The organism is Leucobacter sp. L43, from assembly GCF_016597785.1.
Classification (GTDB): domain Bacteria; phylum Actinomycetota; class Actinomycetes; order Actinomycetales; family Microbacteriaceae; genus Leucobacter; species Leucobacter alluvii.
Genome location: NZ_JAENJG010000001.1, coordinates 1,716,021 through 1,941,357, shown reverse-complemented (window position 1 = coordinate 1,941,357; position 225,337 = coordinate 1,716,021). Strand labels below are relative to the sequence as shown.

The following is a 225,337-nucleotide window of genomic DNA, read 5'->3' as shown; positions in this document are numbered from 1 at the left end:
GGTCGCGCCGGCATCGACACCGCCGCAAGACGGCCAGACCACGGAGGCATCGTGACCGCTGCAGACCTCACCGCCGCACGACAGGAATCACCCAACGGCCCGCGTCGCCACGTCGCCACCGATCTCGCGCTCATCGCCACATTCGCGGCCCTCATCGCCGTGTGCTCGATCATCCCGGGCATCAGCCTCGGACCCGCGTCGATCACGCTGCAGACACTTGCGGTGATGCTCGCGGGCGCCGTACTCGGGGCGAACCGCGGCCTGCTCGCCGTGCTGCTCTTCATGGCGGTCGGCGCCGCGGGCCTTCCCGTGTTCAGCGGAGGATCAGCAGGGCTCGCGCCGTTCGCCGGCCCCACCGTCGGCTACCTCGTGAGCTTCCCGCTCGCAGCGTGGCTCATCGGCTTCATCGTCGAGCGGCTGCCGCGCCGCAAGGTCGCCACGAGCATCCCGCTCATCTTCGTCGCCGGACTGATCGCGAACCTCGTCTTCGTGCACACCCTCGGCCCGCTCGGCCTCGCTTGGCGCGCCGAAATGGGCATCGGGGCCGCGTTCGTCTTCGATCTCGCGTTCTGGCCGGGCGACCTGGTGAAAACGCTCATCGTCGCGATCGTCGCGACCGCCGTGCACCGGGCGTTCCCCGCCCTCCTCCCGCGACGATGACCGCCCTGGGAACGGGCTCCATCGCGAGCAGTTCGATCGAACTGCGGAACGTCGTCGTCTCGGCGCCGACCGCGAACGATGACGTCACGATCCTCCACCCCACCTCGCTCTCGCTCGGCGAGCACCGCATCTCCGTCATCGGCGGCAACGGTTCAGGCAAGTCGACGCTCGCGCGGCTCGTGAACGGGCTCGTCGAGCCGAGCGCCGGCACCGTGGGCATCGAGCTCGCCGAGGGCGGTGCCCGGCGCTCCCTCGACACGCGTCGCGACGGGGCAGCCGTGCGGCGAAACGTCGGCTTCGTCTTCACCGACCCTTCCGCGCAGCTCATCATGCCGACCGCCATCGAAGACGTCTCGCTCTCGCTCCGTCGCAGCCACCGAGACCGCGCGGCCCGGCAGGCGGCGGCATCGGCCGCCCTCGAGCGGTTCGGACTGCAGCACCTCGCCGACCACAGCGTGCACACCCTCTCCGGCGGCCAGAAGCAGCTGCTCGCCATCGCTTCGGTCCTCGCGACCGACCCGGCGATCCTCGTCGCCGACGAGCCCACGACCCTGCTCGACCTGCGCAATGCGCGCATGATCGGCGATCTCCTGATGTCACTGCCGCAACAGGTCGTCGTGGTGACCCACGACCTCGATCTCGCGGCTCGCGCCGACCGCACGCTCGTGGTCGACGCCGGCCGCATCGTCTTCGACGGTCACCCGGCAGCGGCGATCGCGCACTACCGGGACACGGTCTCGCAGTGACCGCGTCGTCGCCGCTGGGCGAGTACATCGCCCGCGAGGGGCCCCTGCACCGCGTGCGACCCGGCCTGAAACTCATCGGCCTCTTCGTCTTCGCGTGCGTCGTCATGGCGACGGGCGGCCCGATCTCGACCACGCTCGGGCTGCTCGCCGCCGTCGCGCTCGCGCTCATCGCGGGCCTGCGCGGACGGGAGTTCTGGCGAGCGGCACGGCGATTCTCGCTCATCGCCCTTCCACTGCTCGTATTCACCGCGGCGAGCGCGGCGTTCGGCCAGGACGGCGGCTGGGGGCCGGGAGGCGTCGAACTGCCGAACGCCGCTGCGTGGGCGTCGGGTTTCGCGCGGGGGTACTCCGTCATCGGCGACCTCTTCGCCCTCGTGCTCGTCGCGAGCGCGGTGACGGCGAGCACGGCGGTCGAGGACATGCTCGACACGATCATCCGAGCCCTCGGCCCGCTGCAACGCTTCGGCGCCAAACCGGAGCGCGCCGCACTCGCGTTCTCCCTGGTGATCCGCGCCATCCCCAGCATTCTCGGCATCGCTCGGGAAACGGCGTTCGCGGCGCGGGCGCGCGGCCTCGAACGGGACCCGCGGGCCCGCGTGGTGCCGCTCGTGCTGCGAACGGTGGCGCATGCGCAATCGACCGGGGAGGCCCTCGCCGCGCGGGGCATCGGCGAGGAATGAGCCCGTAGGCTAGAGCGCATGACCGAGCAGTCGCCGATTCCTGATGACGTGCACGCCGACTATGCGAACGAAGCGGTGCGCGAAGCGCTGACCGCGCTGCAGCAGCAGCCCGACTATGCGCACCTCGCGTCGTTCTTGACCGCTTTGCGCGACGGGTACCTGGTGGTCGACGTCACAGGTGCACCGTCGAAGAAGAAGGGGCACCGCGTGCGCATGATCCGGTCGACGACGGGTCAGCCCGTGCTGCCGATCTTCACCTCGATGGCCGAACTGCGCGCCGTGGCTCCGACGAGCCGCGGCGACCAGGTGAAGGGCGCGGTCATGCCGGCCCGCGATGCGCTCGCCCTCATCTCCAGCGACCGGTTCGTCGCAGCTGAGTTCGACAAGGCTTCGGCGTCACTCGTGCTGCTGCGCAAGTACGTCGCGCTCGCCGCCGGCGACGAGGAGATCACCGCCGAGCTGCTCGAGGGCATGAGATAAGGCGCCCCGACGTCACGCCGCGGGCTTCATGCCGAAGGCGCGCACGGCCTGCACGATGCCGAGCACGAGCATCGAGATGCCGAGCAGGAGCCAGAGCGTCACAGCGGCGAGCAGCGGGGTGACGATGAGCGTCGCACCCGCGAGGACGCTGATCACACCGTGAATGATGCTCCACGCGCGGTTCGGCGACTGCTTCACCGTGCTGAATGCGAGCACCCCCTCGAACAGCCAGAGCGCGCCGATGGTGACCGACAGGAAGATCGCGAGCAGAGCGGCCGTCGCACCGAGGTTCACGAGCATCACGACGCCGCCGATGACGTAGAGCAGGCCGAGCACGATGCGGCCCGTCCTCGCCCATCCGCCGATCATCCGGGTGAACACCGCCGTAGCGATGTACACGACGCCGACGACGAGGGCGTAGGCGGCCGCGAGTGCCGCGACGATCTGCATGGTCACGGCACCCGACTTCGCCGGGAAGAAGATGATGAGCAGGCCGAGCACGATGGCGATGAGCCCGCCGATGCCGAGCGCGGTTCGGATTCCGTCGCCCGGTGCGTGCCTGGCGGAAGTTTCAGTGGACATAGCGGCCTCCCCTACCCGAGGTGCGGAAACGCCGATCAGCGCTCCCTGAGCCCATTGTGGCCGAACATCACCTCGAGCACGAGCGTGCACCGAGCCGGATCTCGGCCCGGGCACGCCCATTCACCGCGTGTCGCCGTTGAATGTCCACTGCTCCCTCGGCACGCCTTCGACGGTCACCCACGTATCCGGCCGCTTGCCGTCGGGCCCGGTGCAGTACTCGGCCACCACGTCGTCGATGGCGACGGCGAGCCGCCTCGCCAGGTCCGGGTCCTGCTGCAGGCGGTGCTCGAACATTTTCACGTTCACCAGTGGCATCGTGCGCTCCTCACTCCCAGACCCGCGCGAAGCGGGCGTTCCGTTCGGCTCGAGCCGCGAGCGCCTCGTCCATCGTGACGGCCACGAAGCGCACTTTCGTACCCGGAGCCATGCGCGCGAAAAGGTCCATGTCGGCGCTGATCACCGTCGCCGCTTGCGCGTACCCGCCGCCCGAAACGGCATCGCAGTGCAGCACGATCGGCTGCGTGCCGCCGGGGATCTGGATCGAGCCGACCGCGTACCCCGCATCGGTGATGTTCGACGGGTCCTGCCCGGCGCCGAACGGCTGCTCCTCGCGCTTCCACTCCGCCCCCGGGCCGTCGAAGCGGAGCCCCATGCGGTCGGCGACCGGAGTCAGCGTCCAGTCCGCCCCCGTGAGATTGGCGAGCCCCTCCTCCGTGAGCTTGTGGTCGTACAGCCCGAGCATGATGCGGACGGCCACCTCGCGGTCGTACGTCGGCAGCAGATCCTCGGGAATCGATTCCATCACGGCCAGTTCGCGAGGCATCGCTTCGCCGACCGGCAGCACGTCTCCCGCCTGCACGGCGCGCCCCTCGAACCCGCCCAGCTTGCCGATGGGATAGGTGGATCGAGAGCCCAGCACGCGGGGAACGTCGATGCCTCCGGCCACCGAGACGAAGAACTTCGAACCACCGCGGAGCATGCCGAAGGAGAGCTCGTCTCCCGCTTCGAGCACGAGACGCGCGTTCTGCGGCGCGGGTTCACCGTTGACGAGCACCTCGACGGGCGCACCGGTGACGGCGATCACCACCCGGGCATCTGTCTTGAGCTGGGGTCCCAGGTAGGTGCATTCGAGCACGGCGGCATCAGCGGTGTTGCCGACGAGGCGGTTGCCGAGTGCCGCCGCGTACTGGTCCATCGCGCCGCCCTGCGGGATCCCGAAGCGGTAGTAGCCGAAGCGACCGCGATCCTGCACGGTCGTTGCGAGTCCGGGGGAAAGTACCTCAAGCGACATCGAGAGCCTCCAGGAGAGTGCGGTTGTACGCGTCGGGATCGGCGAGCGCTTCGGCCAGGGTGAAGCGCACCGGCGCCTGCTTGTACCGGTAGGTTCCGGCCTCGACCTCGGCCCGGATCTCGGCGTACTCGGCTTCGTCGATCGGACGGTACTTCACGATGTCTCCGGTGCGGAACAGCACCATGAAGTCGGCGAAGTCGGCGAGCTTCTGCTCCGGGTCGAAGATCGGGCTGGGGGTGATGCCGAGCATCTGGTATCCGCCGGCTCCGCGGACGGAGTAGTGCGCGGTGAAGCAGCCGCCGTACCCCAGTGTGAGCGGCGGCGTGTCGGTGCGCGGGCTCAGGTACTTTGGCACCTGCAGCTGCCGCTCCCTCGGGGTCAGCTGGAAGAGGAACGGGAGGCCGGCGACGAAGCCGACCATGGAGACCAGCCAGGGCGTCTCGTGGTGGCGCTGAATGAACTCGGCCGCGTTCGCGAGTCCGTTCACCTCGGCGCTGTAGTCGAGGTCGGACCCCTCCGGTCGTTGGTGGTAGCCCTCGCGGAACCGGGTCTCGGTCTCGCTCGTGAACGGGTCGTCGTACCAGACGGGAACCTCGATGATGCGGGTTTCCAGCTCCTGCACCGTCGCCTGCTTGACCTCCGCTTCGAGAGCTCGCACAGCGCGCTCGAGGGCGGCGTGCGGCAGTTCGTCCGGGTTGAAGCGGATGAGCAGTGATGCGTTCGCGGGGCAGATGTCGACGATGCCGTCGAGCTCCTGCTCTTCGAGTCCCGCTGCCATGGCGTTCGCGACGAAGTTCGCCTCGAGCGACATGTCGGGGGCGATTTCGACGAGCAGGAACTCGTCGCCGCCCCAGCTGTATCGCGCGTGCTCGGTGAGCGTCATGCGGATTCTCCTAACAGGCCGGGAACCGATTCGATGGTCGTCGTGTGATGCGTGGCCGAGCGGAAGTCGTCGAGGGCGACCAGCCGGCGCATGAGGGGCACCGTCGTGTTGATTCCTGCGATCTCCGTTTCATCGAGCACCCGAGCGGCGCGCGCGAGCGCGTGGTCGCGGTCGACGTCCCACACGATCAGCTTGCCGAGCAACGAGTCGTAGAACGGCACGACGGTCTGGCCCGCCCGGAATCCGAAGTCGGCGCGCACGCCCGGCCCGCCCGAGAGATCGAGCGATTCGATGCGGCCGGGGCTCGGCATGAAGTTGTTGTTCGGATCTTCGGCGTTGATGCGGAACTCGAAGGCGTGTCCGTCGAGACGGATATCCGCCTGGATGTACCCGAGCTTCTCACCCGCCGCGATGCGCAGTTGCTCGCGCACGAGATCGATGCCGGTGATGGCCTCGCTGATCGGGTGCTCCACCTGCAGTCGCGTGTTCATCTCGATGAAGGCGATCTCCTGACGCTCGGGATCGTACAGGAACTCGACGGTGCCGGCGCCGGTGTAGGCCGTCTGACGCGCGAGCTGGACCGAGGTCGCGCGCATCAGCTCGCGCAGATCGTCCGGGAGCCCGGGGGCCGGAGCCTCTTCGATGACTTTCTGCTGCCGACGCTGCATCGAGCAGTCGCGATCGCCGAGGTGCACCCAGCTCTCGCCGTCGCCGAAGATCTGCACCTCGACGTGCCGCGCGTGCGTCACGAAGCGTTCGAAGTACACGTCGCTCGAGTTGAATGCTGCGAGCGCCTCGGCCTGCGCGACCTCCACCGTGCTCCGGAGATCGGCGCGGGCATTGATGCGACGGATCCCCCGGCCCCCTCCGCCCGCGGATGCCTTCACGACCAGCGGATAGCCGATGCCCTCTGCGAGCGCTTCGAGATCCCCTGAGACGTCGAGCACTCCGTCCGTGCCGGCGAGCACGGGCACCCCGGCCTCGATGGCGGCCTGGCGTGCGCGCGCCTTGTCTCCCATCAGGTCGATCGAATCCGGGTTCGGGCCGACCCAGATGAGGCCCGCCTCCTGCACCTTGCGCGCGAATCCCGCGTTCTCGGAGAGGAACCCGTATCCGGGGTGCACTGCGTCGGCGCCGGTGTCGACGGCGGCGGCGATCACCGCGTCCTGGTTGAGGTAGCTGAGCCCGGCGGGAGCGGGGCCGATGACCACGCATGCGTCGGCGTACCGTGCCGCGTCCGACTCCCGGTCGGCCTCGCTCGCCACCGCGACGGTCGCGATGCCCATCTCCTTCGCCGCTCGGATGATCCGCACAGCAATCTCGCCGCGGTTCGCGATCAACAGTTTCTTCAAGGTGTGTCCTTCACTCGATTCGGAGGTCTTCGGTGGACGAGCGGCGGCTGTCAGTCGATCGTCGCGATGACGTCGCCCGGGCCGACCATGCCGAGATCCTCGACCGCGAAGGATGCCAGCACGCCGGCGGTGTCGCTGCGCACCTCGGTGAACTGCTTCATGATCTCGATGACGCCGACGGTCTGACCGGCTTCGACCGAGTCGCCCTCCTCGACGAACGGATCCTTGTCGGGGGCGGGGCGGCGATAGAAGATGCCGGGAATGGGGGCGATGATCTGTGAACTCATGGAATCTGCTTTCTTCAGGGGATCGAGGAGGGGTCGCGGCGGAACCGTGGGGTCGCGGCGTCGCCGGTGGGCGGCGGCCGAGTGGCGGCGCGCGGCTACCCGTCGACCACGGCGCGCACGGCCGTCGCCACTTCGACGGCGTTCGGGGTGTCCGAGTGCACGCAGATGCTGCCGAACGAGATCGGAAGCTCGGTGCCGTCGATCGCCAGGATGGTTCCGGTATCGAGCGCGCGACGTGCCCGTTCCGACGCCGCGACGATGTTCGTCTCGTGCGGCTGCCGCAGGATGATCAGCCCTCCGTCGGCGTTGTAGTCGAGGTCGACGTACAACTCGCCGACGAATTCGACGCCCTCGCGCTCCGCGACGCGCTGATGCGCGGAACCCGCGATCCCGAACACGGGAACGCCGAAGTCGCGCGCGACCTTGACGGCGCCGAGCATGAGCGCCTCATCGCGCGCGAGCATCCCGTAGAGCGACCCGTGAGGCTTGATGTGGTTGAGAGGCAGGTCGTACTTCCGCAGGAATCCGGCGAGGGCGCCGACCTGGTACCGAATGAGGCTCTCCACCTCGTCGGGCGTGAGCTTCATCTCCCGGCGTCCGAACCCGACGAGATCGGGGAGCCCGGGGTGGGCGCCGACGCGAACGCCGTGCTGCTGCGCGAGCGCCACCGTCGCATCCATGGTTCCCGGATCGCCCGAGTGGAAGCCGCACGCGACGTTCGCGACGTCGATGAGCGACATGAGGGCCGGGTCGTTGCCGAAGGTGTGGAGACCGAAGGCCTCGCCCATATCCGAGTTCACCGAAACCGAGTCACTTCGCTGTGATGTCATAGCCCCCAAGCTACGCGGAGCGTCAAGCGAACGTTATTATGCAGTTGCAAGAAATTTCTGATGTGATTTGTGCAAGCGCGAGAGGATGCCCGATGCGCGTCGCCGACCTGCTGACCGAGCACTCCCTGCAACTGCGGCTGGAGACGCCGACCGGACCCGACCGACTGAGCCAGGAGATCGTGCGCTGCGCGCCGACCGAGCACCTGGATCCGACCCCGTTTCTCGACGCCAACGTGCTGCTCCTGACCTCGGGGATCGGCATGAACTTCTCGGAGGAGAGCATCTGGGACGGCTACGTGGAGCGGCTCACCCGCGTGCCGGTCGCCGCACTGGCGTTCGCGGTCGGCGCCGCGCACGATTCGCTGCCCAAAGGCCTGATCACGGCCTGCACGGCTCACGACCTGCCGCTGCTCGAAGTGCCGACCACCGTCCCCCTCCTCAAGATCGATCAGCACGTCGAGGGCATGCTGCAGGCGGAGCGCATCGCCCTGCTCGACCGCGGCTGGCTGCTCGCCGACGAATGCGCGCGCCTCGCCAGCCAGGGCGCGGAGATCTCGACGCTGCTCGCGGCCATGTACGCCGCGCTCGAGCTCCCCATCGCCGTGTACGACGCGTTCGATTCGCTCATCGCGCAGTACCCGGAGACGGTGACGTGGCGCACGGGCGCCGCACGAGCGTCGCAGCCGGACACCGTCACCGTGCCGCTGCCGATGGGCCTCAGCAACTCCTGCCAGCTCGCGGTGCGGCTCTACGGCTCATCCGCGGAGGTCGAGGCGCTCCTCGCCCCGGTCACCTCGATCCTCGCCCTGCAGCTGAACCGTTCGGTCGTGGTTGATGCGAGCAGCCACCAGGACATGCTGCGTTTCGTGAACCGGTGCGTCGCCTGGTCGGAGTCGACGCGGAGCGACGTGGCGAACGCGTTCCACGAACTCGGGCTGAGCCGACGCGCCGAGACGACACTGCTCGTCGCCGACATGAGCGGTGAGCATGCCGCAGCAGCCTGGAAGCTCCGCGTCGCACTGCACGACACGTTCCACGACGTTCGCGTCGCCGAACTCGATGAGCAGCTCATCGCCTTGGCCCAGTTCCCGCGGGAGGCGTTCGACGAGGTCTCGAAACGACTGCTCGGAATCGAGCCGGTGCTGCCGCTCGTGCTGCGCGGGCCGGCCCGCACGATCGACGAGCTGCGGATCGCACTCGTCCATGCGCTCAACCTGATCCGGCACGTGTCGGCTCCCGTGCTGGCGCCCGTGCTCGGCCTCAGCGCGGTCGTGGCCGCCGCAGCCGGGCGGGGGGCCCGTGAGGCGGCGGAGCGATTTCTCGCCCCCCTGCTCGATCACGACGAGCACCGCGCGACCGAGTTGCTGCCGACGCTGCGGATCTGGCTGCGCAACGACGCTCAGCCGTCGCGAACCTGCGAGGAGCTCTACATCCATCGCAATTCGCTGAGCTACCGGCTGCGCCGCATCGAGGAGCTGCTCGGCATCTCGCTCGACACGCTCGACGGCCGCGCCACGTGCCTCATGGCGCTGCGGCTGGTGGAGATCGAGCCGTACTAGCCGCTCCTTCCGGACGCACACGGGGAGCGCGTGCCGCACTGCGCATCTCTGTCGCAGCACGGCACGCGCTCTCCGAGTCGAACTCCCGGGAGTCAGGATCCCGCGATGCTCAGGCTCCGACCACCTTGATCAGGCCGGTGCGGCTCACCGGGTTGGTCTTCCACAGGATCCCGTAGACGAGCGCCGCGGAGACCGCCGTGAGGATCGGCCCCCAGGTCGCGCCGATGCCGGCGAGGTCTGGGTTGAACGTGCCGAGTTGCAGCATCACGATGCCGACGAGCGTCGCCACCACCCAGGCGATCAGACCGTTGTTGTTGAACGCCTTGTAGTGCTGGTCGCCGATCGCCGAGTGCTCCTCGTTCTGCCAGCGACCGAGCAGGATGTGGGTCAGCGCGATCGCGACCCAGGCCGTGACGAGCACGCCCTGCCAGGCGAGTGCGATGAGCAGGTACTCCACGACGGGCAGCAGCATGAAGAGGAAGATGATGACGGACGACAGCAGCACCCACACGATGTTCGGCATGTTGATCTTGAACACCTTCTCCCCGAACGCCCGCAGGTTCGCGGCGCCGAGGAAGTAGTTCGCGGTGTTGATGCGGGTCTGCGTCGCGATCACGACGATCAGGCCCAGGATGCCCATGAGGCTCACGAGGCCGCCGGCGAGACCGGTTTCCGAGGCTTCGAGCCCGGGGATCGTGAAGGTCAGGAAGATGCCGACGAACGCCGAGAATCCGTAGGCGAGCACGTAGAACAACGGGCCGAAGGTGACGCGCTGGTGGTACGCGATGTCCTTGCGCTTGCCGAGCGAGGCGAAGTCCATGGTGAACATCATCATGATCCAGACGCCCATGTACCCGGCGAAGGTCGCCAGCCAGCCGGGGCCGCCCATCGACAGCGGGACGGGAACGTCGGGCGCCTGCGTGAGCCACGTATCCGTGAACCCGTACTGCACCCCCGCCCAGATCACGGCGGCCACGAGCCCGAAGAAGTAGATCGGCATCAGAATGCCGTTGATCTTGTCGAGGAAGCGTCGCACTCCGCCGATGATGAGCGGTGTCGAGTAGACGACGACGACGAGGCTCCACACCCACATCTCGCCGCCGAACGCGGTCATGAACGCGTAGGCCACGATGGAGCCCTCGAAGACCGCGTAGTAGATCGCGATGAGCGCGAAGATGATCATCGCGATGGCCGACCCGGCGTTGCCGAGGATCGTCCGCGAGAACTGGGCGACCGTTGTGCGGTTGTTGATCGCGTAGCGCGACAGCACGCTGTTGATGAGGCCGTAGGCGATGATCGTCAGCACGATGCCGATGATCGCGTTCACCGTGCCGTACGCCGAAGCCATCGCGGCGCCGATGTAGACGAAGAAGAAGGCGCTCGCCGTGCCGTACCACGCCATCGTCAATCGGCCACGGCTCATCTGGTCTTGGTCGTCGCCTGTTCGGGCGAGTGCATCGGTCGCTTCGACGTCGTCGTTGCTCCCGGTGAGGTTGATTGTCACGGTCCGTACCTCCATTGGTATTGGGTGTGAGTGGGCGTCGCCATCTCATTGTGATAAGTCGAGACCCGATGAAGTACTGTGCAGGAGCCGGAAGGGCCGGGACATTCTCTGGCATTTGCACAAACCGCAACGAGCGGCGTGCCCCATCGAATACCGGCCCTTCCCTCCCCTCCGGGATCAGACGCGCCGCAGCAGCGCGCTAGGCAGCCCAGTGCGAGGCGGATCGCCGCACCATCTGCTCCCGGTGCTGTCGCGTGGTCTCGACGAAGAGCTCGCCGGTGCCCCAGTCGAGAATCACGCCGTGCCGCCGAATGACATCGAGCAGATCGATCTCCCCGGCGCGGTACTGCTCGGCGATGCGCTCGGGGTCCTCCTCGAGCCACCCCCGGCGATGCGTGCGGATGTGCGCTCGCTGCTCGGCGGTGCGCTCCCGATCGATCTCGTACTGGTCGAGATCGGGATCGATCGGGATGACGACGACGCCGTAATCGGCCGCTGCTCGCTCGATCGAGACGTAGTCGTCGATCACGTCTTCCAGCACCTCATCCGGCGTGCGATCGAGGGGATCTCCGAAGCCGCCCCCGCCCGCCGAAGGCCGGTAGAAGGTGTCGCCCGGCTGCACCGGGACCGAGGAGAAGATGGAGCCGAGGAACCGTTCGTTCTCGGTGTCGCGATTGAGCCAGACGCCGTGCGGGATCGATGGCAGGCCGCCCTCGATGCCCCACGTGATGGAGCGTGCGCGGTCGCAGCAGTAGCTCATCACCGAGGCGTCAGCATCGGTGAGCGTTCCGCCCTTCTCGACGCCGCACCCGCCGCGGAACCGGCCTGGGCCGCCTGAATCGGTGCCGATGCGGTGCATGGTGGTGAGGACCGGGGTGAGTCGTTCCTGACCCTCGCACGCCTGCACCGCGAGCCCGACGCCGAACACTGGCGCCGTCGCCGTCGAACCGTCTTTGGAGGAGCGGCCGCCCCAGCCGCCGGCCATCCAGTCGTACCACATGAAGTACGGGTTCTCCTCGCGTCGGGAGTCGCGCCCGCCCACGAGCAGATACTCGAGGTTAAAGGCGCACGCCATCGCCCGCTCCGGCATGATCTGCGACCAGATCTCGAAGATCCCGTTCATCAGCTTCTCGTACGGCCCGGAGCAGAAGCCGGTCACGGCGTGCGGCCAGCCGGCGTTCACCACCGTGCCCTCCGGCCCGATCTCCGCCGTGACCGCCGCGTAGAAACCGGAGTTCAGCGGCACATCGGGGAAGAACGTCTTCGTGCCGGCGTAGATCGCGGAGAATGTCGTGCCGTAGCCGGAGTTCAAGAAGGTGTCGACGACGCCGGCGCTGCCCTCCAGGTCGTAGTGGATCCCTTCCCCATCGAGCGTCATGACGATCTTCACCGGCACGAGCCCCTCGGCTTTGCCGGGATCGAGGTCGAGGTAGTCGACGGTCTCCCACCGGCCGCGGGGCAGGTCGGCCAGACGGCGCCGCACGGTCCGCTCCACGTAGTCCTGCGTCTCCTGCATCGCGAGTTCGACGGTCTCGGTGCCGTACCGTTCGACGAGCCGCAGCACCTCCCGTTCGCAGACCGCCGTGGCCTCCGATTGAGCGTGCAGGTCGCCGAGCGCCTGCTCGGGCGCGCGGGTGTTCGCGACGAGCAGCTGCGCGACATCGTGCAGGAAGACGCCCTTCGACCACACGCGGATCGGGGGGATGCGCAGCCCCTCCCCGAAGTGCTCGGACGCCGAGACGTCGAAGGAGCCCGGCACCTTCCCGCCGATGTCGGCCCAGTGACCCTTGTTCTGCGCGAAGGCGATGATGCGCCCCTGGGAGAACACGGGACGCACGAAGGAGACGTCGTTGAAGTGCGTGCCGCCGCGATAGGGGTCGTTGATCGCGAACACATCGCCGGGGTGGATGTCTCCGTCGAACTGCTCGATCACCGCCTTCGCCTGGAAGTGAAGGGTGCCGACGTGCACCGCGATGTCGCCGGAGCCCTGCATCACGGTGTTGCCGCGCGCATCGCAGAGCGCGGAGGAGAAGTCCCGCGAGTAGATGACGAACGAATAGCACGTGCGGAGGATCTGCTCGCTCATCAAGTCGACGCTCGTGGCGAAGGCGTTCTTCAGCACCTCGAAGGTCACCGGGTCGAGGGTGGTGCTCCGGGCGGGTGCGGCGCCCGTCGCCGGCGCCTGGATCAGGGTGTCGCTCATGAGTTGATCTCCTCGAGGTGGATGCGGATGTTGAGCCATTCGTCGATCTCCGCGTTCGTGTGCGGGGGCACGACGGTGGTCGAGTCGAGCTGGTTGATGATGGCGGGCCCGCTGAACACGGTCCCTGCGGCGAGCGCGTCGCGATCGTAGACCGGCGTATCGAGCCAGCCGTCGGACCCGAAGTAGACGTCGCGGCGATCCTCCGGCTCACCCGGAGCCTGTTCGACCACCTCCGCCGGCCTGAACGACGGCTTCGGGATCTTGCCGACGGCCGTCAGGTGGAGTTGATACACCTCGACCGGCGCGTCATCCTGCCGGAACGCGAACTCCCGCTCGTACTGCTCGTGGAACGTGCGCACCGCCTGCTCAACGGCGCCCGGACCCGAGCCCATCGGCACCTGGAGCGACCGCCATTGCCCCTGGTACCGCATCGAGATCTTGCGCTGCAGCAGCCCGTCCGCTTCGGCGACGCCCTCGTGGCGCAGGCGGGCCGACGCCTCGTTCTCGAGTGCGACGAACTCCTGCTCGATGCCCTCCTCATCAGCCCCCGAGGCGAGACCGGTGTACATATGCGCGAAGTCGTGCTGAATGTCGACGAGCAGGCACCCCATGGCGGAGGTCACGCCGGGACTGGGCGGGACGACGACCGTCGGGATCCCGAGCTCTCTGGCCACGTCGGCACCGTGCAGCGCTCCGGCGCCCCCGAAGGCGAGCAGGGCGAAGTCGCGGGGGTCGTACCCGCGTCGGATCGAGACCAACCGCACCGCGTCGGCCATATTGGCGTTCGCAACAGCGACGATCGCGTGGGCCGCCTCTGCGAGCTCCATGCCCAGCGGCTCGGCGATCGCGCGGGTGATCGCGGCCTCGGCGAGCGATTTCTGCAGGTGCTTCGCGCCACCGGCGAGCGACGTGCCGAGCCGGCCGAGTACGACGTTGGCGTCCGTGTTCGTGGGTGCGTCGCCGCCCGTGTCGTAGCACGCCGGGCCGGGGTCGGCCCCGGCGGACTGCGGGCCGTTGCGCAGCGAGCCGGCGATGTCGATGTGCGCGAGCGAGCCGCCGCCCGCGCCGATGGTGAGCACCTCGATCGAGGGGAAGATGATCGGGTGGCCGTACTCGACCTGCCACTCCTGGGAGACGCGCAGTTCGCCGTCCGCGACGAGCGCGATGTCGGTGGACGTTCCGCCCATGTCGAGGCTCACCGCGTTGTCGTACCCGCACTGCTGCGCGATGTGCTTCGCCGAGATCGCTCCGGCTGCGATGCCGGAGGCGGCGAGCCGCACCGGGAACTTCTCGACGAGTCGGGGCGTCATGGAGCCGCCGCCCGAGTGGAGGAGCAGGAGATCGCCCCGGTAGCCGCCGTCGGTGAGGCGCGCGGCCAGGCGGTTCACGTACCCCGAGACGAGGGGGGCCAGCACGGCGTTCGCGACGGCGGTGTTGAACCTCGGGTATTCGAAGATCTCGGGGAGCACCTCGGCCGATGTTGAGACGGTCGCATCGGGAATGGTCTCCTCGATGATCTCCCGCATGCGGGTCTCGTGAGCGGCGTTCGCGTAGGAGTTGAGGAAGCACACGGCGATGGTCTTCACCCCGCGGCGATGCAGCAGCTCGGCGAGTGCGCGCGCCTCGCCCTCGTCGAGGGCGGTGATGGTGTGGCCGTTGTAGTCGATGCGTTCTGTGACCTCGAAGCGATCCCGGCGCCTGATGTACGGTTCCGAGACGTCGTTGTACGCGTCCCAGAGATCGTCTTTCGTGCCGTCCCGGATTTCGAGTACGTCGCGGAACCCGCGGGTGGTGACGAGAGCGGCGGCCGGGAAGTTCCGGGTGATGAGGGCGTTCGTCGCGACGGTCGTGCCGTGCGAGAACTGGACGACCTGCGACAGATCGATCTCTCCGCGAGCGACGCCGTGCATCACCGCCTCCATCGGATCGCTCGGCGTCGAGGGGACCTTCGTGATGCGCATCTGCTGCGTATCGTCATCGAAGATGCACACATCGGTGAACGTGCCTCCGACGTCGACTGCGACACGGACATGGTTCATGGGCTCCTCCTGGAGTTCATCGTTGAGTTCCGGATGCCTCAACCTTGCTGCGCCTCGTCGCCGGGGTCACTAGAGAATACGAAGCTTTCAGAGCGCCCTCTTGTAGAATCTCCAAAAATCGCATCGAAACCCTCCCCGAAATCTCCCGTTCACACAATGCTCGGAGTACCGCATGACGACGCCGTCCGTTCCGATCACCGAGATCGATCGCCTCCGCACCACGCTCGACATCACGAACGCCCTGCTCTCCGCGGTCGCCTCCACCGACCCGGTGCACGCCCTGACGTCCCGCATCGCGACGCTCTGCAAGGGCACCGCCGTCATCTACGATTTCGAGGGCACGATCGTCGCGAGCACCGGCGAGGCACCCACCCAGCTCATCTGGAACGAGGTGGCGGCGACGCACCGCCGCGAGCTCCAGCTGTCGATCGGGCGGTGGGCGGTGCGCACGCGGCGGGTCGCGCTCAGGGACGGCGTGCACGTCATCGCGATCGCCAGCCGGGGCGCCGACACGCTCGACCAGCTCGGCGAACTCCTCCTCGACACCTCCGAGCGACTGCTCGGCGCCGTCCACGGCATCCAGTACGGCGCGACCCAGCGCGATCGGCGGGACAACGAGCAGCTCATCTCATCGCTCTACGACGGGGTGCTCCCCGCTCGCGAGCACCGCTTCTGGAGTCGGCTCGCGCAATTCCGGTTCCCCGCATACGCCGCCATCCGCACGATCGAGGCGGCGCCGATCGACGGCACGACGGCCACGGAGGGGCACGTCACCCAGTTCCACGCCCGGGCGCGGTCGGAGGAGCTGCCGCTCCTCGCGATGCTGCGACGGGTCGGAATGGACGCCCCGGCGACGCTCTCCGCGATCGTGCCGGATACGCCGGCGAGCGAGCGATGGCTCGCAGACATCTCACGCCAGTATCTCGTCGGCGTCTCCGCGCCGTTCTCCGCGCTCTCCCGCATCTCCGAGTGCGTGCGCGAAGCGGAGACGGGTCTCGGCATCGCACGTCAATGGGCCGCAGCGGCCACCGCCCCGGAAGGGCTGGGCCCCGTGCTCATCGACCGCATCGACCTCGCCACCTGGCTGCTCTCGCACGTCGACGCGCGCCAGCTGGAGGAGCGGATCCGCACCACGCTGGCCCCCATCGCCGCACCGCAGCTGCGGGAGACCCTCGTCACGTACCTGGCCACCGAGCAGAACGTCACCCGCACCGCTGCAGCACTCTTCGTGCACCCCAACACCGTCCGGTATCGCCTGTCGCGCGTCGAGCAGGCGCTCGGGCAGCCCATCACGTCGTCGTTCGTGCTCTCGAACGTGATCCTCGCCCTGTATCCCGAACTCATCGGACTCCGATCCAGTCTCGGCGACGCCGAGCGGGCGTAGGCTGAGGAGCAGGTTCTGCGGTGCCGGCCTCCCGGCGAAGACCGCACCACGTTCGAGGAGGATGCATGAGCAGCGACGCACACGGCACGGGATCGCAGGGCGAGGTGCAGCTCGAGAACGAGTTCTTCAGAGTCACGCGATGGACGATCCAGCCCGGGGGCGCGATCCCCATGCACCGGCACGACTTCGAGTACGTCGTCGTGCCGCTCGTCACCGACACGATGCACGTCGTCGCGGCGGACGGCAGCGAGATCGTCGCTGAACTGGTATTCGGGCAGAGCTACACGCGACCCGCCGGTTCCGAGCACCGCGTCGAGAATCGCGGCGACGGCGCGCCGATCGTCTTTGTCGAGACGGAGCGCCTCGCATGAGCGACGGGGCGCCCGCCGGCCGCGTCCGCGTGCGCGATGTCGCACCCGACGACCGGGAGACGTGGGCGGAGCTGTACCGCGGCTATCGCGACTTCTACGAGAAACCGCACGACCCAGCGGTGTACGACACGGTCTGGGGGTGGCTCACCGACCCGGCCCACCAGACGCGCGGGCTCATCGCCGAGGTCGACGGCACGCCGGTCGGGCTCGCCCATTACCGCGCCTACGCCCGCCCGATCTACGGCGACAGCGGCCTCTACCTCGACGACCTGTTCACCGCGCCGGATGCGCGCGGCACGGGAGCGGGCACTGCGATCCTGCACCGCCTGGCCGAGATCGCGCGAGACGAGGGCGCATCGCTCGTGCGGTGGATCACCGACGAGAGCAATACGACCGCCCGCAGCCTCTACGATCGGGTCGCGACGCTGACGCCGTGGGTCACCTACGACCTGCGACCCGCCGAGTAGTCGGCGTCACTTCGACGACTCGCGGAGGCGCTCAGTGCCCGGCGTCGGGGCGGTGCGCCCGTGCACGACCGGAGCGCCCGTCGCATCGACCGCGACGAAGACGATGCGCTCGAGCGTGAGGATCTCGGCACCGGTAACCGCGTTCTCCACACGGCACGCCAAGGTGATCGAGGTGCGGCCGTAGGCGACGATCGAGTAGACGAGCTCGAGCAGGTCGCCCCGGTCGGCGCGCGCCGAGAAGTCGATCGCCGACATGTGCCTGGTCACGACGTCGATGGTGCCGAGCTGCGCGACGGCGACGATCGCCGCCTCCTCGTCGACCCACTGGAGCAGGCGGCCGCCGAACAGCGCCCCGTGCTGATTGAGGTCTTCCGGCTTCACCCATTTGCGGACGATCTGGCGGTACTCGTTCATGCCGTCAGCCTAATGGGGGCGCTCAACCGTGACGCGGCGGGTACGCCGGGAACACCGGCGGGAAGAGCTCGGCCTCGCTCGACCCGTGCGGCCCGGCGAGTGCGTCGCGCTCGGGGTACGCGGCTCGCAACTGCTCGAAGACGCGCTGACCCTCGCGACGCAGCGCATCGAGATCGACGCCGGGAATCGCCGCGTCCCGCATCACGACGCGGCCAGCCACCATGCTGAAGTGCGCATCGCGACCCGACCCCGCGAGCACGAGCGTACGAATCGGATCGTCGACCGCTCCCATCCGAACGTCGTCGAGCGCGAAGGCGACGAGATCGGCGGCTGCGCCCCGTGCGATGCGTCCGAGGTCGGGCCGGTGCAGCGCCCTGGCCCCGCCGAGCGTCGCGGCCTCGACGTACTCGGCGAGCATGCCGCGTCCGAGGTCGTCGTGCTGCGCCTTCGCCAGTTGCACGCCGGCATCGATGGCGCGCACGAGGTCGGGTGGGAACGAGTCGGTGCCGAGGGCGATGTTCACCCCGGCGTCGAGGTACTGCGACAGCCGTTCGAGCCAGAACGCGTAGCGCGCATTCGTGAGCGGGCAGTGGGCGATCGACGCGCCTGCTGCGGCGAGCCTGGCGAGGTCACCGCGATCCTCCCCGTGCACGTCGGGGTGGACGTCGAGGTAGACGCCGTGGGCGAGGATCAGGCGATCGGTGAGCAGGCCAGCGCGATCGAGAACGTCGAGCGGCGCTCCTCGGCCATCCCCCGCGAGCACCCCGATCTCGGAATCGAGTCCCTGCGTCGCGTGGGCGCGCACGAGCACGCCGCGTTCCGCGGAGACGCGCCCGGTCTCGGCGAGGATCGCATCGGTCACCGTCTCGATGCGGCACGGCACGAGCACGCCAGTGACCAGCGGGTCGGCGATCGCGTCTACGGTGTCGAGGAAGCGCACGGCACCGGCGAAGGCCTCTTCGCCTCGAGCCTCATCCCAGTGCACTCCGGTCGATCCGTCGGCACGGGTCACGTGCACCCCGGAGCGGTACGAGGGACCGAGAAAAGTGCGGATGCCCAGTTCGCTCGCGATGCCGGCCGTATCGAGCAGGTCGTCGTGCGTCTCAGCCCAGGCGCCGTGGATCTCGGACGAGATCGGCATCGCGCTCGTGATCCCGTGGAGGATCAGCTGCACGAGACCGTATCGGCGCAGCAGGCTGCGATCAGCGGGGGAGAGCACCTCGCGGGGCGCCCTCGCGTAGTCGGCAGACCAGTCGAGGCGCGCCTCGTGCTCTGGGCTCCACCAGGAGTCGAGCAGCAGGTGGTCGATGTCGACGAGCCCCTCGAGGTCGATGAGGCCGGGCATCAGCAGACTCTCGCCGAGGTCGATCACTTCGGCCGCCTCCGCGACGAGCTCCTCTCCCGCGCCTCCGTGCGCGATCGCGGTGATGCGGTCGCCGGTCACGAGCACCGTCGCGTCGCGCATCAGGGTGAAGCCCGGGCCGCCGTCGCGCCCCTCGTCGAACACGATGGCGTGCGCGGCGCGCACCGCGATGCTTGCGGCGGCGCTCACGACGCCAGCTTCTCGCGCCGGGTCGGCTTCCACCCCGGCCCCGGAACCGCCGCGCGCAGCGACCGGGTGTACGGATGCGTGGGGTGCGCGAGCAACTCGGCCGTGGCGCCGTGGTCGACGATCACACCGTTCTCCATCACCACCATCCGGTCGGAGATCTGGTTGACGACCGCGAGGTCGTGCGAGATGAAGAGGTAGCTCACCTGCCGCTCCGCCTTGATGTCGGCGAGCAGATTGAGAATCTGCGCCTGGATCGACACGTCGAGGGCCGCGACGGCCTCGTCGAGCACGATCACCTTCGGGTCTGCGGCGAGCGCACGCGCGATCGCGACGCGCTGCCGCTGCCCGCCGGAGAGTTCTCGCGGGAGGCGGTCGAAGAAGCGCTGCGGAAGCCCGACCGAGTCGAGAATGCCCTGCGCGCGCTGCTTGACCGTGCCCTCAGTCGGCCGCGCCCCGACCGCCTTCGCGTGCAGCCGCAGATTCGACATGATGACCTCGCCGATGCGCTGCCGCCCGTTGAGCGACGAGTACGGGTCCTGGAACACGTACTGCACCTCGCGCGCGCGCTCCCGGCGGGCGGCGAGGCTGCGCGGTGCGGCAGTGCGATCCGCGCCGAGCACCGTCACGGTGCCGGAGGTGACGGTCTCGAGGCCCACGATCATGCGCGCGACCGTGGTCTTTCCCGACCCCGACTCCCCCACGATCGCGAGGCACTCATCGGGGTGCAGCTCGAAGGAGACGCCGTCGACGGCGACCACGTCCTCGCCCTTCGAGCCGCGCGGGGCGGCGAACACCTTGCGCAGGTCGCTCACGGTGATGATGGGTGCGCTCATGCGTCGGCCCTCGCCTTCAGTGCTTCGTGGATCTCCAGGTTGTACTCGAGCACGGGCAGCCGATCGAGCCGCTCCGCGATGCTCGGCCGCGCTCCGAGCAGCTCGACCGTGTAGGGGTGCTGCGGCGCCTCGTAGACCTGCGCACCCTGCTCGACGATCTCCCCGGCGTACATGACGGCGAGTCGGTCGCAGCAGGCGTTCGCGAGTTCGAGATCGTGCGTGATGAAGAGCAGTGACAGGCCGCGCGCCTTGCGCTGCTCGTCGAGGATCGCCATGACGTCGGATTGCGCGGTGACGTCGAGCGCGGTCGTCGGCTCATCGGCGAGGATCAACTGCGGTTCCGCGAGCAGCACGCTCGCGATCATCACGCGCTGGAGCAGCCCGCCCGAGAGCTCGTGCGGGTACTGCGCGAGTCGGCGCTCCGCGTGCCGCACGCCCACCTCGTCGAGCAGTTGCACGGCTCGACGTTTCGCGTCGTCGAGCTTCACCCCGCGGTCGCGCACGAGCGCTTCCGTGAGGAAGTCTCCGACGGTGTGCACGGGGTTCACGTGGGCGCGGGGATCCTGGAAGATCATGCCGACGTCCCGGGCCCGGTAGCCGCGCAGTCGCTCTCGCTTCATGTCGAGCACCGACTCTCCGTCGAAGCGCACCGTCCCCGTCGTGCGGAATCCGGGGGCGAGCATGCGGGTGATCGCGCGGGTGGTCAGCGACTTGCCCGATCCCGACTCGCCGACGAGGCCGAGCGCCTCGCCCCGGTCGAGTGTGAAACTCACGCCGTTCAGCAGGTCGAGGCGACGGTACTTCGTGATGAGGCTGGCGTGGAGGTCGTGCACTTCGAGCAGTGGCGCGCTCATCGGATGCTCCTTGCGTTCGAGGCGAGCCGGTCGCCGATGACGGTGATGCTCCACACGATGAGCACGATCGCGAGACCCGCGGCGATAGCTTCGAGTGCCTGGCCGCGCAGGAGGGAGTCGAAGCCGCTCTTCACCATGAGACCGAGGTCCGCGGTCGGCGGCTGCACCCCGAGACCGAGGAAGGAGACGGCCGCGAGGTCGATCACCGCGAAGCCGAGCGACGAGACGGCCTGCGCCACGACGATGGGCTGCACGTTGGGGAAGATCTGGCGCAGACTGATGCCGACGCCCGACTGGCCCTGCAACCATGCCGCCTGCACGTACGGCATGCCTCGCTCGCGGAGGGCCGCACCGCGCACCACGCGGGCCACGTACGGGATGTAGCCGATCGAGAGGCCGACGACGACCGTGGGCAGGTTGGGTCCGAAGATCGCGACGGCGATCAGCGCGAACACGATGCCGGGCACGGCGAAGAGCACGTCGAGCACCCACGAGATCACGGTGTCGACCCGGCCCCGATTCCAGGCGGCGATCAACGCGAGCGCGGTGCCGACGACGGTCGCGATGAGAATCACGAGCGTCGGCCCCAGCAGGGTGATGCGCGCCCCGTACATCAGGCGCGACAGGAGATCCCGGCCCAGCGCATCGGCGCCGAGCAGGTGCTGGGCACTCGGCCCGGAGAGCGCGGCGAAGAGGTCGGGGAAGTCGGGATCGTAGGGCGCGAGCCACGGCGCGAAGACGGCGGCGATGACGAACACCGCGAGCACGACGACCGCGATGATGCCGGTCGGGCCAAGCTTGCGGCCGGCGAGCACGAGGCGGCCGGGGTCGTTCGTCTGCGATCGTCGCAGGGCGATCTGTGTCGTGCGCGGCGCGGTCATTGCTTGCTCCCCAGCTGGATGCGCGGATCGATGATCGTGTACAGGAAGTCGACGACGGCGTTGATGACGACGAAGGCGACGACCAGGACGAGGATGACGGCCTGCACGACGGCGAAGTCGCGTTGCAGGATCGCCCGCACGAGCAGCGACCCAAGGCCGTCGAGCGCGAAGACGTTCTCGATCACGACGGCGCCCGCGATCAGGGTCGCCACGGTCAGGCCGAGCACCGTGGTGATCGGGATCAGCGCGTTGCGGAGGATGTGCCGCTGGATGATGATGCGGGGTCGCAGTCCGCGGGCGACCGCGGTCTGCACGTGCTCGCGCCCCTCCTCCTCGAGCACTGAGGCCCGCGTGATGCGGGTCTGGTAGGCGGCGCTCGCCACGGCGAGCGCGATGGCGGGGAGCGCGAGGTGGTAGAGCGTATCGACGCCCCCGCTGCCGCTGCCGTTCGTCGGGAACCACCCCAGTCCGACCGCGAAGACGCTGATGAGTGCGACACCGACGACGAATGCCGGCGTGGCGAGGCCGAGCGTCGAGAGCGTCGTGATGACCTGGTCGGCCCAGCCGCCCTTCAACGAGGCGATGAGGCCGAGGCCGACGCCGACCACGGCGATGATGAGCGTCGCGAGCGCGATGAGCGCCACCGTGGTGCCGATGCGGCCGCCGATGAGATCGGAGACGGGCTGCCGGTACACGACCGAGTCGCCGAGGTCACCGCTGAGGATGTCGCGGATCCAGGCGAAGTACCGCACGAAGAACGGGTCGTCGAGGTGGTACTGCGCGGTCACCCGCGCGATCTGCTCGGCCGTGCCGCCCCGGGGCCCGAGCACGAAGCTGAGCGGGCTCCCGGGAGCGAGATAGAGCATGCCGAACACCACGAACGAGGTGACGAGCAGAACGAGCAGGAGCCCACCCGTTCGCTTCAGCAGGAATGCGGGAATGGACACGGGTTACTCCACGCCCCCGATGGTCGCGGCCCACGGGTATCCGAGGTAGGCCGATGATGCGGTGGCGCCCGAGATCGCCTCGTTCTGCACGAGGATCACCGGGAGATCGCCCATGGGCAGCCACGGCAGGTCGCGCGTGATCTTCTCCTGCGCGGCGATCGTGTGCTTCGCGCGCTCGACCGGGTCGAGCGTGCTGCGGGCCTCGGCGAGCTCCTCCGCGGCCCCGTCGTACTTGATGAAGTTGTTCGTGCTGTCGGGGGTGAAGGTGGTGTAGACGTCGAGCGGATCCGTCACGTTGCCGTAGTAGGTCGTGAAGAAGCCGTCGAGACCCTCGCGCGCCGTCTCGTCGAAGTAGAGGTTGCCGAACTGCTCGACCGGGATCACCTTCGTCTCGATGGTGAGACCGATCGCCTCACCTGCGGCCTGGATCAGGTTGGCCGTCTGCTCGTGCACCGCCGACGAGCCCTGCACGCCGAGCACGATCGGAGCCGAGATGTCGCCCGCTTCAGCGAGGAGCGACTTGGCCCGCTCGATGTCGGGTTCGATCGAGTAGCTGTCGTACGCCTCCTGGAAGAGCTCGCCCGCCTCGTCGTCGGAGTAGTAGGCGGGGCCGGTGAGCACGGGAGACGGGATGGCCGCGCCCTGGAACACGACGTCGGCGATGGCTTCCGTGTCGATCGCCGCGAGCAGCGCTTCGCGCACCTTCGGGTTCGAGAAGGTTCCGGTCTCCTGAATCGCGCGGAGCGACCAGAAGATGTACGACTCGCCGAACGTGATCGTCGCATCGCTGTCCTCGAGCTGCGTCAGCCCGGCCGGGGGCAGGTAGAAGAACTGACCGTCGACGTCGCCGGTGCGCAGCGCGTTCACCGCGGTGGACTCGTCTGCGATGAAGCTGAAGGTGAGCCGCTCCACCTTCGGCACGAGTTCGGCGTCCCAGTAGTCCGCATTCTTCGCGAGGGTGATGGCCTTGCCCGGCTCCCAGTTCTCGAGCGAGAAGGGTCCCGTGCACATCAGGCCCCCCTGGGGGGTGCCGAACTGCTCGCCGGCGGCCTCGGCTGCGGCCTTCGAGACGACCGCACCGGCAGCGCTCGACATGCCCTGCTCGAAGAGCGCATCCGGCTGCGTCAGCGTGACAGTCACTTCGAGGTCGCCCGTCTTCTCGACCGATGCGACGTTGGCGAAGTAGTCGGCCCAGTACGTCGCCGAGTCGGGCCCGACCTGTCGTGCGAGCGAGTAGGCCACGTCGTCGGCGGTGAGCGGCGTGCCGTCCCAGAAGGTGACGTCGTTGCGCAGCGTGTAGACGTAGGTGGTGTCGTCGGGCGACTCCACCGACTCGGCGAGCGCGTTCTCGATGTCGAGGTCGGGCGTGATGCGGGTCAGGCCCTCGCAGAGATTCGCGTCGACTGTGTTCTCGGCGTAGTTGAACGAGAGCATGGGGTCGAGGGAGAGCGGCTCGTACGGGAGGTTCCACGTGACCTCATCGACGGGGGCCGTGCCCGGCTCCGTCGTGGTCGCGAGGTTCGCGGCGTCGATGTCGAAGGCTGCGCCTGCGCCGTCTCCACCGGAAGCGGATCCCCCGCCTCCGGCGCACGCGGTGAGGGTCAGCGCTGCGACGGCGAATGCGCCGATCAGCGTGAGAGGTCGTTTGGACACGGGGACTCCTTTGTTCCTGCGAGGTGCTGCGATGAGTGTTGCGGTAAGCGTGGTTCGAGTGTGAGTGGGTGCGCGCCGGCGCGTCAGACGACGGAGACGCCGCCGCGCACCACGCGCTGAGGTGCGGGCCGATCGGTGACGAGTTGCGCCAGATTCTCAGCCTCGAATTCGAGGTACGTGGTGCTCTCGGGGGTCCACTCGGCGATCTCGGGGAGTCCGAGCATGGCCCCGCCCGCGACGGACGCGATGCTGAAAGCGCGCTCGAGTTCGGCGTCGGTGATCGCGCCGGTGCGATACGCGAGCAGGTGCGCTCGATCGACCATGCTGCCGGTGCCGAAGGGGCTCCACGAATCGCGGACTCCGTCGGAGCCGGCGACCAGTCGAACGCCGTGGCGCTCGAAGCGGTCGAGCTCGGGCACCGGATCCGGCCCCAGTGCGCAGGTCGCGATCCAGATACCGGCTTCTGCGACGAGATCGAGCGTCTCGCCGAGGCTCGGCAGCTCGGTGTCGCAGAGCGCGAAGGCGTGCCCGATCGTCACGCGACCGTGACGCCCGGCGGCTGTCGTCCGGCGGGCGATCTCGCGGATCTGCGCGAGGCCGTCTTCACCGCCGTCGTGCAGGTGGATGTCGATGTCGCGCCCCGCGCGGTCGGCCAGACCGAACACGACATCGAGATGCCCGTGCAGATCTCCCTCGATACCGCCCGGGTCGATGCCTCCGACGAGATCGGCGCCGGTGTCGAGCGATGCAGCCATCGCCTCCAGCGTGCCGGGGTTGGTGACCAGGCCGAATTGGGGGAACGCGACGATCTGCACCGTGAGGCCGGGGAGCCGCTCGGCCGCGGCGCGCACGCCCTCGACGTTCGCGGTGCCGAGCTCGGAGGAGACATCGACGTGCGCACGCATGCCGAGCGTGCCGTTGGCGAGCGCGTGAGACAGCAGGGCGTGCGCGCGCTCTTCGACGCTCCGCGCGTACGAGAACTGCGTCGCCCGGTCGTTCTCGATGAGCTCCGCGAGCGTCGAGGCCGGCCGGCGCGACATCCACGGAGCGCCCCACGACGATTTGTCCGGGTGGACGTGGCCATCAACGAGGCCGGGGGTGCGGAGCCGGGTCGGAGTGGGGGTCGCCGTCATTGGAGAGCCTTTCATGCGTCCGTGCAGGTTCGGGATAGCGCCGGTTAAACGTAAGACATATGATAACCATACAAGTACCCGAATCTGCAAGGATGGTGACGTGCGACATATTCAACGGCGCTCACTCGTCGACACGGTGGTCGATGAGCTGAAGCGCGAGATCAGCGAGGGGCGCTGGGTGCTCGGCACCCGCATCCCCTCGGAAGCCGAGCTCACCGTGGTGCTCGGCGTCAGTCGCCCCTCGGTGCGGGAGGGGGTTCGCGCCCTCGTGCAGCTCGGCCTGCTCGAAACCCGGCAGGGCGACGGCACCTACGTCATCGCGACCGATCCGACGCAGGTAGCCCTGCGCCGGGCGCTCCACTCGGCCGACAGCCGCGAAGTCATCCGCGTGCGCCGCGCCCTCGACGCCCTCTCAGCGTCGGAGGCGGCGACCTCACGCACCGACGAGGATCTCGCGCGCCTCACAGAGCTGCTCGAGCAGCGCCGTGCAGCGATCGCGGCGCGCGATTCGGAGGCCTTCACCGAGGCAGACGTGGCGTACCACCTCGCCATCGCGTCGGCCTCCGGCAATCAGCTGCTCTTCGACATCTACGCGAGCTTCGACACTTCCCTGCGCGAATCCGTTTCGGATGCCTCGTGCCTCGCCGCAGGCGGGGATCCGGATCGCGCGGATCAGCACGAGTCCCTGCTTCGGGCGATCGCCGCCGGTGATCCCGAACAGGCGCGCGACGCCGCGCTCGGCGTGCTCGCCCAGCAGGAACGTCTGCTCGATGAGCGGCCCTAGCCGCAGTCAGGGGATCGCAGCAGGAATACTCGTCGTCGCCGTCGGGCTGAGCGTACGCTACCCGATCACCAGCGTGTCGCCGCTCCTCGGCGAGATCGGCGACGCGTACCGGCTGTCGCACACGGCGATCGCGGTGCTGACCTCGATTCCGGTGCTGCTCTTCGGCATCGCCTCGCCCCTCGCACCGGTCCTGGTGTCGCGCCTCGGCCTGACGCGGGCGATCTCACTGCTCCTCGCCGTGCTCGCCGTCGCAACGCTGCTGCGGCCGCTGGTTCCGGCGTCCCTGTTCATCGGCACCGTCGCCGTCGGAGCGTCCATCGCACTCCTCGGGATCCTGGCCCCTCAGATCATCCGCCACTCCCTCTCCGCGCGAGGCGGATTCTGGACCGGGGTGTACACCACCTCCTTCGGCGTCAGCGCCGCAACGGGTGCCGCACTCTCCATTCCGCTGTTCCACGCGCTCGGCGAGCACGTCGGCCCGGCGCTCGCAGCATGGGCGGTACCGCTCCTCATCGCCTGCGCCCTCGCCATCGCGTTCGGGCGTCGCGTCGACGGCGGCGGGCGCTCTGGAACGGTCGTCACCGCGCAGCCGCGCGAGTCGATCTTCGCGGCACGCGGACTGTGGCCGGTCACCGGGTTCTTCGGATGCCAGGCTCTGATCTACTTCTCGCTCACCGCCTGGCTGCCGACCATCGCGATCGCACGCGGCGCGGATCCGGCTCAAGCGGGCCTCCTCCTCGCGTGGATGAGCATCGCCGGCCTCCCCGCATCGCTGATCGCCCCCAGCCTCGCCTCGCGTGCGCGCTGGCGCATCGGCCTGATCGTCGCGGCTGCGCTCCTCGCCATCGTTGGCCTCGTCGGCCTCGGGTTCGCACCGGTGGCGCTCATGCCGGTGGCCATCGCGATTCTCGGCGTCGCGCTGAGCTCCGCATTCGGTCTCTCGATCGCGCTCATCGTGTTCACCTCCCCGAACGTCGCGCAGACCGCCGCCTTCTCCGCGGTCAGCCAGGGCATCGGGTACGGCGGTGCGGCGGCCGGTCCGCTCGTACCCGGGCTTCTCGTCGAAGCCGGAGTGACCTGGCCGGCGGTGCTGCTCATGCTGGCTGCCGTCGCCCTCTGCGAACTCGGGTTCGGGATCGCGAGCGCCCGCGCCTCCCGCCCCCCGAGCGCGTGAATTCTGCCCGCGAGCGCGACGATGCACGGGCGCCCGCGGGCATTTACACTGATCAGATGGTCGTCTTCGCCGGAATCCTGCTGCTCGTCAACGCCTTCTACAACGTGGTGGTGTGGCCGCGGTTCTGGACGCGCATCGCGAAGGATCCGCGCGCACGCGACGAGCAGGGCCGGGCCACCACATTCTTGACGGTGCACGCCGTGCTCATCGGCATCGCTTTGCTCATCGCGATCGCCTCCGCGATCGCGGGGGTCTGGGTGCTCGTCGCCTGAGTCCTCGCCGACGCCGCGAACCGTACACTGGGAGGATGAAGCGGATCCTGACCTATGGCACGTTCGACCTGCTGCACTGGGGCCACATTCGACTCCTGCGCCGGGCCAGAGCGCTCGGCGACTACCTCGTCGTCGCGGCATCATCCGAAGCGTTCAACGCCGGCAAGGGCAAGCAGACGTACCACGACTTCGAGACGCGCAAGAACATGCTCGAGGCTGTGCGCTACGTCGACCTCGTGATCCCGGAGGAAGCGTGGGATCAGAAGATCCGCGACGTGCAGAAGTACGAGATCGACACCGTCGTGATGGGCGGCGACTGGGAGGGCGACCCGCGCTTCGAGATCCTGCGCGACTACTGCGAGGTCGTCTACCTCGATCGCACCGAGGGCGTCTCCACCACCAAGATCAAGAACGACCTCGGCGAGGGCGCGTAACGCGCAGTGCGGGGGCGGAAGACCAGCTCCCGCCCCCGCACTGACCCTGCCCGCCGGTTAGGCGCCGGTCTCCTGTGCGAGACGCTTGCGACGCGCGACCAGCACTGCTCCGCCACCGAGCACCAGCAGCAGTGCGAGCGCGATTCCACCGGTGAGCTCGATGCCGCCGGTGTTGCTGAGCTCGCCACGGCCGCCGTCAGCGGCACCATTCGCCGATGCGGCGTCGGCCGATGCCGATGCCCCGCCGGCCGATGCTCCACCGGCGGACGCGCTGCCGTCGGCCGCACCAGCGGCCGCGCCGCTCGCGCCGCCGTCGGCTGCACCGGCAGCACCGCCTGCCGCGGCGCCGTCGGCTTCAGCACCCGGGTCTCCGCCCGGAACCTCGGCAGCGACCGCGACCGTGTCGTCCCAGCCGATGAGCACGGTGCCCGCGTCCCGCGTCGCCGCGATCCGCAGCTCACCGGGCTCGATGCCCTCTGGGAGCGCATCGACGGTGAGCGTGTTGCCGGTGACGGTGCCCATCGCGAGGAGTGACATCGCGGCCGGTTCCGTCGAGTCCGAGGCCGGCACGCCTGCACCGAAGTAGCTCAGCGCGACTTCGGTGCCGTCGGCGATGTCCGCGAAGGTCACGTCGAACGATGCGCCGATCTCGATCTCATCGGGCACCTGCACGCCACCGCGGGTGTCGTCGGTGAGGTGCTCCTCGCCGAGCGTCACCGGGACCGCGGTGCCGACGTTCGCATTCACCTCGAAGAGCGCGCGAGCGATCCACGGGTAGCTGCCGACCGGGTGCGTGCGGTAGTTGACCGACGTGCCGAACATCACGAGCTCGCTGCCCGACTCGGCGACCGCCGATACCGCGGACGCCTGGCCTGCGGCCGCTGCACGGCCGGTGCCCTCGCCATCTGCCCAGTGCCCCGAGACGAAGAGGTTCTCCGCCGCGTAGCTCTGCTCGATCACGGCGTTCTCGGCCAACCCGGTGTACCAGACCGCCGGAGTGACGAAGGCCGTGTCCTGCGGATAGGTCGAGAGCAGGCCGCCCTCGGTGTTGTCCACGCGGACGATGCCGTTCGAGCTGTTCGTTCCGGCCGTCGCGGTCACCTGGGTCAGCCCGAAAGCGTTCGCGACATTCGCGACCGCCGTGCCGCGGCCCGCGACGCCGTTGCCGGCCGCGATGAACGCAGCCACGGCGTCGGCTCCCGCCGTCTGGGCAGCGGTGAAGGCGAGGTTGCCGCCGACCCACAGCACGTCGACGTCGTCGAGCAGCGACGGGTCGGCCGTGAGCGACGCCGCGTCGACGCGCACCTGGTCGGTGAACCCGAGCCGGTTCAACGTCACGCGGTCGTCCTGGTTGCCGGTGTAGGCGACCCGCAGCGGCTTCAACGCGGTGCTCGTCTCGGTGAGGAGTCGCACCCCCGTCGTCGCGGTGAACTGCACGCCGTAGGCGTCGGCCACGGCCAGCGCTGCGGCGCGTGTCGCCTCGTCGCCGCCGATGATCACGGATCCGTCGGAGAACGACGACACGGCGACGCCCTGCTCGAGCAGCACGTTGATCGCCTGGTACTCGGCGGCTCCGGGAGTTTCGAGTTCGAGGTAGCCGGCTGCATCTGGCAGCACGCCCGTCGGTGCGGCCGCCGCGACGGCCTCCAGCCCGACTCCGTCCAGCGAGGCGTCCTGCGACGCGCCGACGGGGAAGACGTCAGCGCCCCACAGCAGAGACAGGCTCCACGCCGACATGTCGTACATGTCGGGCACGCGCTCCGTGATGTCCGAGCCGTCTGCGAGCAGCACATTCGCCATTCCTCGGAGCGGCTGGTGCATGTCGACCACATAGCTCCCGGCCGGATACGTCGTGTCTCCGGCGGTCAGCGGCGAGGTCGCGCGCGACACCTCGACCCCGTTGGCGATGAGTTGGTCGACCAGTCGCGCAGCGTCGGTCACCGACCGCTGCTGATCCGTGTTCTCCGGGATCACATAGGCGCGCGGGAACTCCGCGCCGTACACGTCGGTCTCGTCCCAGACGTCGATCCACTCGTGCGGCATACCGGGGTAGTCCGCGGGATTCGGGTCGGCCGGAATCGACTTCAGCGGCTCGCCCGCGTCGCCCCGGCGGAAGATCTCCATCTGGTTCTGCAGCAGGGCTGCCGAGTTCGTGGCGAAGTAATCCGTCGCGCTCTCGACCGTGACCATGCCGACCTCGACATTCACGTCGGTGCGGCGCTGGCTCTCGGCCTGATCCGGGTTGCCGCCGCGTCCGAGAGGCAACTCGACCGTGTTGGTGACGGCGCCCTGGTATGCGAGGAACTGGGGCGTGAAGAGCGGGGGCCAGTCATCCCAGCCCGAACGGATGTCGCGGTACGGAATCAGGATCTTGCCCGTGTTCTCCGTCGTCGCGTTGCCGTCGGCGCCCACGTAGGTGTTGCCCTCGATGTTCGCTCCGACCACGGCCTGCTCGATCGCGAGCGCTGCCGAGTAGGCGTGCGGCAGGAAGAGGTCGTACTCGTAGTTCTCACCGTGCGGCGGGCCGCAGGGCTCGATCTGGAGCACGTCGGTGTACCCGTGGAGGTCGACGTAGAAGGTCGGCTGGATGATCCCTGCGAGGTCGCGGATCACGCGGGACTCGGGGGTGACGCCGGTGATCATGTCGCGGTTCGCGTCGAAGCCGTCGGCGTTCGCGCGGGTGCCGTTGACGCGCCCGTCGGGGTTGTTGGTCACGGTGAAGTAGAACCGGTACTGCTCGAGCATCTCGACGATCGCGGGATCCTCGGAGGTGGCGAGCTTCTCGATGTACTCGAGAATGATGTCCGCGCCCTCCCACTCGTTGCCGTGGATGTTGCCGTTGAACCAGATCGGCACCTTGTAGCCCTCGGTGAGGGCGGTATCGGCCGAGGCACCGGCGGGATCCTGCTTGATCCGCTCCTTCCAGGCGCGCTGCTGCGCGGTCTGCTCGGCCGTCTCCGGCGACGTCAGCGTGACGAGCTGAATGTCGCGCCCCTGCACGGAGCTGCCCACGACCTGCGCGGAGACACGATCGCTCTCGGTCATCAGGCGGTTCACCGTGCGGGCCACCTCCGCGTACGGCACGGCACCGCGCGCGATGGAGCGATCGTTCGCATCATCGGGCGCTTCGGGCAGCGGCGACTGCACCGGATAGCTGGCCGGCCCCTGCACGCGGTCGGAGATCTCATAGGTGATGGGAGTGGGCGCATCGCCCGGAGCTGCAGTGGCCGCGGTGGGAATCCCCCCCACGAACAACGCCGCGACCAGTGCTCCCGCACCGATCATGGCCGTTGATGACCGTTTCGTAACCATCGTTGCCTTTCTGTTCAGTCGTCATTGACTCCAACCGCGTCGGAAGACTTCTCCGATGCGGCCGGGTATTGCACACGTGGCGGGGGCCCGAACGGGCCCCCGCCACGATCCCGCGCCGACGCCGAGGCGTCGAGCACTGAGGTTGTCGGCGTCTACAGCACCTTCGACAGGAAGGCCTTGGTGCGCTCGCGCTTCGGATTCGCGAGCACCTCTGCAGGGTCTCCCGATTCCACGACGACGCCGCCGTCCATGAACACGAGCTTGTCGGCGACCTCCCGCGCGAATCCCATCTCGTGCGTCACGACGATCATCGTCATGCCGCTCTCCGCGAGACCCTTCATCACGTCGAGCACCTCGCCGACGAGCTCGGGATCGAGGGCCGACGTCGGCTCGTCGAAGAGCATGAGCTTCGGATCCATCGCGAGCGCTCGCGCGATCGCGACGCGCTGCTGCTGCCCGCCCGACAGGTGCGCCGGGTAGTAGTCGTGGCGCTCGGCGAGGCCGACGCGCGCGAGCAGCTCCATCGCCCGCGACTTCAGCTCTGCCTTGGTGCCCTTCTTCAGCAGCGTGGGGGCGACCATGACGTTCTCGAGCGCGGTCATGTGCGGGAAGAGGTTGAACCGCTGGAAGACCATGCCGATGTCGCGACGCTGTGCCGCGGCCTCGCGGGGATGCATCTCGTAGAGCTTGTCGCCCTTCTGCCGATACCCGACGAGCACCCCGTCGACGGTGAGTCGGCCGGCGTTCACGGTCTCCAGGTGATTGATGCACCGGAGGAACGTCGACTTGCCGGAGCCGGAGGGCCCGACGAGGCAGAGCACTTCGCCGCGCTGCACCTCGAGTGAGATCGACTTGAGCACCAGGTTCGAGCCGAAGGACTTCGAGACGCCCTCCGCCAGCACCATCGGCGTATCTGTCGCGTGCACGCTCATGCGCCGCCCCCTCCGGGTCGATTGTGGGGAGGCACGATGTTCTCGCCGCCGCTCGCACTGGGGTAGGTCGGATGCGCCGGGTCCTCGACGCCGACGACGCGGACCGACTGCGTGGCGACGGTCGGCTTCATGACGTCCGGTCGCTGCATCACGCCCTTGGCGAAGTGCTTCTCGAGGAAGTACTGACCCACCATGAGGATCGAGGTGACGGCCAGGTACCAGATGGACGCCACGATCAGCATCGGCACGGGCTGATAGGTCACCGCCGAGATGTCGCGCGCCCGCCCGTACAGGTCGAGCGTGAAGGGCACGGCGGTCACGAGCGACGTGGTCTTCAGCATGGAGATGACTTCGTTGCCGGTCGGCGGAATGATGACGCGCATGGCCTGGGGCAGGATCACGCGACTCATCGTGTGCCACCAGCCGAGGCCGAGCGCGGTCGCCGCTTCGTTCTGCCCCTTCTCCACGGAGAGGAGCCCAGCGCGAACGATCTCCGCCATGTAGGCCGCTTCATTCAAGGCCAGGCCGATGACGGCGAGCGTGAAGTAGCTCAGCAGATCTTTCGTGTTGAGCGTGAAGGCGGCCTCCGTGAACGGGACCCCGAGGCTGATCGACTTGTAGATCGTGGGGACCAGGCCCCAGAAGACGAGCTGCACGTAGACCGGGGTGCCGCGGAAGAGCCACAGGAACACCCAGGCGATCGACTTCACGACCGGGTTCGGCGACTGGCGCATCACGGCGATGGTGACGCCGAGCAGCACGGCGATGATCATCGAGTAGACCGTCAGCTGCAGCGCGTAGCCGGCGCCCGACACGATGCGCACATCGAACAGGTACTTGCCGACCTCGCCCCAGTTGAACACCGGACGGTTGAACGCTGTGTCGTAGATGAAGAGCGCCACGAGGAGCAGGAGCACGACGGCGAACACCGTGCGCCAGGGGTGCCGGAGTCGGATCGCCTCGATCGGCGCCGACTCCTGATGCGGGGCCTCTGGCCCCGCATCAGAGGAGTGGGTATGCGACATGATCTACGCGTTTACTCCGTGCCGGCGTTGATGTCGGCCTGCTCCACCGCGCCGTCTTCGATCCCCGCTTCGGTGAGGATGTCGAGGTAGGTGCCGTCATCGATCAGCGACTGCAGCGCCGCCTGGATCGCCTTCGTGGTGTCGCTGTCCTTCTGCGTGGCGAACCCGTACGGAGCTGCATCGAACACGTCCCCGACGGTCTCGAGCTGGTCGCTCAGCTTCGCGACCGCGTCGCCCGTTACGGGCAGGTCGGCCGAGAAGGCGTCGGCGCGGCCGTCGACGACGGCCTGCGTCACCTCGGGCTGCCCGTCGAACCGCAGGACCTCGATCGCATCCTTACCGGCGTCGGTGCAGGCCTTCGACTTCGCCGGCAGCTCGTCGGTGTCCTGGACGGTCGTCGCCTGCACGGCCACGGTGAGGCCGCACGCGTCGTCGGGGTCGACGTCGGAGCCGCTGGCAGCGGCCCACTGCGTGCCCGCGTTCAGGAAGTCGACGAAGTCCACCGACTTCTGGCGCTCGACGTTGTCGGTGAACGAGGAGGAGCCCATGTCGAGTGCCCCCTCCTGGATGCGCGGGATGATGCTGTCGAACCCGAGGATCTCCCACTTGGGCTCGAGACCGAGCTTCGCGGAGACCGCCTCGGCGAGGGTGACGCCCCAGCCCACGGGGTTGCCGTCGGCGTCTTTGTACTCGTTCGGCGGGTACTCCGCGTCGGTGCCGATGCGGAGTTCGCCGGAATCCTTGAGCTCCTGCGGAAGGAGTTCGACCGCGGCGTCATCCGCGGTGATCTCGGTCGCCGGCGCGGCATCGCCCGACCCCGCGCCTCCTTCGGACTCGGCGTTGTTGACGCACCCGGTGAGTGTGAGCACGGCCGCTGCGGCGAGAGCGGGAAGTGCGAAACGAATCTTCATTGATGTCTCCATGTTTCGGAAGGGACTGGGAGTCCGGTCTGAATCTCGACCCCGAGCCTACTGCGCTCCGGTAACGGATCTGTGACAGAGTCTCTCCCCCGGTCCATACAGCGACTGCCGCCACCGGCAGTACGGCGCTGGAATCCGCCGCTTCCCGGGCCGGGCGGCTGAGGTAACATTCCGGTTAAGCTGTGACCGGCCCGACCAGGAGCCGCAGGATACGCGAAGCACCTCAGCCCGTGGTCGCGGGAACGAACCGGGCTGAAGAAGTGGGGAAGCTCAGTGCCGGGGGACGTTGTGGCCGAAGCGCGCGCCGCGGTCGACGCGCACGGGCACGTACGGCGCGACCGCCTCCTCCACCGGATCGGCCATTCCGGGCGCGTGGTCATCATCCACGCCGAGCAGGGCGCGGGGAAGACCGAGCTCATGTCGCAGTGGCTGGCGTATCACCGCCCCTCCGCACCGGCATGGGTCGCACTCGATTCCGGTGCGAGCGATCCGCACAGTCTGTGGTCCAGACTCCTCCAGGCGCTGCAGGCCGCACGCCCCGAGACCTTCGCGTCGCTCGCGAACGACTACCTGGCGGGACGCATTCGCCCCGAAGAAGCGCTCTCGCTCATCACCTCGGCCACGATGCGCGACCCGCATCCCGTCACGCTCGTGCTCGACGACCTGCACTTCGTCGCGGGCGAGCTGCAGGATCAATTGGTGTCGCTGCTTCGCCGATCCCCGAACCTGAGACTGCTCGCCGCATCGAGATCGCGCACCCGTTTCGAGGTTCCCCTGACCGCGGCAGGGCTCGCCGTCACCTCCCTCAGCATCAGCGATCTCGCATTCACGACCGACGAGATCGCTGCGCTCGCGGCGACGCTGCCCTATCAGCTGTCGACGCCCGAGCTCGCCGCTCTGCGACGGTCGACTCGGGGCCACCCGCTTGCGGTGCGCCTCGCATTGTCCGTCATGTCGAGCCTGTCGCGAGACGGTGCGCGCCGTCCCACTCCCGACGAGGTGCAATACGGCATCGAGGGTGCGCTCGCCGACTTCGCTCCGCAGTTCCCGGCTCCCGAAGACCGCACGCTCGCCCTGATGGCCGCACTGGTGCCGGAGATCGATCGATCGTTCGCGGATCGACTGGGGGGAGCCAACGCCTGGGCGAATCTCGAGCGCCTCGACGCGCTCGGATACGGCCGCGTGGAATCCCGGCACGGTCGCGCGGCGTTTCGGCTGCACACGCTCATCGCGGGCGCCCTGCGTACTCGAGCGCTCACCGAGCTCCCGCAGGAGCGCATCGCCGAGGTGCGCCGACTCGCATTCGAGCACCTGTACGAGCACGCCGATCCGATCGACATCCTCGAACTCCTCATCGACGGAAACATGGATCGCGCCATCTTCCCCCACTTCGTGCGCAACTACTCGGAGATCAACCTGAAGCGCTCGCGCGAACTCGTCGCGGTGACGGAGGGCATCTCAGCGGAGCGGCAGCAGCGCGAGGGCACGATCCCGATCATGATCGCCGTCGCCCTGAGCGAGGACTCCCTGGTGCCGACGCCGCGCATGCGGCAGCTGCTCGAGCTGGGCATGCCGACGCTCGAGCATCGAGTGGCGGAGGCGGGCGGGGCTGCGGGCCGCCTGCTGCAGCTCGCCCGGTTCGCCGGGCTGCGCGTGAGCCGCTCCTACGAAGCAGCGGCTGAGGCTGGAGAGCAGTTCTTACGGCAGAGCGGACTCGGCTCCCCGAGTTGGCGGTCGGGAATGCACGCCGCCCGCTTGCAGGTCGTCCTCACCGAACTCCTCGCAGCCCGCATTCCTCGCGCACTCGCACTCGCCGAGGGGCTGGCCGACGATGCGCACCCGGCCCGTCGAACTCACCAGCATTCGATGCTCGCCTTCGCGCACGCGCGCATGGGCGACCTGCGGGCGGCCAAACGCGAACTCGCCGCCGTCGATGCCTCGCGGGCCGACTGGTGGGACTCCCCGCACAGCATCGGCTGGCACCTCGCCAGAGCGCTGCGGGCGTCGAGCCTCGGGCGACACGACGAGGCGTTCGAGGCGCTGCGATCGACCGAGACGCACCTCGACGAGTCGGAGCTGTGGCCGGCGATCGTCTGGACGCGCGGAATCGCGCGGCTGGTCGCGGATCAGGCAGCGCTCGGATATCAAGAGCTCGACGGGGCGCTCGCCGCGCGCGAGCATCTGCCGCTCAGCGCCGGGTGGGCCGAAGAGCTGCAGACGCTCCGCGGCGAGTTCCTGCTCGCGACCGGAGATCTCGTCGGCGCACGAGCAGCCCTCGCGCACCCCGGGATCGGCGCCTCGTCTCGTCTGGCGCGCGCACGACTCGCGATCCTCGCATCGCAGCCGATCGACGCTCTCACCCATCTCGACGCGCTCGAGCGCGACGCCCACGATTCGAGCGCGAACGACAGCGGCCCGTTTCCGGCGCAAGCCGTGCAGCAGCAGTTGCTCCGCGCGGCGGCGTATGCACGGCAGGGCAATGCGGAGTGCGCGACATCCCTCGCCACGCAGGCGTTCCTCGCACTCGACCGGCTCGACAATCGACTGCCGCTCCTCTGGATCCCGTCGGGCGAGATGGCCATCATCAGGACGCTCGTGCCGCTCGATATCTGGCGCGTTCCCCCGGGCAGCCCCTTCGCGGGCGACGAGGTCGTGCTCGAAGAGCTGTCGAAGCGCGAAGCGCTGGTGCTGATCGAACTCGCGAGGGGCGGATCCATCGACGACATCGCGGGCGATCTCCACGTGTCCTCCAACACGATCAAGACGCAGACGCGCAGCATCTACAAGAAGCTCAAGGTCTCGAGCCGCACGGAGGCCCTCGCCAGGGCGCGCCAGATGGGGCTGGTCTGAGTCGCGCAAGGCCTTGAATCGTGGCCGAATCGTTGCATAGCCTGTCTGGACGAGCTCACAGGTGAAGCGAAGGCGATGCAATGTCCCGTTCGACGCGCGCGCAAGCGGCAGCGGCGCCGGTACCGGCAGCGGTAGCGGCCCCCGGAGGCGAGCGTGGCGGCGCGAGCGGCGGCGCGTCGGGGGCGGCGTTCGGCGCACCGCCTCGATCGGAGCACCGCGTGCGTCGCGACATTCAGGGCCTGCGCGCCATCGCTGTGGCCCTCGTGCTGCTCTACCACCTCTCCCCCGAAGCCCTTCCGGGCGGGTACATCGGCGTCGATGTGTTCTTCGTGATCTCCGGGTTCCTCATCACGGGTCAGCTGCTCCGCGAGGCCGAGACCTCGGGCACCGTCGATCTCGTGCGCTTCTGGGCGCGCCGCGCCAGGAGACTGCTGCCGGCCGCGCTCCTCGTGCTCGCCGTCACACTGGTCTCGGTCTGGTGCTTCGCACCTCGCGGCTACCTTCCCGAGTTCCTCGCGCAGGTGGCCGCGTCGGCGGCATACGTGCAGAACTGGGTGCTGGCGGCGCAGTCGGTCGATTACATGGCGGCGGAATCCCAGGTCTCCCCCGTGCAGCACTACTGGTCGCTCTCCGTGGAAGAGCAGTTCTACATCGTGTGGCCGCTCGTCGCCGTACTCGCCGTCGCGGTCGCAGCGCGTGTCACGCGGCTCCGCTTCCGTCACGTCTTCGCGGGGCTCATCGCGTGCGTCTGCGTCGCCTCGCTCATCACTTCGATCGTGCTCACTTCCGCCGCCCCGGCGCAGGCGTATTTCGTGACGACCACCCGGGCGTGGGAGTTCGCGGCGGGCGGCCTGCTGGCCTGGGCGGCGACATCGCGCCGCGCGATCCTCCACCGTCTGCCGGTGCGGGTGCGCAGCGCAGCGGCGTGGGCGGGGCTCGCCGGCATCGCCGCGGCGGCCCTCTGGTTCACGGATGCCACCCCGTTTCCCGGCGCGGCCGCGCTGCTCCCGGTGATCGCCACCCTGCTCATCATCGCGGCGCAGGAGCCCGCCGGGGCAGCCGCTCCGACGCGCTGGCTCGGCGCGCCCTCCATGCAGTGGCTGGGCGACATCTCGTACGGCGCGTACCTCTGGCACTTCCCGCTCATCGTGCTGCTGCCGTTCGCACTCGGGAGGAGCGCCGGCGTGCTCGGCGCGATGGCGGTGATCGGTGCGACGATTCTGCTGGCGTGGGGTTCGAAGGTCTGGGTCGAGGACCCGTTCCGTGCGGAACTCTCCCGCGACTGGCCCGATGCTCGCGCGCTGGCGATCACCAGCGCCGGCATGGTGGTGCTGCTCGCCGGCGCGCTCGTCGGTGTGCACCCGGCCGATCAGCAGGTGGAAGCGGAGCGGGATCGGGTGGCCCTGGTGCTGGAAGATCCCGATCCGTGCCTCGGCGTCTCCGCTCTCGACCCGCAGTCGGGGTGCGAAGCGCTGCCCGAGCAGTTGCCGATTCCCGAGCCGGCACTCGCGGCGGTCTCCCCCGAGCGGTGCCTCAGCCCGCGAGCGGGAACCGCGGTCGAGCCGTGCGAATACGGAGCGGACGCCGCACGCGCAACGCACACGATCGCCCTCGTGGGCGATTCGCACGCGGAGCAGTGGCTCCCGGCGCTCGTGCACCGGGCCGAGCAGCAGCGGTGGCGCGTGATCGTGATGGCGAAGGCGTCGTGCCCGTTCACCGCCGCCGAGCGCGATTTCGCGAGTTCGCCCGAGGCCGAAAACGTGGCGCTGCGCTCCGACTGCGCGGCCTGGAACGATGCGGTCCTGCAGCGCCTCGTCGACGATCCGTCGATCGACACGGTGATGACGGCGGCGAAGTCGACGAATCGGATGGTCTCCGGAAGTGGTGACTGGCGAGCGGCGGCGGAGCGCGGATACGCCGAGCGGTGGCGGGAGCTGCCCCCCTCCGTGCAGCGGGTCCTCGCGATCCGCGACACCCCTCAGATGGCCGAGCGCGTGCTGCAGTGCGTATCCGGCCACGGCACGACGGCGGCCGACGCGTGCGCGGTGCCGATGGCCGAGGCGCTGGGCGCCGACCCTCTCGCCGACGCCGCGGAGTCGCTCTCCACGGCGACGCCTCGCAGCCGAACCGCAGACGCGACGCCGGTCGTCGACCTCGTCGACATGAGCGAGTACTTCATCGTCGAGGATTCGTGCCCGCCGGTGATCGGCGGGGTACTCGCCTTTCGCGATTCGCACCATGTCAGCTGGGCCTACGCCGAGATGCTCGCAGATCCCTTCGCAGATCGGATCTCCGCGGTGTTGCGGGCGTGACGGGCGACCGCCTGCCTGCGCGGCGCGCTGCTGCAGACGCGGTATCGCGCCCGCCTCCTAGACTCGGAGCATGTTCGCGCGCGCGATGGCTCGCTGGTACTTCGGGATGCAGGCAGGCGCCGGCGCGCTGTGGTGGGTCGGCGTGTTCACCGTCCCTGGAGTGCGGCAGGCGACGCTCGGCGGCCTCGACGCTGAGACCATCGCGGTGTTCGACATCCCGCTCTTCGTCGGCGCTTCGGCGCTCGTCGCGGCCGGCGTGCGGTCGGCAGTCTGGGTCGCCGTCCCCTGGACGCTGCTCGTCGCCCTCGGCATGGCCACGTACGCGACGGTGACAGGACTCGGCGGGTGGGGCGCCATCGCGATGGCGGCGGCTGCGTTCGGCAGCATCGGCGCCGGAGCACTCGATCGGTACGGGCGCCTTCCGAGCGACAAGCTGCTCGTCGGTCCGTTCGCGTTCCGTGAGGCGGATCACGCGACGAGCGGCGGATACGTCGCCCGGACCGGGCGCCAGATCATCGTGTTCTGGGGGTGCTTCCTCGGGGTGCTGCCCCTCGTCATCGCCGTGATCGAGGCGCGCTGGGGGGTGAGGATCGCGTTTCCGCTGCTCGCAGCGGTCGCCGGCGGTGCGTGTTTCGCGGCCGGAAGTGCGCTCGGCATCTGGTCGGCGCTCACCATGTCGACCCGAGGTGAGGGCACACCGCTTCCGTCTGCGTCGGCGCGGCGTCTCGTCATCGCCGGGCCCTATCGGTGGGTGCGAAATCCGATGGCGCTCGCGGGCGTGGTGCAGGGCGTCGGGGTGGGGTGCATGCTCGGATCGTGGCTCGTCGTCCTCTACGCGCTCGCAGGCTCAATCGTGTGGAACTGGCTGATCCGACCGCATGAGGAGTCCGATCTGCGCGCGCGCTTCGGCTCGGAGTTCGAGGCCTATGAGCGCGACGTGGGTTGCTGGGTGCCGCGCGCGCCGCGGCTTCCCCGCCGCTGACGAACCGAAGGCGGGCAACGCGCCGAGATTGATCGGATGTTGTGTAGGGTGTCCTAACTTTCATATGATGAGTGGTCTGTCCACACCACCGTTTCAGGGAGACCGACTTCTTATGCGATCCGCTCCAGCACACCCTCTGCGCCTCCTCCCAGTCGCGCTCGCCGCGCTGCTCCTCGCCGGCCTCGCGCTCATCCTCAATCCGCAACCGGCCCGGGCCGCGAGCTCGCAGTTCGCCATCGCCGGCACGCACAGCGTCGGCGAGGTGAGCCGCACCGCAGTAGTCGACGACGCCCGCCAGCGCGTCTACGTGACCGTCGACGGCGACTCCGCGGAAGGACCGCTCAGCCGGATCGCGTGGTTCGACATGCAGACCGGATCTCCTGCCGCCGAGAGCATCGACCTGCCGCAGGCAGAGCCAACGGACATCGCGCTGAGCGCCGACGGTGCCAGCCTCTACGTGCTGCACAACCGATCGGGCACCATCAGCATCGTCGACCTCGAGTCGGCCGACCACGAGGTGCGCGAGATCGGAGGGGTGCCCGCCTTCCCGAGCGGCGTGGTCGAGGATCGCGACACCGGAATGCTCTACGTCTACGATTCGAGCGCCCTCACCCGTGTCGACGTGGCAACGGGCGCCGTCTCCGCGCCGATCGCGATCAGCACCGAGCGCTACCCCCTGATCAAGGACGCGGTCTACGACTCGACGAACCACATGATCTGGATCGCCGAGGGGCGCGCCAAGGTGATCACCGGCTACAGCACCATCACCGGCACCTGGGTCGATTCGCTCGCCTTCCCCGTCTCCGCTCTCGCCGTCGAGGGGGAGCCGGTGGGGGGCCGCGCCGCGGCGCTGGCGATGGATGAGGGCCTCGGCGAATTGCATATCGCCGTGTCGCCGACGCTCACCGATTCGTGGGACCGCACGAAGGTGGTGAGCCTTCGCGTCGCAGACGGCCGCTTCGTCGGCACGCCCATCGAGGTGGGTGAGAACGTCTACGAGATGACCGTCAATCCGACGACGCACGAGGTCTTCACGACAGACGGATTCTCGAACACCGTCTCCGTCATCAGCCCGGATACCTGGACCGCGCAGACGGCCGTCGATTTCACCGCTGCCGGAGTGACCGCCGGCACCGGCGCCGGGAATGCCGATACATGGGGGCTCGACGTGAATGCCGATGGCACGCGGGCCTACATCAGCCACCCGTACTCCGACAGGCTGAGCGAGCTCGTTCGAACGGGCGACCTGGTGACCCCGATGATCCGCGAGGAGACTCCCGGTCAGGGCGACACCGAAGAGCCCCCGGGCGAGCAGGCCCCGTGGGAGGGTCCGGAGGCGCCAGCGGCGAGCCCGGCACCCGCCGGCGCGTCGGAGACGAGTGACGGCGGCCTGGCGTGGGCGCTCAACGAGTACATGCTGGCCTGGTCACCGAGACCGCTCGGAGCCACCACGCATGAGAACGCGGAGTTCGGGTTCGCCGACGGATCGGGCTGGTACGACACCGTGAGCGGCGCGGCCGACATCGTCTGGAACGACGGCATCTTCGTGCAGCACTACCCGGGCCTCGCGCCCGAGGTGAGCACCACCCTGGGCAACCCCCGCCTGCAGATCGCCGCCGACGGCACGGGATCGCTGACCTTCGATGCGGCGTGGAAGGTGTCCGGCGAACTCGCGAGCGACGGCTATCGACGAGTCGCTCTCGCGACGTTCTCCGACGCGGTGATCACGCGTGAGGGAGACCGACTCTCACTGACCGCAACCCCTGACTTCACCGGGCGCGCGCTCGAACTCAACGGACGCACCTACCCGGACTCCTACCCCGCAGACTTCGTGCAGTGGCTCGATCCGCAACTGCAGCCCTGGTGGTTGACCACCGGTGCAGCGATGGACTCCGAGAAGGTGCCGCTGCCGTTCTCCGTGACCGCGACGGTCGTCGAAGCCGCGGCTGGAGCCGATGCCGACACCGGTGCCGAGGGAGCCGCAGACGGCGCGGGGACGGCCACCGGAGCCGCAGACGGCGGCGTCGACGGTGCCGGCGAGGCGGGTGCGGTCGAACCGGGTGCGTCGACGGGTGCCCCGGCGCGTGCTGCTGCGCAGACGGCCGGTTCTCCTGAACTGGCCGCGACGGGGGCCGACACCGCACCGTTGGCCGGGCTCGCGGCCTCCCTCGCGCTCGCCGGGGTCCTCGTGCTGGGCGCACGCGCCGCTCGCCGCACCACGCGCTGAGATCGCACCGATCAGGGCCGGCCTCGCGACTCGTCCGGGTCCGGGGCCGGCTCAGCGGAGTCACCCGCGATGCTCTCCACGCGGCGGCCGAACGTCGCCGGGTCGACCGGACGCAGGCGCTGGGGCAGCTTCTCGACCACGAGCAGGTACGACTCGGTCACCAGATCGTCGAGCATCTCGGGTTCGAGTGCCCCTCCCCCCGTGAGGGTGATCCAGTGCTTCTTGTTCATGTGGTAGCCCGGATTGATCTCGGCGTAGGCCTCGCGCAGCGCCGTCGCGTCGGCGGGGGCGGCCTTGAGCGTCACGATGGGCGTCTCACGCAGATCGGACACCAGCATGAAGACTCTGCCGCACACCTTGTAGACGTCGAACTCGGGGCCGAACGGGTGCTCGAGTGCGGCCCCCGGCAGCTCGTTCGTGCGCGCCGCGGCTCGCTCCTGCAGCACCAGACCGTCCATGGGTCGATTCTCGCGCACCCCGTCGATGCTCGCCAGCGTCGGCGCGCACTCACGCGTTCAGGACGGTGATCCGCGCGTTCAGAGTTTGCATGGAAATTGCAGAGGCGGACCGCCCGCAACTAGTCTGATGTAAGCAAGGCTGTCCTAAGTTGCACGAGCGACCGAGTCGGAGTCGCCTCGTCCCCGCCCCTTTCGATTCAGGATCCACCGCATGCCACCAGCCAGTCCAGCATCTGCGTCGCGCGAACCCGTGACCCTGCGCGGCGAGCATCTCGATCTCGCGTACGGCAAGACCGACGTGGTGCGCGACGTGTCGATCACGCTGCGGCCCGGATGCGCGACCGCCCTCGTCGGGCCGAACGGCAGCGGCAAGTCCACACTGCTGCGCGCGCTCGCCCGTCTCCACCCGGCGCCCAGCGGCGCGGTGACGATCAGGGCCGCCGGGACCTCAGACGCCCGCCCCGTCTCGCTGCTCACCGCCCGCGAGTTCGCCCACGAGGTGACCCTCTTCTCGCAGTCGCGCCCAGCTCCGCAGGGACTGACCGTCGGTGAAGTCGTCGCCTTCGGCCGCCATCCGCACCGTCGCCGCTTCGCCGGCCTCACCGAAACCGATCGACGGGCGATCGATCATGCGCTCGGTGCCACGGGCGTGCGCGACATGGCCACCCGCCCGGTCGGCGAACTCTCGGGCGGCGAGATGCAGCGCGTGTGGCTCGCGGCATGCGTCGCGCAGGAGACCGGCGCGGTGCTCCTCGACGAACCCACCAACCACCTCGACCTGCGCTATCAGATCGAAACACTCGACCTCGTGCGCGATCTCGTCGAAGAGACCGGTGTCGCCGTCGGCATCGTGCTCCACGATCTCGACCACGCCGCGCGCGTCGCCGACCACCTGATCCTGATGGATCACGGGCGCATCCGCGCTTCGGGCGCCCCGGCCGACGTGCTCACCGCTGAGCACCTCAGCGAGGTCTACGGCATCCCCGTCGAGGTCGACGTCGACGAACTGACCGGTCGCGTGCGCGTCGACCCGATCAGCAGGCACGCGCCTCGATCGCCCAGCGCCGGAAGCCCTGCCGGCATCCCCCACGTCTCGTTCACTCCAGCCACCCCCTCCGAGAGGAACCCCGCATGATCCGTACTCTTCGCACCGCAGCCGCGGCCGCGGTCGTCACCGCCGTCGCGTTCACCGCAGCCGGTTGCGGCACGACCTCTGTCGAGGGAGGCGCCGACGACGCGCCTCAGGCGACATCAGAGGCCTGCCAGAACGACTCGACCACGACGTCGACCGGTCCGATCGAGATCACCGACGGCGTCGGTCGCACCGTGCAGCTCGACGCACCGGCCGAGCGCATCGCGGTGCTCGAATGGCAGCAGGCCGAAGACGCGATGACGCTCTGCGTCGCGCCCGTCGCGGTCTCCGACCCCGAGGGGTACGCCACGTGGGTGAGCGCGGAGAAGCTTCCCGAGGACGTGGTCGACCTGGGCACCCGAGGCGAGCCCGATTTGGATGCGCTCTACGGCGCGAAGCCCGACCTCATCATCGTCGAGGCCTTCGAGGCCGACGCCGATATCGTGCAGACGCTCGAGCAGGAGAGCGATGTGCCCGTTCTCGTGACGGTCGGAGCCGACACGAAAGACCCGATCGGCAACATGAAGAACGTGTTCACGCTCATCGCCGAGGCCACGGGCCGCACCGAGCGCGCCGAGGCGGTGCTCGCCGATTTCGACCAGCACCTCGCCGACGCGAAGGAGGAGGTCGCCACCGCCGACCTGCCCACGACCGACTTCGTCTACTTCGACGGCTGGATCGAGGGCAGCAACCTCGTGATCCGCCCCTACGGCGAGGGCGCGCTGTTCACCGCCTTCGGCGAAGAGCTCGGCCTCACCCCGGCGTGGTCGGACGACATCGACCAGGCGTACGGCAACGGCGGGGTGGATCCCGCCTACGGCCTCGCGCAGACCGATCTGGAAGGCCTGACGGCCGTCGGCGATGCGAACCTCTTCTACACGGAGGAGGGCGGCTACACCGACGAGCTCGAGAAGAGCGCGATCTGGAACTCGCTCCCCGCCGTCGAGGAGGGCCGTGCGCGCGCATTCCCCTCCGGGGTTTGGGGTGCGGGCGGTCCGCTCTCGGGCCAGCAGGCCGTCGACGCATTCGTCGACGCGATCCTCGAGAAGTAGCGGACACAGGAACGCGATGGCGACGAGCACCGCTCCCGTGACCGCGGGGCCGCGAGGACCCGCGGTCACGGATGCCGGCACCACTGGGTCCCAGGGCCCGAGGCCGCAGGGACCCGGCCTGCGGAATCTGGGCCTGCGCGGTGGAGCGAGCGGTGTCGCGGTGCTCGTCGCACTGGCGGTCGGCGTCGTTGCCGTCGGCGCCTGGCACATCACCCAGGGAACCTCGGGCGTCGGGGTCTGGGACCTCATGCGCTACGCGGGCGGCGCCCGAGAATCGGTGAACGGCGTCCCGGTGGGCGACGTGCTCACCGGTTCCCGGCTGCCGCGTCTCGCGGCCGGCATCGCCGTCGGAGTCGCGCTCGGAGTCGCAGGCGCGCTGCTGCAATCGATCACGCGCAACCAGCTCGCCTCTCCCGACACGCTCGCGGTGACCGCGGGTTCGTACTTCGCGCTCACTGCAGTCGCGGCCTTCGGGCTGTCGCTGCCCATGTGGGCGTCTGGCGGCGTCGCCTTCGTCGGCGGTCTCGCGGCAGCCGCGCTCGTGCTCACCCTCGCCGGCAGTACCGCTGGTACCGGCACAACCAGACTGATCCTCGCCGGTTCTGCGCTCGCGATGGCGCTCGATGCCGGCACCGCGATGCTGCTGATCCTGTTCAAGGAGAACACCACCGGCCTCTTCGCCTGGGGCAGCGGATCTCTGGCGCAGCTCAACATCGACGCCTCGTTGCGCGCCATCCCCCTCATCGTCGTCGTGCTCGCGGTGGCGCTGCTGCTCGCGCGCCGACTCGACGTGCTCGGCCTCGGCGACGACACCGCCTCCGCGGTCGGGGTGCCGATTCGCGCCACCCGACTCATCTCGGTGACCTGCGCCGTGCTGCTCACGAGCACCGCCGTCATGCTGGCGGGGCCCATCGCCTTCGTCGGACTCGGAGCACCCGTGCTCGCACGGCTCATCGCCGCGAAGGTGCGGCCCGTCGCACGGCACGTGCTGCTCATCCCGGTCTCCGGCCTGCTCGGCGCGCTCCTCATCCTCCTCGCCGATGCCGGGCTCCGCGCGATCCTCGGCGCGGAGGGTGCGACGTCCGTGCCCACAGGAATTCCGACCGCGCTGCTCGGCGCCGTGGTCATCGTGGTGCTCGCGCTCCGCATGCGAGACGCGGGGGGCGTGCGGAACCCGCCCCAGGCGAAAGCCCCCGGGCGTTCCCGCCGCCGTCTCGGCGTCGTCATCGCCATCGCCGGGGTGCTCCTCGTCGCCGCCGCGATCGTCGGGCTCCTCGCGGGCAGCCTGTGGCTGCGAACGGGCGACCTCGCACTCTGGCTGCAGGGAGCCGCTCCCGACCTGGTCACGCGCGCCATCGACGAACGCGTTCCGCGCGTGGCCGCTGCGCTGCTTGCGGGCGCGGCGCTCTCGCTCTCCGGCTGCGTCGTGCAGTCGACCGTGCGCAACCCGCTCGCGGAGCCCGGACTGCTGGGAATCACGGCGGGTGCCGGGCTCGGCGCCGTGATCGCCGTGACCAACGGGGGCGGGCGACCGCTGCTCGTGGTGCTCGCCCTCGCCTTCGGCCTCGCCACGTTCGCGCTCATCGCAGTGCTCTCCTGGCGCGGCGGCATGCTGCCCGATCGCTTCGTGCTCATCGGCATCGGCTGCGGGTACGGCCTGACCGCGCTCACCACGTTCCTGCTGCTGCGCGCCGACCCCTGGAACGCCCCGCGCATCCTGACGTGGCTCTCCGGCACCACCTACGGGCGGTCGCTCCCGGACGTGCTGCCCGTCGCGATCGCGCTGGTGATCGCCCTGCCGATCCTCATCGGGCTGCGCCGCCATCTCGACCTGCTCGCCATCGACGAGGACACCCCGCGCATTCTCGGCATCGGGCTCGAGAAGACGCGCTTCTCGCTGCTCGCCATCGCAGCCGCACTCGCGGCGGTCAGCGTGGTGGCGGTCGGAGTCATCGGCTTCGTCGGACTCGTCGCCCCGCACCTGGCGCGCGCCATCGTCGGCGCCAGGCATACGCGTATCATTCCCGTCTCCATGCTGCTCGGCGGCCTGCTGGTCTGCGTGGCCGACACCCTCGGGCGCACCCTCATCTCGCCCGCCCAGCTGCCCGCCGGGCTGATGCTCGCACTCATCGGCGCCCCATACTTCGTGTGGCTGCTGCGGCGCTCAGCCTGAGGCGGGGGCGCACCCCGCTCAGCCGGTGATGGCCTCGCCGAGGAAGTCCTCGATGAGCGCCGCGACGAGCGCCGGCTTCTCCGCGACGAGACCGTGCGTCGTGCCGGGGATGAGGCCGAGGCGCGCGTTCGGCAGCGCCGCGGCGATGCGCAGCGCGTGGAGCGGTCGCACCGTGTCGCGGTCGCCGGCGAGCACCAGCACCGGCGAGGTGGCGCGCGCGAGGTCGGTCGGGTCGATGTGCGGCTCGGTCGTCCAGAGTCGCATGCACTTCTCCCAGACGGCGTCGGCGTGGGCGGCGCCATCGGGCGACAGGCGCTCGAAGGCTTCGCGCTCGGGGCTCACGCGATCCTGCGCTTCGGGGCCGTGCACCGCGCCGCCGGCCGGCGGCAGTGCCGGCAGGATCGGCCCGTTCACCGCCTGGTCTCGGTCGTAGGCCGAAGGGTCGAGGTTCGCACTGATCGCGGTCAGCGTGCGCACTCGTTCCGGATGCTGCATTGCGAGGAGCAGCCCGATGATCGCTCCGTCGCTGTATCCGACGATGTGGGCGTCGGCGAGATCGTGCGCGTCGAGATAGGCGAGCGCATCGGCGACCCCGCTTTCGTAGGAGTAGCCCCCGGCGATATCCGCGGAACGACCGTGCCCGGGCCGCTCGTAGGCGTGCACGCGGCGCGATGCGGCGAGCGCGCCCGCGATCGGGGCGAGCGACTCGAGCGAGCAGAAGCCGCCGTGGAGCATCACGACGGGCTCGCCCGTGCCCGTGACCTCCTCGTACAGGGCGACGCCGCCGATGCGCACGTTGGCCATTCCCCGTCCCTCCCGTTCGCGTGGGCGTCTACTGCCAGTTCCGGGCGAGGCGGCGCAGCTTGCGCCCACGCCAGCGCCACATCAGGGCGAGCACCGGGCGGAAGAGGGGTGCGATCGCGCCGCCGATGTGCAGCTCATCCGTCCAGACCGCACGGTGCTCCGAGGCGCGGGATCGCGAGATCGTCATCTCGTGCCGCCACTCGGCGAGCAGTGCGAGCGGTCCCGTGAGCGGACGACCGTGATCGCGCATCGTACGGGGCCAGTCGGCGCCCGCGGCCGAGGGAAGATCGGTGATCCGGATCATCTGGGCGCCGCCCGGCAGCGCGCCGAAGACGCGCAGCCGCGCGCGCATCTCGGTGCCAGTGGTCAGCGCTTCCGGAAACGCGCGTTCGGGCTGCATGACGAGGAACGGCGCGTACAGCTCGGCCGCGACGCTCGGGTCGTGGAGCGCGCGCCAGGCGACGTCAGGCGGGCAAGCGGCTTCGAACTCGGTGCGGATGCGCATGCATCCCAGTCTGCACCCCGCGCATGCGAGCGGGCCGGAGGCGCATCCCCCGACCCGCTCGCAGCACCGCGACGAGAGCGCTATTCGGCGACGAAGAAGAGTCGCTTGTTCGCGAACTCCCCGATGCCGATCGGACCCATCTCACGGCCGAAGCCCGAGCGCTTCACGCCGCCGAACGGAATCTCAGCCGACTCCGCGGCGATGATGTTCACGTGACTCATGCCGGTCTCGAGTCGCGAGGCGACCCGAGTGGCGCGGGCTTCGTCGGTCGAGAACACCGAACCGCCCAGCCCCAGCGCGCAGTCGTTCGCGAGCTCGAGCGCCTCCTCGTCGCTCGACACCCGGTACACCGTGGCGACCGGCCCGAAGATCTCCTCGCCGTACGACTCGGAATCCCGCGGCACGTCGACCAGGACCGCTGGCGAGTAGTACGCGCTCGGCCCCTCGGAGAGCGTGCCGCCCGCGAGCAGCCGCGCCCCCTCGGAGACGGCCTTCTGCACCTGCGCGTCTACGGTCTCCGCAGCTGTGCGCGACGAGAGCGGCACGTACTGGCCCTCCTGGAGATCGAGCTGGTCGCCCGGCTCCAGGCCCTCGGCGAGTCTCACGAGCTCAGCGACGAACTCATCGTAGATGTCGTCCATCACGATGAGGCGCTTGTTCGAGTTGCACACCTGGCCGGCGTTGTAGACGCGGAAATCCCACGCCTGCTTCGCGACATCGGCCACATCGGCGGAGTCGAGCACGACCATCGCGTCGATGCCGCCGAGCTCGAGCACCGCCTTCTTCAGATGCGATCCGGCCTGCGCGCCGATGATCGCTCCAGCGCGCTCGGAGCCCGTGAGCGACACTCCCTGCACCCGCGGGTCGGCGATGATCGTCGCGATCTGATCGTGCGAGGCGAACACGTTCTGGTATCCGCCGACGGGAACGCCGGCCTCTTCCATGATCTCCTGGATCGTCAGCGCAGAACGCGCGCAGACGTCGGCGTGCTTGAGCAGGATCGTGTTGCCGAGCACCAGGTTCGGCGCTGCGAAGCGCGCCACCTGGTAGTACGGGAAATTCCACGGCATCACGCCGAGGAGCGCGCCCACCGGCAGGTGCTCGATGTACGCCTTCCCCGGAATCGTGCTCGGGATCTCGTAATCGGTGATCAGGCTCGGACCGTGCACCGCGTAGTAGTCGATGATCTGGGCCGCGAACTCCACCTCGTCGATCGATTCGGCGATCGACTTGCCCATCTCCAGCGCGATCAGACGAGCGAGCTCGTCCTTGCGCTCGATGAACAACTCGGCGACCCGTTTGACGACAGCGGCGCGCTCTTGCACGCTCCGCTCCCGCCATTCCCGGTATACGGCGTCGGCGCCCGCGAGCGCCTCCTCGATCTGCGCATCGGTCGCGGCCTCGAACGTCTCGAGAACCTCACCCGTGGCAGGATTCTGCACCCGGTACTTGGACATGGTTATCTTTCCTCCAGATAGGGCGGCGCGTCGACGCGCCAGGATCCGCATGAGATCACGCGGCTCCGCGTCCCACTGTACCCACGCCCCTCGGGAATGCGTGCGCGGCGGACCTCGCCGGGAGTCATCCTCTCGGGGGAGGCGGTGCGCCGCGAACCTGCTTAGGCTCGAACCATGGAACCCCAGGCCCTCATCATGATCATGACGATCGCCGTTCCCGGCGTTGTCGCCGCCGTCGTCACCGCGCTCAACGCGAAGCGCTGGAACATCGCGATCCGCGCTCAGCGCGCCCGCCGCTCCGCGATGCAGCGCGACGACGCGACGACTCACACGGGGTAGGGCTCGCCCCGCAGCAGTTCCGCGAGGTGCGCGGCATTGGCCGCCGCTATGCGGATGGTCGTCGCCACCGCCTCCGGCGTCTCGTCGAGCTCGCGGTAATCCGTGCCGCCCATCGCCTGACCGTTCCAGTAGACCGAGGACTGCGTCGGAATCGTGAAGCCGGTGTCCCCGAGTGCCTGCGCGAGAATGCCGCAGATGTGGTGCGCGCCGTCCTCGTTGCCGACGACAACGGGAATCGCGACCTTGCCGAAGAGGGTGGGACGACCCGATGCGTCGGTCGCGGAGATCTCGGCGTCGAGCCGCTCGAGCACGCGCTGCGCGACGCTCGAGTGCTGCCCCAGCCACGTCGGCGTCACGAACACGAGCACGTCGGCCTGCAGCACCGCCTCCCTGATCTCGGGCCAGGCGTCTCCCTCACCCATGTCGTTCTCGACGCCGGGGAGGATCCGGTGATCCACCGCGCGGATCGACGAGCCCTGCACCCCGTGCTCCTGCAACTGCTGCAGCACCTGCCCGCCGAGCACGTCACCACTCGAGGGCTGGGGCGACGGCTTCAGCGTGCAGTTGATGAGCAGCGCCCTGGGAGCGGCGATCAAGGATTCGTTATGGGCATCAAAGGTGGTTTCGTATCCTGACATGGGCCGAGACTACGGGCGGGCGCCGAGACGGCATCAGGGGGTTTCGCATTCTGCGCGCTCGCGCTAGCCGTGGCCCCGGATCGCGGCATCCCGCCGAAAGCGGCATGATCCTCCGCAGTTCAGCGTCCTGCAGTCACGGCACTTTCACGGCTGCCACCGCTAGTTTCAGTACTCATGGACGACAGACCCGGTCATAGTACGAAGCTCACCCTTTCAGCGCGCGTTGGGGGTGAGCGATGACAGGGGAAATCTGGGGCCTCCTCGCGGGGGTCCTCTTGACGCTCGGCACGGGCGTCTTCGTGGCGTCCGAGTTCGCACTCGTGAACCTGGACCGGCCGGAGCTCGAGCAGCGCCGCACGCGCGGCGAACGGCGACTCGGGCCCACCATCTCGGCGCTCAAGATCACGTCGACCCACCTCTCGGCGGCGCAGCTCGGGATCACGCTCACGACGCTGCTCGCCGGGTACACCTTCGAGCCGGCGATCAGCGCGCTGCTGCGCGGTCCGCTCATGAACGCGGGGGTGCCAGAGGCGGGCGTCGTCGGCGTCGGCGCGGTCGTCGCGATCACGCTCGCCACACTGTTCTCGATGATCTTCGGCGAGCTGATTCCGAAGAACTTCGCACTCGCGGTGCCGCTTGCGACCTCAAAGGTCGTCATCCCGCTGCAGATCGCGTTCACCTTCACCTTCCGCCCCGTGGTCGCACTGCTCAACGGCACCGCCAACCGGCTGATCCGCTCGATGGGCATCGAACCGAAGGAGGAGCTCTCCGGGGCGCGCACCGCTGAAGAGCTGAGCTTCCTCGTGCGCCGCTCGGCGCTCGAGGGATCCCTCGACCACGACGAAGCCACCATGCTGCACCGCACCCTCTCCTTCTCGTCCCGCACGGCAGAAGACGTGATGACGCCCCGCGTCGTCGCCGAGATGCTGCCCCGCACCGCGTCCGCGGCCGAAGTCGTCGCGCGCAGCGTCGAGACCGGCCACTCCCGGTACCCGGTGTTCGATGAGAGCGTCGACGACATCGTGGGCATCGTGCACGTGAAGTCGGCCTACGCGGTCGACTTCGATCGCCGCGACTACACCTCCGTGTCGGAATTCATGTCAGAGCCCGTTCGCGTCCCGGAAGCCGCGGGAGTGGCCTCGCTGCTCGAGGTGCTGCGGCAGCGCAGCTACCAGATGGCGGTCGTCGTCGACGAGCACGGAGGCACCGCAGGGGTCGTGACGCTCGAAGACCTCGTCGAGGAGCTGCTCGGAGAGGTGCGCGACGAACACGACGCACTCCTCGAAGACGTCGTGGTGAGCGGCGATGAGATCTTCTTCCCCGCCTCGCTGCGCCCCGACGAGCTCTGGGACCGGCTCGCGATCCGCGTGCCGGAGAGCGAAGAGTACGAGACCGTCGCCGGGTACGTGCTCGAAACCCTGGAGCGCATCCCCGACCTCGGAGAGGAGCTCGCGCTGGCCAACGGCACGCTGCGCGTCGAGGAGTTCGACGGCTCGCGCATCACGCGGTTGCGGTACGCCACATCCGATCGCGAGAGCGACCCAGCGTTCAATACGCGCACCAAGGTGATGGACGCCTTCGAGCAGGGCCGCCAGCCCGCGCAGCCGGGCCGGACCGATCAGCAGAACCGACGCCAGGGAGTCGAACGATGAACGAGTATCTTCCCGGGCTCATCTGGCTCGTCGTGCTCCTCGTGGTGAACGCGTTCTTCGTCGGCGCCGAGTTCGCCGTCATCTCCGCTCGGCGGTCGCAGATCGAACCGCGCGCCGCAGCGGGCAGCAAGGCCGCCAAGACGACGCTCTGGGCCATGGAGCACGCCACCCTCATGCTGGCGACGAGCCAGCTGGGCATCACCGTCTGCTCGCTCGTCATTCTGAACGTCTCGGAGCCGGCGATCCACCACCTGCTCGAGATCCCGCTGCTCGCATGGACGGGGCTCACCGCGGAAGCCGTATCCGTCACGGCGTTCATCGTCGCACTGCTGCTCGTCACGTTCTTGCACGTCGTCTTCGGCGAGATGGTGCCGAAGAACCTCGCGTTCTCGGTGCCGGATCGCGCTTCGCTCCTGCTCGCCCCGCCGCTGGTCTTCGTGTCCAAGGTGGTCGGGCCCGTGATCCGGTCGCTCAACTGGATCGCCAACGGCTTCCTCCGCCTCTGCGGCGTGCAGCCGAGAGACGAGGCGAACACGGCGTTCACCATCGACCAGGTCGCGAGCATCGTCGAGCAGTCGACCCGCGAGGGAACCCTGGAGGATACGAGCGGGACGATCTCCGCCGCGTTCGAGTTCACCGAGAAGCACGTCTCCGATGTCGAGGTGCCGCTCGACGCCCTCGTGCGACTGCCCCTCGATGCGACCCCGCGCCAGGTGCAGCAGGCGGTGTCCGAGCACGGCTACTCGCGCTACGTGCTGCACTCCGCCGACGGTCAGCCCGAGCGCTACCTGCATCTCAAGGACATTCTCGACCTCTCCTCCGCGGCGGAGATCGACGCCCCGATTCCTTCGAGCCGCGCGCGCGACCTGCCCACCGTGGCGGCGGGCGCCGAGGTCGAGGACGCACTCGAGCTGTTGCGCGAGCGCGGTGCGCACATCGCTCGCGTCGGCTCAGAGGCGGGCGGCTTCACCGGTGTGCTCTTCTTGGAGGACATCGTCGAGGAACTCGTGGGCGAGGTCGAAGACACCGCGCACGCGCTGTAACCACCGCGAAGTCCCCGCGATCCGAGTGGATCGCGGGGACTTCTGCGACGAAAGCGCGTTTCGTGCTCTGTTCCTGTGAGGAGAGCGCACGAAACGCGCTTTCGGTGGGCATGTGTCTGCGCGCCCGCGGCCGGCTCAGGCCGAAGCGACCACCACGATCGGATCGGTGGTCGGGGCGCCCGTGGGCGACCCGCCGCGATCCTCGACCGTCACCGCGAGCGCATCGCCGGGCGTGAACCCCTCGGCGAGCACCGCAGCGCCGCCGTTCGCGTCGGCATGCATGACGCCGAGCGAGATGGGCTGATCGCCGCGTACGAGCCACACCTCGTAATCGTGATTCTCGGGCGCCGCCTCCATGCCGTCCGTCATGAACACGGCCTGCTGCGTGGAGTCCGACCAGTGCAGCGTCGCTTCCGCCGATCCGACGCTGACCGTCGTCGACTGCGAGTCGGGCGCCGACTCGACCTGCTGCAGGGCGACCGAAACGGGATCCTGCGGGGCCACGATTCCACCCATCGGCAGCGCGAGCGCGATCGCGAGCAGCACCGCGACCGACGCCGCAAGCCCGAACCAGGCCGCCTTGCGGCGCGAACGCTTGAACGCCAGCTCCGGATCATCCGGCTCCTCGATCAGCTCCGGCACCAGATCGCCCGGGCGGGCGGGCGTCGGTCGAGGCGTCGGAGTCGCCTCCGCGCGGGGTTCGGGCTCGTGACCGGCCTCGAACTGCGGCGAGCGCGCGATCAGATCGAGGATCGCGGCGCGGGCTCCAGCGGGCGGCGCGACCTCGGGCGTCGAAACGGCGATGGCCGCGACCGTCTCGCGATCCTCGTCGACGACCTCGAGCCATTCTGGATGAGCCGCCAGCGCCTCCGAGAAGCTCTGCTCCTCTTCCGGGGAGAGCGCATGCAGGGCGCGGGCAGCGGAGAGCTCGCGGAACTGTTGCTCGTTCATCGCGTCGCCTCCATTTCTTTCCTGAGACGGGTCAAACCGTCTCGAATTCTTGATTTGATGGTGCCGAGCGGCGCTCCGAGGAGCACGGCGATCTCGCTCTGGCTGTACCCGCCGAAGTAGGCGAGCACGATCGCGCGGCGCTGAGGCTCGGGGAGTTCGCTGAGGCCGTGCACGGCACGCGTGCCGTCGATCATGAGCTCCACCTCCTCATCGACTGCCGGCTGCGCTTCCGCCAAGTCGCGCGTACCGGCGGCGAGGTCCCTGCGACGGGACGCCTGCGAGGCGCGGACACGATCCACCGCTCGCCGGTGGGCGATCGTGAGGAGCCACGTGCGAGCCCGGCCCCGTTCCGGATTGAACGAATCCGCGGTCTGCCACGCTTCGAGGAAGACCTCCTGCAGTACCTCCTCGCTCTGCGACCGGTCGACCAGGACCCTGAGGATCAGACCGAACACTCGGGCCGAGAGCAGATCGTACAGCTCGGCGAAGGCGCGCTGGTCTCCCACCGCGGCGCGTGCGAGCGCCCTATCCGCCGGATCGACGCTCGCGCCGTCCTCCGGTATTTCCACCCCGTCAATGACCATCACACTCAGCATGCCTCATTCACCTCCACTCTGCCTTCGTCTCGTGCCTCGAGTCCAAATCCGTTATGCGATCGGGGCCTACCCGAAGGTGAACGAGTAGACCTGCACGCCCTGGGGAACCTGCACATCGAGCGTGCCCTCGGCCGGATCATCCGCCTCCACCACTCGGTAGGAGCGCGGCGTTCCGTCGATCTCGATGGATCGGGTGCCACCGCCCTCGACCGCGACCTCGATCGTGCCGCTGCCCGCGATGACGGCTCGCACCTCCTGGCCGCGGTAGTCGAGGCGGATGTTCGTCTCCGAATCGTCGGTCGGAGTCACGTACTGCGTCTCGATCGTCCACTTGCCGTCGAGCGCGAACGTGTCCTGCTTCTGATCCTTCGGGAACTCGTACTCGCCCTCACCGGCCCGGTAGTCGCCGGGGCCCGCGAAGTTGCGGTCCTTGGACGAGCCGAGGAACGTCTCAGGGCTGGTGCTGCCGACCTCCGGCGTCGCATCCGAGATGTTGGTCTCAGCGGGCAGCTCCTCGTCGGGATTCGCATCCTCGAGCAGTTCTCGCATGAGCTTCTCGGTGGTCTCGTAGTTGCCCTCGCCGAACGAGATGTGTCGCACCGTGCCCTCCGCATCGATCAGGTAGTGGGCGGGCCAGTAGCGGTTGCGGTAGTTCGTCCAGGTCGAGAGATTGTTGTCCATGGCGACCGCGTACTCGATGCCGAAGTCCTTGATGCCGGCCTCGACGTTCGACTGCTCCTTCTCGAATGCGTACTCGGGCGAGTGGACGCCGATCACCTTCAGTCCCTTGTCGCCGTACGCCTCATCCCAGGCGACCACGTGCGGGATCGAGCGCTGGCAGTTGATGCAGGAGTAAGCCCAGAAGTCGATGAGCACGACCTCGCCCTTCAACTCGTCGAGATCGAGCGCCTCGCCGCCCTCCGTGTTCAACCAGGTGTCGATGCCCTTGATCGAGGGCGCCTTGCCGCACGACGCGAGCTCGTCGGCGTCGTTCGCGCACTTGTCGAGATCGCGGTTCTCGTCGGTGACGAGACCGCCCAGATTCAGGGCGCTCTTGCCTGCGTCGCTCTCGGCCAGATCCTTCTGGATGCCGGCCGTGTAATCGGGCAGCAGACGCTGCAGCGCCTGCGGCACGTTGAACGCGAGCCCGACGGCGAGGGCGATCAGGGCGACGCCGCCGACGATGCGCAGCGTGCGCTCCCGCTTGCGGAAGCCGCGGATGCGCTGGGCGACCTTGCTGCCGGCGAGCGCGAAGACGAGCAGCGGCAGCGCGACGCCGATCGCGAAGGAGAAGGTGAGCAGGACGGTCTCGATGCCGATCTGGCCGGTCGCACCCGCCACGATGATCGCAGCGAGCACGGGGCCGGCGCACGGCACGAATACCGTTCCGAGCGCGAGACCCATGCCGAACCCGTTGCCTCCCTCGCCGACCTTCCGGCGGGGCAGCCGCTGGAACGGCTTCTCGAGCAGCTGCTCGAACCCGGGGAAGAGCATGCCGACGCCGATGATCAGCAGAACGGCGACGCCGGCCCAGCGGATCGCGCTCTGCGGAATGTTCAACAGCCCGAGCAGCACCGATCCGAGCAGCGTCACCACGGAGAAGCTCAGCACGAGCCCCGCGATGATCCAGAACGGGCGGCTGCGCTTCGCCGGAATGACCTCCGGCGCCTTGCCCGGCGCGGCCGGCTGCGCGCCGGCCGTCAGGAAGATGACCGGCAGTACCGGGAGAATGCACGGCGAGATGCCGGTGATGAGTCCGCCGAGCAGACCGATAAGCACGATGTCCATGAGAGGCCTTCCTATTGCGAGGTACTTCGGAGCGGAGCGCCGATCGGATGGGTCTGAGGCCAGGAGAGCTCGGGTCTCGTGCGGGCCCCACTGCGGATGCCGGGCCAGCAGTTCTTGTCCGCGCGCGGGCGCGCGCGAGGGCGCACGCTCCCGCGATCCCGCGCACGGACACGACACCGCGAAGGCACCCGGAAAACTTTTTCGATCAATTTCCCATCCGACCGCGGGAGGGCTCCGAAGACGTTTACAAGCCGCGGAAATCTGCGGATCTCATCTCGAGGAGGAACCATGTTCACCAAGAAGAAGACCCTCGGCGCCGCGTTCGCAATGACGCTTGTCGGCGCCGCAATGCTCACCGGCTGCTCCATGGGAGCGTCGGACGAAGCCGCCGAAGACCAGACCACGGAGCAGATGGAAGAGACCCCCATGGAGGAGCCGGCGGAGTCGTCGGACGCCATGGATCCGGCAGCGAACCTGGTCGGCCCCGGCTGCGCGGCATACGCTGAAGCAGTGCCAGAGGGCGACGGCTCGATCCAGGGCATGTCGCAGGATCCGGTCGCAGTCGCGGCATCCAACAACCCGATGCTGAAGACGCTCGTCTCGGCGGTCAGCGGTCAGCTGAACCCTGACGTCGACCTCGTCGACACCCTGAACGGTGACGAGTTCACCGTGTTCGCACCGGTGGATGACGCCTTCGCGAAGATCGACGCCGGCACCATCGATACGCTGAAGACCGATAGCGACCTGCTCAGCAGCATCCTCACCTACCACGTGGTGCCCGGCCAGATCGAGCCGGCTGACATCGCAGGCATGCACACCACTGTGCAGGGCGCTGACCTCGAGGTGACCGGCTCGGGTGACGAGATGATGGTCAACGACTCGAACATCATCTGCGGCGGAGTCCAGACCGCGAACGCGACCGTGTACCTGGTCGACACCGTTCTGATGCCCCCGGCCAAGTAATCTCGCCGGTGCAGTAATCTCGGCGTGAGAGCCAGCGCAGTCGCGGCTCGATCGCCCGCAAGGCCAATGTGTCCGTCGCTCGCACAGGAGAGGCGGGCACATTGTTGTTCGCAGTGACACGCAGCGCCCGGGCCCCGAGGATGGAGTCCGGGCGCTGCGTCGTCTGCGGACGGCGGATGGGGACGGACGCGAGAGCGCGATCCGGCACCATTCGCACTGAGCGGCGAGCATCAACTGCGCTTTCGAGCTGGTCGCTCGCTCGGAGAGATGCCCGCGGCGGATCTCGCCGCCTTACACGCGCACGAGCATCTTGCCCACGTTCGCGCCGCGCATCATGTCGAGGAACGCGTCGACGGTGTGGTCGATGCCGTCGACGATCGTCTCGTCGTACGCGATCTTCCCAGCGGCGAACCATTCGCCCATCCGCTGCTGGAACTCGGGCGCGTGCTGCAGATGCTTGCCGACGGTGAAGCCCTCGAGCTTCAGAGCGCGTGTGATGAGATTCGCCATGTTGTCTGGCCCCGGGGTGGTCTCCGAGGTGTTGTACTCGGCGATCGCGCCGCAGAGCGCCGCGCGGCCGTCGTCGTTGAACGCATCGAGCGCCGCTTCGAGGTGGTCGCCCCCCACGTTGTCGAAGAAGACGTCGATGCCGTCGGGAGCTGCGGCGGCGAGTTGGCCGCGCACGTCGCCGTCCTTGTAGTTGAAGGCCGCGTCGTATCCGTACTTCTCGGTGAGCAGCGCCACCTTCTCAGCGGATCCCGCCGAGCCGATCACCCGCGCCGCTCCGAGGAGCTTCGCGATCTGGCCCGCCGCTGTGCCGACCGCTCCCGCGGCGCCCGAGATGAAGACGGTCTCGCCTTCGCGCAGGCCGGCGATGGCGGTGAGACCGACGTACGCCGTGAGGCCCGTCATTCCCATGATGTGGAGGCGCAATGAGAGCGGCACCCCGTCGATCTCCGGGACGACGCGGAACGTCGCTGCGTCTGCCTGCACCAGGTCCGACCACCCGTGCTGGTGGAGCACGACCGCGCCCTCTGGCACCTCGTCAGAGGCGGAGGCCACGACTCGGCCGATGGCGCCGCCCTGGATCTGCTCGCCGAGCGCGTACGGCGCGACGTAGCTGCGCGCGTCGTTCATGCGGCCGCGCATGTAAGGATCGACCGACACGAACTCGTTGCGCACGCGCACCTCGCCCGGCTGCAGTTCGCCGAGTTCGACCTGCACGGTGCGGAAGTCGTCGTGCGTTGGCCAACCGCTCGGGCGGGAGACGAGCTGAATCTGTGTGCTGACGGGTGCGGTCACGTGGAACCTCCAGAGTGTGCGGGCGATCCTGCGCCCTCGGATGCCGGCTCGGAACGAACCGGGCTATATGGAACGGTCGTTCCAATATATACTGGAACGATCAGTCCTGAAAGGCGCACTCATGGCACGTACAGCTTCCTTCGACCGCGACGCAGTCGTGCGCGCCGCGATGGACGCCTTCTGGACGACCGGCTACGAGGGCGCCGGGATCGCCGACCTCGAACGGGCCACCGGGCTGCGGCGCTCGAGCATCTACAACAGTTTCGGCTCGAAGCGCGGACTCTTCGACGCTGCCGTGGAGCAGTACCTCGACGACGTCATCCGCCCCCGCCTGGAGCCGTTGACGGCAGCGCCGGTCTCACCCGATGCCGTCATCGGCTACCTGGCAGGACTGCGCGACGCCTTCGCGGATCCCGCGTCGCTCGCCGCGCGCAGCGGGTGCATGCTCATCAACACGGCCGGCGCTCCGATCGGCGAAGACTCGGCGGTCGCCGCATCGGTCTCGGCGTACCGCGACGAACTGCGCGCAGCCCTCAAGCGCGGCATCACCGCCCGGCTCCCCCACCTCGACCCGGGTGCGGCGGATCGCCTCGCCGACGCCTGCACCGGCCAGGTGGTGGCGGCACTCGCGCTCGCCCGCATCGACCGGAGCAGTGCGACCGCGGCCGTGGATACGGCGCTCGCCCTCATCGCGGCGGCGTAGCGGCGATTGTCGGGAGCCGCTGCAAGAATGCAGCCATGCTCACCACATTCGCGGTCTCGGGGTACCGATCGCTCGTCGACCTGATCGTGCCACTCGACCGGCTCACGATCGTCTCGGGAGCGAACGGCACCGGCAAGTCCAATCTGTATCGGGCGCTGCGTCTGCTCGCGGCAGCCGGCGAGGGTCGCATCGTGGGGTCGATCGCCCGGGAAGGCGGGCTCGCGAGCGTGCTCTGGGCGGGTCCAGAGGTGTCGCGTCGCGCATCGGGTCCGATCAAGGGCGCCTCCCCGGGGCGCCCGGTCTCCCTCAGGCTGGGTTTCGGATCGGATGAGTTCGGCTACCTCACCGATCTCGGCCTGCCGCAGCTCGACCGCGGCCGCAGCTTCTTCACGCAGGATCCGGAGGTGAAGCGGGAGCAGGTCTTCGTCGGGCCGTTCGCCCGGCCGGCATCCGTCATCGTCGATCGCACGCGTGCGGCGGTGCGCGTGCGAGACGACGGATGGCGCGTGCTGCAGCAGACCCTCGGCCCCGGGCAGAGCGTGCTGCTCGATCTCGAGGACGCGACCGCACTGCCCGACACGCTCCGCTTGCGGCACCGCATGGCGCAATGGCGCTTCTACGATCACTTCCGCACCGACCGCGACGCCCGGGCCCGCGCTCCGCAGGTCGGCACGCGCACGCGGTGGCTCAGCGATGACGGTGCCGATCTGGCCGCGGTCTGGGCGACCGCGATCGAGGCGGCGCAGGATCACGATCTGACCAATGCCGTCTCCGACGCGTTTCCGGGATCGCGCGTCTCGATCGACGTCGTCAGCGGCGTGTTCCGCCTCATGCTCAGTCAGCCCGGCCTCCTCCGGCCGCTCTCGACGGCGGAGCTCTCCGACGGCACCCTGCGATACCTGCTGCTCTGCGCGGCGCTGCTGCCGGCCGATCCGCCGCCGCTGATCGTCGTCAACGAACCGGAGGCATCGCTCCACGAAAGCCTGATCCCGGCGCTCGCCTCGCTGATCGCGACCGCGGCGAACCGCACGCAGGTCGTCGTCGTCACCCACTCGAGCGTACTGCGCCGGGCGCTCGAAGACGCGGGTTCCGCCATCGAACTCGTCTCCGACGGGGACGGCACGGAAGTCGCGGGCCAGGGTCTGCTCGACGTGCCGCGCTGGGAATGGCCGAGGCGATGAGCCGGGCATCCGTGACCGTCGCCTGGGCGCGCATCGCCGTCGGCGCGATCGTCATCGTCATTCTCTGCACCACGTACTTGCAGGGCGTCGGCGGCATGAACCCATTCGATTTCTTCGGCTACTTCACGAACCTCACGAGCCTGCTCTCCGCCATCCTGCTCATCGCACTCGGTAGCAGCGGAGCGCGGAAGCGCCCAGCACCGCGCTGGGCCGCGACGGCGCGCGGGGTCGCCGTCACGTGCATGCTCATCGTCGGCGTGATCTACAACGCACTCGTACCGGGCACCGGTGCGGCGCCTCCGTGGGTCAGCGCCGTGCTGCACATCGTGTTCCCCGCGCTCCTCCTGCTCGACTGGATCGGCGTCGGCGATCGCCCGCCGCTCCCGTGGCGCCGGTTATGGCTGGTGCTGCCGTATCCGCTCGCGTGGATCGGGGTCGTACTGGTGCGCGGTGCGACCGACGGGTGGGTGCCGTACGGGTTTCTCCTCCCGGAGCGCGGCGGGGGAGCTCTCGTCGGCACGATCCTGGGGCTGCTGATCGCGCTGCTCGCGAGCGGCGCGCTGGTCTGGTCGCTGAGCCGCGTCCGGCTCTCGGCGGGCCGCCGCGAGCTCCGGATGGACTCCTGACACCCTTGCAGCATACCCCCATAGGGTATACTGTCGATGTGAAGGAGCACTCCGTCCCTCACCTCGAAGGAGCATACGCATGGCTACGACTGCATTCACCGTCACCGGAATGACCTGCGATCACTGCGAGCGCGCAGTGCGATCGGAAGTCGGCGAGATCGCTGGAGTCACCGGCATCTCGGTGAGCGCGGCCTCCGGTCAGCTCAGCGTCACGACCGCAGGAGACCCGGTCGACACCGCTGCCGTACTCGCGGCCGTCGACGAAGCCGGGTACACCGCGCAACTCGCCTGAGCCGCGCCAGGTACGTGCTGCGGCCCGCGGGCAGACCCAGTCGGCTGCACCTCGCTCTCCTCGAGAGGCCCTCCCCATGACCCTGCTGAACAGCCTCTCCCCGACCTCGTACGATCTCAAGATCGGCGGGACGACGTGCGCCTCCTGCGTCATGCACATCGGGAAGAAGCTGACGCAGCCGGTGTCGACGGCGCCGGGGAGCAGACGGGACTCGGTCAGCAGACGGGCTTCGGTGAGGCTGGAAACCCTGATGGCGTCTCACCGAAGCGCGATCTCTCACCGAGAGCCCGCGGGGAGTGCTCAGCGATTCTGCGGAGCGCTCCCAGGCCGTGTCAGTACAGTTCCTGAGAAGCAACGGGCAGGCGGCCCGAGCGTGAAGAGGAACGAGGCCGGGTGCTGCCGATCGTCGACATCATCATCGTGGTCGTGCTCATCGTCTCCACGCTCGCCGGTGTGCGTTCGGGATTCTTCTCCGTGGTCGGTGCGCTCGCCGGTCTCGTCGCGGGCGCGGCGGTCTCGCCCTGGTTGCTGCCGATCATCGCCCGCGAACTGCCCGAGAACGGCTGGCGCAGCACCGCGGTGATCGGTTCGGCGATTCTGCTGCTCGCCCTCGGCGCCTGGCTCGGCTCCGTGATCGGCTCCTTCCTGCGCCGCGGTGCAGACCGGCTCAAGCTGCGCGCGATCGAACGCCTGCTCGGCGGGGCGCTCGGCCTCGTCGCCTCGGTCACCGCAGTGGCCCTCATCGGCGCCGCCATCACAGCATCGGGCGTGCCGGGCGTCTCATCAGCGGTCGCCTCCTCGACGGTGCTGCGCACGCTGCAGCAGTGGACGCCGAAACCGCTCACCGACGCTGCCGCCCGCTTGCACGCGGCGGTGCTCGGCGACACCGTGATCCCGACGGTCGATGCACTGCTCGACTCAGACTTGAGCACGGACACCCCCGCGGCGACCATCGACACCGACGACCCAGCACTCGCCGCCTCGGCCGCCTCGGTCGCACGCATCTCGGGTCTCGCATACGGGTGCGGCACGATGCCGACGGGCACCGGCTTCGTCGTCGCCGAGGATCGCATCGTCACGAACGCCCACGTCGTCGCCGGCATCGAGACCCCGCTCGTTGAGCTGCCGGGCGAACCGGCGCGCGACGGCCGGGTCGTGTACTTCGATCCGATCGACGATATCGCGGTGATCGCTGCGGACGTCGACGCCAGCCCGCTTCCACTCGACGATTCGCTCGTGCCGGGAAGCGGAGGTGCGGTGCAGGGCTACCCGTACGGCGGTCCGTTCACGACGGTCGGCGCCGGAGTGCTCGCGACGCGCGACGCTCCGATCGCGGACATCTACGGCACGTCGTCGACGCCGCGTTCGATCCACGTGCTCTCGGCCGATGTGCGGCCCGGCAATTCGGGAGGCCCCCTCCTGACCGAGGAGGGCGGCGTCGCGGGAGTCGTCTTCGCGAGAGACACGGAGCGGGCGAGTGTGGGGTACGCGATGACCCTCGCCGAACTGCTCCCCGTGCTCGCGACGCTCGAGACGGCGACGGCGCCGGTATCGACCGGGGCCTGCCTCTCCGGCTGACGCCGCGGGCTCAGCGCCCGGGCTCCGGCCGGAGGAGCAGCTTCACGAAGGGCAGGAAGCGGTCCACGCGGTCGGGCAGGGACCCCCAGCGATCCGCCATGCCCGCCATCATCTGCGCTCCGACGTACAGCTCGTTGATGATCTCGGCGAGCAGTCGCGGCGACTCGGTCGAGGTGATCGATCCGTCGCGAATGCCCTGTTCGATCAGCATCGTGCCATTGCCCTGCCAGGTGACGTACGAGTTGTGACCGTGATCGCGGAGCGCCTCCGGCAGGGAGTCGACGAGCTGCAGGCCCGCCTGCACGAGTCGGTCGGTCGCCATGAGATCCGCGAGACGCCGGAGCATGACGATGACCGTGTCGTAACCGTTGCGGCCGACCGCGAGCTCCTCATCGAGTGCGGCGCGCATGCGTTCCTGCTGCACCGCGAGCACGGCCTCCGCGATGTCGTACTTGTTGCCGAAGTGAAAGTAGATGGACCCCTGACTCGCGCCGGCCTCATCGGAGATGTCTTTGAGCTTGGCCTGATCGTAGGAGAGCCTCGAGAAGACCCGCCCTGATGCTTCGAGCAGCGCCATACGCGTCTCGATGCCGCGCTGCTGCTTCGTGCCAGCTCCCTCGATGTGTGGTGCCAACGGCGCCCCCTCGGTATCCCTGCCTCGGCTCGAACAGCCGAACCGGTTCCAAGATAGCCGCCGCGACCACGAATACGGCCCATCGGTATGCGTGTCGAAAACCACCGCGCCCCGGCACGCCGGCGCGTGCCGGGTTCCGCGCATCAGCTCTGCCGCGACTTCCACGATCTACTACACGCGACTCGCACTGGCAAGGCACTCACCCTTCACGCGGAGACCTTTCAAGGTGGAAGGCGCAGGAACGACACGAGAGCGGAGGCATGACGTGAGAGCAATGACCTATCGGGGGCCGTACAAGGTGCGGGTCGAGAACAAGCCCGAACCGAGAATCGAGCACCCCAACGATGCCATCGTCCGCGTGACCCGGGCCGCGATCTGCGGGTCCGACCTGCACCTGTACCACGGACTGATCCCAGATACGCGGATCGGTCACACCTTCGGCCACGAGATCGTCGGGGTCGTCGAGGAGGTGGGGTCATCGGTGCGTCACCTCTCGCGCGGCGATCGCGTCATGGTGCCGTTCAACATCTCGTGCGGCTCCTGCTACTTCTGCTCCCGCGGTCTGCTGTCGAACTGCCACAACGTGAACCCGAATGCGACCGCGATCGGCGGCATCTACGGGTACTCGCACTCCGCCGGCGGCTACGACGGCGGCCAGGCCGAACTCGTGCGCGTCCCGTTCGCCGATGTGGGACCCATGATCATGCCCGACTGGCTGGACGAGGACGACGCCCTGATGCTGACCGACGCGTTCTCGACCGGCTACTTCGGCGCGCAGCTCGGCGAGATCGCAGAACGCGAGACCGTCGTCGTGCTCGGAGCCGGCCCCGTCGGGCTCGCGGCCGCCCGCTCTGCGTGGTTCATGGGGGCGGGTCGCGTCATCGTGGTCGACCACCTCGACTACCGGCTCGAGAAGGCACGAACGTTCGCGTTCGCCGAAACCGTCGCAATCGGCGAGCATCGCGACCTGGTCGTCGAGATGAAGCGACTCACCGACGGGCTCGGGGCCGACGTCGTCATCGACGCGGTCGGCGCCGAGGCGGATGGCGGCGCACTGCAGCACATCACCTCCGCGAAGCTCAAGTTGCAGGGGGGCTCCCCCGTTGCACTCAACTGGGCGATCGACTCGGTGCGCAAGGGCGGCCGCGTCGCCGTGCTCGGCGCGTACGGTCCGCTCCCGTCCGCCATCCGCTTCGGAGACGCGATGAACAAGGGAGTGACCATCCGAGCGAACCAGGCGCCCGTGAAACGGCAGTGGCCGCGCCTGCTCGAGCACATCCGGAACGGCGATGTGCGCCCTGGCGAATTGCTCACGCACCGACTCCCCCTCGAGCACATCGGCGAGGGGTATCACATGTTCTCCTCGAAGCTCGACGACTGCATCAAGCCCGCGATCATCCCCGGAACGGAGTAAGCCATGCCCTATCGCGCCGATCACCCGAACCGCGCGCCCTCGTCGGAGGCGCTGCGAGCTCGCATCCCCGGCTGGGGAGCCGATCTCGATACCGCGCTCCGCCCCTCCTGGCCCATGGAGACCGCCGCACCGGAGCCCACCGGTGCGCACTGGGACTTCCCCGACCGCCAGCGCGAGCGCGGCGACCGCGAGCGGTCGATCGAGCATGAGATGCTGCCCCCGGTGTTCGGCACGGCGCAGCCGTTGCACGGCGCGTCGGGCGTCATCCGCCGGCTGGCGTATCGCCGGTTCGGAGAGGGGAAGAACACCCGCTGGCTCCTGCTCGTGCTCGGGGACCGCGTCGATGCCGTCGCAGCGCACCTGCGCTCCTTCGCCTCTGCGCGACCCGACAATCCGGTCACGCAGACCGGCGTGCTCAGCGAGTCCCGCCGCCACCCGGTCCGCTCGCGCCTCGGGCGGGGTCGCGTCGATCTTCGGCACGCCTGGCTCGACCCCATCATCGTGGCAGGCCCGTGGGTCGTCTGGGCCGCCGTCGTCGTCTCCCTGCTCACTCGAGGACGACGCCGTGGGTGAGGCCGGGATGGTGCCGCCGCGCGACGGCGTGCGCCTCGTCACCGACGACATCGCGATGATCACGCGGGCCAATGTCAACTGCTACCTCGTGGACGCCTCAGACGGGCCGGTGCTGGTCGATGCCGGCCTGCCGGGCAGCTGGAGCCTCGTGCGGAAGGCTCTCACCCGATTCGGGCACCGCCCCGGCGACCTCACGGCGGTGCTGCTGACGCACGCGCACTTCGATCACGTCGGGCTCTGCCGCACCCTGCAGCGCGAGCATGGGGTTCCCGTCCTGGTGCACGACGCCGACGCGCCCCTGCTGCGGCATCCCTACCGGTACGCGCACGAGTCGGTCCGGCTGAAGTATCCGCTGCGGTATCCGGCGTCCCTCCCGGGGCTCGCCCGCATGGTGGGGGCCGGCGCCCTGGGCGTGCGCGGGGTCGACTCGGATGGTGATCTCTCGGGGAGTTCGGGCGCACTGGGTCGCTTCGCTTCCGTGTTCAGCCCCGGCCACACGTTCGGGCACTGCGCACTGCGGTACTCGAGCTCGCAGGGGGGCGCACCCGTCGACGTGCTGTTCACGGGCGACGCGCTCGTCACGTACGACCCCTACACGGGGAAGCGCGGCCCGCGGATGGTCGCACGGGCTGCGACCGCGGACGCCGATCTCGGCTTCCGTTCGCTCGACGACCTGGCGCGCACGCGGGCCGCACTGCTCCTCCCCGGGCACGGTGCGCCGGACGTTCGGGGAGCCGCGCGAGCGGTATCGGAGGCCAGGCGGGTCGGCGTGGACTGAGCGGGATTCAGCAACAGGGCGGCGTTTCCATTGTCGATTCAGGAGCACCGCGCCCCTCGTGGGCCCGATTCGTGCGCGATCACCTGCGTGCGCTCCTCGAAACGCGTCAGAAAGTACGTACACTGACCCGGTGAACCGAGAATCGCACAGGCGCACCAACGGCACGCGCCGCACGCTCATCGAGGCGACCATCAGCGTCATCGCTCAGCACGGCCTCGCGGGGGTCACCACTCGCCGAGTCGCCGAAGTGGCTGGAACACCGCTGGGGAGCGTGCACTACTGGTTCGCCAGCAAGGAGTCCCTCCTCGACGCCGTGGCCGCTCACGTGCAGCAAGCGACGGATGCCGGTCTCGGCACCCCTGGCTCGGGATTCGATCTCGGTGCGCAGATCGGGTGGCTGTTCGATCGGACCATCGAGATGCCGCTCGAAGACCATCTCGCGATGTTCGAGATCCTCGCGCATTCTGTGCGCCGGGGCGGGACGGGACTGGCCGATGCGAATCACGAACAGATTCGGGCGCAGGCCGTGCAGCTGCTGGAGCCCTGGCGCGACGGCGCGGATGCGCAGCTCCCGGGCGGCTTCGCGGCACTGGTCACGCTGGTGCACACCACGATCATCGGCACGTGGTTCGGGCATTTCAGCGCTGACACCGAGACGCTCCGCGGCGGGATCCGCCTGCTCGGCGCCCTGCTGCGCGATGTGCCGCGCGACGCCCCAGTCGCCCCAGTCGCCCCAGATCCTGCGTAGGTCACTGCAGTACGACGATGCGATCGTCCCCATCGCGCGGAGCACCTCGACCGTCGGTGTTGTTCGTCACGGCCCAGAGCTCGCCCGACGGCGCGACCACGACATCGCGCATCCGCCCGAGCGCACCGGCATCGTGCAGCTTCGACGCCGTCAGATCATCCAGGGGCACCTCGCGGATGGACTCGCCCCGCAGATTCGCGATCCACACGCTCCCGTCGTGCACCGCGATGCCGCTCGGACTCGCGTCGGCGGGCTGCCACTGCTGCACGGGATCGACGAACTCGGGATCTTCCGCTGCGCCCTCGACCTCTGGCCACCCGTAGTTCCCTCCGGGTTCGATCACGTTGAGCTCGTCCCAGGTGTTCTGCCCGAACTCCGAAGCCAGCATCGTGCCGTCCGGGGCCCAGGCGATGCCCTGCGGGTTGCGGTGCCCGAGGCTCCAGACCGGCGACCCCGCAACGGGATTGTCGGCGGGAAGCGTGCCGTCGGGCTCCATCCGAAGGATCTTCCCGGCGAGCGACTCGGGATCCTGCGCAGCACTGGGAACACCGGCGTCGCCGGTCGTCGCGTAGAGCATGCCGTCGGGGCCGAAGGCGAGTCGGCCGCCGTTGTGGGTGCCTGCTGCCGGAATCCCGTCGAGCACGACGTCGGGATCGTCGAGCGCAGGCCCGTCATCGCCGTCGAGCAGCGCGAAACGCAGGATGCGGTTCTCGTCGCCCGCGGTCACGTATGCGTAGAGCGCGCGCTCGTTCGCCGCGAGCCCGAGCAGGCCGCCCTCCCCGCCCGCGCCGACCCCGGCGATCGTTGCGAGCTCGCTCGTCGCTCCGGCAGTGTCGAGCGCGAGGATCCGGCCGCTGTCGCGTTCGCTCACGATCGGCGTCGAGGCGATGAAGGCGATTGACCACGGCGTCTCGAGCCCGCTCGCGATCACGTCTCGGCTCGGCTCGGAGGTCCCTGGCGCATCGCTCTGCGTGCCGGCGCACCCGCCGAGCAGCACGGTCGCGAGGCAGCTGGCGGCGAGCGCGCTCAGTCTGCGCATCTGCGCGGGCCGCGGACAGGGCTGCGGCATCAGCTCGCCGACGCGAACGCGTCGCGCACCTCGTCGTGCGGCAGTGCGAAGCTGGCGTGGCCGTCGCGGCCGACCATGTCGCGAGCAGCGACGAGCGCGTTGAGCACGGCTTCCTCCGTCGCCTCGACGACCGCCGTGTAGAGCCCGTCGATCGCGCCCCAGCTGACGTGCTCGATCGATTCAACGGTTCCGGCCGGAGTGCCCATCCGGGAGCCCAGCCCGCCGCTGTTCGCCGTCGAGAATGCGAGGAAGATGTCGCCGGAGAAGTGGCTTCCCGTGGTGCCCGTGCGCGCGAGGCCGAGGGGGACGCGGCGCGCGAGTGCGCGGCACTGGTCGGGCAGCAGCGGGGCGTCGGTCGCAACGACGACGATCACGCTCCCGGCTCCCGGCACCGCCGGCCCGCGAGCGGTGCCGCTGGCGGCCGCGACCTCGCCCTCGAACCACCCGCTCGTCTCCATCGGGCACGGAGCCTCGGAATCGCGCCCCAGCGGCCGGCCCACGACGCGGAGTTCGCGTCGCGATCCGAAATTCGCCTGCAGCAGCACCCCCACCGTCCAGGTGCGCTCGCCCGCGGGCACGAGCCGGGATGCCGTGCCGGTTCCGCCCTTGAATCCGTAGCAGTTCATCCCGGTGCCCCCGCCGACGTTGCCCTCTGCGATCACTCCGGAGGCCGCCGCATCGAGGGCGGTATGCGCGTGCTCTGGCCGCACGCTCCCGGCGTTGATCGAGTTCAGGTACCCGTCCCACGTCTCGCCGACGACGGGGAGCATCCACTGCGCGGCAACGGCCGGCTGATGCTGAGCCAGCCACTGATCGACGCCCTGATGCACCGCGCCGACGGCGTGGGAGTTCGTGATCGCGATGGGCGTCTGCAGCTGGCCGGCCTCCTCGATCCAACTGCGACCCGTGAGTTCGCCGTTCCCGTTGAGCACAGCGACGCCTGCGGCGCACGGCGCCCCGGCCAGATCGGCGCCGCGCGGCAGGATGGCGGTGACTCCTGTGCGCGTGACCGCCGGGTCGTCGGCGACGAGGGTCGTGTACCCGACCGTCACACCGGGCACGTCGGTGATCGCGTTCCAGCGCCCGGGCTCGCCATCGAGGGGCACGCCCAGGTCGCGCGCACGGCGCGGTTCGGCGGATGTCGTCATTCGGTCTCCTCGGGATCGGTGGCAGCGGTGGAGGCGGTGGGCGCAGCGGTCGAAGCGGCGGGCGCAGCGGTGGAGGCGGTGGGCGGTTCGCCCGAGAGCCGGCAGCCGAGCGCGATCTCGGCGAACTGCAGGGTGTTGCTGAGGTACGTCTCGCGCTGCCAATTGTCGGGATCGAGCAGGTACAGGTCGTATGCGTCCTCGAGTGCGACGAGATTGGCTGCGATCGCCGGGACCCCCATGCGCGGTGAGAAGGCGCCGAGCGCGACACCGACATCGATGATCGAGGTGTAGAGCGCGACCTGCCGTTCGAGGAGCAGCGCGATGTCCAGCCGAAAGCGCGGCTGCTCGCGGACGACCGCCGAGGCCTCGTAGACGACGCGCAGGTCGTCGCTGATGCGCTCGGGAATGCCCGCGTGGATGGTCGCACGCAGGCGATCGATCGGGTCGCGGTGCCCCTCGGCGACGGCGCGGCGGGTGTCGATGAACTCTCTGATCGCCCCGCGCACGGCGGCTTCGACGAGCTGATCGAAGCTCTCGAAGTGGTAGAGCACGCTCCCGGCGCTCACCTGCGCGCGTTCGGCGACCGCGCGCACGCTGACGCCCGACAGTCCGCGCTCGCTGATGATGCGCGACGTCGCCTCGAGCAGATCGCGGCGTCGCTGCGCGGTCTTCGCTGCTGCCATCAGTCGGACTCCGTTTCTGCTGGGGGCACTACGCTGACCGACTGGGTGAGCGCCGCGTACTTCTCCGGCGAACGCCGTCTCATCACGATAGCGACGACGACGCCCGAGATGAACACCAGGGGCACGCAGGCGAGCATGAGCCCGTTGATCGGGCCTTCGACGCCGGAGACGAGGTCGAAGTGCGTGGCGATGACGAGGAAGGCGGCGAGCAGGCCGACGGCCCCGAGGATCGGCGCGACGACCACTTCCCAAACGCCGTGCCCGCGACGGTCCTTCCAGAAGAACCCGACGACGGAGACCGCGGCGATTCCCTGCGAGAAGACGAGGCCGGCCACGCCGATCGCGTAGGTCCAGAGCCCGATGCCGAGGAACGGGTCGGCTCCTGTCAGTGCGGCCGCGAGGATCGCAGCGAGGCTGATCGCGGTGAGCACGATGCTCGCGACGTACGGCGAGCGCATACGGGGATGCGTGCGGGCGAACATCGCGGGCAGGAGTCGTTCGCGGCCGAGGGAGAAGAGGTAGCGGGAGCAGGCGTTGTGGAATGCGAGCGTGCAGGCGAAGAAGCTCGTCACGATGAGCACTTCGACGGTCACGCCCGCCCAGGCGCCGAGCGCGCTCTCGCCGGCGAGGAACATCATCTCCTCGAAGTTCTCCGACTGCGCGAGTTCGATGATGCCGTCGACGCCGAATGCGACGGTGAGCGACCAGAAGGTGAACGCGTAGAACACGGCGAGGAAGGCGATCGCAACGTACGTCGCCCGCGGTACGGTTCGTCTCGGCTGTTTCGCCTCCTCCGCGTAGATCACGGTGCCTTCGAACCCGAGAAACGCTCCGAAGCCGAAGACGAAGAGCGCACTCGCGCCCGAGGCGAAGAGCACGTTCCGGGGGTCGAACGAAGCGGCGGTCGCAGCTCCGATGTTCGCCCCGTTCTGCATGATCGCGGCGAGCGAGATCACGAGGAGAATGGCGATCTCGGCGGTGAGGAGCACGGCGAGCACTTTGGCGCCGACGTCGATCCGGCGATAGCCGAGCACGCCGACCGCGAGCACGGAAGCGATCGACCACACGCCCCAGTGGAGGTCGAGGCCCAGCAGGTGCGCGAAGGTGAGTTGCGCGAAGAAGCCCAGCAGCGCGTAGAAGCAGATGCACAGGAGGGCGTACGAGACGATCGTGATGAAGGCGACGCCGACGCCGATCGGTTTGCCGAGCCCCGCCGCGGCATAGGCGTAGAAGGCGCCGGTGTTGCGCACGTATCGCGACATCGCGGTGAAGCCGATCGCGAAGAGGATCAGCACCACGCCGCTCGCCAGCATCGCGCCCGGCGCCCCGATCCCGCCGACGAGGAACGCGAGCGGAGCCGAGCTCACCGCGACGGTGAGCGGAGCCGCTGCCGAGACGACGAAGAAGACGATGTCGAGGGTGCCGAGTTTTCCCTTGGCGAGGGTGCCGTCCCCGACGTCGTGCGTTGGGGAGGGGTGCAGATCTGGTGACACGAGAAACTCCTTTGTTCCGGTGCGAGTACCGAGCGCCCATGACGCTCGAGATTTCTGAACGACTGTATCACTTTTCGAGGAAATTGCTGAGAATCAGTTCTTCAATGCGCATTGATGACCATTACTCATGTTCAGTTCTGGGCCGTCTCACGTGCCGTAACATTGACCCGGTGACAGAACCCACGACCGATTCGGCAGACTCCTCCGCCGAGCTCGGCGTCGATCCGCAGGAGCTCGCGACCGCGCTGCGCGTGATCGGCGCGGTGCACGAGCTCCCGGCCGATCACCCGGATTTCCTCGCAGTGCGCCGCGCCACCTCCACCATGTTCAAATCGGTGAAGGACCAGCGGAGACGTCAGAATCGTGAAACGGTCGCCGCCGCCGACCGCGCCGTGATCGCCGCGACGGCGACCGGGGCCCCCGACCGCATCGACGATGAGACCCGGGGCCTCCCGCTCTCGTCGAGCAGCGAGTCGCCGATCGCGGGCGAGCTGATAAAGCCGCGCAACTGCTACATCTGCAAGCAGCCCTACACCCGCGTCGATGCGTTCTACCACCAGCTCTGCCCCGAGTGCGCGCGCTTCAGCCACGCGAAGCGCACCGCGAGCGCCGACCTCTCGGGCAAGCGCGCGCTGCTCACCGGCGGGCGAGCGAAGATCGGCATGCACATCGCGCTCCGCCTCCTGCGCGACGGCGCCCACACCACCATCACCACGCGCTTCCCCCGCGATGCCGCGCGCAGGTTCGCCTCGCTCCCCGATTCCGCCGACTGGCTCCATCGATTGCAGGTCGTCGGCATCGACCTGCGCGACCCGGCTCAGGTCATCGCGCTCGCCGACTCGGTCGCGGCGCAGGGCCCGCTCGACATCCTCATCAACAACGCGGCGCAGACGGTGCGACGCTCACCCGGATCGTACTCGTTGCTCGCCGAGGCCGAGTCGGAGCCGCTGCCCGAGGGGGCGCTGCCCGAGATGCGAGTACTCGGCAAGTCCGCGCAGCTGCACCCGCGCGCACTCGAGGCGTCGGTCGATGCAGAGGTGCACGCTGCCGAGGGCCCGCGAGGCCTCGTCGGCACGATCGCAGAGGGGCTCTCGCAGCAGCTCACCGGAGATGAGCTCAGCGCGCTCGCGCTGTCGGCTGGCGCCTCGTCGCTCGCGAAGCACGCTGACGGATCAGCGATCGATGCCGGCGGCCTCGTGCCCGACGTCAGCCATGTGAACAGCTGGGTGCAGCACGTGCAGCAGGTCGATCCGCTCGAGATGCTCGAGGTGCAGCTCTGCAACACGACCGCGCCCTTCCTGCTGATCAGCCGCCTGCGCGCGTCGATGGTCGCAGCTGCTGCACGGCGCACGTACGTGGTGAACGTGTCGGCGATGGAAGGGCAGTTCTCGCGCCGCTACAAGGGACCGGGGCACCCGCACACCAACATGGCGAAGGCCGCCCTCAACATGCTGACGCGCACGAGCGCGGAGGAGATGTTCCAGACCGACGGCATTCTCATGACCGCCGTCGACACCGGCTGGATCACCGACGAGCGCCCGCACTTCACGAAGGTCCGCCTCGCCGAGGAGGGCTTCCACGCCCCGCTCGACCTGGTCGACGGCGCAGCGCGCGTCTACGATCCGATCGTTCGCGGCGAGGCGGGCGAGGATCTCTACGGCTGCTTCTTGAAGGACTACGCGCCCAGCCCCTGGTGAGCCGAGCCGCACGCCGATCGACGTGCAGCGCTACTCGGTCTCGGGATCCGGAATCTCGTCGGGCTTGTAGTTCGGCAGACGCGACGCCGGGAGCGCAGCGACCGCACTGATCCCCGCGAGAATGAGGAAGCCGAGCTTCAGCGTGCGCAGACGCTGATCCTCGTTCAACGCGACCGCAGCGTCGATCTGCGCGGGCGTCGCCGTCGTCGAAGCCAGCACGTCGCGCAACTCGTCGTTCCCGACGAAGTTGACCGAGTCGAGATCCACCTGCTCGACGAGCTCAGCGGGAAGCTCCGGGTGATCCTCGACCGCCTGCGTCACCCCCGTCGTGAGCAGTGTCACCAGCACCGCGCCCATCACCGCCGTGCCCACCGCCGATGCCAGATTCTGCGTCGTGCCGCGGATCGAGCCGACATCTCCGGCCAGCTCCTTCGGCACCGACGTGACGAGCACGTTGAACACGAGCGTGACGAGCGCGCCCTGCCCGATCCCGAAGACGATGAGGCCGAGAATCGTCGGAATCGTCTCCCAGTTGTTCGTGACGACGAAGGCGAGCCACACGAGGGCGACGGTGGTCAGCGCAAAGGAGAACAACGCGATCGTGCGCGGCGTGAACCGGGTGTAGAAGCGCACGATGAGGGTCGCCGTGATGAACACCGTCAAGTTGAAGGGCATCATCGCGAGCGAGGTGTCGAACGGCGTTCGCCCCTGCACCACCTGGATATAGGTCGGCAGCGTGAAGTTCACCGCCGCCTCCATGAGCACGATGATGAACATCGCGTAGATCGCCGCGCGCTCCTCGGGCCGGTCGAGCACGCTGAGGTCGACGAGCGGCGTCTTCCCCCTGCGGGTGCGACGCCTCGTCCACATGAAGAACAGCTGCCCGAAGATCACGCCCAGCACGACGAGCACGGGCGCCGGAGAGAGCCCGAGAATCGAGAACGGCGCCGTGTCGCGCGCCGCCAGCACCCCCCACCCGTTGAGGTTGTTGAAGCCGAGCGTCAGCATCACGATCGCCGCACCGATCAGCACCGAGGCGATGAGGTCGATGCGCACGGCGCGATTGCCCCGATCGGAGCGCAGACCGAAGCTCAGGGCGAACACGGCGACGGCCAGAGCCAGCGTGATCAGGAACACCGGGCGCCACCCGACCAGCGTTCCGAGCGTACCGCCGATCAAGAAGGCGCTCACGCCCGAGAAGGCGCGAGCGGAGCCCAGCGAACCCACCGCCGTCGCCTGCTGATCGCCACGATAGTTCTCGGCGATGAGCGCCACGAGCGACGGCACGATGATCGCGGCGGAAGCGCCGGCGAGCACCTGCCCCGCGATCGCCCACCCGATGGTCGGCGCGAAGATCATGAGCAGCGACGAACCGGCGAACGCCACCACGACGATGCGGAAGATGAGCACCCATCCGACGCGTTGGCCCAGCTTCGCCCCCGTCATCACCAGGGCGGCGACCGCCAGTCCGTAGACGACGATCGTGGTGCTCGCCGTCGTCGGCGGCACGCCGAAATCCTCGACGAACCCGCCGAGCGAGATCGGAAGCGCTGCGACGTTGAACGACATCAGCACCTGGGCGAGGAAGAGACCGATCATCGGCGTCCACGAGCGGCGCTCGTCGACCGCCGCGCCGTTCTTCAGCTGCTGCGAATTGCTCATCCTGCGGTCTCCATCCGTGACACCCCGCTCGCGAAAAGGTTGAGGCCGAGCGCGCGAGAGAGGAACGCGCACGCCCGCTGCCCCCGCACGCTGTTGCCCGCCGGGTCGAGCGGCGGCGAGAACGAGCCGAGCGCGCCCTTTCCCGGCGAGATCGCGACGATGCCGCCGGAGACCCCCGATTTCGCCGGGAGGCCGATCTCGAAGAGCCACTCGCCAGATCGCTCGTACATGCCGCACGAGGCGAGCACGGTGAGGGTATCCCGCGCGACTTCCTCCGCCACCACGCGCACGCCCGTGATCGGATTCACTCCGCCGTCGGCGAGGGTGGCGCCCATCACCGCGAGGTCATGAGCGGTCACCACCAAAGCGCACTGGCGCGTGTACATGTCGACGATGGCGGCGGGGTCCCGCTCGAGCCGCCCGTACCCTTCGAGGAGTCGTGCGATCGCCCGGTTCCGCGTATTCGTCCGCATCTCCGACTCGTAGACCTCGGTGTCGACGGCGAGCTCCCGCCCGGCGAAGCGCGAGAGCCCGTTTCGGATCGCCTCCCACCGCGCATCGTGCGACGCTGCCGGCATCATCGCCGTCGTCGCGATCGCTCCAGCGTTGACCATGGGGTTCATCGGGCTGCCCAGGTTCAGTTCGAGCGCCATCACCGAGTTGAACGGGAGGCCGGTGTTGTTCACGCCGACGCGCTCGTGCACCGCCCGGTGACCGATCTCCTCGCACACCAGCGCGAAGACGAACGCCTTCGAGATCGACTGGATGGTGAAGGCGTCGTCAGCGGCACCCGCCTCGTACGTCGCGCCGTCCACCCCGATAAGAGAGAGTCCGAAGCGATCGGGATCGGCTCTCGCGAGCACCGGAATGTAGTCGGCGACGACCCCGTCCTGGAGCGCCGCATACCGTGCGTGCGCCTCGTGCAGTAGCTCATCGACGCGCCCCTGGCCCGGAAGCGAGCCCGTGAACGCGCGCTGACGCACCCCTTCCATATCGACTTCGAACATCGAGGCCTCCCCTGAGTCGAGTCCCCCCTGCGCCCAGTAAACTCCCGTCGCACTGCTCACCGCAAGCACGAAGTTGTTCCGCGAGGTCGCGCGACGAAGCGGTCGCTTCAGCCCTGGTGACACCACGGGGCCACGCTCAGTCGAGGTCGCGAAGCCTCACGCGCTGCAATTTGCCGGTCGTCGTCGTGGGCAGCCGCTCGGCGAACCGAATCTGACGCGGATACTTGTAAGCAGACATGCGCTCACGCGTCCACGCGATCAGGTCCGTTTCCGAGAGCGCAGCCCCCGGCTCGAGCACTACGTACGCCCGCACGCTTTCACCCCGTCGCGCATCCGGATACCCGACCACCGCGGCCTCCCGCACCGCCTCGTGCCGCACGAGCATGCCTTCGACCTCCTCGGGATACACCGAGTATCCGTTGCACTTGATCATGTCTTGATTGCGGCTCTCGAACAGCAGGTAGCCGTCTCTGTCCATCCGCCCCACGTCTCCGGTGCGGTACCACCCGTCGAACATCGCTGCCGCCGTGGCGTCGGGGCGGTTGCGGTATCCGAGGAAGACACTCGGCGACTTGATGAGAATCTCGCCCGGCTGACCTTGCGGCATCGAACGCGTGGGATCCTCGGGGTCCGCGATCCGGATCTCCGTGTCGAGCACCGGCTTCCCGTGGCACCCGTATCGAATCGCCTGGGGCGGCATCTGCGTGTTCCCCGTGTGTGTTTCGCTCATTCCGTACGCCCACTCGAACATCGGCACACCGCTGTGACGCTCCCACCGGTCCGAGAGTTCCTCCGTGATCTGCGCCCCGAAACTCGTTCCCAACGAGAGGCGCACAGCCGACAGATCGCAGTGCGGCATCCGATCCGAATCGAGCATCGCGGTCACCATGGGCGGCGTCATGTAGGTGACCGTCACCCGGTGCTGCTCGAGGTCACGCAGCATGGTGCCCGCCTCGAACCGGGCCTGCAAGACGATGGAACCGCCCACCATGAGCGGGCAGTTGACTCCGACGGTCATGCCGGCGATGTGGAAGATCGGCATCGCCGCGGAGAACACGTCTTCGTGAGTGAAGCCGTAGGTTTGCACGGTCACGGCCGTCTTGAACTCCGTGTTGCGGTACGACAGCATCGCGCCCTTGGGCTTCCCCGTCGTGCCCGACGTGTAGATGATCAATGCGACATCGCGTTCCATGTCGATCTCGGCACCCGGCACCACCGGCTCGACGCCCGCCACGACCTCCGCAAATCGCACGGTCTCATGGGACCCGGCGTCGCGTACCGGGGGCCCCTCATCTCGAATCACGGCGTCGCCGGAGGCATCGATCACGTCATCCCACCGCGACAGCACCACCGTCTCGATGAGTGTGCCGCTCGTCGCCCGAAAGACGGGGACGAGGTCGTCGAACGTCAGCAGTACCCGAGCCTCGAGATCGGTGAGCTGGTACTCCAGCTCCCACTCCTTGAACATCGGGTTGCACGGGCCGAGTGCAGCCCCCAGACGCTGTATCGCGAGGCTCGCGATGATGAACTGCGGGGAGTTCTGCATGAATACGGCGACGGTGTCGCCGTGCGCGACTCCTCGATGCGCGAGAAAAGTCGAGAGTTGCTCGACCTGACGCTGCACCTCCCCATACGTGAGCGTCGTTCCCGCGAAATGGATCGCCGGGCGCGTGGGGTGCGCTCGCGCGTGCGCCTCGACGTAGGCATGAAGCGGCAGGTCGCGCACCTGAGTCGTGCGGATCGGTACTGAATTCATCTCTAGTTCCCCTGGTACTCCGCGGGGCGCTTCTGCGTGAACGCGAGCTTCCCCTCGGCGAAATCTGCGGTCTGCACACTGCTGACCGTCGCCTTGACCTGCGCGCCGAAGGACTCGACGACACTGAGTGCCTCCGAACCGCCGAGCGCGCGCTTCATGAGGCCGATGGCCCGCGTCGCCGACGACGCCAATCGCGCGGCTGCGTCGCGGGCGAGATCATCGATGTCGACGCCGTCGGCGCTCAGCGTCGCAACGATGCCGACGTGATGCGCCTCTGTCGCCGTGATCATGTCGCCCAGGAACAGCAATCGCCGTGCGAGGTGCGCGGGAGCGCGCTTCGGCAGCAGGCTCGTTCCCGCGGCGATCCCACGCAGCACGAAAGGGAGGCCGAACTTCGCCGTGGGTTCCGCGACGATGAGGTCAGCGGCGAGCGCGATCTCGAATCCGGCCCCGAGCCCGTACTTGCGCACTGCGACCACGATCGGTTTCTCGATCGCGAGCATTCGCAGCACGATGCTCGGATACCCGTTGGTGTAGCGCTCGCTGAGATCTTCAGGCTCGGGATGCTCTGGCGTGCCCATGTCGATGAGATCGTCTCCCGCGCAGAAGGCGCGCCCCTCGCCGCGAATGAGGATCGCCCGAACTTGATCGTCGACCTCAGCCGCATCGAGCGCCGCGTTCACCGCGGCGATCATGCTGTTCTCCAGCGCGTTGAGCGCCTCCGGCCGGTTCAAGCTGATGGTGCAGACGCCATCCGCAACGCGCACCGCCACACGCTCAGTCATGGGACACCGCCGCCATCTGCGCTTCGAGTCGCCGTCGAACCCCGGCCGGAATCGGAGCGGGCCGCCGATCCTCGCCGAGGTGAACGTAGACGGCCTCACCCGTCGCGCACACGGCCCCGCGCTGCACGATCTCCTCGCGCAGCGCGAGCGAAGTGTTTCCAATGCGGGCCACACGGCACTCCACCACCACGTCGGCGCCGAACATGATCTCGCGATCGAACGTCACCGTGTATGACTTGACGACCAACGGCCACCCCTCGAGAGAGCCGTCGGGGCGGAACTCGGCGAAGAGCTGCGCCCGGCCCGCTTCGAACCACACCGGCGGCACGGTGTTGTTGATGTGCCCGACGGCGTCGGTCTCGCTGATTCTGGGCGTGATGATGGTGGAGTACACGTGGGTTGCCTAGTCCTTCTCGACGGTTACGGGCGCCTGGTTGGGTGCACCGACGGCTGCGTCATCCCGCTCGGTGTATTCGCGTTCGTGCGCGATGGTGATGCGCGCGAGCTCTTCTGGCCGCGGTGGTTTCGTGAGCAACGACCCGATGATGCATGCCCCCAGCGACAACGGCAGCGAGACCGTCACCTGCGACAGCGCTGGCATCGCCGTTCCCCACAGCAGTGCCAGATACGAGACGGCACCGACGAGCACTCCCGAGAGCGCACCGATGCTGTTCATGCGCTTCCACCACACCCCGAGCAGTGTCGGGAAGAACAGACCTGACGCGAGCAGGCCGACGGCCGCGCTGTAGAGGAGCGTCAGCAGCTCCGGCGGATTCAGCGAGAGCACGAGTGTCAGTACCCCGAATCCGAGTACGCTCCAGCTGGTCAGACGACGCTTGGACTTGTCGCTCATGTTCGGCCTGAACTCCGCCACGAGATCGTAGGCGAAGGCTCCACCGAGTGCCAGCAGCATCGCGCTCACCGAGGACATCACGGCGGCGAAGATCCCGGCGAACGCCAGTCCCGCCAACCAGGTGGGGGTCTGCTGTGCGAGGAAGATCAGGAAGGTGCTGTCGGGCGACTCCAGATCCTCGCCGCCCTGCAGCACGACCACGGCGGCAACGATGAATACCGTGGTCACCACGGCAGTCAGGACGTAGAGACCGAGGCCGATCGCGAGCGAAGCTCGACCCTGACGCTCGTTCTTCGCGGCGAAGATGCGCATCACCGTGTGCGGCAGCACGGCATTGACGGTGGCCCAGATCACGAACGCCCCGATGTATGAGGCGAGAGGGAAGGCCTCTGTGCCCTGCCACTGCGGGCGCAACGTGATGGCGAGGTCGTACAGAGTAGCGGCGCCGCTGTTGGATCCCAACGCGAAGCCGCCGCACAGCACGACGACCGAGATCATGAGCAGCCCCTGGACGAAGTCCGTGAGCGTCACTGCTCGCATTCCGCCGTAGAACGTGTAGAAGATGTAGACCACGCCGACGCCGATGACAGACCAGCCGTAGGAGAAACCGAAGAGCTGCTCGCCGAGCAGGCCGCCGACCTTCATCTGGGCGACGAGGTAGGCGATCAGGGTACCGATCAGAATCAGCGGCACGATGAAGTTGAGGAGCTTGTTGTGGAAGCGCTTGCGAATGAACTCGGGTACCGTCGCCACGCTCATGTTGCGGAGCGTCTTCGCGAGGAAGAAGGTCGTGATCAGGTACCCGAGTGCAACGCCGCCGTTGTAGGCCGTGATGTAGCCCCATCCCCCGGCGTAGGAGAGTCCGATGTTGCCGAGCATGGTGCCGCCGGTCGCGAAGGCCGCGAAGATCGCGAAGCCGTTGACCCAGACATTCACGTCGCCGCTTCCGGTGAGGTAGTCCTTGGCGCTGCTTCGCTTTGATTTGAGCCGGGCATAGACGCCGACGGCGACGACGAACACCATGTACAAGCCGAGGATGATGAGTGGAACGACGCTATTCTCCATGGTGCGCCCCCGCCTCTTGAGCGCGTTCGGCGGCTCCGCCCTCGCGGGTGACGACGAGGTCGATCACCAGTACGACGAATCCGACGAACATGATGGCCATGAGCATGATGTTGATGACGGGCAGGGTGCCGATCCGGGTCGCGTATGACCACGGTGTCAGGGCGACGATCGACATCACCACCACGACTGCGGTGGAGGCGAGTCGGAACTTCGATACTGCGAAGAACCCACCGGACCTCTCTGTCCGGGGTTGTGATTGAGCCACAGCTCTTCCTTTCTTTTCGTTGTGTGCGTGTTAGAAGTGGGGGGTTCGCTTCTCGACGAACGCGGCAAGACCTTCGGCGCGTTCGTCCGTGCCGAAGAGCGCCGCTTGAGCCAGGAGTTCGACCTCGAGGCCGGCGGCGAGGCTGGTATCTGCGGACGCGCGGATGGCGCGCTTGGCGAGGCGCAGCGCGAGCGGCCCCTTGGCCGCCATCGCCTCGACCAGACCGATAGCAGCCTCGCGGATCGCTGCCGCTTCATGGATCTCGCTCACCAGGCCGATCTGATGCGCTCGCTCGGCGCTCATCGGGCGGCCGGTCAGAATGTGATAGCTCGCGACAGAGATCCCCGCATAGCGGGAGAGGAGCTGCGTGCCCCCGGCGCCTGGGATGATGCCGAGCCCGAGTTCGGGAAGCCCGAACTTCGACGTCGGCGTCGCAAGCCGGATGTCGCAGGCGAGAGCGAGCTCGCAACCGCCGCCGAACGCGAACCCGCTGACCGCGGCGACGCTCGGCAGCGGGGACTCCCGAATGCGCGTGAGCCAGTGCTGCATGCCCGTGTCGATCATGTCTGCAACGCTCTTGCCCTGGAGCTCGGCAATGTCTGCGCCCGCCGCGAATGCGCGGTCTCCCGTTCCGCTCACCACCACGCCGTCGACGCTTCCTTCGGAGCACCACGTCTCGAACTGGCGCGCGACGCGCTCGACGACGGCGAATGTCACAGCGTTGAGCGCGTCTGGCCTGGTGATCGTGATCATTCCGACGCGACCCAGGATCTCGGAGGCTACGTCGTCGCTCATCGTGCACCGTACTCGTAGAATCCGCGACCGCTCTTCTTGCCGAGATGGCCGGCCTCTACCAGCTCGAGCAGGGTGCGAGACGGGCCTCGGGAGGTATCGCCCGTTTCCCGCGCTTCGAGCCGTTTGATGCCGACGTTCACATCGATGCCGGTGAGATCGAGCAGCGCGAAGGGTCCGATCGGGTGCCCGAGCCCGAGTGTGACGGCAGTGTCGATCTCCTCAGGGGTGGCCACGCCGGCTTCGAGCAACGAGATGGCCTCATCGAACACCGCGCCGACGATGCGATTCGCGATGAAGCCGAAGATCTCCCGCCTCACGACGACCGCAGTCTTGCCCATGCGTTTCGCCAGCCCCACGACGCGCGCCACCGTCTCCTTAGAGGCGTGGTCGCCCCCGACGACCTCGACGAGCTGCATCACGAGCGCCGGGTTGAAGAAGTGCATGTTGCACACCCGGGCCGGATTGCGTATGGAGGCCAGGCGGCTCGAGACGATGCTCGAGCTGTTCGTCGCGAGGATCGCATCGACTCGAGCGATTTCATCGAGCTGGGCGAAGAGCGCACGCTTGGCCTCAAGGTCTTCGATGATCGCCTCGATGACGATATCGGCGTCGCTCGCGGCCTCTGAGAGGTCTGTGCTGGTGGAGAGCAGCTCGAATGCGGCGCCCACCTCCTCAGCGGTCGCCCGCCCGCGTTCGACGGATCGCGCCATCGTACGACGCAGTGTCTCCACGGCGGCATCCACTCGATTCTCATCGATATCGACCAGCGTCGTCGTACAACCCGCCTGAGCGGCGAGCATGGCGATCTGGCTGCCCATGACGCCCGCGCCGATGACGGTGACGCGAGAGATCTCGCTCATGTGTTCCTCCGGTGCTCGTGTGTCCGCCACCCGGCGACGCCGGGGGCCGATCGGTCTCGTTCGATGGCGAGGGCGATGCCCTGACCCCCGCCGATGCAGGCGGAGACGATCGCCCGCCCGCCGCCCGCGCGCGCGAGTTGGTCGATGGCCTTCATGATGAGGACCGTGCCCGTTGCCGCGATCGGGTGCCCATGCGCGATCGCCCCTCCCCAGGCGTTCACGCGATCCGAGTCGATTCCGAGGTCGGCCGCGCACGCGAGCACCTGCACCGCGAAGGCCTCATTGATCTCGATGACATCGACCTCGTCAAGCCGCCAGCCGGTGCGATCGAGCAGTGTGCCGATGGCCGGCGCTGGTCCGATGCCCATGACATTGGGGTCCACTCCGACGACCGCGCCGTCGACCACCCAGGCGAGCGGTGCGAGGTCTCTCCGGCGCACCTCGTCCTCTGACATCACCATGACGCAGCTCGCGCCGTCGTTGATGCCGGAGGCGTTGCCCGCGGTAACGGTTCCCCCGGGCAAGAACGCCGGCCGCAGTGCACCGAGCTTCTCCTCGGTCGTATCGGGTCTGGGGTGCTCGTCGCGTTCGATGCGCGTGCTTCCGACTGTGACGGGCACGATCGCCTCGTCGAGCACACCGGCAGCCGTCGCGTCGGCCATTCGTCGCTGACTCGTGCAGGCGTAGCGATCCTGCTCGCTGCGCGAGATCGCGTACGACTCCGCAAGATTCTCGGCGGTCGTTCCCATGCCGGGATTGCCGAGCGCTGCCGGCGAGAGCTCACGCGCGAGGAATTGCGGCGGTGTGGGAGCGAAGGCTCGCGCCGAGCGTTCGAGTTGGAACGGCTCGTGCGTCATCGACTCCATGCCGCCCGCGAGCACGATGTCCATCGCCCCCGAGGTGATCGCCTGTGCGGCCATCCAGACGGAATCGATACCCGAGCCGCACTGCCGATCGATACTGCGGGCCGGAACACGGATCGGCACTCCCGCTTGGAGCGCCGCGACGCGTGCCGGGTTGCCCTCCGGCGCCAACGTCGATCCGAGCACGACATCGTCAACGGCTTCAGGTTCGACCGTCGAACGAGCGAGCGTCTCGGCGATGGCGGCCGCCCCGAGGTCGCGCGCCCGAAGCGTCGCGAACGCTCCACCGCGACGCCCGATCGGCGTCCGCGATCCCGCGACGATGGCGGCCCGCGCTCGAACCATTCGCTCACTGCTCGTCATGAGACGCCTCCTCAAACCTGACGATCTGTCGCATCTGCTCGCCCGCCGCCAGTGCGTCCATCGCCTCGTTGATCTGGTCGAGGCGGATCTCCGAGCTGATCAATCGCTCGATCGGCAACTTGCCCTCCCGCCAGAGGGAGATGAATTTTGGAATGTCCCGTTTCGGCACCGCCGAGCCCAGGTAACTGCCGACGATCGTGCGCGCCTCCGCGACGAGTCCGAGCGGGCTGATCGAGCTCATCGCCCCAGCGGGAGGCAGGCCCACGGTGACTGTCGTCCCACCAGGTGCGGTCAACGAAACCGCGGTCTCGAAGCCGCGAGCGTTGCCGGTCGCATCGATGACCAGGTCAGCCCGTTCGACGACATCGCGAGAGGTCTCGGGATCGCAGGCCTGCTCCGCCCCCAGTTGAACGGCGAGATCACGTTTCGCCTGCACGCCGTCGATGCCTGTCACTCGATAGTTGAGTGCGACGGCCATCAGAACGGCAGCCATGCCGACCCCGCCAAGGCCCACCACGACGACCGACGCCCCTTCGCCCGGGTCGGTCACGTTCATGACTGCCCCGCCGCCCGTGAGCACGGCGCACCCGAGCACCGCCGCTACGTCGGCTGGAACATCGTGTTCGATCACGACGACCGAGCGTTCGTCGACGACCGCTCGTGTGGCAAAGCCTGAGACACCGAGATGGTGCCGCACCTGTTCCCCGGTGCGCGGCAGTGCTCCGATACGGAAGCCACCGCCGATGAGTTCGCCCCGTTCGTTCGATCGCGTTCCGACGGAGCAGGGAAGGCGTCCGTTGGTAGCGCATTCGGCGCAATCGCCGCACCGCGGCAAGAATGTCATCACGACCCGTTCTCCGACCGCAACGTCGACAACGTCTGGACCGACCTCCTCGACGATTCCCGCCGACTCATGTCCGAGCAGCATCGGCGTGGGGCGCGGGCGAAGGCCTTCGACCACAGAGAGGTCGGAATGGCACACGCTCGCAGCCTCGATCCTCACGAGCACCTCACGACCCACGGGAGCAGCGAGTGCCAGCTCCTCGATGGTGAGGGGAGTCGATCCGGCGAAGGGGGAACTGGCATCGAGTCTGCGGAGCACGGCGCCCCGGGTGCGTCGCCTCGGAGTCTCGCTCGCGCTCATGGTTGCCTTTCGGGATCGACGGTGAACTCCAGCTAGCCAACCAGATGGCGAGCCCCTGCCCTATATGCCAACCGACACATCTTGGCCGAATCAATATAAGATCCGACACATGACCGCATCCGACGCGCACCTTCTCGATCTGCTCCAGTCGGCACCGGACGACGACCCGACGATCCAGGGGCTCGCGGCGAGTTTCGGGCGCGACGGCCTCAGTCGGGCCGATGTGCAGCAGCTCAGAGCGGAGGTGCTGCAGGTTCGCCAGCAACGCGAGACGGCGCAGATCATCGCCGAGGTCGCGACGAACATCAACGCCGCCGTTGACGTCGATGAGACACTCGAACTCGTGTGCCACCGCAGTAAACATCTGCTCGGCAGCGATATGGCCTACATCAGCTTGAACGATCAGAGCGCGCAGGAGACCTACATTCGCACGACGGATGGCGTGCTCACACCGGAGTACCGCGGACTCCGCATGCCGCTCGGTACGGGCATCCTCGGCCAAGCCGCTGGCGGATCCACCATCGCCCAGACCACCGGGTATCTCGACGACAGCAGCTTTCCGCACATCCCCAAGGTCGACGAGGCCGTGCGTCTCGAAGGCGTCGTCTCGATCCTCGCGGTCACCATGCGCGTCAAGGGCGAGCGTTCGGGTGCCCTGCTCGTTGCAGAGCGGCGCCAACGCCGCTACACCCCGCAAGAGGTAGATCTCCTCAGTCAGATCGCCGGACTCGCCGCAGTCGCCCTGCAGCGCACCGGTCTGATCAATGATCTGAGGGCGAGTCTGTCGGAACGCGATGAGGCACGGGCCGAAGCTGAAGCGCGCCACCGCTTTCTCGCCAGGATCGAAACGTTCGATCAAACGCTCTTCGAAGTCCTCCGCCACGAGGGATCACCGGCGGAGCTCGCACAGGTCATTTCTGCGGAGATCGGTGTCGACGTGCGGTACTTGCAACGCAGCGAAGTCAAGCATCTCCGCGTCGATGGTGCGCACCGGTCCGCCCTTCCCTCCGACAATCACCGAACGATCGAAACTGAGGCATCCGTGGTGTGCGCCGCCGTCGCCGGAGAACGCACACTCGGAGCGTTCGAAGCGCGAGGACGGTTGGATCACGACCAGCGCGTACTCCTCGAGCGCAGCGGGCCCGTGCTGACGGCCATCATCCTCTCCGAAGAACGCGGCATCGCAGCATCGGCGGAAGAGCAGCAGAGTCTGATCACCCGACTCGAACAAGGGGCGAGCCGGGACTGGAAGCAGATCTCCCGGCAGCTGCAGCGCTACTGGTTGCGAGAAGGATCGAAGGTCAGGATCATCTCGATCGGATGCGACGACCTCGGCGCAGGGCGCGCCGAGCTCAGGGAATTGGCCGCACCGCGCGGGGGAATCGCCGGTGAGTCCGGTGGGCTGCTCGTCGCGATCGGCGAGAACCTCACCGGAGAGGAGATCGAACGCGGATTTGCCGGTTCGGGACTGCGGTCGAGCATTGCCGAGGTAGAAACCGTGCTCACCGCGTCCCAGGCCGAGGAAGCGCTGCTGCATACACGGCGGAGCGTTCGAGCCATGCAGGCGCTCGATCTCACCGGTGTGGCAGATCCGCGCTGGGACCTCGGCCTCACCGGCCTGCTCTTGGCCCACCTGCCGGCGTCGACCGCGGCGGATCTCGTGCATCACGCGGTCGCGCCGCTGCTGTCATACGACCGCGCCCACGGGTCGGTGCTGCTCGACACGGCGTGGGTGTACCTCGAGAATGACGGAAACGCCGAGACCGCAGCGCGTGCGATGCACGTGCACGCCAACACGGTGCGGCAACGCGTGCGGCGCATCGCTGAACTGATCCATCCCGACTGGGCTTCGGGGCGACTACGCACGGACCTGCACACCGCACTGCGCCTCTGGAGGGTGCGGAGGCACGAGACGGATAAGGCATCTCGCACGAGGTGAAGCAGAGATGCCCTTGCCGCCTCTCCGAGCGCTCGCTTCAGCCTCCGAGCGAGTGCACGCTGAACGCCACGGCGAACCCCAGGGCGGTGGTGAGGCCGGTCAGCATGTGGTCGTCCTCGAACGCTTCAGGGATCATCGTGTCGGAGAGCATCGCCAGGATCGCGCCGGCGGCGAGCGCCGTGATGAACGCGATCAGGGCGGCGGGTGCACCGTCGAGCAGCAGGAACCCGGCCGCCGCGGCGACGCCCGACAGCACCGCGATCGTGGTCCACACGCCGAACACGTATGCTGCGCTGCGGCCGGCCCGCTTCATGCCGGCACTGCTCGAGAGCCCCTCGGGCACATTCGAGATGAAGACGGCGACGAGCATCGCCGGGCTGACCGCGCCCGATGCGACGAGGCCGAGGCCGAGTACGAGGGATTCGGGGATGCCGTCGAGCAGCGCCCCCACTGCGATCGCGGTGCCGCTCCCCGGCTGCTGCGTCTCGCTCGACTGAAGCCCGTTCGACCGCTTCCGGTGCCGCGCCCCGCGGCGCGCGAGCAGCGCGTTCGACGCGACGAAGATCACCGCACCGACGAGAAACCCCGAGACGGTGGGCACGAGGCCTCCCCCGTCGGCAGCCTCGTCGACCAGTTCGAACGCCAGGGCCGAGATCAGCACGCCGGCGCCGAACGCCATGATCGTCGACACGACCTTCGGCGGTATGCGCCACCGCCAGGCGACGAACGCTCCGAGGATCAGCGCAGCGCCGCCCACGAACCCCCACCAGAGGGCCTGCAACCACATCGGAATCATCGCCACCCCCGTCGCTTCGGAATGTTCGGTCTCCCAGCCACGCTACTCGGCGTCCGCCTGATCCGTGGGTTCGCCTCCCGCTGGCTTCCGGCAAGTAGCATGCAGGGCGTGCATGCATTGATCGTGAGTGGGCTGGCCGTCATCGTCGTGTGGTCGCTGTTCAGTCGCGTACTCGAGAGGCTTCGCATCGCCGGCCCGCTTGCGGTGATCGTCCTCGGCGCGCTTTCCGGCCTGCTGTTCGGAGAGGATCTCGGCGAGCATCTCGACACGGATGTGGCGGAGAAGGTCGTCGAGATCGTCCTCGCCGTTCTCCTATTCGTCGATGCGACCGAGGTACGACGTGGCTTCCTCGGCGGAGAGGGCCGCATCGTCGCCCGTCTCCTCTCCATCGGACTCCCGGGCGCCCTCATCCTCACGTCGCTCGCCTGCATGCTGCTCCTCCCGGGAACTCCCTGGGCGGTGATCCTCGTTCTCGCCTGCGTCATCACGCCCACAGATTTCGCGGCCTCAGCCGGGATGCTTCGCGACACGCGCATCCCGTCTCGAGTGCGGCACAGCCTCAATGTCGAGAGCGGGTACAACGACGGCCTCGTTTCCCCGCTCTTCATCTTCGCTTTGGCAGTCGCAGAAGGTCAGGAAGCCCAAAGAATCGGTCCGGCTCTCGAGAGCGCTCTCTGGGCCTCGCTCATCGCGGTGCTCGTCGGTGCGATCGTGGGGGGTGCGACCGGCGTCATGATGCAGGTGGCCCACCGGAAGAACTGGCTCACCGCGCAGTCCCTGCGCATCGGGATCGTGATGATCCCGCTTCTGGTGTACGTGCTCGCGATCCAGTTCAACGGAAACGGCTTCGTGGCGGCGTTCGTCGCCGGCATCGCGTTCCGGTCGGGCCGCCTCGAGCACCGCCGATCCGATTCGAGCCTCGACCACGCCGAGATGTCTGCTGTCGACGACCTCGGCTTTCTCTCATCGCTCGGCGTGTGGTTCGTGTTCGGCGCCGTGATCATCCTCGCTGCGGAGACGGGTGTGAACTGGGTGCTCATCGCACTGGGCGTTCTGGCACTGACCGTCTTGAGAGTGGTCCCGGTGCATGCAGCGCTGTGGGGAAGCGCACTTCGGTGGGGGGAGCGCACGGCCATCGGCCTTGCCGGGCCTCGCGGTACGGCTTCGGTCGTATTCGGGCTCCTCGCATTCAATGCGCTGCGAGAAGACTACGCAAATCTGGCGCTCTACCTGACCATCGTCGTCGTACTGGGCAGTGTCGTCTTCCACGGCGTCATCGCTCCCCGCATGATCGTCGCGCTCACGCACGACGCCTCCGCCGCCCCGGCGACCACGGCCGACAAGAACTGACGTCGATTGCCTCCGACTGCCAGAAACGCAGCAGGGCCCGAAACCGTTACCGATTCCGGGCCCTGCTCATCAGAAAATGATCTGAAGCCTTCCCTGTACTGAAAGACCTTCTCGTGCGCGAGGGGGGACTTGAACCCCCACGCCCTTGCGGGCACTGGCACCTGAAGCCAGCGCGTCTGCCATTCCGCCACTCGCGCGAGACGTTTCCTGAGCGCTTCCACTCAGACAACTCCCCTAGCTTAGCAGCCGAAGCCCGTCTCACCAAAGCGGGCTAAACTAAACCAAACCGCCGCGGGCGTCGCCCGGGCAGACGAAGGGACGAGACGGCACGTGGGCATTCTGGATAGCGTCGAGCGCGGGCTCGAGCGAGCCGTCAACGGCGCGTTCGCGCGCACGTTCCGCTCAGGAGTGCAGCCGGTCGAGATCGCGTCGGCTCTGAAGCGCGAGCTCGACATCGGCGCGGTCGTCGTCGACCGCGACCGCGTGCTCGCCCCCAACCGCTTCGTCGTGCGCGTCTCCGAGAAAGACGCCGACCGGCTGTACCAACTGGGCAGCACGCTCGGGCAGGAATTGCGCGGGGTCATCACGAAGCATGCGAAGCGGCAGAGCTATCAGCTGCTCGGCGAGCCAGATGTCGAGATCCGCAGCGACAGTTCGATCACGGTCGGCGTGCTCGAGGTCGATGCGTCGCGCGTCGAGGGCGCGGTCGACTGGGTCGCCGCCATCGACGTCGACGGCACCCGCCACGAGCTGAGCCGCGGCACCACGACGGTCGGGCGGGGCAGCGACTGCGGGATCCGCATCTCAGACAACGCCGCGTCGCGCAAGCACCTGGAGCTGATCTGGGATGGCACGGCGGGCATCGCACGCGACCTCGGATCGACGAACGGGTCGAAGATCAACGGGCAGCGTTTCCGTGAGGCGGCGCTCTCCCCCGGCACCGTCATCACCATCGGTCAGACGGGTCTCCAGTTCCAGCTGGTTCCCGGCCGCGAAGCTCAGACACCGCAGCGTCCGGCGCCCGCCGCCCCGACGCGGGTGAATCCGGCCGCCCGGCAGGAGCCGCCTCAGCCCCGCCCGGTTCCCGCCGCCGACTTCCCCAGTGCGCCGCCGAGCGCGGGCGCGGCCCCTCGAATTTCAGACTCACCCGACCGAGGCGCCGACCGCAGCGCCCCACGCACCTCGAGCCCGAAGCCCGCGCAAGACGCGGCCCCGGGCATCGATGAAGACTTCTGGAGAGGCCTGTGAGCGAACTCACCCTCCTGATCCTCCGCATCGGCTTCCTGCTGGTGCTGTGGATCTTCATATTCGCGATCGTCTACGCCCTGCGCAGCGACTTGTTCGGCGCCCCGGTGCGACGCATGAAGGGCGACGGGTCGGCATCCGGCCCATCGGTGCAGGCGATGACGCCGGTCTCCTCCCCGACGCACCCCCCCGCGCCGGCCGCCCCTCAGGCGGCAGCGGCCCCGCCCGCGATCACGCCGAGCGGCGGTGCTCTGCCCTCCGCCGGGGGCGCGGGAGCCCCGCAGCATCTCGTCATCACGTCGGGCGTCGCCTCCGGAACCTCCATCGTGCTCGACGACGACCTGGTCACCATCGGGCGCAGCAGCGATTCGACCCTCGTCATCGTCGACGAGTACACGTCCACCTATCACGCGCGCCTCGCACGCACGGGCGGTGAGTGGATCCTCACCGATCTCGATTCCACGAACGGCACTCGCCTCGATGGAGCCCGCGTCACGAAGTCCGTGCCGGTTCCCCCGTTCACGCCCGTCACCATCGGCACGACCACGTTCGAGCTGAGGCCCTGAGCGTGACGGTCGCGTATACGAGCGCCATCGGCTCCCATGTGGGCATGGTGCGGTCGAACAACCAGGATTCCGCCTTCGCCGGAGACTACATCTACCTCGTCGCCGACGGCATGGGCGGTCACGCGGGCGGTGACGTCGCCTCCGCGATCGCGGCGAAAGCCATGGCAGAGCTCGATGTGCCGCCGATGGGCAGCCCGGAGGCGATGACCAATGTGCTGCGCACGGCGATCCTCGACACGAACACGAAGCTCCGCTCCACCGTGCGCGACCGCCCCGAGCTGGCGGGTATGGGAACGACCTTCACGGGGTTCATTCCCGTCGAGGATCAGCTGGCCATCGGCCACATCGGCGATTCCCGCCTGTACCTGCTGCGCGACGACGCGCTCCAGCAGATCACGAAGGATCACACCTTCGTGCAGCGCCTCGTCGACAGCGGCAAGATCACCGAGGAGGAGGCGAAGATCCATCCTCGCCGCTCGGTGCTGATGCGCGTGCTCGGCGACGTGGATTCGTCGCCGCAGGTCGACACGCAGGTGGTCGACACGCAGCCGGGCGATGTCTGGCTGCTGTGCTCCGACGGCCTGTGCGGGTACGTCGACGACGTCGACATCGAGAAGATCCTGCGGCGTCGTTCGACTCTGCAGGGCGGCGTCGACGCCCTCATCGACAAGAGCCTCTCGCACGGCGCCCCCGACAACGTCACCGTGGTTCTCGTCGAGACCGTCGCCGCTCCCGCGGTCGATCCCGGTGACACGCTCGAGCTGAAGCAGGAGGGCCGGCGCTTCGCAGGTTCGGCAGCCACCACTGAAGCGGCGATGGACGGGACCACCTCCACGGCGCGCAATCGCCTCTTGAGCCGCAAGCGCGCGGTTCGCAAGGCCCCGGTCGTCGAGGAGAGCCACTTCGAGTCGCGCGTCGACGAGTATCTCGCCGAGCTCATCGCAGAGACCAAGCGCCGCAACCGGCGTCGCCGTCTGCTCTGGGCATTCGGCGCGGTCGCCGTGCTCGTCGCGATCGGCGGCGCCCTGCTCGTCGGGTATCAGTGGACGCAGACCCGCTACTTCGTCGGCACGAACGACGAGACGGTGATCATCTACCAGGGCGTGCAGCAGAACATCGGCGCGCTCTCGCTCTACTCGGTCGCCGAGGACACCGAGATACCTCTCGAAGACCTCGACGGCCTCGAGCAGCGCCAGGTGAAGCGCACGCTCACGGCGGGTTCGCTGGAGGAAGCCCGCGATATCGTGCTGCGATTGGGGGATACGGATGAGTGACGCCCAGCCCTCGGGCGGCGCGGAAGCCCGCACCTTCGAGAAGACCCGCACCAGCGAGACCGTGCTGCAGCGCATCACGGCGTTACGCGCGCCGCGCAAGCTGCAGGCGCTCGAGCTCTCGCTGCTCCTCTTCGCGATTGCCATCGGCGTCGGCGCGATCGTCATCATCGACCTCACCGTGGGCGGTGAGCCGTCCACGAGACTGTTGCCGATGGGCATCGCCTTCGCCGTCGCACTGGTGGGCCTGCACCTGACGATCCGCCGCATCGCTCCCGATGCCGACCCGCTCATCATGCCGATCGCGGCGATGCTGAACATGGTGGGCATCGCGATGATCTACCGCATCTCGTTCGACGAGGAAGCGGCCGATCCCGTGCGCCAGCTGCTGTGGTCGACCATCGCGGTCATCGCCGCGATCATCGTGCTGTGGGTGATCCGCAACCACATGGTGCTGTTCCGCTACACCTACCTCACGGGCCTCGCGGCCGTCGTGCTCCTGCTCCTGCCGATGCTCCCGGGCATCGGGCAGACCATCAACGGCGCACGGGTCTGGATCAACATCGGAGGGTTCTCCTTCCAACCGGGCGAGATCGCCAAGATCCTGCTCGCCATCTTCTTCGCGGGCTATCTCGTGCGCAGCCGCGACTCGCTCGCGATGGCCGGGAAGAAGATCCTCGGCATCCGCTTCCCGCGCGCCCGCGACCTCGGGCCGCTCATCGTCTTCTGGCTCGCCGCGATGTCCGTGCTGGTCTTCCAGCGGGACCTCGGCACCTCGCTGCTCTACTTCGGCCTGTTCCTGTCGATGCTGTACCTGGCGACGGGCAGGATCGGCTGGATCATTCTCGGGCTCGGCCTCTTCCTGGCCGGAGGGCTCATCGCGAGCCAGACGCTGAGCTACGTCGGCAACCGCTTCGCGAACTGGCTCGACCCGTTCGCCGACCCCAACGGTGCGAGCTACCAGATGGTGCAGGGGCTCTTCGGAATGGCGAACGGCGGCATGACCGGCACCGGACTGGGACAGGGCTACCCGTGGGTGACGCCGCTCTCGTTCAGCGACTACATCATCCCGAGCCTCGGTGAAGAGCTGGGTCTGATCGGAATCTTCGTGATTCTCGCGGCCTACCTGCTGCTGGTCGGCCGCGGGCTCCGGATCGGCTTCGCCGGGCACGACGACTTCGGCAAGCTGCTGGCCGCCGGGCTCGCGTTCACCATCGCGTTCCAGGTCTTCATCGTCGTCGGCGGTGTCACACGCGTGATCCCGCTGACGGGTCTCACGGCGCCGTTCCTCGCGGCCGGCGGCTCGTCGCTGGTCTCCAACTGGATCATCATCGCTCTGCTGATCCTGCTCTCGAACTCGGTACGCAATCGACCGAAGCTGGTGATCCGCGCATGAACAAGCCCCTCAAGATCATTACCCGCGCCGTCTTCGGCATGTTCATCGTGCTCTTCTTCTCGGTCACGATGATCCAGTTCGTGCAGGCCGACGACCTGCGCGCCAACTCGTTGAACTCGCGCGCGCTCATGAACAGCTACAAGGTGGAGCGCGGCGCGATCCTCGTCGATGGCGATCCGGTCGCCTACTCGACGCCGACCGACGACGATTTCCAGTACGTGCGCCAGTACGCGAACGGGCCGATGTACGCGCCGCTCACCGGCTACTTCTCGCGCACCCAGGGCATGACGGGCCTGGAGTCCGCGATGAACCAGGACCTCTCGGGAAGCGGCAACGCGCAGTTCTTCACGCGCATCATGAACACCCTGAACGGCGTCGAGCCGCAGGGCAGCTCGGTGGAGACCACGATCGACCCCGCGGCCCAGGAAGCGGCGTATGCGGCGATGACCGAGAACGGGTTCGAGGGCGCCGTCGTGGCCGTCGAGCCGAAGACCGGCAGGATTCTCGCGCTCACCTCGACGCCAGGGTTCGATCCCAACGCGCTGTCGAGCAACAACGACGCCGACATCATCACGAACTACCGCCAGCTCAACGATGACCCCGCGCAGCCGCTCCAGAACCGCGCCATCGCCGGCGACCTCTACCACCCGGGCTCGGTGTACAAGCTGATCTCTGCCGCCGCCGCGATCGAAGCCGGCGAGGCGACGCCGTCGACGGAGTTCGACAACCCGGCGCAGTGGACGCTGCCCCAGTCGACCTCCGTGCTGCAGAACGCGTCGCGCAGCACCTGCGGCCCCGGTGAGAAGGCGACGCTCGATCAGGCGATCGTGCTCTCGTGCAACATCCCGATCGCCGAGATGACGACGAAGATGGACGACAACGCCGTGCCGGAGATGGCCGCGAAGTTCGGGTTCGAGCAGGAGATCGCGATTCCGACTCCGGTGACGCCGAGCCAGTCGCCGGTGCCGGAGAGCAAGGCGCAGGTCGCCCTCTCCTCGATCGGTCAGCAGGATGTGCGTGCGACGCCGCTGCAGATCGCGATGGTCTCGGCGGGCATCGCCAACGGCGGAACGGTCATGAAGCCGTACCTCGTCGACAAGGTGATCACGCCTGATCTGAAGGTCGAGAAGGAGTACGCGCCCGAGGAGTTCAGTCAGCCGGTCTCGAAGAAGACGGCGGATGCGGTCGCGGGCATGATGGAGCGCGGTGTGAACACGCCGGACGGTCTCGCGCAGAATGCGGGCATCGACGGCGTGCGCGTCGCGGGCAAGACCGGTACCGCGGAGAACGGCACGGACGCAGATGGGAATGATCTTCCCTTCACGCTGTGGTTCACTGGTTTCGCACCGGTAGAGGACCCGGAGGTCGCGGTAGCCGTTGTGGTCGCCGACGGCGGCGGCGCGAACTTCGGAAATGAGGGGGGCTCGTTCGATCTCCCCACGGCTGTTGGAAAACGAGTAATGGAAGCGGTGTTGAGCGAATGAGGCCAGCGGCAGGGATCACATTCGGCGGACGCTACGAGCTCAGCTCGAGGATCGCCGTCGGTGGCATGGGTGAAGTGTGGAAGGCGACCGACAGCATTATCGGCCGCACCGTCGCCATCAAGATCCTCAAAGACGAGTACATGGGGGATCCGGGCTTCCTCGAGCGCTTCCGCGCGGAGGCCCGTCACGCCGCTCTCGTGAACCACGAAGGCATCGCCAACGTGTTCGATTACGGCGAGGAGCAGGGCTCCGCGTACATCGTGATGGAGCTCGTCCCGGGCGAACCGCTCTCTGCGATCATCGATCGCGAGGGGCGCCTCCCCGCCAACCGCGTGCTCGGCATCGTCGCGCAGACCGCGACGTCGTTGCAGGCAGCCCACGACGCCGGCCTGGTGCACCGCGACATCAAGCCGGGCAACCTGCTCATCACGCCTGAGGGGCGCGTGAAGATCACCGATTTCGGGATCGCGCGCATCGCCGACCAGGTACCGCTCACCGCGACCGGTCAGGTCATGGGCACCGTGCAGTACCTCGCGCCGGAGCAGGCCAGCGGGCACACGGCGACCGCGGCGACCGACATCTACTCGCTCGGCGTCGTCGCCTACGAGTGCCTCGCCGGCAAGCGCCCCTTCACCGGGGAATCGCAGGTGGCCATCGCGATGGCACAGATCAACGACACGCCGCCCGACCTGCCGAACGACATTCCCGAGCCCGTGCGCAACCTCGTGTACGCCTGCCTTGCGAAGGATGCGGCAGGTCGGCCGATGACGGCCGCGAAGCTGGCGCAGGCCGCGACCGCACTGCACCGCGGCGACGTGCAGCTTGCCGCGAGCTACGTTCCGCAGGTGCTCGGCGACAGTCAGCCCGCGACCATGGCGCTGCCGCAGACCGCCTCGAACGATGCGGCGACCACGGCGCTGCCGCGCACCACGGCCATGGCGGGCGCCGTTGCGGGCGCCGATATCGCGGACGACGAGACCCCGGTCGAGGAAGAACCGAAGAAGAAGAAGCGGAGCCCCTGGACCTGGCCGCTGATCACCCTGCTCGTGCTGCTGCTGCTCATCGGCGGCGGCACGGCGATCGCCCTGTTGAACGGCAACGACGACGCCAACCAGCAGCCGACGACCTCGACGCCGAAGCGCACCACCACTCCCACGAAGACCACGACTCCCCCGGAGCCCACCACGGGCGTCGTGAACGGCGACGAAGTCGTCGGGCGGAACGTCGAGGAGGCCGTCGGGTACCTGCAGGGACTCGGCTTCACCAACGTGACGACCGCCCCCGGCAATCAGGCCCCCGATGATCAGGTCAACCTGGTGACCTCGGTCAACCCGACCGGCAGCAGCGTGCCGCTCGACGAGCCGATCACCCTGACCTACAACGTCGCCTACGGTGAGGCACCCGCCCCGGGCGCACCGACCGGCCCGAGCTCCGTCAAGTCAGGCGCGTCATTCACCGTCTCGCTGCCGACGTACGTCTGCCCCACCGGCATGCAGGTCACGAACTACAATATGGCGGTCAGCCCCGAAAGCAGTTTTGCGAGCCTTTCGGGGACCACCGTCAACCTCGTCGCAGAAGAGCTCGAGGAAGGCGCGAGCAACGGCACGATCACCGTCGCGTATACCGTGTCGTGCCAGGGGAACGGGGCTGAGCGAGTATCCCCCTCATCTCCCGGCCTGACGATCGCCGTCGAAGCACCCGAGAAGGCCCCGACCACCGGCTCGAACTCCGGGTCGAACGGTTCGGGCAACCCGAACGGCAACCCGAATTCGGGGTCGAACGGCGACGACGAAGGGTAACAGCTCGGCCACACGGCGAAATCCCGGTTCGCATCGAGATAAACTGAGGACGATAATCCATGACCACGGAAGAGGTGAACATGCCCGAAACGACCGATGTCGGCGAACAGCGAATTCTCGCCGGCCGGTACGCGATCGGGGAGTTCGTCGGCCAGGGTGGCATGGCGACCGTGTATCGGGGCACCGACACGAAGCTGGGCCGTCAAGTCGCCATCAAGGTGATGAAGGCCGACCTCGCGGGAGACGCGCAGTTCCGCTCGCGCTTCCGTCAGGAGGCCCAGTCCGCGTCGCGCATGGCCCACCCCACGGTGGTCCGCGTCTTCGACGCCGGTGACGACCTGATTCAGACGGCCGATGGCCCGAAGCGCCTGCCGTTCATCGTCATGGAGTACGTCGAGGGCACCAACCTCCGTCAGCTCGAGGCCAAGGGCCGGCTGTCGCAGTCGGAGGCGTGCCGTGTCGTGGATTCGGTGCTGACGGCGCTCGAGTATTCTCATCGCGCCGGCATCGTCCACCGCGATATCAAGCCCGCGAACATCATGATCACGAAGAGTGGTCAGGTGAAGGTGATGGACTTCGGCATCGCCCGCGCCGTCTCCGACACGTCGTCGACCTTGCAGGAGACGACGGCGATTCTCGGCACCGCAGCGTACTTCTCGCCCGAGCAGGCCAAGGGCGAATCGATCGATGCTCGCACCGATCTCTACTCGACCGCGGTCATGCTCTACGAACTGCTCACGGGCGACGTGCCGTTCCGCGGCGACACCGCAGTCGCGGTCGCGTACCAGCATGTGAGCGAACGCCCCAAGCCGCCGAGCGATCGCGAACCAGAGGTGACGCCCGAACTCGACCGCGTCGTGCTCTACGGTCTCGCGAAGGATCGCGCCAAGCGCTTCCAGTCGGCGTCCGAGTTCCGTGAGGCTCTCCGTGAAGCGGCTGAGGGGCGCATGCCGAAGCTCGCCGTGCAGCAGCAGGACACGGTGCTGTTCTCCGGCGGCGAGGAGGTATCCGAGTCGGATCTCGCGCTCCGCCAGCTCTCCGAGGGGGGCGGCGCGACGCGCACGCAGAGCCGCCCGCCGGTCATGTGGACCTGGGCCGCGATTCTCACCATCGGCGCTGTGATCGTCGCCGTCGTCTTCTGGCTGGTCACCCTGGCGCCGCAGGAATTCCTCCCGGATTCGTCGCGCGAGGTGCCCGATCTTATCGACATGCCGCGCGGCGAAGCGCTCGACCGACTGCGCGATCTCGAGCTCACGACCATCAGCGTGGAGCAGACGAGCGAGACGATCGCCAACGACCACATCATCTCCACCGAGCCGGAGGCCGGCTCAGTGCTGACCTCCGGCGACAGCATCACGATCTACATCTCTACCGGGCCGGAGACCGCGAAGGTTCCGTCGGTCGGCCGCATGTCCGAAGACGACTATCGGCAGAAGCTGGAAGATCTCGGCCTCACCGTCGGCATCGTGTCGAAGCAAGACGACCCCACCGAGGCTGCGGGTCGCGTACTCAGCGTGACGCCCGAGCCGGGTACGGAGCTGGAGTCGGGCTCCGGCGTCGAGATGGTGGTGTCGAGCGGCAACGTGCAGGTGCCGGAGGTCGTGGCGCAGCCGATGCAGGTCGCGAAGTCGATGGTGGAGAGCCTCGGTCTGAACGTGACCTACACGCCCGACCCGTCGTGCCCCACCGTCGAGGGGTATCCGATCATCGAGCAGTCGATCGTCGGGTCCCAGGCGCAGCGTTCCGCTCTCACCCTGAAGTACTGCGCAGGCTGACCTGCGGGTGAACGTGGCGGTCGTCCGCCGCAGTCCCCGCAGTTCCCCGCGCACGCGGTGGCCGCGGAGTCAGTCGATCAGCAGCGGCGACAGGGTGCGCGCGACTTCCGCCGCGTTCGGGACGCCGACGACTGCGAGCCAGTTGCCCAGCTGCTGGTACCCGCCCTCGGTGAGTACCGATTCCGGATGGTACTGCACGCCGTAGATCGGGAGCTCGCGGTGACGCACCGCCATGACGATCCCGCTCGCAGTCTCCGCGGTGATCACCAGACTGTCGGGCACCGTGTCGCGCACCACCGCGAGCGAGTGGTACCGCGTCGCATCGAACTCACGAGCCACGCCGTCGAAGAACGGATCGTCAGTGTGGATGACGCGCGAGACCTTGCCGTGCATCAGCTCTTCCGCGTGAGTGACGGTGGCTCCGAGCGCTTCAGCGATGGCCTGGTGGCCCAAGCACACGCCGAGCAGCGGCACGCCGGTGCGGAGCGCAACGTCGACCATGGCGATGGAGACACCGGCGTCCGTCGGCGTCCCCGGGCCCGGGGAGATCAGCACGCCGTCGTACTCGGAGACGAGGGCTTCAAGGCCTCCGCGGGTGACCTCGTCGTTGCGCAGCACATGCGTCTCAGCGCCGAGCTGCTGCAGGTACCCGTTCAGCGTGTAGACGAAACTGTCGTAGTTGTCGATGACCAGGATCTTGCTCACGTGTTGACCGTCACTTCCTCGCCAGGCATCTGCGTGGCGACCCAGGGGTAGACGTACGCGATGAGCGCGTACACGATGGCCGCCGCAACGAGCAGCAGCACGATGACCCGGAGCCATGCCGGGCCGGGGAAGAAACGCCAGAGCATCGAGAACACTATTCCTGATCCCCTCTGAGGGCCTGGGTTGCACCCATCGTCGGATTGAGTTCCAGAAGCTCCTGCGGCGGGCCGTCGGAGCGAGGCTGGAATCCTTCGTACACGGAGTAGGCGATCGCGCGCTCGTCGCTCCCGGCCATCTTCGGGTGACACGTGGTCAGCGTCAGAATCTGATCGTCGCCCGGGGTTCCCTCGAGACGGGGGAACGGGTTCAGTACGTCGGTCTCATCCGGCAGCACGTACTCGATCGACCGGAACCGGTAGGTGTACCAACCGTCCGCGGTCTCCACGAACAGCGGATCGCCGACGCGCAGATTCATCACCTCGCGGAACGAGTTGATGAGCGGCCCGGAACGGTGGCCCGCGAGCGCGACATTGCCAGGTTCGCCTGGCATCTGCGTCATCTCGTAATGGCCGATGCCCTTGTCGTCCAAATTCAGGACGGTGTCCCAGTCAGTGGTCTCCGCCACACGGTTCGCGTACGTGGTACCGAAAGACGGCACGCGCAATACCGCGAATACTTCGGCATCCGCGGGGCGAGCCGTGACCGGAACGACTCCGTCGAACGGTGCCGACGCTGCTTCGCTGTCCCACCGGGCAGAGTCTTCAGCCGAAAGATCAGTCTGCTTGGCTGTGACACCGACGCCGGTGTGCCAGGGCTGCCAGACGATGTAGCCCATGACGGCGAGACCCCCGACCAGCAGCAATTCGCCGATCACGGTCAACGGGCTCAACCTGGCGCGACGGCGCCGGCGGCCTCTCTCGACTGTCTCGCTCACCCCCACATTCTAAAGCCCGCTCACTGGGCGTGAGCCAGGTTCCGGGTAGACTGTCACCCATGGCAGCACCTGGAAAGAATGTTAGTAAGCGAAACTCGGCCGAGGTTGCGCAGAATCGTGCAGACCTTGCGGCCGCACGGAAAGATGCTCCGAATCCCGTCTGGTTCAAGCCGGTCATGTTCGGCTTCATGCTGCTCGGTCTCGTGTGGATCGTGCTCTACTACATCACCAGCGCCGGGCTCCAGCTCCCCGTCCCCGCGTTCGGACAGGCCAACATCTTCATCGGCTTCGGCCTCGTGCTCGTGGGCTTCCTCATGACGCCGTGGTGGAAGTAACGTCGTCATTTTCCGAATCACACGGGTGTAATTCCTCCCCAGGTGGGGATGAACCTGTGGATAACTGACTGAGGCCCGGCAGATGCCGGGCCTCAGTCAGTTCTGGGGGCGTCTCAGGCGACGAGGTTCGCAGCTGGGGCGACGACGAAGTACGCTCCCGATGCGAGCACGAGCACGGCGCCGAGCGCGACGAGGCCGGCGACGCGCTGCTTTCTGCGCCGCACACCGCGTGTGGCGAGGATCACCCACATCGCAGCGGCACCCACGACCATGCCGCCGAGATGGGCCTGCCATGAGATCTGCGCGCCCGGGATCAATCCGAAGGCGAAGTTGATCGCGATGAGCACCGCGAGCGACGTCACATTGACGCGGGCTGCGCGCATCGTGACCAACGTGGCGGCGAGAACTCCGAAGATGGCGCCCGATGCACCCACCGTCGGATACACGAGAGACTGCGGGTCGAAGTACGCCCACATCATCACGCCGAGCGATCCGCCGATGCCCGCGAACACGTACAGCACGGCGAACGCCCCTCGCCCGATGGCCTGTTCGAGATTGCGCCCGAACAACCAGAGTGCGTAGAGGTTGAACAGGATGTGGAAGATGAAGCCCGTCGAATGCGTGAACATCACGGTCAGCATGCGCCAGGGCTCGAACACGCCTGGCATCGAATACAGCGGCGCGTACCAGAGCGCCGCGGTGACCTCGTTCCCGCCGAACGTCGCGCTCAACCACTGCGCGACGAAGACCACTGCGCAGAGCAGCATGATCCCGTACGTCACCGGGGCATCCATCGCCGCGATTCTGCGGCCGGCCACCCTGGTGGATCGAGCTGCGCGTTTCCTCGCGGGCGCGCGCATCTCCTTCGTGCACTCCGGGCAGAGCACGCCGACCGCAGAGGTGACCTGGCAGTCTCCGCAGATCGTTCGACCGCACCGCTGGCAGAGCGCGAAGGTCCGCACGCCCGGATGCCGGTAGCAGACGTCGTCGGGGCCGGGCTCGACCCGTTCGCCGAACGCCGGCCCCGACCCGTTCGTCACCTGAACTCTTCCTTATGCTGCGGCGATATCGACGCCGGAGATCACGACGTCGTCGACCGGACGGTCCTGAGCGCCGGTCTGCACGCTCGAGATCGCATCGACGACGGCCTTCGACGCATCGTCGGCGACGACGCCGAAGATGGTGTGCTTGCCGTTGAGCCAATCAGGAGCCGTGGTCGTGATGAAGAACTGCGAGCCGTTGGTGCCCGCGAGGCGACCGGTCATGTCGGGACGCTTTCCCGCGTTCGCCATGGCGAGCTGGTACGGCTCGGTGAAGCCCAGCTCGGGATGGATCTCATCGTCGAAGGTGTAGCCGGGGCCGCCGGTGCCGGTGCCGGTGGGGTCGCCGCCCTGGATCATGAAGTTCGGGATGATGCGGTGGAAGATCACGCCGTCGTAGAACCCCTTCTCGGCGAGATCGACGAAGTTCTTCACGGTTTTCGGAGCGTGATCTCCGAACAGGTTGACCACGATGTCGCCGTGGTTCGTGTGGATGGTGGCTACAGAGGAGTGAATCGTCATGCGACCAGTGTAGGCCGGGGGGCGTGTGAAGAAAGTGTTGTCAAGGCCCTTCGGAGCCTGGGAAACCCTGACAACGCGCGGTTTCCGGGGATCCGGCCGCCGCCGCCGGGCGGGTTCGGTGTAGCGTGGAGGCTACGGGTGATATGGCCAAAGGATTGCCTCGTCGAGCAAGGAGGATACGAATGAATCTCTCACGTAAGCGCCGCCGCGAACTCCGGAAGCTGCGGAAGAACGCCCAGGAGCTGCTCGATCAGCAGCGGGTCGTACTGGGACACGCCGGGGAGGTGCTCGGTCAGGCCGGTGGACAGGCTCGTCGACTGAGCGATGAGCACCTGATGCCGCGCGTGGACGGCGCCATCGAGGCAGTCCGTCCGACCGTCGATCGCGGGGTCGCATCGGCGCGGCGGGCAGCAGACACCGTGCGTCGGGCCACGACGCCGTTCGTCGCGAGCGCCCTTGCGCGCACCATTCAAGCGCTCGACGAGATCGACAACCCGAAGGCGGCGAAGAAGGTTCGCGGATTCGGCGAGCGCTCGGGGTATCTCAAGCCGAAGAAGAGCGCTGGCGGCGTGATCGCGCTGGGTCTCGGCGTGGTCGCCGCGGCGGGCGTGGGGTACGCGCTCTGGCAGGCATTCCGCACGGACGATGAGCTCTGGGTCGCACCCGAGAACTGATTCCGATGCGGTGGATGGCGTCCTGGCACACGAGCCCGGGCGCCATTCGTCGTTTCACCGGAGAACGTCGGCTGATTCTCACGTCGGCATGCGCCAGCATCAGGGACGCCGGAACTCGGCAGCGTCAGGAGAGAATCGCTCGGTCGCCAGCGCTTACTTCCGCGGTTTGGCTGCTCGATTCTGGCGGTTTGCGCCCTTTCCGGGCTTTCCCGATGGCCGCCGGTTGAGGCCGGCCATCCGCAGCCCCGTCTGCACGAGGGAGAGCGTGCGCAGCGATTTGAGATCGCGAAGAGCGACCCAACGCGCCTCGTCCGAAGATCCGTCCACCTCGTTCCGCAATGGCCCATCCACGACGGTGGCGCGGTAGACGATGCGAATGGTGTGCAGCTCCGGGTTGTCCCCGGCGGGCACTTCCTCCCGAATCATCACGCGCGAGTCGACGCCGAGCAGTTTGCCGACGCGCGCCTCGAGCCCGGTCTCCTCGGCGACCTCGCGCACGACGGTGTCCCGTGGATCCTCGCCGTTCTCGATGCCGCCGCCTGGCAGCGTCCACCCGTGCAAGTGACCCCGTCGCCAGTGTGTGAGCAGGATCTTGCCACGCCGCTCAACCACCGCGTAGGCGGCCACCCGAAGATCCATGATCCGAGCCTAGTCGGTCGGGCGCCGCGACCGCTGACCGCGCGCCGCAGCCCAGCCGACGAGCCAGCGGTCGAGCCGGTGATAGGCCTCCGCGCGCACGGCGTCTCGGGAGAGGAAGACGTCGTGCAGGGCGCCGTCGAGCCGTTCGATGGTGAGCGATGCGCCCAGTCGTAGGGATGCCTTGGCGATCTCATCGACCTCGAGCACGGTGTCGGCGCTCGTGAGACTCGGGTCCCACTTCAACGGCAAGGCCGACCGCGCCGACAGCAGCATCATCATCGGGGCTTCGATGCCGAGGCCTCGGCTCACGCGCGCATGGCCGGCCAGGATCGCGCGCAACCAAACCGTCAGCACCGCATGGCTCCGCGTCGGTCGCCACCGCTCGTCGATCAAGTCCAGCTCATCGGCGGGGCCCACCTCGCGCTGCGCGCGCGTGTACAGCCCGGCGTCGAACTGGGGCGCCGAGTCGCGAAGGTTGAATCGGGCCCCCAGATCGAGCAGTGGTGCCAGCATCTGTCGCCCGGCTCCGGTCAACTGGAACTCGAGCCACGGGCTGTTGAGCACGAGGCCGTCAGCGCGCCCCGAGTGCCGCGACGCCCAGAGGCTCAACACCAGCCCGCCGGTGGAATGGCCGAAGAGCATCAGCTTGCGCTCCGAGCCCGGGCGATGCTGCGTCTCGCCGGACCCGCGCTCGGGATGCCCCAGCGCATCGAGAGCCATGCCGATCTCGAGGTCGTACTCGTCGAGGTTCTCGATATAGCCCGGCGTCTGTCCATCTCGCAGACTCCGACCGTACTTGCGCAGATCGAGCGCGTAGAACCGGGCGCCGCGGTCCGTCCAGAAACGGGCCATCGTACGTTGGAAGAAGTAGTCGGACCACCCGTGCACGTAGAGCACGTCGACGTCCTCCAGCACCCGGGTGCGATGCAGCACGCGATCGAGCAGTGACCGGTCGTCTGGCAGGCACCTGACGAGGGTCGCGACCAGCGGCCCCTCGTCATCCGCTCCGAGATCGAGTTCGGCCGCCTCGAAGCCGGGGCCGAGTATGTCGGGCCTCCAGCTCAGCGGCTCGCGGGTCTCGACCACCGTCGGTTGAGGTGCTTCAGCCGGGAGCGTGGTCGCCGAGCGATCCGTGTGCGGCCCGGCGGGTGCCGGATCGCGGGCCGCTGCGCTCGGCCTCGCCGATCGGCCGTGTCGCGCAGAAACCCCGCCGTGGTCCATGCGCCCAGTGTACGGGTCGCATGGGCCGCGGCGGGGCGGAAGGTCGTCACCGTGCCCACCCTGACGTCGCGGTGTGCACGGGCTCACCTCACTGCAGCGTCACCTTCGCAGCTTCGGCGCGAACCGTGATCACGTGCGCCGCGTCTGCGGCTGCCGAATCGTCGCTCTTCGACAGGCGATCGTCGAGTTCACCGAGTTCGGTCTTCGCGTCGACGCGGTAGTCCGCTTCCGGCAGGTCGAGGGCGGCGCTGCCGGCACTCGCATCGACGGACACGCGATCCGGAGCCTCGCCCGTCAGCGACAGGCGCGCCGAGCCGGCTTCAACACCGACCTCTGCTGTGACGACATCCGCGAAGTCCAGCTCGGCCTTCCCGGCCTCGACCTCGACCGCGAGACGCTGCGCACTGCCTTCCAGACGGAGTTCGCCCGCCTCGAGTCCGAGGTCGAGCGAGCGGAAGGAGCCGGCTCCGCGCACCGCTCCCCCTTCGACGCTGATCTCCGCATCGAGCCTGCCACTCTCGCTCATCGACTCGGGAAGGGTCAGTGTGGCCGTCGCGTTGCCGAGTCCACCCGCCCCGCAGGTGAAGAGGCACCCAGCAGTCAACGCCCTGGCCGGGGTCTCGACGCTCAACTCCCCCTCCTCGACGCTCACCACCCATTCCTCGGCCCGGTCGCCACTCGTGACGAGTTCAGCCTCGGTGACGTCGCCGAATGCGAGTTCGAAGCCGGCTGCCGCGATATCCAGGTCGAGCGACTGCACGTCGTCGACGTTCGCGAAATACGTCTGCGTTCCGGAGCCGTCGCCCACGGCGGGCACTGCAGCATCGTCTGCATCGTCGAATCCGTTCTCGGCGTTCGCGTCGCCGACGATCGCCTCGATGCCGTCGAAGCGCTGCGGCGCGATGGCGGCGTAGGCCGCCGAGACACCGACCGCCAGGAGCGCCACGCCGCCGACAGCCGCGGTGACCACGAGGATGGCGCGGGACGTTGGGGACTGCTTGCCCGAAGCCCCGGTGGGGCTCGGTGCGGAGGGCTGCTGCCCGTGATGCTGTGCGGAGGGCCCCTCCGGCTGTGACGGGTGCTGGTGCGGGTCTGTGGGGGTGTTCATGCTGAAGCTCCGGTCTGTGGGTACTGGGAAGGTCGATCGGCGTCGGATGCCACCGTTGAGGAGGATCCGATGCTCTCGAAGTGGGCGATGGCGGCGAGCACCCGACGATTGCCTCCGCCGTCTGGCTCGAGCTGCAACTTCTGGAAGATCGCCGTGATGTGCTTCTCGACGCTCGCCTCGGAGAGGAAGAGCAGAGCGGCGATCGCCTGGTTCGATCGGCCCTCGGCGAGTGCCGCGAGCACCGTGCGCTCCCGCTCGGTGAGCGCTCGCATCCGGTCGTCTCGAGACCTGCGCGTCAGGAGCTGAGCCACGACCTCGGGGTCGAGCACTGTGGCTCCTCCTGCGATTCGTCGCACCGACTCGATGAACTCGCCCACGTCGGCCACACGGTCCTTCAGCAGGTATCCGAAGGCTCCGCCCTGCGCCGCGATCAGTTCGCTCGCGTAACGCTCTTCCACGTACTGGGAGAGCACCAGCACCGGGAGCCCGGGGCGGAGGCGACGCAGCTCCAGCGCGGCGAGGATGCCCTCGTCGGTGAACGTCGGCGGGAGGCGCACATCCAGAATGCACAACTCGGGATCATTGGCCTCCACCGCTTCGAGGAGACCACTGGCTTCGGGCAGCGCCGCCACGACGGTGTGCCCGCCGTGTTCGAGCAGACGAACCAGGCCCTCCCGCAGCAGCACGGAGTCCTCGCAGATCAGGATGCGCATGGGACGCTCACCTCCAGGGTCGTCGGGCCGCCGTTCGGGCTGTCGAGCCGGGTCGTGCCGCCCGCGGCGAGCACCCGGTTCATGATCCCGTCGAGGCCGCCTCCGGGCGTGACCCGGGCTCCCCCGATGCCGTTGTCCTCCACTCGAGCCCACAGCTGGGGCGCCTGCGTTGGGCCGTCCTCGCGCATGCGCACCACCACGCGGGCTTCGCTGGCGCGGGAGTGCTTCGCCGCGTTCGTCAGCGACTCAGCGATGGCGAAGTACACAGCGGCTTCCGCGTCGCGGCTGCAGCGGTCGGTCAACCGCACGTCGAGGTGCACCGGGATGTGGGAGCGTGCAGCGAGCGCCGAGAGCGCCGCGTCCAGCCCGCGGTCGTCGAGCACCGAGGCGTAGATGCCCCGGGCGAGCTGCCGCAGTTCCGTGATCGCCGCCTTCGTCGAGGTGTGCGCCTCGGCGACGAGCAGCTTCGCCGCCTGCGGATCGGTATCGATCTTCTCCTGAGCGAGTCCGAGGGTCATGCCCACCGAGACGAGCCGGGGCTGCACCCCGTCGTGCAGATCGCGTTCGATACGGGTGCGCTCGACGTCCGCTGCGCGCACCGCGCCTTCGCGCTGACGCGCCGACAGGCGTGCGGTCTCCGTGAGCTCGGCCTCGGTCGCGGTCGATCCGATGATCGCGACGGAGATGAGCCGGTGCAGCAGTGCGAGACCGACGATGCCTGCTGCGCAGAGGAGCATGCCGATGATGCCCGGCTGCCACCAGACGTTGAACGTGCGGAAGACCGAGACGAACGCCTGCACGAAGCCCTGGACGAGGCCCAGCATCGCGGCGCCGAGAGCGCTCGCGACGGCGAAGTTCGCGACCGCCCGCCACATGCGCCCGTCCACCGCCTGCCGCACCATCGAGGTGAACCAGCCCTTGAAACCTGGCGCACGACGCTGCTGCCACTGCGGAGCCGAGACGTGCAGTCCGTAGAGCCCGCCGACCCGGAAGGTCTCGAACCAGGCGATGCCGTACAGCGCATAGACCAGCGCTGCGAGCAGCACGAGACCGACTCCGATGACGAGCATTCCGATGCCGGTGCCCATGAGCGCGAGCAGCACGGCGGTGATCGTGAACCCCACGACGCCGAGTGCTGCGAGATGCAGCAGCGTCAGCAGGAGGTTGAGCGGCGGCTTGGGGATGGAGGACGTCTTCACCTCGGGCGGTGCCGACCGCTTCGACTTCTGGCCTGGAGCAGTACTCGGCGCCGCCGCCGGGATGCCCGGCGCTCCCGGCGATGGCGCGGTCGCACCCGGGCCGGGCGCCGATCCCTGCGGCCCTCCGGGGACGGCGCCGGCGTCAGCGCTGGAGAGCGGAGGCAGCGGCGTCGTGGCTGCCTCTGAGTCTTGAGGAGTGATCATGTCTCTACGGTAGGTGCTCCCCCGGGTCGTCGGTGAGCGTGGGACCCGGAGAACGCGCTTCGGGTTTTCCCTACTTCGCAGCGGCGGCGCAGCCGTCGGGGCTTCGTACCCCGCATGAATCTGCGGACGGTTCGAGCATTGCTGCGATGTCGCCTCCACATGCCCCTGGCGACGTTCCACGTGAAACGAAAAAGCCCCCGTCGTGAACGACAGGGGCTTGGTGGTGGATCCTGGGAGAATCGAACTCCCGACATCCTGCTTGCAAAGCAGGCACTCTACCAACTGAGTTAAGGACCCGAGGGAGGTCGAGAACCTCCGCTCACCGTTCCCGTACGAGACCGGAACAACTCGCTCTACTTTACAGACATCTGCACTGAAGTGCAAAACGAGCCGAGCCGCGTACCAGCGCGTTCGTCGGCGGCATCATGAGCTCGGGGACGAACACCGATCACGGGAATGGTCCCGCAAACCACGAAAGTCCCGCTGAATTCAGCGGGACTTTCGTGTGGTTGTGGTGGGGCTACCAGGACTTGAACCTGGGACCTCTTCATTATCAGTGAAGCGCTCTAACCACCTGAGCTATAGCCCCTCGACCAAGCAATGACTCTACCCGAAGCCGAGACAAATCCGAAATCGGGCTCGTATACCGGGCGTGGCCCGGGCCGTTTCGGACCCGGGCCTCGAATCAGTTGCTCGTGAAACCGAGCTGGAAACCGCCCAGAACCCGTACGAGCAAGTTGTAGACGAGCGATCCGACAGCGCCGAGCGCAGTGCCGACGATGACGTTCAGGATCCCGACGACGACGGCGAAGCCGAGCACCTGCGGGAACCCGATGATCTTCATCAGGCTGTTGTCTTCTCCCACGATGTCCATGAAGAGCTGGTCCACCTGCGCGAAGACACCGGTCTGCAGCAGCACGGTGTAGATCAGGATCGTCGCGACGACGCTCACGATCGCGAAGCACACCGCCACGAGGAACGAGAACTTCACCGCAGACCAGAAGTCGACGTACACGAGCTTGAGGCGAACCTGCTTCGCCGGCGCCTTCTTACGGGTCTTCTTGGCCAGCTTGTCGGCGACAGTGTTACTCATTCAGGTCTTCCTCGTTTTCGGCGTTCTCGGGCCCGGGGGCCTCGGACTCATCGTCGTCGAGCCCACGCTCCGGATTGCGCGCGATGCCAATAATACGGTCCTGCTCTGGGAATCGTGCAAAGACGACGCCCATGGTGTTCCTGCCCTTGGCCGGCACTTCTGCAACGCCCGAGCGCACGACCTTACCACTTGCGAGCACCGCGAGCACCTCGTCGGTCTCGTCCACGATCAGAGACCCGATCAACACGCCGCGGTTCTCGTCGAGCTTCGCGACCTTGATGCCGTACCCGCCGCGCTGCTGCACGCGGTACTCGTCGACAGCGGTCCGCTTGGCGTAGCCGCCCTCGGTCACGACGAAGACGTATCCGCCGCTCCCATCGATGCGAGATGCCCCGAGAAGCGCGTCGCCCTCCCTGAAGTTCATCCCGCGAACGCCGCTGGTCGAGCGCCCCATAGGCCGAAGAGCCTGGTCAGACGCGGTGAAGCGCACCGACATACCGTGGCGTGAAACGAGCAGTACGTCGTCGCTCGCCTCGGCGATGAGCGCCGAGACCAGTTCGTCTCCGTCGCGCAGCTTGATCGCGATGATGCCGCCCGTGCGGTTCGTGTCGTACTCCGTCAGCGCGGTCTTCTTGACCAATCCATCGCGGGTGGCGAGGACGAGATACCCCGCTGCGGCGAAGTCGCGCACGTCCAGAATCTGCGTGACCTGCTCGTCGGGAGCGAGGGCGAGGAGGTTCGCGAGGTGCTGGCCCTTCGAATCACGACCGGCCTCAGGAATTTCGTACGTCTTCGCTCGATACACGCGCCCCGTGTTCGTGAAGAACAGGAGCCAATGGTGCGTCGTCGTCACGAAGAAGTGCTCGACGATGTCGTCAGCGCGCAGTTGAGCGCCCTTGACGCCCTTCCCGCCCCGGTGCTGCGAACGGTAGTTATCGATTCGGGTTCGCTTGACGTATCCCCCGCGCGTCACGGTGACGACCATTTCTTCCTCGGGGATGAGGTCTTCCATGGACATGTCGCCGTCGAACCCGTGCAGGATCGCGGTGCGCCGATCGTCGCCGAACTTCGTGACGATCTCGCCGAGCTCCTGCACGACGATTCCACGCTGCTCCGAGGGAGAGGCCAGGATCTTCTCGTACTCGGCGATCTGCGCTTCCAGTTTCGCTGCGAGATCGAGGATCTTCTGCCGCTCGAGCGCAGCGAGGCGGCGCAATTGCAGACCGAGGATCGCGTCGGCTTGGATCTGGTCGACGTCGAGGAGTGTCATGAGACCTTCGCGGGCCTCGTCGACCGTGGGCGAACGCCGAATGAGGGCGATCACCGCATCCAGGGCGTCGAGCGCCTTCAAGTAGCCGCGCTGGATGTGGGCCTCGGCCTCGGCCTTCTTCAGGCGGTACGCCGTGCGGCGAACGATGACTTCGATCTGGTGCTTCGCCCAGGCGGAGATGAAGCCGTCGAGCGCGAGCGTCCGCGGGATGCCGTCGACGATCGCGAGCATGTTCGCGCCGAAGTTCTCCTGCAGCTGCGTGTGCTTGTAGAGGTTGTTCAGCACAACCTTGGCGATCGCGTCGCGCTTCAGCACCACGACGAGTCGCTGGCCGGTCCGACCGCTCGATTCATCGCGGATGTCCGCGATGCCCTGAACCTTGTTCTCCTTGACCAGGTCGGCGATCTTCACGGCGAGGTTGTCGGGGTTCACCTGGTACGGGAGCTCCGTCACGACGAGACAGGTGCGGCCCTGGATCTCCTCGATGTTGACGACCGCCCGCATCGTGATCGATCCGCGCCCGGTGCGATAGGCCTCGCGAATGCCCTTGGAGCCCAGAATCTGAGCCCCCGTCGGGAAATCGGGCCCGTGCACTCGCTCCATGAGCGCTTCCAACAGCTCTTCGCGAGTCGCCTCCGGATGCTCGAGGTGCCAGATCGCGGCTTCCGAGACTTCCCGCAGGTTGTGAGGCGGAATGTTGGTGGCCATGCCGACCGCGATGCCGACCGATCCGTTGACGAGCAGATTCGGGAAGCGCGCCGTGAGCACAGTCGGCTCTTGCGTGCGGCCGTCGTAGTTGTCTTGGAAGTCGACGGTGTCCTCGTCGATGTCCCGCACCATCTCCATGGCGAGCGGCGACATCTTCGTCTCGGTGTAACGGTGCGCAGCGGCCCCGTCGTTTCCGGGAGATCCGAAGTTGCCCTGTCCGAGCGCCAGTGGATAGCGAAGCGTCCATGGCTGCACCAGACGCACGAGTGAGTCGTACACGGCACTGTCGCCGTGAGGATGGAACTGGCCCATCACGTCGCCGATGACACGCGTGCACTTCGAGAACGCCTTGTCGGGTCGGTAGCCGCCGTCGTACATCGTGTAGATGACACGTCGGTGCACGGGCTTCAGGCCGTCGCGCACGTCGGGAAGCGCTCGTCCGACGATGACGCTCATCGCGTAATCGAGGTATGAGCGCTGCATCTCGAGCTGCAGATCGACTTGATCTATCCGCCCATGGACGGCGTGGTCCGCCGCCAGGGTGACGTCGGACTCTGTTTCTGGGGTCTCGTTCTCAGATGTCAAGGAAGCGCACGTCCTTCGCGTTCTGCTGGATGAAGGTGCGTCGCGCTTCGACGTCTTCGCCCATGAGGGTCGCGAAGATCTCGTCGGCGATCGCCGCGTCATCCATGGTGACCTGCAGCAGAGTGCGGGTCTCGGGGTTCATGGTGGTCTCCCACAGTTCTTCGTGGTTCATCTCGCCCAGGCCCTTGTAGCGCTGGACACCGCTCTCCTTCATGAGGCGCCGTCCCTGTTCGGCGCCGATGGCGAGCCGCGAGTCGCGTTCTGCGTCGCTGTAGACGTATTCGTCTTCCGCGTTCGACCACTTGATGCGGTACAGGGGCGGCTGCGCGAGATAGACGTAGCCGAGGTCGATCAGGGGTCGCATGTACCGGAAGAGCAGCGTCAGCAGCAGGGTCGTGATGTGCTGTCCATCCACATCCGCATCGGCCATGAGCACGATCTTGTGATACCGGGCCTTCTCCGGCGTGAAGTCCTCACCGATGCCAGCGCCGAAGGCCGTGATCATCGCCTGGACCTCAGCGTTGTTGAGCGCGCGGTCCAGCCTGGCCTTCTCGACGTTCAAGATTTTTCCGCGCAGCGGCAGGATCGCCTGGGTATGCGGATTGCGTCCCGTCTTCGCCGAACCACCTGCCGAGTCGCCCTCCACGATGAAGATCTCGGAGATCGTAGGATCCTTGCTCGAGCAGTCCGAAAGCTTGCCGGGCATTCCGCCCGACTCGAGCAGACCCTTGCGACGTGCGGTCTCGCGGGCCTTGCGAGCCGCGAGCCGGGCCGTAGCCGCCTGAATGGACTTCCGGATGATGTCTTTCGCAGGGCCGGGATTCCGCTCGAACCAGTCTCCGAGCTGATCTCCTACGACTTTCTGCACGAAGGCCTTCGCCTCGGTGTTTCCAAGCTTCGTCTTCGTCTGTCCCTCGAACTGAGGCTCTCCGAGCTTCACCGAGATCACTGCCGTCAGACCTTCTCGCACGTCGTCGCCCGAGAGATTGTCGTCCTTCTCACGAAGAATGTTCTTCTCACGCGCATACCGGTTCACCAGCGTGGTCAACGCGGCGCGGAAGCCTTCTTCGTGGGTGCCGCCCTCATGGGTGTTGATCGTGTTGGCGTACGTGTGCACGCTTTCGCTGTAAGACGTCGTCCACTGCATCGCGACCTCTGCTGCGATCTTGCGGTCGGTGTCTTCGGCCTCGAAGGAGATGATCTCCTCGTTGACGAGGTCGGAGCGCTTCGCCGCGTTCAGATGCTGCACGTAGTCCTGGATACCGTTCTCGTACATGAACTCGTCATGCGGGGCGGGCGGGGCCACCAGCTCTCCCTCTGCGTTCTCGACCGGATCCTGCTCGCGCAAATCGGTGAGGGCGATGCGAAGGCCCTTGTTCAGGAACGCCATCTGCTGGAAGCGAGTGCGGAGCGTCTGGTAGTCGAACTCGACGGTCTCGAAGATGTCTTCGCTTGGCCAGAAGGTGATCGTCGTGCCGGTCTCCGTGCTCACCTCGCCCTGAGCGAGCGGCGCGTCCGGAACGCTGTCGGTGAACGACATGTTCCACGTGAAACCCTGGCGCTGCACTGCGACCTCGAACCGCTTCGAGAGGGCGTTGACGACCGAAGAACCCACGCCGTGCAATCCGCCCGACACCGCGTAGCCTCCGCCGCCGAATTTGCCGCCCGCGTGCAAAACGGTGAGCACCACCTCGACCGTTGAGCGGCCCTCCGTCGGATGCTGATCGACCGGGATGCCGCGGCCGTTATCGACCACGCGCACTCCCCCATCCGCGAGAATGGTGATATCGATGAAGTCGCAATATCCTGCGAGTGCCTCATCAACGGAGTTGTCGACGATTTCATACACCAGGTGATGCAGACCCCGAGGTCCGGTGGAGCCGATGTACATGCCAGGCCGCTTGCGAACCGCTTCGAGCCCTTCGAGTACCTGGATCGCTCCGGCACCGTAATCTTCCGTGGCGGTCGCCTGCTCTGAACTCATACGTAGAATGATCCTTATCTGGGCGTCTCAGGGCGCGATTGAACCCTGCGTACTTCCGCCCACCAGCTTACCAAGATTCAGGCGCTGTACGGGGCATTACGGGCCTTGCAAACCGATGATTCGCCGGGGATCGTCCCCCCTCCGTCCTGTCGCCTCCCCAAGAATCGTCATCGCTGAGCAGATCGTCCCGCCGAACGCACCTCAGGTCGTCCGCTATCAGCCGTATGTGTCTCTCGGCCCCCGGCCTGGAACGGACCTCATGCCGTGCCGCCAGCTCGGGGCACCCGGCGCGAGGAATCGGAGATCCCGAATCTCCGAATCGGGATAGTCTCGCAAGAGCCGCGTGAGCAATTCGCCCCGCAACCGCCTGAGCTCGGTCGCCCAGGTCGTCGAATCGCACTGGACCTGAAGGACGCCGTGGCTGATGCCCACGACCGTCGTATGCTCGGCGGTTGCATTGCCGGCGAACTCCGGCCATTCCCCGATCAACCGAGCCTGCTCGAGTTCGACGCTCCATCCCATGTCGCTCGCGACATTGACGAGCACATCTGAGAGAGCTTTCGGATCGCGACCGAACCCGAAGGGACTCCCACCAGGGGCTTCCGAACCGTTTCGGCGGGAACGACGACGCTGCGGAACGCCGCGCCACACGGATTTCGCACGAAGATAGGCGTCTGACGTGAACTCGACGCCCGACTCACCCACCGTCGTCCCCCTCGATCGGTCCGTCATCGCGAGCCTCCGCCCGCGACACTGATGTCTCCGAATCGGGGGTCGTCCGCACCACCGGGGGCGTGGCGCCTTCCGCCCCGCTGGCGTCTGCTGCGGAGTCGTCAGTGCACTCCATCGGTGCCACGGTGCCTGCGCTGATACGCATCCTCTGCCAAGAAACGTCATCGGGCACATCCGATTCCACCGCTGCGGTGACAATCACCTGTTCATAGTCCCCCACGGCAGACATCAGTCGGGCTCGCCGCCCCGCATCCAACTCCGCGAACACGTCATCGAGAATAATCACAGGATCACCGGCCGACGACTCAGCCCTCAACAGCTCGGCGAGGCCCAGCTTCAGCGACAGTGCGAACGACCAGGATTCGCCATGGCTCGCGTAGCCCTTTACCGGAAGACCGTTGAGCGAGAGCACGAGATCGTCCCGATGCGGGCCGACGAGCGTCACACCGCGATCGATCTCGCGAGCTTGCACCATGCTGAGCGCCTCGTGGAACTCCTGCGCGAGCGTTTCACGTGAAACGTCGGGGAGCTCGCTCGCGTTCGGTGTTTCACGTGAAACGCCCCGTTCGGTGAGCGAAGCGGCGACGCTCTCCGCCATACCCAACCGAGGAACGTGGTCGGAACCAACGAGCGCGTGATAGTGATCACGAAGCGGACCAGCGAGGTCACGCAACAGCTCTCGCCGAGCAATCATGATCTGCACGCCGTACTCAACGAGCTGATCGTTCCATATCGAGAGCGTTGAAGGGACAGTTGACCCCCGGCTTCGGGTGGATTTCAATAGTGAAGTGCGCTGCCGGACGACCTTTTCGTAGTCTGCCAGGGCCGCTGAGGCGACCGGATGGCGGGCGAGCAGCGCATCGTCGAGAAACCGCCGACGTCCTGAGGGCTCTCCACGAACGATAATGAGGTCTTCTGGTGCGAAAGCGACCGCGGAGAACCACCGCGTGATCTCCCTCGGGCGCACCGAGTTGCCGTTCACCTGTGCCCGGTTTGCGCGGCCCTGATTGAGCTGCAACTCCAGGCGCACCTCGCGCTCCCCCGAGCGCACTCCCATTCGAGCAACCGCTGAATCACTGCCCGCGCGGATGAGCGCCTGATCGCCGGTCACTCGATGCGAGCGGAGAGTCGCGAAGTAGGCAATGGCTTCGACGAGGTTGGTCTTTCCTTGACCATTCTGGCCGACGAGCAGATTCGGACCAGCGGCGAGTGGAAGCTCCGCAGACGCGTAGTTACGGAAGTCGCCGAGCGAGAGATGCGTCACCCGCATCTCAGGCCTACCGAAGGAGCAGGTTCGGCTGCAGCAGGTAGCGGAAACTCTTCTCGTCCGCGTCGTCCTTGCTGCGCTGACTCGTGATGAGAACGGGACCGGGCTTTCCAGGGTTGTCCGTCCGAGTAAACCCGATTCGAGCGAACTCGGAATGCGTGGAACGCAAGCCGTCAAGCAGGAACTGGGGCTTCAGCGAGACCACCATCTCGTCGCCGACGAGGTGCGCATCAACCGTCTCGACGGCCTGCGCCGACTCGGTCCCAGCGGCTTCCAGCGTGACGGTGCCCTCGGCGAACGAGAAGCGAAGGGCCGCCTCCCGCTCGAGCACCAACCCGACGCGGCCCACGGCCTCAATGAGCTCCGAAGTGCTGATCACGGCGTAATTCTCGATGCTCTCGGGGAACAAACGACCAACCGGCGGGTAGTTGCCCTTGATCAGCAGCGACGTCACCGTCTTCGTGCCACCGGTGAAGGCGATGAGTTCCCGGTCGGCATCCTTGACGATGCTCACCTGGACCTCCCCGACACCCGAGAAGGTCTTTCCGACCTCGGTAACGATCTTCGACGGGACCAGCGCAGTCAGTGCATCGCCGGAGTCACGGTGCTCCCAATCGATGCTTCGCGTCGCGACGCGGTACCGATCGGTCGCGGTGAGGGTCACCGAATTCGAATCGATCTCGAACTGCACGCCCGTGATCACCGGTGTCACATCATCCTTCGATGCCGCGAGCGACACCTGCGAGACGGCTTCCGAGAAGACATCCGCCGGCATCGACCCGGAGACGGAATCAACCCTCGGCACCTGCGGGTACTCCTCGACCGGCATCGCCGGAAGGCTGAACGACGCAGAACCGCAGCGAACCTCGACGCGGCTCTCGAGCAGAGACACTTCAACGTCGGAGTGCGGCAGGCGCTGGGCGATCTCGCCGAGCAATCGACCCGATACCAGCGCGCGCCCCGCTTCTGCGACGACCGCTGTGTTCGAGGTCCTCGCGGAGACTTCGTAATCGAACGACGAGACCGTGAGCTGATCGCCATCGGCTTCGATGAGCGCCCCGCTGAGGAGGGGCTGCGTCGGGCGGGGAGGGAGCAACTTCACTGCGAACGATACAGCGTCGCTGAATACGTCACGATTGACGGTAAATCGCATCGGGCTTCCCTTCGCACGCGTTCTGGGTCGCGTCGTTCTCCTCGGCCTGACAATCTTTGCACACTCGTCGAGCCTCAGCATCCGGTCGACGTTCGTGTCATCGTTCACGGGTCTCTTCGCCGATCACCGTGTGTGTGATCGAGTGCCCGTTGAAAAGAATGAGAAGTGTTAACAGTGTTAACGTCTGTGGATTCTGTGGATAAGTCCCGGCACATCAATTCTTGTAACGGAACTACACGTCTGTGACTTGTGCAATCGTGGTGGATGGATTGCGATCCGCGGAATCATGCGGAACCCGGCGACAGGAGGCTCCCTCACAGGCTTCCCGGATCCATGCACAGGCGCGGGCGAGTTCTCCCCAACTATCCACACTCGGCGAGTGGCCTGTGGATAACTTCTCTATCGACTGCCCTGTTTGATGCGCGTGGTCAGTTCGGTGACCTGGTTGTAGATGGATCGCCGTTCGGCGATGAGCTGGGAGATCTTCTTGTGCGCGTACATGACGGTGGTGTGGTCACGGCCGCCGAACAACTGACCGATCTTCGGAAGGGAGAGCGGTGTGAGTTCGCGGCAGAGATACATCGCGATCTGACGCGACGTCGCGATCTGCTGCGCGCGCGTCGGACCGTACAGGTCGTCGACCGAGAGGTCGAAGTACTCTGCCGTCTTGCTGATGATGTCGGAGGGCTGCACCTCGTTATCGGCGTCCAGCGTGATGAGGTCCTTGAGCACCGTGTGCACGAGCTGCATGTCGATCCGCTGCTGATTCAGGCTCGCGTATGCAGTCACCCGAATCAGGGTGCCTTCGAGTTCGCGGATGTTCGATGAGAACTTGCTCGCGATGAATTCGAGGATGCTGTAGTCGACCTCGAGATTCTCCCGCTCCGCCTTCTTGCGCAGGATCGCGATACGCGTCTCGAGATCGGGCACCTGGATGTCGGTGAGCAGGCCCCACTCGAATCGCGAGAGCATGCGCTCTTCGAACCCCCGAAGCTGCTTCGGCTGCACATCGCTCGTGATGACGACTTGCTTGTTGTGGTCGTGCAGGGTGTTAAACGTGTGGAAGAAGGCTTCCTGCGTCTCCACTTTGTCTTCAAGGAACTGAATGTCGTCGACGAGAAGGATGTCGACGCTTCGATAGCGCGCGTGAAACGCCGCTCCTTGATTGTTCGCGATGGAGTTGATGAAATCGTTGGTGAAATCCTCGGAACTGACATAGCGAACCCGTACGTCCGGGAAGAGCTCGCGCGCGTAGTGCCCGATGGCGTGAAGCAGGTGGGTCTTGCCCAGACCCGAATCGCCGTAGATGAACAATGGATTGTAGGCGCGGGCCGGCGCTTCGGCGACAGCGACGGCAGCGGCATGTGCGAAACGGTTGGACTGCCCGATCACGAAGCTGTCGAATCGATACTTCTCGTTGAGCCGGCTGTCGAGGGCATCGTCGACTCCGTGTCGACGCCGTGGTTCTGCAACGGGGCGCTGGGTGTCGTGACGGGGCGAGTCGAACCGTGAGCCGCCGAATCCGCCGCCGTCGAAATCGCGCACGTGCTCGGATGAGGACGGCGTCTCGGCAGCGGGCTCGGGGTCGATGTCAGGGTGGGCGTCTTCGTCGACGATGACGATGAAGTTGTCGATCTCCCGCGCCTCCGGAATGCGGGAGATCGCCGCCATGATCGCGGGGCGGAGTCGGTTCTCGAGCAGCTTGAGCGTGAAGTCGAGTTGCACGGCGAGATAGAGCGTTCCGGCTGCGATGCCTCGCGGCAAAGCGAGTGCGAGCTGTGCTCCGACGGCGGGGCCGACGGCGGGATCACTCATCACCGCCTGGGTGACGCGATCCCAGACTTCTTGCAGTTCGTCCTCAGTCACGTCGCTCCCGGCTCGCTGTTCATCATGAAGAATGCCTGTTATACCCAGGCTTATCCACAGAGGGACGGGCACAATCTCGCGGGAAATCAGCGGAGTGCAGCCGTGTGGAAACGCTTGCGCCCACGTTAGTCACAGATTTGTCCACAGGCAAGTCGATGTGGGAACGCGCCATTTCTCGATCACGATCCACGTGCCCGGCGGCGATCCTGCCTCCCCAACTTTGACGGAATGGTGCGGAAGGCGTAGAGTGAAGACCTTGTATGGGTGGCTCGTGTGAGACGAGTGCGCTACCGTGCGCTCGGAACGTGTCGAGCACATGAGGAACCGCACGCACACGAGTGGCCGACATCCGACTTCCTCGCCGCCCGAGAGGCGCGGGGATCTATTCCATAAGTCACGGAGTTTTCACTATGAGCAAGCGTACCTTCCAGCCCAACAACCGCCGCCGCGCCAAGGTGCACGGCTTCCGCGCCCGGATGCGCACCCGTGCGGGCCGCGCCATCGTCGCAGCTCGTCGCGGCAAGGGCCGCTCGAAGCTCACCGCGTAATCGTCGTACTCCCCCGGGATCGATCATGCCTGCACGGCGCAATCGAGTCACCCGGGGAGAGGACTACCGGCAGACCGTACGTGCCGGACGCCGCGTGGGTGGTGCACTATGCATCACCCACGCGGTTTTGCGTTCACCGGAGGATGCCGCTCGATTCGGGTTCATCATCTCCAAGGCTGTGGGCAATGCGGTGACCAGGAACCTGGTGCGTCGGCGAATGAAGTCGATCGTGGAGCAACGCCTGCGGAACGGGGCGACGGGTGTAGACGTGGTCTTTCGTGCGCTCCCCGCCGCGGCGGATGCTCCGTTCGCGGAGCTCGAGCGGGAGATCAACCGTGCGCTCGATCGGGTGGAGCGCCGCCAAGCGTCGACGGAGACGCGCTCATGATCCGGGTCGCAGCCGAAATCTGGTTGGCACCCCGTAATGCCGCTCTCGCTTGCATGCACGCCTACCGCCGCGTCGTCTCACCGCTCTATGGCGAAGTGTGCAGGTATTATCCATCGTGTTCCAGATACGCTGTTGAGGCGTATCAAATCCGCGGATTCATTGTCGGAACCGTTCTCACTGCGTGGCGGTTGCTGCGCTGCAATCCCTTCACTGCCGGCGGCATCGATGACGTCCCGCCGCGTGCGCACTCCCACTTCGTGACCAACACCCGCGGCTTCGTCCGCCCCATCGAGCGAAAGGCTTAACCCGGTGGACTTCTTCGAAACAATCCTGTGGCCGCTCCGCTGGCTCGTCGAGCTCGTGCTCGCGGTCTGGCATCAGGCCTTCACGTGGATCGGCATGGACCCCGAGTCGGGCCTCACGTGGGTGCTCTCGATCATCGGCCTCGTGGTCGTGGTCCGCTCGGCGCTGATCCCCGTGACGGTGCGGCAGATCAAGTCGCAGCGCCGCATGATGGATCTCGCGCCCGAGATGAAGAAGATCCAGGACAAGTACAAGGGCAAGAAGGATCAGTACTCCCGAGAGGCGATGAGCCGGGAGACGATGGCGCTCTACAAGAAGCACGGGACCAACCCGTTCTCCTCGTGCCTGCCGATCCTCATCCAGATGCCGGTCTTCTTCTCGCTCTTCTACGTACTCCGGCACGCGTCCGATAACACCACCGGCATCGGCTTCATGACGGCGGAGCTGACGAAGAACTTCAATGCCGCTGAGCTCTTCGGTGCTCCGCTGAAGATGACCTTCACGCAGGGCTGGGAGTCCGGCAACTGGACGGTCGTGGTGCTCCTGGGCATCAACGTCATCCTGATGATCGGTTCGCAGTTCTTCACGCAGCTGCAGATCATGTCGAAGAACGTCTCCGATGAGACGAAGAACTCGCCGATGTACCGTCAGCAGCGCATCCTGCTGTACATCATCCCCTTCGCGTTCCTCTTCTCAGGCGTTGCATTCCCGCTCGCGCTGAACGTCTACTGGTTCACCTCCAACCTCTGGACCATGGCCCAGCAGTTCATCGTGATCCGCAACATGCCGACCCCGGGCAGTGATGCGTGGCGCGCGCGGCAGGAGCGCCTCAAGGCGAAGGGCAAGCTGACCGACGATGAGAAGCGCGCGCAGGCTCGCGGCGAGGAGATCGCTCCCCCGAAGGCCGGTCAGCGCCAGCAGCCGGTCAGCGCCAAGCGTTCGAAGAAGAAGGGCAAGTGATGACGACCGACGATCGCACCGCACCTGACACCTCGACTGCTGAACTCAGCCTCGAAGAACTCGAGGCCGACGGCGACCTCGCTGCCGACTACATCGAGGGGCTTCTCGATATCGCGGATCTCGACGGCGACATCGATATCGACGTCGCGAACGGCCGGGCATACGTCTCGGTGACCGGAGGGGACGTCGATCTCGACCGTCTCGCGGGGGTCGATACCGTGCAGGCGCTGCAAGATCTCACTCGTCTCGCCGTGCAGGCGAAGACGGGGCGTTTCTCGCGCCTGATCGTCGATGTGGGGGGATCGCGGGACGCGCGAGCCACCGAACTCAAGCGCATGGTCGATTCGGCGGTGGCGCAGATCGCCGCGGGCCGCGAGCAGGTCGAGCTCGAGCCCATGTCGTCCTACGAACGCAAACTGGTGCACGACGACGTCGCGGATCGCGGTTACTTCTCGGAGTCCCGCGGTGAAGGCCGTGATCGCCGTCTCATCATCAGCCGGGGATGAACTCACCCCTGTTTCACGTGAAACTCCGGAAGGACCGCCATGCCCGCTGAGCAGGTGATCGAGCAGGAACCCGCCGCCGCACCGCTGCTCGCCGGCGACCGCATCGAGATGCTGCGCGCGTTCACCGCGGACCTCGGCACGCGCGGCGAGCAGCTCGGGCTCATCGGTCCCCTTGAGGCGCCGCGTCTCTGGACACGCCATGTGCTCAACAGCGCACTGCTCGCCCCACTCATCGGCAGTGGTGCTCAGGTCGCCGACATCGGTACCGGCGGCGGGTTGCCCGGCCTGGTTCTCGCGATCGTGCGCCCGGACGCGCACTTCCTGTTCGTGGAGCCGATGGAGCGACGATGCGCGTGGCTGCAGGAGCAGATCGAGGTACTCGGATTGGAGAACGCCGAAGTGCGCCGAGGGCGCGCCGAGGAGTTCCACGATGCGTGGGAGGTCGACCAGATCACGGCTCGAGCTGTGACCGCGCTCCGCAAGCTCGTCCCACTGACGGCCCCGTTGCTCCGCGACGGGGGCGAGATGCTGTTCCTGAAGGGCGCTGCTGTCGATGCAGAGATCGAAGCCGCGGCGAAGGTGCTTCGCAAGTTTCGGGTGCGTGACGTGGCTGTGGTCGAGCTCGGTGCGGACTTGTTCGCGCAGGAGCTGCTTGCGGAGACGACCCGCGTCTTTCGGGCTAAAATCGTGAGACATGGCTGAAGCGGAGAAGTCGCTGGTCGGCGACCATCTCGTCGACAAGATTCGGCGACGGCGCAAACTCGCGGAGACGGTGTCGCCTCTCCCCGCTGAGACGCGCATCATCACGGTCTCGAACCAGAAGGGCGGCGTCGGAAAGACGACGACCACCGTCAATCTTGCCGCGGCCCTGGCCCGCCGCGGCGCGACGGTGCTGGTCATCGATATGGACCCGCAGGGAAACGCCTCGACGGCACTCGGCGTCCCCCATCGCCCCGAGATCACGAGCATCTACGACGTGCTCCTCGGCGATGACACGATCCCCGACGCGCTGCAGCCGACCTCTGATCACGAGAATCTGTGGTGCGTCCCCTCCACCATCAACCTCGCCGGCGCGGAGATCGAACTCGTGTCGCTGGTCGCGCGAGAGCAGCGGCTGCGCACGGCGCTGCAGACCTTCCTCGCGGAATCAGAGCGCAAGTATCACTACGTCTTCATCGATTGCCCGCCCTCGCTCGGGCTTCTGACGGTCAACGCCTTTGTCGCAGCCGACGAGGTGCTCATCCCGATCCAGACCGAGTACTACGCGCTGGAGGGCTTGAGCCAGCTGCTCGGGAACATCCAGCTCATCCAGAAGCACTTGAATCCGGGCCTGCGCATCTCCACGATTCTGTTGACGATGTACGACGCCCGAACGAACCTCGCACAGGAAGTGGCCGGAGAAGTGCGTGCGCACTTCCCCGAACAGGTGCTCAGCGCGATCGTCCCGCGATCCGTGCGCATCTCTGAGGCTCCCAGCTACGGGCAAACGGTGCACGCGTATGACGGAGCTTCGATCGGAGCGCTCGCATATCTGGAGGCCGCGGCTGAGATCGCCGAGCGCGGCGAACGTGGCAGTCTCCCGGCGACAGCCGGTACACAGCATGAAGGAAAGGCGTAACGCATGGCGACCAAGAAACGAGGCGGTCTCGGTCGCGGAATCGGCGCGCTCATTCCGCAGTCGTCGTCGGGCGAAGAGCGTCCCGTCGACGTCTTCTTCCCGTCGAGCGCCGGGCTGAGCGCAGCCGGTGCCGATGCGAACGTCACCACGGAGGAGGGCGGAACGCCTGCCGCGGAAACGGCGCCGCTGCAGGAAGTGCCGGGAGCTCGCCTGACCCGTCTCGATGTCGCTGACGTCGTTCCGAACCGCGCGCAGCCGCGCACCGAGTTCGACGAGCAGGCGCTCGACGAATTGACGCACAGCGTGCGGGAGTTCGGCGTGTTCCAGCCCATCGTGGTGCGCGCGATCGAGCCCGAACCGGCCGATGGCGCCCGCTACGAGTTGATCATGGGCGAGCGTCGCTTGCGAGCGTCGAAGCGCGCGGGGCTGGAGACGATTCCCGCGATCGTGCGGAGTACCGCCGATGAGCACATGCTGCGCGACGCGCTGCTCGAGAACCTGCACCGGGCCCAGCTCAATCCGCTGGAGGAAGCGTCCGCGTATCAGCAACTGCTCGCCGATTTCGGGATCACGCAGGAGCAGCTCGCGGAGCGCATCGGCCGATCACGACCGCAGGTGTCGAATACGATTCGTCTCCTGCGCCTCCCCGAGCCCGTGCAGGCACGAGTAGCCGCCGGGGTGCTCACGGCGGGTCACGCTCGTGCGATCCTCTCGCTCGACGGCGATGTCGATGCCATGCAGCGCCTCGCCGACAAGGTGGTGAACGAGGGCCTGTCGGTGCGTGCCGCTGAGGCTGCCGCCTCCGAGCTGCCGAAGCGGAACAAGCCGAAACCGCGAGCCGGAGGCGTGCAGGCGCAGCTCGGCGAGATCGCCGAGCGACTCGGCGACCGCTTCGACACGCGTGTCGCCGTCAAGCTCGGGGCGAAGAAGGGGCAGATCGTCATCGACTTCGCCACGATCGCAGACCTCAAGCGCATCCTCTCCGATCTCGGAGACCCCGGCTTCGGCGCCTGACCTCGCACCTGCGTGGAGTGGCCTGAGCGCGTCTGCTCGACGTCGCCGGTGTCCGCCCGTGTCGCCGGGCGCAGCGCCGGCGATGTGAGGCGTGTCGCCTGCAGACAGCACAGCGGCCGGCGATCGAGTGACGATCGCCGGCCGCTGTGCTGCGTGACGGAGGCGAACCTCCGGTTGCGCGGCTTAGATGATGCCGTCGAGGTGCTTCTCGATCATCGGCTTCGGCATCGCGCCGATGATTTCGCGAACCTCGGCTCCGCCCTTGAAGACCTTCATGGCCGGGATGGACGTGATGCGGTACTGCGCAGCTAGGTTCGGGTTCTCATCGACGTTCAGCTTCGCGATGATGATCTTGCCCTCGTTCTCAGCGGCGATCTGATCGAGCACGGGCGCGACCGCGCGGCACGGGCCGCACCATTCTGCCCAGAAATCGACGAGCACGGGGACGTCGCTCTGGAGAACGGCCTGCTCGAAGCTCTGCTCGTCGACGGTGATTGCTTGTGACATGGTGACTCCTTCTGACGATTTCTTGCGGTTAGACAGTCGCGAGTGCGATCTGCTCGGCTTGCTCGCGAGCCGCGAGGTAGTGCTCGGCGTCGAGTGCGGCCACGGTGCCCGAGGCTGCTGCAGTGATCGCCTGCCGGTATGACGGGTCGATGACGTCTCCAGCCGCGAACACGCCAGGCGAAGAGGTGCGAGAACTGCGCCCTTCCACGGCGATGGTTCCGTCAGCGGTCAGGTCGAGCTTGCCGTGCACGAGGTGCGTGCGCGGGTCGTTGCCGATTGCGATGAACAGGCCGTCGAGGGCGAGATCGCGCTCCGAGCCGTCGACCGTGTCGCGCAGCGTGATGCCGGTGAGTTCGGATTCGCCTTGGATCGCGGCGACCTCGGAATTCCAGACGAACTCGATCTTCGGATTGTCGAACGCGCGCTGCTGCATGATCTTGGACGCCTTGAGCTCCTCGCGGCGGTGAATGACGAAGACCTTGTCCGCGAAGCGGGTGAGGAAGGTCGCCTCCTCCATCGCCGAGTCGCCGCCGCCGACCACCGCGATCGTCTTCTCGCGGAAGAAGAAGCCGTCGCAGGTCGCGCACCAGGAGACGCCGTGCCCGGACAGTCGGTCCTCGTCGGCGATTCCGAGCTTGCGGTACGCCGAACCTGTGGCGTAGATCACCGTGTGGGCCTCGTGGACCGATCCGTCTCCCGCGGTCACTCGCTTCATCTCGCCGGAGAAGTCCACCTCGGTGATGTCGTCGTAGATGACCTCGGTGCCGAAGCGCTCAGCCTGCTCTTGCATCTTCTGCATGAGGTCGGGGCCCTGCACGCCCTCGGGGAAACCGGGGAAGTTCTCGACTTCCGTCGTGTTCATCAGTTCACCGCCGATGCCTACGGCGCTCGCGAACAGCACAGGCTTGAGACCGGCGCGCGCAGCGTAGATTGCCGCAGTGAAACCGGCGGGGCCGGATCCGATGATGATGATCTGGTGCATGACGCTCCTTGCACACCTGGGGATTGAGTCGCGGCGATGACCGCTCGGGTGATACAACCCATCCTAGGCGCGCAGTATTCCTGGGCTCCTGAGGGCGCCTACATCGCGGGGACGATGTCGTCGCCGTCTCCGTCCGGCCCGGTTGCCGGTGCGTTCCGGCTCCGGCGGCGACGCACGCTGCGCACGATGCCGAAGACGAGCAGCATGACCGCGAGCCCGCCCAGCGCCCAGAAGATGATCGTCTCGATACTGCTGCGGATCGTGATCGGCAGCGTACCCGTGAACACCGTCGGGCTGCCGTCGGCCGCCGAGACGCTGACGACGAGGCCTGATTCGCCGGAGGAGACACGGCTGCGCACCGGTACGAGTACACGTTCGCTCGTCTCCGCGGGCACGACCACCTCGCGGAAGCGGCGCTCCGGGACCGAGAGCGCGGCGGACGCGGGGTCGACGTCGACCGTCACCACCGCATCGAAGGGAAGCGCGTTCCGCAGCTGCACCGGCACCCGCGAGGAGCTGCCGACGAGCTGGATGTGCTCGGTGCTGATCGCCTGCACTCCGCTGAGCAATTCGGCGTCGCGTTTGCGGAAGTCGGCGGCGACCTGGGCGAAGCCGTCGGCATCGGCGGCGTAGGGCGTCGAGAAGAGCTGCAGCAATCGCGTGCGCTGGTACCCGCTGAGGTACTCGGGGTGGGTGAGCACCGCACCGAGTTCGTTCACCGATCCCTCCCGATTCGAAGCCGAGCGCAGGAGTTCGAGTCGGTCTTGAGAGGGGCCGGATGGGCGGAGTTCGACCGTCCCCGTGCGCTGGTCGGCGATCGCCGTCGGAGTCGTCCACGCGAACGCCTCGAGTTGTTCGAGCAGCTCGGCGGGGTCGGAGGCGTCACCGGTCGCTCCGCGATCGAGGGCCAGTACGACCCCGTCCGATCCGCCCTGGGCGTCGACGACGAGCTCGGCCGCCAGGCGGGCCACTCCCCCGGATCGCTCCGTCTCGGTCTCGGCGTGCAGCGCCGTGCGCGCCGCCCGATCGAGTGCCGCATCCGTGACCGTGACGCTGTCGCTCCCGAGGCGAGCGCGAGGCCCGCCGTCGAGATCCGCTCCGTCCGAGCTCAGCACGAGGGAGTCGACTCCCTCCTGGTCGAGCAGCGGGAGTAGGGCGGGATCGGCGCGGCCCTCGGCCGGCCAAACGTGAGCGGTCTCCTGCTGCGGCCAGTCGAGCAGCTCGGTGAGCGTGGGAAGGGGCAGTTCTGCTGATCCGGCTTCCCCGTCGGTGTCGGGCGCGTCGGGAGCGTCGGCGCCTTCGTCACTCCCAGCGGTACCGTTCTCCTCGGCGCCCGGACCCGTCGCATCGGGGGTCTCCGAGAAGCTGCCGAATCGGCTCACGAAATCGAGGTTCGTGGGCTCCAGCAGCGTCGTGAAGCCGAGCGCCGCCTGCACCGAGGGGTCGGCGTCGGCGAACTGGAGGAGGAACGACGGGAGCGGAGTCGTCTCGAGGCGGCTGAGGAGCAACTGAGCATTCCGCGGCGCCTCGTCGCCGTACGCGCGAATGCCTGCGATGAGTCGGGGGTCGATTGCGAGCGTCGCGTCGTGGGCGCGCGCCGCCGTCAGCAGCCGGTCCCAGACGGGCGCGAGCTCCTCGAGCTGGCCGCGCGTGGGCAGCGTGCGAATGTCGGAGGGCAGCACGAACGGCACGATGACGCTCATCGGCACGGTGTCCGTCCCGGCTCCCCTCCAGATCACCGGCGTCGCGGTCGACACGGTGGGACTGACCGCCGAGTCGTCCTCGCCGGGCTCTGCGCCGAACGCCGCGAAGCCCTGGTCGGGGTCTTCGGCGAACTGCAACGTCGCCCCCACGCGGTACGCCCCTGCCTCTGCCGCGGCGCCGATCGGCAGGTCGCTGCGGGAGACCGTGACTGTCGCGGTCTGCTCGGAACCGGGCGCGGTCGCCTCCACTGGCGCCTCTGCGAAGCGGTTCGCCGAAGCGGGCATCGGCTCGTCGAGGTCTCCGAGGTCGGTCAGGCGATCAGCGTCGAGGACGAGCGTGACGGTACCGGCCGGGAGTTCGGCGGTGGTCGAATTCCGGATCAGCAGCCCGAACTGCACCTCGTCGTCGCCGGCTGCGATCACCGGCTCTCGCGGCGAGACGACGAGGTCGACCCCTGCAGCGCGGTCGGCGGCTTCGTCCGAGGTCGCGTCGGCGCGGGTGCCCGACACGTGCTCGACTGCAGGGCGCTGCGAACCGGGACCGCTCGCCGTCATCGCTGCGGTCGCCGTGCCGGACGTCCCGAGCAGCGCACCGACCAGCGCGGCGACGGCGAGCGTCCGCGGCCCGAACGCGCGCACGTGCAGGCGGAGTACGGAGAGCATGGCGTCAAGTCTAGGGACCGGATCCCCCACGACGACCCGGGTACCCTAGAGGGATGCCCTCCCTCGCTGCATCCATGGACGCTCTGCGCGCCATCGCCGACTCAGCGCCGGTCGCGGTTCTCGCCACGGCGTTCGCCGATCGGGGCCACGAATTCGCCCTCGTGGGGGGTCCGGTGCGAGACGCGCTGCTCGGCCGCACCGTGACAGACCTCGATTTCACCACGTCGGCGCATCCCGATGAGACGCGCGCGGTGCTCGACGCCGTTTCGACGAACGTCTGGGACGTCGGTCGCGATTTCGGGACGATCGCTGCGCGCGTGCACGGTGAGACCGTCGAGATCACCACCTACCGCGCCGAGACCTACCGCGATGACTCGCGGAAGCCCGAGGTGCGCTTCGGCAAGACCATCGAGGGCGATCTCGTGCGCCGCGATTTCACGATCAACGCCCTGGCACTGATGCTCCCCGACCTGCGACTCGTCGACGTCTCGGGCGGGCTCGAGGATCTGCTCGCGAGGAAGATCCGTACGCCGGGCGCCCCTGAGGAGTCGTTCACCGACGACCCGCTGCGCATGCTGCGCGCGGCGCGCTTCTCTGCGCAACTGGGATTCGAGGTCACGTCGGAGACACGGGATTCGATGGAGGAGCTCGCCGAACGCCTCGACATCATCTCGGCCGAGCGGATCCGCGACGAATTCGTGAAACTCCTCTCCGCGCGCGACCCGATTCCGGGCATTCGGTTGCTGGTCGAGACGGGGCTTGCAGAGCGATTCCTGCCGGAGCTCACGGCGCTCATCGCGACGCAGGACGACCACGGGCGGCACAAAGACGTCTACGAGCACAGTCTCACGGTGCTGCGGCAGGCGATCGAGCTCGAGCACGAGCGGCGCGCGGGCGATGCAGAAGACGACGCGGCCGCGGCGCCAGACCTCGTGCTGCGCGTCGCCTCGCTGCTGCACGATGTCGGCAAACCGGCTACGCGCCGCTTCGAACGCGGGGGTGTGACCTTCCACCACCACGATGTCGTCGGTGCCAAGCTCGTGAAGAAGCGATTGCGCGAGCTGCGATTCGACAACGACACCGTGAAGCGCGTGGCGAGACTCGTCGAGCTGCATCTGCGCTTCTTCGGATACAGCGATCAGCCGTGGACGGATTCGGCGGTGCGGCGCTACGTGCGCGATGCCGGAGATGAGCTCGAGCGGCTCCACATCCTCACCAGAGCCGATGTGACGACGCGCAACCGCCGCAAGGCCGAGCGGCTGGATCACGCGTACGACGACATCGAGCGTCGGATCGCCGAGCTCGCGGAGGCGGAGGAGCTGGCGGCGGTGCGGCCGGAACTCGACGGAGAGGAGATCATGGCGATCCTCGACGTCCCGCCGGGGCCCGTCGTCGGGCGGGCGTACCGCTATCTCCTCGAGTTGCGTCTCGATGAGGGACCGATCGGCCCGGAGGCGGCTGAAGCGCGCCTCAGGGCCTGGTATGCAGAACAGGGTGGCGAGTGAATGGGAGACCGTGACGTGAGTGAGGATGCACCGACGAGCTGGTTCGACGGACGAGCGCGCGTGCTGTTCGTGCACGCGCATCCCGACGACGAGACCATCGCGACCGGAGGAACCCTCGCCGCGCTCGCCGAGGCGGGGCGGGAGCCGCTCCTCGTGACGCTCACCCGCGGAGAGCAGGGCGAGGTCGTCGCCGGTCCGCTGGAGGCACTCGTGGCAGCGCACGGACTGGCGGTGGCGCGGCAGAACGAACTCAGAACGGCGCTCGGCATGCTCGGCGTGGATCGCCATGCGTTTCTCGGCGTCGAGCCCGCCCGCGCCGAAGGCTATCCCCCCGTCATCTACGAGGATTCCGGCATGGAGTGGGGTGCCGATGGCCGGGCGACCGCCGCGCGCGACGCGAGTCCGGATGCGCTGACGTCGGCTCCTGCGGTCGAGGCGCTGAACGATCTGCTCGCCGCCGCCTACCAGTCGAATGCGCAGGCAGTGGTGAGCTATGACGACGGCGGCGGATACGGCCACCCCGATCACGTGCTGGCCCATCGACTCGCGCGCGCCGTCGCGCACGCGCTCGACGTGCCCTTCTGGGCGATCGTCTCCGATGTGTTCGCGAGCGAGACCGACCCGGGGGCGCCTGCGAGCGAGGCGGTGGAAGTGCACGACGTCTCCCCCTGGCTCCCGCGCAAGGTCGCCGCGTTGCGGGGGTACGCCACGCAGCTCACCGTCGACGGGGACGAGATCGTGCACGTCGGCGGTCAGCGCGAGCCCATCGGCACGGTTGAAGCATTCCGGCGGTTGACACCGGTGCCGGAGGCGCACGGATCGTCGTCCGCCGCGCGCTGACTCCCGGAGCCCGTGATGAGCCGGTATCTCGACCCGGTCGAGCAGATGCTGACGCTGCCCGATGTCAGGCAGAGCAGAACGGCGTTCCATCTCTCCTGGGCCATCGGCTTCGTCGTGCTCGGGACGATCGTCGTCTGCGTCGTCCTCCGCGCCGCTTCCGCGTCAGAGGTGACGTGCGCGCCCGGTGCCGACTGCTCGGCGATGGTCGGCGCGAGCCGCGCGCTCACGCTGGCCCTCCTCCCCTTCAGATTGCTCTTCGTGCTCGCACTGAGCATCGGGGGTGCCTACATGATCCGGCACCGCCTGTGGTTCAATCGCAGCGCCGACTCGCTCCGACGTCTCACGGGCGCCCCCGTGAGACGCGTGTTCGAGCGCGCGTGGAACTCGAACGATGCTGGGAACGAGTGGATCTATCAGCAGTTCCGTTCAGGCCGACTCGCCGCACTGCAGTAGCTCGGGATGCCGCAGTGGCACAACCTCGGCGACCTCTACGTGCACGTCTACGAGTCGCGAGTCGACCGCGTGGCGTACGTCTGCATCGGTTCGCACGCGGCTCGCCGTCGTGGAACCGACACCGGGTGGAGGCCGGTCGTCATGGTCGGCCCGTGGTACGACTACACGATGCAGTACTTCGGGATCGCGCGGACGCCGACTGCGGCGTGACGCTGAGAGCCGAAGGTGCTAAGCTTCTGAAGTTGTCTGCGTTCAGTGCACTCTGTGCTGCGCGGAGGCACGATGTATCAACACCCTCCTGTCACAGAAATCCTGTGGCCGTGAAGTCCGAAGGAGGTGGGTCAATAATGCATCCGTACGAACTGATGGTGATCCTCGATCCGGGTATCGACGAGCGCACCGTGGCCCCCAGCATCGAGAAGTTCCTCGGCGTCATCCGCAATGCGGGCGGCGAGATCGAGAACACCGATATCTGGGGCAAGCGTCGTCTGGCCTACGAGATCAAGAAGCAGTCCGAAGGCATCTACGTCGTGGTGAACTTCACCGCGACGCACGAAGCCACCGCTGAGCTCGATCGTCAGCTGGGTCTCTCCGAGGCCGTGCTCCGCACCAAGGTGCTGCGCTCCGACGAGCTCATCGCCCAGCGCGCAGCTCAGACGAAGCGCGACCAGGCCAAGGCCGCTCGCGCAGCCGCGAAGGTCGGCGCGTAGCTCATGGCCGGTGAGCCGCTGATCACAGTCGTCGGTAACCTCGTTGCCGACCCGGAGCCGCGCGTCAGCCAGGCGGGAAAGTCGTGGGTGACCTTCCGGATCGCCTCGACCCCTCGCGTGCGCGACCGCCAGTCGGGCGACTGGTCGGACGGCGAACCGTTGTGGCTCGGGTGCCGCGCATACGGCGAGTACGCCGATAACATCGCGGCATCGCTCACCAAGGGCATGCGCGTCATCGTGCAGGGCCGTCTCACCCAGCGCAGCTACACCGACAACCAGGGGCAGCAGCGCACCTCTCTCGACCTCGAGGTCGAAGAGGTCGGGCCCTCGCTCCGGTTCGCCACGGCTCAGGTCGCGCGCGGCCAGGCACGTGGTCAGGTCGGCGGCTTCGGCGGCGGCAATGCCGGTGGAAATCAGCCGGCAGGGCAGAGCAGCTGGGGTCAAGCCGCAGCTCCGCAGCAGCAGCAGGACAACCCCTGGACCAATTCGGGTCAGGGCGAGTCGGGCGGCGGCTTCGGCGGCGGTTTCGACGACGAGCAACCCTTCTAAACTTCTTGATCCGGCTCAGCCGGAACGCATCACGAAAAGAGACCAATTATGGCAGGCAAGTCCAGCGGCACAGCCCGCAAGCCGGGTCGCGGTAAGAACGCCAAGACCCTCGCACCCGCGAAGAAGCAGACCGTCGGCGTCATCGACTACAAGGATGTCGCAACGCTCCGCAAGTTCATCTCCGAGCGCGGAAAGATCCGCGCCCGTCGTATCACCGGTGTGTCCGTTCAGGAGCAGCGACTCATCGCGAAGGCCGTGAAGAACGCCCGCGAGATGGCTCTCCTCCCCTACGCCGGTTCCGGCCGGTAAGGAGTAGAGCAAATGTCAAAGGTAATCCTCACGAACGAGGTCCAGGGCCTCGGTTCAGCCGGTGACGTCGTCGATGTCAAGACCGGTTTCGCTCGCAACTACCTCGTGCCCCAGGGCTACGCAGTGCACTGGACTCGCGGTGGCGAGGCTCAGGTTGCGCAGCTCCGCGCCGCACGCGAGGCTCGCGCACTCGCATCGGTGGAAGACGCTCAGGCACTCAAGGCCAAGCTGCAGGAGGGCAAGATCCGCCTCCTGACGAAGACCGGCAACGGTGGACGTCTCTTCGGCTCCGTGAAGCCCGCCGCTGTGGCGGCTGCGGTCTCCGAGGCCGGCATCGGCGAGATCGACAAGCGCAAGATCACGCTCCCCGCGATCAAGACCACGGGTGAGTACCAGGCGATCGTGCACCTCCACGAGGGTGTCGACGCCAAGGTGACGCTGCAGGTCATCGCGCAGCGATAAGCACCGCGCACTCGCGACGGCGGGACGCCGACCCGGTTCTCCGGGTCGGCGTCCCGCCGTTCGTGTGTGCGCTCCCGTATGCGGGGTCGAACGGGCGATGGCGGCCGCGAATACGCCGCCGTCCGCCGGAGGCGGCTCGTTGAACAGGTCGTGAACGCCCGACGGGATTCGGGCCGCGGAACCGCTATCAATCCGGGCCTCTTGACCGCAAGTTCTCCACATGTCGGGCGTTTCACGAAGCCTCAACGTGTACCTGAAACTTGAATAACTTTCTGCCTGTGGATATCTAAAACACCAGATCAAGGGCTATAAACTTCTTTCGCTCCACAAGCTCTCCACAGGTTGTCCCCAGGCGTGTGGACAAGATGTGGGGCGACGCGGTGAGTTATTCACCGAGTTATCCACAGGGTCGGTGCCCCTGTTGATCCTGCTGTTTTGATCGGAGCCGCGCGGGCCATACCGTGAATGTCCGGGGTCTGGTGTCTGATCGATCAGTAACCGAGTCCATCGCTGTGAGAGGAAGTCTGCACGTGTCAATCGCACACCTGGGCATTTCGGATCCGTTCGTCAACGACGATTCCCGGGGGCATGAGCGGACGCCCCCGTACGACCTGCTGGCAGAGCAGAGCGCGCTCGGCGGCATGCTGCTCTCCAAGGACGCCGTCGCGGACGTGACGGGGCTGCTCAAGGGCCCCGACCTCTACGTGCCGAAGCACGAGGTGATCTACGAGGCGGTGCTGTCGCTCTACTCGCGCGGTGAGCCGACCGATGTGATCACCGTCACCGACGAGTTGACGAAGAGCGGCGAGCTCCAGCGCGCGGGCGGCGCGGAGTACCTGCACACCCTCACGAGCATCGTGCCGACAGCCGCGAATGCGAGCTTCTACGCCGAGATCGTGGCGGAGAAGGCGCTCCTCAGGCGCCTGGTGGAGGCCGGCACCCGCATCGTCCAGATGGGATATGCGGGCGAGGGCGAGGCGATCGATCTCGTCAACGTGGCGCAGTCGGAGATCTACGGCGTCACGGGGGAGAGCCAGGGAGAGGACTACGTTCCGCTGCACCTCGCCGTCGACGCGGCGCTCGAGGAGATCAACAAGGCGAACAGCGCCACCGGCGGCATGCTCGGCGTGCCGACGGGCTTCAGCGAACTGGACGCCATGACCAACGGGTTCGCCGGCGGGCAGATGATCATCATCGCCGCGCGACCGGCGATGGGAAAGTCGACGCTCGCGATGGACGTCGCCCGGAACGCATCGGTGCACGCCAACGCGCCGACGGTCTTCTTCTCGCTCGAGATGGGGCGGGCCGAGATCGCCATGCGACTGCTCGCCGCGGAGGCGAGCATTCCGATGCAGACGCTGCGCAAAGGGGCGCTCGACAACCGCGATTTCCAGAAGCTCGCCGCGACCCAGGCGCGCGTGGCGGAGGCGCCCCTGTACATCGACGACAGCCCGAACCTGACCCTGGTCGAGATTCGCGCGAAGTGTCGGCGGTTGAAGCAGCAGCACGGACTGCGAATGGTCGTCATCGACTACCTGCAGCTGCTCTCCAGCGGGAAGAAATCGGAGAGCCGTCAGCAGGAGGTGTCCGAGTTCTCGCGTGCGCTCAAGCTCCTGTCGAAGGAGCTCGACGTGCCCGTGATCGCGCTCTCGCAGCTGAACCGTGCCTCGGAGCAGCGCGCCGACAAGATGCCGGCCATCAGCGACCTTCGCGAGTCGGGTTCGCTGGAGCAGGACGCCGACATGGTGATCCTCCTCCACCGCGAGGCCGTCGGAGACCGCGACAGCCCGCGCGCGGGCGAGGCCGACTTCATCCTCGCCAAGCAGCGCAACGGGCCGACCGGCACCGTCACCGTCGCGTTCCAGGGCCATTACTCCCGCTTCCAGGACATGCCGCAGGTCTGACACCCCTGACGGCCGAGTCCTCGGTCTCGACCGCTGCCGTGCGCCTCGGCACCGACCCGGCGCCGTGCGGTGCCGGGATTCTCTCCAGCGAGGCCGGGGTAGACTGGACCGTGACCGAGAAAGGGGTGTCATGCCTGCTGCAGTTTCGACGACTGCGGGATCGACGACTCCCGAAATCCCCGTCTCGCGCACAGTGAAGCTGGTGCGAGTCGCAGTGCTCCTGATCTCAGGCATCGCAATCGCCTTCTCCGCGCCCCTGCACGAGCAGCTCGCGTTCGACCGTGGCATGGCCGCACTCACCATCGGCGCCATCGGCATCGCGCACCTGGTGGAGTGGTGGTCACGACGGCCCGCTGGCGGCGATCCGTTGCCGCTCCTGCTCGGCATCGCCTCGTGCGCGCTCGCGGTCGGCCTCGCGTTCACCGGCTCCGCCATCGCGTTCGCGATGGTCGTCGCAGGGTGGGCCGTCGTCAGCGCGATCCTCGAATTCCTCGGGACCACCGTGCGCCCCGGAAGCCGCCAGGACGCCATCTTCCTCGGCGCGACCGGCATGCTCCTCGCCCTACTCGTCGTGCTGGTACGCAACGATCAGGTCGCAGTACTCGGGTTCCTCGGCGCCTACGCCGTGCTCGCCGGAGTGTTCCTCGGCATTTCCGCGTTCGACACGCGCCAGGAGCGCGCGTCTCGAGATGCCATCGCCGGCGACCGATAACCGACCACGATTCTCCGGAAAGCAGACATGACTCAGCCCCCCGAGCCCGCCAATCAGGAACCCGTGACGCCGTCGCGCCGTGACCGCCTGAAGCCGCTCGAGCTCATCGGTTTCTCCGTGGTGCTCGGGCTGTTCGCCGGACTGGTGGTGCTGATGGCGACACGGGATCTGATCCTTGCAGCCGTATTCCTGGGCATCGGCTTCATCGTCTCGATCATGATGGTGGCACTCGTCGGGCTGGGCGGTAAGCCGAGTCAGGAAGACATCGACGCTCGGAAAGACCTGCAGCGACCGGACGACAAGCCCAACTGGCACTGATCCGCCGGTTCACGCCGAGGGGCTCGTGCGGTGTCGGGAGCGACGCCGCTCCCTGCGAGCGTCGCGTCGCCCGAGCGTCCAGGCACGCGCATCTCGGCTGGAGAGCGCGAGCATGAGCAGGATGTCGAGCGACACCGTCAGCAGCGTCGTCCGCACGGTGATCTCCGCGCCCGCGGCGAAGTAGCTCACTGCGGAAGCCGTGACGCTCACGGCCGCCCACCCCATCGCGAGCATTCGCGCACGATTGCTGCCGCGCCAGAGCAGCCACGCGAAGAGGGCGAGGGCGCCGAGCCAGACCGCCTCGAACGCGGCGAGCACGCCGAGCGCAACGGCGGGCGCGACGCCGTCGAGTTCGAGGTCCTGCTGGATCGACGGCCACTGGGCGAAGACGCTGACGACCCAGACGATGCCGCCGACGCAGCGCAGCAGCACCAGCAGGGCGCCGCCGGTGAGCGACGCCGGACGGGGAGCGGAGACCGGGGCCGGAGCGGACGGGCTCGCGAGCGCGCTCACCGTCTCAGAGGCGGCGCGCTTGCCGGGATCGCGCATCACGAGGTCGCCGAGTTCTGCTCGGGGTACCCGACTTCGAGGATCGGCAGGTCGCCATCGGTGCGGATGCTGTCGCCGCCCCCATTCCTCGAGTGGTACCCGGTGGCGAAGTCGCGCAGGGTCTCGAGCCCCACCGCCGGGTTCGATGCACGAACGGAAGCGATGATGTGATCTCGCTCCACGTCCGTATCGGCGTCGATCTTGTGCGTGACCTGCAGCGTGAACAGTGAGAGCCCGACGGCGCGATCGAAGGTCCCCGCGGCGAGCCAGTCCACGCGCGCCCCGCCCGGGAGCAGCCAACCGTCGGGGGTGCGCCAGAACCGCACGTGATGCCGCTTGGCGGGATTCCCGGCGACCTCCTGCTGGTACGCGAAGTCCTGCACGCGCGAGAAGAGCATGAGCGGGCTCACGGGCGCGCGGTCGTAGCTGCGCCGCGTGACGGTCGACGTGATGATCCGCCACGAGGAGGAGAGGGTGACGGCGTCGGCGGGGATCCAGCCGGCCCGTTCGAGCGCGCGGCGCAGCTCCGCCTCCCCGCCTCGAACCGCGAGGTTGACGGGATCGCCGAGCAGGCCGTCACTCGTTCTCGTGCGTCCGATGAAGTAGTCGGGCACATAGATCGTCGTGAGAATGCGGTGGAGGCGGGGCAGCGCGAGGTACGCCAGCGTCGCCCAGAAGATCACCCCGAACAAGATGCCGAACCAGCCGATGTGGAAGCTCTCGGTGAAGATGAGCCAGGCGAGCCAGACCGCTGCGACCCCCGCATAGACGAAGAAGAAGTGATCGAGCGCTGTCGTCACCGAGAAGCGCCGGCGAGTCGGTGCTCCACCGTGCGCCGGCGGTGCGACGTTCTGCTCTGAACTCATAGTCACATCGTAATCAGCGGGAGGCGGACCGTGCAGAGGGATCGCGGCGGGCGCCGTGGGTTCCCGGGCCGTCCGCCGATCCTGCGCCCCGGCGGCCCCGATTCAGCGCTGCAGGAAGTCGACGAGCCGCACCGCGTCGCCGATGTAGGTCGACGGGGTGAGCGCGAGCAACCGCTGCTTCGCGGCATCGCCGATCTCGAGCCCTTCCACGAACTCGATGAGGTCGGCCTGCCCGATGCGGCGGCCGCGCGTGAGCTCCTTGAGCGCCGCGTACGGATCGCTGATCGTCGACCGACCGGCGGTCACCTCTGCGCGGATCACGGTCTGAATCGCTTCTCCGAGCACCTCCCAGTTGGCGTCGAGATCGGCGGCGAGCACCTCGGGCGCCGCGTCGATCTGACCGAGCCCCTTGAGGATGTTGTCGAGGGCGAGCACCGAGTGGCCGAGCCCGACGCCGATGTTGCGCTGCGCCGAAGAATCGGTGAGGTCGCGCTGCCAGCGGCTCGTCACGAGCGTCGCGGCGAGCGAATCGAGGATCGCATTGGAGAGCTCGAGGTTCGCCTCGGCGTTCTCGAAGCGGATCGGGTTCACCTTGTGCGGCATGGTCGACGAGCCCGTCGCCCCGGCTACCGGAATCTGGCGGAAGTAGCCGATGGAGATGTAGCTCCAGATATCCGTGGCGAGATTGTGCAGAATGCGGTTGGCGTGGGCGATGCGCGTGTACAGCTCGGCCTGCCAGTCGTGCGACTCGATCTGCGTCGTGAGCGGGTTCCAATCGAGCCCGAGCCCCTCGACGAACTCCTGCGAAACCTGCGCCCAGTCGGTCTCGGGATCCGCGGCGAGGTGAGCGGCGAAGGTGCCGGTCGCGCCCGAGAACTTACCGAGGTACTCGACATCGTCAATCTGGTTGAGCTGACGCTCCAGACGGTGCACGAAGACCGCGAGCTCCTTGCCGAGCGTCGTCGGGGTCGCGGGCTGACCATGGGTGCGGCTCATCATGGGGAGCTCGCGGTACAGCTCGGCCTGGCGCGCGATCTCCGCGATGACCGTCTCGAAGCGCGGCCGCCACACATCGGCGATCGCCTGCTTCACGGTGAGCGCATAGGAGAGGTTGTTGATGTCCTCGCTCGTGCAGCACACATGCGTCAGCTCGGCGAGGCGGCCGAGCCCCTGCGACTCGAGCCGGGCGCGGACGAGGTACTCGACGGCCTTCACGTCGTGCTGCGTGACGCGCTCGGTCTCGGCGAGCTCGTCGATCTCGGCCTGGCCGAACTCGGCGGCCCAGGCGCGCAGTGCGACGACCTGCTCGGGATCGATCGGGGTGCCTCCGAGCAACGAGTGCTCCGTGAGGTACACGAGCCACTCGACCTCAACGTGCACGCGCGCCTTGTTGAGGCCCGCCTCGGAGAGGGTGTTGCCGAGTTCGGCGACCGCAGCGCGGTAGCGTCCGTCGAGGGGGCTGATGGGCTGCGTGGGGAGCGGGGTCATGTGAGCCTCTCGGAGTTCGGGATCGCGGTCCGTCGTCCATTCTCCCACGCCGGGCGCCGCACCGGTCCGTTGCCGCCCGCGGGGGCGGGGCTCAGCGATCCTTCTTGCGGGAGGTCCCGAGCAGTCCGTTCAGGATTCCGGAGAGGATCGACAGCACCAGTGCAGCGAGCACGCCCCACCAGAACCCGTCGAGTCGCAGGCCGAACCCGGCGAGATCGGAGAGCCAGGCGACGACGGCGAGGAGCACGCCGTTCACGATCAGGCCGAACAGGCCGAGCGTGAGGATGTAGAGGGGGATCGAGACGAAACGCACGACCTTGCCGAGCGTCGCGTTGACGAGGCCGAAGACGAGCGCGACCAGTACGAGCGTGAGGAGGTACCCCGAGCTCTCGGTGTTGATCGGCACGATCCAGACGCCGTGGTCGCCGCTGCCGCCGACGATGAGCGTGGTGAGCCAGAGGGCGAAGGCGTTGACGAGGACTCGGAGGATCGTGCGCATGCTTCATTCTCTCACCCGATGCGTGCATCGCGAGAGAGCGATCGAGCACCGCCGTGGGCGCTCAACGAGTACATGCTGGCCTGGTCACTAGACTCACTTGTCATGAGTGACAACGTCGTGCCCCCCGTCCGTTTCCGTGCGGACGTGCTCGCCGTCCCGGCGTACCGCCAGGGCGCAACGCCCACGAAGCCGGGCTACAAGCTCTCGAGCAACGAGAACCCGTTCGAGCCGCTCCCCGGTGTGCTCGATGCGATCGCGCAGCGCTCCGACATCAACCGGTACGCCGCCGTGGCGATGCCAGAGCTCCGAGAGACGATCGGCGCGGAGTTCGGCGTCGACGGAACGCACGTGCACCTGGCTGCGGGCTCTGTCGCGATCCTCTTCCAGCTCGTGCAGGCCGCCGCCGCCGCGGGCGACGAGTACCTGCACGCGTGGCCGAGCTTCGAGGCGTACCCGTCGCTCGGCCTCGCCTCGGGCGCCGTTGCGAGCCGCGTGCCGCTGACCCCCACCGCCGAGCACGACCTCAACGCGATGGCCGACGCGATCACCGAGCGCACCCGAGTCGTGCTGCTGTGCTCGCCGAACAACCCGACCGGGCCCGCGATCCGCCGCGCCGACTTCGACCGGTTCATGACGCGAGTGCCGGCCGACACCCTCGTCGTGCTCGACGAGGCGTACCGCGAATTCGTCACCGACCCCGAGGCGGTGCGCGGCGAGGAGGTGCTGCGGCAGCACCCGAACCTCGTCGTCCTGCGCACCTTCTCGAAGGCCTACGGCCTCGCCGGCCTCCGGATCGGGTACGGCGTGGGCGATCCCGCGATCTTCGCTGCTGCGGCCAGCGTGGCGATTCCGCTCTCGGTCACCGGAATCGCGGAAAGCGCTGCGCGAGCCTCGCTCACCCCCGCGGCACGAGCCGCGCACGCCGAGCGCGTGGCGGCACTCGCCGAGCGACGCGATGCGCTCGCCGCTGCGCTGCGCGAGCTGGGCCTCGCGATTCCGCAGGCGCAGGCGAACTTCGTCTGGATTCCCGAGACGGGTCAGGCGCCCGGGGGAGTCGCCGATGCGCTCGCGCTCGCCGCAGACTTCTCAGAGGCCGGGACGCTCGTGCGCCCGTTCGCGGGAGTCGGCGTGCGAGTCTCGGTCGGAGAACCGGAGAGCGTTCCGGTCGTCATCGACATCGTGCGGCAGCATCTCGCGCAGCGGTAGGCGCCCCGGCATGACATCGACGGTATATCCCGCCCGGTGCAGCAGCACTCATTACACTGAATCGAGATGAGCGAACAGATCACAGAGCGCCTGCTGCGCAGCGACGATCCCGAGCCGATCCGCTTCTTGGACGCGGAGGGCGGGTACGCGCCGTCCGGCACCGCAGCCGAGTACGCCGCCGAGCTCGAGGGCATCGGCGTGGACGACTTCAAGCAGTGGTACCGGGACATGGTGTCCACGCGTGCCTTCGACACTGAGTGCACGCACCTGCAACGGCAGGGCCAGCTCGCACTCTGGGTGCCGAGCGTCGGCCAGGAGGGCTGCCAGGTCGGCCTCGTGCGCGCCACCGAACCCCAGGATCACGTGTTCCCCGCCTACCGCGAGCACCTCGTCGCGCAGGTGCGCGGCGTCGACCTGCTCTCCATCGCCGCGCAGTTCCGCGGCGTGACGCACGGCGGATGGGACATCACGGATCCGGCCAACGGCAACGTGCACCTCTACACCCTGGTGCTCGGCTCGCAGACGCAGCACGCCACCGGGCACGCCCTCGCGCAGGTGCTCGACGCGAAGCGCCGCTCGGGCAGCACGACGCTCGACGCGGGCGAGGCGGGCACCCCAACGGGCGAGGCGACCATGGTCTTCTACGGCGACGGCACCTCCAGCCAGGGCGATCCCAACGAGGCGATGATCTTCGCGGCGAGCTACCAGACGCCGGAGGTGTTCGTCGTGCAGAACAACGGCTGGGCGATCTCGGTACCGGTGGCGCGTCAGTCGCGCACGCCGCTCTACCGTCGCGCACTCGGCTTCGGTCTGCGCGCGGTGCAGATCGACGGGAACGATCCGCTCGCAGCCTACGCGGTGGGTCGGCGTTTCATGCGCCTCGCGCGCGAGGGCGCGGGGCCCGGGTACATCGAAGCGCTCACGTACCGCATCGGCGCGCACACGACCGCCGACGACCCCACGCGCTACCGCCCCGAGGGCGAGCTCGAGTCGTGGCAGTTGCGCGACCCGATCGCACGCCTCGAGGCGTACCTGCGGGGGCTCGGAGTGGATGACGCGTTCTTCGCCGAGGTCGCCGAGACCGCGGACCAGCAGGCGAAGGTCGTTCGCGACCAGATTCTGACCCTGCCCGCGCCGCACCCGGAGTCGATGTTCGCCCACGTGTACGCCGAGCCGCATCCGCGCATCGACGAGCAGCGCGCCTGGTTCGCCGAATACGAATCGTCGTTCGAGGGGGGCGCCGAATGACCGAGGGGCAGACGCTGACGGAGCGCACCACCCTGCCGATCGCGAAGGCGATCAACGAGGGGCTGCGCGCCGCGATGGTCGAGAACGACCGTGTGCTGCTGATGGGCGAAGACATCGGCCCGCTCGGGGGCGTGTTCCGTGTCACCGACAGACTGCAGGCCGACTTCGGCTCAGCGCGCGTGCTCGATACGCCGCTCGCCGAAGCGGGCATCGTCGGCAGCGCGATCGGTCTGGCACTGCGCGGGTACCGCCCCGTGGTTGAGATCCAGTTCGACGGATTCATCTTCCCCGCGTTCAACCAGATCACCACGCAGCTCGCGAAGATCCGCGCCCGGCACGACGGCACCGTCAACATGCCCATCGTGATCCGTGTGCCATACGGCGGGCACATCAACTCGATCGAGCATCACGAGGAGAGCCCGGAGGCGTACTTCGCGCACACCGCCGGCCTGCGCGTCGTGGCCCCGTCGACCGCGAACGACGCCTACTGGATGATTCAGCAGGCGATCGCCTCCGATGACCCGGTGCTCTTCTTCGAGCCGAAGGCCAAGTACTGGCACAAGGGCGAGGTCGATCCAGGTGCGCCCGCCTCCGGCCTGCACCAGAGTCGCGTGGCCCGCACCGGCACCGACTGCACGGTCGTCGGGTTCGGCGCGATGGTGACGACGTTGCTGCAGGCCGCGGAGATCGCCCAGTCGGAGGGCACGAGCCTCGAGGTGATCGATCTGCGCACCGTTTCGCCCATCGACTACGAGCCCGTGCTCGCCTCCGTGCGCAAGACGGGTCGCCTCGTCGTGGCGCAGGAGGCCTCGGGCAACGCGAGCGTTGGCAGCGAGATCGCGGCGACGGTCGCCGAGCGCGCCTTCTACTCGCTGCAGGCGCCAGTGCTGCGCGTCTCGGGCTACGATGTCCCGTTCCCCGCGGCGGCGATCGAACCGCTCTTCCTCCCCGATGCGGACCGGGTGCTCGAAGCCGTCGACCGCACGATGCACTACTGACCCCCGAACTGACAGCAGGAGATTCCATGAGCGAGATGACGTTCCCACTCCCCGACGTCGGCGAGGGACTCACCGAGGCCGAGATCGTCACGTGGCACGTCGCGGCCGGCGATACGGTCGCGCTGAACCAGGTGATCTGCGAGATCGAGACCGCGAAATCGCTCGTCGAGCTGCCGTCCCCATTCACGGGGATCGTGTCTGAGGTGCTCGTCGAGGTCGGCGTCACGGTGCCGGTCGGGCAGCCGATCCTGCGCGTGACCGTCGATGCTGCGGACGCCGACGGCGCGCCGGCCGTCGGTGGGCAGCACCACGTCGCCGCGGATCCCCAGGCCACTGCCGCCCCCGTCGATACCGAGGAGACGCGCGACGTGGTCGCCGACACCGCGGCGAGTGTGGCGCACGAGAACGGCGAGGCCGGAGCGGTACTCGTCGGCTACGGCACCGGCGGCGCAGTGAAGTCGCGCCGTCGTCGCGGGGGAGAACCGCTGGTGCGGAGCGGAGCTGCGAGCGAGGGATCGGCGGACGCCGCCGCCGCGCAGGCGGGTGCGACGCGCACGCCCCAGCAGGGCTCGCACGCCGTGATCCCCGTCGCCGACTCGTCGCCGGTGATCGCGAAACCGCCGATCCGCAAGCTCGCGAAAGACCTGGGCGTCGATATGACGCAGATCATCGGTTCGGGGATCGCCGGGGAGGTGCTGCGCGACGATGTGGTTCGTCAGGCGTCGCAGGCCAGTCTCTTCCGCAATCTGTCGACCCCGGAGGTCACGGAGGCGCGCGAGGAGCGCATCCCGCTCAAGGGCATTCGCAAGATGACCGCGCAGGCGATGGTGACGAGCGCGTTCGAGGCGCCGCACGTGAGCGTGTTCACCGACGTCGACGCCACTCGCACGATGGAGTTCGTGAAGCGGCTCAAAAGCTCGACCGATTTCGCTGGAGTCAAGGTGTCGCCGCTGCTGATCTTCGCGAAGGCGATGCTCTGGGCAGTGCGCCGGAGCCCAGAGGTGAACGCCACCTTCACCGACACCGAGATCATCCGGCACAACTTCGTGAACCTCGGGATCGCCGCGGCCACGCCGCGCGGGCTCGTCGTGCCGAACATCAAGGACGCGCAAGACCTCAGCCTGCTCGACCTCGCGCGTGCGATCGAGCAGCTGACCATCACCGCTCGCGACGGGCGGACGCAGCCGAGCGACATGGCGCGAGGCACCATCACCATCACCAACATCGGCGTCTTCGGCATGGACTTCGGCACGCCGATCCTCAACCCCGGTGAGTGCGGCATCATGGCGATGGGCACGATCCGTCAGAAGCCGTGGGTGGTCGACGGAGAGGTGCGCCCCCGCATGGTGACCACCGTCGGCGGATCGTTCGACCACCGCATCGTCGACGGCGATGTGATCTCACGATTCGTGGCCGACGTCGCCTCGGTGCTCGAGGAGCCCGCACTGCTGCTCGACTGAGCGGATGAGCTCTGCGGCGCTGGTCAGGTGCGCGGCGCGGCGCCGATCAGGTGCGCGGCCCGGTGAGGTGCGCGACCCGGCGCCGATGAGTCGCGCGGGCCGGTGAGGGATTCACCGTCGGTGAGAAGTGCTCGGGGATCTCGGCCTCACCGTCGCCGAATCTCTCACCGACGCGGGAACTCAGCGATGCGAGCCTACGGAGCGGGCCCCGCTCAGGCTCCGCTCAGGCCTCGACCGTGGCGAGGTCGTGGCGGTTGAAGGCGCGGAAGGCGAATGCGGCGAGTGCACCGCCGACGAGCGGGGCGACGAAGTAGAGCCACAGATTCGACCACGCGAAGTCGCCGTGCACGGCCAGGCCGAGAGCGACCGCCGGGTTGAACCCGCCGCCCGAGACCGGGCCGACGGCGAACGCTCCGACGACGACGACGGAACCGATGGCGAGGCCGTAGAACGAGTTGCCCTCGGTGTCCTTCGACGTCGCGACGTTGAGCACGACGTAGACGAGGATGAAGGTGAAGAGCGCCTCGACCAGGAAGGCCGGCCCGACCTCGATCTCCTTCGCCGCTGCGGCTGCCGGGAAGATGAGTCCGGCGAGCAGCGCGCCGAGCACGCCGCCGACGAGCTGAGCGATGACGTAGGCCACGAAGTCGCCTGCGCTCAGCGCACCGCGGATGAGCGCGCCGAGCGAGACCGCCGGGTTCAGGTGGGCGCCGGAGAGGTGGCCGGTGGCGTAGATCAGCACCATCAGAGTGAACCCGATGGCGAGGGGCGCGAAGTCGCCCGCGTTGTTGATCGCGGCGACGATCGAGAAGACGAACAGCAGTGTTGCGAGAGCCTCGGCCCCAGCGTTGCGAACGGTACCGGTCATCTTCGACTCACTTTCTCAGGCATTCTGTGCAGATACACAGCTCACACTCATTATGCCGAACGGGAGGCGCCGCGTCACGGGTGGAGTACGTCTCGGTGCCGACCCTAGGCGTGCACGCGCTCGCCCGCGGTCTCGTGGCTGCGCGGCTCCAACTGGAGCGTGACGTGCTCGGTGTCGAAATGCTCGTGCAGACAGGCGCGGACCTCGTCGAGGATCGCGTGGTACCCGCGTTCGCTCCACGCGGCGTCGGCCACCGTCACGTGGGCTGAGAAGGCGGGCACGCCTGAGGTGATGGTCCAGGCGTGCACGTCGTGCACCTCTTCGACGCCGGGCACCGCTTCCATGTGGGCACGGGCGGCGTCGACGTCGACGTTCTTCGGCGACGCCTCGAGCAGCACATCGACGACGTCGCGCAGCAGGCTGATCGCCCGGGGGAAGATGAGGAGGGCGATGAGGATCGAGGCGATCTGATCGACCGCGTTCCAGCCGGTGAACAGGATGATGGTGCCGGCGACGATGACGGCGACGGAGCCGAGCAGGTCGCCGAGCACTTCGAGGTACGCCCCGCGCACATTGAGGCTTTCGCGCTGCCCCGATTGCAGAATGAGCAGGGAGATCAGGTTGGCGATGGCTCCGATGACGGCGGCGACCAGCATCGGAACGGAGTGCACCTCGACCTCGGTGCCGAAGCGAGCGATGGCTTGGACGAGGATGACGATCGCGATGACTCCGAGCACGATGCCGTTGATGAGCGCGGCGAGGATCTCGATCCGCAGATACCCGAAGGTGCGTTTCGACGTCGCCGCGACGCCCGCGATGAGGCTCGCGATGAGCGCGATCGCGACTCCGGTGGCGTCGGTGAGCATGTGGCCGGCGTCGGCGAGGAGGGAGAGCGAGTTCGAGACGAAGGCGCCGATGAGCTGCACGACGAAGACCGTCAGCGTGATCACGAGCACCAGCACCAGCTTGCGCCGGTGCTTCGCCGTGCCGGAGGTCGCGCCCTGCAGGCCGTGATCGTGCGCGTGCGATCCGCGGGCGCCGGCGTGCTCTCCTGGACGTGAGGGGTGCCCGGCGCTGAACTCCGGCTCGCAGGCGTCGCTGCTCTCGTGCGGCTCGGTCATCGGGTCTCCTTCACGATCGGATACTTCGAGCATACCCACCTGGGGTATATTTCGTCGAGGGGCGGCCGATGACGACGGGGTCGTGCGACGGAAGGCACCGATCCTGCCACTACGCTCGAAGCATGACTCCCGCAGCACTTTCGATCGGCTTCGTCATGCTGCACACCTCGCCGCTCGATGTGCCGGGCACGAAAGATGCCGGCGGAATGAACGTCGTCGTGCGCGCGCAGGCGGAAGCGCTCGCCCGTGCCGGCCACCGCGTGCGCATCTTCACGAGGCGCAGCGACACCGACACTCCGGCGCGCGTCGAGCTCATGCCGAACCTGACCGTGCTGCTGCTCGACGCCGGTGCCCCTCGCCTGCTGGCGAAGGGCGAGCACGAGCAGGTGATGGAGGACTTCAGCCGCCTGCTGCACACCGAACTCACCGCTGACCCGGTCGAGGTGCTGCATGCGGAGCACTGGTTCTCGGGCATCGCCGCACTGCCGGTCGCCCGTGACTGCGGCATTCCGCTGCTCCAGAGCTATCATTCGATCGCCGCGCCGCCCGAGTCGCCGTTCGGTGACGGGGAGCGCCCGGAGTCGCCCGGACGCCTGGCGGGCGAAGCGCGGCTGGCCGCTGAGGCCGACCTCATCATCGCGGTGAGCGAGGCTGAACGGGCCACGGTGCTCGCGAGGCTCGAAGGCGATCCGGATCGCGTGCGCGTGGTGCCGCTCGGCGTCGACACCGACCTGTTCCGACCGTGCGACACCGCGGAGTGCGAGGAGCAGCGCGACTGGTTGCGCGGAGGAGGGAGGCCCGAGGTGATCCTCGTCGGCCGCCTGCACCCCCTCAAGGGATTCGATCTCGCGATCGAGGCGATCGCGCAGCTCCCTCACGCCGAGCGCCCGACGCTCCGCATCGTCGGCGCGCCCCCTCCCGACGGCGATGACTACGCTCGCGCGCTGCACGAGTCGGTCGTCGCGCACGGCATGCTCAGTACGACGGCGTTCGAGGGGGCGCTTCGACGGCGCGAACTGGCTGAGCGCATTCGGTCGGCCAGTCTCATGCTCGTGCCGTCGCACACCGAGACATTCGGCCTCGTCGCGCTCGAGGCGGCAGCATCGGGCGTGCCCGTGATCGCCCGTGACGCCGGCGGGTTGCGCGAAGCCGTCGTCGCCGGGACGACGGGCGTCCTGATCGCCGGCGACGACCCCGAGGTCTGGGCGTCGACCATCCGCGAGATGCTCGCCGACGGCCCCGGGTTGAAGCGCATGGGGGATGCGGCACGCGCGCACGCGCTGCAGCGCAGCTGGCAGGCGTCGGCCGACCGTCTCGTCGAGGTGTACCGCGAGGTGATCGCTCGGTAGGAGCGAGCCGAGCGGGGTCCGGACCGTCTGCGCGCTACCGGGAGACGAGTGTGGTCTCGAACGAGTACAGATCCGGCCGGTAGCAGTGATGCCCGGCCTCGATGACACTGCCGCCCTGGTCGAAGGCGACGCGATCCATGGTGAGCACGGGGCTGCCCTTCGCGACGTCGAGCAGTTCGTGCTCGTCGCTGTGAGTGCGCCGCGCTCCGATCGTCTGGTTCGCGATCTTGATGGCGATGCCGCGCGCTCGCAGCATCTCGTAGAGCCCGTGCGTCTCGAGGTCCGCGAACGTGATGTCGGCGTACTCGGGCGGCAGGAGGTTCTCGAGGATCGCCATCGGGGTGCCGTCGGCGCTGCGCAGCCGGCGGATGCGCGTGATCTCGGTGCCGACGTCGACGCGGAGTCGCACCGCCGCTTCCTCGTCCGCGGGGATCTTCTCGAGTGAGAGCACCCGCGTGCTCGGGTGGTGGCCCGCGCGGGTGAGATCCTCCTGCAGGCTCGTGAGCTCGACGGGTCGGCTCACCCTGGCCTGCACGACCTGGGTGCCGATGCCCCGGCGCCGTACGAGCAGGCCCTTGTCGACGAGCTCCTGGATCGCGCGTCGCACGGTCGGGCGTGAGAGGCCGAGATGCTGCCCGATCGCGATCTCGTTCTCGAGGCGAGCGCCGGCTGGGATGATGCCGTCGCGGATCGCGCGCTCGAGTCGGCTCGAGATCTGGAAGTACAGGGGGATGGGGCCGCTGCGGTCGAGATCGGTGAAGAGCTCGCTCGGCCAGACGGGTTCAATGCTCATGTGCGGTGCTCCTCGGCGCTGGGGTGGCACGCGGATCGAATGCGGTGGGCCGCGAGCGACCTCTTTGTGATGACAACATTACCCCCGAGCGGAGTGTGCACGTGGCGCCCCGCCGCTTCGTGCTATTGTTAGGACAAATGCAGCGGTGCACGGGGCCCGCCTGCGTCACTACGAGAAGGCGAGTAGCGAATGTCGGAACTGCGGCGTCGGGATGACGTTCTGGCACTGGGTCGGCTCGGAGTCGATATCTACCCATTGCAAGACGGGATCGGCCTCGAAGATGTCACCAGCTTCGGCAAATACCTCGGCGGGAGCGCGGCGAATGTCGCGGTGGCCGCAGCGAAGTACGGCCGGGCGAGCGCTCTGATCTCACGCGTCGGCGACGACCCCTTCGGCACGTACCTGCTGCGCGAACTCGAACGACTCGGGGTCGACAATCGCGAGGTCCGCGTCGACCCCGAGTACCCCACGCCGGTCACCTTCTGCGAGATCTTCCCGCCGGACGACTTCCCGCTTTACTTCTATCGCAAGCCGAAGGCGCCCGATCTGCAGATCGCGGTCGAGGATCTCGACCTCGAGGCCGTCCGCGAGGCGCGCATCCTGTGGTTCACGCTCACCGGACTGAGCGAGGAGCCGAGCCGGTCGACGCACCACGCCGCCCTCGAAGCACGAGACGGCGCCGCGCACACGATCTTCGACCTCGACTACCGCCCCATGTTCTGGGGCGACGCGGCCGAAGCCACGGAGCAGGTCGCGGCGGCGATCGGCCGCGCGACGATCGCGGTCGGAAACCGCGAGGAGTGCGAGGTCGCGGTGGGGGAGACCGAGCCGGACCGAGCCGCAGACGCGCTGCTCGATCGCGGTCTGCAACTCGCGATCGTGAAGCAGGGGCCCAAGGGCGTACTCGCGAAGACCCGGGAGGAGCGCGTGGAGGTGCCCCCGCACTTCGTCGATGTGATCAACGGCCTCGGCTCGGGCGACGCCTTCGGCGGAGCGCTCTGCCACGGGCTGCTCGAGGGCTGGGACCTCGAGCGCATCTTCCGCTTCGCCAACGTCGCAGGAGCGATCGTGGCCACGCGCCGCGAGTGCTCGACGGCGATGCCCGACGCCGCAGAGGTCGAAACCCTGCTCGCGAAGGGGGCCTGATCGTGGCACTCGACTTCGACCGCCTGCGCCAGCTGCGCGCCGCGGACCCGTCCGGCATCACTCGCGCGCTCGCCGAACGGCGCCGGCGCGACGTCATCGCCGGTGACGGCAGGCTCTTCATCGTGGCCGCGGATCACCCGGCCCGCGGAGCGATCGCCGTTGGCGGTCACGCCACCGCCATGGCCAATCGTTACGATCTGCTCGAGCGGATGGCGCTGGCGCTCTCGCGCCCCGGCGTCGACGGCGTGCTCGGAACCCCCGACATCATCGACGATCTGGCAGCCCTCGGCCTGCTCGACGACAAGATCGTCGTCGGGTCGATGAATCGGGGCGGGCTGCGCGGCGCCTCGTTCGAGCTCGACGACCGGTATACGGCCTACGACATCGACGCGATGGTCAGTCACGGCCTCGATTTCGCGAAGACGCTCATCCGCGTCGACCTGAACGACGCCGGCACCGCGTCGACGCTCCAGGCGACCGCTCGCGCCGTCGACGCTGCCGCGGCCGCGGGGCTGCCGATCATGCTCGAGCCGTTCATGAGCAGCCGCGTCGGCGGAAAGGTGATCAACGATCTCTCGGCGGACGCGGTGATCCTCTCGACGGCCATCGCCTCCGGGCTCGGCAATTCGAGCGCCTACACGTGGATGAAGCTGCCGGTGGTCCCCGAGATGGAGCGCGTCATGGAGGCCACGACGATGCCGACGCTGCTGCTCGGCGGCGACAACGGCGGCGATCCCGACGAGACGTTCGCCTCGTGGGAGAGCGCCCTCGCCCTGCCCGGCGTGCGCGGCCTCACGGTCGGCCGCACGCTGCTCTACCCGCACGACGGCGACGTCGCCGCCGCGGTCGACACGGCCGCGCGGCTGGTGCACCGCGATCTCCCCGAAACTCCTCGCGAGGCGCAGCCGATCCGCGGTCTCGCTTCGATCTCGCACACGAACGACACGAAGGACACCCGCAATGAGCACTGATTCCCTCCCCGTGATCCCGCACTGGATCGACGGCGCACGTCGCGCCTCGACGAGCGGCCGCACCGCCCCCGTCTTCAACCCGGCGACCGGCGAGGTGCAGGCGCACGTCGCCCTCGCCGACGAGGCGGAGATCGCCGCGGCGATCGCCTCGGCCACCCGCGGCTTCGAGGCCTGGAGCGCATTCTCCATGGCGAAGCGCCAGACCGTCATCTTCAAGTTCCGCGAGCTGCTGAACGCCCGCAAGGGCGAGCTCGCCGAGATCATCACGCGCGAGCACGGCAAAGTGGTCTCGGACGCCATGGGCGAGATCCTGCGCGGCCAGGAGGTCGTGGAACTCGCCACAGGATTCCCGCACCTCATCAAAGGCGCGTTCTCCGAGAACGCCTCGACCGGCATCGACGTCTACTCGATCAAGCAGCCGATCGGCGTGGCGGGCATCATCGCCCCCTTCAACTTCCCGGCCATGGTGCCGATGTGGTTCTTCCCCGTCGCGATCGCCGCGGGCAACGCCGTCATCGTGAAGCCCTCCGAGAAGGATCCCTCTGCGGCCCTGTGGCTCGCCGAGCTCTGGCAGGAGGCCGGCCTGCCCGACGGCGTCTTCACCGTGCTCAACGGCGACAAGCTCGCCGTCGACGGCCTGCTCACCGACCCGGGCGTGCACTCGATCTCATTCGTGGGATCAACGCCGATCGCGCAGTACATCTACGAGACCGCCTCGAAGCACGGCAAGCGCGTGCAGGCTCTGGGCGGAGCGAAGAACCACATGCTGGTGCTGCCCGATGCCGACCTCGACCTCGTCGCAGACCAGGCGATCAACGCCGGATACGGCGCCGCAGGCGAGCGCTGCATGGCGATCTCGGTCGTGCTCGCGGTCGAGCCCGTCGCCGACGCGCTCATCGAGAAGATCACCGAGCGCATCGCGAACCTCTCGATCGGCAACGGCGCATCGACGCCCGAACCCGACATGGGGCCGCTCATCACCGATGCGCATCGCGACAAGGTGACCGGCTACATCGACATCGCCGAGCAGGACGGGGCGACCATCGTCGTCGACGGCCGGGGCTTCTCAGTCGACGGGCACGAGAACGGGTTCTTCGTGGGGCCGACGCTCATCGATCACCTGCCGACGACGTCGCGCGCCTACACCGAGGAGATCTTCGGGCCCGTGCTCGAGATCGTGCGCGTCGAGACGTTCGAAGAGGGCGTCGAGCTCATCAACTCGGGCGCGTTCGGCAACGGCACTGCGATCTTCACGAACGACGGCGGTGCGGCCCGCCGCTTCCAGCACGAGATCCAGGTCGGCATGATCGGCATCAACGTCCCGATCCCCGTGCCGGTCGCATACCACTCCTTCGGCGGGTGGAAGGCGTCGCTCTTCGGCGACTCGAAGGCGTACGGCGTGCAGGGCTTCGAGTTCTTCACCCGTGAGAAAGCCATCACCAGTCGCTGGCTCGATCCCGCGACGCACGGCGGCATCAACCTCGGGTTCCCCCAGAACGACTGATCGAACGCACCGGAGGAGGGGCGACATGACGCACGACGCGCAGCAGACGGCACCGGCCGGCCGATGGTTCCATCGGCGCGGCGAGCTCGCCGAAGGAGGGTGGGAGTCCGTCGTCGACGAGCGCATCCCCGGCTGGGAGCACACGGGTGTGCGGGTCGCCCGGCTCGCCGAGGGTGCGTCCATCGCCCTCGACGGGAGCGGCGTCGAACGACTGATCGTTCCCCTCTCCGGCGCGTTCTCCGTGCGATACCGCGAAGACGGCCGCGCGCCGGCCGCGACTGCTGCCGGGGCCGATGCCGACACCGAGACGACGGTCGATCTCGCCGGACGCGCCTCCGTCTTCGACGGGCCGACCGACGTGCTCTACCTGTCAGCGGTCGCCGAGGCCGAGGTCACCGCGACCTCGGCACCATCGGGCGAAGCGCGCTTCCTCGTCGCCACCTCTCCGGTGCCGGCGGACGACCCGGCCCTCGTGCGCCCCTCCCGCTACATGGCGGTCGAGGACGTGCCGGTCGAGCTGCGCGGCGCCGGTGCTTCGAGTCGCCAGGTGCACAACTTCGGCCGCAAGGAGTCGCTCGACGCGGCACGGTTCATCGTCGTCGAAGTCATCACTCCGGCCGAGAACTGGTCGTCGTACCCGCCGCACAAGCACGACGAGCACATCCCGGGGCACGAGTCGGAGCTCGAGGAGATCTACTACTTCGAGGTCGCGCCGACGAAGGACGCCCCCGCCGGCGTCGATCCCGAGCGCGCGTTCGGCCTGTTCAGCACGTACGCCTCACCGGCCGGGCCCATCGAGATCGACTCGCAGGTGCGCACCGGTGACATCGCGCTCGTGCCGCACGGCTACCACGGGCCCGCCGTCGCCGCCCCCGGGTACGACATGTACTACCTCAACGTGATGGCCGGCCCCGATCCAGAGCGCACCTGGCTCATCAGCGACGACCCGGCGCACGGCTGGGTGCGCGACACCTGGGAGGGTCAGGAACTCGACGCGCGCCTTCCCTTCACCCCGCAGACCCCAGTGACCGAAACGGAGCAGGCACGATGACGACCCGACGGATGACCGTGAGTCAAGCACTGATCGAGTTCCTCGCGAACCAGTGGACCGTCGATCGCGCGGCCGACGGAACCGAGATCCGCGAGCGCACCATTCCCGGAACGTTCGGCATCTTCGGGCACGGCAATGTCGCCGGGATCGGCCAGGCCCTCAAGCAGGTCAACGTCGAGCAGCCCGACCTCATGCCCTATTACCAGGCTCGCAACGAGCAGGCGATGGTGCACCAGTCGGTGGGCTACGCCCGCATGCACCGTCGGCGCGGCACCTACGCCGCTGCTGCATCGGTCGGCCCCGGCGCCACGAACCTGCTCACGGGCGCGGCGCTCGCCACGACGAACCGCCTGCCAGCGCTGCTGCTGCCGAGCGACACGTTCGCGACGCGCGTCGCCGACCCCGTGCTGCAGCAGCTGGAGCAGCCGCACGACATCGGGCTGACGGTGAATGACGCTTTCCGCCCGGTCTCCAAGTTCTTCGACCGGGTGCAGCGCCCCGAGCAGCTGTTCTCGATCGCGCTCGCCGCCATGCGCGTGCTCACCGATCCTGCCGAGACCGGAGCCGTGACGATCGCGCTCCCCGAAGACGTGCAGGCGGAGGCCGTCGATGTTCCGGAGGAGTTCCTGCAACCGCGCGAGTGGCGCATTCGCCGTCCGCGCCCCGAGCGCGATGCGTTCGCCGTCGCGCTCGAGGCGATCCGCGAGGCGAAACGCCCGTTCATCGTCGCGGGCGGAGGCGTGCTGTACTCGGACGCCGAGCAGCAGCTGCGCGCGTTCGTCGAGGCGACCGGCATTCCCGTCGGCTCCTCGCAGGCCGGCGGCGGCGTGCTCGACTGGGATCATCCGCAGTACCTGGGCGGTGTCGGGGCGACCGGCACCCTCGCGGCCAATCGCCTCGCTGCGGATGCCGATGTCATCATCGGGATCGGCACGCGCTACAGCGATTTCACGACGTCGTCGCGCACCGCGTTCCAGCACCCCGGCGTGCGCTTCGTCAACATCAACGTGGCGTCATTCGACGCGTACAAGCACGGCACGCAGATCCCGGTGATCGCCGACGCCAGAGAGGCGCTCGTCGAGCTGCTCGCAGCGCTCGAGGGGGGCTCTGCCGCGCAGCTCGGCGTCGACGCCGCCTACGCCGAGCGCATCGCCGCGGAGAAAGCGGCGTGGGACGGCCTCGTGGACGAGGCGTTCGCCCCCTCCGGCAGGGAGCTGCCCGGCCAGCCGGAGATCATCGGAGCGGTGCAGCGCTCGAGTGCTGCGGAGGACGTGGTCGTGCAGGCGGCGGGATCGCTGCCGGGCGACCTGCACAAGCTGTGGCGCGTGCGCGACGCGCTCGGGTACCACGTCGAGTACGCGTACTCGTGCATGGGCTACGAGATCGCGGGCGGTATCGGCGCGAAGCGCGGGTTGACCGCTGCAGGTGACGACCGCGACGTGATCATCATGGTCGGCGACGGCTCGTATCTGATGCTGAACAGCGAGCTCGTGACCGCGGTCGCCGAGGGCATCAAGGTCATCGTGATCCTCATCCAGAACCACGGCTACGCCTCGATCGGCCACCTCTCCGAAACGGTCGGCTCCGAGCGCTTCGGCACCTGGTACCGCGAGTACGACGACACCGCGAAGAACTTCCAGGGCGAGCGAGTGCTGCCGGTCGACCTTGCGATGAACGCCCGCAGTTACGGCATGGACGTCATCGAGGTCGAACCGACGAGCGACGCGATCTCCGACCTGGAGCGGGCGATCGCTCAGGCGAAGGCGTCGGATCGCGCGACGTTCATCCACATCAACAGCGACCCGCTGGTCTACGCCCCCGACGGCGCCGGCTGGTGGGACGTGCCGGTGCAGCAGGTTTCGACGCTCGAGTCGACGCAGCGCGCGCGAGCCGCCTATGAGGAGCAGGCAGCCGCGCAGAAGCCGCTGCTCGGCTGAGCGCCGATCCCTCCCGAATCTCACCGCGAAATACGAAGGACAGGTCATGACTGCAGCGAACGAAGCCGGGCTGCGCATCGGCACCGCCCCCGACTCCTGGGGCGTGTGGTTTCCCGACGATCCCGGTCAGGTGCCCTGGGAGCGCTTCCTCGACGAGGTCGTCGCCTCCGGCTACGAGTGGATCGAACTCGGACCGTACGGCTACCTCCCCACCGACCCGCACCAGCTCGAGGACGAGCTCGGCAAGCGCGGCCTGAAGCTCTCGGCCGGCACGGTGTTCACCGGCTTCCACAAGGGAGACGACGAGTGGCAGCGTGCCTGGGATCAGGCGCTGAACGTCGCTGGCCTCGCATCAAAGCTCGGTGCGGAGCACCTCGTCGTGATCCCGGACCTCTGGCGCAGCGACGCCACGAGTCAAGTGCTCGAGCCGCGCACCCTCACCGACGAGCAGTGGGCGAAGCTCGGCGCCGGACACGATCGCCTCGGCAAGGCCCTGCTCGAGGAGTTCGGCGTCAAGCAGCAGTTCCACTCCCACGCCGACAGCCACATCGGCACCACGCGAGAGGTGCTGCGCTTCCTCGACGAGACCGACGAGCGGTACACCAACCTGTGCCTCGACACCGGCCACTTCGCCTACTACGGCGGTGACAACGTGAAGCTCATCGAGGAGCGGCCGGAGCGCATCGGCTACCTGCACCTCAAACAGGTCGACCCCTCGCTGCTCTTCGATGTGCTGAAGAACGACGTCCCCTTCGCCGAAGCGGTGACCCAGGGCATCATGATCGAACCCCCCAACGGCGTTCCCGACCTCGCACCGGTGATCGAAGCCGTCGCGAAGATCGACGCCGACATCTTCGCGATCGTCGAGCAGGACATGTACGGCTGCGACGTCGACCGCCCGCTGCCCATCGCGACGCGCACGCGCGAGCACATCTTCTCCTGCACGCACCTCGCCAGGAGGTAGCGCTCGAGCGTCGCATCGCGGCGCGCGCTGCCGGTCCAGGGATCGCCCTCGGGCCCGGATTCGAATCGAAAGGAACCATCGACCATGACTGAAGATCTCCGCGTCGCCGTCGTCGGCGCCGGCAAGATGGGCGCCGACCACATCGCCCGCATCACCGCCCGCATCAGCGGCGCTCGCGTCTCGGCTGTCGTCGAGCCCGACGCCGACCGAGCGGCCGCGGCCGCTGAGCACGCGCCCGACGCGCAGGTGTTCGCGAGCGTCGAGGAGGCCATCGCGGCCGACGCGCTCGACGCGGTGCTCATCGCCGTTCCCGGCCAGTTCCACGCGCCGGTGCTCGCTCCGGCGCTGGCAGCGCAGCTGCCGATCCTCTGCGAGAAGCCGCTCACCCAGGATTCCGCGAGCTCCTGGGAGGTGCTGCAGCTCGAACAGCAGCTCGACCGGCCGCACATCCAGGTCGGCTTCATGCGCCGCTTCGATGCCGAGTACCAGGCGCTGCGCGACCTGGTCGCCTCGGGCGAGAGCGGTGAACTGCTGATGGTGCGCGGCGTGCACCGCAACCCCTCGGTGCCGGACACCTACACGAACGACATGCTCATCACCGACTCGGTCGTGCATGAGTTCGACGTTGTGCCGTGGCTCGCGGGGTCGCGCGTCGTGAGCGTCGAGGTGAAGCACCCGCGCCGCAACTCGCTCGCGCCGGAGCGGCTGCACGAGCCGATCCTCGTACTCATGGAGCTCGAGAACGGCGTGCTCGTCGACGTGGAGATGAGCGTCAGCGTGCAGTTCGGCTACCAGGTCGCCACGGAGGCCGTCTTCGAGCAGGGCGTCGCCCGCATCGGCCAGCCCGCAGGATTGCAGCGCTGGAGCGCCGGGCGCTTCAGCATGCAGGAGCACGAGTCGTTCACCACGCGTTTCGCCGCGGCGTACGACGAGCAGATCCAGCGCTGGGTCGATGCGGTGCACCGCGGCGACCTCGTCGACGGACCGAACGCGTGGGACGGCTACCTCGTCGCGCTCTCGTGCGAGGCGGGCGTCACCGCGATGCACGACGGCGGTGTGGTGCCGGTCGAGGCGCCGGAGCGCCCGGCGTTCTACGCCTGATCCACTGCCGCCGTGAGATATTCGGCTTCGGTGGGAGCGATGTGCACGAACACCGCTCACCGATGTCGAATCACTCACCGAAGCCCGCGCTGCCCGCGCAGCCCGCGCGCAGCAACACACTGAGTACTGAGGAGGCCCCATGGTGCGCATCGCACTCGACCCCACGCCGTACAACGATTCGGTGCACCTGCTCGACTTCCCCGACCTCGTCGCGCGGCTGGGATACGAGTACCTGCAGCTGACGCCCAGCCCAGATTTCGGGCGGCACTTCCACCACCCCAAGATGGACAGCGCCCTCATCGCACAGCTGAAGAAGCGGGCGAGGGACGCCGGGGTGACGATCACCTCCCTGCTGCCGGTGCAGCGCTTCGGAGGCCCGGAGCCGCACGAGGTCGACGCCGCAGTCTTCAACACGACGCGCTACATCGAGATCGCCGCCGAGCTCGAGGCGCCGATCGTCAACACCGAGTTCTCGGGTCGGCCCGAGCGCGAGGAGGACTCGGAGGTCGCGTTCTACCGAGCGATGGAGCGTCTCATTCCGGTGCTCGAGCGCGAAGGCGTCACCATGAACTTCGACCCGCACCCAGACGACTTCGTCGAGGACGGGCTCGAGGCGTGGCGCATCATCCGCGGTTTGAACACCGACCGCGTCGGATTCGTCTACGTCGCCGCGCACACGTTCCATTACGGCGACCGGGCGACGAGCCTGATCCCGCAGCTCGGGAACCGCCTCGGCGCCGTGTACGCGGCCGACACCTTCGACCACACGCGGTCGAACGCCCTGCGCTACATCACCAACCCTCCGGACAACGCGGTGCGCGTGCATCAGCACCTGGCGATCGGCGACGGCGACGTCGACTGGATCGAGCTCTTCACCGTGCTCCGCGACTCGGGGTACCTCGAACGCGACGACGCGTTGATCGTGTCGAACGTGTTCGCCGAAGACGAGCGCGCAGATGAGATCTCGCGCTTCCAGCTCGCCAAACTGCGCGAGCTGGCCGGCGTGGTCTGAGAGCGGCCGCTCCCGGAGCCGCCGCAGCCGCCGCGCCGCGGCTCAGAAGATGACGAGGTAGAGCGCGGCGAGGATCGTCACGGCGAGCACGGCGCGCTCGAACACGCGCTGCTTGATGCGCATCGCGATCCAGCGTCCGAGCACGGCGCCGATGACGACGCCCGGCACGAGGACCAGGTCGAGTGCGAGGCTCGAGGCATCGATCAGGCCGAGACTGACGGAGAACGGGAGCTTCGCGATGTTGATGATCGCGAAGAACCAGGCCGCCGTGCCGAGGAACGCCTGCACGGGGAACTTCATGGCGAGGAAGTACATCGACATGACAGGCCCTCCGGCGTTGGCGACCATTGTGGTGAAGCCGGCGAGGGAGCCGTAGCCGAGGCTACCGGCGAGACCGCGGCCGGTGGCGCTGCCAGCTCCGGCGGGAGGTGCAGCGCCGTCCGCCGAGCCTCGCGAGGCCGTCGTGCCCCGGCCGAGCGAGAAGTAGCGCCTCCACATCGTGAAGGCGACGACGAGCAGCAGGATCGCGCCGATCACGCGGCGCACCCAGTCGTCGTCGGCGAACGCGAGGAACACGGCGCCCAGCACGAGTCCTGCGACGACCGCGGGTGCGAGGCGCAGCATCGTCGGCCAACTCGCATGCTTCCGGTAGGCCCACACCGCGAAGGCATCGCCAACGATGAGCAGCAGAAGCAGTGCCCCCGTGGACTGCTTCGCGGGCAGGATCGCGGCGAAGATCGCGATCGACACCGTGTTCGCGCCCGGGAGCGCCGTCTTCGAGAATCCGACGATGCACGCCGCGATGCCGAGTACCACCCAGGCGAGCGGGGCGAGATCGGGGAGGGCTGACATCACCGGACCACTGTACCGCTCGCCAAAGTTTGTCCAAATGTAACGACATTGTTAAGCTCGGATGAGCGGTCCGTTACTCGACGGGCCCGGGCGACGAAGGAGTCAACGAGATGACAGTCGGAACCGCGGGAGAGAGTCGTACGGCACTGCCGCCACTCGGCAACGGACCGCATCGCCGTCGACTCGGTCTCGTGGCGCTCATCGCCACCTTCGGCGGACTGCTCTTCGGCTATGACACGGGCGTCGTCAACGGCGCGCTCAGCCCGATGTCGGAGGAACTGGGTCTGACGCCGTTCCTCGAAGGCTGGTTCACCAGTTCGCTCGTATTCGCTGCCGCGCTCGGCGCGATGGCGTGCGGTCGGCTCTCCGACGGCTGGGGCCGACGCAAGACGATCATCCTGCTCGCCGTGCTCTTCTTCGTCGGCACCGCGTTCGTGGTCTTCGCCCCGGGCGGCGAGACCTACGGAACGCACACGCCACTCGGATTCGGCACCCTCATCCTCGGCCGGGTGCTGCTCGGCCTCGCGGTCGGCGGAGCGTCGACCGTCGTGCCCGTCTTCCTCGCCGAGCTCGCGCCCTACGAGATCCGCGGCTCCATCGCGGGCCGCAACGAGCTGATGATCGTCGTGGGTCAGCTCGCCGCATTCGTGGTCAACGCGATCATCGGCAACGTCTGGGGACACATCGACAACATCTGGCGCGTCATGTTCGCGGTCTGCGCGCTGCCGGCGATCGCGCTCTTCTTCGGCATGCTGCGCATGCCGGAATCGCCGCGCTGGCTCGTCAACCGGGGCGACTACGAGCACGCCGAGCGGGTTCTCGCGACCGTTCGCACCCCCGAGCGCGCAGCGGCCGAGATCGGCGAACTCCGCGCACTCATCGAGGAGGAGCGCGGAGCATCGCAGATCGGATGGCGTGCCATCTTCGCGAACCGCAACCTGACGAAGATCATCTTCGTCGGCATCGGGCTCGGCATCGCCCAGCAGCTCACCGGCATCAACTCCATCATGTACTTCGGCAGCCAGGTGCTCGAGCAGTCGGGCTTCTCGCAGAACGCGGCCCTCATCGCGAACGTCGCACCGGGCATCATCGCCGTGATCGGCGCGATCATCGCGCTGCAGATGATGGACCGGCTGGATCGCCGCAAGACGTTCATCACGGGATTCACGCTCACCACGGTGAGCCACCTGCTCATCGGCGTCGCATCGCTGACGCTGCCGGCTGAGAGCGCTGCCCGCCCCTGGGTGATCCTCGCACTCGTCGTCATCTTCGTCGGCTCCATGCAGACGTTCTTGAACGTCGCCGTGTGGGTGTACCTCTCGGAGATCTTCCCGTTGCACATGCGCGGCATCGGCATGGGCATCTCGGTCTTCGCACTGTGGATCATGAACGGCATCGTCGCGCTCTTCTTCCTGCCGCTCGTCGACGGCATCGGGATCTCGAACACGTTCTTCGTGTTCGCCGCCGTGGGGGCGCTCGCGCTGCTCTTCGTCTGGAAGTGCATTCCCGAGACCCGCGGGCGTACGCTCGAAGCGCTCGAAGAAGAAGTCACCACCGGCGCGATCTACGTGCCGCGAAGCAAGTAGGGAGCGCGCGTGCGCATCGGGATCGTCGGATTCGGCGTCGGAGGGCGGCGCTTCCACCTGCCGTACATTCAGGCCGCGATCGAATGGGAGCTCACGGGCGTCGTCGCCCGATCGGAGGCCACGCGGTCCTCGCTCGCCGAGGCGGCGCCGGGCGTGCCCGCGTTCGCGTCGCTCGACGCGCTCATCGATGCCGGCGTCGACGCCGTCGTCATCACGACGCCGCCCGCGACGCGGCGCGAGCTGGTGCTGCGCGCGCTCGAGCGCGGGGTGCATGTGATCGCCGACAAGCCGTTCGCTCCCGACGCCGCTACGGCGCGCGAGCTCATCTCCGCGGCATCCGCGGCGGACCGCATGCTCACCGTGTTCCACAACCGGCGATGGGACACGGATCTCGTCACCCTGCGATCCGTGCTCGACTCCGGTGCGCTCGGGCCCGTCTGGCGCGCCGACTTCGCGCTCGACCAGGACGATCGCGCGGTGCTCGATCAGGGCCCCGACGAGGGGCTGCTGCGAGACCTGGGCGCGCACGTCGTCGACCAGCTGACGCAGCTCTTCGGTCCCGTCGACCGTGTCGATGCGCATCTCGACTGGTTCGGCTCGGGTGACGCGCGCGTCGATGTCGGGTTCTTCCTCGGGCTCCACCACGCCTCCGGCGTCTTCAGCTCGGTCTCCTCGACCAAGGGCGCGCGCAGAAACGATCGGCGCATGATCGTCATCGGACACGAGGGCAATTACGAGTCGCACATGGCCGACGTGCAGGTCGACCAGCTGCTCGCGGGCCTGACCCCCGTCGCGAACGCGGACGTGTGGGGCGTCGAAGGGGAGGAGCGCTGGGGCGTGCTCACCACCGGGGCCGGCGCGATCCGCGTCCCGTCGTTGCGCGGAGACTACACGGAGTTCTACCGCGACGTGCACCGTGCGCTCGTCGACGGCACCTCGCCGAGCGTCACCCTGGATGAAGCGCTGCACACGGTCGCGGTGCTCGATGCGGCTCGCGAGAGCGCTGAGACCGGCGAACGGGTGCGCGTCGCCGTGCGTCCGTAACTCGCCACGCGCCGCGAGTCCCGCGCCACGCGCCGCGAGTCCCGCGCCGCCCGCCGCGCGCCGCGCGCCGCGCGCCGCGAGTCCCGCGAAAGCGCAGTTGGTGCGCGCCGCCGCCCGCACACCGACTCCAATTGCGCTCTCGCTGGCCCGCCGGGGCGTCCGGGCCGGCTAGCGGGCGCCCTGCAGCGCCGCGTCGGCCTCGAGCAGCACCTTCGATGCGACCTCGAGCCCCTCGATGCGCCCGAGCGAGACGTCCTCGTGCTCGATGTTGACCCACATGCCGGGGTCGACGTCGCGGATCGCGCGGAGGAACTCCGTCCAGAACGCGGTGTCGTGGCCGCGCCCGAGCGCGACGAAGTCCCACGCCGAGCGCTTCGGCCACTCGTTCGCCCACTCGTCGCCGCCGAGATTGGTGCGGGGCTCGTCCGGGCCGAGGCGGCGGAACGAGTTGTCGAGCACCCCGTTGAGCCGCGCCCACTCGGGGTTCACGCGCACGTCCTTCGCCGCGGCATGCACGACGAGTTCGCCGAGATGCCGTACGACGGCCACGGGATCCATCTGCTGCCAGAAGAGGTGTGAGGCGTCGAGCTCGACGCCGATGTGCGTCGCATTCGTGAGCTCGATGAGCTTGTGCACGTCGGCCGAGTTGAACACGAGATTCTGCGGGTGCAGTTCGAGTGCGATCTTCACGCCATGGTCGGCGGCGAAGCGGTCCATCTCGCGCCAGAACTCCGCTGCGATATCCCACTGGTAGTCGAGCACGTCGAGGGCGGCCGAGTTCCAGGCGTTGACCACCCAGTTGACCACGGTCGCGCCCGGTTCGCCGCCGGGAAGACCCGACATGGTCACCACGCGATCCTGGCCGAGTCGCTCAGCGAGCCGGATCGACCGCCGCACATCTGCCGCGTGCGCCTCACCGATCGCGCGCTTCGGGTGCAGCGGGTTGCCGTTGCAGTTGAGGCCCGCGATGGAGACTCCCGTGTCGGCGAACTGCTCGAGGAACTCGTCGCGAGCGACGTCGGAGTCGAGGACGTCCCCGAGGTTCGGGATGTGCGTGGCGGGGAGGAATCCGCCCGAGTTGAGCTCGATGCCGGTGAGGCCGAGCGAGCGGACGATCTCGATCGCCTGCGGCAGGCTGCGGTCGTGGAGGATCGCGTTGTACACGCCGAGTTTCATATGAGGGCTCTTTTCGCCAGAGGTGGAAGCGGGGAGGATCAGCGGACGGCGACCGTCGTGCCGCCGTGCGCGGCCGAGTCGGCGACGGCGGCGAGGAATTCCATGTTGTGCACGCCGTCGTCGAAACTCCTGCAGCGGGGGAGCGACGCTTCGGCGGGGACGCCGGCGACCTCTTCGAGAAAGGCGCGGGCCTGGTGCACGAATAGATCGTTCTGGCCGATGCCGACGCCGGGGGCGTCCATCGCCCATCCACCGGCGTAGTGGGGGTGCGCCGGCCCCAGCGGGATCGTGCGGTAACCGGCGACGTCGGCGTGCTCGTCGTGCAGCATGACCTCGACCTGCGCCGGGTTCGTCTGCGACCAGCGCGCGGCCCCGCGCGTTCCGAAGATCTCGAGCGCGAGACCGTTCGGGTGACCGGCCGCGACGCGTGAGACCTCGATCGTGCCGACACAGGCCGCGAAGCGCGCATTGAAGGTCGCGTAGTCGTCATTCGTCACGGGGGAAGTCTCATCGCTCACGTCGCCCCCGGTGTGGCCGATCACCTGGCCGAGCGGCTTCGGGCGCTCGACGATCGACGTGTGGAAGCGACCGCCGGAGACGTCGTGCGCTGGTCCGCACAGGTATTCCGCGATGTAGCTCACGTGGCTGCCGATGTCGCCCAGAGCGCCCGATCCCTGGGGGCCCTGGTAGCGCCAGCTGATCGGCGCGTCGGGGCGGCACCCGTAGTCGGTCCAGTAGCGGCCGGAGAAGTGCAGCAGGTCTCCGAGCCGTCCGTCGTCGATGAGCTGCCGCATGAACGCGATGCCGGGGGAGCGGAGGTAGCTGAATCCGATGCGGGCCACGAGGCCCTGCGCTTCCGCGGATCGTGCAGCCTCGGCCATGGCTCGCGCATCTGCGATCGTGTCGCTGAGGGGCTTCTCGCAGAGCACGTGCTTGCCGGCCGCGAGGAGACCCTCGACGATTTCGCGGTGCAGCGAGTTCGCGACGACGACGCTGACGACGTCGATGTCGTCTGCGGCGGCGATGTCGCGCCAGTCGACGACGTGCCGTTCGAAGCCGAAGCGCTGCGCGGTCTCGACGCCCAGGGGCTCGAAGGAGTCGCCGATCGCGACGAGTCGGATCTCGGGCAGCACGGGCGCGTACACGGTCGAGGCGGCCCGGTATGCGGCGGCGTGAGCTTTGCCGGCCATGCCGGCTCCGATGACGGCGACGCCGAGTGATGTGGTCATGGGGGTTCCTTTCGGGCTTCCTTGCTGGGGAACTTCGGTGCTGGGCACCAGCAGCGCGTCTTCGTTTGGAGCGCTCCAATTGGCACCACGGTAGCCGGGCATCCATGTCCTGTCAATTAGACCGCGGCATGCGATCGCGCGTCGGCCGCCCCAGGCTGCGTTCGCCAGAGCCCACCGCGTTCGCCCGGAACCGAAGTCGCGTACCCTGATGTCGGCAGGGGGACCTGCCAGCTGCGCGAAAGGCGAACGATGCGACGACCGACCATCTACGACGTTGCCGCGCGCGCCGGCGTCTCGAAGTCCCTCGTCTCGCTCGTGATGCGCAACTCCTCGCAGGTCAGCGACGAGAAGCGCGCGGCGGTGCTCGCAGCCGTCGCCGAGCTCGACTACACGCCGAGCCGGCTCGCCGCCGGTCTCGCGGGAACCCGCACGCGCAGCATCGGCGTCGTGGTCGACGACTTCTCGAATCTGTGGTTCGTCGAGGCGCTCGCCGGTCTCCGGGCGGCATTCCGCGCCGACGGCTACGCACTCAGCATCGCCGACGCGCACCTCAACGCGCACCTCGACATCGATCCGCTCGACGCGTTCCGCGCCCTGCGCGTTGACGGGATCGTGATCGCCGGCGAGGTGAGCGCCGATGCCGTCGAGCGCTCGGGAGTGCCGGCAGTCGTGCTCGGCACGCGAGCCGTCAGCGCGCCGCGGGTGCCCGTGATCGCCAGCGATGAGGCCGCCGGCGGGCGCCTTGCGACGCGGCACCTGCTCGGGCTCGGTCATCGCCGTATCGTCTGCGTCTCGGGGCCGGGAGCGAGCGCGACGGAACGTGCGCGCGGGTACGTCGCCGCCATGACTGAAGCCCGCCTCGAACCGCTCGTCGTGCCGGCGGATGCGACCGGAGAGGACGCCGCCCGCGCGGCGGTGGCGACGCTGTTCGCCGGACCGACCGCCCGGGAACGCCCCGCCGGACGCTCACGAGCGCGGCCGACGGCCGTCTTCGCGGTGAACGATCCGATGGCCGTCGGAGTGATCGGAGCGGCCGTCGATGCCGGGCTCGCGGTGCCGAGAGACCTCTCCGTCGTGGGGTACGACGACTCGCCGCTCGCCGCCTACGGCCTCATCGCGCTCACGACGATCAGCGGAGACCCCGCGGAGCTCGGCGAGGCTGCGGGGGAGGCGCTGCTCGCGCTGCTGTCGGGAACGGCCGCCGAATCGCGGATCTTCCCGCCGCGCATCGTGGTGCGCGCCTCGACGGCGGGGATCCCGCACGTCTGATCGCGCCGAAAGCGCAATTGCGGCTCTCCCCGCCGCTCGGTACGACACGAAGTGCGCTTTCGGCGCATACATGCCGGGGCTCAGCCGGGCGCGCGCCACCCGAGTGGCGCTCGGCCTGCGCCGGCCCTACAATCGTACTTTGTACTAACAATTTGGCTCGTGCTAGGCGCAGGAACGGTAGCGCCCGCCCCGGCACCCACCGCAAGGGAATCGCAATGACGCAACAGCCCATCCGCTTCGGACTCATCGGCACCGGCCGCATCGGCCAGGTGCACGCGGCCAGCATCGCCGCTTCGCCGGAGGCGACGCTCTCCTGGGTCGCCGACCCATTCGTCGACGGAGCGCACGCGGTCGCTGCGCGCTACGGCGCAACGGCGACCGAATCCGCCGAGACGCTGATCGCCTCGGGAGAGGTCGACGCGATCCTCATCGCCTCGCCGACCCCCACGCACGTCGACCTCATCGAGGCCTCCCTGCGCGCGGGCCTCCCCGTGCTCTGCGAGAAGCCGATCGACCTCGACATCGCGCGCGTCGACGCCCTCCGGCCGTTGGTCGCATCGAGCGGCGTTCCGGTCGCGCTCGGGTTCAACCGCCGGTTCGATCCGAATCACGCCTCCGCGCAGGCGCGGGTGCGTGCTGGAGAGATCGGCGATCTCGAACAGCTGATCATCGTGAGCCGCGACCCGGCGGCTCCTCCCGCGGACTACATCGGCGTCTCGGGCGGCATCTTCCGCGACATGACCATCCACGACTTCGACATGGCGCGATTCTTCATCGACGACATCGTCTCGGTCAGCGCCACCGGCACGCGCACCTTCGACGCCGGCGCACGCGAGCACGGTGATTTCGACACCGCCGTCGCCACCCTGCGGGCCGCGTCGGGCGCGATCGTGACGATCGTGAACTCCCGGCACAGCGCCATCGGGTACGACCAGCGCATGGAAGCCTTCGGATCGAAGGGGATGCTGCAGGTCGGCAACCCTCTGCAGAACACGGTGGTGCTCTCGAACGGGCACGCCGTGGAAGCCCGGCCGCCCTACCCCGAGTTCTTCCTCGAACGGTACGCGGAGGCGTATGCGGCTGAACTCGGCGAGTTCGTGAGGCTCGTGCGCGGAGAGTCGTCGACCAGCCCGACGTTCGAGGATGGGCGCGCGGCGCTGATCCTCGCCGATGCGGCGCAGCGATCGGCCGAGACCGGCGCCGCGGTCGCGGTCGAGCTGTGATCCCGGGCACCGAGCGGGCGGGAGTGCGCGCATGAGCTATCGTCTCGCGGCCTGCGCCGAGATGCTGTACACCGACCTGCCGATCGCGGAGCGCGTGCGACGCATCCACGAGCGCGGATTTCTCGTGGAGATCTGGGACTGGAGCACGAAGGATCTCGCCGCCCTCGCCGCGACCGGGGCCGCGTTCTCTTCGATGACCGGCTACCTGCGCGGCGACCTCACGACCGCCGAGGGCCGTGCTGCCCTGCTCGCGACCGCGGGCGAATCGTTGCGGGCTGCAGAGGTCATCGATGCCCCGCGCCTCAACCTGCACGGCACCGGTCTCGGCGAGGGCGGCCTGCCGGTCGTGCCCGGGGCGCGGGTCTCGGGAGCGGACTGGGTTCACGCCGCCGACACCCTCCGCCGAGTGGCCGATCTGGGTGCGGCAGCCGGGCGCACCTTCGTGCTCGAGAATCTGAACACCGCAGTCGACCATCCGGGCACACCGTTCGCGCGGGCTGCCGACACGCTCGCCCTCGTGCGCGGGGTCGACCACCCCAACCTGCGACTCAATCTCGACCTCTACCACGCGCAGATCGGCGAGGGGAATCTCGTCGAGCTCGTGCGCGAGTCGCTGCCGTGGATCGGTGAGATCCAGGTCGCCGACGTGCCGGGGCGCTGCGAGCCCGGCACGGGCGAGATCCGATACGAGGCCGTGGCGCGGGTGCTGCGCGAGGTCGGATACGACGGCGTGGTCGGCATGGAGGCCTGGGCGAGCGGAGACGCCGATGCTGCGCTCGACGCGTTCGCGGCCGCGTTCCCGACTGCGCTCGCGCCCTGAGTTCATGAGTGCGGCCCCCATATGATGAACGAGGCATGAGGAGGGACGATGGAGCGCACACCGGGCGAGACGCCTGACGCCCCCGTGCGCCCGCCGACGATCCGGGATGTGGCACGGGTGGCCGGGGTCTCGAAGTCTCTCGTCTCCCTCGTCTTCACCAACGGCGACAACGTCAGCGAGGAGCGCCGCCTCCGTGTGCTGCACGCCGCAGCGCAGCTCGGCTACCGGCCTAACCTCGTCGCGCAGTCGTTGTCGGCGGGGCGCCGCGACATCGTGGCGATTCTCGTGTCGAACCTGCACAACCCGCTCTTCGCGGAGATCGTCGGGGCAGCGAAGGCGCGGCTCGCCGAAGCCGGGCGGCGGACCATGATCATGAGCGCGCAGGTCGATGATGGCGCTGGTGGGGCTGTGCTGGATCGCGACAACCTCGACGTGCTGCGCGACCTGCGCCCGTCGGGGCTCATCGCGGTCGGCACGATCCCCAATTTCCGGGAGCTCGCCGCACTGACCGCGATGATTCCGACCGTGGTCGCCAGCGCGATCGACGCGACGGACGACGTGGTCGCCACGGTGCGCACCGACGACGACGCAGGGCTCGATCTCGTGATCGCGCACCTCGCCGCGCGGGGCGTCGAGCGCATCGCGTTCGTCGGGGGCGACGGCGGGACGGTGGCTGCCGCTCGCGAAGCCGCATTCCGCGCGGCGGTCGAGGCCCGCCAGTTCGGCGGTCGGGCGTGGGTCGAACCGGCCGCGTTCACCGAGGAGGGCGTGCGCGAGGCCGTCGAACGGCTCCTCGTCGAAGACCGCCTGCCCCAGGCGATCGTGGCCTTCAACGATCTGACGGCCGTAGCCGTCATCACCGCGCTCGAGACGGCGGGCGTGCCGGTGCCCGGCGGCTGCCGGGTCGTGGGGTACGACGACACCACACTCGCGGGGATCCCGCGCATCTCGCTGACGAGCGTCGATCCCGACAACCGCCGCATCGGCCGTGAGGCTGCTGAGGCGCTGCTCGGGGCGCAGGCCGGCGATCCCGATCAGCCGGCCGGCGAACTGCTGATCCCGCCCGCTCTGGTGGTGCGCGCCTCCGCATGATCGAGCCGCCGGCTGGGCTTCGTGCTCCGCGCGCGCGGCATCGCCTGCCCGCTGACGGCGCTACCTGCGCGCTGCGTCGTCACGTTCTCATTGCACCGGTGCTCGCACGGGTGCACAGGGTCGGAGCCACCTGGCGCCTGACCGCGGGCGCTCCCGGGTCGGCGAGGCGGGCGCGCAGTGTCTCGACGGCCGACTGCGCCAGATGATCAGGATCGGATCGCACCGAGGTGAGCGCCACGTAGGGCAGTGCCGCGGCCGAGCTGTCGTCGAAGCCGACGATCGAGACCTCCTCCGGCACCCGCACGCCGGCGCGCACCAGGGTCTGCAGGGCGCCGATCGCACAGTGGTCGTTCATGCACACGAGCGCCGTCACCCTGCCAGGCGCGTCGGCCGCGCCTCCCCCTCCGCGGCTGTGCTCCCGGACGCTCCCATCCGCGAGGAGCGACAGTGCTGCCCGATGACCGCCGAGTTCGGTGAAGTCGCTCGGAACGACGCGTCCGGGGAGGCCGCGTGAGGCCATCGCGCGCCGGTATCCGGCGAGCCTGGAGGCGGCGTTCGGCCCGCTCGCCGCACCGAGATAGGCGATTCTCGTGTGCCCGAGAGCGCTGAGGTGCTCGACGGCGAGGGTGATCCCTCGCTCGTTCTCGATATCGATCCGGTCGTGCGCGTCCGGTGAGGTCGGGCCTCCCAGCAGCAGCGCGGGAAGGCCGGAGGGGAGCCCGGTGATCTCGTGCCCGCCGGTTCCGGCGTCGAGCACGATCAGACCCTCGATGCGCTGGCGCATGAGGCCCGACAGAGCGGTCTCGAGATCGTGCTGCTCGCCGATGGCGCCGAGCGCGAGCGTGAACCCGTGTTCGTCGGCGCGACGGTAGAGCGCATCGACGAGATCGACCTCGAACGGCTGCCGCACGGTGAAGAGGACGCCCAGCTGCCCGCTGCGTCGTCGCCGCAGCATGCGAGCTGAATCGTCGGGGTGGTAGCCGAGTTCGCGCGCCGCTGCGAGGATCCGCTCGCGAGACGCGTCGCTCGCGCCCGGTGCGCCGCGCAGCACGATCGAGACCAGTTGCCGCGACAGGCCGACGCGCGCAGCGACGTCGCGCATCGTGGGGCGACGGGGTGCCGGCTCGCGGGTGCTCACGCTCCCATCGTGCCACGGCGTGCCGCGGTCACCGGCACTGCGCGACCCGCACCCGTCCGCGCTCGGTGCGCCCGGGGAGACGCCGGACAGCGGGATACTAGAGGCGGAGGGGTTTCTCGCCGTTCGAAAGCGAGCCGACGCGGCAGCTGCGGCTGGCGCGCGGCGCTCGAGAGCGACCGGCGCTGTCGGCATCGCCCGTGAGCCGCAGCGCTCCGCGGAACGCTGCGAGAGACCGTACAGATGGCTGCAACAGACATGAGCGAGGTGCCGAGTGGTCGTTATTCAACCTTTACCGGAAGAGATGCCGGATCGCGGAAGTTACGGTACTGTAAACGCAGAGCGCAAGCTTTGTAACGACATTAGTTCAATTACACGATGGAGTGCAGCTATGTTGAAATCACGTTTCGGGCGTTGGTCGAAGATCGGCCTCGCAGGCCTCGCGGGCGTCGGAGCACTGGCCCTCGCTGCGTGCGGTACTCCCGCCGGCGCCGGCGGCGGTGCTGCAGGTGGTGGCGGCGGCGGTGGCGTCGACGAAGAAGAGATCAAGGTTGCACTCGTCACGCACGCCGCACCGGGCGACACCTTCTGGGACACCATCCGCTCGGGGGCCGAGAACGCCGCCGAACGCAATAACGTCGAGCTGCTCTACAGCTCTGATCCCGACGGTGCGCGCCAGGCTCAGCTCGTGCAGCAGGCAGTCGACCAGGGCGTGGACGGCATCGTCGTGACGCTCGCGAAGTCGGACGCCATGGCGGGCGAAGTGCAGAAGGCCGTCGACGCGGGCATCCCCGTCTTCAGCATCAACGCGGGCGAGGAAGCCTACAAGGACCTCGGAGTGCTCGCGCACTTCGGGCAGAACGAGTTCATCGCAGGCCAGGCGGCTGGCGAGCAGTTCAACGACGCCGGCCTGAAGAAGGCCGTCTGCGTCATCCAGGAGCAGGGGCACGTCGGCCTCGAAGCCCGCTGCGAGGGGCTCGCGGACACCTTCGAGGGCACGTCGGAAGTGCTCTACGTGCAGGGCACCGACATGACCAACGTCGCCTCGACCATCACGTCGAAGCTGCAGACCAACTCCGACATCGACGCGGTGCTCACCCTCGGAGCACCCTTCGCGATGACCGCGATGGACTCGATCGCCGACGCCGGCAGCAGCGCGACGCTCGCCACGACCGACCTCAACGCCGACGTCTACACCGCGATCAAGGACGGCACGATCCTCTTCGGCATCGATCAGCAGCCGTTCGTGCAGGGATACTCCGCCGTTGAAGCGGTGCGCCTCTACACCGAGGGCGGATACGTGCTCGGCGGCGGCCAGGCCGTGCTGACCGGACCCACCGTCGTCAACGCCGAAAACGCCGACAGCGTCTCCGCGCAGTTCGAAGGCAGCGGCGACGACGAGTCGGCAGAGTAAGAGAAGGGTCGCGCCGGAAGGTCGAATCCATGAGTACAGCAACCGCACCCAAGCTCGATGAGCGCGTCGCCTCTGGCAACCTGTTCACCAGGTTCTTCACGAAGCCCGAGGCGGGCGCCACCGCAGCCGCACTGGTACTCGCGATCATGTTCGCCGTGGTCGCCCCCCAGTTCACCCAGCCGAGCTCGATCGCGACGATCCTGTACGGCGCCTCGACCGTCGGCATCATGGCGGTCGGCGTATCGCTCCTGATGATCGGCGGCGAGGTCGACCTGTCGGCGGGTGTCGGCGTCATCTCGGCGGCGCTCTCCTCGTCCCTCTTCATGTACTGGTTCGGGGGGAACGTCTGGGTCGGAGCGATCGTCGGCCTGGTGTTCTCGCTGCTGATCGGGCTGCTCAACGGTTGGCTGCTGACGAAGACGAAGCTCTCGAGCTTCATCATCACGCTCGCGACCTTCTTCATGCTGACCGGCCTCAACCTCGGCGTGACGCGCGCGCTCACGGGCGGCGTCGCAGCCCCCTCCATCGCGCAGTGGCCCGGGTTCGCCTCCGCGGAAGCGGTGTTCGCGGCCGACATCCCCGTCTTCGGCGTCAACGTCAAGATCACGGTCTTCTACTGGATCATCCTCGTGCTCATCGCGACCTGGATCCTGCAGCGCACCAAGGTCGGCAACTGGATCTTCTCGTCGGGCGGCGCCCCCGACGCGGCTCGCGCCGTGGGCGTCCCCGTCGTGAAGACGAAGATCGGCCTCTACATGGGCGTCAGCTTCTGCGCGTGGCTGCTCGGCATGCACCAGCTCTTCGCATTCAAGACGGTGCAGTCGGGTGAGGGCATCGGCAACGAGTTCCTCTACATCATCGCGGCCGTCGTCGGCGGCTGCCTCATGACCGGCGGATACGGCTCGGCGATCGGCGGCGCGATCGGCGCACTGATCTACGGCATGGCGCTCAAGGGCGTCGTGTACGCGGAGTGGAATCCGGACTGGCTGAAGTTCTTCCTCGGCGCCATGCTCCTCGGAGCCACCGTGCTGAACTTCACGCTGCAGCGCCGCGCGGCGCGAGGAGGGAAAAAGTGAACGCCACATCGACAGCCGCCGCTCCGGCGACGGCCACGGCAACCGCGAAGGCGCCGCTCGTCGAGCTGCGCGACGCCGAGAAGCGGTACGGCAACATCATCGCGCTCCGCGACGTCAGCCTGCAGGTGGCGAGCGGCGAGGTGATGTGCGTGCTCGGCGACAACGGCGCTGGCAAGTCCACGCTCATCAAGATCATCGCAGGGCTCCATCAGCACACCGCCGGCGAGTACCTCGTCGAGGGCGAACCGGTGAAGTTCAACTCGCCGCGCGAGGCGCTGAACCGGGGCATCGCCACCGTGTATCAGGATCTCGCGGTCGCGCCCCTCATGCCGGTCTGGCGCAACTTCTTCCTCGGGTCGGAGCAGACGAAGGGCTGGGGTCCGTTCCAGCGGCTCGACGTCGACTTCATGCGCAAGACGGCGAAGCAGGAGCTGCTCGACATGGGCATCGATCTGCGCGACGTGGATCAGCCGATCGGCACCCTCTCGGGCGGCGAGCGCCAGTGCGTGGCCATTGCGCGAGCCGTGTACTTCGGCGCGAAGGTGCTGATCCTCGACGAGCCGACCGCCGCGCTCGGCGTGAAGCAGTCGGGTGTGGTGCTGCGCTACATCATCCAGGCGCGCGATCGCGGCCTCGGCGTGATCTTCATCACCCACAATCCGCACCACGCCTACCCGGTGGGCGATCGCTTCCTGCTGCTGAAGCGCGGACAGAGCATCGGGTACCACGAGAAATCGGCGATCTCGCTCGAGGAGCTCACCGGACTCATGGCCGGCGGCGCGGAGCTCGAGCAGCTGGTCCACGAACTGCGGGATGTCGGCACGAGCACCGACGCGGTGCGCACGATCCGCGATGAGATCGAGGGCGACGCCGCGGCGGGCGTGGGACGCGTGCAGGTGACCGAGGCCGTCACCGTCGTCCCCGGCGAGTACGCGGACGACGAGGACGACGACGGGGAGGACGCCCCAGGGCGTTCACGCCGCTGAGCGTCTCTCGGTTCCGCGAGGGCGGGCGCCCGATCCGGATGAGGATCGGGCGCCCGTTCTGCATCCCGGGGGCGCACCGGCCGCCCCCGCTGCACCGGCGCCCCCGCACCGAGATCGAGCTCGAGTGCTGAGCACGAGGGATTCGGGCGGCGGGATTCGCTCGGGTTCGGCGGACACCCTCGGTCCCACGGGACTGTTGACACCGCAGCCACCATGTCCGTACAATTTGGACCGGTCCAGAATCAAGTCCAGAGTCAGGATCACTCCGGTCGACAGGCGAGGATCCCAGACCCGGGCCCGGCCCCCGGCCGGCCCCACAGTGAGAACCGGTGCACGGCACCACGAAGACGAAACGAGCGAAGATGCGGACACGTGCAGACGGCACCACCGAGATCGGGGTGGGCCTCATCAGCGTCGGGTGGATGGGCCAGCTGCACAGCCGCGCCTACGCCAACCTCAAGTACGCGTACCCGGATCTCGGGCTCGCACCCCGCCTGGTGCACGCGGCGGACCCGGCGCCGGCGCGTACGGATGAGGCGGTGCGCGTGCTCGGGTACGAGCGGGCTTCGGCGGACTACCACGATGTGCTGAACGATCCAGACGTCGACGTCGTGTCGATCTGCGCCCCGAACTTCCTGCACTCGGAGATCGGCATCGCGGCGGCCCGGGCCGGCAAGCACTTCTGGATCGAGAAGCCGGTCGGCCGCGGCGAGCACGAGACCCGCGCGGTCGCGGACGCGGCCAAGGAGGCCGGCGTCGTCACGTCGATCGGGTTCAACTATCGCCATGCACCCGCGATCGAGTACCTGCGCGAACTCGTGGCCGAGGGCAGGCTCGGGCGCATCACGAATGTCCGCGGGCAGATGTTCGCGGATTACTCGGCCGACCCGCGCGGCGCCCTGTCGTGGCGCTTCGTGCGGGGGCTGGCGGGCAACGGCGTTCTGGGCGACCTCATGGGCCACCTGGTCGATCTCGTCCAGTACACGCTCGGCCCGATCGGCGAGGTCAGCGCAGTCACCTCGACGGTGTACGCCGAGCGCCCCGAGCTTCCGATGGGCACGGGAACCCACTTCGCGCTGATCGAGAACGGCGACATGAAACCGGTCGAGAACGAGGACTACGCCGGGATGCTCGTGCGCGTCGCGGACGGGGCTCCGGCGGCGCACGCCGTCGGCACCCTCGAGGCCTCCCGGGTCTCGGTGGGCCCTCGCGCGAGCTACGGCATCGAGGTCTACGGCACGGGCGGCTCGGCGCACTGGGACTTCGAGCGCATGAACGAGCTGCACCTCTCGGGCGGGCTGGGCGCGGAGAACCAGGGGTACACGCGCGTCATGGCCCGGCCGGGGATGGGTGATTTCAGCCGCTTCCAGCCGGGAGCCGGGACCTCGATGGGATACGACGACCTCAAGGTGATCGAGGCCAAGAAGTTCCTCCAGGCGGTGCTCGGGCGCGAGGCCATCAACTCGAATATTCAGGATGCGCTCTCGGCGGCCCAGGTGGTCTCGGCGGCCGAGCGATCGGCCGAGACGCGCACCTGGCAGTCGAGCACGCCGGTCGAGGGCACGACCGCGGCCGGCGCCTGATCCTCATCCACTCGCACTGCACCGACGAAGGAGTCGCACATGGCACATCGCGCACGCATCGCAGCCGCCCCCATCAGCTGGGGCGTCATCGAGGTCCCCGATTGGGGGCTGCAGTTGGAGCGGGAGCGCGTGCTCTCCGAGATGGTGTCGCTCGGGATCACGGCGACCGAGTTCGGGCCGGAAGGGTTTCTGCCCGATGCTCCGGCCGAGCGCGCCGCAGCGCTCGCCGCAGCGGGCCTCGAAGCCGTCGGCGGGTTCTTCCCGGTCGTGCTGCACCGGGCGGCGGTGGATCCGCTGCCGGCGATCGAGCGCGAACTCGAGGCCTACGTCGCCTCCGGCGCCACGACGCTCGTGCTCTCGGCGGTGACGGGAGCGGAAGGGTATGACGGTGCGATCGAGTTGAGCGACCCGGAATGGGTCACGCTGCTCGCCAACCTCGATCGTGCGCACGATGCCGCCGCCGCCGTCGGGGTGGTGGCGACCCTGCACCCCCATCTCGGCACGGTGGTCGAGGCCCCGAATGCGGTGGAGCGCGTGATCGCAGGCTCCCGCATCGGCCTGTGCCTCGATACGGGCCATTACACGCTCGGCGGCGGCGATCCGGTCGCCTTCGTGGAGCAGTACGCGGACCGCATCGTGCACGCGCACCTGAAGGATGTGAGTCTCGCCGTCGCCGCGCGGGTGCGAGCCGGAGAGATCGACTACCGCGAGGGGGTGCGCCAGGGCATGTATCGGTCACTCGGCGCCGGCGACGCGCGCATCGTGGAGATCGTCCGCGCGCTGCGCGGCGTGGGGTATGCCGGATGGTACGTGGTGGAGCAGGATACGGTCATCGAGCACGAAGCTGACGCGGTGGCGGCGTTCGACAGCGCGCGCCGCAGCGTCGCCTGCCTGCGCGAGGCACTCGGCGCGACCGACATCCCGGAGGCGTCATGAGTGCGCCGCTGCGCATCGGCATGCTGGGCGCGTCGCGCATCGCCGAGGAGTCGATCATCGCGGCGACGGCGGAGACCGGTGACATTCGTGCCGCTGTCGCGGCGCGGGATCCCGAGCGCGCTCGTCACTACGCCGCCGAACGGGGCTTCTCGGCGGCAGCCGAGAGCTACGCGTCCCTCATCGAAGACGACTCGCTCGACCTCGTCTACATCGGCCTTCCCAACGGGCTGCACGCCGAGTGGGCGGCACGAGCGCTCGAAGCCGGACGCAATGTGCTCGTCGAGAAGCCGTTCGCGGCGAACCTCGCAGAATTCGATCGCGTCGCCGCCAGACTCGAGCGCTCGGCCGGCTGGGCGTGGGAGGCATTCCACTACGCCGATCATCCGGCCATGCATCGCCTCATCGGTCACGTGCGCGAGGGCGCGATCGGGGAGATCCGCGGTGTCGACGTGCATATGGACATGCCGGCGCCCGCGCCGCGCGACCCGCGATGGAGCTTCGATCTCGCCGGCGGCACGCTGATGGATCTCGGGTGCTACGCGCTGCACGCCCTGCTCCTGCTCGGAGATCAGCTCGGAGGAGAGCTCGGGGGTGTGCGTCTGCCGACTGCGGCGCCGCTCACCCTCGACTTCGCGCGGGCTGAGGGGCACACGGGTGACGCGAGGGTCGATGCGACGGTCGTCGCCGGATTGGAGCTCGGAGGCGTGCCCGTGTCGATGCACACGAGCATGGCGAGCGACGAATGGAACTTCGGGCTCCGAGTGCACGGAAGCCTGGGCGAGGTCGTGCTGCCGAACTTCGTGAAACCTCAGGAGGACGGGCGCCTCATCGTGCGCACGACGACGGGAGCCGGCGTCGAAGAGCGTTCGGAGCATTTGGGCGCTTCGTCGTCGTACACCCATCAACTGCGCCGCATTCGGTCAGCGGTGCGCAGCGGTGAGCGATCGCGCGTCGGCCTCGAGCGCTCCCGTCGTACGATGACCCTCATCGACGAGGTGTACACGGCGGCGGGCCTGCCGCTTCGGCCGGGCCGCCTCGCCTCCTGATCGCTGCGACGGCGGATCGGAAGCTTCTCGAGTCCGCGCGTCCCGGTTCGCGCGTGACGCAGTGGGGCGCCCGAACGGCGCCCCACTGCGTCACGCGGCGTGCGTACGGTGCCGGATCAGTGGGTCAGGGACTTCTGAGTGTCGCTCTCGACGTGCTCGGACTGACCCTGCACGGCGATCTTGCGCGGCTTCGCCTGCTCGCTCACGGGGATCACGACGCTGAGCACGCCGTTGTCGTACGAGGCGGAGATGCCGGCGATGTCGACGCCCTGCCCGACGCTGAACTGCCGCAGATAGGTGCCGGAGGGGCGCTCACGCGTGAGCCACTTCGAGCCTTCTGCCACGTCGGCGGTGCGCTGCGCGCGGATTGTCAGGAGCTGGCCGTCGACATCGACGTCGATCGAGCCCGGGTCGACGCCGGGCAGATCGGCGTTCAAGACGTACCGCTCGTGGTCGCGCTGGAGGTCGACCGGCATCTGGCGCGGACCGGAGCGCGCTTGCTGGAGCGCTCCTGCGGCCCAGCGATCCAGCTCGCTGAAGGGATCGAATGTCATTGCCATGATGATTTTCTCCTTCCAGTGAAACTTGAGTGGAGGTCACTCAATGTGCATATAAATTAGCACTCGGTACCTGAGAGTGCTAATGAAGCTCGCTGCAAGATCTCTGAAAATAGCGGTCTGTCGGTAGTCGCGGTCGAGTTGCCGAGAGGGGCGCGACGGCGCACTCACGGGGACGTGAGCTGCGCCGCGAGTTGCAGCAACTGCGACTCGGAGCCGATCCTGCCGATGAGTTGCACCCCCATTGCGTGCCCGGTCGGCAGCCGCATCACCGGCACAGCGACCGCGGGCAGCCCTGAGACGTTCACCATCGACGTGAAGGGAGCCCACTCGCACTGCAGCCGGTAGTCGTCATCCGGATGCATCGATGTGAAGGTGCCGACGCGCGGGGGGAGCATCGTGAGTCCGGGAGTGAGGACGGCATCGTAGGCGCCCCACTGCTGTCGCGCGTCTGCGGCGAAATCGCGCAGCCGTGCCCCTGCGCGCTCATGCGCCTCGACGGTTCGTGCGCGGGCGCGCTCGCGGAAGAGGCTGGTGAGCGGCATCAGGCGTGCAGCGGCATCGGGAGCGAGCGCCAGACGCGAGAGGCCCGCCGTCCACGAGGTCGTGAACGCCTCGGGGTACTCGGGGTCGTAGGCGAAGGTCGCCTCATCGATGCGGTGACCGCGGGCGGCGAGGCGCTCCCTGGCCGCCTCGAACGCGCAGCCTGATTCGGCACTGAGCGCGATGGGATACACCGATGCGAACGGCGAGGCCGCAGAGTACGCGATGCGGAGTCCGGTGAGCTCATCGGCGGCGCGCACGGCCGCCAAGGCTGGCTCCCGCGTCGCGCCGCGCTGCGCATCGAAGAGCATCGCCGCGTCGGCCGGGTCCCGGGCCAAGGGGCCGCTCACCGTCAACCGCGGCGCACCGAACTCGTCGTGCAGGGAGGGAGCGGCCGCGGCCAGATCCCCTGGCACCGCGCCGAGACCCGGCTTGAGTCCGACGAGACCGCACGCGAGCGCTGGGATGCGGATCGAACCGCCGCCATCCGTTCCCGGACCCATGGGGATGAGATCGGCCGCGACCGCAGCCGCGCTCCCGCCGGAGGATCCGCCCGGAGTGCGCGAGGGGTCGAGCGGATTGCGCGCGGGTGGCGCGATGGCGTTCTCGGAGTAACCGGTCAGTCCGAGCTCCGACACCTGCGTCTTCCCGAGCGGAATCGCGCCGGCCGCGCGCAGCATCGCGACTCCCGGAGCGTCGGCGGTGGCCACGCGGTGGCGAAGGGCGGCGCTGCCGCGGGTCGTCGCCATTCCGGCGACCTCTACGAGGTCCTTGACGGCGATGGGCAGCCCATGGAGACGAGGCAGCGTCGAGCGTTCCGAGCGTGATGTCGCCGCGAATCGCGCGTCGGCTGCCGTCGCGTCCGAGTGAGCCTGGTCGCCGATGACCGCGAGGAATGCTCCGAGTTCGTGGTGCGCCTCGATGCGGCGCAGATACCGTTCGGCCACCTCGCGCGCGGAGACGTCGCCGCGGCGGAGCGCGTCGCGCCATGCCAGCGCGGTCTCCGCCGTCGCGTCTTCCATCCGCCCAGCTTACGAGCGCCAGCGCCGGGAATGCGCGTCGAAGCGCGTCCGTTCCTCCGAGGTGCCTGGTGCCGGCGCAGCGAGGACGCCGTTGCCGGCGTGGGGTGTATAGTGATACTCGTTCTCATTAGAAAGTGTGTCATGACTCAGAAGCCCCGCTCCGTGAAACCCGCCGTTCTCGCCGCCGCAGCACTCGCATCGCTCCTGGCACTCACCGCCTGCAGCGGCGGCGCCAATGCCGGCGACGGCGGCGACGCCGGGCTCAAGGTCGTCGCGACCACGACGCAACTGACCGACTTCGCGAGCGAAGTGGGGGGCGACGACATCGAGCTCACCGGCCTGCTCGCCCCGAACGCCTCGGCGCACCACTTCGACCCGAGCCCCGCCGATCTGCTGGCGCTCGGGGAGGCCGACGTGCTGATCGTGAACGGGGCCGACCTCGAGAGCTTCGTCGACGATGCGGTGGATGCCTCCGGCTTCGACGGCACCATCATCACGGCGGCCGATGGCATCGACCTCGACGAGGCGAAGCACATCACCGCCGAGGGCGCCGCAACGGACGAGCACGAGCACGAGCACGAGCACGAGCACGCTGGCGATGCCGAGCACGCGGAAGCGGATCACGACCACGATCACGCGGATGAGGCCGAGCACGACCACGATCACGGCGACGTGAACCCGCACATCTGGACGTCGCCGAAGAACGCCGTCGGCATGGTGACGGAGATCGCCGACGGACTCGCAGCGGCGGACGCGGATCACGCGGGCGACTACGAGCAGCGCGCCGCGTCGTACACCGAGCGTCTGCAAGAGCTCGACACGTGGATCGCCGCGCAGTTCGAACGGGTGCCGGCAGACGAGCGGGTGCTCGTGAGCGGCCACGATTCGCTCCGGTACTACCTGCATGACTACGGGATCGAGTTCGCCGGGTCGATCCTGCCCAGCTTCGAAGACAACGCCGAGCCGAGCGCCGCCGAAATCGACGCGCTCGTCGCCTCCATCGCAGAGCACGGCGTGCGAGCGGTATTCGTCGAGTCGTCGATGAGCCCGAAGCTCGCGCAGACGATCGCCGACGAGGCGGGCGTCGAGGTCGTCGACTCCGAGAACCTCTACGCGGATTCGCTGGGCGCACCCGACAGCGATGGAGCGACCTACATCGGCGCGACGGTGCACAACACGGAACTCATTCTCGACGCGTGGGGCGCCCAGGTGGATGCGGTGCCCGATAGTCTGCAGGGATGACGGCCGCACGCGACGCAGCAGCATCTGATCCCGGCGACGCGCAGCACTGCGCAGCCCCGGAGCCGATGCAGGCAGGCGGGGCCGACGGGGGTGCCGAGAGAGGCGCGCTCGCAGCCTCCGATGCGGCGTTGGTGCTCGAAGGGGCAGCCTTCGGATACCACGGGACGTCGCGGGTCGAGGGCCTGACGCTCGCGGTTCCCGTGGGCGCAGCGGTCGCGCTGATCGGACCGAACGGCTCGGGCAAATCGACGCTGCTGCGCGGCATCCTGGGGCTGGCCGAACTCACCGGCGGTTCGATCCGGGTGCTCGGCGAGACTCCGGATCGTGCCAGGCGCCGCATCGGGTCCTTGCCGCAGGCGGACACCCGCGATGCGACGCTTCCGGTCACGCTCCGCCAGGTCGTGACCATGGGTCTCTACCGCTCGCGCGGAGCACTGCGCCCGATCGGCCGAACCGGCCGCGAGGCGGTCTCTCGGGCGCTCGAACGCGTGGGTCTCTCCGCCTGGGCGTCGCGCCGTTTCGGCGAGCTCTCGGGCGGTCAGCAGCAGCGGGGCATTCTCGCGCGGGCGCTCGTCTCCGACCCGCGGCTCCTCCTCCTCGACGAACCCTTCAACGGGCTCGATCGGGAGAACCGCGACGTGCTGCTGCGTCTCGTGAGAGAGCTGCGAGCAGAAGGGCGCACGATCATCGTGTCGACGCACGATCTGGAGATCGCTCAGGAGGCGTGCTCCCACGCGCTGCTGCTCGCGAGCGGTCACCACCCGAATCAGCCGGGCCATCCGGCGGCGTACGGTCCCGTCGAACAGGCGCTCACCCTCGACGCGGTGCAGCACGCGTTCCAGGACACGACGGTGGAACTCGATCACCACACCGTGACGACGACGCGGGAGACCGAGTGATGCCGTCGGTGCTGTCGCCCGCCTTCCACCTCATGCTGCTCGGTCCGATCGACATCTTCTCACTGCCGTTCATGTGGCGCGCCCTGGTCACCGTCGCGATCCTCGCGGTCGCGGCCGGCATCGTCGGGCTCTTCATCAGCTTTCGGGAACTCGAGTTCGTGAGCGACGGTCTCGTGCACTCCGTGTTTCCCGGCCTCGTCGTCGGCTCCGCGATCGGCGGCTCCGCCGGTCTGCTCCCGGGAGCGGTGGTCGCCGCGATCCTCGCAGCCGTGCTCTTCACCGTCATCGAGCATCGGGGCGGCGTCGGGGCCGACGCGGCGATCGCGGTGGTGCTCACCGGGCTCTTCAGCCTCGGCGTGGTGCTCGTGTCGAAGCAGAAGGGCTACGTCTCGGAACTCAAGGAACTGCTGTTCGGGCGTCTCCTCACGGTGACCGAGACGCAGCTCTGGCAGATCCTCATCGTCGCGATCGTCGCGGTCGCGGTCGTGGGCCTCACCTGGCGCGCGCAGTTCTTCCGCTCGTTCGACGCCGCCGGGGCTGAGGCCGCGGGGTTCCGGGTGCTGCGCGCCGACCTCGCACTCTCGGTCGCCGTCGCGCTGCTCGTCGTGGCCGGGGTGCAGGCGCTGGGCGTGCTCATGGTCATCGCACTGCTCACCGTTCCGATGGCCGCGGCGCGACTGCTCACGCGCGGATTCGCGCTGCTCATCCCCGTCGCGATCCTGCTTCCCCTCGGGGCGGGCATCGCGGGGCTGTGGCTCTCATTCGAGTGGTCGACGTCGCTGGGGGCGACGGTGTCTCCGGGGGCTGTCGTGGTGCTCCTGCTCGTCGCCGCCTACGTGGTCGCGGCACTGATCCGCGGAGGTGCCGCGGCCCTGCGGAGGTCGGTCGCGGCATGAGTTATTTCGCACTCGCGTCGCTCGAACTCGCGCTGCTCGGCCTGCTCTCCGGAGTCGCCGGCACGCTGATCGTGCTGCGCCGGCGCTCGTTCTTCGCCGTGGCGCTCAGCCACGCGACCTTTCCGGGCGGCGTGGTGTTCGCGCTGGCCGGGTGGAACCTGCTGATCGGCCAGGCGCTCTTCGCAGCGGTGCTCGTGCTCGCCATGACGGTGCTGGCCCGCATTCCCGGACAGGGCCGTCAGGTCACGAGCGGAGTGGTGCTCTCGTTCGGCTTCGCGCTCGGCACGCTGCTCGCCGCACTGAACCCCGGGCTCGGCGTACCGGTCGAGGCATTGCTCGTGGGCTCGCCGCTCGGGGCGAGCCTCACCGACGTCGTCGTGACCGCGAGCGTGCTGGTCGCAGCCCTCGTGCTCGTCGCGGTGTTCGGGCGCCGCATGCTCTTCCACACGTTCGACCCGGTCGGCTTCGCCGCGGCCGGCTTCCGCAGCTGGCCGATCGAGCTCGCCGTGACCGGAGTGATCGCCGCATCGGTCGTCGTCGCGATGCCTGCGGTCGGCGCGATCCTCGGCGTCGCAGTGCTCATCGCCCCTGCCGCGGCTGCGCGCGCGCTGACTCAGCGGCTCGAGTGGATACCGGTGATCTCGGCCGTGCTGGGGATCGCGGGGGGTCTGATCGGATTGTGGATCTCGAGGGAGTTCTCGATCGCGGCGGGTGGATCGGTCGGGCTCGTGCTCACCGCGATGTTCCTCATCTGCGCGGCATGGGGCGCCCGGAAGGTGTCAGCTCGGTAACGATTGCGTCACCGATTCGGGCATTCCTCGAGAACGCTCGGCACTTCGGTGCGCATCTTCGAGCGTTCTGGCCGATCATCAGGCGTTTTCCCTCACCCTAACCAGCTTTGTGGCAGTGGCACAAGAACTAGCACCGCGAGCCGCTCTGTTTGTACGATCGCAGCATGGGAGACACGACAGCGGTCAGAGTGGTCCGCGACGATCGGGAGCCGCTCGTCATCATCGATTCGGTGAACAAGCACTACGGCGATCTGCATGTGCTGAACAACATCAACACGCAGGTGGGCCGTGGCGAGGTGGTCGTCGTGCTCGGGCCCTCGGGCTCCGGAAAATCGACGCTCTGCCGCGCAATCAATCGCCTTGAGACGATCGACTCTGGCACGATCTCGATCGACGGCCAGCCGCTTCCCGAAGAGGGGAACGGGCTCGCCACGCTGCGCGCCGACGTCGGCATGGTGTTCCAGCAGTTCAACCTGTTCGCGCACAAGTCGATCCTGCAGAACGTCACCCTCGGTCCGATGAAGGTGCGCGGGCTCTCTCGCAAGGATGCGGAGGAGAAGGCGATGGCGCTGCTCGAACGCGTCGGCATCGCCAATCAGGCGCAGAAGCTGCCCTCGCAGCTCTCCGGCGGCCAGCAGCAGCGCGTCGCCATCGCCCGCTCACTCGCGATGGACCCGAAGCTCATCCTGCTCGACGAGCCGACCTCGGCACTCGATCCCGAGATGATCAACGAAGTGCTCGACGTGATGATCGGGCTGGCCAACGACGGGATGACGATGCTGGTGGTGACGCACGAGATGGGCTTCGCCCGGCGCGCGGCCGATCGCATCATCTTCATGGCGGATGGCCAGATCGTCGAAGAGGCGACACCCGAGCAGTTCTTCACCGACCCGAAGACGTCGCGGTCGCAAGACTTCCTGTCGAAGATCCTGGGCCACTGACTCGTCCCCCCCCCCCCCGCCACGAATTCGACGCCGCTGGCCGCAGGCCGACAGCGTCACCGCGCCCCAACTCACCGAAGAGAAAGCAGAAATGATGCGAATTGCTCAGTACGGAGCCGTCCTCGCCGCAGCAGGACTCCTGGCCCTCACCGCTTGCGCCTCCGGCTCGCCGAATGACGCCGGCGAGGAATCGTCGGCGCCGGCGCCGGCGGAGGACGTCAGCTTCGAAGACGGCACGACCATGGCGAAGCTGAATGAAGCCGGCAAGATCACGATCGGCACGAAGTACGACCAGCCGCTCTTCGGCCTGATGAACCCCACCACGAACTCCCCCGAGGGCTTCGATGTCGAGATGGGCAAGATCATCGCCGCGAAGCTCGGCATCTCGGAAGACCAGATCGAGTGGAAGGAAGCGGTCTCCGCGAACCGCGAGCCCTTCATCGAGAACGGCGAGGTCGACCTCGTCATCGCCACGTACACGATCAACGACGACCGCAAGAAGGTCATCGACTTCGGCGGCCCCTACTACACCGCGGGTCAGGATCTCCTCGTGCTCTCGGGCAACCCCGACGGCATCACGGGCATCGACGATGTGAAGGGCGAGAAGGTCTGCTCGGTCACCGGTTCGACCTCCGAGGAGAACCTGAAGGAGGCCGGCGTCGAGGTCCTCGCCACGGACACCTACTCCAACTGCCTCGAGCCGCTTCGTTCGGGTGAGGTCGTCGCAGTGTCGACCGACAACGTGATCCTCGCCGGCCTCGCCGACCAGAACGAGGGCGAGTTCGAGGTCGTCGAGAACCCGTTCACCGAGGAGCCATACGGCATCGGGCTCATGAAGGGCGACGACGAGTTCCGCGCCTTCGTGAACGACACGCTCGAGGAGTCCTTCGACAACGGCGACTGGGCGGCGGCCTGGGAGAAGACCGCCGGCAAGGTGCTGGAGACGCCGGAACCCCCGGCGATCGACCGCTACTGACCTCGCTCGACACCTTTTCTCCTATCCATCCACTCGTTCGGAACTGAGCTGACCCGGGGGCGGTGCGAGCCGCCCCCGGGATCCGCCCTCAAGAAGGGATCCCGATCGTGGACGTCCTACTGGCGAACGCCGACGACATTCTCGCCGGCTTCCTGATGACGCTGCAGCTGCTGCTCTTCGGAGGTGTCGGCGCGCTGCTCATCGGACTCGTCGTCGCCGTGCTGCGCATCTGCCCGGTGTCGTCGCTGCGCGGCTTCGCGACGGCATACACCGAGCTGATCCGCAATATTCCGCTGACCCTGCTGCTGCTCTTCATGGTCTTCGTGCTGCCGCTGATCGTGCCGGACAAGCCGCCTTACGCGCTGCTCGCCTCCATCGGGCTCGCCGTCTACACCTCGCCATTCGTGGCCGAGGCGCTCCGCAGCGGCATCAACGGCGTGCCCGTCGGTCAGGCCGAGGCCGCCCGCTCCATCGGGCTCGGCTTCGGGCAGACGCTCTCGTTGATCGTGCTGCCCCAGGCGCTGCGCATGGTCGTCCCGCCCCTGATCAACGTCTTCATCGCGCTGACGAAGAATACGTCGGTCGCCGGCGGGTTCTTCGTGGTCGAGCTGTTCGCCACCGCACGGCAGCTCACCAACAGCAACGGCCAGGCGGTGATCCCGATTCTCGTCGGTGTCGCCTGCTTCTATCTCCTGATCACCATTCCGCTCGGCCTGCTCGCCGGGCAGATCGAGAAGAAGGTGCGGGTGCTGCGATGAGTGCGACCGTTCTCTACGACGCCCCCGGCCCGAAAGCGCGTCGGCGATCCCGCATCATCTCCGTCGTCGGAGTCATCGCGCTCGCGGCACTGCTCGGCTGGGTGGTCTGGCGGCTGGCTCAGCCGCAGATCTCGGTCAACGGCAACGAGAACCCCGGAATGTTCGACGCGTCGCGCTGGGACGTGCTCGCCTACGGCGAGGTCTGGCAGTTCATCGGACGGGGCGTGTGGAACACCCTGCGCGCCGCTGCGGTCGCGATGGTCGGCGCGGTGCTGCTCGGCATGGTCTTCGCGTTCGGGCGACTGGCGACGAACGCATTCATCCGCATCCCGACGACCGTGCTGCTCGAATTCTTCCGCGGGATGCCCGTGCTGCTGATGATGCTCTTCATCCTGCTCGTGGCGTCGACCGGTGCGTTCGGCGCGGTGGTCATCGCACTCATCATCTACAACGGGGCGATCATCGGCGAGGCCCTGCGCGCGGGCATCGTGGCCCTCAACAAGGGCCAGCGCGAGGCGGGGCTCTCCATCGGTCTGACCCCGATGCGCACGCGCTTGCTCATCGAGTTCCCGCAGGCCTTCACTCAGATGCTGCCGATCATCATCGCGCAGCTCGTCGTGCTCTTGAAGGACACCTCGCTCGGCTACATCGTGGCCTACTCCGAGCTGGCCTCGACGGTGAAACAGGCATCCACGTTCTACGGCAATCGATACCTCTTCACCTTCTGGGTGGTGGCCGTCGTGATCTACCTGGCGATCAACCTCACGGTGTCGTGGCTCGGTCGTCGTGCAGGCCGGCTCGCAGCGACGCGCAGCGGAAAGCCGACGGCCGCGGCCAAGCCGGCAGCGGTGGCGGCCTCGATCGGCGGTGAGCTCGGTGCAGGGCTCGGCGCGACCGACGGCGACGACGATGCCGGTGGCCGCCGCCGGACCCGTTGATCTCTCGCTGAGGTGCACGTGAGCGACGTCCTTCCCTACCTCGACCCGGCGACGGGCGCACGATACGCGCTCGAGCAGGGTCGTTGGCGTTCGGACTCGGGAGGACCGCTGCTGCTCGCGCCGGGCCGGGGGATCACCCGCGCGGATATCGAGCACGGCGCTCCCGGGCTCTGGCGGTACCGGGCCGCCTTCGCCCTCGACGTCGACGAACCACTCGTGCTCGGCGAGGGGCGGACTCCGCTGGTGCCCGGTGTCTGGGGGAGCGCTCGGCCGCTGTGGAAGCTGGAGTGGTGCTCCCCGACCGGCAGCTTCAAGGATCGGGGCGCCAGCGTGATGCTCTCGGTGCTGCGGCAGCAGGGGGCGCGCGCGGTGATCGAGGACAGCTCGGGCAACGGCGGAGCCGCGATCTCCGCCTACGGTGCCGCGGGCGGGCTCGACGTCACGGTCTTCGCGCCGGCGACCACCTCGCCCGGCAAGCTCGTGCAGGCGCGCGCGTACGGGGCGCGCATCGAGCTGGTGGAGGGACCGCGCGTCGCCTCGCAGGAGGCGGCGATCGCTGCGGCTGCGCACGGTGCGGGCTGGTACGCCAGCCACAACTGGCAGCCGTTCTTCTTGGAGGGTACGAAGACCCTCGCCTACGAGATCTGGGAGGACCTCGGGTTCCGCGCTCCTGACGCCGTCGTGCTGCCGGTGGGTGCGGGGAGCAGCCTGCTCGGGTGCGCGTTCGGCTTCCGCGAACTGCTGCGCGCCGGCCAGATCGAGCGCGTGCCGAGGCTCTACGCCGCGCAGCCGCTCAACTGCTCGCCGGTGGATGCGGCGTTCCACGTGAAACCAGGAGAACCGGTGCCGAACCGCCCGGTGCGCGCGACCATCGCCGAAGGCACGGCGATCTCCCACCCACTGCGGCTCGGCGCGATGCTCGACGCACTGCGCGAGAGCGGCGGCGGCACGGTGGCGATTCCGGAAGCGGACATCCGCTCAGCGCACGCGGAGCTCGCCTCGCACGGACTCTACGCCGAGCCGACGAGCGCGACGGCTGCCGCAGCGGTGAGCGAGCTCGTCGCGCGCGGCGCGGTCCTGCCCTCCGAGACGACGGTCGTGCTGCTCACCGGGTCCGGGTTGAAGGCCGCGGCGTGAGGCGCCGCTCAGGCGCCTCGCGCCGTCGCGCCGTCGCCCCATTGCGCCGAGGCTGTGCCTTCGCGCCGCGCAGCTTCGCGCCGCGCAGCTTCGCGCCGCGCAGCTTCGCGCCGCGCAGCCGAGCAGTCGAGCACCCGGGGCGGGGCGGGGCGGGGCGCACCAAGGTGCAGCGCTACTGCCCGACCTCACCTGCCTCGCCGCTCTCGTCTTCCCGACTGCCGCTCTCCCTGCGCGCCGCGCGAGCATCCCGGCGGGCCGCCTTCGCCTCGCGCTTGGCTTCGCGCTTCGCCTCGCGGGCGGAGCCCTTCGTCGAGCGCTGCTCGGCAGCGAATGCTCGCTGGGCCTCGCGGGCCTCGCCGGGAGCGCCCGCACTCTCGGCCTGCCGCTCCAGCTTTCTCGCGCGACGCGCCTCGCGCTTCGCGATCTTGCGGTCACGGCGGCGCTCGACGAGCGTGTAGAGGATCGGCACCAGGATGAGCGTGAGCAGCGTCGATGACACGAGGCCTCCGATCACGACGATCGCGAGGGGCTTCGAGATGAACACACCGCCCCCGGTCAGGCCCAGCGACATCGGGATCAGGGCGAACACCGTGGCTGCCGCGGTCATGAGGATCGGGCGCAGACGCAGTCGGGTGCCGTGCTCCACCGCCTCGTCGAGGGTGGCGCCGGCCTCGCGGAGGCGGTTCACGAGGTCCATGAGCACGATGGCATTCGTCACCACGATGCCGATGAGCATCAGCAGGCCGATGAGGGCGGGAAGCCCGAGGGCCGTGTTGGTGACGAGCAACCCGATGATGGCGCCGGTCGCGGCGAACGGGATCGAGATGAGCAGCACCAGGGGCCCGCGGAAACTGCGGAAGGTGGCGACCATCACGAGCAGTACGAGCATGATCGCGGCGAGCATCGCGAGGCCGAGTTGGCCGAACGCCTCGTCTTGCTGGGCCGCCGCGCCGCCCTGCTCGAACTGCACGCTGGCCGGCAGCTCGGTCTCGGCGATCGCGGTGTCGATCGAGAGGCTCGCGGTCTCGAGCTCGCCCTCCTTCGGAGTCACGGTCAGCGAGACCTGACGCTCGCCATCGGCGCGCGTGATCGTCGGCGCGGTGGGTTCCTCCTCGACGGTCGCGATCGCGGAGAGGGGGATCGCGGCGCCGGTGACCTCGGCGGCTGCGCGCTGTTCGGCCTCCGCCGCCTCGGCTTCGGCCTGCTGCGTCGCCGCATCGTTCTGCGCCTGGCGGAGCGAGGCGATCTGCTCATCCATGCCGGTGATGCCCGACTGGGCGCCTTCGAGCGCGCCCTGCAGCGAGGCGAGTTGCTCAGCGCGTTCCTGCTGCGCCCGCAGCATCGCATCCTCGTCGGGGGTGCGCGGCTCCTCCGGGACGATCGGCACGCTCGAGAGCTGTGCGAGCTGCTCGTTCAGCGCTCCGATCTGGGACACCAGCTCGGCCCGCTGATTCGCCGCTTCGGCGATCTGGGAGTCGAGTTCGTTCGCCGCCTCGATGCGCGCGGTCTCCGCTTCGGCTTTGGCTCTGTCCTCGAGCACCTGGTTCGCGGCCTTCTGCGCCTCCGCCGTCTGTTGAGCTGTGACGGGCAGCAGCACCTCGCCGAGCTGGTCGGCGGCGCGCGCAGTGCCGGGGGTGCGCACGATGATGTCGCGCTCTTGGCCGTCGAGCATGAGCGAGCCCACGGTCGATCCCGTGAGGGCCTCTTGCACCGCTGTCGCGATGGTCGTGCGGTCGAACCCGAGACGCGTCGCTTCGAGCTCGTCGACCCGCACGCGCAGCACGGGTTGTTCCCCCGAGAGTTCACTCGTCACGGAGCGGACCCCGTCGGCGTCGGCGAGCTGCTGCTCGAGCAGGTCGCTGGCCTCGCGGAGCGCCTCGGAGTCGTTGCCCGAGATCTGCAGCGCGATGCCGTCGCCCGCCCCCGCGACGAACGCGTCTTGCGAGGCGAGCGAGATCTCGCCCGAGTCCGGCAGCGCATCGATCGCGTCTTGCACGGCCGATTCGACTGTGGCGACCTCGGCGTCATCGGCGAGCTGCAGATCGTAACTGATGGTGCTCGGGGTGCCCGGGGTGGGCATGGGGATCGACGTCATCACATCCGCGATACCAGGGATCTCACTGAGTGCGGCCTCCACGGGCTCAGCTGCGGCGACGAGGTCATCGCCGGTCTCCTGGGGCGGCGCCTGCGTGAGCTGCAGGCTCTCCTGGCCGGAGGAGCCGAGGAAGTCCGTCTGAATGAACGCGGTCATGCCGAGTGTGGCGACGAGCAGCAGGCCCGACACGACGAGCGTGATGGCCGGGTGGCGCCGGGTGGCGTTGAGCGCGGGCATGAAGGTGCGCTGCAGCCGGTCCGGTGCGGTGCGGATCTCGTCGAGTTCGGAGACCGCGGCGGGATCCTGCTCGGCGTCGTCCGACGCGTCGGTCTCGGCGCTGGGCTCGCCCCGATGGGCGGGAGCGTTCTTCAGGAACCAGAAGGCCAGCACGGGCACGATGGTGAGTGCGACGACGAGCGAGGCGAGGAGCGCGATCGATACCGTGATGGCGAACGGCCGGAAGAGCTGGCCCGCGATGCCCGACACGAATGCGATCGGCAGGAACACCGCGACGGTGGTGAGCGTCGATGCGGTGATGGCGCCCGCCACCTGCCGCACCGAGGCGACGACGCCCTCGATCGTGAGCGGCCCGTCGCCCCTCCGGCGGCTGATGTTCTCGATGACCACGATGGAGTCGTCGACGACACGGCCGATCGCGATCGTGAGCGCGCCGAGGGTCAGGATGTTGAGCGTGTTGCCGCTCGACCAGAGGCCGATGAGGGTGATGAGCAGGGAGAGCGGAATGGACACCGCGGCGATGATGGTCGACCTCCACGACCAGAGGAACGCGAGAATCACCAGCACGGCGAACAGGAGTCCGAGCCCGCCCTCCACCGAGAGATCGTGGATCGACTGCTCGATGTACGGTGCCTGATCGAAGATGGTGATGAACTCGGCGTCGAGGGTGGGCGCGAGGCGATCGAGCTCGGCGTTCACCGCGTGCGAGATGTCCACGACGTTCGCGCCCTGCGACGGCGTGATCTGCAGCGTCAGCGAGGGGTTGCCGTTCACGCGAGAGATGTTCTGCGCGGGAACCGCTTCCATTTCGACGTCGGCGAAGTCGGAGATGCGCACTGCACCCTCCGCGGTGGGCACGGGCAGATTCGAGATGTCTTCGATCGACGTGAGCGCGGCCCCGACGGTGACGGAGATCGGCCCCTCGGCGGATTCGGCTTGACCGGCGGGAAGCGCCGCGCCGTTCGCCTGGAGGATGGGCTGCAGCGTCGACGGATCGACTGCGAGGCGGGTGACGTCTGCGGGGCGGAGGTCGATCGAGATCCGATGCTCCTCCTGCCCGGCGAGCTCGACCGTGCGCACGCCGGGGACGTTCTGCAACGCCGGGACCACGGTCTGGGCGAGCGCGTCGCCGAAGGCCTCCTGGTCGCCCGACGTTCCAGCACTGAGCATCATCGCAGGCATGTCGTCGGCGCCGCCCGACATGACCTGCAGCTCGCTGCCCGAGGGGAATGTCGGCCGCAGCGCCTCGGCCGCACTCCGAATGGCGCGCAACGTCTCGTCGTCGTCGGTGCCGAACGTCCATTCCGCGAGGATCTGCGCGTCACCGCTGGCTGTCGTCGACGTCACGCTCGTGACACCGGGCACGGCGAGCAGCGCTTGCTCCACCGGCTCGGTGACCGTGCGCGCCATCTCCTCGGGCGCGAGCCCCTGCGACTGCGCCATGACATACGCCATCGGCACCTGCATCGAGGGCATCAGCTCCTGCTTGAGCGATCCCATCGAGACGATGCCGATCACGGCGATCGCGAGGGTGGTGAGCCCGACGATGAGTCGGTTCTTGAGACTGGTGCGCGTGAGGAACGACATGAACGCTTTCGGCTGGGGTCTCGCACTGCGTAATGGATCGGGGCCGACGGATCCGAGGATTCGTCGGCGACCGTGCATCGTGGAGCGGCGTGACGGGGAACGCAGCCGGGCGCGGGCCGAGCGGCGAGATCAACCCTTTCAGCTTGGCCGGTGAACCGTTCGACGGCATCGTGCTCCGGTACCATTTCGGATCATCCCGTGGGATGATTCCGGGAAGCCGGAAGCGGCTCCCGCGCCGATTCTCCGAGGCATTCGCGCTCCCCGGGTGGCTCCCCGGGTGGCTCCGTGCGCCGGGTCCGCCCCGGTCACCGCACGTAACGGTCGCGGCCCGCGAGCACGCCGAGGCCCATGACCAGCACGCCGATGCCGCCCAGCGTCCAGAGCGCCGGCGCCCATGAGCCGGTCGCGTCGTGCAGCAGCCCGATGGCGGGAGGCCCGGCGGCCGCGCAGAGGTACCCCACCGCTTGGGCCATGCCCGATACGGCAGCGGCGTGACGGTGATGATGCGTCCGCAGGCCGAAGAAGGAGAGGGCGAGCACGATGGAGATTCCGCCCGAGAGCCCACCGCAGCCGGCCCACAGCGCTCCCCATTCGGGCGCGAACGCCAACCCGACCGCCGCCACCACGAAGAAGACGCCGGAGACGGCGCCGAGGCCGCGCTGATCGCGGAACCGGGGGATGAGGGCCGAGCACACCGTGCTGCCGACGATGGCGACGGCGTTCATGATGAGCAGGTGGAAGCCGGCCGCCGCGGGGGAGATGCCGGCGGCGATCTCGATCGAGGGCAGCCACAGAATCAGAATGTAGTAGGCGACGGATTGCACGCCCATGAACGCGGTGAGCTGCCAGGCGAGTGCCGATCTCCACGGGGAGAATCGGTCGCGCGAGGTGCCGCCGCCGGGCAGTGCGATGGTCTCACTCGGCGGCTCGTTGCGCGGTGATCGCGAGCGCAGAATCCGCGGAAGGAGCGCGGCAAGCCCGAGGAGCGCGAACCCCGCCCAGATGCCGAGCGACGCCCGCCACCCCAGCTCTGAGGCGTCGGCGAGCGGCACGGAGACGCCGGCTGCGATCGCCGCGAAGACCGATTGCACCACGGAGTACGCACCCGTCACCTGCCCGATGCGCTTCGGGTAGTCCCGCTTCACCAACGAGGGCAGGGAGACGTTGAGGGCGGCGATCGCGACGCCGAGCACGATGGTGCCCGCCCAGAGCCACACCCCTCCGACGGACCGGAGCGCGATTCCGGCGGCGAGCAGCGCGAGACTCCCGCCGAGCAGGCGTTCGAGCCCGAAGCGGAGCGCGATCCTGGGCACGAACGGTGAAACGCCGGCGAACGCGAGCAGCGGCAGGCTGATGAGCATCGACGCGGCGAGCGAGCTCAGTTCGAGTTCCGTCTGCAGGCGATCGAGGATCGGGCCGACCGAGGTCAGACTCGCTCGGAGGTTGCCGGCGACGAGCAGCAGCCCGGCGAGCGCCAATGCCGCTGCGAGCGGCCCCGTGCGGCCGGCGCTCGAGTCGCGGGGCTGGGTCATGCCTCGGGGTCGGCGCCGAGTGCGCGCGGCTCCACACGCGTCCACTCGGCGTACTTCGCGGTGCGTCCGTCTCCGCTGGAGCGCCCGGTGAGGCGGCGCTGCACCCAGGGGACGACGTGCTCACGGGTGTAGCGCAGCTGATCCCTCCGAGTCGGGCGCGGGATCGCCGCGGCGTTCAGCTCCCAATCGGCCGGCGCGGTGTAGCCCATCGCCCGCAGCACGTTGGCGGCGACGCGGCGATGCCCGACCGGCGCGAGGTGCAGGCGATCCGGCGACCAGTACTGCCCGCCGGCGAGTTCCGGATCGTTCCAGTTGTCTGCGAAGCGCACGTCGAGGCGCTCGGCGATGGCGCGCGCGGCTCGCACGAGTTCGTCGCCTTTCGCTCGCACACGGGCACCGCCGGGTAGCCCCGCCGTCGGATTGGCGCCGGCGAGCAGAATCGGCTCGGCGCCCGAATCGCGGATGCGCATCAGCGCGTGCTCCGTCTGCGCGGCGACCCACGCGATATTCGTGCGCGGGCGCAGCATGTCATTGCCGCCGCCGTTGAACGTCACGACCGTCGGCTGCAGGGCGAGTGCCGGCTCGAGCTGCTCGGCGATGATGGGAGCGAGCAGTCGCCCCCGAATGGCGAGGTTCGCGTAATCGACGGCGGCGCCCGTTGCATCCGCGAGCCCCTGCGCCACGAGGTCGGCCCACCCGCGAACGGAGCCGTCGGGTCGCTCATCGCCGACCCCCTCGGTGAAACTATCGCCGATGGCGACGTACCGGATCGGGGCGCGTTCAGTGGCTTCGTGCGGCTCGCTCACGGGCCCAGCCTACGCCCATCGCCGATGCGGGACCGCGGCGGCCTAAGCTGGGCGGGTGGTGAAGCAGCTGCCCAGGATCCCTCCGGATCGCGACCTCTCGATCGACGCGGTGCGCGCCCTGTGCCTGCCGATCGTCGTCCTGCTGCACGCGCTGCAGATGGGAATCTCAGGGGATCCGCTCCGCGCGCAGAACGCACTCGCAGATTGGCAGCCGCTCGTCTGGATCACCTGGGTCGGCATGATCATGCCGACGTTCTTCATCGCGGGCGGCTTCGCGGGGATCACGACCTGGCGGCGTCTGCGCGGCCGGGGCGGCACCCCGGGCGACTACCTTCGCATCAGGGCGTTGCGGCTGGCGCGCCCCGTGCTGTCGGCCATGCTCGCAGTGCTCGTGGCCCTCGGCGCGATGCGGCTGTGCGGTGCCGATCCCGATTTTCTCCGCAGCTTCGCCTTCCGTCTCGCAGAGCCGCTCTGGTTCATCGCCGTCTACGCGATCTGCACCGCGTTCGTGCCCGTGATGGCGCGCCTGCACCGTCTCGCCGCATGGCCCACCTACTTCGGTCTCGCCGGTGCGGCCGTCTCGGTCGACCTGCTCAGTCGCTTCGCCGACCTTCCGATCGCGCCGCTGAACTGGGTGCTCGTGTGGCTATTCGTGCAGCAGCTGGGATTCGGCGTGCGGGACGGCTGGTACGCGAAGCGGCCGCGCTGGCTGCTGGTGGCTCTCGCCGTCGCGGCGTACGCCCTGATGGCCGTTGCGGTGTGGGGGCTCGGGTACTCGCCCGACATGCTCGACAACCTGAACCCGCCCACCGTGCTGCTGCTCCTGCTCGGCCTCGCGCAGGTCTACCTCTTCACACTGCTGCAGCCCGCGATCCGCCGTGTCGTGCGACGGCCTCGGGTGCTGATCGTCGCGGGGATGCTCGGCGCCTTCGGCATGACGATCTACCTGTGGCACGTCGTCGCCATGGCGATCGTCGTCGGTGCGCAGATGGCGCTCGGCCTCCCGTTCCCAGAGCCGCTCACGCCCGTGTGGTGGGTGACGCGGATCCCCTGGATACTGGCGATCGCCGGAGTGCTCGCGGTGCTGTGCCCCGCCGTGTCGTCGCTCGAGAGTCGCTGGCCGCGGGAGCGAGAGCGCGACATGCCGGCCTGGGCGGCGCTCACGGCGACCGGCCTGCTCGTCGGGTCGGTGGGATGGGTGCTGACGCAGGGCTATCTCACCGGCGGGACCGCAGGTGCGATCGTGGCGCTCGCCGCGGCGATCGCGTGGCTGACGGCGGGCGGCCCGGCGCGCAGACGACGTGTTTCCGGCACTGCGGACGACACGCCCGGCTTGCGCGCCGTGCGATCCTGACGTAGGCTCGGTCTTTGGCTGTGCGCCGTCCCAGTGCGCAGACCGCGCGAACTGATCGCAGCGAATCGATTCTCGATCTCGCCGCGGGTTCGTGCAGACAAGAAATCTTGGGTGGGGCCGTCCGGTCTCACGGTATGAGAGGAAACATCATGGCAGCAGTGTGCCAGGTGACCGGCGCCGTTCCCGGCTTCGGACACAACATCTCGCACTCGCACCGTCGCACCAAGCGTCGGTTCGATCCGAACATCCAGAAGAAGACCTACTTCGTGCCCTCGCTCGGCCGCAAGGTGACCCTGACCCTCTCGGTCAAGGGCATCAAGATGATCGACGCTCGCGGTATCGAATCGGTAATCGCTGATCTGCAGAAGCGCGGGGTGAAGCTCTAATGGCTAAGGATAAGGACGTACGTCCGATCATCAAGCTCCGTTCGACGGCCGGCACCGGGTTCACCTACGTGACGAAGAAGAACCGTCGCAACACCCCTGACCGTCTCGTGCTGAAGAAGTACGATCCGGTCATCCGCAAGCACGTCGACTTCCGAGAGGAGCGTTAATCATGGCGAAGAAGAGCATGATTGCGAAGAACAAGCAGCGCCAGGTCATCGTTGCGCGTTACGCGGCGAAGCGCCTCGAGCTGAAGAAGGCCCTCGTGGACCCGAACGGCACCGACGAGAGCCGCGAGGCCGCACGCGTCGGCCTGCAGAAGCTGCCCCGCAACGCGTCACCGGTGCGCGTGCGCAGCCGCGACGTCATCGACGGCCGCCCCCGTGGCGTGCTGACGAAGTACGGCGTCTCGCGTGTGCGTTTCCGCGACATGGCGCACCGCGGCGAGCTGCCCGGCATCACCAAGTCGAGCTGGTAACGACTCGTAGCTGGCGCTTGAGCTGAGAATGGCGTGGATCCTTCGGGGTCCACGCCATTTTGCGTTGCCGGCGCCCCGCACCCGAAACGGTCTCCGATCAGCCGCAATACCAGGTCGCAGTGCGTCACTCTGGGGAATCCCCGACCGAAGTTCCGCATCATTCCGCCGAATTGGGGTAGATTCGAACCGATCAATCGATCGGACTCTCCATCCGGAGGGAACCCTGAACCAAGATCTAGGGGCGTGCCCGGTTGCGGCGCATCGCCTTGGAAGGACACAACATGGCACTCAACAAGACCGAGCTTGTCGCGAAGATCGCTGCCGAGACCGGCCAGAGCCAGGCCGCCGTCTCCAGCGTGATCGACGGACTGTTCTCCGCTGTTTCCGAGACCGTCGCTTCGGGCGACAAGGTCTCGATCCCGGGCTGGATCTCCTTCGAGACCGCGACCACCGCTGCTCGCACCGGCCGGAACCCCCGCACCGGCGAGTCCATCGACATCCCCGCTGGCAAGCGCGTCAAGGTGTCGGTCGGCAGCAAGCTCAAGGCTGCTGTCAAGTAACATCGTCTTCCTCGAAGCTCCCGGGCCGCGTTGCGGCTCGGGAGCTTCGTCGTTTCGGGGCCCGTCGGGCGGCGTGGTGAGCCGGACCGCAGGCGACGGGGCATCGATCACGCTCCCACCGCACTACGCGTAGGCTAGTCGGGTGCCCCGTTTCGTCCGCGTTCTCGCCCCCGCTGCGCTGCTCGCGGCGACCCTCCTGGCGCTGTGGCTCGGTCTGAGCATCGGCGGTGCGGCCGCCGAGCGCTCGCTCGCCGACCCGGGTGCGATCGTGCGCGTCGGGCTGCCGCTCACCCGGACGATCGTGAACATCGCGATGGCTGCTCTCATCGGCTCCATCGTGATGTCGGTGTGGGTGTTCGCGAGCGATCGCCCGGAGACGCGTCTCGCGATGGATCTCGCTGCCGGTTCCGCAGCGGTGCTCACTGTCGCGAGTGCCGCGGCCACGCTGTTCACCTACCTCGACGTGTCGAGCCAGCCGCTCTCCGGTGACGCCTCGTTCGGTGCCGGCCTCGCGCAGTTCCTGACGGAGATCGAACTCGGTCAACTCTGGCTGCTCGAGTTGCTGCTCGCGGCGGTGACGACGGTGCTCGCGTTCGCGATTCGCGGCCGCAAGCTGATGCTGATCGTGCTGGTGGCGGCTCTGGCGACCGCGCTTCCACTCGCTCAGCAGGGGCACGCGGCCGGGGCGTCGGGTCACGGTGCGGCGGTGAACGCGCTCCTCGTGCACATCGTCGGCGCCGCGGTGTGGCTCGGCGGTCTGCTCACGCTCATCTTCATCGCGCGCGCGGTCGACCACAGGCGACTCGCCGCGGTCACCGCCCGCTACTCCTCGATCGCGCTGCTCGCCTTCATCGGAGTCGCGGCGTCGGGAGTCGTGAGCGCGTGGTTGCGCGTCGGCACCTGGGACGCTCTGCTCGGCACCGGGTACGGGCAGCTCGTGCTGCTCAAGACGGGATCGCTCGTGGTGCTCGGGGCGTTCGGCGCGATACAGCGCGTACGCCTGATCCCGCGCATCGCTGACTCCGCACGAGGCATGCGCCCGTTCGCCTGGTTCGTGGTCTGCGAGCTCGCCGTCATGGGCGTCGCGAGCGGCATCGCGGGCGCCCTCGGCCGCACCGCGACACCGGTGGCCCTCGAACCGGTGCGCGACCAGCCGGGCGGGATCAGTCCGGCCGAGTGGCTCACCGGTGACCCCCTGCCGCCAGAGCTCACGCCGCTGAGCTATCTCACCGAGTGGAAGTTCGACCTGCTCTGGGTGCTCGTCTGCATCTTCGCAGCGGGCATGTACCTCGCTGCGGTCGTGCGCCTCGCTCGTCGCGGCGATCGCTGGTCGTCGGGCCGCACGACGGCATGGCTCCTCGGCATTCTGCTGCTCGCCTACACGACGAACGGTGCGCTCAACGCGTACGAGCAGTACCTCTTCAGCGTGCACATGCTCGGGCACATGATGTTCGCGATGCTGATCCCGCTCTGCCTCGTTCTCGGCGCTCCCGTCACACTCGCGCTTCGGGCGACGCACAAGCGATCCGACGGCTCCTGGGGCGGTCGCGAATGGATTCTGTGGGCCGTGCAGACGCCCTTCTCGAAGATCGTGACGCACCCCGCCTTCGCCGCCGTCATGTTCTCCGGTTCGCTGTGGGTGTTCTACTTCACGCCGATCGCCCGCTGGGCCGCCGAGGAGCACCTGGGGCACCAGTGGATGATCATCCACTTCCTGATCTCCGGCTACCTCTTCAACCTGTCGATGATCGGCGTCGACCCGGTGCCCTACCGCTTCCCGTATCCCCTGCGCATCGTCACCCTGTTCGCCACGATGGCGTCGCACGCCTTCTTCGGCGTCACGATCATGACGGGCGACGGACTGCTGCTCTCCGACTGGTACGGGGCCATGGGGCGGACGTGGGGCGCTCCTCCCCTCGAGGATCAGTCGACGGGCGGCGGCATCGCCTGGGGCATCGGCGAACTGCCGACCCTCGCGCTGGCCCTGATCGTGGCCGTGCAGTGGTCGCGGAGCGATGAGAAGGAGCAGAAGCGCAAGGATCGCGCGGACGACCGCTCCGGCGGCGCCGAGCTCGAGGCGTACAACGAGATGCTCGCTCAGCAGGCCCGCCGCGACGGGAAGCGCGCGAGCGACCCTCAGCGCCGCTAGCCGCGCGGGCGGAGCGGGGCGGCATGCGGGCCTCCGACGCTTGATAGCCTCATGGTCATGACGCAACACGACGTGCACGGCGCACCGCCCCTCGACGCGACCGGCAGGCAGGAGATGCACGCGCTCACGCGGGAGCGCATGCGGTTCTTTCTGCGGTTCGCGCTGACGGAGGGCGCAGTGCTCGCGATCCTCATCGTGCTCATGTACGCCGCGCGCATCATCGACCCGGATCTCGGCCTGTATCTGCTCATCGGGGTCGCGCTGGTCGGCGGCGTTGTGCTGTCGGTCGTGCTGTCACGTCAGATGAAGCGGCAGCAGGCGATCATCGCAGCGTCGGAGGCGCGTCAGGAAGCGGTGCGGATCGAGGCATCGCGCCAGCCGTAGGCAGCCGCGACGGGGCCCAGCCCGTGTTCAAGCGCCGATCGCGCCGGCTTCGGTGGAGCGCACATCGGCGCGGTGGAAGTTGAGGTGCGAGCGCGACGCCGTCGGGCCCCGCTGGCCGAGGTACCGGGAGAACGTCGCACCAGAACCGTAGGGGCGCTCCGCTGGCGAGGTCAGCTTGAAGAAGCAGAGCTGCCCGATCTTCATGCCGGGCCAGAGCCGGATCGGCAGGGTCGCCACGTTCGAGAGCTCGAGCGTCACGTGGCCCTCGAAACCGGGGTCGATGAAGCCCGCCGTCGAATGCGTGAGCAGGCCGAGCCGCCCGAGCGAGCTCTTGCCCTCGAGGCGCGCCGCGACGTCGTCGGGCAGCGAGACCTGTTCGTACGTCGAACCGAGCACGAATTCGCCCGGGTGCAGGATGAAGCCTTCTTCCGGGTCGACCTCGATCAGGCGCGTCAGCTCCGGCTGCTCCTCGGACGGGTCGATCACCGCGTACTTGTGGTTGTCGAAGAGGCGAAAGTAGCGATCGAGTCGCACGTCGACACTCGAGGGCTGCACCATCGACGGCTCGCTCGGCGAGAGGCCGATGCGTCCTGATTCGAGTTCGGCGTTGATGTCACGATCTGAGAGCAGCACGGGACGATTCTACGGGGTGGCGGTTATCCTCGTCTCGTAACGAGGGAAGGGGAAGTCATGCCGACTCTGCTGCAGGTCGACGGCGCCATCGCCGACAGCGCGTCGCGCACTCGGATGCTCACGAACGCGGTCGCGGAGGCCTGGATCGCCAGGGGGGACGAGTTCGTCGTGGTGCAGCGCGATCTGCATTACGACCAGCCGCCGCACTTGACCGAGCGCTCGCAGCACTGGCCCGTCGAGTTGCGAGGCGGTGAGAGCCTTCGCGCCTCGCGGCAACGGGTGCAGGATCAGCTGATCGCCGAGCTGCTCGACGCGGATGCGCTCGTCGTCGGTGCGCCGATGTACAACTACGCGATGCCCTCGACGCTGAAGGCCTGGGTCGACCTGGTCCATGTGCCAGGGCTCACGTCGTCGTGGGCCGGATCGCCGCGGCCTCTCGAGGGCAGGCCCGCCGTGATCGTCACCGCCCAGGGGGGCCCGCTCGAACCCGAGGTGCAGGATTTCGTGACGGCGCCGCTCGCCCATCTGTTCGGAGCGGGCTTCGGCATGGAGGTGTTCGTGGTGGGCACGAGTCGCACACTCGCTGAGATGCTGCCCGAGCTCGGCCTGGAGTGGGCTGCGGACGATCTTCGGCGCGCGCAAGCGGAGGCGGCCGAGCTCGGCCGCACGATCAGCGCGGGCTGAGGGGTTCGGTGACGGCGAAGAGCAGTTCGCCGATCTGGTGGGGGAGCGCCGCGATGCCGCGCGGGTGCTGCTCGCCCTCGAGTGCGGAGACGCGCGCGGCGCGCTCGCACATGCCGTTGATGATCTCGGTGGTGCGATCGGCGGGGAAGATGAAGCGGCGACCCGCGGCGGCGATGGCCGTCTCGACGAGTTCGGCGAGGCTTGCCGTCGCGCGGTCGAGCAGGGCGAGGTATCCCGGCGCGATGTCGGGATCGCGCATCGCGAGCAGCGCGAATTCGTTCTCGAGAATGATCCAGTGGGCATCGCCCTGCTCCACGGCGATGAATCGCGTGATGTACTCGGCAGCCTGTTCCGCATCGATCTTGCCCTGGAGCCGTTGCAACGCCGGCGTGAGCTCGGCGATCGTCGATTCGACTTCTTCGATGCGTCGATCGAACTCGCGTTCGAGCACCGCGAGGAACAGCTGCTCCTTCGTGGAGAAGTTCGAGTAAAAGGCGCCGCGTGAGAATCCGGCGCGGGCGCAGATCTGCTCGACTGACGCACCCTGCACTCCGGCCTCGGCGAAGACCTCGATGGCGGCGTCGAGCAGGCGGCCGCGCGTCTCTCGTCGCCGTGCGGTCGGCGGATCCTGGTGCGGCTCGTTCGTCATCGCAGCCCCTTCTCGTCTCGGCAGACAGCATGCAGAGCCTAGCCTGAAAGATTCCCGATACATCAGTGTACCCAATCGGATACACTCGTGTATCGAAACGGATGCATTCGTGTATCGATCGCTGAATCGGCGGTCAGGCGCACCGATCCGTTCCCCTCCCGCCCGAGATCGAAAGGCCTCACCCCGCATGTCGACACTGCTGCACGCCATCGGACTCTGGGCGACCCGCGCGAGATGGCTGGTGCTCGCGACCTGGATCGCGATCCTCGCGGTCCTCGGCATCGCCGCCGGCCTGTTCTCGCAGGGGGCGAACGCGCCCATCACGATTCCCGGTACGGAGTCGCAGGAGGCGATCGACACGCTCGGGCGCACATTCCCCGAGGTGAGCGGCACGAGTGCGACGATCATCGTCGTCGCCGCAGACGGCGAGCGGGCGGACCGGCAGCCCTACGAGCAGACCATCGTCGACGCCGTCGACGAACTCGAGCAACTCGACGACGTGAGTGCGGTGACCCACCCGTTCGACGAGCAGGCCGCGGCGGGCCTGAGCGACGACGGGCAGGCGGCGCTCGTCACCGTGCAGATCACCGGCGCGCAGAGCGATGTGTCCGACGCGACGGCCGACGGCATCATCGCCGTAGCCGAACAGCTGCAGGATCGCCTGCCCGCCGACGCGGAAGTCTCGTACGGCGGAGACGTGTTCTCGGTCTCGATCCCCGGCTTCACCGCGACCGAGGCGATCGGCGTCGTCATCGCGTTCGTCGTGCTGCTCTTCACGCTCGGGTCGCTCGTCGCGGCGGGCATGCCGCTCATCATCGCCATCATCGGCGTTGGCGTGACGATCGCGGGTCTGTTCGTCACGACGGCATTCGCCGAGATGACCTCGACGACCCCGATGCTCGCGCTCATGCTCGGGCTGGCGGTCGGCATCGACTACACCCTCTTCATCGTGAGCAGGCATCAGGAGCAACTGAGGTCGGGGCTCGGAGTCACCGAGTCGATCGCCAGGGCGACGGCGACGAGCGGCTCGGCCGTCGTGTTCGCGGGGCTCACCGTGATCATCGCCCTGCTCGGCCTCGCGGTCGCGGGCATTCCGTTCCTCACCGCGCTCGGGGTCGCCGCCGCCGCCGGTGTCGCAGTGGCCGTGCTCATCGGGGTGACGCTCACGCCTGCCGTCCTCGCCATGGCCGGGCTGAAGATCCTTCCGAAACGGCAGCGCGACGCGCTCGCCGCCGGCGCACCGATCGAGTCAGCATCGGCCAGCGCCTCCCGCGGCCCCAGCCGCGCCGACCGCTTCTTCGGCGGATGGGTGCGCGGAGTGACGGCGAAGCCGGTCGCGACGATACTCGCCGTTCTGGTCGTGCTCGGCGTCGCAGCGATTCCGATGACGCAGCTGCGGCTCGCGCTCCCCGGGGCCGAAACACTCGAGGAGACCGACCCGGCTCGCGTCACCTACGAGCTGACCGGGGAGCACTTCGGCGAGGGCGCGAACGGGCCGCTCATCCTCACCGGATCGATCATCACCAGCGATGATCCCGTCGGCCTGATGGAAGACCTGGCCGACGAGGTGCGCGACATTCCCGGCGTGCACGATGTGCCGCTCGCGACCCCGAACCAGAACGCGGATACCGGCATCATCCAGGTCGTCCCGGAGGACGGGCCGCAGGCCGAGAGCACCTCCGAGCTCGTCGCCGAGCTCAGAGCGCACCACGACGAGTGGCTCGACGACTACGGGGTCAGTCTCGCCGTGACGGGATTCACCGCGGTGGGCATCGACGTGTCGAACCTGCTCGGCGAAGCGCTGCTGCCGTTCGGGGTGCTGGTGGTCGGACTCTCGCTGATCCTGCTCGCCATGGTCTTCCGCTCGGTCTGGGTGCCGATCAAGGCGACCCTCGGCTACCTGCTCTCCGTGGGCGCCGCCTTCGGAGCCGTGGTCGCCGTCTTCCAGTGGGGATGGCTCGGCGATGCGCTCAACGTGCACGCCACCGGACCGGTGCTCAGCTTCATGCCGATCATCTTGATGGGGGTGCTCTTCGGGCTCGCAATGGACTACGAAGTGTTCCTCGTCTCGCGCATCCGCGAGGAGTACGTGCACGGCGCAGATGCTCAGACCGCGATCCGGCGCGGCTTCGTCGGCAGCGCGAAAGTGGTGACCGCCGCGGCGCTCATCATGTTCGCGGTGTTCGCGGCCTTCGTGCCCGAGGGCGACCCGAGCATCAAGGTGATCGCGCTCGGGCTCGCGGTCGGCGTCTTCGTCGACGCCTTCATCGTGCGCATGACGCTCGTGCCGGCGGTCTTGGCGCTCCTCGGCGACCGCGCCTGGAGCATGCCGGGCTGGCTGAGCCGCGTGCTGCCGTCGTTCGATGTGGAAGGCGAAGGTCTCGCCCGCGAGATCGTGCACGCTGCATGGCCGGCGGACATGCCACAGGCGCGGATCGCGGCGGACGCGCTCGTCCTGCCCGGCGACGCCGCGAGCACGTCTGGCGGCGCGGATGCGGCGGGTGTCGGAGCGCCGACGATTCGCGTCGGAGTCGGCGAAGCGCTGGTGCTGGACCCGCAGCAGACGGGCCGAGCCGTGCCGATCGCCGAAGCGCTGTCGGGCCGCGGGCCGATCATCGCCGGTACGGCGAAGGTGGCCGGCCTCCTGCTGCCGGAGCGCGCGGCATCCCTGCGCTCGCGCGCGGCCTGGGCGACGCCGGCGACGCTGCGCGAGGCATTGCAGGATCGCCCGGCCGTACTCGTGCTCGACCTGCGCGAGGCGGGGCAGGCCGATGCCTCGTCGGCGGCCGTCGACGGCATGCGTTCGGCGTTCGCAGCGCATGCGGTGTCGGTCGCACGGGGAGTGGCGCCAGAAGTCACGCCGGTCGTGCTCGGCGGCGCCGAGCTCGCGCGGCGGATCCTGCCAGAGGGCACGGAGCTGGTGACGCTCGACCGCACCTCGGCCGCGGCCGCGGCCCGCGTTCCGTCCCCCGTTTCGACTCCGCCCGCTGAAAGCGCGACAGAACGTCCGCTCATCAGCCCCGTGAAACCAGAAGTTGTGTCGCATTTCAGCGACAGCGAAGGGAGCGCACGATGAGCGCCGCGTTGACCCGACTCAAGAGCGACCGACCCGTGCGATGGACGACGATCATCGGCATCATGCTCGTGCCCCTGACGGTGGCCGGCGTGCTGCTGTGGGGGCTCTGGAACCCCACGGAGCGCCTCGAGAATGTGACCGCTGCCGTCGTGAACCTCGACGAGGCCGCCGAGGTCGACGGGCAGACCGTGCCGCTCGGACGGGTGCTCGCGGGCGAGCTGATCGGCGAGCCCGAATCCGATTCGTCGGCCGGCGACGACGGCACCGCGAACTTCACGTGGGTGCTGACCGATGCCGAGGACGCGGCTGAGGGCGTCGCCGATGGCCGGTACGCGACCGTCGTGACGATTCCGAGGACCTTCTCCGCCGATGCGACGTCGCTGTCGGGCGAGCCGGGAGACGCCAGGCAGGCGCGGATCGACGTCACTGAGAGCGATCGGGGACGTCTGATCGATGCAGCGCTGTCTGGCATCGTGACGCAGACCGCGACGCAGGTGCTGAACGAGCAGCTCGGCGAGCAATTCGTCGCCGGCGTCTACGTCGGGTTCAATGAGCTCGGAGACGGAGTGGGCGACGCCGCCGACGGAGCCGATCAGTTGGCGACCGGGGTGTCAGAACTGTCGACGGGCACCGCGCAGCTCGACGAGGGCGCGGTTCAGCTCGCGGACGGCACGCAGCAGCTCGCGGACGGCACGCAGCAGCTCGCGTCCGGCGCCGGAACGTTGGCGAGCGGCTCCGGCGAATTGGCCTCCGGCGTCGGGCAGTACGTCGCCGGCGCTCAGCAGCTGGCCGACGCGTATCCGCAGCTCTCGGCGGGTGCGACCGCCGCGGTGCAGCAGCTCCAGACGCTCATCGGGGCGATGACGCAGCTGCAGGCGGCTTCGGCCGAGCCGTCGGCGCAGCTCGAGCAGGGGCTGACGGCCGCAGGCACCGGCGCCGCTTCGTTCGGCGCGGACATCGAACCGTTGGTGACCGACTGCGTGGTGTCGACGGGCGACGTCGAGTACTGCGAACGGCTGAGTGAGGCGCTCACAGCTCATGCCGGAGCCATTGGCGGGGGGCTTGAGACGGCGAGCGACGGCGCGGCCGGGGTGGCCGAGGCCACGCAGGCGTTGCAGCAGCAACTCGGCGGTGCGACCCCGCCTGGTGTCGACCCGGCGGCGCAGCTCGGCCAGATCACCGCGGGCCTCGCCGACTTCGGTTCCGGATTGCACGAACTGGCCGCGCAGGGCGGGCAGCTCTCGTCCGGCGCGGCACAGCTCGCCGACGGAGCGGCGCAGTTGAGCGCGGGCACCGGGGAGCTCGCCGCGAACGCCCCGCAGCTGGCTGACGGGGCGTCGCAGCTCGCGGACGGCACTTCGGAGCTCGTCGAGGGCACCGCGCAACTCGAAGACGGAGCCGGCGAGCTCGCGACGGGGCTGCAGGCCGCGGTCGACAACGTGCCCGTCACCACCGACGCGGAGCGCGAGCAGCTCTCACGCGCCGCGGCGACGCCGGTGCTGGCCGACGGCGCGAGCGACGAACTGTTCACCGCATCGGGCGTGCCGCTCTTCGCTGGCATCGCGCTCTGGGCGGGAGCCCTGGCCGCGTTCCTCGTGCTGTCACCGCTCTGGCGACGTGCGCGCGACGCGGCCCGCGGAGTCGGGTACATCACGCTGCGGAGCGCGGTTCCGGCGATCGCGCTCGGCGCGATCCAGGGGGCCGCCGCCGGGGTGGCGATGCCGATCGCACTCGGGTACGACTTCGGTCAGGGGGCGCGGTTCTTCGGGTTCGCGCTGCTCGCGGGGATCGCATTCACGCTGCTCGTGCAGGGACTCTCCGCGCTGCTCGGCGGCCTCGGCCGGTTCCTCGCCTTCGTGCTGCTGGTCGTCGCCTTCGCGGTCGGTATCGTCTCGACGGTTCCGGGTGCGCTCGCCGCAGTGGGCGATGTCAGCCCGCTGGGGGCGGGACTCGACGGCTTCCAGTCGATCGCCACGGGTGCAGGATCAGCCGGGAGCGCGGCGTTGCTGCTGGTGCTGTGGGCGGTGGCCGGCCTCGTGCTCACCGGGCTCGCCGTCGTGCGAGCTCGCCGCTCTGCGGCGCGGTAGCGGGAGCGGGGCCGTGCCCGTTCCCGCTACCGCGAGCCCGAGGCGCCCGCCGAGCGTGACAGGCCCGCGGCTCGCGACCGCGCGCCCGCGAGCGCCGCGAGGACGCAGACGCCCGCCACCAGGGCCACCGGCATCCACGCCGCCCCGAAGAGCAGCACGCCGGCGGTGGCCGTTCCCGCGGAACCGGCGGCGATCTTCAGTGCGCCGACCCAGATGAAGACCTGACCGCGGGCCTCGGCGGGTGCGTACTCGCTGCGCGCAGCGAGCGTCGCAGCGAAGAACAGTGCGTTCGCGATTCCCGCCGCCCCGCAGGCGACGAGCGCTGCGACGAAGCTCGGCATCGCGGCCACGACGGCCAAGGCGGCGGCGACGACGAAGCACAGCATGACGACGAGTCGATCGGCGTCGCCCGGGAGCGGTTTCACCATGAGCAGCGCCGACCCGATCAGGTTGCCGACGCCGTAGCCCGCGACCAGCGTTCCGGCCAGAGCGGCGCCGCCGAACTGCGGAGCGATCGCCACGGCGTAGATCGGCAGCACCGCGACGGAGAACGCGACCGTGACGGTCAGCGCGAGCGTGCGCCGCAGCGGGCCGGAGCCCCAGATCTGCCGGAAGGTCTGCAGCGGCGAGGGCACTGCAGACGCATCGGTGACGGGAGGCTGACGGGGGAGTGCCAGCACCGCTGCCGCCCCGGTGATCGCGGCCGCGGCGAGTACGAGGGCCGCCGTCAGCGGCCCGGGTCCGGCGGCGATCCATGCCACCGCGGCGGGGCCGAGCGTGCCGCTGATGCCGTAACTCGCGACGTCCCAGCTCTGCGCTCGCCGCTGGTGCTGCCGTGACGGCCCGGCGATCGCCGGAAGCCTGCTGCTGATGCCGCCGGTGAGCATCGGGCCGAACAGGCCGGAGACGAACAGGAGGACGGCGGGCAGAGCCGCCCAGGTGTGGGGCAGGAGGAGCGCGGCGACGCCGAGAAGCGCACCGTGCACCACGGCGGAGACGGCGATGACGACGCGCCCGTCTCGGGCGGTGTCGAGCCGCCGGGAGATGAACGGGCCGAGCAGATGGGGCGCGGTGATCGACGCGCCCAACAGGCCGGACACCCATGCTGGCAGACCGGTGTACTGCGCGAGCAGCACGATCGCGACGACCGCGCCGCCGTCGGCGCTGCGCACGAGCGTCGCGGCGAAGACGTATCGCGCGAGGCCGCCGCTCCGCCGGGTGGCGCCGGAGGCGGCGGGCGCCTCAGCCGCCGAGGCCGAGCTCATCTGAGACTCGCGCAACCTCTGCGCGCTGCGCTGCGGTCAGGCCGAGGATCGGCAACGGGAGCGATCGCGGTGCGACGAGTCCGAGCAGTTCGGCGATTGCGGCGGTGACGCGCAGGCTTCCGCCCATCGTGCTGAAGAGATTCCAGAGCGGTTGCAGTTCCGCTGATGCCTGGAGCGCCGCGTCGCGACCTCCCGACTGCGCCGCGCGGGCGATGCGCAGGGCGACCTCTGGGAGGGTGCCTGCGATCACCGAGTACCAGGCGTCGCACCCCGCGGTGAGACCCGCGGCGGCGGATGCGTCGCCCGAGATGCCGACCGTCACGTGGTCGGGGAGCACCGCACGAATCTGGGCCATGCGATCCGACGCTGCGGCATCGCCCTCCGGGAGGGCGGGAATCTTGACCGAAGCGATGCCGGGCAGTTGCGCGATGCGGCCGTAGAGCTCGGTGGTGAAGGTGAAATGCGTCGTGCCGGGATTGTCGTAGACGATCACGGGGAGCTCCGTCGCGTCGGCGACGGTCGCGAAGAGCTCGAAGACGTCATCGGGGGTCAGCGGCTGATAGGTCATCGGCGCGAGCAGCACCCCGGAGGCGCCAGCGGCCTCGGCGCTCCGCACGTTCTCGAGCACGTGGGAGGTGCGCAGCGCCCCGACTCCGACGTGCACGGGCGTCGCACCCGCGTGGGCCACGGCGAGGCGGGCCACCCGGGAGCGCTCTTCCAGGCTGAGGTAGGCGTACGAGCCGGTTGAACCGAGTGCCGTGATCGAGTCGACCCCGGAGGCGGCGAGTCGTTCGATCAGCCCCGCGTACGCGGCCGCGTCGACCGCATCGTCGACGAAGGGGGTGAGGGGAAACGCGCTGAGACCGGTGAACACGGGTGGACTCCATTCCTGGGGGCGCGCGCCGGGGCGACGCGGATGGCTTGTGGACTATCGTGCCGCGTGAACTGGTTGTACCGTTACTCCAGAAACGTTCGACTTCAGTAGACCAGAAAGGCAGTGATGCGGCATCGGATCCCGGTAGACCTCGTTCTCGACACGGGGGTGCCGCCCGGGGTGACCGCGAGGGAGCACCTGGTGACCCAGCTGCGCGACGTCGTGCTCGCCGGGCAGATCGCGGCAGGCGCCCAGCTCCCGTCCTCGCGATCGCTCGCGGCTGCGACCGGATACTCCCGGGGCACCGTCATCGCCGCGTTCGAGGAGCTCATCGGCGAGGGGTACTTCCAATCCATACCGGGATCGGGCACCTTCGTCGCTGCCGACCTGAGCACCGGCTCCGTGCGCCGGGCCGTGCCGGAACGGGCGCGAGCGGACCGCGGACTCGCCGCGCCTTCCACGTCGAGCGGTGCGACCTCCCCTCACACGCAGAACCTCTCGCCGGGAAGCCCATCGACGCGCTTCAGCAGCACTCGGGAGTGGCAGACCGCCTGGCGCCGGGCACTCCGGCGCGAGCTCCCCTCGGTGCCGCCGCCGCCCGCGGGTGACGAGCGCCTGCGAGAACTCATCGCCGATCACCTCCTGCAGGCCCGCGGGGTGCAGTGCGGGCGAGACGACGTGCTGCTCACCGCCGGCACGAATGACGGGATCGGGCTGCTGATGCACGGGCTCAGCGCTGAGGGCCCCGTCGGCGCGCGGATCGCGACCGAGGAACCCGGGTATCCGGCATCGCGCCGGGTGATCCGGAGACTCGGCGGGCAATCGATCGCCATTCCGGTGCGCGACGGCGGGATGGACGTCGAGGAGCTGCGCTCGCGGGGCGGGCGGTTCGCGGGGGCGCTGCTCACTCCGAGCCATCAGTATCCGCTCGGCGGGCGCATGCCGGTCGCCGCCCGGCTCGCCATTCTCGACTGGGCGCGCGACCAGGACGCCCTGGTGATCGAGGACGACTACGACAGCGAGTTCCGGCACGGCGCCCCGGCGCTGCCGGCGATCGCATCGCTCGACGACGAGCGCCGCGTCGCGCTGGTCGGCAGCTACTCGAAGACGCTCTCGCCCTGGCTGCGGTGCGGCTACGTCGTCGTGACGAATCCGGAGATCCGCGAGCGAGCGATGGCGGCGCGCGCCGACCTCGGGCTTCCGCTCTCGGGAACGGTGCAGCATGCGCTCGCGGAGTTCTTGGAGAGCGGCGGCCTCCGCAGGCATCTCGCTCGGGTCGGACGCGAATACGCGCATCGGCGCACGCTCGTCATCGCCGCGTTCGACGGGGTGCCTGGGGTCGCCGTGCACGCGGTCGAAGCGGGCCTGCACGCGACGCTGACATGGGAGCCCGGCCCGTCAGCCACTGCGGCGGCGCGCGGTCTCGCGGCACGAGGGGTGACCGTGGCGCCGCTGCACACCTACTACGACGCGCCAGCGAACGCGCCCCATGGCCTCGTGCTCGGCTACGGAGCGTCGACCGATGTGCAGCTGCACGATGCCCTGCGGCACATCACCGACGTGCTCGTCGGGCCGGGGAGCGCGACCACGGCCGACGATCAGGGCTGCAGGTCCGTGCGGGCGTGATCCGGCATCGGCTTGATGAGGTTGCTCATGCGCATGGTGCAGCAGCGGCGGCCGGCCTCGTCGGTGACGACGATCTCGTGCACGGCGAGACTGCCGCCCAGGTGCACCGGCGTGCAGACGGCGGTCACGAAGCCTTCGGTCGCCGACCGGGTATGGGTCGCATTGATGTCGACGCCCACCGCGAGGCGGCCGGGGCCGGCATGCAGATTGGCGGCGAGCGATCCGAGCGTCTCGCCGAGCACCACGTAGGCGCCGCCGTGCAAGAACCCGACGGTCTGGCGGTTGCCCCGCACCGGCATGCGGCCGACCGTGCGCTCGACGGCGAACTCGAGGAACTCGATCCCCATCGCCTCGGCGAGTTCGCCGGCCCCGTTCGCGGCCACCCAGTTCTCGTCGGCGGCCGGGGCGCCTCGATCGGCGGCGCTCACGCGTGGGTTCCTCGCCGCGAGCCGCCCGTGAACTCCGGCCGTCGTTTCTGCTGGAACGCCGCGAAGCCCTCGCGGTAATCGTCGGTGTCGCAGAGGGCGGCCTGCACGCGGTTCTCGTGCGACATCGACCCCCAGAGGCCGAGCCGTTCATCGCGCAGCTCGGCGACGAGCGCTTTCGACGCGAGATACGCCTCGGTGGCGCCGCGGGCCGCGCTCGCAGCAGCAGCCCGGGTCGACTCGAGCACCTCGGAGTCGGGCAGGGACTGCGAGAAGAGGCCGGCTGCCACCGCCTCGACGCCTGACATGAGGCGTCCCGTGTAGATGAGATCGAGGGTGCGGTGCGCCCCGAGGCGTTCGAAGAAGAGCGCGTGCCCGCCCGAGTCGAGCGTTGCGCCGAGGTTCGCGAAGGGGCTGCCGATCTTGGCGGTCTCGGCCACGTAGACCACGTCGCTCGCGATCAGCAGACCGAGCCCGACGCCGAGACACGCTCCGTGCGCGATGGCGAACGTGGGGGCGGGGAAGCGGCTCATGCGTTCGAGCAACGGCTGCACGAGATCGTCGAGATAGCCGAGCACATCGTCGGAGCGGGGGTCGACGCCGGAGATGTCGCGCCCTGCGCAGAAGGCGCGCCCCTCGCCGCGCAGCAGGAGTGCGCGCACCCGCTGCTGTTCGGCCTCGGCGTAGGCCTCGGAGAGCTGGCGGATGTCGTCGGGCCCGAGCGCGTTCAGCCGCTCGGGGGCGTCGAGCGTGATCTCGGCGATGTCGTCGGCGACGGTCAGGGTGATCATGCTGGCTCCGATCGGGTCACGCGTCGTAGTCGACGACCACGCGGTCTGATTGCGGGTGGGATTGGCAGGTGAGCACGTACCCGCCCTCGAGCTCTTCGGCCTCGAGCGCGTAGTTCTCGGTCATCGACACCGATCCGGTGACGACCCGCGCGCGGCAGGTGCCGCAGACGCCTCCGGCGCAGGCGAACGGCACGTCGCTGCGCACGCGCAGTGCCGCGTTCAGGATCGTCTCACGTGCCGCGACCGGGCTCTCGACCGACGCGGAGGTGCCGTCGAGGGTGAAGTCGATGGTGATCGTCTCTTCTCCGGTGCGCACCTCGACGGGTCTCGCCCGCGTCGGAGCGGGCTCGCCCGTCGAGAACAGCTCGAAGCGAACGTGCGATGCCTCGACGCCGTGCTCGGCGAGGAGGTCGCGGCACAGCTGCACGAGCTCGAAGGGGCCGCAGAGCACCCATTCGTCGGCCATGCCGACCGGGATCACGGTGTTCAGGATGGTGCGCAGTCGCTCCTCGTCGAGGCGGCCCGACATCACGGGGGCTGACCGCTGCTCGCGCGAGAGCACGTGGTGGATGGCGAAGCGCTGCGGAAAGCGGTCTTTCAGATCCGCGAGCTCTTCGACGAACATGACGTCGAGGGAGGAGCGGTTCGTGAAGAGCAGGTCGAACCTGCTGGTCTCGCTGTGGGTGAGCACGCGATGCGCCATCGTGATGATGGGCGTGATGCCGGAGCCTGCGGCCACGCCGACGACGTGCCGGCCGTCGAGCTCGTCGAGATTCGAGGTGAAGGCTCCCTGCGGGGTCATCACCTGCAGCATGTCGCCGGCCCGCAGGGACTCGTTGGCCCAGCTGGAGAAGCGGCCTCCGAGGTCTCGTTTGATCGCGACCGAGATGCGCCCGGGCGTCGGGGGCCTACAGATTGAGTACGAGCGGCGAAGGTCCTCGCCGTCGATGGTGGTGCGGAGTGCGAGGTACTGCCCGGCGAGGTACGTGAACTCTGGCGCGAGCTCGTCTGGCACCTCGAAGGTCACCTCGACGCTCGATTCGGTCAGCGGGCGCACTTCCGCGACTCGCAGCTCATGGAATGTCGCGCGCTGCTTCGCGCCGAGATTGATGGCGGCCATGGTGCTCCTAGTGAACCTTGAAGTAGTCGAACGGCTCGAGGCAGTCCTGGCACTCGTAGAGGGCCTTGCAGGAGGTGGAGCCGAAGCGGGCGATCTCGCGGGTGCGGGTCGAGTGGCAGCGCGGGCACTTCACGGCGAGTGCGACGGTGATCGGGCCACGGCGCCCAGCCGCACGGAAGTCGGGGGGCGCAATGCCGTAGGCCTCGAGCTTGCGCTTGCCCGCGTCACTCATCCAGTCGGTGGTCCAGGCCGGGCTGAGCGTCGTATCGACGCGCACCTGCGGGTAGCCGGCCTCGTGCAGTCGCGCGGCGACGTCGTCGCGCATCTGATCGATGGCCGGGCAGCCCGAATACGTCGGTGTCAGCACAACGCGCACTTCGGTGTCGGTGGCCACCACCGAGCGGAGCACTCCCAGGTCTTCGATGGTGAGCACGGGCACTTCGGGATCCGGCACCTGCGCAGCGATATCCCACGCCAGCGCCGCTGCTGGCTCTGCCGGGCGCAGCGGGGTCACCATGACGCTCCCGGGTGCCGCCGCGGAAGCCACTGCATCTCGGCGAGGATGTAGCCGAGGCGCGTGCTGTGCTGGCCGTCGCGCCCGCGCGCTCGGGCGGGCTGCACGTCGGGGAGCTCGAGTCCGGCCTCGGAGAGCACGGTGCGCACGGTGTCGTCGAAGCCCGCTCGGAGGTCGCTCGGTCGCGCGGCGATGCCTGAGAGGCGGTCGATGAGCGGATCGTCGGCGAAGAGCTCGTCGACGTACGGCCACAGATCGCGCAGCGACACCGCGATGCGGCCGCGCGACTCCTCGGTGCCCAGGGCGAGGCGGAAGATCCACTGAGCGGAATGGTCGAGGTGGTAGCGCACCTCCCGCTCGGCCTTTCCGGCGATCGCGCGGAGTGTCGCATCGGTGCTCGAGAGCAGCCCCCGATACAGCTCGGCTTGGTAGGCGGAGCACAGAAACTGCCGTGCGATGGTGTCGCCGTAGTGACCGTTCGGCTGCTCGACGAGCCAGCAGTTGCGGAATTCGGGTTCGTCGCGCCAGAACGCGAGCTCGTCTTCGCTCTGGCCCGACGCGCTTCCGGCGTAGCGCAGCAGCGACCGGGCGTGACCGAGCAGATCGAGCGCGATGTTGCTCAGCGCCAGATCCTCTTCGAGCTCCGGGCCGCGCGACACCCACCACCCGAGTTGCTGGGAGAGGATCAGCGCGTCGTCGCCGAGGCGCAGGGCGTACTCGGCCGTCTCCGGTGCCGCGACTTCGCCGGAGCCGGCCAGCTCGTCGGCGAGATGGAGGTCGTCGACGCTGACGTCGCCGTGGAGGTCGTCGGTGGCCGCGGCGGGCTCGATGCTCACAGGTGCTTCACCCCTTCCGCACGCGAGTAGTAGACGGCGTGGCGGAAGTTCTTGCCCGCCGGTGACTCGAAGAACACGCCCTTCGAGTCGGGGTCGCTCGTGGTGATCGCGGCCGCCGGCACGACCCAGATCGAGACGCCCTCGTGGCGTCGTGTGTACAAGTCTCGTGCGTTGCGCAGCGCCATCGCCTCATCGGGTGCGTGCAGCGATCCGGCGTGCACGTGGCTCAAGCCGCGGTTGGCGCGGATGAACACCTCCCACAGGGGCCAGGACTCCGTGCCCGTCTCTCCGGGTGTCGACATCTGTGTCTCCTCGTAACGTGTGCGTACTGCCTACTGCGTACTGCGTGCTGCGTGCTGCGTGCTCGGCCGAGGTCAGGCCGCGAAACGGCGGCGATCCTGCATCTTCTGCGCGTAGGCGGCCGCGGCCTCGCGCACCCAGGCGCCATCGTCGTGCGCGTCGCGACGATGCCGCAGTCGCTCGGCGTTGGCCGGCCCGCGACCCGCGAGCACCTCTTCGAACTCGGCCCAGTCGATCTCGCCCATGATCCACTGGCCTGACTCCTCGTCGTAGCGCAGCTCCGGGTCGGGGCACTCGAGCCCGAGCGCCTCGAACTGCGGCACGCACATGCCGACGAAGCGCTGGCGCAGCTCGTCGTTCGAGAATCGCTTGATCTTCCACGCCATCGACTGCGCGGAGTTCGGCGACGCGTCGTCGCTGGGCCCGAACATCATGAGCGACGGCCAATACCAGCGATCGACCGCATCCTGGGCCATCTGCTTCTGCTCGGGAGTGCCGTGCGACAGTTCGTAGAGGATCTCGAATCCTTGGCGCTGGTGGAACGACTCCTCTTTGCAGATGCGCACCATCGCACGGCCGTAGGGGCCGTACGATGCGCGGCAGAGCGGCACCTGGTTGCAGATCGCGGCGCCGTCGACGAGCCAGCCGATCGCCCCCATGTCGGCCCACGTCGGCGTGTGGTAGTTGAAGATCGACGAGTACCGGGCTCGGCCTCGGATGAGCGCGTCGGTCATCTCCTCTCGAGTGATGCCGAGCGTCTGCGCGGCCGAGTAGAGGTAGAGCCCGTGGCCCGCTTCGTCTTGCACTTTCGCGATGAGGATGGACTTGCGCTTCAGGCTCGGTGCGCGGGTGATCCAGTTCGCCTCCGGCTGCATGCCGATGATCTCGGAGTGCGCGTGCTGGGAGATCTGCCGGATCAGGGTGCGCCGATACTTCTCGGGCATCCAGTCGCGGGGCTCGATGCGCTGCTCGTCGGCGATCAGGGCGTCGAAGCGCTCCTGCTCAGCGGTCTCCGTGAGTTCTTCAGTCGTCGTTGCCATCTGGTGCCTCCTTGCATCGGTGCAATGCGCTGCGACTCTCGCTCTGGGTGGAACAGTGGTGGTAGAGTTTCCAATGGAATTACTGACCGACCATTCAGTCAGTATACGCTTCCCTGCCCGTGACTGCAAAGGGGAGTGAGCCTTCCCGCAATCGACGCAACGGAGCGCCATATGAGTTCACCGACGAACGTTTCGCCGCACGGCGGCATCGAGGATCGCATCGCCTTCGACCCGAGCTGGTCCGCAACCGCCATGCTCCGCTCTGACACGGCCAAGACGGCATTCGGCATCCGACTCCAATCGCTCGAGCGCGGCAGAGCCGAGCTGTCGATGGCGGTGCGGGACGACATGGTCAACGGCTTCGGCATCACCCACGGCGGTATGGTCTTCACCCTCGCCGACACCGCCTTCGCCTACGCCTGCAACGAGGGCGAGAACGCCGTCGTCGCATCCGGCGTCGACATCACCTTCACCCGAGCCAGCCGAGCAGGCGACACGCTCACCGCAGTCGCCGAGCGGCGGTGGGTGTCGGGCCGCAACGGGCTCTACGACATCACCGTCCGCGACCAGCACGGCGACACGATCGCCGAATTCCGAGGCCGCTCGTTCGCCACCGACCGGCCGCTGCCCGCCTCCTGAGACTCCGAATACGAAAGAGCGCACCCATGATCACTGAGACTCACGCACCCGCGATCCCTGCCGCCCCTGCCACGCGCGCAGCCACTGAGGACGCCCCCATCGAGGCCGGCCTCCACCCGGCCGAGCGCCTCACGCGCGCCGAACTCGAGGCGCTGCAACTCGAACGTCTGCAGTGGACGGTGCGCCACGCCTACGAGAACGTACCGTTCTACCGCGAGAAGTTCGCCGCAGCCGGCGTGCATCCCGACGACATCCGCTCCCTCGCAGACATCGAACGGCTGCCGTTCACGACGAAGAGCGACCTGCGCGATCACTACCCGTTCGGGCTCTTCGCCGTTCCGATGGAGCAGGTGCGCCGCGTGCACGCATCGTCGGGCACGACCGGGCGGCTCACGGTCGTCGGATACACCGAGCGCGACCTCGACAACTGGGCGGACCTCATCGCGCGATCGCTGTACGCCGCAGGCGTGCGGCCCGGCTGGCGCGTGCACAACGCCTACGGCTACGGCCTCTTCACGGGCGGGCTCGGCGCCCACGCCGGCATCGAACGCCTCGGCTGCATGGTGATCCCCATGTCTGGCGGCCAGACCGAGAAGCAGGTGCAGCTGATTCGCGACTTCGAGCCCGACGCCATCATGTGCACGCCCAGCTACCTGCTGACGATCGCCGACGCGTTCGAGCGGGCCGGGCTCGACCCGCGCGGCACGAGCCTGAAAGTGGCGATCTGCGGAGCAGAGCCCTGGACCGAGGCGATGCGACGCGAACTCGAGGAACGCATGGACATCCGCGCCGTCGACATCTACGGACTCTCCGAGATGATGGGTCCGGGCGTCGGCAGTGAGTGCGTGGAGACGCAGGACGGTCCCCACATCTGGGAAGATCACTTCCTGCCCGAGATCATCGACGATCAGCTGCAGCAGGTGAGCGACGGCGAGACCGGCGAGCTCGTCTTCACGACGCTGACCAAAGAAGCCTTCCCCATGATCCGCTACCGCACACGCGACCTCACCTCGCTGCACGCCGGCACCGGCCGCCCGGCCCACCGCCGCATCGCCAAGATCACGGGACGCAACGACGACATGATCATCCTGCGCGGCGTCAATCTCTTCCCCACCCAGATCGAGGAGATCGCGTGCGAGGTCGACGGGCTGACGAGCCACTTCGTGCTCGAACTGACGAAGCGGGGGGCGCTGGATCACCTCACGATCAAGATCGAGGCCGATCCAGATGCGCACCCCGACGGTGCAGACGCCGCGCTGCGACGGCTGCAGAAGTGCGTGAAGGATCGGATCGGAGCGACGATCGGCGTGGAACTGGCGCCGATCGGGTCGCTGCCGCGCTCGGAGGGAAAGCTCAAGCGCCTCTACGACCTGCGGTAGATTTGCGTGCAGCGCGGAAGACCGCGCTCACGCTTCTGGAGGTGCGGGTCACCGAGCCTGAGGGGAACAGATCCATGGAGAGCTCGGACGCAGCACCCCGCAGGGGCCGACCGGGATACGACCAGAGCAGCATGCTCGAAGTCATCGTGCAGGTCTTCACCGACCACGGGTACGACGCTTCGTCGCTCGGCATGATCTCGAACAGGCTGGGGCTCTCGAAGTCGGCGGTCTACCACCACTTCGCCTCGAAGGCCGAGATGCTCGAGATCGCGCTCGAACGCGCCCTCGGCGCGCTGGAGCGCGTGTTCGACGAGGCCGAGGGGCGCGACACCGCCGAGGGCGGGGAACGCGAGGCGTCCGGTCGAGCCGATGCGGTGGGGCAGATCCGGGAGATCGTGCGCGCCGCCGTGCTCGTCGCCTGCGAGCAGCAGCCCTATCTGATTCTGCTGCTCCGCCTGCACGGCAACTCCGACGTCGAGCTTCGTGCGCTCGAGCGGCGCCGTGCGCTCACCGCGCGGCTGCGCGCCATCTTCGAGCGAGCGCGCAGCGAGGGCGCACTCCGCGACGACCTCGATCCAGGGCTCGCCGCCCGCTTCACGTTCGGCCTCGTGAACTCGCTCGTCGAGTGGTACCGGCCGGATGGCCCCGAGACCCCCGACGCGCTCGCCGACGCGGTGCTCGCCTACGTGCGCTCCGGGCTGCGGGTCAACGAGGTCGCCGACTTCAGATGACCCCGCCCGGGGCTGTCAGGCGGCCACCGCCTCGTGCGTCTTCGACACCAGCGTCAGCACGTCGTAGGTGGCGACGATCTCGCCCTCCTGGTTCGTGAGCACCGCGTCCCAGTGCACCTCGCCGTACTCGTCCGTCTCGCGCGGAATGATCTGCTTCGCCGTGAGCGCGACTCTGATGCGGTCGCCCGGCGATACGGGCGTAATGAAGCGGAGGCTCTCGAGGCCGTAGTTCGCGAGCACCGGCCCCGGCTCGGGTGAGACGAAGAGGCCTGCGGCGAATGACAGCAGGAGGTAGCCGTGCGCGACGCGGCCCGGGAAGAAGGGGTTCGCAGCCGCGGCCGCCTCGTCGGTGTGGGCGTAGAACGTGTCGCCGGTGAAGTCGGCGAAGTGCGCGATGTCGTCGAGGGTGATCTCGCGCTCCTCCGATACCACCCGATCGCCGACGCGCAGCTCCTGCAGCGATTTGCGGAAGGGGTGCGCCTCATCGCGCGTCGCGGCTCCTGCGTGCCACACTCCGGTGATCGCGGTGAGCATCTCCGGGCTGCCCTGGATCGCCGTGCGCTGCATGTAGTGGAACACGCTGCGCACGCCGCCGAGCTCTTCACCGCCGCCCGCACGGCCGGGGCCGCCGTGCACCAGGTTCGGCAGCGGCGAGCCGTGGCCGGTCGAGCTGCGCGCGTCGGTGCGGTCGAGCACGAGCATGCGTCCGTTCGCTGCAGCGCTCATGCGCGTGAGGCCGGCGACGAACTCGGGGTCGGCCGAGGCGACGCTCGTGACGAGCGAACCGCCGCCGCGCACGACGAGCGCGGCCGCCTCCTCCGGAGTCGCGTACCCGATCACCGAGGCCACAGGCCCGAACGCTTCGGTGTCGTGCACCCGGGGCGCCCAGGCGTCGTCGAAGCGGAGCAGGATGGGCTCCAGGAAGGCCGTCTCCTCGCCCGGATTCTGACCGTCTCCGAGCGCGATGCGACCACCGCCGTCGACGAGCGCCTGCACCTGCCGCAGCACCTCGTCGCGCTGCTCGATCGAGGCGAGCGCGCCCATGGTGGTCCCGTCCGCGCGCGGATCGCCGACGACGACCTTCGACGCGATCCGGTCCCGCACGGCGGTGATGAGCGGGTCGACCAGCGTGAGCGGCACGATGGCACGGCGAATGGCGGTGCACTTCTGCCCGGCTTTCGAGGTCATCTCCGCGACCAGCTGACGCACGTACGCGTCGAATTCCGGCGTCCCAGCCACCGCGTCCGGGCCGAGCACCGAAGCGTTGATCGAATCGGTCTCCGCGCTGAAGATCACCCCTCCGGCCTGCACTGCGTCATGGCGGCGCAAGCCGTCGGCCGTCGATGCCGAGCCGGTGAATGCGACGACGTCGCCGAGACGCGCATGGTCGAACACCTCGCGGATCGATCCTGTGACCAGCTGCAGGGATCCTGTGGGCAGCAGCCCGGATTCGACCATGATGCGTACGAGGTGCTCGGTGACGTATGCGCCCGGCGTCGCCGGCTTCACGATGGTGGGCATGCCGGCGAGGAAGGCGGGCGCGAGCTTCTCGAGTGCGCCCCACACCGGGAAGTTGAAGGCGTTGATCTGCACCGCGACGCCGGGGAGCGTGGTGCGGATGTGCCGGCCGAGAAACGTGCCGTCCTTCGACAGGGGCTCGACGGGACCGTCCAGTTGCACGCGCGCGTTCGGCAGCTCGCGCCGCCCCTTGCCCGAATAGGTGAAGAGCACGCCGATGCCGCCGTCGATATCGACCCAGGAGTCGGCCTTCGTGGCGCCCGTTCGCGTCGAGAGCTCGTACAGTTCGGCCTTGCGCTCGGTCAGGGCCAGCGCGAGCTGCTTCAGGATCACCGCGCGCTGATGGAAGGTGAGTTCGCCCAGATGGCGCTGGCCGACCGTCCGTGCGTATTCCATCGTGCCCGCGAGGTCGAGACCTTCGCTCGACACGATCGCCACCGGTTCTCCCGTGGTCGCGTCGCGCACCTCCGCGCCTCTGGTGATATCGGCCGGGCTCCACCATGCGTCGTGGACGTAGCTCTGCAGCGTGCGGGTCATCGGTGACTCTCCTGTCGTGCTGGTGCTGGTGCTGGTGCTGGTGCTGGTGCTGGTCATGCTGGCCAGTCGTAGAAGCCGCGGCCGCTCTTGCGTCCGAGGCGCCCGTCCGCCACCAGGTCGCGCAGCAGTTGCGGCGGGGCGAACGTCGGGCCGAGATCGCGTTCGAGCTGCTCGGCGATGCCGAGTCGCACGTCGAGCCCCACGATGTCGGTGGTGCGCAGCGGACCGACGGGGTGCCGGTAGCCGAGCTCCATCGCCAGGTCGATATCGGCGGCCGAGGCGACGCCCTGCTCGACCATGCGGATCGCCTCGAGCGCGAGCGCCACACCGAGGCGGCTGGAGGCGAATCCGGGCGCGTCGTGCACGGTGATCGGTGTTTTGCCCAAGGCGCGCGCCCAGCCGGCCGCGATCGCGGGCAGCTCGGGCGCGGTACCGGCGCTCACCACGACCTCGATGAGCGATGAGGCCGGCACCGGATTGAAGAAGTGGAGGCCGACGAACCTGTCCGGGCGGTCGAGGGCCTCGGCCAGTCGGGTGAGCGGGATCGACGAGGTGTTCGACGCGATCACGGCGTCGTGCGGGAGCTGCCGCTCGATCTCTGCGAGCGCCTCGGTCTTGAGCTCGAGCGATTCCGGCACCGCTTCGATCACGAGCGAGCAGGCGCCGAACGCGGTGATGTTGGTCGCGACCGTGAGCGCCTGCTTGAGCAGCGCAGCGTCGCCCTCGTGCCCGCGCGCGATCGATGCGTCGATGCTCCGCTCGATGCGCTCGCGCGCCGAGTCGGCTGCCGCGACGTGCTGCTCGACCACCACCACGTAGGCTCCCGCGAGCAGGAAGGCGTGCGCGATGCCGCCGCCCATGCGGCCGCCCCCGAGCACGCCGACGCGCGATGGAACGGTATCGATGCGCGGATTCTCGTTCGCTGCGTTCATCGCTGCTGCTTTCGCTCGAGGAAGGCGGTCATGCGCCGATGCTTCTCCGGGCTGTCGAAGAGGATCGCCTGTTCGGTGAGATCGACCTGCGGGTGGGCGGAGCGGGGCGCGCCGAGCACGCGCTTCGACGCCTGCACCGCAGCCGGGTCGAGTGCTGCCACGCGCTTCGCAATGGCGACCGCCGTCGCGAACGCCGCGTCGCCGTCGGCGTGCAGATGGGTGACGATTCCGGCGGCGAACGCTTCGTCGCCTGACAGGATGCGGCCGGTGAGCACCATCTCCGCGGCGATGCCCTCGCCGGCGATCTCCCGCAGCCGCCAGCTCGCTCCTGCCGCCGCGATGATGCCGAGGCCGGGCTCCGGGTTGCCGATCGTGAGGGACTGCGTGCCGATGCGGATGTCGGCGCTGTACGCCAACTCCGCGCCGCCGCCCAGCGTGTGCCCCTCGAGCACCGCGATCACCGGCATGGGGAGGGCGTGCACGCGCAAGAACGCGCGGGTGTTGATGCCTGCGCGGGCGTCAGCGGCCGTCCGCTCCCGCAGCTGGGCGATGTCCGCGCCGGCCGCGAAGGCGCCGCCGGCGCCTCGCAGCACCAGCGTTCGAGGGTGCGCTTCGAGCGAGGCGCACAGCTCGTGCAGTGCGTCGATCACGGCCAGGTCGATCGCGTTCCGCTTCTCGGGCCGATCGAGCGTCGCCAGCACGAAGTCTCCGCGATCCTCGACGCGCAGGGCCGCGCCGGTCATGAGGCCACCCGCTCGATGATCGTCGCCGTTCCCTGGCCGACGCCGACGCACATCGTCGCGAGGCCGTAGCGCGAGCCCTCGCGCTCCATCCTGGCGAGGAGCGTCACGAGGAGGCGCGACCCCGAAGACCCGAGGGGGTGCCCCAGCGCGATGGCGCCGCCGTCGGCGTTGACGCGGGCGGGATCGAGACTGAGCCGTCGCATGCAGGCGAGCGACTGCGAGGCGAAGGCTTCGTTGAGTTCGATCGAGCCGATGTCGTCGATCGTGAGCCCAGCGCGGGCGAGTGCCTTCTCCGTCGCGGGAACCGGCCCGAGTCCCATGATCTCGGGGGCGAGGGCGACGGAGACGCTGGTCACGATGCGGGCCCGCGGCCTCAGGCCGTGGCGCTCGACAGCCTCGGCGCTCGCCACGACGACCGCCGAGGCGCCGTCGTTCAACGAGGAGGCGTTGCCCGCCGTTACGACGGTGCCGCCGTCGACGACCGGGCGCAGGTCGGCGAGCACCTCGATCGATGTGCCCGGCCGCGGTCCTTCGTCCGTGTCGACGATCCGGGTCTCCCCGCGTCGTCCTGCGACCGCGACCGGCACGATCTCCTCGATGAAGCGGCCGCCTGCGATGGCTGCCAGGGCGCGGCGATGGCTTTCGGCGGCGAACGCGTCGGCGTCCTCCCGGCTCACGCCGTCGACCCGGGCGACCTCCTCAGCGGTCTCGGGCATCGAGTACGTCGCCTTGTCGCGGCGCTGCAGCTCGGGGTTCGTGAAGCGCCAGCCGATGGACGTGTCGAATTGGGCGCCGGGTTTCGCCCATGCCCGATCGGGCTTCTGCTGCACCCAGGGCGCACGGGTCATCGATTCGACGCCGCCGGCGACGATCAGGTCGGCGTCGCCCGCGCGAATCGCCTGCGATGCGTTCGCCACCGCGGTCATGCCCGACGCGCAGAGTCGATTCACCGTGTAGCCGGGCACGCTGTCGGGGAGGCCAGCGAGCAGGACGGCCATGCGTGCGACATTGCGGTTGTCCTCCCCGGCCTGGTTCGCAGCCCCGAGGATCACCTCATCGATCTCAGAGCCGGGAATCGCGGCTCGTTCGGCCGCCGCGCGCACCACGATCGCGGCGAGATCGTCGGGGCGCATCGCAGCGAGAGCGCCCCCGTGCCGGCCGACCGGCGTGCGCACGCCGCCTACGAGAAATGCCTCTGGCATGGGCGGTGACCTCCGTGTCTGCCCGAGTCAGTCGAATTAGTGACTGACCGTTCGGTAATGAATACCAGAATAGGGGGCCGCGTCACCGCGCGCAAACACGCCCCGCAGTATTGATGGCTCCCAGACGCGGGGCCCGAACATGAACAGTCGGGGGAGAGTCGCAACTCGACTTGCGGACTACATCGGCGGGTTCCAATATAGAAACATGTCGAATCAAGAACTCGGGCGCATCACGGCCCAGTACGGCGGGTGCCCGATGCTGGAGGCGTGCGCATGACGGACACATCGATCCGCACTACTCCGAAGCGCCTCTCCACGCTCGACAAATGGATGCCGCTCTGGATCGGGCTCGCGATGATGGTGGGGTTGCTGCTCGGCCGCTTCGTCCCCGCGCTCTCCGACGCGTTGTCCGCGATGGAAATTGGCGGGATCTCGATTCCGATCGGCCTGGGCCTGCTCGTGATGATGTACCCGGTGCTCGCGAAGGTCCGCTATGACAAGGTTGCCGCTGTCGCCGGAGACAAGAAGCTCCTGGTCTCCTCGCTGATACTGAACTGGCTCGTCGGGCCCGCTGTCATGTTCGCGCTCGCGTGGATCTTCTTGACCGACCTGCCCGAGTATCGCACTGGGCTGATCATCGTGGGGCTCGCGCGCTGCATTGCGATGGTCGTGATCTGGAACGACCTCGCCTGTGGCGACCGAGAAGCGACCGCCGTACTCGTCGCAATCAACTCGGTCTTCCAGGTCGTCGCATTTTCTCTCCTCGGTTGGTTCTACCTGACCATCCTCCCGAGCTGGCTCGGTCTGGATACGCAGGGACTCGACATCTCCGTGTGGAAGATCGCACTCAACGTGCTGGTGTTCCTCGGTGTCCCGCTCCTCGCTGGATTCGCATCCCGGTTCATCGGCGAGCGTCGGAGGGGACGCGAATGGTACGACGATACGTTCGTCTCGAGGATCGGACCCTGGGCGCTGTACGGGCTGCTGTTCACGATTGTGCTGCTGTTCGCGCTGCAAGGCGAACAGGTCACGTCGAACCCGCTCGACGTTGCGCGCATCGCGTTGCCGCTGCTCATCTACTTCGGCGTGATGTGGTTCGCGGGCCTCTTGCTCGGCAAAGGGCTCGGTCTGGGCTACGCGCGATCTACGGCACTGGCGTTCACCGCAGCGGGAAACAACTTCGAGTTGGCGATCGCCGTCGCCATCGGCACGTTCGGTGCAACCTCGGGCCAGGCGCTCGCCGGGGTCGTCGGCCCCCTCATCGAGGTCCCCGTCTTGGTCGGCCTCGTCTACGTCTCGCTGTGGGCAGCCAGAGCCTGGTTCCACACCGACCCGTACGCCCCTGAAATTGTCACTGCTCCCGATGTGAGGACCACATGACCCGCACGACCGCCATACCCGACGCCGAGATGTGCGGGGTATCGACGACGCACGCGATCAGCACAGCTGCTGCCACAACCGTGGCCCGGGCACTCAAAGCGCTCGCCGACCCGCTGCGGCTGCGAATGTTGTCCGCGATCGCGACCGATCCGCGGGGTGAATCCTGCGTGTGCGACCTCGCGGAGCTCGCCGACGTGTCTCAACCAACCGTTTCACACCACCTGAAAGTGCTGAAGGAGACCGGCATGCTGCTGTCGGACCGACGCGGCACGTGGGTCTGGTATCGGATCGCGCCTGCGAAACAGCGCGCCGTCGCAGCCCTGCTCGACGCGTTCGCCCCTGCAGCAGTCGCCGATGCCTCCGATGAAGCCAGGCCCAGTGACGAGGCGATGCGCGAGCTCGACGGTCGATTCACGCGTCTCGGCGAGGAGCTTGCCGATGAATGGGCCGACTTGCATCGTGATCTCGTGATCTCAATCGTGCGCGAGTCGTTCGCGGGCTTGGTACGTTCCGCGAAGGTCACCCGTCACCTGATCCCGCTCACTGAGCGCTTTGCCCGGCAGCGTCTTGCCGACCTGACTCGCGACCGCGGAACCGGGGTGCCGCAAGTTCTGTTCGTGTGCGTTCAGAATGCGGGCCGGTCTCAACTCGCCGCGGCCATCGTCAACCAGCTCGCCGACGGTGCTGTCCTCGCCCGGTCGGCCGGCTCGACCCCGGCCGCCGAGGTGCACCCGCGTGTGCGCTCCCTGCTCACCGCGATCGAACTTGATCGAGGGGCCGGGGAGGCGTACCCGAAGCCGCTCACCGACGACGCCGTGCGCGCCGCCGATGTCGTCATCACGATGGGGTGCGGCGACGTCTGTCCGATCATTCCGGGCGTCCGCTATGAGGACTGGGCCGTCGGCGACCCGGCCCTCGCCTCACCCGAAGGCGTCGAGGCTATCCGCGACGACGTCGAGGGCCGCGTCCGCGAACTCCTCACCACGCTCACCAGCAAGCCCCGGAGGACCTCGTCATGACCACAGCTCAGAAGCCTTCCGTCTTGTTCGTCTGCGTCCATAACGCCGGTCGTTCTCAGATGGCTGCAGGTTACCTGCGTCAGCTCGCGGGAGACCGGATCGAGGTTCGTTCTGCCGGATCGATACCCGCCGATCAGATCAACCCCATCGCCGTCGAAGCCATGCTCGAGGAGGGTGTCGACATCGCCGCCGAGCAACCGAAAATGCTCACGCCCGAGGTGGTGCAGGTCTCGGATGTCGTGATCACGAT

Annotated in this window: 214 protein-coding genes and 3 tRNA genes (1 of these 217 running past the window's edge); 114 read left to right on the top strand and 103 right to left on the bottom strand. The window is 68.3% G+C overall.

Annotated features, from left to right (window positions below; translation table 11 throughout):
- Positions 1–51: 51 nt before the first annotated feature.
- From JE033_RS14790 to JE033_RS09045, 4 genes are read left to right on the top strand one after another with little or no spacing between them, the layout of a single operon-like run.
- Complete coding sequence (locus JE033_RS14790; RefSeq protein ID WP_200330888.1) at positions 52–660, top strand: biotin transporter BioY; 609 nt, start codon at positions 52–54, stop codon at positions 658–660.
- Complete coding sequence (locus JE033_RS09055; RefSeq protein ID WP_090145564.1) at positions 657–1,406, top strand: energy-coupling factor ABC transporter ATP-binding protein; 750 nt, start codon at positions 657–659, stop codon at positions 1,404–1,406. The genes JE033_RS14790 and JE033_RS09055 overlap by 4 nt, the downstream gene beginning before the upstream one ends.
- Positions 1,403–2,086, top strand: a complete 684-nt coding sequence (locus JE033_RS09050) for an energy-coupling factor transporter transmembrane component T (protein WP_200330886.1) — start codon at positions 1,403–1,405, stop codon at positions 2,084–2,086. The genes JE033_RS09055 and JE033_RS09050 overlap by 4 nt, the downstream gene beginning before the upstream one ends.
- 18 nt (positions 2,087–2,104) lie before the next feature.
- A complete protein-coding gene (locus JE033_RS09045) occupies positions 2,105–2,566 on the top strand; it encodes an SseB family protein (RefSeq protein ID WP_200330885.1) in 462 nt (153 codons plus the stop codon).
- Positions 2,567–2,578: 12 nt separating this feature from the next.
- Here JE033_RS09045 and JE033_RS09040 read toward each other — a convergent pair whose 3' ends face one another.
- From JE033_RS09040 to pxpA, 7 genes are all read right to left on the bottom strand, one after another.
- The gene (locus tag JE033_RS09040) at positions 2,579–3,148 is read right to left on the bottom strand and encodes an HdeD family acid-resistance protein (protein WP_200330883.1); all 570 of its coding nucleotides are present in this window, start codon (positions 3,146–3,148) and stop codon (positions 2,579–2,581) included.
- A gap of 120 nt (positions 3,149–3,268) precedes the next feature.
- Entirely contained in the window at positions 3,269–3,463 is a 195-nt protein-coding gene (locus JE033_RS09035; RefSeq protein WP_090145576.1) for a tautomerase family protein, read from the bottom strand.
- Between the two features lie 10 nt (positions 3,464–3,473).
- A complete protein-coding gene (locus tag JE033_RS09030; RefSeq protein WP_200330881.1) occupies positions 3,474–4,439 on the bottom strand; it encodes a biotin-dependent carboxyltransferase family protein in 966 nt (321 codons plus the stop codon).
- Complete coding sequence (locus JE033_RS09025; RefSeq protein WP_200330879.1) at positions 4,429–5,322, bottom strand: allophanate hydrolase subunit 1; 894 nt, start codon at positions 5,320–5,322, stop codon at positions 4,429–4,431. The genes JE033_RS09030 and JE033_RS09025 overlap by 11 nt, the downstream gene beginning before the upstream one ends.
- Entirely contained in the window at positions 5,319–6,674 is a 1,356-nt protein-coding gene (locus JE033_RS09020) for an acetyl/propionyl/methylcrotonyl-CoA carboxylase subunit alpha (RefSeq protein WP_200330877.1), read from the bottom strand. Before JE033_RS09020 ends, JE033_RS09025 begins: the two co-directional genes overlap by 4 nt.
- A gap of 50 nt (positions 6,675–6,724) precedes the next feature.
- The gene (locus tag JE033_RS09015) at positions 6,725–6,961 is read right to left on the bottom strand and encodes an acetyl-CoA carboxylase (RefSeq protein WP_090145587.1); all 237 of its coding nucleotides are present in this window, start codon (positions 6,959–6,961) and stop codon (positions 6,725–6,727) included.
- 95 nt (positions 6,962–7,056) lie between these two features.
- Positions 7,057–7,791 carry a 5-oxoprolinase subunit PxpA gene (gene pxpA / locus JE033_RS09010; protein ID WP_090145589.1) on the bottom strand — a complete coding sequence of 245 codons (735 nt, stop codon included), beginning with the start codon at positions 7,789–7,791 and terminating at the stop codon, positions 7,057–7,059.
- Positions 7,792–7,883: 92 nt separating this feature from the next.
- Between pxpA and JE033_RS09005 the strand changes: the two genes are divergently transcribed.
- Positions 7,884–9,350: a PucR family transcriptional regulator gene (locus tag JE033_RS09005; protein ID WP_176698232.1), complete on the top strand. Its 1,467-nt coding sequence runs from the start codon at positions 7,884–7,886 to the stop codon at positions 9,348–9,350.
- 109 nt (positions 9,351–9,459) lie between these two features.
- Here the strand turns inward: JE033_RS09005 and JE033_RS09000 are convergent, their stop codons facing one another.
- The 3 genes from JE033_RS09000 to JE033_RS08990 form a co-directional block, all read right to left on the bottom strand.
- On the bottom strand, positions 9,460–10,854 hold the full coding sequence (locus JE033_RS09000) for a permease (RefSeq protein WP_090147237.1): 1,395 nt from the start codon (positions 10,852–10,854) through the stop codon (positions 9,460–9,462).
- Between the two features lie 199 nt (positions 10,855–11,053).
- On the bottom strand, positions 11,054–13,057 hold the full coding sequence (locus JE033_RS08995; RefSeq protein WP_090145595.1) for a hydantoinase B/oxoprolinase family protein: 2,004 nt from the start codon (positions 13,055–13,057) through the stop codon (positions 11,054–11,056).
- On the bottom strand, positions 13,054–15,096 hold the full coding sequence (locus tag JE033_RS08990; protein WP_090145598.1) for a hydantoinase/oxoprolinase family protein: 2,043 nt from the start codon (positions 15,094–15,096) through the stop codon (positions 13,054–13,056). Before JE033_RS08990 ends, JE033_RS08995 begins: the two co-directional genes overlap by 4 nt.
- Positions 15,097–15,268: 172 nt before the next feature.
- Between JE033_RS08990 and JE033_RS08985 the strand changes: the two genes are divergently transcribed.
- The 3 genes from JE033_RS08985 (at position 15,269) to JE033_RS08975 (ending at position 17,318) form a co-directional block, all read left to right on the top strand.
- Complete coding sequence (locus tag JE033_RS08985) at positions 15,269–16,480, top strand: CdaR family transcriptional regulator (RefSeq protein WP_090145601.1); 1,212 nt, start codon at positions 15,269–15,271, stop codon at positions 16,478–16,480.
- A gap of 65 nt (positions 16,481–16,545) precedes the next feature.
- Positions 16,546–16,851 carry a cupin domain-containing protein gene (locus JE033_RS08980; protein ID WP_090145604.1) on the top strand — a complete coding sequence of 102 codons (306 nt, stop codon included), beginning with the start codon at positions 16,546–16,548 and terminating at the stop codon, positions 16,849–16,851.
- Positions 16,848–17,318: a GNAT family N-acetyltransferase gene (locus JE033_RS08975; protein WP_200330873.1), complete on the top strand. Its 471-nt coding sequence runs from the start codon at positions 16,848–16,850 to the stop codon at positions 17,316–17,318. Before JE033_RS08980 ends, JE033_RS08975 begins: the two co-directional genes overlap by 4 nt.
- Positions 17,319–17,324: 6 nt before the next feature.
- On the opposite strand, the gene JE033_RS08970 is transcribed toward JE033_RS08975, so the two are convergent.
- From JE033_RS08970 to JE033_RS08935, 8 genes are all read right to left on the bottom strand, one after another.
- Positions 17,325–17,732: an acyl-CoA thioesterase gene (locus JE033_RS08970; RefSeq protein ID WP_090145610.1), complete on the bottom strand. Its 408-nt coding sequence runs from the start codon at positions 17,730–17,732 to the stop codon at positions 17,325–17,327.
- A 22-nt stretch (positions 17,733–17,754) separates the two neighbouring features.
- Entirely contained in the window at positions 17,755–19,284 is a 1,530-nt protein-coding gene (locus JE033_RS08965; protein ID WP_200330871.1) for a chlorohydrolase family protein, read from the bottom strand.
- On the bottom strand, positions 19,281–20,117 hold the full coding sequence (locus JE033_RS08960) for an ATP-binding cassette domain-containing protein (RefSeq protein WP_200330869.1): 837 nt from the start codon (positions 20,115–20,117) through the stop codon (positions 19,281–19,283). Before JE033_RS08960 ends, JE033_RS08965 begins: the two co-directional genes overlap by 4 nt.
- Entirely contained in the window at positions 20,114–20,971 is an 858-nt protein-coding gene (locus JE033_RS08955) for an ABC transporter ATP-binding protein (protein WP_234037130.1), read from the bottom strand. Before JE033_RS08955 ends, JE033_RS08960 begins: the two co-directional genes overlap by 4 nt.
- Entirely contained in the window at positions 20,968–21,852 is an 885-nt protein-coding gene (locus tag JE033_RS08950; RefSeq protein WP_090145618.1) for an ABC transporter permease, read from the bottom strand. Before JE033_RS08950 ends, JE033_RS08955 begins: the two co-directional genes overlap by 4 nt.
- Positions 21,849–22,799 carry an ABC transporter permease gene (locus JE033_RS08945; protein ID WP_336662180.1) on the bottom strand — a complete coding sequence of 317 codons (951 nt, stop codon included), beginning with the start codon at positions 22,797–22,799 and terminating at the stop codon, positions 21,849–21,851. Before JE033_RS08945 ends, JE033_RS08950 begins: the two co-directional genes overlap by 4 nt.
- A 3-nt stretch (positions 22,800–22,802) precedes the next feature.
- Positions 22,803–24,452, bottom strand: a complete 1,650-nt coding sequence (locus tag JE033_RS08940) for an ABC transporter substrate-binding protein (protein WP_090145620.1) — start codon at positions 24,450–24,452, stop codon at positions 22,803–22,805.
- A gap of 83 nt (positions 24,453–24,535) precedes the next feature.
- Entirely contained in the window at positions 24,536–25,585 is a 1,050-nt protein-coding gene (locus JE033_RS08935) for an amidohydrolase family protein (protein ID WP_200330867.1), read from the bottom strand.
- A gap of 100 nt (positions 25,586–25,685) precedes the next feature.
- On the opposite strand from JE033_RS08935, the gene JE033_RS08930 reads away from it, so the two are divergent.
- Genes JE033_RS08930 through tagD form a run of 4 tightly spaced genes read left to right on the top strand, consistent with a single transcriptional unit; the run spans position 25,686 to position 28,249 of the window.
- Positions 25,686–26,369: a FadR/GntR family transcriptional regulator gene (locus JE033_RS08930; RefSeq protein WP_200330865.1), complete on the top strand. Its 684-nt coding sequence runs from the start codon at positions 25,686–25,688 to the stop codon at positions 26,367–26,369.
- The gene (locus JE033_RS08925; protein WP_200330863.1) at positions 26,356–27,543 is read left to right on the top strand and encodes an MFS transporter; all 1,188 of its coding nucleotides are present in this window, start codon (positions 26,356–26,358) and stop codon (positions 27,541–27,543) included. Before JE033_RS08930 ends, JE033_RS08925 begins: the two co-directional genes overlap by 14 nt.
- A gap of 56 nt (positions 27,544–27,599) precedes the next feature.
- Positions 27,600–27,815 (top strand): SCO4848 family membrane protein, encoded by a 216-nt coding sequence (locus JE033_RS08920; protein ID WP_200330861.1) that lies wholly within the window; start codon positions 27,600–27,602, stop codon positions 27,813–27,815.
- Between the two features lie 35 nt (positions 27,816–27,850).
- Complete coding sequence (gene tagD, locus JE033_RS08915; protein ID WP_090145630.1) at positions 27,851–28,249, top strand: glycerol-3-phosphate cytidylyltransferase; 399 nt, start codon at positions 27,851–27,853, stop codon at positions 28,247–28,249.
- Positions 28,250–28,306: 57 nt separating this feature from the next.
- Here the strand turns inward: tagD and JE033_RS08910 are convergent, their stop codons facing one another.
- The 4 genes from JE033_RS08910 to JE033_RS08895 form a co-directional block, all read right to left on the bottom strand.
- Positions 28,307–31,561, bottom strand: coding sequence for a M14 family zinc carboxypeptidase (locus JE033_RS08910; protein WP_200330859.1), 3,255 nt, complete (start codon positions 31,559–31,561; stop codon positions 28,307–28,309).
- Between the two features lie 152 nt (positions 31,562–31,713).
- Positions 31,714–32,493, bottom strand: a complete 780-nt coding sequence (locus JE033_RS08905; RefSeq protein ID WP_305068652.1) for an amino acid ABC transporter ATP-binding protein — start codon at positions 32,491–32,493, stop codon at positions 31,714–31,716.
- Positions 32,490–33,518: an amino acid ABC transporter permease gene (locus JE033_RS08900; RefSeq protein WP_200330857.1), complete on the bottom strand. Its 1,029-nt coding sequence runs from the start codon at positions 33,516–33,518 to the stop codon at positions 32,490–32,492. The genes JE033_RS08905 and JE033_RS08900 overlap by 4 nt, the downstream gene beginning before the upstream one ends.
- Positions 33,519–33,529: 11 nt before the next feature.
- The gene (locus JE033_RS08895; RefSeq protein ID WP_200330855.1) at positions 33,530–34,429 is read right to left on the bottom strand and encodes an ABC transporter substrate-binding protein; all 900 of its coding nucleotides are present in this window, start codon (positions 34,427–34,429) and stop codon (positions 33,530–33,532) included.
- Between the two features lie 282 nt (positions 34,430–34,711).
- Between JE033_RS08895 and JE033_RS14935 the strand changes: the two genes are divergently transcribed.
- The 4 genes from JE033_RS14935 (at position 34,712) to JE033_RS08875 (ending at position 42,809) form a co-directional block, all read left to right on the top strand.
- Positions 34,712–37,288, top strand: coding sequence for a LuxR C-terminal-related transcriptional regulator (locus JE033_RS14935; protein ID WP_200330853.1), 2,577 nt, complete (start codon positions 34,712–34,714; stop codon positions 37,286–37,288).
- Positions 37,289–37,368: 80 nt separating this feature from the next.
- Positions 37,369–39,600, top strand: a complete 2,232-nt coding sequence (locus JE033_RS08885) for an acyltransferase family protein (RefSeq protein WP_200330851.1) — start codon at positions 37,369–37,371, stop codon at positions 39,598–39,600.
- A gap of 70 nt (positions 39,601–39,670) precedes the next feature.
- Entirely contained in the window at positions 39,671–40,582 is a 912-nt protein-coding gene (locus JE033_RS08880; RefSeq protein ID WP_234037128.1) for an isoprenylcysteine carboxylmethyltransferase family protein, read from the top strand.
- 112 nt (positions 40,583–40,694) lie between these two features.
- Entirely contained in the window at positions 40,695–42,809 is a 2,115-nt protein-coding gene (locus JE033_RS08875) for a YncE family protein (RefSeq protein ID WP_200330849.1), read from the top strand.
- A gap of 11 nt (positions 42,810–42,820) precedes the next feature.
- Here the strand turns inward: JE033_RS08875 and JE033_RS08870 are convergent, their stop codons facing one another.
- On the bottom strand, positions 42,821–43,267 hold the full coding sequence (locus JE033_RS08870; RefSeq protein WP_200330847.1) for an MmcQ/YjbR family DNA-binding protein: 447 nt from the start codon (positions 43,265–43,267) through the stop codon (positions 42,821–42,823).
- A 211-nt stretch (positions 43,268–43,478) separates the two neighbouring features.
- Between JE033_RS08870 and JE033_RS08865 the strand changes: the two genes are divergently transcribed.
- Genes JE033_RS08865 through JE033_RS08855 form a run of 3 tightly spaced genes read left to right on the top strand, consistent with a single transcriptional unit; the run spans position 43,479 to position 47,624 of the window.
- Positions 43,479–44,402, top strand: coding sequence for an ABC transporter ATP-binding protein (locus JE033_RS08865; RefSeq protein WP_200330845.1), 924 nt, complete (start codon positions 43,479–43,481; stop codon positions 44,400–44,402).
- Complete coding sequence (locus tag JE033_RS08860; RefSeq protein ID WP_200330842.1) at positions 44,399–45,451, top strand: iron-siderophore ABC transporter substrate-binding protein; 1,053 nt, start codon at positions 44,399–44,401, stop codon at positions 45,449–45,451. Before JE033_RS08865 ends, JE033_RS08860 begins: the two co-directional genes overlap by 4 nt.
- 16 nt (positions 45,452–45,467) lie before the next feature.
- On the top strand, positions 45,468–47,624 hold the full coding sequence (locus tag JE033_RS08855; protein WP_200330840.1) for an iron ABC transporter permease: 2,157 nt from the start codon (positions 45,468–45,470) through the stop codon (positions 47,622–47,624).
- Positions 47,625–47,642: 18 nt separating this feature from the next.
- On the opposite strand, the gene JE033_RS08850 is transcribed toward JE033_RS08855, so the two are convergent.
- The 3 genes from JE033_RS08850 to JE033_RS08840 all read right to left on the bottom strand — a co-directional run bounded on the left by JE033_RS08850 (position 47,643) and on the right by JE033_RS08840 (position 50,390).
- Positions 47,643–48,428: an alpha/beta fold hydrolase gene (locus tag JE033_RS08850; protein WP_234037127.1), complete on the bottom strand. Its 786-nt coding sequence runs from the start codon at positions 48,426–48,428 to the stop codon at positions 47,643–47,645.
- A gap of 28 nt (positions 48,429–48,456) precedes the next feature.
- Complete coding sequence (locus JE033_RS08845) at positions 48,457–48,933, bottom strand: hypothetical protein (protein ID WP_200330839.1); 477 nt, start codon at positions 48,931–48,933, stop codon at positions 48,457–48,459.
- Positions 48,934–49,013: 80 nt separating this feature from the next.
- The gene (locus JE033_RS08840) at positions 49,014–50,390 is read right to left on the bottom strand and encodes an NAD-dependent succinate-semialdehyde dehydrogenase (protein ID WP_200330838.1); all 1,377 of its coding nucleotides are present in this window, start codon (positions 50,388–50,390) and stop codon (positions 49,014–49,016) included.
- A 174-nt stretch (positions 50,391–50,564) separates the two neighbouring features.
- Here JE033_RS08840 and JE033_RS08835 point away from each other — a divergent pair, with 174 nt between their 5' ends.
- Entirely contained in the window at positions 50,565–50,729 is a 165-nt protein-coding gene (locus JE033_RS08835) for a hypothetical protein (protein ID WP_200330837.1), read from the top strand.
- Here JE033_RS08835 and JE033_RS08830 read toward each other — a convergent pair.
- On the bottom strand, positions 50,717–51,367 hold the full coding sequence (locus JE033_RS08830) for a flavodoxin family protein (RefSeq protein WP_200330836.1): 651 nt from the start codon (positions 51,365–51,367) through the stop codon (positions 50,717–50,719). The two genes, JE033_RS08835 and JE033_RS08830, sit on opposite strands and share 13 nt — an antisense overlap.
- Before the next feature lie 236 nt (positions 51,368–51,603).
- On the opposite strand from JE033_RS08830, the gene JE033_RS08825 reads away from it, so the two are divergent.
- Together JE033_RS08825 and JE033_RS08820 are read left to right on the top strand one after the other, a co-directional pair.
- Positions 51,604–53,019 (top strand): hemolysin family protein, encoded by a 1,416-nt coding sequence (locus tag JE033_RS08825; RefSeq protein ID WP_234037126.1) that lies wholly within the window; start codon positions 51,604–51,606, stop codon positions 53,017–53,019.
- A complete protein-coding gene (locus tag JE033_RS08820) occupies positions 53,016–54,062 on the top strand; it encodes a hemolysin family protein (protein WP_090145665.1) in 1,047 nt (348 codons plus the stop codon). Before JE033_RS08825 ends, JE033_RS08820 begins: the two co-directional genes overlap by 4 nt.
- 135 nt (positions 54,063–54,197) lie before the next feature.
- On the opposite strand, the gene JE033_RS08815 is transcribed toward JE033_RS08820, so the two are convergent.
- The 3 genes from JE033_RS08815 to JE033_RS08805 form a co-directional block, all read right to left on the bottom strand.
- A complete protein-coding gene (locus tag JE033_RS08815) occupies positions 54,198–55,013 on the bottom strand; it encodes an anti-sigma factor domain-containing protein (RefSeq protein ID WP_200330835.1) in 816 nt (271 codons plus the stop codon).
- The gene (sigK, locus tag JE033_RS08810; protein ID WP_090147257.1) at positions 55,010–55,597 is read right to left on the bottom strand and encodes an ECF RNA polymerase sigma factor SigK; all 588 of its coding nucleotides are present in this window, start codon (positions 55,595–55,597) and stop codon (positions 55,010–55,012) included. The genes JE033_RS08815 and sigK overlap by 4 nt, the downstream gene beginning before the upstream one ends.
- A 78-nt stretch (positions 55,598–55,675) precedes the next feature.
- A complete protein-coding gene (locus JE033_RS08805; protein WP_200330834.1) occupies positions 55,676–57,397 on the bottom strand; it encodes a cytochrome c biogenesis protein CcdA in 1,722 nt (573 codons plus the stop codon).
- 288 nt (positions 57,398–57,685) lie between these two features.
- Here JE033_RS08805 and JE033_RS08800 point away from each other — a divergent pair, with 288 nt between their 5' ends.
- Complete coding sequence (locus JE033_RS08800) at positions 57,686–58,360, top strand: fasciclin domain-containing protein (protein ID WP_090145672.1); 675 nt, start codon at positions 57,686–57,688, stop codon at positions 58,358–58,360.
- 291 nt (positions 58,361–58,651) lie between these two features.
- On the opposite strand, the gene JE033_RS08795 is transcribed toward JE033_RS08800, so the two are convergent.
- Complete coding sequence (locus JE033_RS08795; protein ID WP_090145675.1) at positions 58,652–59,662, bottom strand: NADP-dependent oxidoreductase; 1,011 nt, start codon at positions 59,660–59,662, stop codon at positions 58,652–58,654.
- Between the two features lie 121 nt (positions 59,663–59,783).
- On the opposite strand from JE033_RS08795, the gene JE033_RS08790 reads away from it, so the two are divergent.
- From JE033_RS08790 to JE033_RS08770, 5 genes are all read left to right on the top strand, one after another.
- Complete coding sequence (locus JE033_RS08790; protein ID WP_200330833.1) at positions 59,784–60,365, top strand: TetR/AcrR family transcriptional regulator; 582 nt, start codon at positions 59,784–59,786, stop codon at positions 60,363–60,365.
- Between the two features lie 35 nt (positions 60,366–60,400).
- Positions 60,401–61,546 (top strand): AAA family ATPase, encoded by a 1,146-nt coding sequence (locus JE033_RS08785; protein WP_200330832.1) that lies wholly within the window; start codon positions 60,401–60,403, stop codon positions 61,544–61,546.
- A complete protein-coding gene (locus JE033_RS08780; protein WP_234037125.1) occupies positions 61,543–62,172 on the top strand; it encodes a Pr6Pr family membrane protein in 630 nt (209 codons plus the stop codon). Before JE033_RS08785 ends, JE033_RS08780 begins: the two co-directional genes overlap by 4 nt.
- Positions 62,173–62,251: 79 nt before the next feature.
- Positions 62,252–62,464: a heavy-metal-associated domain-containing protein gene (locus tag JE033_RS08775; RefSeq protein ID WP_090145687.1), complete on the top strand. Its 213-nt coding sequence runs from the start codon at positions 62,252–62,254 to the stop codon at positions 62,462–62,464.
- A 393-nt stretch (positions 62,465–62,857) separates the two neighbouring features.
- Positions 62,858–64,042: a MarP family serine protease gene (locus JE033_RS08770; RefSeq protein ID WP_370567929.1), complete on the top strand. Its 1,185-nt coding sequence runs from the start codon at positions 62,858–62,860 to the stop codon at positions 64,040–64,042.
- 10 nt (positions 64,043–64,052) lie between these two features.
- Here the strand turns inward: JE033_RS08770 and JE033_RS08765 are convergent, their stop codons facing one another.
- Positions 64,053–64,676: a TetR/AcrR family transcriptional regulator gene (locus tag JE033_RS08765; RefSeq protein WP_200330830.1), complete on the bottom strand. Its 624-nt coding sequence runs from the start codon at positions 64,674–64,676 to the stop codon at positions 64,053–64,055.
- A 265-nt stretch (positions 64,677–64,941) separates the two neighbouring features.
- On the opposite strand from JE033_RS08765, the gene JE033_RS08760 reads away from it, so the two are divergent.
- The 4 genes from JE033_RS08760 to JE033_RS08745 all read left to right on the top strand — a co-directional run bounded on the left by JE033_RS08760 (position 64,942) and on the right by JE033_RS08745 (position 68,189).
- Complete coding sequence (locus tag JE033_RS08760) at positions 64,942–66,090, top strand: zinc-dependent alcohol dehydrogenase (protein ID WP_200330829.1); 1,149 nt, start codon at positions 64,942–64,944, stop codon at positions 66,088–66,090.
- Positions 66,091–66,093: 3 nt separating this feature from the next.
- Entirely contained in the window at positions 66,094–66,663 is a 570-nt protein-coding gene (locus JE033_RS08755) for a hypothetical protein (protein WP_200330828.1), read from the top strand.
- Positions 66,656–67,441: an MBL fold metallo-hydrolase gene (locus JE033_RS08750; RefSeq protein WP_370567928.1), complete on the top strand. Its 786-nt coding sequence runs from the start codon at positions 66,656–66,658 to the stop codon at positions 67,439–67,441. Before JE033_RS08755 ends, JE033_RS08750 begins: the two co-directional genes overlap by 8 nt.
- A gap of 130 nt (positions 67,442–67,571) precedes the next feature.
- Positions 67,572–68,189 carry a TetR/AcrR family transcriptional regulator gene (locus JE033_RS08745; RefSeq protein ID WP_200330827.1) on the top strand — a complete coding sequence of 206 codons (618 nt, stop codon included), beginning with the start codon at positions 67,572–67,574 and terminating at the stop codon, positions 68,187–68,189.
- Position 68,190: 1 nt separating this feature from the next.
- Here the strand turns inward: JE033_RS08745 and JE033_RS08740 are convergent, their stop codons facing one another.
- The 4 genes from JE033_RS08740 to JE033_RS08725 are packed head-to-tail and all read right to left on the bottom strand — an operon-like array spanning position 68,191 to position 72,582.
- Entirely contained in the window at positions 68,191–69,228 is a 1,038-nt protein-coding gene (locus JE033_RS08740) for a sorbosone dehydrogenase family protein (RefSeq protein WP_234037124.1), read from the bottom strand.
- Positions 69,229–69,257: 29 nt separating this feature from the next.
- Positions 69,258–70,406, bottom strand: coding sequence for a P1 family peptidase (locus JE033_RS08735; protein ID WP_200330824.1), 1,149 nt, complete (start codon positions 70,404–70,406; stop codon positions 69,258–69,260).
- Positions 70,403–71,089, bottom strand: a complete 687-nt coding sequence (locus JE033_RS08730; protein ID WP_200330822.1) for a TetR/AcrR family transcriptional regulator — start codon at positions 71,087–71,089, stop codon at positions 70,403–70,405. Before JE033_RS08730 ends, JE033_RS08735 begins: the two co-directional genes overlap by 4 nt.
- Positions 71,089–72,582 carry an APC family permease gene (locus JE033_RS08725; protein WP_200330820.1) on the bottom strand — a complete coding sequence of 498 codons (1,494 nt, stop codon included), beginning with the start codon at positions 72,580–72,582 and terminating at the stop codon, positions 71,089–71,091. The genes JE033_RS08730 and JE033_RS08725 overlap by 1 nt, the downstream gene beginning before the upstream one ends.
- A 104-nt stretch (positions 72,583–72,686) precedes the next feature.
- Between JE033_RS08725 and JE033_RS08720 the strand changes: the two genes are divergently transcribed.
- Entirely contained in the window at positions 72,687–74,279 is a 1,593-nt protein-coding gene (locus JE033_RS08720) for an SDR family NAD(P)-dependent oxidoreductase (RefSeq protein ID WP_200330818.1), read from the top strand.
- A gap of 30 nt (positions 74,280–74,309) precedes the next feature.
- On the opposite strand, the gene JE033_RS08715 is transcribed toward JE033_RS08720, so the two are convergent.
- The 11 genes from JE033_RS08715 to JE033_RS08665 all read right to left on the bottom strand — a co-directional run bounded on the left by JE033_RS08715 (position 74,310) and on the right by JE033_RS08665 (position 85,697).
- Positions 74,310–75,941 carry an MFS transporter gene (locus JE033_RS08715; protein WP_200330816.1) on the bottom strand — a complete coding sequence of 544 codons (1,632 nt, stop codon included), beginning with the start codon at positions 75,939–75,941 and terminating at the stop codon, positions 74,310–74,312.
- Positions 75,938–76,948: a glutaminase A gene (glsA, locus tag JE033_RS08710; protein ID WP_200330814.1), complete on the bottom strand. Its 1,011-nt coding sequence runs from the start codon at positions 76,946–76,948 to the stop codon at positions 75,938–75,940. Before glsA ends, JE033_RS08715 begins: the two co-directional genes overlap by 4 nt.
- A 136-nt stretch (positions 76,949–77,084) precedes the next feature.
- Positions 77,085–78,704, bottom strand: a complete 1,620-nt coding sequence (locus tag JE033_RS08705) for a class I adenylate-forming enzyme family protein (protein WP_200330812.1) — start codon at positions 78,702–78,704, stop codon at positions 77,085–77,087.
- A 2-nt stretch (positions 78,705–78,706) separates the two neighbouring features.
- Positions 78,707–79,489 (bottom strand): enoyl-CoA hydratase/isomerase family protein, encoded by a 783-nt coding sequence (locus JE033_RS08700; protein ID WP_200330810.1) that lies wholly within the window; start codon positions 79,487–79,489, stop codon positions 78,707–78,709.
- On the bottom strand, positions 79,482–79,883 hold the full coding sequence (locus JE033_RS08695; RefSeq protein ID WP_090145726.1) for a thioesterase family protein: 402 nt from the start codon (positions 79,881–79,883) through the stop codon (positions 79,482–79,484). Before JE033_RS08695 ends, JE033_RS08700 begins: the two co-directional genes overlap by 8 nt.
- Positions 79,884–79,892: 9 nt before the next feature.
- Positions 79,893–81,407, bottom strand: coding sequence for a sodium:solute symporter (locus JE033_RS08690; RefSeq protein WP_090145729.1), 1,515 nt, complete (start codon positions 81,405–81,407; stop codon positions 79,893–79,895).
- Positions 81,397–81,672 (bottom strand): hypothetical protein, encoded by a 276-nt coding sequence (locus JE033_RS08685; protein ID WP_200330808.1) that lies wholly within the window; start codon positions 81,670–81,672, stop codon positions 81,397–81,399. The genes JE033_RS08690 and JE033_RS08685 overlap by 11 nt, the downstream gene beginning before the upstream one ends.
- A 30-nt stretch (positions 81,673–81,702) precedes the next feature.
- Complete coding sequence (locus tag JE033_RS08680) at positions 81,703–82,467, bottom strand: enoyl-CoA hydratase/isomerase family protein (RefSeq protein ID WP_090145734.1); 765 nt, start codon at positions 82,465–82,467, stop codon at positions 81,703–81,705.
- On the bottom strand, positions 82,464–83,327 hold the full coding sequence (locus tag JE033_RS08675) for a 3-hydroxyacyl-CoA dehydrogenase family protein (protein ID WP_200330806.1): 864 nt from the start codon (positions 83,325–83,327) through the stop codon (positions 82,464–82,466). Before JE033_RS08675 ends, JE033_RS08680 begins: the two co-directional genes overlap by 4 nt.
- Positions 83,324–84,553: a thiolase family protein gene (locus JE033_RS08670; protein ID WP_200330804.1), complete on the bottom strand. Its 1,230-nt coding sequence runs from the start codon at positions 84,551–84,553 to the stop codon at positions 83,324–83,326. Before JE033_RS08670 ends, JE033_RS08675 begins: the two co-directional genes overlap by 4 nt.
- Complete coding sequence (locus JE033_RS08665; RefSeq protein WP_200330801.1) at positions 84,540–85,697, bottom strand: alcohol dehydrogenase catalytic domain-containing protein; 1,158 nt, start codon at positions 85,695–85,697, stop codon at positions 84,540–84,542. The genes JE033_RS08670 and JE033_RS08665 overlap by 14 nt, the downstream gene beginning before the upstream one ends.
- A 109-nt stretch (positions 85,698–85,806) precedes the next feature.
- Between JE033_RS08665 and JE033_RS08660 the strand changes: the two genes are divergently transcribed.
- The gene (locus JE033_RS08660) at positions 85,807–87,636 is read left to right on the top strand and encodes a helix-turn-helix domain-containing protein (protein WP_200330799.1); all 1,830 of its coding nucleotides are present in this window, start codon (positions 85,807–85,809) and stop codon (positions 87,634–87,636) included.
- 37 nt (positions 87,637–87,673) lie between these two features.
- Here the strand turns inward: JE033_RS08660 and JE033_RS08655 are convergent, their stop codons facing one another.
- Positions 87,674–88,429 carry a ZIP family zinc transporter gene (locus JE033_RS08655; RefSeq protein ID WP_200331127.1) on the bottom strand — a complete coding sequence of 252 codons (756 nt, stop codon included), beginning with the start codon at positions 88,427–88,429 and terminating at the stop codon, positions 87,674–87,676.
- Between the two features lie 111 nt (positions 88,430–88,540).
- Here JE033_RS08655 and JE033_RS08650 point away from each other — a divergent pair, with 111 nt between their 5' ends.
- On the top strand, positions 88,541–89,782 hold the full coding sequence (locus tag JE033_RS08650) for a sodium:proton antiporter (RefSeq protein ID WP_200330797.1): 1,242 nt from the start codon (positions 88,541–88,543) through the stop codon (positions 89,780–89,782).
- Positions 89,783–89,896: 114 nt separating this feature from the next.
- On the opposite strand, the gene JE033_RS08645 is transcribed toward JE033_RS08650, so the two are convergent.
- Positions 89,897–89,979: transfer RNA gene (locus tag JE033_RS08645), tRNA-Leu, on the bottom strand.
- A gap of 133 nt (positions 89,980–90,112) precedes the next feature.
- On the opposite strand from JE033_RS08645, the gene JE033_RS08640 reads away from it, so the two are divergent.
- Genes JE033_RS08640 through pknB form a run of 7 tightly spaced genes read left to right on the top strand, consistent with a single transcriptional unit; the run spans position 90,113 to position 99,318 of the window.
- The gene (locus JE033_RS08640; protein ID WP_346728776.1) at positions 90,113–91,030 is read left to right on the top strand and encodes an FhaA domain-containing protein; all 918 of its coding nucleotides are present in this window, start codon (positions 90,113–90,115) and stop codon (positions 91,028–91,030) included.
- Positions 91,027–91,593, top strand: coding sequence for an FHA domain-containing protein (locus JE033_RS08635; protein ID WP_090145748.1), 567 nt, complete (start codon positions 91,027–91,029; stop codon positions 91,591–91,593). The genes JE033_RS08640 and JE033_RS08635 overlap by 4 nt, the downstream gene beginning before the upstream one ends.
- 2 nt (positions 91,594–91,595) lie before the next feature.
- Entirely contained in the window at positions 91,596–92,867 is a 1,272-nt protein-coding gene (locus tag JE033_RS08630; protein ID WP_090145750.1) for a protein phosphatase 2C domain-containing protein, read from the top strand.
- Positions 92,860–94,260 carry an FtsW/RodA/SpoVE family cell cycle protein gene (locus tag JE033_RS08625; RefSeq protein ID WP_200330795.1) on the top strand — a complete coding sequence of 467 codons (1,401 nt, stop codon included), beginning with the start codon at positions 92,860–92,862 and terminating at the stop codon, positions 94,258–94,260. Before JE033_RS08630 ends, JE033_RS08625 begins: the two co-directional genes overlap by 8 nt.
- Entirely contained in the window at positions 94,257–95,744 is a 1,488-nt protein-coding gene (locus tag JE033_RS08620; protein ID WP_200330793.1) for a penicillin-binding transpeptidase domain-containing protein, read from the top strand. Before JE033_RS08625 ends, JE033_RS08620 begins: the two co-directional genes overlap by 4 nt.
- Positions 95,741–97,543 (top strand): serine/threonine-protein kinase, encoded by a 1,803-nt coding sequence (locus tag JE033_RS08615; protein ID WP_200330791.1) that lies wholly within the window; start codon positions 95,741–95,743, stop codon positions 97,541–97,543. The genes JE033_RS08620 and JE033_RS08615 overlap by 4 nt, the downstream gene beginning before the upstream one ends.
- 59 nt (positions 97,544–97,602) lie before the next feature.
- Entirely contained in the window at positions 97,603–99,318 is a 1,716-nt protein-coding gene (pknB, locus tag JE033_RS08610; protein ID WP_090145756.1) for a Stk1 family PASTA domain-containing Ser/Thr kinase, read from the top strand.
- A 69-nt stretch (positions 99,319–99,387) separates the two neighbouring features.
- On the opposite strand, the gene JE033_RS08605 is transcribed toward pknB, so the two are convergent.
- From JE033_RS08605 to JE033_RS08595, 3 genes are read right to left on the bottom strand one after another with little or no spacing between them, the layout of a single operon-like run.
- A complete protein-coding gene (locus JE033_RS08605) occupies positions 99,388–100,023 on the bottom strand; it encodes a gamma-glutamyl-gamma-aminobutyrate hydrolase family protein (protein ID WP_090145758.1) in 636 nt (211 codons plus the stop codon).
- Positions 100,020–100,169 (bottom strand): hypothetical protein, encoded by a 150-nt coding sequence (locus tag JE033_RS08600; protein WP_200331145.1) that lies wholly within the window; start codon positions 100,167–100,169, stop codon positions 100,020–100,022. Before JE033_RS08600 ends, JE033_RS08605 begins: the two co-directional genes overlap by 4 nt.
- Positions 100,170–100,177: 8 nt before the next feature.
- The gene (locus tag JE033_RS08595; protein ID WP_370567927.1) at positions 100,178–100,957 is read right to left on the bottom strand and encodes a class E sortase; all 780 of its coding nucleotides are present in this window, start codon (positions 100,955–100,957) and stop codon (positions 100,178–100,180) included.
- A 59-nt stretch (positions 100,958–101,016) separates the two neighbouring features.
- Here JE033_RS08595 and JE033_RS08590 point away from each other — a divergent pair, with 59 nt between their 5' ends.
- Positions 101,017–101,292: a cell division protein CrgA gene (locus JE033_RS08590; RefSeq protein WP_090145760.1), complete on the top strand. Its 276-nt coding sequence runs from the start codon at positions 101,017–101,019 to the stop codon at positions 101,290–101,292.
- 113 nt (positions 101,293–101,405) lie between these two features.
- Here the strand turns inward: JE033_RS08590 and JE033_RS08585 are convergent, their stop codons facing one another.
- Both JE033_RS08585 and JE033_RS08580 read right to left on the bottom strand, forming a co-directional pair.
- Entirely contained in the window at positions 101,406–102,332 is a 927-nt protein-coding gene (locus tag JE033_RS08585; protein WP_200330789.1) for a rhomboid family intramembrane serine protease, read from the bottom strand.
- Positions 102,333–102,344: 12 nt separating this feature from the next.
- Positions 102,345–102,854: a peptidylprolyl isomerase gene (locus tag JE033_RS08580; protein ID WP_090145765.1), complete on the bottom strand. Its 510-nt coding sequence runs from the start codon at positions 102,852–102,854 to the stop codon at positions 102,345–102,347.
- Between the two features lie 182 nt (positions 102,855–103,036).
- Here JE033_RS08580 and JE033_RS08575 point away from each other — a divergent pair, with 182 nt between their 5' ends.
- Complete coding sequence (locus JE033_RS08575; protein WP_090145767.1) at positions 103,037–103,528, top strand: DNA/RNA helicase; 492 nt, start codon at positions 103,037–103,039, stop codon at positions 103,526–103,528.
- A 153-nt stretch (positions 103,529–103,681) separates the two neighbouring features.
- Here the strand turns inward: JE033_RS08575 and JE033_RS08570 are convergent, their stop codons facing one another.
- From JE033_RS08570 to dnaA, 14 genes are all read right to left on the bottom strand, one after another.
- Positions 103,682–104,167: an NUDIX hydrolase gene (locus tag JE033_RS08570; protein ID WP_090145770.1), complete on the bottom strand. Its 486-nt coding sequence runs from the start codon at positions 104,165–104,167 to the stop codon at positions 103,682–103,684.
- Between the two features lie 9 nt (positions 104,168–104,176).
- Positions 104,177–105,388 (bottom strand): alpha/beta hydrolase, encoded by a 1,212-nt coding sequence (locus tag JE033_RS08565; protein WP_200330787.1) that lies wholly within the window; start codon positions 105,386–105,388, stop codon positions 104,177–104,179.
- Between the two features lie 88 nt (positions 105,389–105,476).
- A complete protein-coding gene (locus JE033_RS08560; RefSeq protein ID WP_200330785.1) occupies positions 105,477–106,496 on the bottom strand; it encodes a hypothetical protein in 1,020 nt (339 codons plus the stop codon).
- On the bottom strand, positions 106,493–107,209 hold the full coding sequence (locus tag JE033_RS08555; protein WP_200330783.1) for a response regulator transcription factor: 717 nt from the start codon (positions 107,207–107,209) through the stop codon (positions 106,493–106,495). The genes JE033_RS08560 and JE033_RS08555 overlap by 4 nt, the downstream gene beginning before the upstream one ends.
- A complete protein-coding gene (locus JE033_RS08550; RefSeq protein ID WP_234037123.1) occupies positions 107,197–108,612 on the bottom strand; it encodes a sensor histidine kinase in 1,416 nt (471 codons plus the stop codon). Before JE033_RS08550 ends, JE033_RS08555 begins: the two co-directional genes overlap by 13 nt.
- Before the next feature lie 221 nt (positions 108,613–108,833).
- Positions 108,834–108,909: transfer RNA gene (locus tag JE033_RS08545), tRNA-Ala, on the bottom strand.
- A 215-nt stretch (positions 108,910–109,124) separates the two neighbouring features.
- Positions 109,125–109,201 (bottom strand) — tRNA-Ile (locus tag JE033_RS08540).
- Between the two features lie 96 nt (positions 109,202–109,297).
- Positions 109,298–109,705 (bottom strand): DUF3566 domain-containing protein, encoded by a 408-nt coding sequence (locus tag JE033_RS08535; protein ID WP_090145778.1) that lies wholly within the window; start codon positions 109,703–109,705, stop codon positions 109,298–109,300.
- Complete coding sequence (gene gyrA, locus JE033_RS08530; protein WP_370567926.1) at positions 109,698–112,268, bottom strand: DNA gyrase subunit A; 2,571 nt, start codon at positions 112,266–112,268, stop codon at positions 109,698–109,700. The genes JE033_RS08535 and gyrA overlap by 8 nt, the downstream gene beginning before the upstream one ends.
- Complete coding sequence (gyrB, locus tag JE033_RS08525; protein ID WP_090145780.1) at positions 112,258–114,252, bottom strand: DNA topoisomerase (ATP-hydrolyzing) subunit B; 1,995 nt, start codon at positions 114,250–114,252, stop codon at positions 112,258–112,260. Before gyrB ends, gyrA begins: the two co-directional genes overlap by 11 nt.
- Positions 114,253–114,468: 216 nt before the next feature.
- Positions 114,469–114,984 carry a DUF721 domain-containing protein gene (locus JE033_RS14785; protein WP_200330781.1) on the bottom strand — a complete coding sequence of 172 codons (516 nt, stop codon included), beginning with the start codon at positions 114,982–114,984 and terminating at the stop codon, positions 114,469–114,471.
- Positions 114,950–116,254 carry a DNA replication/repair protein RecF gene (recF, locus tag JE033_RS08515; protein ID WP_200331119.1) on the bottom strand — a complete coding sequence of 435 codons (1,305 nt, stop codon included), beginning with the start codon at positions 116,252–116,254 and terminating at the stop codon, positions 114,950–114,952. Before recF ends, JE033_RS14785 begins: the two co-directional genes overlap by 35 nt.
- A 7-nt stretch (positions 116,255–116,261) precedes the next feature.
- Complete coding sequence (dnaN, locus tag JE033_RS08510) at positions 116,262–117,404, bottom strand: DNA polymerase III subunit beta (protein WP_200330779.1); 1,143 nt, start codon at positions 117,402–117,404, stop codon at positions 116,262–116,264.
- Between the two features lie 399 nt (positions 117,405–117,803).
- On the bottom strand, positions 117,804–119,270 hold the full coding sequence (gene dnaA / locus JE033_RS08505; RefSeq protein WP_200330777.1) for a chromosomal replication initiator protein DnaA: 1,467 nt from the start codon (positions 119,268–119,270) through the stop codon (positions 117,804–117,806).
- A gap of 410 nt (positions 119,271–119,680) precedes the next feature.
- Between dnaA and rpmH the strand changes: the two genes are divergently transcribed.
- From rpmH to JE033_RS08465, 8 genes are read left to right on the top strand one after another with little or no spacing between them, the layout of a single operon-like run.
- Positions 119,681–119,818 carry a 50S ribosomal protein L34 gene (gene rpmH, locus JE033_RS08500; protein ID WP_010155609.1) on the top strand — a complete coding sequence of 46 codons (138 nt, stop codon included), beginning with the start codon at positions 119,681–119,683 and terminating at the stop codon, positions 119,816–119,818.
- 25 nt (positions 119,819–119,843) lie between these two features.
- Complete coding sequence (rnpA, locus tag JE033_RS08495) at positions 119,844–120,206, top strand: ribonuclease P protein component (protein WP_200330775.1); 363 nt, start codon at positions 119,844–119,846, stop codon at positions 120,204–120,206.
- Positions 120,203–120,511 carry a membrane protein insertion efficiency factor YidD gene (gene yidD / locus JE033_RS08490; protein WP_176698239.1) on the top strand — a complete coding sequence of 103 codons (309 nt, stop codon included), beginning with the start codon at positions 120,203–120,205 and terminating at the stop codon, positions 120,509–120,511. The genes rnpA and yidD overlap by 4 nt, the downstream gene beginning before the upstream one ends.
- A 4-nt stretch (positions 120,512–120,515) precedes the next feature.
- On the top strand, positions 120,516–121,469 hold the full coding sequence (gene yidC / locus JE033_RS08485) for a membrane protein insertase YidC (protein ID WP_090145791.1): 954 nt from the start codon (positions 120,516–120,518) through the stop codon (positions 121,467–121,469).
- Positions 121,469–121,975 carry a R3H domain-containing nucleic acid-binding protein gene (locus JE033_RS08480; RefSeq protein WP_090145792.1) on the top strand — a complete coding sequence of 169 codons (507 nt, stop codon included), beginning with the start codon at positions 121,469–121,471 and terminating at the stop codon, positions 121,973–121,975. Before yidC ends, JE033_RS08480 begins: the two co-directional genes overlap by 1 nt.
- Positions 121,976–122,014: 39 nt before the next feature.
- Positions 122,015–122,677, top strand: coding sequence for a 16S rRNA (guanine(527)-N(7))-methyltransferase RsmG (rsmG, locus tag JE033_RS08475; RefSeq protein ID WP_200330773.1), 663 nt, complete (start codon positions 122,015–122,017; stop codon positions 122,675–122,677).
- Entirely contained in the window at positions 122,670–123,593 is a 924-nt protein-coding gene (locus tag JE033_RS08470) for a ParA family protein (RefSeq protein WP_234037122.1), read from the top strand. Before rsmG ends, JE033_RS08470 begins: the two co-directional genes overlap by 8 nt.
- A 3-nt stretch (positions 123,594–123,596) precedes the next feature.
- The gene (locus tag JE033_RS08465; RefSeq protein WP_200330771.1) at positions 123,597–124,607 is read left to right on the top strand and encodes a ParB/RepB/Spo0J family partition protein; all 1,011 of its coding nucleotides are present in this window, start codon (positions 123,597–123,599) and stop codon (positions 124,605–124,607) included.
- A 183-nt stretch (positions 124,608–124,790) separates the two neighbouring features.
- Here JE033_RS08465 and trxA read toward each other — a convergent pair whose 3' ends face one another.
- The 3 genes from trxA to JE033_RS08450 all read right to left on the bottom strand — a co-directional run bounded on the left by trxA (position 124,791) and on the right by JE033_RS08450 (position 128,462).
- The gene (trxA, locus tag JE033_RS08460; protein ID WP_090145796.1) at positions 124,791–125,114 is read right to left on the bottom strand and encodes a thioredoxin; all 324 of its coding nucleotides are present in this window, start codon (positions 125,112–125,114) and stop codon (positions 124,791–124,793) included.
- A 28-nt stretch (positions 125,115–125,142) separates the two neighbouring features.
- Positions 125,143–126,096, bottom strand: coding sequence for a thioredoxin-disulfide reductase (trxB, locus tag JE033_RS08455; RefSeq protein WP_200330769.1), 954 nt, complete (start codon positions 126,094–126,096; stop codon positions 125,143–125,145).
- Between the two features lie 98 nt (positions 126,097–126,194).
- Positions 126,195–128,462 carry a DUF6049 family protein gene (locus JE033_RS08450; protein WP_200330767.1) on the bottom strand — a complete coding sequence of 756 codons (2,268 nt, stop codon included), beginning with the start codon at positions 128,460–128,462 and terminating at the stop codon, positions 126,195–126,197.
- Positions 128,463–128,515: 53 nt separating this feature from the next.
- Between JE033_RS08450 and JE033_RS08445 the strand changes: the two genes are divergently transcribed.
- The 11 genes from JE033_RS08445 to JE033_RS08395 all read left to right on the top strand — a co-directional run bounded on the left by JE033_RS08445 (position 128,516) and on the right by JE033_RS08395 (position 136,224).
- Positions 128,516–129,967 carry a CCA tRNA nucleotidyltransferase gene (locus JE033_RS08445; protein ID WP_200330765.1) on the top strand — a complete coding sequence of 484 codons (1,452 nt, stop codon included), beginning with the start codon at positions 128,516–128,518 and terminating at the stop codon, positions 129,965–129,967.
- A gap of 15 nt (positions 129,968–129,982) precedes the next feature.
- Positions 129,983–130,807 carry a PIG-L deacetylase family protein gene (locus JE033_RS08440; protein WP_370567925.1) on the top strand — a complete coding sequence of 275 codons (825 nt, stop codon included), beginning with the start codon at positions 129,983–129,985 and terminating at the stop codon, positions 130,805–130,807.
- Positions 130,808–130,822: 15 nt separating this feature from the next.
- Complete coding sequence (locus JE033_RS08435; protein WP_200330761.1) at positions 130,823–131,260, top strand: hypothetical protein; 438 nt, start codon at positions 130,823–130,825, stop codon at positions 131,258–131,260.
- 6 nt (positions 131,261–131,266) lie between these two features.
- The gene (locus JE033_RS08430) at positions 131,267–131,470 is read left to right on the top strand and encodes a hypothetical protein (protein WP_200330759.1); all 204 of its coding nucleotides are present in this window, start codon (positions 131,267–131,269) and stop codon (positions 131,468–131,470) included.
- A 137-nt stretch (positions 131,471–131,607) separates the two neighbouring features.
- Complete coding sequence (gene rpsF / locus JE033_RS08425; protein WP_090145806.1) at positions 131,608–131,970, top strand: 30S ribosomal protein S6; 363 nt, start codon at positions 131,608–131,610, stop codon at positions 131,968–131,970.
- 3 nt (positions 131,971–131,973) lie between these two features.
- Positions 131,974–132,519 carry a single-stranded DNA-binding protein gene (ssb, locus tag JE033_RS08420; RefSeq protein WP_200330757.1) on the top strand — a complete coding sequence of 182 codons (546 nt, stop codon included), beginning with the start codon at positions 131,974–131,976 and terminating at the stop codon, positions 132,517–132,519.
- 48 nt (positions 132,520–132,567) lie between these two features.
- A complete protein-coding gene (rpsR, locus tag JE033_RS08415; protein ID WP_010155628.1) occupies positions 132,568–132,828 on the top strand; it encodes a 30S ribosomal protein S18 in 261 nt (86 codons plus the stop codon).
- A gap of 12 nt (positions 132,829–132,840) precedes the next feature.
- Positions 132,841–133,290, top strand: coding sequence for a 50S ribosomal protein L9 (gene rplI / locus JE033_RS08410; RefSeq protein ID WP_090145809.1), 450 nt, complete (start codon positions 132,841–132,843; stop codon positions 133,288–133,290).
- Positions 133,291–133,820: 530 nt separating this feature from the next.
- A complete protein-coding gene (gene dnaB / locus JE033_RS08405) occupies positions 133,821–135,194 on the top strand; it encodes a replicative DNA helicase (protein ID WP_090145812.1) in 1,374 nt (457 codons plus the stop codon).
- A gap of 130 nt (positions 135,195–135,324) precedes the next feature.
- On the top strand, positions 135,325–135,906 hold the full coding sequence (locus tag JE033_RS08400) for a hypothetical protein (protein ID WP_200330755.1): 582 nt from the start codon (positions 135,325–135,327) through the stop codon (positions 135,904–135,906).
- Positions 135,907–135,933: 27 nt separating this feature from the next.
- Positions 135,934–136,224, top strand: a complete 291-nt coding sequence (locus tag JE033_RS08395; protein WP_090145817.1) for a hypothetical protein — start codon at positions 135,934–135,936, stop codon at positions 136,222–136,224.
- Between the two features lie 9 nt (positions 136,225–136,233).
- On the opposite strand, the gene JE033_RS08390 is transcribed toward JE033_RS08395, so the two are convergent.
- From JE033_RS08390 to JE033_RS08375, 4 genes are all read right to left on the bottom strand, one after another.
- Positions 136,234–136,776, bottom strand: a complete 543-nt coding sequence (locus JE033_RS08390; protein ID WP_200330753.1) for a hypothetical protein — start codon at positions 136,774–136,776, stop codon at positions 136,234–136,236.
- Positions 136,773–137,639: an LssY C-terminal domain-containing protein gene (locus JE033_RS08385; RefSeq protein WP_090145822.1), complete on the bottom strand. Its 867-nt coding sequence runs from the start codon at positions 137,637–137,639 to the stop codon at positions 136,773–136,775. The genes JE033_RS08390 and JE033_RS08385 overlap by 4 nt, the downstream gene beginning before the upstream one ends.
- Before the next feature lie 102 nt (positions 137,640–137,741).
- Positions 137,742–139,127: an adenylosuccinate lyase gene (gene purB / locus JE033_RS08380; protein WP_200330751.1), complete on the bottom strand. Its 1,386-nt coding sequence runs from the start codon at positions 139,125–139,127 to the stop codon at positions 137,742–137,744.
- 91 nt (positions 139,128–139,218) lie between these two features.
- The gene (locus JE033_RS08375) at positions 139,219–139,626 is read right to left on the bottom strand and encodes a phage holin family protein (protein WP_200330749.1); all 408 of its coding nucleotides are present in this window, start codon (positions 139,624–139,626) and stop codon (positions 139,219–139,221) included.
- Positions 139,627–139,728: 102 nt separating this feature from the next.
- Between JE033_RS08375 and JE033_RS08370 the strand changes: the two genes are divergently transcribed.
- The 4 genes from JE033_RS08370 (at position 139,729) to JE033_RS08355 (ending at position 144,538) form a co-directional block, all read left to right on the top strand.
- Positions 139,729–140,832 (top strand): histidinol-phosphate transaminase, encoded by a 1,104-nt coding sequence (locus JE033_RS08370; RefSeq protein WP_200330747.1) that lies wholly within the window; start codon positions 139,729–139,731, stop codon positions 140,830–140,832.
- A gap of 66 nt (positions 140,833–140,898) precedes the next feature.
- On the top strand, positions 140,899–142,080 hold the full coding sequence (locus JE033_RS08365; protein WP_200330745.1) for a thiamine pyrophosphate-dependent enzyme: 1,182 nt from the start codon (positions 140,899–140,901) through the stop codon (positions 142,078–142,080).
- Entirely contained in the window at positions 142,077–143,078 is a 1,002-nt protein-coding gene (locus JE033_RS08360; protein WP_200330743.1) for an alpha-ketoacid dehydrogenase subunit beta, read from the top strand. The genes JE033_RS08365 and JE033_RS08360 overlap by 4 nt, the downstream gene beginning before the upstream one ends.
- A 26-nt stretch (positions 143,079–143,104) precedes the next feature.
- Positions 143,105–144,538: a dihydrolipoamide acetyltransferase family protein gene (locus JE033_RS08355; RefSeq protein ID WP_200330741.1), complete on the top strand. Its 1,434-nt coding sequence runs from the start codon at positions 143,105–143,107 to the stop codon at positions 144,536–144,538.
- A 223-nt stretch (positions 144,539–144,761) separates the two neighbouring features.
- On the opposite strand, the gene JE033_RS08350 is transcribed toward JE033_RS08355, so the two are convergent.
- Positions 144,762–145,406, bottom strand: coding sequence for an MIP/aquaporin family protein (locus JE033_RS08350; RefSeq protein ID WP_090145832.1), 645 nt, complete (start codon positions 145,404–145,406; stop codon positions 144,762–144,764).
- 104 nt (positions 145,407–145,510) lie between these two features.
- On the bottom strand, positions 145,511–146,527 hold the full coding sequence (locus JE033_RS08345; protein ID WP_090147282.1) for a cation diffusion facilitator family transporter: 1,017 nt from the start codon (positions 146,525–146,527) through the stop codon (positions 145,511–145,513).
- A gap of 122 nt (positions 146,528–146,649) precedes the next feature.
- On the opposite strand from JE033_RS08345, the gene JE033_RS08340 reads away from it, so the two are divergent.
- Positions 146,650–147,876, top strand: a complete 1,227-nt coding sequence (locus JE033_RS08340) for a glycosyltransferase (RefSeq protein ID WP_090145834.1) — start codon at positions 146,650–146,652, stop codon at positions 147,874–147,876.
- 34 nt (positions 147,877–147,910) lie between these two features.
- Here JE033_RS08340 and JE033_RS08335 read toward each other — a convergent pair whose 3' ends face one another.
- Positions 147,911–148,669 (bottom strand): GntR family transcriptional regulator, encoded by a 759-nt coding sequence (locus JE033_RS08335; RefSeq protein ID WP_090145836.1) that lies wholly within the window; start codon positions 148,667–148,669, stop codon positions 147,911–147,913.
- A 189-nt stretch (positions 148,670–148,858) separates the two neighbouring features.
- Here JE033_RS08335 and iolC point away from each other — a divergent pair, with 189 nt between their 5' ends.
- The 8 genes from iolC (at position 148,859) to JE033_RS08295 (ending at position 158,355) form a co-directional block, all read left to right on the top strand.
- A complete protein-coding gene (gene iolC, locus JE033_RS08330; protein WP_090145838.1) occupies positions 148,859–149,815 on the top strand; it encodes a 5-dehydro-2-deoxygluconokinase in 957 nt (318 codons plus the stop codon).
- A 2-nt stretch (positions 149,816–149,817) separates the two neighbouring features.
- Positions 149,818–150,786, top strand: a complete 969-nt coding sequence (locus tag JE033_RS08325; protein ID WP_370567924.1) for a class I fructose-bisphosphate aldolase — start codon at positions 149,818–149,820, stop codon at positions 150,784–150,786.
- Entirely contained in the window at positions 150,776–152,290 is a 1,515-nt protein-coding gene (locus tag JE033_RS08320) for a CoA-acylating methylmalonate-semialdehyde dehydrogenase (protein ID WP_200330739.1), read from the top strand. Before JE033_RS08325 ends, JE033_RS08320 begins: the two co-directional genes overlap by 11 nt.
- A gap of 25 nt (positions 152,291–152,315) precedes the next feature.
- A complete protein-coding gene (gene iolB, locus JE033_RS08315; RefSeq protein WP_200330737.1) occupies positions 152,316–153,341 on the top strand; it encodes a 5-deoxy-glucuronate isomerase in 1,026 nt (341 codons plus the stop codon).
- A complete protein-coding gene (gene iolD / locus JE033_RS08310; RefSeq protein WP_200330735.1) occupies positions 153,338–155,278 on the top strand; it encodes a 3D-(3,5/4)-trihydroxycyclohexane-1,2-dione acylhydrolase (decyclizing) in 1,941 nt (646 codons plus the stop codon). Before iolB ends, iolD begins: the two co-directional genes overlap by 4 nt.
- A 46-nt stretch (positions 155,279–155,324) precedes the next feature.
- Complete coding sequence (locus JE033_RS08305) at positions 155,325–156,242, top strand: sugar phosphate isomerase/epimerase (protein ID WP_200330733.1); 918 nt, start codon at positions 155,325–155,327, stop codon at positions 156,240–156,242.
- Between the two features lie 84 nt (positions 156,243–156,326).
- The gene (locus JE033_RS08300) at positions 156,327–157,343 is read left to right on the top strand and encodes a Gfo/Idh/MocA family protein (protein WP_200330732.1); all 1,017 of its coding nucleotides are present in this window, start codon (positions 156,327–156,329) and stop codon (positions 157,341–157,343) included.
- 139 nt (positions 157,344–157,482) lie between these two features.
- Positions 157,483–158,355: a sugar phosphate isomerase/epimerase family protein gene (locus JE033_RS08295; RefSeq protein WP_200330730.1), complete on the top strand. Its 873-nt coding sequence runs from the start codon at positions 157,483–157,485 to the stop codon at positions 158,353–158,355.
- A 42-nt stretch (positions 158,356–158,397) separates the two neighbouring features.
- On the opposite strand, the gene JE033_RS08290 is transcribed toward JE033_RS08295, so the two are convergent.
- Positions 158,398–159,207, bottom strand: coding sequence for a sulfite exporter TauE/SafE family protein (locus tag JE033_RS08290; protein WP_200330728.1), 810 nt, complete (start codon positions 159,205–159,207; stop codon positions 158,398–158,400).
- Positions 159,208–159,317: 110 nt separating this feature from the next.
- Between JE033_RS08290 and JE033_RS08285 the strand changes: the two genes are divergently transcribed.
- Together JE033_RS08285 and JE033_RS08280 are read left to right on the top strand one after the other, a co-directional pair.
- Positions 159,318–160,793: a sugar porter family MFS transporter gene (locus tag JE033_RS08285; RefSeq protein WP_200330726.1), complete on the top strand. Its 1,476-nt coding sequence runs from the start codon at positions 159,318–159,320 to the stop codon at positions 160,791–160,793.
- A 9-nt stretch (positions 160,794–160,802) separates the two neighbouring features.
- The gene (locus tag JE033_RS08280) at positions 160,803–161,837 is read left to right on the top strand and encodes a Gfo/Idh/MocA family protein (protein ID WP_200330724.1); all 1,035 of its coding nucleotides are present in this window, start codon (positions 160,803–160,805) and stop codon (positions 161,835–161,837) included.
- Positions 161,838–162,005: 168 nt separating this feature from the next.
- Here JE033_RS08280 and JE033_RS08275 read toward each other — a convergent pair whose 3' ends face one another.
- Positions 162,006–163,013 (bottom strand): sugar phosphate isomerase/epimerase, encoded by a 1,008-nt coding sequence (locus JE033_RS08275; RefSeq protein WP_200330722.1) that lies wholly within the window; start codon positions 163,011–163,013, stop codon positions 162,006–162,008.
- 38 nt (positions 163,014–163,051) lie between these two features.
- A complete protein-coding gene (locus JE033_RS08270) occupies positions 163,052–164,242 on the bottom strand; it encodes a Gfo/Idh/MocA family protein (protein ID WP_200330720.1) in 1,191 nt (396 codons plus the stop codon).
- 249 nt (positions 164,243–164,491) lie between these two features.
- Between JE033_RS08270 and JE033_RS08265 the strand changes: the two genes are divergently transcribed.
- The 4 genes from JE033_RS08265 (at position 164,492) to JE033_RS08250 (ending at position 168,646) form a co-directional block, all read left to right on the top strand.
- Complete coding sequence (locus JE033_RS08265; RefSeq protein ID WP_200330718.1) at positions 164,492–165,511, top strand: LacI family DNA-binding transcriptional regulator; 1,020 nt, start codon at positions 164,492–164,494, stop codon at positions 165,509–165,511.
- Positions 165,512–165,726: 215 nt separating this feature from the next.
- A complete protein-coding gene (gene iolG / locus JE033_RS08260; RefSeq protein WP_090145865.1) occupies positions 165,727–166,734 on the top strand; it encodes an inositol 2-dehydrogenase in 1,008 nt (335 codons plus the stop codon).
- Positions 166,735–166,765: 31 nt separating this feature from the next.
- Entirely contained in the window at positions 166,766–167,554 is a 789-nt protein-coding gene (locus JE033_RS08255; RefSeq protein WP_200330716.1) for a TIM barrel protein, read from the top strand.
- A gap of 48 nt (positions 167,555–167,602) precedes the next feature.
- Complete coding sequence (locus JE033_RS08250) at positions 167,603–168,646, top strand: LacI family DNA-binding transcriptional regulator (RefSeq protein ID WP_200330715.1); 1,044 nt, start codon at positions 167,603–167,605, stop codon at positions 168,644–168,646.
- Positions 168,647–168,725: 79 nt separating this feature from the next.
- On the opposite strand, the gene JE033_RS08245 is transcribed toward JE033_RS08250, so the two are convergent.
- Positions 168,726–169,784 carry a LacI family DNA-binding transcriptional regulator gene (locus JE033_RS08245; RefSeq protein ID WP_200330713.1) on the bottom strand — a complete coding sequence of 353 codons (1,059 nt, stop codon included), beginning with the start codon at positions 169,782–169,784 and terminating at the stop codon, positions 168,726–168,728.
- 388 nt (positions 169,785–170,172) lie between these two features.
- Here JE033_RS08245 and JE033_RS08240 point away from each other — a divergent pair, with 388 nt between their 5' ends.
- The 6 genes from JE033_RS08240 (at position 170,173) to JE033_RS08215 (ending at position 176,822) form a co-directional block, all read left to right on the top strand.
- A complete protein-coding gene (locus JE033_RS08240) occupies positions 170,173–171,195 on the top strand; it encodes a sugar ABC transporter substrate-binding protein (RefSeq protein WP_090145872.1) in 1,023 nt (340 codons plus the stop codon).
- A 29-nt stretch (positions 171,196–171,224) separates the two neighbouring features.
- On the top strand, positions 171,225–172,271 hold the full coding sequence (locus JE033_RS08235; protein ID WP_090145874.1) for an ABC transporter permease: 1,047 nt from the start codon (positions 171,225–171,227) through the stop codon (positions 172,269–172,271).
- Positions 172,268–173,257, top strand: coding sequence for an ATP-binding cassette domain-containing protein (locus JE033_RS08230; RefSeq protein ID WP_200330711.1), 990 nt, complete (start codon positions 172,268–172,270; stop codon positions 173,255–173,257). Before JE033_RS08235 ends, JE033_RS08230 begins: the two co-directional genes overlap by 4 nt.
- Positions 173,258–173,619: 362 nt before the next feature.
- Positions 173,620–174,840, top strand: a complete 1,221-nt coding sequence (locus JE033_RS08225; RefSeq protein ID WP_200330709.1) for a Gfo/Idh/MocA family protein — start codon at positions 173,620–173,622, stop codon at positions 174,838–174,840.
- Between the two features lie 39 nt (positions 174,841–174,879).
- Positions 174,880–175,776, top strand: coding sequence for a sugar phosphate isomerase/epimerase (locus JE033_RS08220; RefSeq protein WP_200330707.1), 897 nt, complete (start codon positions 174,880–174,882; stop codon positions 175,774–175,776).
- The gene (locus JE033_RS08215; protein WP_200330705.1) at positions 175,773–176,822 is read left to right on the top strand and encodes a Gfo/Idh/MocA family protein; all 1,050 of its coding nucleotides are present in this window, start codon (positions 175,773–175,775) and stop codon (positions 176,820–176,822) included. Before JE033_RS08220 ends, JE033_RS08215 begins: the two co-directional genes overlap by 4 nt.
- Positions 176,823–176,938: 116 nt before the next feature.
- Here the strand turns inward: JE033_RS08215 and JE033_RS08210 are convergent, their stop codons facing one another.
- Together JE033_RS08210 and JE033_RS08205 are read right to left on the bottom strand one after the other, a co-directional pair.
- Positions 176,939–177,382, bottom strand: a complete 444-nt coding sequence (locus JE033_RS08210) for an Hsp20/alpha crystallin family protein (RefSeq protein WP_090145883.1) — start codon at positions 177,380–177,382, stop codon at positions 176,939–176,941.
- A gap of 164 nt (positions 177,383–177,546) precedes the next feature.
- Complete coding sequence (locus JE033_RS08205; RefSeq protein WP_200330704.1) at positions 177,547–178,944, bottom strand: amidase; 1,398 nt, start codon at positions 178,942–178,944, stop codon at positions 177,547–177,549.
- A 141-nt stretch (positions 178,945–179,085) separates the two neighbouring features.
- On the opposite strand from JE033_RS08205, the gene JE033_RS08200 reads away from it, so the two are divergent.
- From JE033_RS08200 to JE033_RS08160, 9 genes are all read left to right on the top strand, one after another.
- Positions 179,086–180,186, top strand: coding sequence for a metal ABC transporter substrate-binding protein (locus JE033_RS08200; protein ID WP_200330702.1), 1,101 nt, complete (start codon positions 179,086–179,088; stop codon positions 180,184–180,186).
- Positions 180,183–181,085 (top strand): metal ABC transporter ATP-binding protein, encoded by a 903-nt coding sequence (locus JE033_RS08195; RefSeq protein WP_090145889.1) that lies wholly within the window; start codon positions 180,183–180,185, stop codon positions 181,083–181,085. Before JE033_RS08200 ends, JE033_RS08195 begins: the two co-directional genes overlap by 4 nt.
- Positions 181,085–181,981: a metal ABC transporter permease gene (locus tag JE033_RS08190; protein ID WP_234037390.1), complete on the top strand. Its 897-nt coding sequence runs from the start codon at positions 181,085–181,087 to the stop codon at positions 181,979–181,981. The genes JE033_RS08195 and JE033_RS08190 overlap by 1 nt, the downstream gene beginning before the upstream one ends.
- On the top strand, positions 181,978–182,772 hold the full coding sequence (locus JE033_RS08185) for a metal ABC transporter permease (RefSeq protein ID WP_200330700.1): 795 nt from the start codon (positions 181,978–181,980) through the stop codon (positions 182,770–182,772). Before JE033_RS08190 ends, JE033_RS08185 begins: the two co-directional genes overlap by 4 nt.
- Positions 182,773–182,936: 164 nt before the next feature.
- On the top strand, positions 182,937–183,713 hold the full coding sequence (locus JE033_RS08180) for an amino acid ABC transporter ATP-binding protein (RefSeq protein ID WP_090145893.1): 777 nt from the start codon (positions 182,937–182,939) through the stop codon (positions 183,711–183,713).
- Between the two features lie 94 nt (positions 183,714–183,807).
- A complete protein-coding gene (locus JE033_RS08175; protein WP_090147289.1) occupies positions 183,808–184,689 on the top strand; it encodes a glutamate ABC transporter substrate-binding protein in 882 nt (293 codons plus the stop codon).
- 107 nt (positions 184,690–184,796) lie between these two features.
- Complete coding sequence (locus JE033_RS08170; protein ID WP_090145895.1) at positions 184,797–185,447, top strand: amino acid ABC transporter permease; 651 nt, start codon at positions 184,797–184,799, stop codon at positions 185,445–185,447.
- A complete protein-coding gene (locus JE033_RS08165) occupies positions 185,444–186,385 on the top strand; it encodes an amino acid ABC transporter permease (protein WP_090145897.1) in 942 nt (313 codons plus the stop codon). The genes JE033_RS08170 and JE033_RS08165 overlap by 4 nt, the downstream gene beginning before the upstream one ends.
- A gap of 18 nt (positions 186,386–186,403) precedes the next feature.
- Entirely contained in the window at positions 186,404–187,522 is a 1,119-nt protein-coding gene (locus JE033_RS08160; protein WP_200330698.1) for a pyridoxal-phosphate dependent enzyme, read from the top strand.
- On the opposite strand, the gene JE033_RS14930 is transcribed toward JE033_RS08160, so the two are convergent.
- The 4 genes from JE033_RS14930 to JE033_RS08140 all read right to left on the bottom strand — a co-directional run bounded on the left by JE033_RS14930 (position 187,491) and on the right by JE033_RS08140 (position 193,779).
- Complete coding sequence (locus JE033_RS14930) at positions 187,491–187,682, bottom strand: pentapeptide repeat-containing protein (RefSeq protein WP_370567937.1); 192 nt, start codon at positions 187,680–187,682, stop codon at positions 187,491–187,493. The two genes, JE033_RS08160 and JE033_RS14930, sit on opposite strands and share 32 nt — an antisense overlap.
- Positions 187,683–187,694: 12 nt before the next feature.
- Complete coding sequence (locus tag JE033_RS08150) at positions 187,695–191,441, bottom strand: efflux RND transporter permease subunit (protein ID WP_200330694.1); 3,747 nt, start codon at positions 191,439–191,441, stop codon at positions 187,695–187,697.
- A gap of 305 nt (positions 191,442–191,746) precedes the next feature.
- On the bottom strand, positions 191,747–192,973 hold the full coding sequence (locus JE033_RS08145) for an MFS transporter (RefSeq protein ID WP_234037121.1): 1,227 nt from the start codon (positions 192,971–192,973) through the stop codon (positions 191,747–191,749).
- Positions 192,970–193,779: an SGNH/GDSL hydrolase family protein gene (locus JE033_RS08140; protein ID WP_200330690.1), complete on the bottom strand. Its 810-nt coding sequence runs from the start codon at positions 193,777–193,779 to the stop codon at positions 192,970–192,972. The genes JE033_RS08145 and JE033_RS08140 overlap by 4 nt, the downstream gene beginning before the upstream one ends.
- 55 nt (positions 193,780–193,834) lie before the next feature.
- Between JE033_RS08140 and JE033_RS08135 the strand changes: the two genes are divergently transcribed.
- The 7 genes from JE033_RS08135 to JE033_RS08105 all read left to right on the top strand — a co-directional run bounded on the left by JE033_RS08135 (position 193,835) and on the right by JE033_RS08105 (position 199,087).
- Complete coding sequence (locus tag JE033_RS08135) at positions 193,835–195,133, top strand: acyltransferase (RefSeq protein ID WP_200330688.1); 1,299 nt, start codon at positions 193,835–193,837, stop codon at positions 195,131–195,133.
- A gap of 149 nt (positions 195,134–195,282) precedes the next feature.
- Positions 195,283–195,519, top strand: a complete 237-nt coding sequence (rpmB, locus tag JE033_RS08130) for a 50S ribosomal protein L28 (RefSeq protein WP_090145908.1) — start codon at positions 195,283–195,285, stop codon at positions 195,517–195,519.
- Complete coding sequence (gene rpmG, locus JE033_RS08125; RefSeq protein WP_010155688.1) at positions 195,519–195,686, top strand: 50S ribosomal protein L33; 168 nt, start codon at positions 195,519–195,521, stop codon at positions 195,684–195,686. The genes rpmB and rpmG overlap by 1 nt, the downstream gene beginning before the upstream one ends.
- 2 nt (positions 195,687–195,688) lie before the next feature.
- Positions 195,689–195,994: a 30S ribosomal protein S14 gene (rpsN, locus tag JE033_RS08120; protein WP_090145910.1), complete on the top strand. Its 306-nt coding sequence runs from the start codon at positions 195,689–195,691 to the stop codon at positions 195,992–195,994.
- Between the two features lie 281 nt (positions 195,995–196,275).
- On the top strand, positions 196,276–196,554 hold the full coding sequence (locus JE033_RS08115) for an HU family DNA-binding protein (RefSeq protein ID WP_090145911.1): 279 nt from the start codon (positions 196,276–196,278) through the stop codon (positions 196,552–196,554).
- A 142-nt stretch (positions 196,555–196,696) separates the two neighbouring features.
- Positions 196,697–198,703 carry a bifunctional copper resistance protein CopD/cytochrome c oxidase assembly protein gene (locus tag JE033_RS08110; protein ID WP_200330671.1) on the top strand — a complete coding sequence of 669 codons (2,007 nt, stop codon included), beginning with the start codon at positions 196,697–196,699 and terminating at the stop codon, positions 198,701–198,703.
- Between the two features lie 57 nt (positions 198,704–198,760).
- Positions 198,761–199,087, top strand: coding sequence for a hypothetical protein (locus tag JE033_RS08105; protein ID WP_200330669.1), 327 nt, complete (start codon positions 198,761–198,763; stop codon positions 199,085–199,087).
- Positions 199,088–199,114: 27 nt separating this feature from the next.
- Here the strand turns inward: JE033_RS08105 and dcd are convergent, their stop codons facing one another.
- Positions 199,115–199,720: a dCTP deaminase gene (gene dcd / locus JE033_RS08100; protein WP_200330667.1), complete on the bottom strand. Its 606-nt coding sequence runs from the start codon at positions 199,718–199,720 to the stop codon at positions 199,115–199,117.
- Positions 199,721–199,777: 57 nt separating this feature from the next.
- Between dcd and JE033_RS08095 the strand changes: the two genes are divergently transcribed.
- Positions 199,778–200,404: an FMN-dependent NADH-azoreductase gene (locus tag JE033_RS08095; RefSeq protein ID WP_200330665.1), complete on the top strand. Its 627-nt coding sequence runs from the start codon at positions 199,778–199,780 to the stop codon at positions 200,402–200,404.
- Here JE033_RS08095 and JE033_RS08090 read toward each other — a convergent pair.
- Positions 200,391–201,053 (bottom strand): TetR/AcrR family transcriptional regulator, encoded by a 663-nt coding sequence (locus tag JE033_RS08090; protein ID WP_200330662.1) that lies wholly within the window; start codon positions 201,051–201,053, stop codon positions 200,391–200,393. The two genes, JE033_RS08095 and JE033_RS08090, sit on opposite strands and share 14 nt — an antisense overlap.
- 187 nt (positions 201,054–201,240) lie before the next feature.
- Between JE033_RS08090 and JE033_RS08085 the strand changes: the two genes are divergently transcribed.
- Entirely contained in the window at positions 201,241–204,129 is a 2,889-nt protein-coding gene (locus tag JE033_RS08085; RefSeq protein WP_200330660.1) for an MMPL family transporter, read from the top strand.
- Positions 204,126–206,216: a YhgE/Pip domain-containing protein gene (locus tag JE033_RS08080; protein ID WP_200330658.1), complete on the top strand. Its 2,091-nt coding sequence runs from the start codon at positions 204,126–204,128 to the stop codon at positions 206,214–206,216. The genes JE033_RS08085 and JE033_RS08080 overlap by 4 nt, the downstream gene beginning before the upstream one ends.
- A gap of 26 nt (positions 206,217–206,242) precedes the next feature.
- Here the strand turns inward: JE033_RS08080 and JE033_RS08075 are convergent, their stop codons facing one another.
- Together JE033_RS08075 and JE033_RS08070 are read right to left on the bottom strand one after the other, a co-directional pair.
- On the bottom strand, positions 206,243–207,481 hold the full coding sequence (locus JE033_RS08075; protein WP_200330656.1) for an MFS transporter: 1,239 nt from the start codon (positions 207,479–207,481) through the stop codon (positions 206,243–206,245).
- Positions 207,459–208,355 carry a dihydrodipicolinate synthase family protein gene (locus JE033_RS08070; protein WP_200330654.1) on the bottom strand — a complete coding sequence of 299 codons (897 nt, stop codon included), beginning with the start codon at positions 208,353–208,355 and terminating at the stop codon, positions 207,459–207,461. The genes JE033_RS08075 and JE033_RS08070 overlap by 23 nt, the downstream gene beginning before the upstream one ends.
- Before the next feature lie 126 nt (positions 208,356–208,481).
- Between JE033_RS08070 and JE033_RS08065 the strand changes: the two genes are divergently transcribed.
- Positions 208,482–209,981, top strand: coding sequence for a PLP-dependent aminotransferase family protein (locus JE033_RS08065; RefSeq protein ID WP_200330652.1), 1,500 nt, complete (start codon positions 208,482–208,484; stop codon positions 209,979–209,981).
- Here JE033_RS08065 and JE033_RS08060 read toward each other — a convergent pair.
- From JE033_RS08060 to paaA, 7 genes are all read right to left on the bottom strand, one after another.
- Positions 209,954–210,328, bottom strand: a complete 375-nt coding sequence (locus JE033_RS08060) for a PaaI family thioesterase (RefSeq protein WP_090147295.1) — start codon at positions 210,326–210,328, stop codon at positions 209,954–209,956. The genes JE033_RS08065 and JE033_RS08060 overlap by 28 nt on opposite strands.
- A gap of 77 nt (positions 210,329–210,405) precedes the next feature.
- Positions 210,406–211,197 (bottom strand): enoyl-CoA hydratase/isomerase family protein, encoded by a 792-nt coding sequence (locus JE033_RS08055; RefSeq protein ID WP_200330650.1) that lies wholly within the window; start codon positions 211,195–211,197, stop codon positions 210,406–210,408.
- Between the two features lie 16 nt (positions 211,198–211,213).
- A complete protein-coding gene (paaE, locus tag JE033_RS08050) occupies positions 211,214–212,317 on the bottom strand; it encodes a 1,2-phenylacetyl-CoA epoxidase subunit PaaE (protein WP_200330648.1) in 1,104 nt (367 codons plus the stop codon).
- Positions 212,318–212,324: 7 nt separating this feature from the next.
- Entirely contained in the window at positions 212,325–212,834 is a 510-nt protein-coding gene (gene paaD, locus JE033_RS08045) for a 1,2-phenylacetyl-CoA epoxidase subunit PaaD (protein WP_200330646.1), read from the bottom strand.
- Positions 212,828–213,667: a 1,2-phenylacetyl-CoA epoxidase subunit PaaC gene (gene paaC / locus JE033_RS08040; protein WP_370567923.1), complete on the bottom strand. Its 840-nt coding sequence runs from the start codon at positions 213,665–213,667 to the stop codon at positions 212,828–212,830. The genes paaD and paaC overlap by 7 nt, the downstream gene beginning before the upstream one ends.
- Positions 213,664–213,969, bottom strand: coding sequence for a 1,2-phenylacetyl-CoA epoxidase subunit PaaB (gene paaB, locus JE033_RS08035; protein ID WP_090145939.1), 306 nt, complete (start codon positions 213,967–213,969; stop codon positions 213,664–213,666). Before paaB ends, paaC begins: the two co-directional genes overlap by 4 nt.
- Before the next feature lie 72 nt (positions 213,970–214,041).
- A complete protein-coding gene (paaA, locus tag JE033_RS08030; RefSeq protein WP_200330644.1) occupies positions 214,042–215,007 on the bottom strand; it encodes a 1,2-phenylacetyl-CoA epoxidase subunit PaaA in 966 nt (321 codons plus the stop codon).
- A gap of 171 nt (positions 215,008–215,178) precedes the next feature.
- Here paaA and paaI point away from each other — a divergent pair, with 171 nt between their 5' ends.
- From paaI to JE033_RS08015, 3 genes are all read left to right on the top strand, one after another.
- Positions 215,179–215,646 carry a hydroxyphenylacetyl-CoA thioesterase PaaI gene (paaI, locus tag JE033_RS08025; RefSeq protein ID WP_090145943.1) on the top strand — a complete coding sequence of 156 codons (468 nt, stop codon included), beginning with the start codon at positions 215,179–215,181 and terminating at the stop codon, positions 215,644–215,646.
- A 26-nt stretch (positions 215,647–215,672) separates the two neighbouring features.
- On the top strand, positions 215,673–217,025 hold the full coding sequence (gene paaK, locus JE033_RS08020; protein ID WP_200330641.1) for a phenylacetate--CoA ligase PaaK: 1,353 nt from the start codon (positions 215,673–215,675) through the stop codon (positions 217,023–217,025).
- Between the two features lie 74 nt (positions 217,026–217,099).
- The gene (locus JE033_RS08015; RefSeq protein ID WP_090147301.1) at positions 217,100–217,756 is read left to right on the top strand and encodes a TetR/AcrR family transcriptional regulator; all 657 of its coding nucleotides are present in this window, start codon (positions 217,100–217,102) and stop codon (positions 217,754–217,756) included.
- Positions 217,757–217,771: 15 nt separating this feature from the next.
- On the opposite strand, the gene paaZ is transcribed toward JE033_RS08015, so the two are convergent.
- The 4 genes from paaZ to JE033_RS07995 are packed head-to-tail and all read right to left on the bottom strand — an operon-like array spanning position 217,772 to position 222,688.
- Entirely contained in the window at positions 217,772–219,811 is a 2,040-nt protein-coding gene (gene paaZ / locus JE033_RS08010; RefSeq protein ID WP_200331111.1) for a phenylacetic acid degradation bifunctional protein PaaZ, read from the bottom strand.
- 53 nt (positions 219,812–219,864) lie between these two features.
- Positions 219,865–220,743 carry a 3-hydroxyacyl-CoA dehydrogenase family protein gene (locus tag JE033_RS08005; protein WP_200330639.1) on the bottom strand — a complete coding sequence of 293 codons (879 nt, stop codon included), beginning with the start codon at positions 220,741–220,743 and terminating at the stop codon, positions 219,865–219,867.
- Complete coding sequence (locus JE033_RS08000; RefSeq protein WP_200330637.1) at positions 220,740–221,486, bottom strand: enoyl-CoA hydratase/isomerase family protein; 747 nt, start codon at positions 221,484–221,486, stop codon at positions 220,740–220,742. The genes JE033_RS08005 and JE033_RS08000 overlap by 4 nt, the downstream gene beginning before the upstream one ends.
- A complete protein-coding gene (locus tag JE033_RS07995; RefSeq protein ID WP_200330635.1) occupies positions 221,483–222,688 on the bottom strand; it encodes an acetyl-CoA C-acyltransferase in 1,206 nt (401 codons plus the stop codon). Before JE033_RS07995 ends, JE033_RS08000 begins: the two co-directional genes overlap by 4 nt.
- A 273-nt stretch (positions 222,689–222,961) precedes the next feature.
- Between JE033_RS07995 and arsB the strand changes: the two genes are divergently transcribed.
- The 3 genes in view from arsB to JE033_RS07980 are tightly spaced (each overlapping or abutting the next) and all read left to right on the top strand, a layout consistent with a single transcriptional unit that may run on beyond the window.
- A complete protein-coding gene (gene arsB / locus JE033_RS07990; RefSeq protein ID WP_200330633.1) occupies positions 222,962–224,068 on the top strand; it encodes an ACR3 family arsenite efflux transporter in 1,107 nt (368 codons plus the stop codon).
- Complete coding sequence (locus JE033_RS07985) at positions 224,065–225,087, top strand: metalloregulator ArsR/SmtB family transcription factor (RefSeq protein WP_200330631.1); 1,023 nt, start codon at positions 224,065–224,067, stop codon at positions 225,085–225,087. Before arsB ends, JE033_RS07985 begins: the two co-directional genes overlap by 4 nt.
- Positions 225,084–225,337: the 5' portion of an arsenate reductase ArsC gene (locus tag JE033_RS07980; protein ID WP_200330629.1), read on the top strand. 157 nt of this gene lie beyond the right edge of the window; the window shows 254 of its 411 coding nt (coding positions 1–254); it begins with the start codon at positions 225,084–225,086; its stop codon lies beyond the right edge, outside the window. Before JE033_RS07985 ends, JE033_RS07980 begins: the two co-directional genes overlap by 4 nt.

What these genes read in the sequence shown, in the direction of transcription:
- JE033_RS08235 (WP_090145874.1), top strand. Translation starts at nt 171,225, where the DNA reads ATGAGTACAGCAACCGCACCCAAGCTCGATGAGCGCGTCGCCTCTGGC.
- JE033_RS08340 (WP_090145834.1), top strand. Translation starts at nt 146,650, where the DNA reads ATGACTCCCGCAGCACTTTCGATCGGCTTCGTCATGCTGCACACCTCG.
- JE033_RS08805 (WP_200330834.1), bottom strand. Translation starts at nt 57,397, where the DNA reads ATGGACATCGTGCTTATCGGTCTGCTCGGCGGACTCATCACCGGCATC.
- JE033_RS08660 (WP_200330799.1), top strand. Translation starts at nt 85,807, where the DNA reads ATGACCGCATCCGACGCGCACCTTCTCGATCTGCTCCAGTCGGCACCG.
- pknB (WP_090145756.1), top strand. Translation starts at nt 97,603, where the DNA reads ATGACCACGGAAGAGGTGAACATGCCCGAAACGACCGATGTCGGCGAA.
- JE033_RS09005 (WP_176698232.1), top strand. Translation starts at nt 7,884, where the DNA reads ATGCGCGTCGCCGACCTGCTGACCGAGCACTCCCTGCAACTGCGGCTG.
- sigK (WP_090147257.1), bottom strand. Translation starts at nt 55,597, where the DNA reads ATGGTCATTGACGGGGTGGAAATACCGGAGGACGGCGCGAGCGTCGAT.
- JE033_RS08620 (WP_200330793.1), top strand. Translation starts at nt 94,257, where the DNA reads ATGAACAAGCCCCTCAAGATCATTACCCGCGCCGTCTTCGGCATGTTC.
- JE033_RS08240 (WP_090145872.1), top strand. Translation starts at nt 170,173, where the DNA reads ATGTTGAAATCACGTTTCGGGCGTTGGTCGAAGATCGGCCTCGCAGGC.
- JE033_RS07995 (WP_200330635.1), bottom strand. Translation starts at nt 222,688, where the DNA reads ATGCCAGAGGCATTTCTCGTAGGCGGCGTGCGCACGCCGGTCGGCCGG.
- JE033_RS08345 (WP_090147282.1), bottom strand. Translation starts at nt 146,527, where the DNA reads ATGACCGAGCCGCACGAGAGCAGCGACGCCTGCGAGCCGGAGTTCAGC.
- JE033_RS08555 (WP_200330783.1), bottom strand. Translation starts at nt 107,209, where the DNA reads ATGCGCATCCTGATCTGCGAGGACTCCGTGCTGCTGCGGGAGGGCCTG.
- JE033_RS08975 (WP_200330873.1), top strand. Translation starts at nt 16,848, where the DNA reads ATGAGCGACGGGGCGCCCGCCGGCCGCGTCCGCGTGCGCGATGTCGCA.
- JE033_RS08115 (WP_090145911.1), top strand. Translation starts at nt 196,276, where the DNA reads ATGGCACTCAACAAGACCGAGCTTGTCGCGAAGATCGCTGCCGAGACC.
- JE033_RS08700 (WP_200330810.1), bottom strand. Translation starts at nt 79,489, where the DNA reads ATGACTGAGCGTGTGGCGGTGCGCGTTGCGGATGGCGTCTGCACCATC.
- paaE (WP_200330648.1), bottom strand. Translation starts at nt 212,317, where the DNA reads ATGGCCGCCATCAATCTCGGCGCGAAGCAGCGCGCGACATTCCATGAG.
- JE033_RS08970 (WP_090145610.1), bottom strand. Translation starts at nt 17,732, where the DNA reads ATGAACGAGTACCGCCAGATCGTCCGCAAATGGGTGAAGCCGGAAGAC.
- purB (WP_200330751.1), bottom strand. Translation starts at nt 139,127, where the DNA reads ATGACCCCGCTCCCCACGCAGCCCATCAGCCCCCTCGACGGACGCTAC.
- JE033_RS08195 (WP_090145889.1), top strand. Translation starts at nt 180,183, where the DNA reads ATGACGGCCGCACGCGACGCAGCAGCATCTGATCCCGGCGACGCGCAG.
- JE033_RS08225 (WP_200330709.1), top strand. Translation starts at nt 173,620, where the DNA reads ATGCGGACACGTGCAGACGGCACCACCGAGATCGGGGTGGGCCTCATC.
- JE033_RS08450 (WP_200330767.1), bottom strand. Translation starts at nt 128,462, where the DNA reads ATGCTCTCCGTACTCCGCCTGCACGTGCGCGCGTTCGGGCCGCGGACG.
- rsmG (WP_200330773.1), top strand. Translation starts at nt 122,015, where the DNA reads ATGCCCGCTGAGCAGGTGATCGAGCAGGAACCCGCCGCCGCACCGCTG.
- JE033_RS08480 (WP_090145792.1), top strand. Translation starts at nt 121,469, where the DNA reads ATGACGACCGACGATCGCACCGCACCTGACACCTCGACTGCTGAACTC.
- JE033_RS08375 (WP_200330749.1), bottom strand. Translation starts at nt 139,626, where the DNA reads ATGCGCACGATCCTCCGAGTCCTCGTCAACGCCTTCGCCCTCTGGCTC.
- rpmG (WP_010155688.1), top strand. Translation starts at nt 195,519, where the DNA reads ATGGCTAAGGATAAGGACGTACGTCCGATCATCAAGCTCCGTTCGACG.
- JE033_RS08365 (WP_200330745.1), top strand. Translation starts at nt 140,899, where the DNA reads ATGAGCGAACAGATCACAGAGCGCCTGCTGCGCAGCGACGATCCCGAG.
- JE033_RS08210 (WP_090145883.1), bottom strand. Translation starts at nt 177,382, where the DNA reads ATGGCAATGACATTCGATCCCTTCAGCGAGCTGGATCGCTGGGCCGCA.
- JE033_RS08675 (WP_200330806.1), bottom strand. Translation starts at nt 83,327, where the DNA reads ATGAGCGAGATCTCTCGCGTCACCGTCATCGGCGCGGGCGTCATGGGC.
- JE033_RS09040 (WP_200330883.1), bottom strand. Translation starts at nt 3,148, where the DNA reads ATGTCCACTGAAACTTCCGCCAGGCACGCACCGGGCGACGGAATCCGA.
- JE033_RS08395 (WP_090145817.1), top strand. Translation starts at nt 135,934, where the DNA reads ATGACTCAGCCCCCCGAGCCCGCCAATCAGGAACCCGTGACGCCGTCG.
- paaI (WP_090145943.1), top strand. Translation starts at nt 215,179, where the DNA reads ATGAGTTCACCGACGAACGTTTCGCCGCACGGCGGCATCGAGGATCGC.
- JE033_RS08090 (WP_200330662.1), bottom strand. Translation starts at nt 201,053, where the DNA reads ATGACGAACGAGCCGCACCAGGATCCGCCGACCGCACGGCGACGAGAG.
- JE033_RS08580 (WP_090145765.1), bottom strand. Translation starts at nt 102,854, where the DNA reads ATGACGATTCACTCCTCTGTAGCCACCATCCACACGAACCACGGCGAC.
- JE033_RS08565 (WP_200330787.1), bottom strand. Translation starts at nt 105,388, where the DNA reads ATGGACCACGGCGGGGTTTCTGCGCGACACGGCCGATCGGCGAGGCCG.
- gyrB (WP_090145780.1), bottom strand. Translation starts at nt 114,252, where the DNA reads ATGAGTTCAGAGCAGGCGACCGCCACGGAAGATTACGGTGCCGGAGCG.
- JE033_RS08385 (WP_090145822.1), bottom strand. Translation starts at nt 137,639, where the DNA reads ATGAGTTCAGAGCAGAACGTCGCACCGCCGGCGCACGGTGGAGCACCG.
- JE033_RS08905 (WP_305068652.1), bottom strand. Translation starts at nt 32,493, where the DNA reads ATGAGCGTGCACGCGACAGATACGCCGATGGTGCTGGCGGAGGGCGTC.
- JE033_RS09035 (WP_090145576.1), bottom strand. Translation starts at nt 3,463, where the DNA reads ATGCCACTGGTGAACGTGAAAATGTTCGAGCACCGCCTGCAGCAGGAC.
- JE033_RS08000 (WP_200330637.1), bottom strand. Translation starts at nt 221,486, where the DNA reads ATGACCGGCGCGGCCCTGCGCGTCGAGGATCGCGGAGACTTCGTGCTG.
- JE033_RS08190 (WP_234037390.1), top strand. Translation starts at nt 181,085, where the DNA reads ATGCCGTCGGTGCTGTCGCCCGCCTTCCACCTCATGCTGCTCGGTCCG.
- JE033_RS08715 (WP_200330816.1), bottom strand. Translation starts at nt 75,941, where the DNA reads ATGAGCAATTCGCAGCAGCTGAAGAACGGCGCGGCGGTCGACGAGCGC.
- JE033_RS08735 (WP_200330824.1), bottom strand. Translation starts at nt 70,406, where the DNA reads ATGACGACATCCGCCGAACCGCGCCGTGCGCGCGACCTGGGCGTGCCC.
- JE033_RS08835 (WP_200330837.1), top strand. Translation starts at nt 50,565, where the DNA reads ATGGAACCCCAGGCCCTCATCATGATCATGACGATCGCCGTTCCCGGC.
- JE033_RS08165 (WP_090145897.1), top strand. Translation starts at nt 185,444, where the DNA reads ATGAGTGCGACCGTTCTCTACGACGCCCCCGGCCCGAAAGCGCGTCGG.
- JE033_RS08935 (WP_200330867.1), bottom strand. Translation starts at nt 25,585, where the DNA reads ATGACGGCGACCCCCACTCCGACCCGGCTCCGCACCCCCGGCCTCGTT.
- paaZ (WP_200331111.1), bottom strand. Translation starts at nt 219,811, where the DNA reads ATGACCCGCACGCTGCAGAGCTACGTCCACGACGCATGGTGGAGCCCG.
- yidD (WP_176698239.1), top strand. Translation starts at nt 120,203, where the DNA reads ATGATCCGGGTCGCAGCCGAAATCTGGTTGGCACCCCGTAATGCCGCT.
- trxB (WP_200330769.1), bottom strand. Translation starts at nt 126,096, where the DNA reads ATGCACCAGATCATCATCATCGGATCCGGCCCCGCCGGTTTCACTGCG.
- JE033_RS08880 (WP_234037128.1), top strand. Translation starts at nt 39,671, where the DNA reads ATGTTCGCGCGCGCGATGGCTCGCTGGTACTTCGGGATGCAGGCAGGC.
- JE033_RS09045 (WP_200330885.1), top strand. Translation starts at nt 2,105, where the DNA reads ATGACCGAGCAGTCGCCGATTCCTGATGACGTGCACGCCGACTATGCG.
- JE033_RS08250 (WP_200330715.1), top strand. Translation starts at nt 167,603, where the DNA reads ATGGAGCGCACACCGGGCGAGACGCCTGACGCCCCCGTGCGCCCGCCG.
- JE033_RS08980 (WP_090145604.1), top strand. Translation starts at nt 16,546, where the DNA reads ATGAGCAGCGACGCACACGGCACGGGATCGCAGGGCGAGGTGCAGCTC.
- JE033_RS08815 (WP_200330835.1), bottom strand. Translation starts at nt 55,013, where the DNA reads ATGAACGAGCAACAGTTCCGCGAGCTCTCCGCTGCCCGCGCCCTGCAT.
- JE033_RS08145 (WP_234037121.1), bottom strand. Translation starts at nt 192,973, where the DNA reads ATGACCCAGCCCCGCGACTCGAGCGCCGGCCGCACGGGGCCGCTCGCA.
- JE033_RS08355 (WP_200330741.1), top strand. Translation starts at nt 143,105, where the DNA reads ATGAGCGAGATGACGTTCCCACTCCCCGACGTCGGCGAGGGACTCACC.
- JE033_RS08875 (WP_200330849.1), top strand. Translation starts at nt 40,695, where the DNA reads ATGCGATCCGCTCCAGCACACCCTCTGCGCCTCCTCCCAGTCGCGCTC.
- JE033_RS08275 (WP_200330722.1), bottom strand. Translation starts at nt 163,013, where the DNA reads ATGAAACTCGGCGTGTACAACGCGATCCTCCACGACCGCAGCCTGCCG.
- JE033_RS09030 (WP_200330881.1), bottom strand. Translation starts at nt 4,439, where the DNA reads ATGTCGCTTGAGGTACTTTCCCCCGGACTCGCAACGACCGTGCAGGAT.
- JE033_RS08680 (WP_090145734.1), bottom strand. Translation starts at nt 82,467, where the DNA reads ATGAGCGACGACGTAGCCTCCGAGATCCTGGGTCGCGTCGGAATGATC.
- JE033_RS08295 (WP_200330730.1), top strand. Translation starts at nt 157,483, where the DNA reads ATGGTGCGCATCGCACTCGACCCCACGCCGTACAACGATTCGGTGCAC.
- recF (WP_200331119.1), bottom strand. Translation starts at nt 116,254, where the DNA reads ATGCGGGTGACGCATCTCTCGCTCGGCGACTTCCGTAACTACGCGTCT.
- rpsN (WP_090145910.1), top strand. Translation starts at nt 195,689, where the DNA reads ATGGCGAAGAAGAGCATGATTGCGAAGAACAAGCAGCGCCAGGTCATC.
- JE033_RS08560 (WP_200330785.1), bottom strand. Translation starts at nt 106,496, where the DNA reads ATGAACACCCCCACAGACCCGCACCAGCACCCGTCACAGCCGGAGGGG.
- JE033_RS08950 (WP_090145618.1), bottom strand. Translation starts at nt 21,852, where the DNA reads ATGACCGCGCCGCGCACGACACAGATCGCCCTGCGACGATCGCAGACG.
- iolC (WP_090145838.1), top strand. Translation starts at nt 148,859, where the DNA reads ATGTCGGAACTGCGGCGTCGGGATGACGTTCTGGCACTGGGTCGGCTC.
- JE033_RS08615 (WP_200330791.1), top strand. Translation starts at nt 95,741, where the DNA reads ATGAGGCCAGCGGCAGGGATCACATTCGGCGGACGCTACGAGCTCAGC.
- JE033_RS08600 (WP_200331145.1), bottom strand. Translation starts at nt 100,169, where the DNA reads ATGCTCTGGCGTTTCTTCCCCGGCCCGGCATGGCTCCGGGTCATCGTG.
- JE033_RS08075 (WP_200330656.1), bottom strand. Translation starts at nt 207,481, where the DNA reads ATGAGCTCGGCCTCGGCGGCTGAGGCGCCCGCCGCCTCCGGCGCCACC.
- JE033_RS08665 (WP_200330801.1), bottom strand. Translation starts at nt 85,697, where the DNA reads ATGAGCGCGAGCGAGACTCCGAGGCGACGCACCCGGGGCGCCGTGCTC.
- JE033_RS08865 (WP_200330845.1), top strand. Translation starts at nt 43,479, where the DNA reads ATGCCACCAGCCAGTCCAGCATCTGCGTCGCGCGAACCCGTGACCCTG.
- JE033_RS08860 (WP_200330842.1), top strand. Translation starts at nt 44,399, where the DNA reads ATGATCCGTACTCTTCGCACCGCAGCCGCGGCCGCGGTCGTCACCGCC.
- JE033_RS08180 (WP_090145893.1), top strand. Translation starts at nt 182,937, where the DNA reads ATGGGAGACACGACAGCGGTCAGAGTGGTCCGCGACGATCGGGAGCCG.
- JE033_RS08095 (WP_200330665.1), top strand. Translation starts at nt 199,778, where the DNA reads ATGCCGACTCTGCTGCAGGTCGACGGCGCCATCGCCGACAGCGCGTCG.
- JE033_RS08730 (WP_200330822.1), bottom strand. Translation starts at nt 71,089, where the DNA reads ATGGCAGCAGCGAAGACCGCGCAGCGACGCCGCGATCTGCTCGAGGCG.
- JE033_RS08900 (WP_200330857.1), bottom strand. Translation starts at nt 33,518, where the DNA reads ATGTCGCATACCCACTCCTCTGATGCGGGGCCAGAGGCCCCGCATCAG.
- tagD (WP_090145630.1), top strand. Translation starts at nt 27,851, where the DNA reads ATGAAGCGGATCCTGACCTATGGCACGTTCGACCTGCTGCACTGGGGC.
- JE033_RS08350 (WP_090145832.1), bottom strand. Translation starts at nt 145,406, where the DNA reads ATGACCGGTACCGTTCGCAACGCTGGGGCCGAGGCTCTCGCAACACTG.
- paaB (WP_090145939.1), bottom strand. Translation starts at nt 213,969, where the DNA reads ATGTCGACACCCGGAGAGACGGGCACGGAGTCCTGGCCCCTGTGGGAG.
- paaA (WP_200330644.1), bottom strand. Translation starts at nt 215,007, where the DNA reads ATGGCAACGACGACTGAAGAACTCACGGAGACCGCTGAGCAGGAGCGC.
- dnaN (WP_200330779.1), bottom strand. Translation starts at nt 117,404, where the DNA reads ATGCGATTTACCGTCAATCGTGACGTATTCAGCGACGCTGTATCGTTC.
- rpmB (WP_090145908.1), top strand. Translation starts at nt 195,283, where the DNA reads ATGGCAGCAGTGTGCCAGGTGACCGGCGCCGTTCCCGGCTTCGGACAC.
- JE033_RS08910 (WP_200330859.1), bottom strand. Translation starts at nt 31,561, where the DNA reads ATGGTTACGAAACGGTCATCAACGGCCATGATCGGTGCGGGAGCACTG.
- JE033_RS08215 (WP_200330705.1), top strand. Translation starts at nt 175,773, where the DNA reads ATGAGTGCGCCGCTGCGCATCGGCATGCTGGGCGCGTCGCGCATCGCC.
- JE033_RS08055 (WP_200330650.1), bottom strand. Translation starts at nt 211,197, where the DNA reads ATGATCACCCTGACCGTCGCCGACGACATCGCCGAGATCACGCTCGAC.
- JE033_RS08255 (WP_200330716.1), top strand. Translation starts at nt 166,766, where the DNA reads ATGAGCTATCGTCTCGCGGCCTGCGCCGAGATGCTGTACACCGACCTG.
- JE033_RS07985 (WP_200330631.1), top strand. Translation starts at nt 224,065, where the DNA reads ATGACCCGCACGACCGCCATACCCGACGCCGAGATGTGCGGGGTATCG.
- JE033_RS08445 (WP_200330765.1), top strand. Translation starts at nt 128,516, where the DNA reads ATGCCCTCCCTCGCTGCATCCATGGACGCTCTGCGCGCCATCGCCGAC.
- JE033_RS08575 (WP_090145767.1), top strand. Translation starts at nt 103,037, where the DNA reads ATGAATCTCTCACGTAAGCGCCGCCGCGAACTCCGGAAGCTGCGGAAG.
- JE033_RS08755 (WP_200330828.1), top strand. Translation starts at nt 66,094, where the DNA reads ATGCCCTATCGCGCCGATCACCCGAACCGCGCGCCCTCGTCGGAGGCG.
- JE033_RS08005 (WP_200330639.1), bottom strand. Translation starts at nt 220,743, where the DNA reads ATGAACGCAGCGAACGAGAATCCGCGCATCGATACCGTTCCATCGCGC.
- JE033_RS14785 (WP_200330781.1), bottom strand. Translation starts at nt 114,984, where the DNA reads ATGACGGACCGATCGAGGGGGACGACGGTGGGTGAGTCGGGCGTCGAG.
- JE033_RS08870 (WP_200330847.1), bottom strand. Translation starts at nt 43,267, where the DNA reads ATGGACGGTCTGGTGCTGCAGGAGCGAGCCGCGGCGCGCACGAACGAG.
- JE033_RS08830 (WP_200330836.1), bottom strand. Translation starts at nt 51,367, where the DNA reads ATGTCAGGATACGAAACCACCTTTGATGCCCATAACGAATCCTTGATC.
- paaK (WP_200330641.1), top strand. Translation starts at nt 215,673, where the DNA reads ATGATCACTGAGACTCACGCACCCGCGATCCCTGCCGCCCCTGCCACG.
- rpsR (WP_010155628.1), top strand. Translation starts at nt 132,568, where the DNA reads ATGGCAGGCAAGTCCAGCGGCACAGCCCGCAAGCCGGGTCGCGGTAAG.
- JE033_RS08670 (WP_200330804.1), bottom strand. Translation starts at nt 84,553, where the DNA reads ATGACGAGCAGTGAGCGAATGGTTCGAGCGCGGGCCGCCATCGTCGCG.
- JE033_RS08060 (WP_090147295.1), bottom strand. Translation starts at nt 210,328, where the DNA reads ATGGGGATCGAGTTCCTCGAGTTCGCCGTCGAGCGCACGGTCGGCCGC.
- JE033_RS08175 (WP_090147289.1), top strand. Translation starts at nt 183,808, where the DNA reads ATGCGAATTGCTCAGTACGGAGCCGTCCTCGCCGCAGCAGGACTCCTG.
- JE033_RS08290 (WP_200330728.1), bottom strand. Translation starts at nt 159,207, where the DNA reads ATGTCAGCCCTCCCCGATCTCGCCCCGCTCGCCTGGGTGGTACTCGGC.
- JE033_RS08990 (WP_090145598.1), bottom strand. Translation starts at nt 15,096, where the DNA reads ATGAACCATGTCCGTGTCGCAGTCGACGTCGGAGGCACGTTCACCGAT.
- JE033_RS08790 (WP_200330833.1), top strand. Translation starts at nt 59,784, where the DNA reads ATGGCACGTACAGCTTCCTTCGACCGCGACGCAGTCGTGCGCGCCGCG.
- iolB (WP_200330737.1), top strand. Translation starts at nt 152,316, where the DNA reads ATGACGCACGACGCGCAGCAGACGGCACCGGCCGGCCGATGGTTCCAT.
- JE033_RS08955 (WP_234037130.1), bottom strand. Translation starts at nt 20,971, where the DNA reads ATGAGCGCGCCACTGCTCGAAGTGCACGACCTCCACGCCAGCCTCATC.
- JE033_RS08825 (WP_234037126.1), top strand. Translation starts at nt 51,604, where the DNA reads ATGACAGGGGAAATCTGGGGCCTCCTCGCGGGGGTCCTCTTGACGCTC.
- JE033_RS08705 (WP_200330812.1), bottom strand. Translation starts at nt 78,704, where the DNA reads ATGAATTCAGTACCGATCCGCACGACTCAGGTGCGCGACCTGCCGCTT.
- JE033_RS09015 (WP_090145587.1), bottom strand. Translation starts at nt 6,961, where the DNA reads ATGAGTTCACAGATCATCGCCCCCATTCCCGGCATCTTCTATCGCCGC.
- ssb (WP_200330757.1), top strand. Translation starts at nt 131,974, where the DNA reads ATGGCCGGTGAGCCGCTGATCACAGTCGTCGGTAACCTCGTTGCCGAC.
- JE033_RS08470 (WP_234037122.1), top strand. Translation starts at nt 122,670, where the DNA reads ATGGCTGAAGCGGAGAAGTCGCTGGTCGGCGACCATCTCGTCGACAAG.
- JE033_RS08430 (WP_200330759.1), top strand. Translation starts at nt 131,267, where the DNA reads ATGCCGCAGTGGCACAACCTCGGCGACCTCTACGTGCACGTCTACGAG.
- JE033_RS08785 (WP_200330832.1), top strand. Translation starts at nt 60,401, where the DNA reads ATGCTCACCACATTCGCGGTCTCGGGGTACCGATCGCTCGTCGACCTG.
- JE033_RS08015 (WP_090147301.1), top strand. Translation starts at nt 217,100, where the DNA reads ATGGAGAGCTCGGACGCAGCACCCCGCAGGGGCCGACCGGGATACGAC.
- JE033_RS08590 (WP_090145760.1), top strand. Translation starts at nt 101,017, where the DNA reads ATGGCAGCACCTGGAAAGAATGTTAGTAAGCGAAACTCGGCCGAGGTT.
- JE033_RS09025 (WP_200330879.1), bottom strand. Translation starts at nt 5,322, where the DNA reads ATGACGCTCACCGAGCACGCGCGATACAGCTGGGGCGGCGACGAGTTC.
- JE033_RS08920 (WP_200330861.1), top strand. Translation starts at nt 27,600, where the DNA reads ATGGTCGTCTTCGCCGGAATCCTGCTGCTCGTCAACGCCTTCTACAAC.
- JE033_RS08775 (WP_090145687.1), top strand. Translation starts at nt 62,252, where the DNA reads ATGGCTACGACTGCATTCACCGTCACCGGAATGACCTGCGATCACTGC.
- iolD (WP_200330735.1), top strand. Translation starts at nt 153,338, where the DNA reads ATGACGACCCGACGGATGACCGTGAGTCAAGCACTGATCGAGTTCCTC.
- JE033_RS08065 (WP_200330652.1), top strand. Translation starts at nt 208,482, where the DNA reads ATGCGGCATCGGATCCCGGTAGACCTCGTTCTCGACACGGGGGTGCCG.
- JE033_RS08270 (WP_200330720.1), bottom strand. Translation starts at nt 164,242, where the DNA reads ATGACCACATCACTCGGCGTCGCCGTCATCGGAGCCGGCATGGCCGGC.
- JE033_RS08780 (WP_234037125.1), top strand. Translation starts at nt 61,543, where the DNA reads ATGAGCCGGGCATCCGTGACCGTCGCCTGGGCGCGCATCGCCGTCGGC.
- rpmH (WP_010155609.1), top strand. Translation starts at nt 119,681, where the DNA reads ATGAGCAAGCGTACCTTCCAGCCCAACAACCGCCGCCGCGCCAAGGTG.
- JE033_RS08535 (WP_090145778.1), bottom strand. Translation starts at nt 109,705, where the DNA reads ATGAGTAACACTGTCGCCGACAAGCTGGCCAAGAAGACCCGTAAGAAG.
- JE033_RS08185 (WP_200330700.1), top strand. Translation starts at nt 181,978, where the DNA reads ATGAGTTATTTCGCACTCGCGTCGCTCGAACTCGCGCTGCTCGGCCTG.
- paaD (WP_200330646.1), bottom strand. Translation starts at nt 212,834, where the DNA reads ATGGTGACCCCGCTGCGCCCGGCAGAGCCAGCAGCGGCGCTGGCGTGG.
- rplI (WP_090145809.1), top strand. Translation starts at nt 132,841, where the DNA reads ATGTCAAAGGTAATCCTCACGAACGAGGTCCAGGGCCTCGGTTCAGCC.
- JE033_RS09055 (WP_090145564.1), top strand. Translation starts at nt 657, where the DNA reads ATGACCGCCCTGGGAACGGGCTCCATCGCGAGCAGTTCGATCGAACTG.
- JE033_RS08320 (WP_200330739.1), top strand. Translation starts at nt 150,776, where the DNA reads ATGAGCACTGATTCCCTCCCCGTGATCCCGCACTGGATCGACGGCGCA.
- trxA (WP_090145796.1), bottom strand. Translation starts at nt 125,114, where the DNA reads ATGTCACAAGCAATCACCGTCGACGAGCAGAGCTTCGAGCAGGCCGTT.
- JE033_RS08850 (WP_234037127.1), bottom strand. Translation starts at nt 48,428, where the DNA reads ATGGCCAACGTGCGCATCGGCGGCGTCGCCCTGTACGAGGAGGTCACG.
- pxpA (WP_090145589.1), bottom strand. Translation starts at nt 7,791, where the DNA reads ATGACATCACAGCGAAGTGACTCGGTTTCGGTGAACTCGGATATGGGC.
- JE033_RS08550 (WP_234037123.1), bottom strand. Translation starts at nt 108,612, where the DNA reads ATGATCACTCCTCAAGACTCAGAGGCAGCCACGACGCCGCTGCCTCCG.
- JE033_RS08360 (WP_200330743.1), top strand. Translation starts at nt 142,077, where the DNA reads ATGACCGAGGGGCAGACGCTGACGGAGCGCACCACCCTGCCGATCGCG.
- JE033_RS08105 (WP_200330669.1), top strand. Translation starts at nt 198,761, where the DNA reads ATGACGCAACACGACGTGCACGGCGCACCGCCCCTCGACGCGACCGGC.
- JE033_RS08370 (WP_200330747.1), top strand. Translation starts at nt 139,729, where the DNA reads ATGAGTGACAACGTCGTGCCCCCCGTCCGTTTCCGTGCGGACGTGCTC.
- JE033_RS08885 (WP_200330851.1), top strand. Translation starts at nt 37,369, where the DNA reads ATGTCCCGTTCGACGCGCGCGCAAGCGGCAGCGGCGCCGGTACCGGCA.
- JE033_RS08895 (WP_200330855.1), bottom strand. Translation starts at nt 34,429, where the DNA reads ATGAAGATTCGTTTCGCACTTCCCGCTCTCGCCGCAGCGGCCGTGCTC.
- JE033_RS08220 (WP_200330707.1), top strand. Translation starts at nt 174,880, where the DNA reads ATGGCACATCGCGCACGCATCGCAGCCGCCCCCATCAGCTGGGGCGTC.
- JE033_RS08840 (WP_200330838.1), bottom strand. Translation starts at nt 50,390, where the DNA reads ATGTCCAAGTACCGGGTGCAGAATCCTGCCACGGGTGAGGTTCTCGAG.
- JE033_RS08265 (WP_200330718.1), top strand. Translation starts at nt 164,492, where the DNA reads ATGCGACGACCGACCATCTACGACGTTGCCGCGCGCGCCGGCGTCTCG.
- JE033_RS08080 (WP_200330658.1), top strand. Translation starts at nt 204,126, where the DNA reads ATGAGCGCCGCGTTGACCCGACTCAAGAGCGACCGACCCGTGCGATGG.
- JE033_RS08925 (WP_200330863.1), top strand. Translation starts at nt 26,356, where the DNA reads ATGAGCGGCCCTAGCCGCAGTCAGGGGATCGCAGCAGGAATACTCGTC.
- JE033_RS08985 (WP_090145601.1), top strand. Translation starts at nt 15,269, where the DNA reads ATGACGACGCCGTCCGTTCCGATCACCGAGATCGATCGCCTCCGCACC.
- JE033_RS08400 (WP_200330755.1), top strand. Translation starts at nt 135,325, where the DNA reads ATGCCTGCTGCAGTTTCGACGACTGCGGGATCGACGACTCCCGAAATC.
- JE033_RS08305 (WP_200330733.1), top strand. Translation starts at nt 155,325, where the DNA reads ATGACTGCAGCGAACGAAGCCGGGCTGCGCATCGGCACCGCCCCCGAC.
- JE033_RS08150 (WP_200330694.1), bottom strand. Translation starts at nt 191,441, where the DNA reads ATGTCGTTCCTCACGCGCACCAGTCTCAAGAACCGACTCATCGTCGGG.
- JE033_RS08435 (WP_200330761.1), top strand. Translation starts at nt 130,823, where the DNA reads ATGAGCCGGTATCTCGACCCGGTCGAGCAGATGCTGACGCTGCCCGAT.
- JE033_RS08720 (WP_200330818.1), top strand. Translation starts at nt 72,687, where the DNA reads ATGCGCATTGATGACCATTACTCATGTTCAGTTCTGGGCCGTCTCACG.
- JE033_RS08845 (WP_200330839.1), bottom strand. Translation starts at nt 48,933, where the DNA reads ATGCGCATCCGCACCGAGTTCGAAGCCGCTTGCCCGCCTGACGTCGCC.
- arsB (WP_200330633.1), top strand. Translation starts at nt 222,962, where the DNA reads ATGACGGACACATCGATCCGCACTACTCCGAAGCGCCTCTCCACGCTC.
- JE033_RS08820 (WP_090145665.1), top strand. Translation starts at nt 53,016, where the DNA reads ATGAACGAGTATCTTCCCGGGCTCATCTGGCTCGTCGTGCTCCTCGTG.
- JE033_RS08335 (WP_090145836.1), bottom strand. Translation starts at nt 148,669, where the DNA reads ATGAGCATTGAACCCGTCTGGCCGAGCGAGCTCTTCACCGATCTCGAC.
- JE033_RS08800 (WP_090145672.1), top strand. Translation starts at nt 57,686, where the DNA reads ATGTTCACCAAGAAGAAGACCCTCGGCGCCGCGTTCGCAATGACGCTT.
- JE033_RS08855 (WP_200330840.1), top strand. Translation starts at nt 45,468, where the DNA reads ATGGCGACGAGCACCGCTCCCGTGACCGCGGGGCCGCGAGGACCCGCG.
- JE033_RS08995 (WP_090145595.1), bottom strand. Translation starts at nt 13,057, where the DNA reads ATGAGCGACACCCTGATCCAGGCGCCGGCGACGGGCGCCGCACCCGCC.
- JE033_RS08465 (WP_200330771.1), top strand. Translation starts at nt 123,597, where the DNA reads ATGGCGACCAAGAAACGAGGCGGTCTCGGTCGCGGAATCGGCGCGCTC.
- JE033_RS08285 (WP_200330726.1), top strand. Translation starts at nt 159,318, where the DNA reads ATGACAGTCGGAACCGCGGGAGAGAGTCGTACGGCACTGCCGCCACTC.
- glsA (WP_200330814.1), bottom strand. Translation starts at nt 76,948, where the DNA reads ATGTTCGAAGTCGATATGGAAGGGGTGCGTCAGCGCGCGTTCACGGGC.
- JE033_RS08690 (WP_090145729.1), bottom strand. Translation starts at nt 81,407, where the DNA reads ATGGAGAATAGCGTCGTTCCACTCATCATCCTCGGCTTGTACATGGTG.
- rpsF (WP_090145806.1), top strand. Translation starts at nt 131,608, where the DNA reads ATGCATCCGTACGAACTGATGGTGATCCTCGATCCGGGTATCGACGAG.
- JE033_RS08200 (WP_200330702.1), top strand. Translation starts at nt 179,086, where the DNA reads ATGACTCAGAAGCCCCGCTCCGTGAAACCCGCCGTTCTCGCCGCCGCA.
- iolG (WP_090145865.1), top strand. Translation starts at nt 165,727, where the DNA reads ATGACGCAACAGCCCATCCGCTTCGGACTCATCGGCACCGGCCGCATC.
- JE033_RS08300 (WP_200330732.1), top strand. Translation starts at nt 156,327, where the DNA reads ATGACTGAAGATCTCCGCGTCGCCGTCGTCGGCGCCGGCAAGATGGGC.
- JE033_RS08085 (WP_200330660.1), top strand. Translation starts at nt 201,241, where the DNA reads ATGTCGACACTGCTGCACGCCATCGGACTCTGGGCGACCCGCGCGAGA.
- JE033_RS08960 (WP_200330869.1), bottom strand. Translation starts at nt 20,117, where the DNA reads ATGAGCGCACCCATCATCACCGTGAGCGACCTGCGCAAGGTGTTCGCC.
- JE033_RS08570 (WP_090145770.1), bottom strand. Translation starts at nt 104,167, where the DNA reads ATGGATCTTCGGGTGGCCGCCTACGCGGTGGTTGAGCGGCGTGGCAAG.
- JE033_RS08625 (WP_200330795.1), top strand. Translation starts at nt 92,860, where the DNA reads ATGAGTGACGCCCAGCCCTCGGGCGGCGCGGAAGCCCGCACCTTCGAG.
- rnpA (WP_200330775.1), top strand. Translation starts at nt 119,844, where the DNA reads ATGCCTGCACGGCGCAATCGAGTCACCCGGGGAGAGGACTACCGGCAG.
- JE033_RS08740 (WP_234037124.1), bottom strand. Translation starts at nt 69,228, where the DNA reads ATGCGCAGACTGAGCGCGCTCGCCGCCAGCTGCCTCGCGACCGTGCTG.
- JE033_RS08205 (WP_200330704.1), bottom strand. Translation starts at nt 178,944, where the DNA reads ATGGAAGACGCGACGGCGGAGACCGCGCTGGCATGGCGCGACGCGCTC.